The sequence below is a fragment of the Stenotrophomonas sp. 24(2023) genome, assembly GCF_030913365.1.
In the GTDB taxonomy this organism is placed as follows: domain Bacteria; phylum Pseudomonadota; class Gammaproteobacteria; order Xanthomonadales; family Xanthomonadaceae; genus Stenotrophomonas.
The window spans coordinates 2663136-2887540 of record NZ_CP133160.1 but is presented as its reverse complement, the minus strand read 5'-3'; the positions used below and the strand labels follow the sequence as shown (position 1 = coordinate 2887540).

Genomic DNA, 224405 nt, shown 5'->3' with positions numbered 1-224405 from the left:
GGGTGACAGTTGCAGGTGAAATCGATTCAGCCCCGACGGCCCGGGCAACGGCGGGCCCCCTGCCCGGCCGTATCATCCCTGCATGCCGCGCGAAAACCTCAATGACCTGCTCGCCTTCGTTCATGTTGCCCGCGAAGGCAGTTTCACCCGCGCCGCCGCCCAGCTCGGCGTTTCCCAGTCCGCCCTGAGCCATGCGATGCGGGCGCTGGAGGAGCGGCTGGGCGTGCGCCTGCTGACCCGCACCACCCGCAGCGTGGCGACCACCGAAGCCGGGGCCCGGCTGCTGGACACCCTGGCCCCGCGCCTGGCCGAGATCGAGGACGGCCTGGCGGCGCTGGCCGAGTACCGCGAGCGCCCGGCCGGCACCATCCGCATCACCGCCGCCGGCCACGCCGCCGAGCGCCTGGTCTGGCCCCGGCTGGCGCCGGTGCTGCGCCAGTACCCGGACCTGAAAGTGGAACTGACGGTCGACTACGGGCTGGTCGACATCGTGGCCGCGCGCTACGACATCGGCGTGCGGCTGGGCGACCTGCTGGCCCGCGACATGGTGGCGGTGCCGATCAGCCCGCCCCTGCGCATGTGCGTGGTGGGTACGCCGGGGTACTTCGCCGACCACCCCCCACCGCAGCACCCGGACGATCTGGCCGCGCACAACTGCATCACCCTGCGCCTGCCCACCCACGGCGGGCTGATGCTGTGGGATTTCGGCCGCGATGGGCAGGAAACGAGCGTACGCGTGTCCGGGCAATGGACCTTCAACACGCACACGCTGATGCGCGAAGCCGCGCTGGCCGGCAGCGGCCTGGCCTGGCTGCCACATGGCCAGGTGCAGGCGGCGCTGGAGGCTGGCCACCTGCAGGCGGTGCTGGAGGACTGGTGCCCCGATTTCGAGGGCTACTACGCCTACTACCCGTCGCGCCGGCAGGTCACCGTGGCGATGCGCACCGTGCTCGACGCACTGCGCGCCCCCCTGGACTGAACCGCGTCAGCCCTTGGCCTGTGCGGCACGCTGCGCGTTGTAGCGCTCGCCGACAATGGCCACTTCATCCAGCGCCCGGCCGATCTGGGCCTGGTCGTCCTCGCTGAGCTGCACCTGCAGTGCCTCCAGGTTTTCCTGCAGGCGCGGCACCTTGGTGGTGCCGGGAATCGGCACGATCCACGGCGCCTGGGCCAGCAACCACGCCAGCGCGACCTGTGCCGGCGTCGCCCCCTTGCCGGCGGCAAGGGTGATGATGCGGTCCACCAGCGCCTGGTTGGCACGGCGGGCCTCGGCGGCAAACCGCGGCAGGGTGTTGCGGAAGTCGTTCTCGGCGAAGGTGCTGTCGGCACTGATCGCGCCGGTCAGGAAACCACGACCCAGCGGACTGAACGGTACGAAGCCGATGCCCAGTTCCTGCAGGGCCGGCAGCAGCTCGCGTTCCGGCTCGCGCCACCACAGCGAGTATTCGCTCTGCACCGCCGCCACCGGCTGCACCGCATGGGCGCGGCGCACGGTCGCCGCACTGGCTTCGGACAGGCCGAAATGGCGCACCTTGCCTTCGGCGATCAGGTCGCGCACGGTGCCGGCCACGTCCTCGATCGGCACATTGGGGTCCACGCGGTGCTGGTAGAACAGGTCGATGTGATCGGTGCGCAGGCGCTTGAGGCTGGCCTCGGCGACGGCGCGGATGTTTTCCGGGCGGCTGTCCAGGCCGGTATCGGCCTGCGCGTTCCTGAAGCCGAACTTGGTGGCGATCACCAGCTGGTCGCGGTACGGCGCCAGCGCGTGGCCGAGCAGTTCTTCGTTGGTGTACGGGCCGTAGACCTCGGCCGTGTCGAAGAAGGTGACGCCGCGCTCGACAGCCGCGTGCAGCAGCGCGGTAGCCGAGGCGCGATCGGTGGCCGGGCCATAGGCATGGCTCAGGCCCATGCAGCCCAGGCCCAGAGCCGAAACCTTCAGGCCGCTGCGGCCGAGTTCGCGAAACTGCATGGTGGTGCTCCTGCCGGTGACCCGGCCTGAAAGGGGGAGCGACCACCATACGCCCGATGCACGATGGGATTGAGCGGGCTGGCATGCAGTCGGTCATGACTGCTGTTCATCAATCCCGCAGCACGCCCATCACTGCCGTGCCCGTCCCGCCGAGGCGAGGCGTTGGCCTGCCTCACCGGATATCGGAAATCTCCACGCCATCCAGGCCCTGCGACAGGGTGCGGGCATCGCCGCCCTGGCTGAGCTTGATGCGCAGGCGCACTTCGTTCTGCGAATCGGCGTAGCGCAGCGCGTCCTCGTAGCTGATCTCGCCGGCCTGGTACAGCTCGAACAGGCTCTGGTCGAAGGTCTTCATGCCCAGCTGGACCGAATCCTTCATCACTTCCTTCAGCTTGTGGATCTCGCCTTCGCGGATGTAGTCCTGCACCAGCGGCGTACCCAGCATGATCTCCATCGCCACCTTGCGCGAACGCCCATCGGGCGAGGGCACCAGCTGCTGGGCGACCACGCCCTTGAGGTTCAGCGACAGGTCCATCAGCAGCTGGTTGCGGCGGTCTTCGGGGAAGAAGTTGATGATGCGGTCCATCGCCTGGTTGGCGTTGTTGGCGTGCAGCGTGCACAGCACCAGGTGGCCGGTCTCGGCAAAGGCGATGGCATGGTCCATGCCTTCGCGGGTACGCACCTCGCCGATCATGATCACGTCCGGTGCCTGGCGCAGGGTATTCTTCAGTGCTGCTTCCCAGCTGTCGGTATCGATGCCCACTTCGCGCTGGGTGATGATGCAGCCTTCGTGCTTGTGCACGAACTCGATCGGGTCTTCGATGGTGATGATGTGGCCGGTCGAGTTCTGGTTGCGGTAGCCGATCATCGCCGCCAACGAGGTGGACTTGCCGGTACCGGTCGCGCCCACGAACAGGATGATGCCGCGCTTGGTCATCGCCAGCGTCTTGATGATCGGCGGCAGGCTCAGTTCTTCCACGGTGGGAATGCGCGTCTCGATACGACGCAGCACCATGCCGACCTGGTTGCGCTGGTAGAAGCAGCTCACGCGGAAACGGCCGACACCGGACAGGCCGATGGCGAAGTTACACTCGTGGGTTTTTTCGAACTCCTCGCGCTGCGCCGGCGTCATCACGTTCAACACCAGATCGCGGCTCTGCTGCGGCGTGAGCGGCGTCTGCGTGATGGGCGAGATCTTGCCGTTGACCTTGATGGCCGGCGGCATGCCCGCGGTGATGAACAGGTCCGAGGCGCGCTGGTGCGCCATCAGCTTGAGGAACGAGGTGAAATCGATGGTGGTGGCGGTGGTGTTCACGGCAGGCTCCAGGAATCGGGTCGGAAACGAACGGGCTGACGGCAACCGGGGCAACACGCGATGCAGCGCGATGCCCGGCAGGGCCCCGCCTTACTCGAACAGACGCTTGTCCTTGGCGTACTCGCGGGCCTGGTTGCGGGTGATCAGGCTGCGCTTGACCAGGTCCTGCAGGTGCTGGTCCAGGGTCATCATGCCGTACTGCTGGCCGGTCTGGATGGCCGAATACATCTGCGCCACCTTGTCCTCGCGGATCAGGTTGCGGATGGCCGGGGTGCCGACCATGATTTCCCACGCGGCGGTACGGCCACCGCCGACCTTCTTCAGCAGCGCCTGCGAAATGACCGCGCGCAGCGATTCGGACAGCATCGAGCGCACCATCGGCTTTTCACCGGCCGGGAACACGTCGATGATGCGGTCGACGGTCTTGGCCGCCGAGCTGGTATGCAGGGTGCCGAATACCAGGTGGCCGGTTTCGGCCGCCGTCAGCGCCAGGCGGATGGTTTCCAGGTCGCGCAGTTCGCCGACCAGGATGATGTCCGGGTCTTCACGCAGCGCCGAGCGCAGCGCTTCGTTGAAGCCATGCGTGTCGCGGTGCACTTCGCGCTGGTTGATCAGGCACTTCTGCGAGGTGTGCACGAATTCGATCGGGTCCTCGACGGTGAGGATGTGGCCGTATTCGTTCTTGTTGATGTAGTCGATCATCGCCGCCAGCGTGGTCGACTTGCCCGAGCCGGTCGGCCCGGTCACCAGGATCAGGCCCTGCGGCTGCTGGATGACCTCGCGGAACAGCGGCGGGCAGGCCAGGTCCTCGAGGGTGAGCACCTCGGACGGAATGGTACGGAACACCGCACCGGCACCGCGGTTCTGGTTGAACGCGTTCACGCGGAAGCGCGCCAGCGACGGGATTTCAAAGGAGAAATCCACCTCGAGGAATTCCTCGTAATCGCGGCGCTGCTTGTCCGACATGATGTCGTACACCAGCGCGTGCACCTGCTTGTGGTCCAGTGCCGGGATGTTGATGCGGCGCACGTCGCCGTCCACGCGGATCATCGGCGGCAGGCCTGCGGACAGGTGCAGGTCCGAGGCTTTGTTCTTTACGGAAAACGCCAACAGTTCGGCGATATCCATGAGCGGCTACTCCCCAATAACGGCTTCGACTGGAAGGTTCTTTCCCCTGGCGGCAGTATAGCGTCCTGATCGAACGGAACGTGTCACGTGGCCAGCCCCCTGCCCCAGATCCTGAGCAATCTCACCACCGCGGCCCACACGGCCGGGCGCCCGGTCCCGGCCCTGCTGGCCGTGTCCAAGACCCAGCCCGCGCAGGCCGTGGCCGCCCTGGCAGCGCAGGGCCAGCGCGCGTTCGGCGAAAACTACGTGCAGGAAGCGCTGGCGAAGATGCAGGCGCTGCAGGCACTGGATCTGGAATGGCACCTGATCGGCCACCTGCAATCGAACAAGGCCGAATCCGTCGCCACGCACTTCGACTGGGTGCAGAGCGTGGACCGCCCCAAGCTGGTGGCCGCCCTGGCCCGCCATCGTCCCGCCACACGCGGCCCGCTGAACGTGCTGATCCAGGTCAACATCGATGATGAGGGCAGCAAGCATGGCTGCACGCCGGCACAGGTGCCCGCGCTGGCTGCGGCGGTCGTGGCCGAACCGTCCCTGCGCCTGCGCGGCCTGATGGCCATTCCCGCCCCGTGGCCCGAGGCCTCGCGCCGGCGCGAGGCCTTCGTGCGCATGCGCGGCCTGTTCGACGCGCTGGCCGCGCAGCACAGCGGCATCGATACGCTGTCGATGGGCATGAGCAGCGACTACGCCGAGGCGATTGCCGAGGGCGCCACCCTGGTCCGTATCGGTACTGCCCTGTTCGGCGCGCGCCCGCGCCCGGCCTGAACCTGCAAGGAGAGTGTCATGACAACGGGATCCATCACGTTCATCGGCGGCGGCAACATGGCCCGCAGCCTCATCGCCGGCCTGGTGCGCCAGGGCGTGCCGGCCACGCAGATCCATGTGGCCGAACCGGTGGCCGCTCTGCGTGAGGGGCTTGCCGCCGACTTCGGCGTGACCACCTACGCCGAGGCCACCGAGGCCGCTGCCCACGGCACGACCTGGCTGCTGGCGGTGAAGCCGCAGGTACTGCGCGAAGTCTGCCAGTCCTTGCAGGCATTGGCCCGGCAACAGCCTCCCCTGGTGGTATCCATCGCCGCCGGTATCACCAGTACGCAACTGCAGCGCTGGCTGGGCGGCGACCTGCCGGTGGTCCGGGCGATGCCCAATACGCCCGCGCTGCTGGGGGCCGGCGTGACCGGCCTGTATGCCACCGGGCGCGTGGACGAAGGCCAGCGTGCGCAGGCCGACCGCGTGCTGGCCAGCGCCGGACGCACCGTGTGGATCGAGGATGAAGCACAGATGGATTCGGTCACCGCTGTGTCCGGCAGCGGCCCGGCCTACGTGTTCCTGCTCGCCGAAGCGATGGAAGCGGCCGGCATCGCCCAGGGGCTGCCGGCCGATGCCGCGCGTACGCTGGTCGTGCAGACCCTGCTGGGCGCGTCGCGCATGCTCGATGAAGCCGGCGAAAGCCCGGCCGAACTGCGCCGGCGGGTCACCTCACCCAACGGCACCACCCAGGCTGCGATCGAACGCTTCCAGGCCGGTGGCTTCGAGGCGCTGGTCGAGGCCGCCCTACGCGCCGCGCAGGTGCGCGGGCAGGAATTGTCGGCAGCGAACGAGTAGATCCGCGCCATGCGTGGATGATGGCCCGCGTTCTCCACGCATGGCGTGGCGCTACAAGATGCCGCCCGCCCCCACGCGAAAAGCCGTCGTAGATCCACGCCATGCGTGGATGGGGGCCTACGTTCTCCACGCATGGCGTGGCGCTACAGGGTGCCGCCCCCTTGCGAAAAGCCGTTGTAGATCCACGCCATGCGTGGATGATGGCCCGCGTTCTCCACGCACGGCGTGGCGCTACAGGGTGCCGCCCCCTTGCGAAAAGCCGTTGTAGATCCACGCCATGCGTGGATGTTGGCCCGCGTTCTCCACGCATGGCGTGGCCCTACAGGGTGCGGCCCACGGCATCCATGACGAAATCCACGAAGCACTGCAGGCGCGGCCGTGGGCGGCGATCGGCCAGATAGATCAGGTGCATCGCTCGCGGGGCTGGCAGGTAGTCGCGCAGCAGCGGCTTGAGCCGCCCGGCGGCGATGTCCCCGGCCAGCAGTGCCGTGGGCTGCAGGATCAGCCCCGCACCGGCCAGCGCGGCCTGGCGCAGCGCGTAGCCATCATTGCTGGACAGGCGTGCTTCCCAGTCAACCTGCTCGCCATTGGCCAGCTGCCAGCCATGGCCACCGCGCCAGGCCAGATGGCTCAGGCAGTCATGCCCGGCCAGGTCCGCCGGCGTGCGTGGCGTCCCCCTGCGGCGCAGGTAGGCCGGTGCTGCGCACAGGCTCATTTCATACGGCGGCAGCGGCCGTGCCACGAGTTCCTGTGATGGCAACGGGCCGATACGGATCGCGGCATCGAAGCCATCCTCGATCAGGTCAACGCGGCGATTGCTCAGGTCCAGTTCGATGTTCAGCAGCGGCTGTGCACGCAGCAGCCCGGCCAGCAGCGGGGCCAGCACGCAGCTGCCCCAGGTGGTCGGCGCACTGACCCGCAGCAGGCCACGGGGTTGCCGCTGCAGGCCGGCCACGCTGTCTTCGGCATGCTGTACCTGCTCCAGTACCTGCCGGCAGCCGGCCAGGTAGGCCAGCCCCGCCTCGGTCAACCGTTGGCGGCGGGTGTTCCGCTGCAGCAGCGCCGTGCCCAGGTGCGCCTCGACCTGCTGGATGTACTTGCCCACCATCACCGCCGACACCTGCAGGTGCTCGGCAGCGGCGGCGAAGCTGCCCCGGTCGGCGACGGCGACGAATGCCTGCATGCACCGCAAGGTGTCCATTGCAAACCCATGGTTAGGAATCTGCGAATCATACGCCCATTAAAAACCACTTCGGTGAAGCGCAGACTGGCCATGTCCCCTACGGAGCATTGCCATGAAGATCCTTCTTGTCGGCGCCAGCGGCACGCTGGGCCAGGCCGTTTCGCGCCACCTCGGCCAGCAGCATGAGATCCTCGCCGCCGGTCGCCACAGTGGCGCCCTGCGCGTGGACCTTACCGATGATGCCAGCGTGCGTGCGCTGTTCGCACAGACCGGCCCGGTCGATGCGGTGATTTCCGCCACCGGCCAGCTGCACTTCGGGCCGCTGCAGGACATGACCGCCGCCCAGTTCAACATCGGCCTGCAGGACAAGCTGCTGGGCCAGGTGCGCCTGGCACTGGCGGCCCAGCACCACCTCAACGCCGGCGGTTCGATCACGCTGACCAGCGGCATCGTCAGTGCACAGCCCATCCGCGACGGTGCCAATGCCACCGCGGTCAACAATGCACTGGAAGGCTTCGTGCGCGCCGCCGCGCTGGAACTGCTGCCGCGCGGGCTGCGCATCAACGTGGTCAGCCCGAACGTGCTGGTCGAGTCGATGGCGGCCTACGGCCCGTACTTCCCCGGCTTCGAGGCCGTGAGCGCGCAGCGCGCGGCACTGGCCTACCAGCGTGCGGTGGAAGGCATCCAGAGTGGCGAAACGATCACGGTGTGGTGACCGGCAAACCGGTGCGCCATCGGCCTGACCACCGCTGGCGCGGGCGGTGGCCTACTCCCAGCGGATCGGCCCCTCGCCCCCGCGGTCACCCAGTACATCATCCGGATTGACCAGCTGGCAGCGCTTGAGCGACAGGCACCCGCAGCCGATGCAGCCGGTCAGCTGGTTGCGCAGCAGTTCCAGCATGTGGATGCGCTCATCCAGTTCCTGCCGCCAGCGTGCGGACAGCTTGGCCCAGTCAGCCTTGGTCGGGGTGCGCCCTTCCGGCAGCGTTGCCAGGGCGCGCGCCACCGCTTCCAGCGGCATGCCCACGCGCTGGGCCACCCGGATCACCGCCAACCGCCGCAGCACATCACGGTTGTAACGGCGCTGGTTGCCGGCCGTGCGCAGGCTGTGGATCAAGCCCTTGCGCTCGTAGAAATGAAGGGCCGACACCGCCACGCCGCTGCGCCGGGCCACCTCGCCCACGCTGAGTTCCTGCACCGTCATCGCTTGACCTGAACCATGGTTGAGGTGCCATGCTGCGATCTTCGCCGCCGGAAGACAAGCGCGGCCCTCCATTGCCCTCCCCCATGAACACCGATACCGCAGCCACCGCGGTGGCCACGCCACCGACCGATTCCATCCTGGCCCCGGCCTACCGCACCACCACCATCGGCATGGTGGTGCTGGTCGCCCTGCTCGCGTTCGAGGCCTTGGCCGTCGCCGCCGCGATGCCGACCGTGGCCACCGCGCTCGATGGCCTGCGCCTGTATGCCCTGGCCTTTGGCGGCACCCTGGCCACCAGCGTGGTGGGCATGACCGCTGCCGGCCGCTGGATCGACCGCAGCGGCCCGGCCCGGCCCATGTGGTGGGGCCTGGCGTGTTTCGTGCTGGGCCTGCTGCTGGCGGGCTTCGCCACGCGCATGGGCATGCTGGTGGCCGGGCGCCTGCTGCAGGGCCTGGGCAGCGGCGCGATCTCGGTAGCGTTGTATGTGATGGTGGGCCGCTACTACCCCGAAGCCCTGCGGCCGCGCGTCTTCGCCGCGTTTTCCGCTGGCTGGGTGGTGCCGTCGATGATCGGCCCGGCATTGAGCGGCCTGATCGTGCAGCACCTGGGCTGGCGCTGGGTGTTCCTGGCCGTCCCGCTGCTGGCCGTACCGGCGGCGCTGATGCTGCGCCCGGCCCTGGCCCACCGCGCCGTACCGGGTGCCACACCGCGCGAAGATGGACGCGGCAACGTGGTGGGCTGGGCCGTGGGTGCATCGCTGGCCACGCTGCTGCTGTATTTCGGTGGCCAGCAGCACGGTACCGTGGCGTTGGCCTGCATGGGCGTGGCCGTGGTCGCCCTGCTGGTCTGCGGCCGTCGGTTGCTGCCGGCCGGCACGCTGCAGCTGCGCCGTGGGCTGCCCAGCGTGATCGCGCTGCGCGGTGTGGCCGCATCGGCCTTCTTCGCCTGTGAGGCCTACCTGCCGCTGCTGCTGCAGCGCGAACGCGGGCTGTCGCCCAGCTGGGCCGGCGCGGTGCTCAGCCTGGGCGCGCTGGGCTGGTTCAGCGGCTCGTGGCTGCAGGGCCACCAGAACCGCGGCTGGTCGCGCCAGCAGCTGCTGCGCGTGGGTACGGTGCTGATGGTGGTCGGCATCGCGGCAACGCTGGCCGTGCTGTACGCCGTGGTGCCGCTGGCGCTGTCACTGGTCGGCTGGGCGCTGACCGGTTTCGGCATGGGCATGATCTACGCCAGCCTGTCGGTGCTGACCCTGGCGCTGTCGCCACCGCATGAGCAGGGTGCCAATGCCTCGGCCCTGCAACTGAGTGAAGCGCTGTGCGTGGCCACGTCGCTGGCGGTATCCGGGGCGCTGTTCGCGCTGTTCCTGGAACACGCGCCGCATACCGGCTATGTGCTGTGCCTGGCCATCACGCTGGGCCTGGCGGTGCTGGCCTCGGTGGTTGCACGCCGGGTCTGAGGGTGGGCCTGGGCCTGCCAGGGCATGGCAGGCCCCCATCCACGCATGGCGTGGATCTACAGCATCGCACCACGCATGGCGTGGTTCTACCGGGCGCCGGTTTCCTTGACGTCCTCGCGCAGGATACGCCGCACTTCCAGCACCGCCTGCGGGGTTTCCTGCACGCTGTGGCCGGAGGTGATCACCTTTTCCGAAACCGCGCCATCCAGGTGGGCACTCCAGTACGGCACCAGCCCATCATCGGACTGCTGTAGCGGCACCTCGGGTTTGCGCCGGGCGATGATCGAGTGGTACTTCAGGCCCGGCTGGATCGGTAGCTGCGCGGCCGCCTTCACGAACGGGTCGCTGGCCTTGAGGTTGTCGATGCTGTTGGGAATGCGCAGTTTCTCGCTGCCGCTGTTCTGTGGTTCGGCCTGCTGCAGGGTCAGGAAGACATCCTCGAACTTGCCCAGGATGGTCAGCGGCAGCCGCACCAGCTTGCCGATCAGCCGGCCCAGGCGGTTGCCGGCAATGTCGGTGCCCTTGTGCGGGGCGGCGATGAAGATCACCCGTTCCACGTTCGGCTGCGGCTGGAAGTGCAGCAGCGGCCCCAGCTTGGCCTGCACGCGCTGCAGGCGTTCGCCTTTCAGGTCGTAGTTGGCCAGCAGGTCGTTCCACAGCACCTCGCCTGAATCGCTGACCAGCAGCCGGGCCAGCACGCCGCCCATGCTGTGGCCGATGTACACCATGTCCCTGGAGGCACGGCTGTTGCCGCTCGGGTCGAAGTGCTTGAGCGTGGCGTTGAACGCCTGCGCGATCTCGTAGCGGTTCAGCGCGATCGGCGCATTGGTCGGGTAGTAGACCTGCCAGACCTGGAACTGCCGGCGCAGTTCGGGCTCACCCATGATCTCGTTGGCCACGTTCACCCATGCTTCCGGGCTGCTGGCCAGACCGTGCAGCATGAAGATGATGCGGCGGTTGGGGTCGTAGGGCTGCATCAGGTAGATATGCGGCTCGTTGATGCCCTCGCTCATGCCGAACAGCGTACGCAGCGACTGGGTGGCGAACCCGCTCTGTGCCAGCCACAGGCCGTAGGCGGCGGTGAAGTTGCCGGCCAGCGGGACTTCCTCGCCATGCAGTTCCACTTTCTCCGTCGCCTCGGGCGAATACACATCCAGCAGCACCTGGCTGGTCTGCAGCACCTCGTCCAGGTCATCGCCCTTGAAACGCAGCAAGGCGGTCGCGTTGATGGATGACATCTCGCTGTACTGCGGTACGTCCTCATGGCGATGGTGCGCATGCCCATCGGCCGGCGCATCGGCCTGTGGCAGCGGCGTGACCAGCTTCGGCGGGTCCATCACCACCACCAGTTCCGCCCCGAAACCATCACGGCGGTAGGTACTGCGCAGGCCGACGAAGCTGACCGAGCTGGCCGACACCAGCTGCTTGGGAATGGACGGCATCGACAGCCGCTCGAAATCGGAGGTGATGGTCCAGCGCTCGCCGGCCACCGGTGCGTTGTAGTCCTCTCCTTCCAGGGCCGAGGCCCGCGCGCGCTTGAACACCACCGAAGCCGTCTGCTCGGCGGCGTAGTTGTAGTAGTCGCGCACCTGCGTCTGCCGGTCCTCGAACGCGCGGTCCGACGGGGCCCGGCCACTGAAGAACAGGTACGCATAGGCGTAGCGCGCCGCCTCCAGCCACGCATCCACCGCCGCATCGCTCATCGGCTCCTTCTCGGCATGCTTGGGCTTGGGGCTGAGCGCCATCGCCGTCTTCACCCAGAGCTCCGACAGCGTGGACAGGCGCTGCTCGGCACTCACCCCTTCGGTATCAAGCAGGGTCGTGCGGCAGGCGGGCAGATCCTTCTCGCACAGCTTCTCATCCAGCCCGACCACGCTCAGCGTTTCCTGCGAGGCCGCGCTGAGCGTTTTGGTGGTCAGCACGTCGCCACGCTTGTTGGCCAGGTAATCGGTGGAAGCCACCTGCTTGACCGTGACCATCGCGCAGCCACTGCCCAGCAGCAGCATCGACACGGCCAGCAGCGCCGGCAGCCCGCGCTGCCAGAAAAGGGAAAGACGGTGATGCATCACTGCGGGTCCTGCTCGGTGCCAGGAATGCCCTGGCGGATGGCGGTGGAGAAGCCGGCGTCACCCGGCAGCGCGCGCGCGCGCGCGTTGATGTGGCCGGCCGCCTGCAGCTGCTGCAGGCTGTAGCCCGGCACCAGCACCCCCAGGTCGTGGGCATAGCCGGCCAGGTAGCCGGACAACAGCAGGCGGTAATCCAGCGGCAGGCCCGGCGCGATCTGCCGGGCCAGGTCGAAGATGATGGTGGTGCAGTTGCTGGTGAGCGTGTTGTAGAACGCCGGCTTCGCATCCAGCAGCCGGGCCTCCTGCAGATAGGAGGCAAACAGCGCCTTCAGCTGCGGCCGGGTCATGCCCTGCAGGCGGTACAGATAGACATCCTCACCGCGCGCGTTGGTCCGCGTGCGGATGATGTCGGTCTCCTCGGCAGCCACCAGGGTCATCTCGAACTGGCGGAAGAAGCCGCCCAGTGCCGAGAACGATTCACCGCGCTCCTTGCGGATCTCCACCGAGAACACCAGGTGGCGGCCATCGTCGAAACCGAAGGAGATGAGCGTGTGGGCGATGGCCGGGCCCATCCAGTACGACATCACCAGATCGGCCGAGCGCAGCTGGTCCAGGTCGTAGCTGCGGCGCACCCAGCGCACGTCGTAGTCCTGTTCGGTGCGCCAGTGGAAGTCGCGCACATTGTCCAGCACCACATGGCGCCCATCGAAGGCGGTCACGTGCAGGCGCTGGCCCACATCGTCGGCCCAGACGCGGTCCTGCCGCGGCTGCAGGCTGAACCAGCCCAGCGCCGCAGCGCCCAGTGCCAGCAGGTAGCCCACGCCCAGCCAGCGGCGCACCCGGCCACGGGCCACCTGCCAGGCCGCCGCCACGGCGGCCAGCAGCCAGGCAATGGCAACGGCCTTGCCCAGCCAACCCGGTCCGGGCAGCTGGTACACCAGCACGCCGGCCACCCACACGGCCAGCAACAGCATCACGCCTCCCGTCATCCAACGTCCTGCGGTCTTCACTGGGGTCCTTTCCGGCCATGGTCGAAGCCGCTAGTTAGCCACAACCCAGCTGACGGCGGCATGCACGCCGGGCACCGGCCATCACCGGGGCGCCTATGATGGTCGTCCCCCCACCGCAGGAAGCATCCATGGGCATCACCACCGTGGCCGGCGTACCGGTCCAGAGCTGGCACACCGCCTCCTGTCACTGCGGCAGCATCGAACTGCGCCTGCACCTGCCCGAGGGCATCGTCGACCCGCGCCGCTGCGACTGCTCGATGTGCCGCCGGCGCGGTGCCATTGCCGCCAGCGTCAGCCAGGACGGGCTGCAGATCGTGCGCGGGCATGCACACCTGCGCCGGTACCAGTTCAACACGCACGTGGCCGAGCACTACTTCTGCGGCCTGTGCGGCATCTACACCCACCACAGGCGGCGCTCCAACCCGCATCAGTACGGTTACAACGTGGCCTGCCTGGAGGGCATCAATCCGTTCGCACTGGGCGAGGTACCGGTCAACGACGGGGTGAACCACCCCGCCGACCGCACCGGCTAGTGCCCGCGGCGGCGCACCGGCGCCACCTGCTGCCACGGTGCCATGCCGGCCCGCCCGGCCCGTGCCGGGCGCTTCAGTGGCAGCCGGCGCGGAACGGGCGTCGGGGCGGGTGGCACCGGCACACGGGCCGGCCACAGGCGTTGCAGGTATGACATCGACATGGCCGGTCTCCGTTGGGGGCGGGGACGGTCTACGTTAGCGCCGGGATGGCGAGGGCCATGTGAGCTCATGGCGACAGACATATGACGGATCATCCCATCAGATGCTGGAATAGGCTGTAACGATAGTAGCCGGCGTCGGCCGGAAGCGAAGCCGTTGTCGAGACAAGCCAGACGTGGCTGTGGATGGCGCCGACGGTATTGCTGGCCGTCAGCTGCAGCCACACCGGTCCGATCCCCTCGAGCTCGATACGCAGCATCGCAGAAGGCGTGGCCAGGCCGAGCAACCGGCCAACCGCACCACGTCGCAGGCTGTCGGCCAAGCCCACGATCATGAAGAAGCACTGCGCACCGTAGGCCGCCCGGCAACGTGCCAGCTTGGCCAGGTCATGGCAGACATCCGCTTCACGCAGCCGTTCACCTGCAAACGCGGATTTGACTTCGATGAACATCGCCTGCGGTGTCTTCGCCGCCTTGCCCTGCCGGTGACATCCCGGCATGCGGACGGAGATATCCGTTCTCAGTGGCTGTGCCTCCGTGGAGATCAATGGCAGCGTGGCTTCGATATCGATGCTGATCGGTCCTGGCAACGCAGCCCGAAGCCGGTCCACGATGGGGCCATACAGTTCCCGCTCCCCCCGCATCAACGATGCCGCACCGCCATGCACTGATTCCGCCTTGCCCAACAGGTCCCAGGTCAAGCCGACCAGCAGTTGCCCCATGTGCACCCTGGCGCAGACGCCCTCCGCGTGCACCGCCTTGCGCCCCCGCAGGAAGGCATCCAGGCTCAGCGGGGAATATTCGACGCCCATGCCGCTACCTTCTCTGCCTCCAGCATCAGGAATGCCACGTCCCCGACCTCTTCCGCGGCGACGTCACGATCGACATAACGCCATGCCGGCGTGCCGTTGTCATTGAAGCTGACCAGCGCGTAGGTCTCGTCCCGGAGGCCGCCTTCAGTCGCGAAGTAGTGCTCCACCCACAGGCAATGGCGTTGCACCTGTGCCATTGCGGTACGCAGCACATGCGCCTGCCACTGCACCTTGGAGTACAGCAGACGCCGCAGCCATCCAAACCGCGACACCACGCGGAGCGCCGGGGGCTGCCCCTGCGGCCCTGGATGCATCAGATGCACAACCAGGCTCTCCAGGACGGCTTCGAGCGCATTGGTTACCGACGTCCCGTAGTACGCCGGCAACTGCGAGCAGAAAACGACAAATTTCCCCTGGCGCACCCGGACACGCAGCAGGCAATAGCCCTCGTTCCAGAATCCGCGGAAGGGCAGCGGCAGGTACTCGCGCGACTGGTCTTCGGCAAGAACGATATCGAGCATGGGCATCGCAGCAGAGGACGTCCCGACAGTATCGGCAGCAATGCGGGGAAGTGAAACGGGATTCATGGGTGGGCAATCTGACAGGCTGACGCCAGCATGGCCCTGCAGGACAACCTGCGCCATCAGTGAACACCGTATTTTCCTGCGGGAAGGACATCACCGCGCCAGTCTTCAGCGGCTGAACCGCTTCGCCCCCGCCACGCACAGCACCGCAGCCAGCGTCACCAGCAGCATGCTGGCATCCACCGCTTCGTGCAGCAGCAACGCAGCCAGTGCCAGCCCCATGAAGGGCTGCAGCAACTGCAACTGGCTGACCGCGGCGATGCCGCCCAGCGCCAGACCGCGGTACCAGAACACGAAGCCGACCATCATGCTGAACACACCGACATAACCCAGTGCCCACCAGGCCGGTGCGGTGATATGGGCCACCGAGGGCGGCCAGCTCACCAGCATCAGCGGCAGCATCACCGGCAGTGCGATCACCAGCGCCCAGCTGATGACCTGCCAGCCGCCGAGATGGCGCGACAGGCGTGCGCCTTCGGCGTAGCCCATGCCACACGCAGCGATCGCCGCCAGCATCAGCAGATCCGCACGCCATGACGCCTGGATGCCGTGCCGCGTGGCATACCCCACCACGCAGGCGCTGCCCAGCACCGAGCACACCCAGAACGCGGGCCGCGGCCGATCACCACCGCGCAGCACACCGAACACCGCGGTCAGCAACGGCAGCAGTCCGACAAAGACGATGGCGTGCGCAGAAGACGCATGGCGCAGGGCCAGCGCGGTCAACAACGGAAACCCGACCACCACGCCCAGGCTGACCGCCAGCAACGGCGGCAGGTCACGCCGGTGCGGCAGCGGCTGGCGCAGGGTCAGCAGCAGGGCAACCGCCAGCACCGCCGCGATGATCGCGCGTGCTGCCGTGACGAAGCCGGCATCCAGCTGCAGCACCGCCATGCGCGTGGCCGGCAACGTGCCGGCAAAGATCATCACACCGATGAACCCATTGATCCAACCACTTGCCGACCGTTCCACGCGGTGTCCTTGCTGTAGGGGGGCGGCGTTCCAGGGGGAGGGAGCACCGGCCGCGACGGGCCCGGCCCGTGCGACAGCTGCAGTGGACCACCGCGCCGGGGGCATCCCCAGCTACAATCCAGCACAGTTTGAAGAAACTGTACTGCCTACACTTCCACTACGGTTCCGCCCATGGCCCGCCAACCGACCCGCATCGACACCGTGATGAATGCCGTGCGTGCGCGCATCAGCGCGCGCGTGGATGCGCCCGGCAGTCGCCTGCCCTCGGTGCGTGCGCAGGCGGCTGCGATGGGCATGTCCGTGTCCACGGTGGTGGAAGCCTATGAACGCCTGACCGCCGAAGGTGTCATCCAGGCGCGTGCCGGCTCGGGCTTCTACGTGGCCGGCCCGGCCGCACCGCTGGCCCTGGCCGCCATGGAACCGCGCCTGGACCGTGCAGTGGACCCGTTGTGGGTGTCGCGGCAATCGCTGGAAATGCCGGCCGATGCGCTGCGCCCGGGCTGCGGCTGGCTGCCGCCGGAATGGCTGTACCAGGACGGTGTGCGCCGCGGCCTGCGCGTGGCCAGCCGTGCCGACCCCGCGCAGCTGGCCGACTATGGCAGTCCGCTGGGCCTGCCCGCCATGCGCCAGACCCTGCGCCGTCGCATCGCCGCGCTCGGCATCGATACCGACATGGACCAGCTGCTGCTGGCCGAATCGGGCACGCACGCGGTGGACCTGGTCTGCCGTTTCCTGCTCAAGCCCGGTGACATCGTGCTGGTGGACGACCCGAGCTACTTCAATTTCCACGCGCTGCTGAAGGCCCATCAGGTGCAGGTGGTGGGCGTGCCCTACACCCCCACCGGGCCGGATCTGGACGCCTTCGCCACTGCTCTGCAGGAGCACCGCCCGCGCCTGTACGTCACCAACGCCGGCCTGCACAACCCGACCAGTGCGGTGCTGTCGGCCACCACCGCCCATCGCCTGCTTGGCCTGGCCGAGCGCAGCGACCTGATCATCGTGGAAGATGACATCTTCACCGACTTCGAGTTGAGCCCGGCACCACGCCTGGCGGCCATGGACGGGCTGCAGCGGGTGATCCACGTGGGCAGTTTTTCCAAAACGGTATCGGCGGCGATGCGCTGCGGTTACATCGCCGCCCGCCACGACTGGATCGACGCACTGACCGATCTGAAGCTGGCGACCGCCTTCGGCGGGGGGCACCTGGCCGCGCACGTCACCCACATCGCGCTGACCGACAGCGGCTACCGCCGCCACATGCAGGGCGTACGCAGCCACCTGGCCGACGCGCGCCGGCACACGCTGCGCAGACTGCAGCCGCTGGGCATCCAGCCCTGGCTGCAGCCCGACGCCGGCCTGTTCCTGTGGTGCCGCCTGCCCGATGGCATGGATGCCGCCGAGCTGGCCCGCCACTGCCTGCGTGAAAATGTCGTACTCGCCCCGGGCAACGCCTTCAGCCAGTCCCAGGGAATGGCCGATTTCCTGCGCTTCAATGCCGCCCAGTGCCGCGACCCGCGCGTGTTCCAGACCATGGCCCGCGCGATGCAGGCCATGGCACGCGGGCGCTTCAGCGCCTGACCACCGCCACCGGAGCGTTCACAGCGCGCACCTGCCCGGGCAAGCGCAGGCTGTCGCGCAGACGGCGCGCCTGCTGTACTTCGGTCACCAGCCGTTGATGGTGCCGCCACACCCAGGCTTCGGCCCCGCAGCGCCCCTGCACGTGGCCCGTGCACGGACGCAGGCGTTCGGGCCCGCCGCCTGGGCGATGGCAGTCCAGCTGGGCCATCCAGCCGCCGGGGCCGGGGCGGTGCCACAGCCGCACCACGCAGATGCCCTCGAATGCGATGGCTTCGCCCCGCCCTGCAGCAGAAGGGCGCGGCTTGACCCAGTGAAAGCCGGCAGGAAGTGTCATGCCGATGAGGATAGCCAGGGCGGTCTCACCGGTTGCGATGGCACGTGCCCCGGCGCTACCCGGCCCATGAATCGCGTTATTGCACGTTTATGCACGATCATGCACACTCATTCTCCCGCTCCCCCGTCACCTTCCCCATGTCTGCCGACCCCACCGCGCTGCCCGCCGAGCGCAGCCAGCTGATCCTGGACGAACTGCGCCAGCAGGGCCGCGTCATTGCCGCCGATCTGGCCCGCCGCTACGCCGTTTCCGAAGATTCCATCCGCCGCGACCTGCGTGAACTGGCCGCGCAGGGCCTGTGCCAGCGGGTGTATGGCGGCGCGGTACTGCCTGCCCCCAAGGCGGCACCGCTGCGCGAGCGCGTCACCCAGGACCGCGGCGACAAGGCCGAACTGGCGGCCCGTGTCTGTGCCCTGCTGCAGCCCGGGCAGGTGGTGCTGATCGATGCCGGCTCCACCAACCTGGCCATCGCCCAGCACCTGCCGGGCGCGCTCGGCCTGACCGTCATCACCAACGCCCCGCAGATCGCCACGGCGGCCACCTGGCAGGCGGGCACTACGGTGCAGCTGATCGGTGGCCGGCTGGCGGCTGGCGGTGGCGCGGTGGGCGCCGAAGCCCTGGCGCAGGTGCAGCGGCTGCGTGCCGATGTCTACCTGCCCGGCGCCTGCGCGGTGGATACCGATACCGGCGTGTGGGCGATGGATGGCGAGGAAGCCACGCTCAAGCGTGCCATGGTGGCCTGCAGCAGCCGCATCATCGTTGCCGCCACCACCGACAAGCTTGGTGCACGCGGCACCTGGCAGGTGGCCAGCCTGGAGGAGATCGACGACCTGGTGCTGACCACCTCGGCACCGCCGGCACTGGCCGCGCATTTCATTGCCGCCGGCATCGCCGTGCACCCCACCCCGCCCTGATCCTCACTGCCACTTCCGCCATGACGACACCGCACCGACCGCGCGCGCAGCAGCACGCCACCCGCGCCGCCTTTTTCATTCCTGGATTCGCCACCGCGATGTGGGCCACGCTGGTGCCCTTTGCCAAGGACCGTACCGGGGCCAACGACGCCACACTCGGCCTGGTGCTGCTGTGCCTGGGTGCCGGTTCGCTGCTGGCGATGCCGCTGGCCGGCCTGCTGGCCGCGCGCGTGGGCTGCCGCGCGGTGATGATCGCCACCACCGCGCTGATCCTCGTGACCCTGCCCGGCCTGGTGCTGGCACCATCGGCCTGGACGTTGGGCCTGGTGCTGTTCGCATTCGGTGCGGGCGTGGGCGCGATGGATTGCACGATGAACGTGCAGGCCGTGGTGGTCGAGCGCGATTCCGGCCGCGCGATGATGTCCGGCTTCCACGCCTTCTACAGCATCGGCGGCTTCATCGGGGGGGCCGCGATGACCGTGCTGTATACCGTGCTGGCACCGCTGCCGTCGGTGCTGGCCGGCATGGCCGCGCTGGTGCTGCTGGCGATGGCATCGGTGCGCCACTGGCGCAGCGAACGGGCCGGCCACGAAGGACCGATGCTGGCCTGGCCGCGCGGCGTGGTGCTGTTCATCAGCCTGCTGGCGTTCGTCGCCTTCCTCGCCGAAGGCGCGATGATGGACTGGAGTGCGGTGTTCCTGGCCGACGTGCGCGGCGTGGCCACCGCCCATGCCGGCATCGGCTTTGCCACCTTCGCCCTGACGATGACCGTGGCCCGCCTGTTCGGTGATCCGGTGGTCGAACGCCTGGGCCATCGCCGCACCATCGTGCTGGGCAGCCTGCTGGGCGCCGCCGGCGTGCTGGTGCTGACCCTGGTCACGCCATGGCAGGCATCGCTGGCCGGCTACGTGATGCTGGGCCTGGGCTGCGCCAACGTGGTGCCGGCGCTGTTCTCGCTGGCCGGCAACCAGAAGCGCATGCCCGAATCGATCGCCATCACCGCCGTCACCACGCTGGGGTATGCCGGCGTGCTGGCCGGGCCGGCGCTGATCGGCTTCGGCGCGCACCACATCGGCCTGGTCGGCGCCTTCATCGGTGTGGCCGCCGCACTGCTGCTGGTCGCTGCATCCACGCGCTGGCTGAAAGCATGAGCTTCCGGTACGGGCGGGCCTAGGCCCGCTCGTACCAGCGGCGTGAGGCGTTGACGATGCGCACCACCGACAACATCACCGGTACCTCGATCAGCACGCCCACCACCGTGGCCAGTGCCGCCCCGGAGTGCACACCGAACAGGCCTACTGCCGTGGCCACCGCCAGCTCGAAGAAGTTGCTGGCACCAATCAATGCCGAAGGCCCCGCCACGCAGTGGGCCACGCCCAGCTGCCGGTTGAGCAGGTAGGACAGCCCCGAGGTGAAGTACACCTGCACCAGGATCGGTACGGCGATCAGTGCGATCACCAGCGGCTGGCGCACGATCTGCTCGCCCTGGAACCCGAACAGCACCAGCAGCATCAGCAGCAGTGCCGCCAGCGACAGCGGCCCCAGCCGGTGCAGTACCCGCTGCAGTCCCTGCGCGCCACGGCGTACCAGCAGCACCCGCCGCAACAGCGCGGCCAGCAGCACCGGCACCACGATGTACAGCCCCACCGACAGCACCAGCGTGCCCCACGGCACGGTGATGGCTGACAGGCCCAGCAGCAGCGCCACCACCGGCGCATAGGCGACCACCATGATGGCGTCGTTCAACGCGACCTGGCTCAGGGTGAACGCCGCATCGCCCCGGCACAGGTTGCTCCACACGAACACCATCGCCGTGCAGGGGGCTGCCGCCAGCAGGATCAGGCCGGCGATGTAGCTGTCCACCTGCCCGGGCGGCAGCAGGTCGGCGAACAGATGACGCAGGAACAGCCAGCCCAGCAGCGCCATCGAGAAGGGCTTCACGGCCCAGTTGATGAACAGGGTGACGCCGATTCCCTTCCAGTGCTGGCCCACCTGGCGCATCGCCGCGAAGTCCACCTTCAGCAGCATCGGAACGATCATCAACCAGATCAGCACCGCCACCGGCAGGTTGACCTTGGCTACCTCCAGCGCGGCCAGCGCGGCGAATGCACCGGGAAACAGATGCCCCAGTGCGGTGCCGACGACAATGCACAGGGCGACCCACAGGGTCAGGTAACGCTCGAACAGGCTCATGGCACGCGGTCTCGAACAGCAGTCTTCAGGCCCGGGGGTCGTCCGGCTGCACGAAGCCGATGCGGTCCAGCGCCCGCTTCAGGTGCGCCCGGTCGCCCCAGGTCGCCGCCGGCAAGGCCAGCAGCGCCAGCAGCCGTGCCTTGACGATGGCATGAGCCTGGGCGAACGCCTGCTGCTTGTCCGCATCACTGCCCTGCACCGCCGCCGGGTCCGGCAGGCCCCAGTGCGTACGCAGGAAATCACCGAACACCACCGGACAGGCCTCGGCCGCCGCCGCATCGCAGACGGTGATCACCAGGTCCATCGGCGTGCCATGGATGAATTCGTCCCACGATTTGCTGCGCAGCCCGGCCGTGGCGATGCCCTCGGCCTGCAGTTGGGCCAGGGCATGCGGGTTGACCACACCGGCAGGCTGGCTGCCGGCGCTGAATACTTCGAAGCGGTGTCCGGCCCACGCGCGCAGCGTGGCTTCGGCCAGGATACTGCGGGCGGAATTGCCCGTACACAGGAACAGGACGCGTTGCAGGGTCACGACAGCAGTCTCCAGGGTCAGCAGGCGCAGTCCGGCGCCGACGGGCTGCAGTCGGCACTGGGAGAGCCGGCGCAGCAGTTGTGGGTGAGGTAGGCGATCAGGCCGGTCATCGCATCGAAGTTGGCCCGGTAGCAGACATGGCGGCCCTGGCTCTGGCTGTGCACCAGCCCAGCCTGCAGCAGTTCCTTCAGGTGGAAGCTGAGCGTGGCCGGCGGCACCTGCAGGGCGGCGGCGATATCCCCGGCCATGCGCCCGGCCGGACCGGCTTCGACCAGCAGACGGAAGGCCGCCAGGCGGGTCACATGACCCAGGGCGGTCAGGGCGGCGATTGCATTATTCGTTTCCATATTTCTAGAATAGTCGAATGAATAAGCCGAACGCAACTCCCCTGCCCTCGCACCTGGACGCCTCCCTGCTGCCAGGCCCCGACCATGCCGCACTGGGCGCCACGCCCGCCCAGCCACCGCGCATCCTGCTGCTGTACGGGTCGCTGCGCCCGCAATCGTTCAGCCGCAAGCTGGCCCTGGAGGCTGAACGGGTGCTGCAGCACCTGGGCTGCCAGACCCGCGTGTTCGATCCGCACCACCTGCCCATGCTCGACAGCGTCGGCAAGGACCACCCCGAGGTGCAGCGCCTGCGCCAGTGGTCGCAGTGGGCCGATGGCCATGTCTGGGTCAGCCCGGAACGGCATGGCACGGTCACCGGTGTGTTCAAGAACCAGATCGACTGGCTGCCGCTGGAGGAAGGCAGCGTGCGCCCCACCCAGGGCAAGACACTGGCGGTGATGCAGGTCAGCGGCGGTTCGCAGTCGTTCAACACCGTCAACACGTTGCGCGTGCTGGGCCGCTGGATGCGCATGCTGACCCTCCCCAACCAGTCCTCGGTGGCCAAGGCCTGGCAGGAATTCGACGACGACGGCCGCATGAAGCCCTCGCCCTACTACGAACGCATGGTGGATGTGATGGAGGAACTGGTGAAGTTCACCGTACTCACCCGCGATCGCGCCGACTACCTGGTGGACCGCTACAGCGAGCGGCGCGGCAGCGCGCATGCCACCGCACTGGCGCGTGCCGCCGGTGTCACTCACCCGGCATGACGCCAACGCCATGAAACCGATGGCGGGCAGCCATGAAAAACGCGCGTGGCCGCCCGCTGTCCCCGGTGCGGGCCAGCGCCTACACTCGGGCAGACCGCCCTGTACGCCACCGGAAGGCCCCGATGTTTCGACTGCTGACCCTTGCCCTCGGCATGGCCGGTGCGCTGGCCACCGCCGCACACGCCGCCACGCCCATCAGCCACATCACCGATGTGGGTGCACTGGCACCGGATGCGATGGCCGCGGTGGACGAGACGGTGTTCGATGCGGCCCGCTTCACCGCCCGCGACGGCAGCAGCGTGCCCTATCGGGTGCTGCCACCGCAGCGGATCGAGCCCGGCAGGCGCTATCCGCTGGTGATCCAGCTGCACAGCTCCGGCGGCATCGGCACCGACAACCGCCTGCAGCTGGACCGCATGGCCAAAAGCTGGGCGCTGCCCGAAACGCGCGCACGTTACCCCGCATTCGTGCTGGTGCCACAGTTCGCCGAACGCAGCGCCCACTACGGGCCACCGGGCCCCGACCAGCATGCCACCGCAGCGCCGGTGCTGGCCCATGCGCTGGAACTGGCGCGCGATTTCGCCGCCCATCATCCGGTGGACACCGCGCGTATCTACGCAACCGGCTTCTCGATGGGCGGCTCGGCGGCATGGCTGGCGCCCACGCTGGATGACACGCTGCTGGCCGCGATCGTGCCGTTCTCGGGCATCGCGCCGGCCGATGACAGTGCACGCACGCTGCGCCAGTTGCCGGTGCTGATCGTGCATGGCGATGCCGATGACAACAATCCGATCACCGCCGACCACCGCTTCTTCCTGGCCCTGCAGCGCGCCGGCAATACGCGCGTGCAGTTCCGCCAGTACCAGGGGCTGGCGCACCAGCCACCTGCGGACATCCAGCCGGGCCGCTGGTGGCGTGACTGGCTGTTCGCGCAGCGGCGGAAATAGCCCTCAGCTGGCGTACTGGGCGACGCCGTTGCCGAAGGACCAGTTTTCCCGTTTCACTTCCACCAGGTTGATGAATACGTCTTCCCGGCGCACACCCACGGCGGCGTGCAGCCCGTCGGCCACGGCCAGGTAGAACGCCTTCTTCTGCTCCAGCGTGCGGCCTTCGTTCCAGGTGACCTGGATGCAGATGAAGTCATCGGTGCGGGCAATGCCCAGGTAGCCCGGGTCGTAGACCAGTCCATCGGCATCGTGCTCCTGGATGACCTGGAAGCGGTCATCCGGTGGCACGCCGATGGCCAGCATGGCCTGGTACACCACCTCGCCCACGCGCTGGCGGTACTCGGGGGTCTTTCCCTTGCGAAGGTCGATGCGGGCAAGCGGCATGGCGGGGCTCCCGTGGCGCGGCATGGTGTCCCTGCCGATGGGAGCATGCCCCGGCGCGCATGGCAAGGACGGCGCTGCGGCGCCAACGTGCCTAGCGCAGGTCCTCGGGATTCATCGAGGCGTCGAACACATACGGGTCATCCGGCTCGGGCCGTCTGGCCGCCTCGATCGCCGGCGGAAACACCGGCACCTTGCTGGTGCGCATCACCAGCCAACGCGCCAGCGCGTGCACGTAGTTGAAGGGAATCATCGTCAGGTACATGAAGGCCGGCGCATGCGCATCGTTGGCGAAGATGCGTTCCTTGCCGACCGCAAAGCTTTCCGGCCTGCGCTCCAGCGGCATGCAGTACAGCACGGCCTCACGCACCGCCGCGGGGCCTTCCTGCATGTAGCGCCGCAGGAATTCCCAGTGCGAATGCGCATGTTCGATTTCGCCGGTGGTGATGCAGAACGCGAAGGTCTCTTTCACCGTCACGCCGTCCTCGGCCAGGATCAGCCCGCGGATGTCCCAGTTGAACGCCCCCACCGGTCCGGTGCCCCGCCCCAGCGTGAAATAGATCGTATCCCACGGCGCGCTCAGTACCGTGCCATCCAGCCGGAACACATGCACCTGCCGGGTTTTACGGTCCAGCACGATAGGGTAATAGGTCCAGCGGAACAGTTCCTTGCGTGCCACCCAGGCGCCGGCCACCCCCAACCCCGCGAACATCACGATGCCGAAGAAAATGGCCTCCCAGATGCCGTTCTCATTCGGCGCTTTGTCGATCAGCAGAATCCAGGCCAGCATCGCGATGCCGCCGACCGCGAAGGCCACACCGATCAGCCCGAGCAGCGCGATATAACCACGGTAGGCGTACCAGCGATCGACCGATACCAGCGTGCGGGAATTCATCGTCACCACGCACAGCTGCGCCAGCAGCGGCACATCCAGCCGCTTCTTCTGCAGCAAGCGATGTTCACGCTCGAAGTCCGACAGCGGCCGGTTGTTGGGAAACTTCTTTGTCAGGCCGGTGAAGTCCATCAGCCAGCTCCCCGACGCGTCTGCCACTTGCCCGCCGCATGCTGCATTCCATGCACGCCCCGTTCGGAATTGCCTGCAGATTGCCATACCTGGCCAGCACGAACCATTCCACCGCATGAATGCATGACCGGCTGTAATGACAAGGAATACAGCCGTTTGCCACCGAATACCTGGCGCCATGCCAACAGGTGTCGCTGGAGTCTTCCGTATAGGCCATCTGCAGGGAACGAGGTATTCCTCAGCGTGAGAGAGGCCAGACGCAGGCTGGCAAATGTCGGTCAGGCGAAGGTGCAAGCCGCCTTCGCCGCACTGGAGGAGCGTGGGTGGATCGAGGAAGTCAAACCCAGCAACTTCGATCAGAAGACCGGCACCGGCCGCGCGCGCTCCTTCCTGCTGACGAACATTGGGCCGAATGGTGACTACGTCGGCGAATGCCAAAAAACGCGGCACTCAAGGTGAGTACGCCCCGCACTCAAGGCGAGTACGGTCATGTCTAAACGTAACGAGAATCTAACGAAAGCGTACTCGGGGCGAGTACGGTCAGGGTCAATTTCGGGACAAAGCCGTACTCAGGGTGAGTGCACAGATAACTACTACCAGGGGGTGTGTGGTTTTGCGCACACCCCGCCCCTGCTCTGCGCATCACAGCACCGCCAGAAGTGGCGAGACGGTTGCACCGCACTGCACCGATTGCCCCCTTCGCACATGTCGTGGATTGCACCCTTTGCGCGAGCACCTGCTTGGCATCCGCACCGAGCGCCACCGAGACCGTACGGGCGGCGCGCGCTGCAGACGGGTGAGACGGTGTCAAGGGTGACAACACTGGCGGAGGTGACAGGTCACGCATCTGGCGCAGGGCTGCACCGGGCGCAGTGGAAAGAAGCGCACCCCGTGCACCCAATTCACCCCCTGCGCCCGCTGCACGATGTGCACGGGCTTCGCTACCTGGTGAACCACCGTCACCACCACGGCTGCCAGCACCCGGCAAAGCCTGCATTCGGCGCGCGCTGTCGGCTGGCAGCCAAGGATGCGTCGGTCAGCAACAGCGGCCATAGGCACCCCGTGGAGACAGATCATCGGAGGAACATGTGAGGAGCGACGAACTGAGCACCTCCGACGCTACCAGCACCCCGGCTTCTATCGCCGAAGTCCGCCAGCGCCTAGAGGCAGCAGGCCACTACGTTACGATCGACGGGCGCGTTACAGAGGGGACGGCGGCGGTACTCATTTCATGCCCGGTCAGCCGCTTACGACGATGGCGAACGGAGGGCAAGGGGCCGCGCTTTTACCAACCCGCCAAAACGCCTTGGTACTACGTCGGCGATGTGCTGGGCTGGATACAGTCTGGCGAAGGCTTCCAATGAATATCCCTCTCAAATGCAAATTCGATAAAGTTCATCAATCAACCGCCGCACAAAAACTATAGCAACCCAATGACAACGACTCTTTCGCCGAATGATCTGAAGCCGCGCAATGCCATTGATTTGACGCTAGCCACTCCGACAGTGAAGTCTTTGTACATAGAGATCTGTTTCGGACAAACGGTCATCGGAACCGGGACAGGATTTTTGGTCGCAAACGACCATAAATCCCATTGTGCATTTATCACAAATCGGCACAACGTCACTGGAAGACATCAAGACACCGGGGAGTGTTTGAGCACCACAGCAGCAATCCCAGATAACATCGTTATCTACTTTCACAAGAACCCACTGGAGCTAGGGGAATGGCTCCCAATTCGTCTTCCACTCTTTCGAGAGAGTGGTGAGCCGTACTTCATTGAGCACCCGCGCTTAGGAGCATCAGCCGACCTAGTCGCATTGAACCTATCCTGGGCCGATGACGTAATCAGATTTCCATACTACTTAGAGCTTGACCTTGATAGGCCCGGACTTCTCGTGGGCCCTGCAGAGCCCGTTAGCGTCGTCGGATTTCCTTTTGGCCTTTCATCCTATGGCCGGTTTCCAATCTGGGCGACCGGCTTCATCGCACAAGAACTGTCGATAATCACAGCTGATAACCCGGTGTTCTTGATTGACTGCAGGGCGAGACGGGGCCAATCGGGCTCTGCGGTTATCGCCTATCGAGTCGGTGACCACCGAGTCGAAAAAGATGGCAGAGCAGCATCAGTGATTGATGCCGGCGCCAAGTGGGAGTTTCTCGGCATCTACTCTGGAAGAATCAACCCAGAGTCAGACCTTGGGAGGGTCTGGCATGTCAGTGCTATCAAGGAAGTTCTGGCATGCGCGGAGGCCGATCGGCTTCGACGTGAAATGCAGCAATCGGGAGCAAGCCTGTAGTGTGATAGTCAAGACATTGGCTGGGCCCAATAGTGTCGGAAGCCTCCTTACGCTGCTTAATCGGGCTCCAGGCTGACAGGGCAAGGGGTTTCCCCCAGCAAGCTGGACGACTGGGGCCCCTGTGGGATAGCGCCTCCACCGGGGGAATTCGGACCCCAGTTTTCGACAGTTTTCCGGCCCTTACGGGGAGGGTGAGGCGCAACTGGCCGCAGCACGCACCAAGGCGCTCGATGACCTTCGCGCCCTGCGAGTCGCCTCAGTTGAATCTATGGCCGGGCTGAAGCAGGGATCACCTGAGCAGCAGGCCGCCCTGGCCGGCCTGCAGGACATCGACCTGCAGATCGCCCAGATGGTACAGTCCCGGCGGGTGTAGGCTCAGAAAACCCAAGACCTTGCAGCATCGTCGTTTGGAGACTTTTGGGCGGATCTGACCACCGGTGCCAAGAGCTTCAAGGATGCGTTCAGCGACATGGTAAAGAGCTTCGTCGCGGGTGTGGCCCGAATGATCGCCCAAGAAGCTGCGCTACGAACGGTGCAGAGCCTGTTCAACCAAAGCGGAAGCTCGTCTGGCGGGACGGTTAGCAAGATTATCGGTGCCATTGTCGGCAAGCATCACCAAGGTGGTGTGGTCGGCTCCGGAGGCTCGCGTATGCGACTGGCGGTTACGCAAGAGATGATCGGGAAAGCCCCTCGCTTCCATGGCGGTGGTGGATATAGCCTCAAGTCCGATGAACGTTTTGCTGTTCTGCAAACGGGTGAGCGCGTACTCAGCCGGCGACAGACTGCCGCTTACGATGCCGCGGCTGGTGGTGGTCGAATGAACATCCAGATCCACAACAACGGAGCACCTGCCCGGGTGGAAAGCGCACAGATGGACCGTGACGCAAACGGCGAGAAACTCTTGAAGGTTTTCTTGGCTGCGGCTGCGGATGATGTAGCTTCTGGTGGGCAAATTGCGCGTGCAGGTGTTGCTCGCTATGGATGGAGTGACCGCGTATGACCCAGCGCCCCACCACGTCGAAGGAGCCGTAAATGACCACTGCCTCGCAGCTCATCCACACCCACCCAGGGGCCGACGGCAACGAGCGAACTTACCTGGAGCTATCCGACGGGAGGAAGCTGCCATTGCCGTTTCACTGGAGAAACGAGGAGTTGCTCCTTCCCGGAAACTTTGCAGAAGTAGGCGCCGGGCCCTGCTTCGCGTTGTTCGATGACTCCACTCGCTCAGGCCTCATCTACTGTGGCGCGGCAACGACGCCCTACTGGAATGTCTTTCAGCCATGCACGCGGGAGGTGTTCTTTGATGAACTCGTCCCGCAAGCCATGGCCAATATTGAGGCCATCAATGAGCGCTTCGGGAAGGCCTATTGAGCGACCAAGGGATGTAGACTGCCTGAGCCCCTAGAGACCTCAGAATGAGCGCGATCATTCTTGATCATGACAACGGTGTTGTGCACCCCGTGAGGGATGGGTTCACGATGGGCTTGATTGCTCGCCAGGACGCCATAATCGAATTGGCCAAGCAAGTCAGGCAGCGGGAACTGGATTTGCTAACGGCTCAAGATCGATGGACGGGAATGCCATGCCCATACCCCTTTGTCTATGGGGCATTCGGATGGTTTGCTACAAGCCTAACTTCTTATCTCCAACTCGTGCCCGTCGCAGACAAGCTCCGGGCCGAGCCGGCTTTGCTTCATGCGCTTACCCGAGATAGGGGGGCGGTTAAGGCGCTGGGGCAAAGTCTGGTGAAGAGCGTCTGCCCTGAGATTCAGCAGTGGAGAAATCAGGTTGGTGCACACGCGGCTCTTTCTGATCCGAGGCCCGACGACAACCTGGCACTACTGCTAGCTTCGGTTAGCTATAGCGTGTCGGCTAGCAATCGTCGCTTCTTCGTAGGCATGACCGGGCATGCCATTATCTCGGCAAGCAGCCGGACGCCCTTAGCGAGCCATGAATGGAAGCCCTGGTCTATCACCGAGACGTTTGACCGGCTAGCCCCTCGATTCTGGCCTGAGTACCGGCTGGACGACCTGGTTTCGCCAAGCACTAGCGCCGACTAGAGAGTTCCTAGTCTTGAGCGATTAGGGCCAGTGCCGGCACCGTGCATTTCGCGGCGCCTGCATGCTCACCGCACGAACTGCTGATCTACCTCAAGTGAAACCCTATCGCGAACCGATAGGTTGCGCGAGTGCCCTTACCGCCAGACCTACCACAAAGCGGACGACTCTCGCCTATGTAAGAAATGCCGCACTCGGCCATACCAAGCGCGGCACTCCACTTGCATCCCCGCTTACAACGAGAAATCCGACAGGTCCGGGGGCGTGTAAAGTGTCAGAACTATTGGCAGGAAGCCCCTCGACTGGTGCTCACCTTTCGCATCAAACCACTCACACCACAACTGTTCGCCGCGGAAACCACTGACCGTCATTACTGGCCCGCCACTCTTCAGCTGCACCTGATCACCAGCTTTCAAATCCATGTGCACTCCCTGTTCTGGTTGTTGCCCTAGTGGGCATGCACATTGATGGAGGCAATGGAACGCGAACTCAAGCGAGGCTGCGACACGAGGCCCAACGCAGTTACCCTGCTGTTACGAAAAAACCGGCTTTCGCCGGCTTTCGTCTAACACACTGATTTTATTGGTGGGCGGTACAGGGATCGAACCTGTGACCCTTGCCGTGTGAAGGCAATGCTCTACCGCTGAGCTAACCGCCCGGTGTGTTGCTGAGCCGCTCATTATAGGGGCTTTTTCAGGACCGTCAACACTTTTTCACATGGGTACTGTGGGCCTGTCGGGAGGGGCTGCCAGGCATGGCCTGGCACTACCGAGTGCATGCGCTGCGCTTCGTTCCGGGCAGCGCTGCCACGCATGGCCTGGCACCACAGAGGGGCGGAAGCCCCCTGCCCTCACATCGTGTGGGTGGGCTTGTCCGAACTGGTCAGGCCGGCCAGCTGGGTCTCGATCTTGTTGCGCACGTTCTCGCCCTCGGCACCGTCAGGCAGCTGTACGCCGATGCCGGCGGTACGGTTGCCCTGCGCGCCGGCCGGGGTCACCCAGATCACCTTGCCCGCCACCGGCAGGCGCTCGCTGGAATCGGGCAGGGTCAGCAGCAGGAACACCTCATCGCCCAGGAAATAGCGCTTGGGCGTGGGCACGAAGATGCCGCCATTCTTCACGAACGGCATGTACGCGCTGTACAGCGCGGCCTTGTCCTTTACAGCCAGGGACAGGATGCCCTGGCGGGCGTTACTGGCACTCATGTTCATCCCCTTGCTTGCCGCTCGTTGACCTTGTTCCAGGCCAGCAGCAACTCGACCACCGCAAGGTCTGCACGCACGGTGGTGCGCAGCAGGTCGCGGGTCCGGTTGGCGGCATCGAACCAGGCCGCCAGCTTGTGCAATCGTTCCGGCGCGGTCAAGGCATCACTGGCCTGGGCCAGTGCCAGGTCGGCGGCAAAGCGCAGGCGCAGGGCGGCGTTGTCATCGCCGCACCACTTCTGCGCCAGTTCCACCGCACCGGTGCGCCCGGCGGCCAGCTGTTCCAGTTCCTTGCCCACTTCACGCCGCAGCACCAGGCCATCCTCGCGCAGCCAGTTGTCGGCCAGGCCGGGATGGCCGCGTGCGGCATCCAGCGCATCGCCGGCATCGGCCGGGCTGTGGCCCTGCTGCTGCAGCCAGGCCAGGGCTTCCTCGCGCGGCGGCAGCTTGAATTCCAGGCGCTGGCAGCGGCTGCGGATGGTCTGCGGCAGGCGCGCCGGCTCGGCGCTGACCAGCCACAGGTAGCGGCCGGGCTGAGGTTCTTCCAGGGTCTTGAGCAGCGCGTTGGCGGCGGAACGGTTGATGGCATCGGCCGGGTCGACGATCACCACCTGCGCTACCCCGTACTGCGGGGTCAGCGCCAGCTTGTTGGTGATGTCGCGCACCTGCTCGATCACGATCTCGGTACGCAGCTTGTCGCCGGTCTTGTTCGGAATGAAGCTGACCCGCTGCAGGTCCGGATGGGTGCCGGCGGCGATCAGCTGACGGGTACGCGTCGCGTGGGCCGCATCGCCGCGCGACAGCACGTGCTCGGCCAATGCCTGCGCCACCGCATGCTTGCCCAGCCCGGCCGGGCCGCAGATCAGCAGGCCATGGCCCAGACGGCCGGCATCCAGCGCGGCCAGGGTCTGGTCGAATGCACGCTGCTGCCAGGGTGAAAACGTACTCATGCCAGGCCTCCCTGCTGCAGGCGCTGCGCCACGGCGGCGGCCACGGCAGCGGCCACCGCCGGCTGCGCCTGGCTGGCGTCGATCACGGCGAACCGTTGCGGGTCCTGCGTGGCACGCTCGCGGAACACGGCGCGCACGCGCTGGAAGAAATCGTCCTGTTCGCTTTCGATGCGATCCGGCCACAGATCGCGGCCATTGGCGCGCGCGCGGCCGATGGCCACGTCCACATCCAGCAGCAGGGTCAACCCCGGCAGCAGGCCCACGGCACGGCGCTCCAGGTCGGCAATCCAGTGTGCATCCAGGCCGCGGCCACCGCCCTGGTAGGCATAGCTGGAATCGGTGAAGCGGTCGCTCAGCACGAAGGCACCACGCTGCAGCGCCGGCTGGATCACCCGGCGCACGTGCTGGGCGCGCGCAGCGAATACCAGCAGCAGTTCGGCCTCGGCGCTGAGCGGCTCGGCGGCGATCTCTTCGTCGGGCTTCAGCACCAGCCCACGGATGCGTTCGGCCAGCGGCGTGCCGCCCGGCTCACGGGTCAGCACCACTTCGTGGCCCAGCCCGCGCAGGTAATCGCGCGCGGCATTGATGGCCGTGGTCTTGCCGGCACCTTCGCCGCCTTCCAGGGTGATCAAGCGCGGGTGTCGCAGCAGCGCGGAACTCATTGCGCCGGGGTCTCCTTGGTACGTTGCTGGCGCAGCTGCTGCAGGTAGCGCGCTACGGCGGCGTTGTGCTGGTCCAGGCTGGGCGAAAACACGTGCGCGCCGCTGCCATCGCCCACGGCGACGAAATAGAGCGCATCGCCCGGTGCCGGTTGCGCGGCCGCCATCAGTGCATCACGGCTGGGCATGGCGATCGGCGTCGGCGTCAGGCCGGCACGGGTGTAGGTGTTGTAGGGCGTGTCGGTGGTCAGGTCGCGGCGGCGGATGTTGCCGTCATACGCGGCACCAATGCCATAGATCACGGTCGGGTCGGTCTGCAGGCGCATGCCGATCTTCAGGCGGCGCATGAACACCCCGGCAATCTGCGGGCGTTCGCTGGCCAGCGCGGTTTCCTTTTCGATGATCGAAGCCAGCGTGAGCAGTTCGTACGGCGTGTTGATCGGCAGGTCCGCCGCGCGCGCATCCCAGGCTTCGGCCAATGCCTTCTCCATCGCCGCATGGGCGCGCTTGAGCACGTCCAGGTCGGTATCGCCGCGCTGGTAGATGTAGGTTTCCGGCAGGAAGCGGCCTTCGGGGTGTTCGCCGCCGAAGCCCAGGCGCTGCATCAGCGCGGTATCATCCAGGGTATCGGTGGTGTGCACCAGTGGCTCGGCACGCTTGAGCGCGGCACGCAGCTGGCGGATGTTCCAGCCTTCGATGATCGTCACGCGGTGCTGCAGCACCTTGCCCTGGCGCATGCGCAGCAGCAGCTCGCGCGGGGTCAGCGAGGCATCCAGGGCGTACTCGCCCACCTTCAGCTTGCCGGCCGCGTCGATCTGGCGCGCCAGCAGCTGCCATTGCGCATCCTGGCCCTCATCCACGCCGGCCTCGCGCAGCTTGCGCAGCACGGTGTTCAGGCCATCGCCCTTGTCGATGACCAGGCTGTCCGCGCTGGGCGTGATGGGGCTGTCGGCGAACTGCACCTGCTTGTAGTAGAACCAGGCGCCCGCACCGGCCACCACCGCAGCCAGCACCGCGACCAGCGTTACCACGAACAGACACCCGCGCTTGGCTCCCGCCATGGAACGACCCTTGCTCACCATTCAGTGGTGCAGGATACCGTGCCGGGTGGCGCGGGGTCATGGGCGGGGGCCGGGCAGTACCGCGGGCGTCATCCACGCATGGCGTGGATCCATGGCCGGGGGGCGGCGTTGGCCGTGGTAGATCCACGCCATGCGTGGATGGCCTTGACCGGTGGGGACGATCCCTCAGCCCAGCTGGCCCAGCGCCCGCATCAGCCCGCGTGCCTTGGCACGGGTCTCATCCAGCTCCTTGTCCGGGTCCGAATCAACCACGATCCCGGCACCGGTACGGAAGCTGACCGTGCTGCCATCCACCTCGGCGGTGCGGATCAGGATGTTCAGGTCCAGGTCGCCATCGCGGTTCAGCCAGCCGAAGGCCCCGGTGTAGGCTCCGCGGGCAACCTGTTCCAGTTCGCTGATGATCTGCATGCAGCGCACCTTGGGGCAGCCGGTGATGGTGCCGCCGGGGAAGGTGGCGGCGATCACTTCGCCCGGGGTGACGCCTTCGCGCAGCTGGCCACTGACGTTGCTGACGATGTGGTGCACGTGGGCATAGCTTTCCACGGTCATCAGTTCATCGACCACCACGCTGCCGGGCGTGCAGATGCGGCCCAGGTCGTTGCGTTCCAGGTCGATCAGCATCACGTGCTCGGCCCGTTCCTTGGGGTGGCCGACCAGTTCCTGGATGCGCGCGGCATCATCATCGCCCTCGAAGCGCGGGCGGGTGCCGGCGATCGGCCGCGTCTGCGCGTGCCCGGCGTGCACGGACACCAGGCGCTCGGGCGAGGAGCTGACCACGTGGCGCCCGTGCGCGCTGAACAGGCCGGCAAACGGCGCGGGATTGGCACGGCGCAGCTGCGCGTACAGGGCCTGCGGGCTGACCGGCGCATCGAAGCCGGCGCGCCAGCGGCGCGACAGGTTCACCTGGAACACGTCGCCGGCACGCAGGTAGTCGATCACCCGGCGTACGCCATCCGTAAAGCGCTGCGGCGCGTCCTCGTCGATGCTCACCGGCGGCTGCCAGCCCTGCCCGGCGTCGGGCAGCTGCGCGCCCAGAAGGGCCTGCAGCTCGGCCACCAGTGCCTGCTGCCCGGCCTCGGCCACCAGGAAGCTGCGCTGGGCCTGGTGGTCATGCAGCACTGCCGCCGGGCAGCGCAGCGCCAGTGCGGCGGGCTGGCCGTCAGCGCGGGGCACGTGCGGCAGCACCGGCTCGATCTGGCTGGCCAGTTCGTAATCCAGCAGCAGCGCCCAGCCGCCACGGAACGGCACTTCCGCCGTGCCCGCATGCGGCAGCCGCTGCGCCTGCCAGGCGCGGTCCAGCGCCTGCAGGAAGCTGCCCGGCTGCACCGCCCCGTGCTCGTCGCGCACCACGCCATCGGCATCCAGCCGCAGCACGCCCGGCCCGGCCGCCAGCAGCAGGCTCCAGCGGCCTTGCGCGGTACCCGAGGCGGTGGATTCCATCAACAGCGGGAAGCGGGCCCGGTCGTGTGCCTGCAGGGCCAGCAGGTCGATGGGGTGTGGCAGCGGGTGGATCAGCGGAGCCTGGGTCATGGGGGCCGTGTCTGTGGTTCAGATGCACGGAAGCCGCCTTGCGGCGGCCTCGGTGCGGGATCGGTGGGCCGGCGGTGCGCCGACAACGATCAGATGCGCTTGAAGATCAGCGTGCCGTTGGTACCGCCGAAGCCGAAACCGTTGGACATCACCACGTCCACCTTGGCCTGGCGGGCCTCGTTGGGCACGTAGTCCAGGTCGCAGCCTTCGCCGGGGGTGTGCAGGTTGATGGTCGGCGGAATGACGTTGTCACGCAGTGCCAGCACCGAGAAGATGGCTTCGATGCCGCCGGCAGCGCCCAGCAGGTGGCCGGTCATCGACTTGGTGGAGCTGACCATCATCTTGTAGGCGTGGTCGCCGAAGGCGGTCTTCATCGCCATGGTCTCGCCCAGGTCGCCCAGCGGCGTGGAGGTACCGTGCGCGTTGAGGTAGCCGACCTGTTCCGGGGTGACGCCGGCGTCCTTCATGGCCATGACCATGCAGCGCGCCGCGCCTTCGCCGTTTTCCGCCGGGGCGGTCATGTGGAAGGCATCGGAGCTGGCGCCGAAGCCGGCCAGTTCGCAGTAGATCTTCGCGCCACGGGCCTTGGCGTGCTCGTATTCCTCCAGCACCAGGATGCCGGCGCCATCGCCCAGCACGAAGCCGTCACGTTCGGCATCCCACGGACGCGAGGCTTCGCCCGGCGCGTCGTTGCGGGTGGACATGGCCTTCATCGCGCAGAAGCCACCCAGTGCTGTCGGCGAGGAGCCGCGTTCGGCGCCGCCGACCACCATCACGTCCGCATCGCCGTACTGGATCATGCGCATGGCGGTGCCGATGGAGTGGTTGGAGGTGGCGCAGGCCGACACCGCCGAGAACGACGGGCCCTTCAGCCCGGCGATGATGCTCAGCTGGCCCGGCAGCATGTTGATGATGGTCTTGGGCACGTAGAAGGGCGAGATCTTCCTGCCCTCGTGGAACTCGATGGTCTGCTCTTCGATGCCCAGCAGGCCGCCGATGCCCGAACCGACGATGGCGCCGATGCGGTCGGCGTTGGCATCGGTGATGTCCAGGCCCGAATCGTGCAGGGCCATGAACGAAGCGCCCAGGCCGTAATGGATGAACGGGTCCATCTTCTTGGCATCCTTGCCGCTGACCCGGTACTTGCCGAACAGTTCGTTGTCGGCGGTGATGTCAAATCCCTTGACCTCACCTGCGATCTTGGTGGTGAAGCGCTCCAGATAGGAGTCGGCAACGTTGGTCAGCGGGCCGATGCCCGAACGTCCATGGGTGATGCCTTCCCAGGTGGAGGACAGATCATTGCCCAGCGGCGAGACCATGCCCATGCCGGTTACGACGACGCGACGCTTCATTGCAGTTCTCCTGACCCGCGCATTTTTGCGGATGACTGGATGTTGTGTTCCCGAGGAGATTCCCCAACGGGTGACGCTAAAGGGTGACGCTCAAATACACGGGGCCGCGACTGCGGCCCCATGGGGGTGCGGTGCGTGGCCGCCGGAGCGCGCCACGCACTGCCACTGACATCAGGCCTTGACGTGGGCCTTGATGTAGTCGATGGCAGCCTGCACGGTGCTGATCTTCTCGGCTTCTTCGTCCGGGATTTCGCACTCGAACTCTTCTTCCAGCGCCATCACCAGTTCGACGGTGTCCAGCGAGTCAGCGCCCAGGTCATCGACGAACGATGCGCTGTTGGTGACTTCTTCTTCCTTGACGCCAAGCTGTTCGACGACGATTTTCTTGACGCGTTCTTCGATGGTGCTCATGTGATCTCGCTCCAGATGGAGTAGTGGTTCAAAAGTGGTCGCCATCAAAGGCGATGGCCGTGGGATAGTGTAGTGGAAACCGGCGGGGCCTTGCATCGCAGCAAATTTCCCAGCAGATCAATCACTTGCGGCGCAGTCCCTGCGCCCCTTGCTTACGGCATGTACATGCCGCCGTTCACATGGAGGGTTTCGCCGGTGATGTAGCCGGCCGCCGGACTGGCCAGGAAGGCCACCGCATGGGCGATGTCCTCCGGCGAACCCAGGCGCTCCAGGGCGATATCACCGATCAGCGCGGCACGCGCTTCTTCCGGCAGCGCCTTGGTCATGTCGGTGTCGATGAAGCCCGGGGCCACGACATTGACGGTGACGCCGCGCGAGCCGATTTCCTTGGCCAGCGACTTGCTGAAACCGATGATGCCGGCCTTGGCGGCCGCGTAGTTGGCCTGGCCGGCGTTGCCGGTCACGCCCACCACCGAGGCGATGTTGATGATGCGGCCCTTGCGCGCCTTCATCATGCCGCGCATGACGGCCTTGCTGGTGCGGTACACGCTGGTCAGGTTGGTGTCGATGATCGACGCCCAGTCGTCTTCCTTCATGCGCATCAGCAGGTTGTCGCGGGTGATGCCGGCATTGTTGACCAGGATCGAGATCGGACCGAATTCCTTGGCGATGGCATCGAGTACGGCGTCCAGCGCGGCGCTGTCGGTGACGTTCAGCGCACGGCCGTGGCCACCGTGGGCGGCCAGGCGTTCGCCGATGGCGGCGGCACCGGCGTCGGTGGTGGCCGTGCCGATGACGGTGGCGCCCTGGGCGGCCAGCAGGTCGGCGATGGCGGCACCGATGCCACGGCTGGCGCCGGTAACCAGTGCGATTTCACCCTGCAGGGGCTTGCTCATGATGTTTTCCTCAGGCTGGGGCGGCCGCCGCACCCGCGCCGCAGGATGCGGCCACCGGCACGGTCGGCAGGAACAGGGGGATCAGGCCGACCACGCCTCGCGGGCGGCGTCGAAGTCGCCCGGGGTGGCCAGCGAACGGCCATCCAGGCCCTTGTCGATGCGCTTGACCAGGCCGGTCAACACCTTGCCCGGGCCGCACTCGGCCACACGGGTGATGCCGCGGGCGGCCAGTGCCTGCACGCAACCGGTCCACTGCACCGGCTGGTACAGCTGCTGCACCAGCGCCCGGGCAATGGCTTCCACGCCGTCATGCACCTGGGCATCGACGTTCTGCACGACCGGCAGCTGCGGGGCCTGCCAGGACAGCCCGGCCATCACCTCGGCCAGGCGGTTGGCGGCTTCGCGCATCAGCGGGGTGTGCGAGGGCACGCTCACGGCCAGCTTGACCGCCTTGCGCACGCCCTTTTCGGCCAGCAGCGCCAGTGCGCGGTCCACCGCGGCGGCATCGCCACCAATGACGATCTGGCCCGGCGAATTGAAGTTGGCCGGCACCACCACCTGGCTGCCGGCGGCTTCGGCGCAGACCTCCTGCACCAGCGCGTCTTCAGCGCCCAGCACGGCCGCCATGGCCCCCACGCCCGCCGGTGCGGCGTCCTGCATCAACTGGCCGCGCAGGCGCACCAGGTGGGCACCGTCATGCAGGCTCAAGGCGCCGGACGCGACAAGCGCGGTGTACTCGCCCAGGCTGTGGCCCGCCAGGACGGCCGGGCGCGGACCGCCCGCGGCGTTCCAGGCGCGCCATACGCCGATGCTGGCGGCCAGCAGGGCCGGCTGGGTGTATTCGGTGCGGTTGAGCATTTCCTCCGGGCCACCCTGGGACAGCGCCCACAGGTCGACGCCGGCACCTTCGGATGCCTCGACGAAGGCCTCGCGCACCTGCGGGTGCAGTTCGGCCAGCTCGGCCACCATGCCCAGCGACTGCGAGCCCTGGCCGGGGAAGACAAAAGCGAGGGTGGAATCGGTCACGCGGTCATCCGCTGGTTGCAATCGAAGCGGGCCATGATAATGGCGAATACCCCGTGTCGTCTGTACGTGCGCGTATGCAGGGCGTATGGGAAGCGCGTGCAGCAGAGCTGCCCGTACAGCACGCCCGGAGGCTGAATGGCAAGGCGATGGGATGATCGGGCCGCGCAAGGCACCTTCCTGCCGACTGCACACGCCGGATGCGGGGGAACAGCGGAGACGGCCATCGCGCGCAGCGCGGGACTGTTTCCGTGTTCATGCGAAGCACAGTGGACCGCTGTCGCCATCCATCCCGGCATCACCGGATCGCAGCATCACCGCACAGCACGCCAGGCCGAGCCTGGCGTGCGCAATCAGGACAACAGTTCCAGGATGTCCAGCTGACCGTCGGCAAACCAGTCCAGGCAGACGATGGCCACCAGCAGCACGCCGGTGGTGGTGGCGCCGTGGGTGATGAAGATCGAATGGGCCAGCGCGCGCGCTGAACGGCCCAGCTTCATGCACACCCGGGCCAGGCGCTGCAGGCGGCCACTGACCGCGTGCACGTGCTCGCGCACCGGCGCCTGCACATCATCCATGGCCTCGGCCATCATCGCCTGCAGGTGCTCGGGGCGGTCCGCGTAATACTTGGCCACGCCGTAACCGAACATCAGCCAGTCGCGCGCCTGCGCTTCGGCCAGGTCCATCACTTCCAGCGGGTCCTCCTCGAAATCGATGAAGCCCACCTGTTCGCCATCCCAGGTCAGGTTGCGCGGCAACGGCTGGCCAAAATAGGCGCCACGGTTGTGCGCTTCGGCCAGCGCGCGCATGGCCGCCGCCACCAGGCGGTCGCGGCCAGCATCATCGGCCTGCCGCAGGCAGGTGTTGAACGAGCTGCCGTTGTCGCCGATCACCAGCGCGGCATGGCCGCTGCCGATCACTTCAGGCACGTTCACGCCCTGCGCGTGCAGTTCACGCAGGCGGCGTTCTTCGGTCTTGCAGGCCGCATCACCGCCACGGTGCGGGGGCGGACGCAGGGCGTCGAGATGGAAACGGCGTGCAACGAAATTGAGCAGGCCAAGGGCCAAGGCACGGCTTCCCTGGCCGTACTGCTTCAACCAGGCTCGCTGCCCTTCAATGACGATGGGCTCAACCATGGGGGTCCTCCATAACGCGTTACGGCCCCAGTGGGGCCGTAACGACAGATTCACGTTGTCGTAACTGCAGCTATCAATAGCGCAGCAGAGCAGAACCCCACGTGAAGCCACCACCGAACGCTTCCAGCAACAGCAGCTGGCCGCGTTCAACCTTGCCTGAACGCACAGCGGCGTCCAGCGCCAGCGGCACCGAACCGGACGAGGTATTGCCGTGCTTGTCCACGGTCACCACCACCTGTTCCATGGACATGTCCAGGCGCTTGGCCGTGGCTTCGATGATACGCAGGTTGGCCTGGTGCGGAATCAGCCAGTCCAGGTCGGACTTGTCCAGGCCGTTGGCCTGCAGGGTTTCGTCCACGACCGAGTCCAGCGCCTTGACGGCGTACTTGAACACGTCGTTGCCCTTCATCAGGATCGCGCCGCCTTCGCCGAAGCCGGCGGACACGCCGGTCGGGTTCCACAGCAGCTCCTTCTTGCTGCCATCGGCATGCAGGTGGGTGCTGAGGATGCCGGTGGTCTCGTCGGCCTTGAGCACGACAGCGCCGGCACCATCGCCGAACAGCACGCAGGTGGTGCGGTCGTTCCAGTCAACGATGCGGGTCAGGGTTTCCGCGCCGATCACCAGCACATGCTTGCAATCGCCGGAACGGATGAACTTGTCGGCCACGCTCAGCGCGTACACGAAGCCCGAACAGGCCGCGTTGACGTCGAAGGCGGGGCAACCGGTCGCACCGAGCTTGGCCTGGATCAGGCAGGCGGTGGACGGGAAGATGAGATCAGGAGTGGTCGTACCGACCACGATCATGTCGAGCTGGCTGGCGTCGATGCCGGCCGCTTCAAGCGCGCGCTGTGCGGCATGGAAGCCGAGGTCGCTGGTGGTTTCGCCTTCGACAGCGATGTGCCGTTCGCGGATACCCGTTCGCGTCTGGATCCACTCATCCGAGGTTTCGACCATTTTTTCCAGGTCGGCGTTGGTCAGGACTTTTTCCGGCAAATAGCTACCGGTGCCCGCGATCCTCGAGTAGATCCGCTTGCTCATCATGTTTCCTGTTGCGCGGGCCGCCGATCACCGGCACACCCGGGAAAGAAGGCAAGGCCGCTGCCCGGAGGCAGCGGCCTGTCGGCAATCAATCTTCTTCGACAGCCGAGGTCTTGGTCTGGATGACCTTCTTGCCACGGTAGAAACCGTCGGCAGTGATGTGGTGACGCAGGTGCACTTCGCCGGTGGTCGGGTCGGTGGACAGCTGCTTGGCGCTCAGGGCGTCATGCGAACGGCGCTGGCCGCGGCGGGACGGGGTGACACGGGATTTCTGCACAGCCATGGGATTGCTCCAAACTCGGTTCGATTTGCTTCGTCGTTTCGTCGCACAGGACGCCAGCGCCCAGCACACTTTTCGCTTTCGCCGCAGCCGCCGACGACAACCGGCTGCTATTGTTTCTTCTTCAACGCCGCCAACGCCGCGAACGGATTGGCCTTGTCAGATTCTTCCTGCGTCGGTGCCCAGTCGCGCTCGACCGGTTCACCGTCCGGCGACAGCGGCACCACGGGCACCGCCAGCACCAGCTCGTCCTCGACCAGATCCAACGGGACCAGCTGGCCGTCTTCCGGCACCAGCAGGGCCTCGTAGTCTTCCGGCAGGGACGATTCCTCGTCCTCGTCGCGGATCAGGCCAAGCCTCTGGACCATCTTCACCGGCAACAGGAAACGCTGCATGCTGCGCTGACAGGTCAGCGGCAACGCGGTATCGATGGTCAGTTCCACATAGGATACCTGCAAGATGTCGTCGCGGCCGAATTCGAGCGAAAAGACACACTCGCCTTCGGTATCGGCAATCAACCCCTGCAGTCGGGACATATCAGCCAGGGCTACCTGGCCGTCGAAGCGCCTTCGCGCTGCGACCATCCGCCAAGCATCCAGCGTTTCGGGCACGTTCGCGGACATAAGCCGCTGAATGCTAAGGATCGGCGGGCCGTCTGTCAAATCCCCACCCCCGGCGGGCTTGCCCGGGGGCCTACGGCGGGCCAGACTGCCCCGCCCTGTCCCGGTAGTGTCGCATGAATGCGCTGATCCTTGCCTCCACCTCACGCTACCGGCAGGCCCTGCTGCAGCGCCTGGGCCTGGACTTCCAGACCGCCCGCCCGGACGTGGACGAAACGCCGCAGCCCGGCGAGGCGCCGCAGGCCCTGGCCCAGCGCCTGGCGGCCGCCAAGGCCGCCGAGGTGGCCGCGCGCCATCCCGGCAGCTGGGTGATCGGCTCGGACCAGGTGGCCGATCTGGACGGCCAGCCCCTGGGCAAACCGGGCACCGTCGAAGCCGCCCACGCACAACTGGCGGCCATGTCCGGGCGCACCGTTCGCTTCCATACCGCCATCAGTCTCAGTCGTGACGGAGACACGCTGGCCGCCTGCGATCTCACACAGGTGCGCTTCCGTGTCCTGGCACCGGCCGAGATCGCCCGCTACGTGGCCGCCGAACAGCCGCTGGACTGCGCCGGCAGCTTCAAGTGCGAAGGGCTGGGCATCAGCCTGTTCGAAGCCATCGACAACCGCGACCCCACTGCCCTGGTCGGCCTGCCGCTGATCGCCCTGTGCGGACTGCTGCGCCAGGCCGGCGTGGCGGTGCCGTAACCGCCCGCGCCGCTAGCGGCGCACCTCGAACGGCTGCTCCTGCCAGTCCTCCACGCTGCCGTCATGGCCATGCAGGCGCAGGCCCAGCCAATGCCGGCCCGGCACCAGCGTGGTGGTATCGACCTGGCTGTCGAACCCCACATTGGGCAGCTGCGGATCGGTGGCGCCGGGCCACATCGAGCGCAGGTCCGATTCACGGCCATAGGCCGCATCCGCCACCACGCGCCCATCCACCAGCACCTCGACCCGGGCGATGCCCACCCCTTCCTTCATCGCCCAGCCCCGCACCGGCAGCATGCCGGACACGCGCTGCCCGTTGCCCGGTGAATCCAGGTAAGCCAGCACCGGGCTCACGCAGGGGCCTTCAGCCCGTTCGGCAGGCAGGCGGAACAGCAGGAAGCGCTGGAAGCCATGGTCGCTGCTGACCACGCGGGGCGGTGGCAGCGGCCCGACCTGTTCGCAGATGGCCTGGTAACGCGACAGCAGATCACGGAAGCGCTGGTCGCTGGGGGACAGCACCAGCAGCATCGGCGTGCGACGCGGCCCTTCATGCAACAGGTTCCACAGCGCCAGCTGGGCGGTGCGGCCGTGCTTGTCGTTGAGCGGGTGTGGCAACACGGCAATGTCGCCATCGCCCAGCTGGAAGCCCAGTTCCGCCCCCACCTTGAAGTTGCCGGCCAGCACGCGGGTGCCGGTGGGCATCTGCCGCAGTTCCTCGCGCACCGCCGTCGCCAGCGGCTGCCAGCCGGCGAAGTTGCGCGGGTAGTACTTGTTGCCGGCCAGCTGTTCGCGCAGCGCCGGCGTGGATGCCATCAGGTAATAGCCGAAGGCCAGCACCATGCCCGCGCCGGCCAGCCACCAGGCCATGCGGCGCAGCCAGCGCGGCCAGCCGTTGAGGATGACCGGCACGGCCACCAGCAGGGCGAGGTAACCGGGCAGCGGCCAATGGAAACTGATGCGCTCCACATCGGTGAAGAAGCCCAACAGGAAGATCGCCAGGGTGGACACGCCCCCGACCAGCCCGAAATAACGCCATTGCGCGCGCGCGCCGCCACCGCTGCGGGTACCTGCCAGCGCCACCTTCCACATGGCGATGCACAGCAGTGGCGTGACCAGCATCGGCTGGATCACCAGGAACCACAGCCCACGCCATTCAAAGGCCCAGGGATGGCGCTCGACCACCTGGAACTTCAGGCCGGCTTCGTGGTTGTCGGCATTCCAGGCCAGCAGCGGCAGCCACGCCAGCACGCCCACCGCCAGCGCCACCCAGACGCGCGGATCGGCCAGCATGCGCCGCCCCTGCGGCAGCGCCAGCAAGGCAATGAAGCCCACGCCGATCACGCCGATGAAGCGGTAGTGGCTGAGCGCACCGATCAACAGCCCCAGCGCCAGCTTCATCGCCGACGCGGCATCGACCGTGCGCATCAGGCGTGCACCGGCATCCAGGCACAGTACGGCCGCCAGCGCCATCGGCACGTCGGGAACGGCCAGCAGGCCGAGCGTGGCCGACAGCGGCATCAGCAACGTCAGGCTGCCGGCCTGCCAGCCGGCCACGTTGCCGAACCAGCGCGCGGCAATGCGCACCACCAGCATCGGCAGCAGCGCACCGATGGCCAGGAACGGCAGGCGCAGGGCCAGCACGTGGTGCCCGCCCATCTCCACGCCCCAGCGCGCAAGCCAGGCCGTCAGGCCGGGCAAGTCGGAATAGGCCGCTGCCAGGTGCTGGCCCTCCTGCCAGTAGAACGCCTCATCGACGAACAACGGCAGGCGTGCGGCCGCGATCAGCTTTACTGCTGTGACCGCCGTCCACAACCAGAGAAATATCATCCGTGCGCGTTGTTCGCCCTGCATCGCCTGTCTATAGAATCGAATGGATACCCGCCTTGAGACGATCATGACAGCCTCGTCCCCCATGCCCCGCATGCTAACCGATCACCTGCGGCAGTCCCTTCGCGCCGCCCAGGACCAGGTCAACGGCCTGATCCTGGGCAAGACGCACGAGGTGCGGCTGGCATTCGTCGCACTGCTGTCCGGTGGCCACCTGCTGATCGAAGACCTGCCGGGCCTGGGCAAGACCACCCTGGCCCATGCACTGGCCAGCAGCCTGGGGCTGGGCTTCCAGCGCGTGCAGTTCACCTCGGACCTGTTGCCGGCCGATGTGCTGGGCGTATCGGTGTACGAGGCCGGCAGCCGCCAGTTCCAGTTCCATCCCGGCCCGGTGTTCACCCATGTGCTGCTGGCCGATGAAATCAACCGTGCCCCGCCCCGCACGCAGAGCGCGCTGCTCGAAGCGATGGCCGAACAGCAGGTCACGCTGGACGGGCAGACCCACGCATTGCCGGACCCGTTCTTCGTGATCGCCACGCAGAACCCGGTGGACCTGTCCGGCACGTTCCCGCTGCCGGATTCACAGCTGGACCGGTTCCTGCTGCGCCTGGCGATGGGCTACCCGAGCGCGCAGGCCGAACGGGAGCTGCTGCGCGGCACTGACCGCCGCGACCTGATCGCACAGGCAGTACCGCAGCTGGACGACGCGCAGGTACGCGCCCTGCGCGCGGCGGTGCTGCAGGTCCATGCCAGCGATGCGCTTGTGGATTACGTGCAGGCCCTGCTGACCCGCAGCCGCCAGCATGCCGGTGTACGCGTGGGCCTGTCCCCGCGTGCCGGGCTGGCGCTGCTGCGTGCCGCGCGTGCGCATGCCCTGCTGCTGGGCCGCGACCATGTCGTCCCCGAGGATGTGCAGGCACTGTTCGTGCCGGTGGCCGGGCACCGCCTGGTGGCCGAAGCCGAAGCCTCTTCCGGGCCGGCCCTGGCACGGGCCATCCTGCAGACCGTCGCGGTCGATTGAACATGGCACCGCGCTGGCGACGCCTGCAGCTGCTTGCGCGCCCGCGCACGCCCGAAGCCCTGCCGGCACAGCTGGACCGGCGACGCATCTACGTGCTGCCCACGCGGTTTGGTGCCTTCATGGCCGTGCTGTTGTCGGCGATGCTGCTGGGCGCGCTGAACTACAACAACAACCCCGCCCTGCTGCTGGCGCTGCTGCTGGCCGCGGCGGCGGTAGCCAGCACCATCGCCGCGCACCTGCAGCTGTCCGGCGTGCAGGTGGACGCGGTCTCCGGCGAACCGGTCGCGGCCGGGCAACCGTTGCGCCTGCGCGTGAACCTGTCCGTGCGCGACCCACGGGTGCGCCACGGCCTGCAGCTGCTGCTGGGCGATGCACATGGCTGGCTCGACCTGCCGGCGCAGGGCTGCGGCGAAGTCGAGCTGGACATCCCCACACAGCAGCGCGGCTGGCTGGACCTGGACCGCATCCGCCTGTCCAGCACCCAGCCGCTGGGGCTGGTACGCGCGTGGTCATGGGTGTGGCCGGAGCAGCCGCTGCTGGTCTATCCGCAGGCCGAAGCGCAGGCCCCGCCCCTGCCCGAACAGGGCATCGACCCGTTGCATACGCGCGTCCACGCCAGCGGCGAGGAACTGCACCAGCTGCGCCCCTACCGCGCGGGCGACGCGCCGCGCAGCATTGCCTGGAAGCACTCCGCACGCCGCGATACGCTGCTGGTACGCGACTACGAAAAGCCGGTGGGCATCGATGTGCTGCTGGACTGGAGGGCCCTGGGCGCGCTTGGCCGCGAAGCACGCATTTCCCGCCTGGCGCGCTGGGTGGATGTCGCCGAACGCGAAGGCCGCCGCTACACCCTGCAGCTGCCCGGGCAACCGGCCATCGGCCCCGGCCAGGGCGCCGGCCACCATCACCTCTGCCTGCGCGCCCTGGCGCTGCTCCCGCATGACTGAGCCCGCCCCCCTGCACCGCCCCGCCCGCCACTGGACCCTTGCCAGTGCGGCCCTGGCGTTGCTGCCGCTGCTGCTGCAGCTGCCGACCACGCTGGCGGCGATCATCGCCGGCACGGCACTGTTGACGGCCCTGCTCTCGCGCCAGCGCGTGCTGCCCATGCCGCTCCGCGTACTGCTGGTGCTGGCGATGATGGGCGCCATCGTCTGGCAGATGGGCGCGGTCCGCCCCGGCCGTGATACCGGCTGCGCGCTGCTGGCGGCGATGCTGGCGATCAAGTCCAGCGAACTGCACACGCTGCGCGATGCGCGCAGCCTGCTGGGCTTTGCCCTGTTCGCACCGTTTGCCGCCTTCCTGCTCGATCAGGGGCCACTGACCACGGTGCTGGCCGCACTTGCCGGCATCACCGGGCTGCTGGCCCTGCAGCGGCTGGCCCAGGACGAAGGGCGCAGCCCACCGGCACCGCTGCGCCAGCAGCTGCACGGCATCGGTCGCCTGCTGGCCCTGGGCCTGCCACTGGCCCTGGCGGCCTTCTGGCTGTTCCCACGGCTGTCCACGCCACTGTGGGGGCTGCCCGAGCGCTCGGTCGGCAAGCCCGGCCTGAGCGACAGCATGGATCTGGGCCAGTGGCTGGACCTGATGGCCGACGACAGCCCGGCCCTGCGCGTGACCTTCTTCGGGGCGGTACCGCCGGCCGAACAGCGCTACTGGCGCGGCCCGGTGCTGACCCGTTTCGACGGCCAGCGCTGGCAACGCGACCCGGACAGCGACCGCCTGCCCGTGCCCGATGTGGCCCGCCGCCCCGGCGGCTGGGACTACCAGATCGACGCCGAGCCCACCGACCGCCGCCTGCTGGTCGCGCTGGACCTGCCAACCCGCGCGCCCGAAGGCAGCCGCCTTGATGCCGACTACAGCCTCAGTAGCGACCGCACGCTGGCCTCGCTCAGCCGCTGGCGCCTGCACTCCAGCCCCCCCACGCGCTTCGATGCCGGCCTGTCCCTGCTGCAGCGCCGGCAGGCCTTGCAGCTGCCGGCCGGCCTGAACCCGCGGACTGCGGCGCTGGCCCGGCAGTGGCGGCAGGAAGCCGGCAACGACGATGCCGCCATCATCAAGCGGGCCATGGACTGGATCCATGCCGACTTCGCCTACACGCTGGAAACCCCGGCCTACCAGCGCGATGGGGTGGACCAGTTCCTGTTCGAACAGAAGGCCGGCTTCTGCCAGCACTTCAGTTCGGCGTTCGTGGTGTTGATGCGCAATGCCGGCATTCCCGCCCGCGTGGTGACCGGTTTTGCCGGTGGCGTGCGCAACCCGTTCGGCAATTACTGGGTGGTGCGCCAGATGGATGCCCATGCCTGGGCTGAGGTCTGGCTGCCGCAGCGCGGCTGGGTACGCGTGGACCCGACGGCCGCCGTTGCCCCCGAGCGCATCTACGACACCCTGGAAGACCGCCTGGCGGGGAACGGTGGTGCGGTGGCCGAGGACGGCTGGCTGCAGTTCGGCCAGGCCGCCGATTGGCTGCGGCGGGGCTGGAACAACCTGGTGCTGTCCTTCGATGCCAACCGCCAGCGCCAGCTGCTCCGGCCGTTGGGCCTGGATGATCTGCAGCCTGGCCAGCTGGTGGCCGGCTTCGTCACCCTTACCGCCCTGGCCCTGCTGTGGATGGCCTGGCTGCTGGCCCGGGGCGAGCGCGAGCGTGACCCGCTGCTGCGCGCCTGGCATCGCCTCGGGCGCCGCTACGCCCGCCTCGGGCTGGCCCGGGAACCGGCGGAAACAGCGCTGGACTGGGCCCGCCGGGTGCACGCCCAACGGCCAGATCCGGTACTGGTGTCACTCAGCCAGCGTTTCGTCGATGCGCGCTACGCTGGCACTCGCACCGACCTCGCTTCATTATTGGCCGACCTGCACAGGCATCGCCCGTCCCCCGGAGCATCTTCATGAAGACCAAGTTCCTACTCACCGCCGCGGCCACGCTGGCCCTGGCAGCCTGTGCGACGGCCCCCAAGCCGCTGCAGGGGCAGTTCAGCATGGTATCGCCGCGTGACGCGGTGCCCACCCAGCAGGTGGGGACCCCGGTGCGTTGGGGTGGCCGCATCATCGAAACCAAGCCGGGCCAGGGCGAGACCTGCTTCCAGCTGATCTCGCGCCCGCTCAATGGCAGCGGCCGCCCGACCACCACCTCGACCGATGTCAGTGATGGCCGCTTCATCGCCTGCCGCGCCGGTTTCTATGACCCGGCCGTGTTCGAGGCAGGCCGTGATGTCACCTTCATCGGCAAGATCAGCGGGTACGAGAACACCCGCATCGGCGACTACGACTACCGCCTGCCGAAGCTGGCCGCTGACGTGATCTACCTGTGGCCGGAACAGCGCCAGGTCGATGTGGTGCCCTACCCGTACGGCCCGTGGGGCCCGGGTCCGTGGGGTCCAGGCCCGTGGGGCTACGGCTACCGTGGCTGGGGCTGGTGGTAACCGCACCGGTTCAAGCATGACGAAAAACGCCGCCCCGGGGCGGCGTTTTTTTTGGGGCACGCTTCGGCGTGCCGTCAACGGCCCGGTACGCCGAAGTGGCCCAGCGGCGCGCCGGCCAGCAGATGCAGGTGGATGTGGAACACCGTCTGCCCGGCATGTTCGCGGCAGTTCATGACGATGCGGTAGCCGTCCTCGGCCAGCCCTTCGCGGCGCGCGTAATCGGCCGCAGCCAACGCCAGCTTGCCGATCAGGTGTGCCTGCGCCGGCTGCAGGTCATCCAGGGTCGGGATGATCTCGTTCTTGGGAATGAACAGCACGTGCACCGGCGCCTGCGGCGCGATGTCCTTGAAACCCAGCACGTCCTCGTCCTCATAGACGATGGTGGCCGGAATCTCGCGGCGGATGATCTTGCTGAAAAGCGTTTCGTTGCTCATGGATGCACGGCCTTGGCGGGGATCGGCTGCATTGTAGGCATGGCCGGCACCGGCCGTGGCCAGCATGGCTTCAGTCGCGCACTTCGCTGCGTGAACCGAAGGCATGGGACAGCGTGCCGCGATCCACATACTCCAGTTCGCCCCCCAGCGGCAGGCCCTGCGCCAGCCGGCTGGGCCGCACCTGCCGTGCACGCGCCAGCTGCGCCAGGTAATGCGCGGTGGCCTCGCCCTCCACGGTGGCGCTGGTGGCGATGATCAGTTCCTGCACCTCGCCTTCGGCCAGGCGCTGCTCCAGCTGTTCCAGGCCCAGCTGGCGCGGGCCGATGCCATCCAGCGGCGACAGCCGGCCCTGCAGCACGAAGTAGACGCCGCGGAAGCCGGTAGCGTTCTCGATGGCCAAGCGATCGGCCGGCGATTCGACCACGCACAGCTGGCTGCGCTCGCGGCTGCCGTTGGCACAGGTCGGGCACAGCTCGGTTTCGCTGAAATCACGGCACTGCTGGCAATGGCCGATACGCTCCACCGCCAGCGCCAGCACCTCGGCCAGGCGCTGGCCACCCTCGCGCTCGCGCTCAAGCAGGTGGTAAGCCATGCGCTGGGCCGTCTTCTGGCCTACGCCGGGCAGCACCCGCAACGCATCGATCAGTTGTTCCAGCAGGGGTGCAGACACGGCATGTGCTTTGGTGGTGTCAGGCATGCCCGACAGAGCGCGGAGGGAAACCAGGGCACCGGCCATCGCCGGCGCCCCGCGGACATCAGAACGGCAGCTTCATGCCCGGCGGCAGCTGCATGCCGGCCGTAGCCGAACCCATCTTCGTCTTGGATTCGACATCGATCTTGTTGGACGCATCGTTGAACGCCGCCGCGATCAGGTCTTCCAGCATTTCCTGGTCGCTCAGCAGCGACGGGTCGATGCGCACCTTGCGGCATTCCTTGCCACCGGTCAGGGTCACGCTGACCATGCCGCCACCGGCGCTGCCGGTCACTTCCAGCCGGGCGATTTCTTCCTGGGCCTTCTGCAGGTTTTCCTGCATCTTCTGGGCCTGCTGCATCATCTGGGCGATATTGCCACGCATGTCGTCTTACTCATCAATGGGACGGATGGAATCGGAAACGACCCGGGCGCCGTGCTGCTGGATGAGCACCTGCACTTCCGGATCGTCCATGAAAACGGCCTCGGCGGCCTGCTGCCGCTCGCCACGCTGGCGATCGGCACGTTCGTGCAGCGTTTCCGCCGGCACGTGCGCGGCTTCAACGAAGTCGACCACGATCTTCAGCGGCTGCCCCAGGGATTTCTCGATCACCTCGGCCAGCGCCGCCAGCGCGCGCTCGGAACGCAGGTATTCAAATCCGGGCGACAGGCCCAGTTTCAAGACCCCCTGCTGGCAGCTGATGAACGCGGCGTTGGCCGCCAGCTGCCGGGAGGGGCCACTCAGGCCACTGCCGGCCACCAGCTCCAGCCAGTCCTCGGCACTGGCCAGTTCGCTGATGCTGGCCTGGAACGGGGCAACGGCAGCCGCCACCGGCGTGATGGCGATGCCTTCCGGGCGGAACGGGCGAGGCTCTGCCGGTGCCGGCGGCTCATGCCAGGGCGCGGCCATGGCCGCTTCAGGACCGGCCATTTCCGCGGCCAGTGCTTCGTCGCGGTCGTCGCTGCTGCTGGTCTTCCACGGCGGCAGGTCATCGGTGGCCGACGGCGCTGCAACCCCAGGCGCAACCGGCGCTTCCACCGGCGCCGGGGATTGAACCAGGTCCGGCACCACCGGGGCGGCGACCGGTTCCGGCGGTACAGGCGGCTGCGGCTCAGCGACCACCGCGGCAGGTACGGGCGCAGCGGCAGCCACCGGCGCCGCTTCATGGCCTGCAGCACCTGCATCACCGCCCTGCCCGCTCCCTGCCGATGGCGCCCCCCTTGGCGCGGCCTCCGGCGTACGCGGTACCGGCGGCACCGCCGCGGCCGGGCGGAATGCCAGCATGCGCAGCACGGCCATCTCAAAGCCTGCACGCGGGCTCGGGGCCAGCGGCAGATCGCGGCGGCCGTTCAGCGCCATCTGATACCACAGCTGCACGACCTCCGGACGCAGGCGCGCGGCAAACGCCGTCACGTCCAGACCTTCGGCAACGACCGCCCCCGGTACCAGCTGCTGCACCTGGATGCGATGCAGGCCCTCGGCCAGCGCTTCGAGCACACCGCTCCAATCCGGCGAGAACTCGGCCAGCGTCGCCACCACCTGCAGCAGGCGCGGGCCATCGCCCTCGGCCAGTGCATCGAGCATGGCCGCGACCTGCGTGCGGTCCACGGTGCCCAGCATGGTGCGCACCACGTCCTCGCGCAGCGCGCCGCCGGCATAGGCAATGGCCTGGTCCAGCAGCGACAGGCCATCACGCAGACTGCCGTCGGCGGCCTTGGCCAGCTGCACGATGGCGCTGGCGTCGGCCTCGATCGCTTCAGCCGCCAGGATGCGGGTCATCTGGCCCTGGATCTGGTCCTCGTCCAGGCGCTTGAGGTTGAACTGCAGGCAGCGGCTGAGCACGGTCACCGGCAGCTTCTGCGGGTCGGTGGTGGCCAGCAGGAACTTCACGTGCTCCGGCGGTTCTTCCAGCGTCTTCAGCAGCGCATTGAACGCCGCCTTGGAGAGCATGTGCACTTCGTCGATCAGGTAGACCTTGTACTTGCCACGCGAGGGCATGTACTGCGCGTTCTCGATCACCTCGCGCACGTCATCCACGCCGGTGTTGGAGGCGGCGTCGATTTCCAGCAGGTCGATGTAGCGGCCGGCATCGATGTCCAGGCAGGCGGCGCATTGGCCGCAGGGGTCGGCACTGGTGCCCTGCTCGCAGTTCAGCGATTTGGCGAAGATGCGCGCGATGGTGGTCTTGCCCACGCCGCGGGTGCCAGTGAACAGGAACGCGTGGTGCACGCGGCCACTGTCCAGCGCGTTGCTGAGGGCGCGGACCACGTGTTCCTGGCCCACCAGCTCGGCAAAACGCTTCGGACGCCACTTGCGGGCAAGCACGAGATAGGACATCAGGCCACCGTCTTCATCGGATGCTCCATTGTGCCATGCCTGTCCATCCCCACCGGCCTCCCACGGGAGGCTTGTGTCCCGGCCCGGCGCCCGCTAGAATCTGCGCCCCTGCTGAGGCGTTTGCCGATGACAGGGATCCGGAGAGGTGTCCGAGTGGTTGAAGGAGCACGCCTGGAAAGTGTGTAAGCGTCTAAACCGCGCTTCGGGGGTTCGAATCCCCCTCTCTCCGCCAAATGAATAAAGAAGCCGCCCATTGGGCGGCTTTTTTATTTGGCTGGTGGGAGGCATCAAGTGAGAGAGGCCCCGCAGGGGTTCGGCAGTTCTGCAGGAGCGGAACCGGACCGCCGAAGGCAGGCCCAGCAACCGTGCCTCATCAACCTCTACCCGCTCCTGCAGGGGAAGCCTTTCAGAAGCGCTGGCGTCTCCAGAAGAGCCGATGCTCATCCACGCATGGCGTGGATCTACCCGCCCCCCGTTGCTCATCCACGCATGGCGTGGATCTACCCGCCCCCCGTTGCTCATCCACGCATGGCGTGGATCTACCTGCCTTCGCGCTCCATCCACACGTGGCGCGCATTCCTGTAGATCCACGCCATGCGTGGATGCGGCTCGCCCCCAAAAGCTGAACGAATCCTGAAAAATCGCTATCGTAGGCGCTCTCCACCTGCCGCCCTGCCTAAGCCATGAGCTCCACCGACACCGTGCACGCTGCCGTGCCTGACGCCACTGCGCCCGCACACGGCGCCTGCGAGAACTGCCAGACCATGCTGCATGGCCACTACTGCCACAGCTGCGGACAGTCGGCCCACAACCCGCTCAAGCACGTCGGTCACGCCATCGAGGAAGTCTTCGAATCGTTCTGGCACCTGGACGGGCGTATCTTCCGCACCCTGCGCGATCTGCTGGTGCCCGGGCGCGTGGCCAGGAACTACCTCAACGGCAACCGCGTCGGCTATGTACAGCCACTGCGCCTGTTCGTGGTCCTCACGCTGTTCACGTTCTTCGTCGGCAAGCTGACCCTGCATGCCGACGATTTCAGCCTCAACGGCGGCGACAACAGCCTGTTCACCAAGGCGCAGACCGTCGAGGAAGTCGAGGCCATCCGCAGTGCGCAGGTAGCCGCCTTCGAACAGCAGCAGCGCACCTCACCCAGTGGCGCGGCCGCGTTCGCAATGGCCATGGCGGCGGTGAACACGGCGGCGGCCCAACGCAGCAAGGAACTGAGCGGCGGCGAACTGCCAGCGCAGGATGCCAGCCAGCACGGCACGTTCTTCGATTACTCCGTCAACGGTACCCCCTGGAATGCCGATTCCAACCCGGTGGTGGTGACCGGTGCGCCACAGTTCGTCAACAACTGGCTCAACCACCGCCTGCAGAACGGCAATGCCAACCTGGAGCGGATGGGCAACAAGACCGATCTGTACGTGCAGGCCATCCTCACCGCCCTGCCCGGCGCGCTGTTCTTCCTGATGCCGGTGTTCGCGCTGGTATTGCGCGTGGCCTATGTTTCGCGGTCAACAGGATATCTGGAACATCTGGTGGTCGCGCTGTACAGCCATGCCTGGCTGATGCTGGTACTGCTGCTCACCTTCCTGCTGGTAGGGCTGGATGCAGCGATGGCCTCGCCCGCGCTGCACGCGACCAGCCGCTGGCTGTATGCACTGCTGTGGCTGGCGGTACCGGCCTACCTGCTGTGGATGCAGCAGCGTGTCTATGCCGGCAACAAGCTGTTGACCCTGCTGCGCTACCTGCTCATCGGCAGCGTCTACACGCTGCTGGTGAGCCTGGCCGTGCTGTATGCGGTGCTGGCGGGGGTGTCGGCGTAGGGCAGGAGGAACCGGGGCGCCGTACAGCGCCCCGACCGGCCTCAGCTGCTGGACAGCTTCATCAGCACCAGCCCGCTGACGATCAGTACCGCTGCGCCGATGCGCATCGCACTGACCTGCTCGCCCAGGAACACGATGCCCACCACGAACGCGCCTACCGCACCGATGCCTGTCCAGATGGTGTAGGCCGTGCCCAGCGGCAACGTGCGCATCGCCACGGCCAGCAGCCAGAAACTGGCCACCATGCCGGCCAGCGTGATCAGGGTCGGCGTGAGGCGGCTGAACCCGTGGGATTGCTTCATCGCAACCGCCCAGACGATTTCCAGCAGGCCAGCAAACAAGAGATAGATCCAGGCCATGGCGGCCCTCCTTCTGGTAGGGCCAGGCCGTCCTGGTCATTGATGCCCGATACGGGGGAGGCCGTTCCTCCAGGGCCGCGATTCTAGCAACGCTGCGCGCGCCTGCCCGTCCTGCGCCGTCGCGGGTTACAACCGATTCAGTGCCCGCCGCTGGCGCGCGCGCCTGCCGGTGCGCTAGAATGCGCGCCTGCCACCGGCCAGCCGGTGTGCAGTCCGGCTGTGGTCTCCGGCGCGCAACGCGCTGCTTCCCCTGATCCGTGAACCGGCCGCCACCAGGTGGCCAACGTCTCTATGGTGGCCCCGTCGGCCCCTCGCGACGCTAGGTCGAAAACCCCGCCAGGGCCGGAAGGCAGCAACGGTATCGATCGACGCGGGCGCCGAGGTCAGCCGGCGGGGCCACCGCCTTTTGCGGCCAGCCCCCTGCCCTTCACCCGCTGCCACCGGGAGCGCACAGGGCGCGCCCCCGGTGTGCCGGTTGCCGTCAGAAACCGACGCGCAGGTTGATCTGCCCACCGATATCGCGGCGGCCATCGCCATGCTGGCCCTGCATGAACATCGACAGCTGGCTGTTGCGGCCGAGCCCGACCGCCACGCCCAGCTGGCTGACCACCGCATTGCGCGCGATCACCGCACCGTAGGCATCGAACGCTGCGCCGCCGACAGCGAAACGCTGCCGGCTGGCCACGTCGGTATCACCGGTGGCGTGCTGCCAGCCCACGCTGGCGGTCAGCTGCGCCGGGAAGCGCTCACCGTTGCCCACCTCCCAGCGGCCACGCAGGCCGGCCTGCGTGGTGTTGAGCGTGTCCTTGCCGCCATCCAGCACCAGGGCGGCGCTGCCCCCCTGCTCGGTGGCGCTGTCGCTGTCCAGCCAGTGGCGGGTGAACTGCACGAACGGCTGCAGCTGCGTGCGGCCATGGCTCCAGGTCCAGCCCAGTTCCGCCTGCGCGATGGTCACGTCCGCATCCTGGCGGCTGTACAGCGACTGCTGCAGCAGCGGCACCTGGCGCGTGGTGCGCGTGGTGTAGTCACCACGCGAGACACTGCCAGCCAGGGTGAACCCATTCCAGTCGCCCTGCGCGTACACACCGAAGGTGTTGCCGCGGGTACGTGCACGCGAATCACGCTCGTACAGGCGCTGGTCGATGCGCTGGTTGCCGGCGGCCACACCCAGCACCACGTGCTCACCCAGGTTCCAGTCCACGCCGGCCATCAGCGCACTGCGGTTGGCGCGGATGTCATCACCGTTGCCATCGCCATCCTGGCGGAACACCTTGCCGCTGCCGGCCAGCCAGGCCGAGGCACGCTCGCCACGCACCGTCGGCAGTTCACTGCCCAGGCGCTGGCGGATGCCTTCTTCCAGGTAGTTGTCACGCAGCAGCACCGAACGGGTGACCGCGTGGGTTTCGCCGGACAGCTGGTTGAAGGCGGTGCGCGCCGTGGCCGCGTCGTACATCAGCACGGTGTTGTACAGGCCCAGCGCAGGGCCGGACTGCGGCAGGCTGTCCAGCGCCGCTGCCGTGCCACGCTGGTTGCGGGTCTGGGCAACGGTGACGAAGGCCGCGGTCTGCTTCACGTCGATCTTCAACTGCGCGGTGTTGGGCGTGTAGCTCGGCGTCAGCGACAGGAAGGCCGAACTGGTGGTCGGCGGCACGAACTGGCCGGTCACGCCGCCGGTAGCGTTGACCACCGTATAGGTCTGGCCCTGCTGGTAGCTGGTGTTGGGATCGATCGCGTTGACCTGCAGGTTGGCACCGCCGACGTTGGCGCTGCCACCCACCTGCACCACATCGCTGTTGCTGGCGCCCAGATCGATCGCCAGCGTGCTGCCCGGGGCCAGGGTCAGGTTGCCGCCGATGGTGATGGTGCCGATGCCATTGCCGCCGTTGGCGCCATTGCCGGTGCCGTTGCCCGGCGACAGCACGCCGCCGGAATTGACGGTGGTGTTGCCGCCGACCGTGCCGGTACCGGACAAGGTGCCGCCGTTGTTGACCTGCCACTGGCCGCCGAGGGTGCCGGTGACATTCACGCCACCGGCGTTGATCTGGCCGCTGCCGGTGAAGCCGCCGCCGTTGCCGCCCACGTTCACCGTGCCCGGGCCGTTCTGCACGATGGTACCACCGCCACTGAGGATGCCGCCCAGCGTGGTGGTACCGCCGACGTTGAACACCAGGTTGCCGTTGTTGGTGATGTTGCCGGTGATGCCACCGCTGGCACCGCCGTTGCCGACCTGCAGCGTGCCACCGGCGTTGATGGTGGTGCCGCCGGTGTAGGTGTTGTTGCCGGTCAGCACCAGCGTGCCGCTGCCGGCCTGGGTCAGGCCACCGCTGCCGCTGATGGTGCCGCCCACGGTGGTGTTGCCACCGACGTTGAACACCAGGCTGCCGTTGTTGGCGACATTGCCGGTGATCGCCCCGGTCGCGCCACCGTTGCCGACCTGCAGCGTGCCGCCGCTGTTGATGGTGGTGCCACCGGTGTAGGTGTTGTTGCCGGTCAGCACCAGCGTGCCGCTGCCGGCCTGGGTCAGGCCGCCGCTGCCGCTGACCACGCCACCGACGGTGGTGGTGCCCCCCACGTTGTAGACCAGGCTGCCGTTGTTGGTGACGTTGCCGGCAATGGCCGCGCCGGCACCGCCATTGCCGACCTGCAGCGTGCTGCCGGCATTGATGGTGGTGCCCCCGGTGTAGGTATTGTTGCCGGTCAGGGTCAACGTGCCACTGCCGGCCTGGGTCAGGCTGCCGCTGCCGCTGACCACGCCACCGACGGTGGTGTTGCCGCCGATGTTGTAGACCAGGCTGCCGTTGTTGGTGATGTCGCCCAGCACCGACCCGGTGGTGCCACCGTTGCCCAGCTGCAGCGTGCTGCCACCGTTGATGGTGGTGCCGCCGGTGTAGGTGTTGTCACCGGTCAGGGTCAGCGTGCCGGTGCCTGTCTGCACCAGCCCGCCGGTGCCGCTGAGGGTGCCACCGAAGGTGGTGCTGGCGTTGTTGCCACCCGTGGTCAGCGTGGCACCGCCCAGCACCACGCTGCTGCCGGCGATGCCGGCCAGGCCACCGATGCTCTGGTTGCCGGCGGCGCTGATGTCCAGCGTGCCGCTGCCGGTGAAGTTCACCGTGCTGCCGGCGGACAGGCTGCCGCCGGCCGCGACCGCCAGCGTACCGCTGTTGATGGTGGTGGCACCGGTGTAGCTGTTGGTACCGCCCAGGGTCACCGTCGCTGCACCATTCTTGAGCAGGCCACCGGCACCACTGATGTCACCATCGAGCGTGAGCGCGTTGCTGCCCAGCAGGCTCAGCGTGCCGTTGGCCAGCTGCACGGTATTGGCCAGGGTCAGTGCTGCGTTGGTATCCAGTGTGCTGTCACCGCCGACGGTCAGCGTACCGGTGCCCAGCGCGGCGTTGTTGCCCAGCAGCAGGCCACCGGCGTTGAGGGCCACGCCACCGCTGAAGGTGTTGGCCCCGGTCAGGCCCTGCACGCCCGCGCCGTCCTTGACCAGGCCACCGGTGCCGCTGATGGTGCCGGCGAAGGTGGTGTTGCCTACGCCGTTGAGGGTCAGCGTCGAGCCGCCCAGGGTGACGGCGCTGCCGGCCACGCCGGCCAGGCTGCCGATGCTCTGCGCACCACCGGCAGTGATGTCGAAGGTCGTACCCGCGTTGGCGAGGTTGAGCGCACCGTTGGCCGCCAGGCTGCCACCGGCACCGATCGCCAGCGTGCCGGCGTTGATGGTGGTGCCACCGGTGAAGGTGTTGGTGCCGGTCAATGTCGAGGTACCGGTACCCTCCTTGATCAGGCCACCGGTACCGGCGATGGAACCGCTGAAGGTGCCATTGGTCGCATCACCGATCGTCAGCGTGTTCGCGCCCAGATTCACCGTGCCATCGCCCACCAGCGTGCCGAACACCTGCGTACCTGCGCCGGCAGACAGATCGAACACCGCGCCGGTGGCCAGGTTCACGATGCCACTGGCATTCAAGCTGGCGCCTGCGCCCAGTGCCAGCGTGCCGCTGTTGACCCAGGTACCACCGGTATAGGTGTTGGTACCGTTCAGGGTCAGGGTGGCGTTGCCGTTCTTGGTCAGGCTGCCGGTACCGGACAGGTCGCCGTTGAGCACCATGTTGTTGTTGCCCAGCACGGTCAGCCCGGCATTGAGCACGAAGTTGTTGGCCAGCGTCACCGCCGTGTTGGCATCCAGGGTGGAAGCACCACCGACCGTCACCGTGCCCGTACCCAGGGCGGTATTGTTGCCGACCACCAGGCCCCCGCTGTTGAGCGTGACGCCACCGCTGAAGGTGCTCGCACCGTTGAGGGTCTGCGTGCCGGTGCCATTCTTCACCAGGCCACCGGTGCCGGTGATGCTGCCGTTGAAGGTGGTATCGGTGTTGGCGCCCCCCAGCGTGAGGGTACCGCCACCCAGCGACACCGTGCTGCCGGCCACACCGGCCAGCGAGCCGATGCTCTGGTTGCCACCGGCGGAAATATCCAGCGTGCCGGTACCGGCCAGGTTCACCGCGCCGTTGCTGGCCAGGCTGCCACCGGCACCGATCGCCAGCGTGCCGTTGTTGATGGTGGTACCACCGGTATAGGTATTGGCGCCGGTCAAAGTCACCGTGGCCGCGCCGTTCTTGATCAACCCGCCGCCACCACTGATCGGCCCGCCCAGCGTCAGCGCGTTGCTGCCCAGCAGATCCAGGTTCACGCCCAGGCCGAGGCTGATGGCGTTGGCCAGGTTCAGCGCCGCGCTGGTATCAAGCGTGGCATTGCCACCCACCGTGAGCGCGCCGGTGCCCAGCGCACCGTTATTGCCCAGCACCAGGCCGCCGTTGTTCAGCGCCACGCCCCCACTGAAGGTGTTGGCGCCGCCCAGCGTCTGGATGCCGGTACCGTCCTTGATGAGCCCGCCGGTGCCGCTGATCACGCCGTCATACACGCCATTGGCCACGCCCCCCAGCGTGAGCGTGTTGCCGCCCAGCGCCACGGTGCTGCCCGCCACGCCATTGAGCAGGCCGATGGTCTGGTTGCCGCCAGCGGAAATGTCAAAGCCGGCGCCCGGCGCGGCCAGGGTCACCGCACCACCGGCGGCCAGGCTGCCGCCGGCACCGATGGCCAGCGTGCCGGCATTGATCAGCGTGCCGCCGGTATAGGTGTTGATGCCGGTCAGCGTCTCGGTGCCGGTGCCTTCCTTGATCAGGCCACCGGTACCGGCGATGGCGCCGGAGAACGTGCCATTGGTATTGCTGCCGATGGTGATCGAATTTGCCCCCAGGTTGACCGCACCGCTGCCGGTGAGCGTGCCGAACACCTGCGTGCCATTGCCGGCGGAAAGATCCAGCGTGGCGCCCGCGGCCAGATTGACCGTGCCGGTGGAAGCCAGGCTGGCGCCGGCGCCCAACGCCAGGGTGCCGGCATTGACGTTGGTACCGCCGGTGTAGGTGTTGGTGCCATTCAAGGTCAGCACGCTGGCACCGTTCTTCACCAGCCCACCCGTGCCGGAAATCACGCCATTGAGGGTGATGGCATTGCTGCCCAGCACGGTCAGCCCCGCGTTAAGCGCGATGTTGTTGGCCAGCGTGACCGCCGCGTTCGCGTCGAGCGTGGCGGCACCGCCAACCGTGAGCGCACCGGTACCCAGCGCGGCATTGCTGCCCACCACCAGGCCACCGGCATTGAGCTGCACGCCGCCGTTGAACAGGTTGTTGCCGGTCAGCGTCTGCACGCCGGCACCGACCTTCACCAGCCCACCGCCACCGCTGATGACACCGGCGAAGGTCTGGTCGGTGGCGTTGCCGAAGGTGAGCGTGTTGCCACCCAGCTGCACGGCGCTGCCCGCGACGCCGGACAGCGCGCCGATGGTCTGGTTGGTGCCTGCACCGGAGATATCGAAGGTGGCACCGACGCCACCGAGGTTGACGTTGCCGGCCGCCGCCAGGCTGCCACCCGCACCCACCGCCAGCGTACCGGCGTTGACCACGGTACCGCCGGTATAGGTGTTGGCCCCGCCCAGGGTGAGCGTCGCCGCGCCGTTCTTGAGCAAGCCGCCGGCGCCGGTCACCGGCGCGGTCAGGGTCAGGTTGTTGCTGCCCAGCAGGTTGAGGTTTGCCCCACTGGCCACCGCGACGCCATTGCCCAGCGTCAGTGCGCCGGTGGTGTCCAGCGACGCATTGCCCCCGACATTCAGCGTGCCCGTGCCCAGCGCACCGGCATTGCCCAGCTGCAGCGTACCGGCGTTGAGATTGAGCCCGCCGCTGAAGGTATTGGGACCATACAGCCCCAGCGTGGAGGCACCGTTCTTGACCAGCTGACCGGTACCGGCGATGACGCCATTCAAGGTCACGTCACTGCTGCCCAGCAGGTTCAGCGATGTTCCGCCGCCCAGGTTGACGGCGTTGGTCAGGTTCAGGGCAACGCCGCTGTCCAGGGTGACCGCACCGCCCACGTTCAGTGCACCGGTACCCAGCGCACCGGCATTGCCCAGCACCAGGCCACCACCGTTCAACCCCAGCCCACCACTGAAGGTGTTGGCGCCATTCAAGGTCAGCAGCGAAGTACCGTTCTTGGTCAATGCACCGTTGCCGGACAGCACGCCATTGAGGGTGAGGTTCTGGCCGCCGGTCAGGGTCAGCGTGTTGCCTGCGCCCAGCGCTACGTTGTTGACCAGCGCCAACGCCGTCGAGGTGTCCAGCGAGGCATTGCCACCTACGGTCAGCGTGCCGGTGCCCAGCGCGCCCGCATTGCCCAGCAGCAGGCCGCCGGCGTTGAGGGTCAGGCCACCCCCGAAGGTGTTGGCGCCGTTCAAGGTCAGCAGCGAGGCACCGTTCTTGATCAGGCCACCGGTGCCGGACACCACCCCGCCCAGGGTCAGGTTCTGCGCGCCTGGCAGGGTCAGCGACGCCGCCAGGTTCACGTTGTTGGTCAGGTTGAGCGGCGCAGTGCCATCCAGCGTGCCCCCCGCCCCGCTGACCGTCAACGCACCCGTGCCGATCGCACCGTTGTTGCCCAGCAGCAGCCCACCGGCCGTCAGGTTCACACCGCCGGAGAACGTGTTGGCGCCGGTCAGGGTCTGCACGCCCGCGCCCTGCTTGATCAGGCCACCGGTGCCGCCGATGACGCCGGCGAACGTCTGGTTGGTTGCATCGCCGAAGGTCAGCGTATTGGCCCCCAGGTTGACCGTGCTGCCCGCAATGCCGGACAGCGCGCCGATGGTCTGGTTGCCGCCCAGCGAGATGTCCAGGTCTGCCCCGGCACCGGCCAGGTTCACCGCACCGGTCGCGGCCAGGCTGCCGCCGGCCCCCAGCGCCACGCTGCCGGCATTGACGGTCAGGCCACCGGTGAAGGTATTGGCGCCGGTCAGCGTCAGCGTCGATGCGCCGTTCTTGACCAGCCCACCGGCACCGCTGATGACCCCGCCCAGGCCCAGGGCGTTGGCACCACTCAGGTTCAACGAGGCACCGCCGCCCAGCGCGATCGCATTGCCGATGTTGAGCGCGCTGCTGGTTCCCAGGCCGACGCTGCCGTTGACGGTCAACGTGCCGGTTCCCAGCGCCAGCGCATTGCCCAGCGTCAGGCTGCCCGCATTGGCGATCAGGCCTCCGCCGAAGGTGTTGGCGCCATTGAGCGTGAGTGCGGTGGCGCCGTTCTTGACCAGGCCGCCGGTACCGGCGATCACCCCGTTGAGGGTCAAGGCCTGTGCACCCGGCAGCGTCAACGCGGCGCCGGCCCCCAGGTTGATCGCATTGGTCAGGGCCAACGGTGCCGTGCCATCCAGGCTGGCCGCACCGCCCACGGTCAGCGCGCCGGTGCCGAGGCTGCCGGCATTGCCGAGCAGCAGCCCGCCGGCGTTGAGGGTGACACCGCCGCTGAACGTGTTGTTGCCGCTCAGGGTCTGGATGCCGGTGCCGTTCTTGACCAGCGCACCGCCGATGCCGGTGATCGTGCCGCCGAACACGGTGTTGGTGTTCAGCCCCCCCAGTGTCAGCGTGCGTGCGCCCAGATCCACCTGCCCCCCGGCACCGGCCAGCGAACCGATGGTCTGGTTGACAGCGGCTGCCAGATTCAAGGTGGTACCGGTGGTCAGCGAGATCGCACCGGTCGGCGACAGCGAGCCGCCTGCGCCGAGAGCGACCCCGCCCCCGGTAATGGCGAAGTTGCCCGTCAGCAGGTTCGCACCGCCGAGCGTGAGCAGGCCCGCGCCCTGCTTGGTCACGTTGCCGGCACCGGACAGCGAGCCATTGAGGCTCAGCGGCTGGTTGCCGAGCAGGTTGAGGGACGCACCCGCGTTGACCACCAGATTGTTGGCCAGCGAGAAGTTCGCGCTGGTATCCAGCGAAGCGGTGCCGCCCACCGTCAGCGTGCCCGAGCCCAGCGCACCGGCGTTGGTCAGCAGCAGCCCACCGGCATTGAGGTTCACGCCACCACTGAACAGGTTCGCCCCACCCAGCGTCATGACGCTGGTATTGGTCACCGTCAGCCCGCCGGCACCACTGAGCACGCCATTGAGGCCGAATCCATTCGTCCCGCCCAGCGTCAGCCGCCCGACATTGAGGCTGATGTTGTTGGCCAGCGTCAGCCCGGCCGTCGAGGCCGCAAGGGCACCGCCGTTGACGTTGAGCGTGCCGGTACCAAAGGCACCGACGTTGTTGAAATTGACCAGGCCGTCGTTGAGCGTGGTCGCGCCACCGAAGGCACCCAGCAGGTTCCAGGTGCCGCTGTTGACGGTGAGGTTCTCGAAGCCGGTATAGCGCGCCCAGTCGATCGAGGTCAGCGCCCCGCCGGTACCCGCGCCCGGGCCGGTGGACGAGTTCTGCAGGACCAGCCGATCGTTGGTGCCGGTGCCGGCATCCACCGCGCCGGCAGCAGCCAGGTTGACGTTGATGCTGCCAATCACACCGGCGCCGCTGATGCCGGCGTTGTTGACGCTGGAACCGGACACTGCGGTAAACACATTGCCGATGGTGGTGGAATTGCCGAGGTGGACGCTGCCGTTGATGGTGCCGGCATTGAGTACGGTATTGCCGGCCGCCGAGCCGGCAAGACCAATGCGGCCGGTGATGGTGCTGTTGTTGGTGAGGTTGGTCTGCGCACCGCCGTAACTGATGATCGCGGGAGCATCAGCCGTGGTGAACAGCCCTGCACCGAAGATGGTCATGCCAACGGTGCCATCGTTGACGATGTTGGTCGTGCCGCTGGTGGCATTCTGCGTGACCAGCGCCTGGCCACCGAACCCCAGCAGGGAACCGATGTTCACCAGACCATTGATCGCGCCGCCGGCCTGGTTGTGAACGTTGATGTTCGACGTGCCGGTGGTCCCCGCATTGCCCAGCACCATGCCCGATGCCGCCAGGCTGAGGCCACCGGTGATGGTCGGATCGACCGTGCCCTGGTTGTTGACCGTGATGCCGTTGCCGGTGAGCGTGACCGCGTTGCCGCCCAAGAGCAGGGGCACGCTCAGCACCGCGCCGGTGCCGATGTTCATCGTCACGCCGTTGGTGGCATTGGCATAGTTCAGCACCGTGCCGGCGTTGTCGCAGGTGATGATCGCCCCGGCCTGGTTGCAGGCCGCGAAGGCCGCACTGCTGGCCAGTGACAGGCCCAGCGCCACCGCCAGTTGCTTGGCCACCAGGTATCGATGCGGCGACGGCGCTGCGCCGCTGCCTCCCGCCGTCTGTGTGGTGAGTTCCGAAGCCACCTGCATCACGCCCAGGCGGTGATTGAAGACAAGACGGTAAATGCGGTTCATCGATACCTCTCCCTGAAATAACCGACGGCAAGTGCGATGGGTAGAAACCCTGGATTCCGGCCGAGAAAATCCATGCCCGCGCCATTGCGGCGCAGCAGAAAACCACCTATAGGGAATCGATCACATGCTCACGGCGGACCGGCACAACCCGCACCGGATTCCTTCCCGCCGTTTTCAATAACCGCTCATGAATTTCCTTGGCGAATGCGCGGACTCTGCATAATCCACCGCCATTGCCACGTGAACGACGTCGGGACAAAATGAGATGAAGTTCTCATTAGTATTGAAACGTCCCCCTCACACGCCGCGCGGCGGGCGAGGCCTTCACGGATACCTGGCCGTGCACGTCGAGCGGCCGGGCTTATTACGACACAAGCTGTTTTCAAGGCGATTATTGCGGCCCGCCCGACATATTCATTTCCATATTCATGATCGTGATTTTCATTGAATCGATCAAAACATGGGCCGCAGGAAACCATATGCATAATCGGCAAGCCTGCATGGCCTGCTCATGATTTGTGCGATGCGGGATATTCCCGCACGACGGTTCAGGCCGCGGGCGTGCCCTGATGGAATGCCATCCGCCAACCGGCCCCATGCCGGCGCCACAGCGAACTGCGCCACACCCAGCGCTGTGGTTGGCCATCGATGTGGTAGCGGCTGCGGTAACGCACCTGGGCCAGGCCCTCTGCCAGCACCCACACCGCGAAATCGTCCGCTTCCAGCACGACCGGTCCGCCTGCCTGCGCCAGCGCGTCCAGCACCGCCGCGCGGTCGACGCACCGCCCGGAACTGGCAATCTCGTGGAAATCCGCATCCAGAAGCGCGCCAAGCCGCACAGGGTCGGCCCGCACCTGCGGCGAATGCAGGGCCCGTTCCAGCCTTTCCAGTTCGGCGGCGAGCGCCGGCGCAGCGGCGTGGCCGCCCGGGCTCACGGCGGGTCCTGGGCCAGCACGTGCATCGCCGTGGGGGCGGCCAGGGGCACGCACTGCCCCGGCAGGGCCACGCGGTGCCCACGCGCCGCCAGTGCCTGGCCATCGGCCACGCTGGCGTAGTGGTACAGCATCATCCGCGCCTGCAGGTCCGGGCTGTACTCACGCTCCAGATCGTCCACCCCGGTATGCGAGGGATTGCCGTGCAGGCCGCAATCGTGGGCGATCAGTTCGCCGTCGTCGGCGTAACGCGCCAGCATTTCCGGAATCGGCCGGGTATCGCCGCTCCAGGTCACGGCGCCTTTCAGGCGCAGGCCATACGCCGTTTCCGGCCAATGGTGGCGCACCGGGAATACCTCCAGGCGCACCCCTTCATGCCAGAACGCATCGCCCACCACGACCAGCTGGAAGGCATCCCAGAAATTGGCGCCGCCTTCGGCCAGCACGTTCGGGTAGTCGCCGATACGCCGGTGCAGCAGCGGCACCACCGTGGCCGGTACGTACAGGCGCACCTTGCCGCGGCGCTGGGCGCTGAAGTAGGTATCCACGAACAGCCGCTCGAAGCCGGCCACATGGTCCAGGTGCACGTGGGTGACGAACAGCGCCTGCGGCAGGTGCCCGTACTGCGCCTTGAAGGCGGTCAGCCCCTCGCCACCGCAGTCGATGGTCAGCCACGGCCGCCCATCGCGCTCGATCACCGACATCGGCGAGCCCAGCTCGACCGCCGACGCATTGCCGACGCCCAGGAAACGCAACGCCCAGTCCATCAGGTCCCCCGGTTCCAGGCCAGGTCATAGGCGCGGCGCAACCGCGCATAGTCCTTCTGCACGTCTTCCACGCTGCGCTCGCCGCGCAGCTTCAGCAACGAGCGCAACAGGCGCCTGAGGTTGCGTTCGCGCCAGGCCGTGGCCGGAATGCGCTGCACGCCACGGTCGAAATCGATCAGCCAGCCATGCCCGCTGCCGTCGAACAGGATGTTGTGCGCGTTGAGGTCGGCATGGTCCAGGCCCACCCGGTGGAAGCGGGCGATCAAGCGCCCGGCCTCTTCCCACGGTGCGCCACGCCCGGCCACCTGGGCCCGGTCAGCCAGCGAGCGCACGCCCTCGATACGTTCCATCAGGATGGCCGCGCGATAGCGCAGGCCCTCCCGCATGTAGAAGGCGGCGATCGGCCGGGGCACCGGCAGCTTCTGCGCCCGCAGGGCGCGCATCAGGCGGAATTCGGCGAAACTGCGCGTGCGATCGGACCCGCGCCAGATATAGCGGTCACGGCTGAGCTTGGCCGCCAGCCCGCCCCGCAGGTAGTGGCGCAGGACGCTGGGGCCGAAGGGCGCATCGATGAACCAGGCACTGCCCCGGCCCCCGTCGCCCACCGGGCGTGCCCGCTCCCCCCACTGCTGGGGCGAAAACAGGCCGATATCGGCTTGCCGCAGCCGCTCGCGGTCGAACAGAATGGCCCCGATGCCGCGACCCTCGCGGCATGGCGTCAGCGCTTCATTGGCGTCGAATGCGACCATTACATTGAGTCTAACAACACCATGGCATCAACGTCCTCTTCCCTGTGCCTTCTGCGCTTGTCCGCACTCGGGGATGTTACCCACGTGGTGCCCCTGGTGCGCACCCTGCAGACGGCCCGCCCCGACACGCCGATCCACTGGGTGATCGACAAAGTCGGGCAGAAACTGCTCGATGGCCTGCCGGGCGTGGTGTTCCATGCCTACGACAAGAAAAGTGGGCTGGCCGGCATGCGTGCCCTGCGCGCCAGCCTGCCGGCCGGGCGTTTCGAGGCATTGCTGCAGATGCAGGTGGCGCTGCGCGCGAATGTGCTGTCGGCCTTCATTCCCGCCCAGCGACGCATTGGCTACGACCGCGCACGCTCGAAGGACCTGCATGGCCTGTTCATCAACGAGCGTATCGCCGACCGCCCCGGCATCCATGTCCTGGATGCCATCGGCAGCTTCTGCGAACCGCTGGGCCTGCGCCAGACCACCGTCAGCTGGGACATGGCCACGCCGGCCGAGGCCCACCACTGGGCCCGCGCCCAATGGGACGACGATGGCCGGCCGGTGCTGATGATTTCCCCCTGCTCCAGCCATGTCCGACGCAACTGGTACGCCGACCGCTACGCAGCCGTGGCCAACCATGCCGTTACCCGGGGGTGGCGCGTGGTGCTGTGCGGTGGACGCAGTTCACTGGAGCGCTGCATGGCCGATGCCATCCAGGCCCAGCTCGACACGCCCGCGCTGGACCTGGTGGGCAAGGACACGCTCAAGCAGCTGCCGGCGCTGCTGGCGCGCGCGGCGCTAGTGATGACCCCCGACTCGGGCCCCATGCATATCGCCAACGCAGTCGGCGCCAAGGTGCTCGGCCTGCATGCGGCCAGCAATCCTCACCGCAGCGGCCCCTATTCCGACCGCCGCTACTGCGTGGACCGCTACGATGATGCCGCACGGAAGTTCCTGGGCAAGCAGGCCGTGGACCTGAAGTGGGGTACGAAGATCGAATTCGACGACGTGATGGAACTGATCACCGTCGAAGACGGCATCGCCGCCTTTGAACGTTACGTCGCCGACCACCTGGGGTGAAAGACAGGTGCGGACCGCTCAGGGTCCGCCCCCTCCACGTGTGGCGTGGATTTACCGCGTGTAGTCCTGATACGACTTCTCTTCCACATAGGCCGAACCCAGCGCCAGGTTGATCGCCTTCTTGACGCGCGCGCGTTCGTCATTGCGCAGGTACACGCTGCGGGCCAGGTCGATGAACCCCTGATCGAAGGCCTGGGCCTTCTCCTTCAGCCGGATGTCATCCTCGATGTCCCACAGCTGCTCGTTGACCGCCTTCAGGTCCGCACGCAGCCGGGCGATGTCCTTCACCGCGGCCGGGTGCGCCATCCACGCCTGCTCCAGCGCCGACAGTTCCTTGCGCACGTTGGCCAGCTTGCCTTCGTCGCTGATGCGCTCGGCCTTGATCTGCAGGATCGAAATCTTGTCCAGCAGTTCGCCGAAGGATACGGGAACGAGGATTTCAGTGGTCATGGCGGCGCTCCAGCAAGTGATGCGCACATGGTAAACGGTAGATCCACGCCATGCGTGGAGACACGCCCCTTCCGCGCCATGCGCTCCAGGGCCAGCCTGCGGCTGTCCGGTTCTGCTCCTGCAGAACCGTCGAACCCCGTCGGGGGTTCTCATCCCCCCGCAGTCGAGATGCCGACCACGCCAACAACCGCCCATATCACCCAAACGCTGGCCAAGAAAAAAGCCGCCCGTTGGGCGGCTTTCTTCTTTATCTGGCGGAGAGGGGGGGATTGTCGGGTGCATCCATGCACCCGCCCCTTCCGCGCCATGCGCTCCAGGGCCAGCCTGCGGCTGTCCGGTTCTGCTCCTGCAGAACCGTCGAACCCCGTCGGGAGTTCTCTTCCCCCCCGCAGTCGAGATGCCGGCCACGCCAACAACCACCCGCATCACCCGAACGCTGGCCAAGAAAAAAGCCGCCCGTTGGGCGGCTTTCTTCTTTATCTGGCGGAGAGGGGGGGATTCGAACCCCCGAGGCGCTATAAACGCCTGCCTGATTTCGAGTCAGGTACATTCAACCGCTCTGCCACCTCTCCAGAAGTGCCCCGGCGAACCGGGGACGCGCATCATACGAGGATGCGCGGCTGGCGACAAGTCCATTGATGGCCTGGAACGTGAAATTTCCTGCGACGATGCCTTGCCGGATCCCCGCCCCGCCGCGATGATGGCTTTTTCCCGGCATCACCGCCCGCCCCATGATCGAATTCGGACACCTGACCCACCCCGGCCTGCGCCGCCCGCTCAACGAGGACACCTACCACGGTGACGGAGAGCTGGCCCTGTGGCTGGTGGCCGATGGCATGGGCGGGCCGGCCTGTGGCGAAGTGGCCAGTGCGCTGGCGCGCGAGACCATCGTGCGCGAAGTCCGCCGGGGGGCTCCGCTGGTCCAGGCCATCCGCACCGCCGACGAGGAAATCATCCGGGCATCGCGCCGCCGCAACGACAGCCTGCCGATGGGCACCACCGTGGTCGCCGCACGCGTGCAGGGCAACCGCTATGAGGTGGCCTGGGTGGGCGACAGCCGTGCCTACCTGTGGCGCGATGGCCAGCTGGCCCAGCTCAGCCAGGATCACAGCGTGGAGCAGGAAATGGTCGCCCAGGGCAACCTGACCGCCGAACAGGCACGCGCCCACCCGCATCGCAACGTGGTCACGCAGGCACTGGGCGTTACCGACCCGGCGCACCTGAACGTGGCCACCACCAGCGGCGAACTGCGCCCGGGCATGCAGCTGCTGTTGTGCAGCGACGGCCTGACAGAAGAAGTGGATGACCGCAGCATCGCCCGTACCCTGGCCTTCGACGACGCCAGTGCGCAGGAATGCGTGGACACGCTGGTCGCCGCCGCCCTCGACGGCGGCGGTACCGACAACATCACCGTGATCCTGGTGCGTTGCCATTGAGCCACCGCATCCACGCATGGCGTGGATCTACGGAACTCCACCGGTAGATCCACGCCATGCGTGGATCACACCCGGTCAGGCGCTGGCGGGTGTTTCGACCTTCGGACCATCCCACAAGGCATGCCCGGCTTTCTTGCGCAGGCGCTCCAGGCGCGCGGCGTGCGCCTCCTGTTCCGATGCCGTGGCCACCACCCGCGGGCGCGGCAACAGCGTGGCGGCATCGAAGGCCTGCAGTGCCGCCGCCCCCTGGCCACCCTCGTCGTCGGCCAGGCCGAAGCCGATTTCCTCCTGCCCCGAAGTCAGCGCGATGTAGACATCGCCCAGGATCTGCGCATCGAGCAGACCGCCGTGCAGCGCACGGTGCGAGTTGTCCACGCCCAGCCGCTTGCACAGCGCATCCAGCGAATTGCGCTGGCCCGGGAAGCGCTCGCGCGCCATCACCAGGGTATCGATCACCGTGCAGCGATCGGTGATCTTCCCGTACTGCGGCCCCAGCAGGGACAGCTCGTTGTCGAGGAAGCCCAGGTCGAACGCCGCGTTGTGGATGATCAGCTCGGCGCCATCGATGAACGCCAGGAACTCCTCGGCGATCTGCGCGAAGTCGGGCTTGTCGGCCAGGAACTCCAGCGTCAGGCCGGTCACTTCCTGCGCGCCCTGTTCGAACTCGCAGTCCGGCTTGATGTACTGGTGGTAGTTGTTGCCGGTCGGGCGGCGCTTGAACAGCTCCACACAGCCGATTTCGACGATGCGGTTGCCCTTCTTCCACTCCAGGCCGGTGGTTTCGGTATCGAGGATGATCTGACGCATGGGCTCAGTTTACCGGGCTGGCATCGCGGATCTGCATCGCCGCGTTGCGGGCCAGGGTATCCACACGTTCGTTGTCCGGATCACCGGAATGGCCCTTCACCCAGCGCCAGTCGATCTGGTGCCGCAGCGTGGCCGCCTGCAGGCGCTCCCACAGCTCGCGGTTCTTCACCGGGTCGCCGCCGGCGGTCTTCCAGTTCTTGCGGATCCAGCCCGGCAGCCACTGGGTCAGGCCCTGCCGCACGTACTGCGAGTCGGTGTAGAGCACGATCTGGCACGGCTCGGTCAGCGTCTCCAACCCGGAAATGGCCGCCATCAGCTCCATCCGGTTGTTGGTGGTGTGCGCTTCGCCACCGCTCAGTTCGCGCTCGTGGCCTTTGTAGCGCAGCAGCGCGGCCCAGCCACCGGGGCCGGGATTGCCGAGGCAGGAACCGTCGGTATGGATTTCAATGGTTTTCAATACAACTCCAGATCAGGTAGCAACGGTGCCGCGCCAGCGCACCGGCAACGGGGTTGGCCCGGGCAGGGCCAGCGTGCGCTTCTGGGCATGGAACAGGCAGGCCGCCCGCAGCGGTGCCCACCCCGTGCGGCGGCGGCTGCCACTGCCCTGCCAGAACGGCCCGAGATAGCGCACGTCATCGCAGTCCAGCCCGTGCCGGCCCAGCAGCTGGCGGATACGCTGCGGGGTGCGCACCACCAGCCCGTGTTGGCGCCAGCGGGTGCGGAAGGGGCTGAACGGGTTGAGGCTGGTCAGCCACAGGTGCCCCCCGGGCATCAGCACGCGCTCGCATTCATCCAGCAGCCGGTCCGCATCGGCCGCGGTGACATGCTGCAGCACGATGGCGTTGACGCTCTCGTTGGCCAGCGGCAGCGGCAGTGCGCAGCGGGCATCCCCCGCATAGCCCCGGCCCTGCCGGTACAGGCGCAGACCGCGTCCCCCCAGCTGTGCATCGGCCAGCCAGGCCGCAGTGGGCGCCATCCACAGCCAGGGCTGGGTCGGCAGCGCGGACAGCGGCGGCAGCAGCAGCTGGCGCTCGAGCACGCGCAGCGCCGCCGCCGGCTCGCTGTCGAACCACGGTGCCGGGCTCGCTTGACGGAGGCTCTGCAGGGCGGGCATGGTCCCAATTCTATGCGACTGACTGCCCTGCCCGCATTGGCGGACAACTACATCTGGATGCTGGTGGCCGACGATGGCGCGGCGGTGGTCGTCGACCCCGGCGATGCCGCGCCGGTGCTCGCGCAGGCCGATCAGGGCCTGCGCGTGGACACCATCCTGCTCACCCACCACCACGATGACCACATCGGCGGCGTGCCGGCGCTGCGGGAGCGGTTTCCGCAGGCCCGGGTGATCGCACCGGCCGACGAGCGCATTCCGACAGCCACCGCGCGGGTCGATGAAGGTGAACACGTTCAGGCATTGGGGCAGACGTTCCACGTACTATCCGTGCCCGGGCACACCCGCAGCCACATCGCGTTTCACACCGCTGAACAGCTTTTCAGCGGCGATGCGTTGTTCAGCCTGGGCTGTGGACGCCTGTTCGAAGGTACGCCGTCCCAGCTGCTGGCGTCGATGCGCAAGCTGGGTGCCCTGCCCGCGCAACTGCTGTTGTGTTGCGCCCATGAGTACACCGTGTCAAATGCCGTCTTCGCGCGGCATGTCGACCCCGCCAACGCTGCCCTGTGGCAGCGCCAAGAGGAGGCTTTGGCCATGCGCCGCGATGACCGTTCCACCCTGCCGGTAACCCTGGCCAACGAACTGGACTGCAATCCGTTCCTGCGTGTGCACACCGCGCCGATCCGCGCGGCGGTGTCGGCGCACCTGGGGCGCGGGGTCGCAGATGACCTCGACGTCATGGCCGGTCTCCGGCACTGGAAAGACGGCTTCCGCGCATGACGCGCCGAAGTCTGCCGCTGGCCCTGGGACTCGTCCTGGGGCTGGCCGGAACCGCCGGCGCACAGTCGCTGGGGGCCGGCATCAGCCAGAACCTTGCCGCCGCAGCCACCCTGCCGCTGGACGCCGGTTCACTGCCGCCGCCGATCGTGCGCAACGGCCAGGACATCTTCGCCAGCTTCCGCCAGGGCCTGGCCGAATCCACCTGCGACGCCGAGGCCACCAGCCCGCGCTGGCAGGAACAGTTCGCCCACGCCCCGGCCCGCCTGGCCAACCAGGATGACGACGCGCTGGTGCTGTTCGGCTATGTGGTCGAAGAACTGCGCAAGGCCAACCTGCCGACCGAATTCGCGCTGATCCCGTTCGTGGAAAGCGGCTACCGGCCCAACGCCCGCAACGGCGGCGGCCCCACCGGCCTGTGGCAGTTCATCGCCACCACTGCGCGCAATCACCGCGTGCCGATGGACAAGGGCTACGACGGCCGCCTGTCGGCGGTGGATTCCACCCAGGCCGCCGTGCGTTACCTGAAGACCCTGCACGGCATGTTCGGCGGCGACTGGCGCCTGGCGACCATGGCCTACAACGCCGGCGAGTACCGCGTACTGCAGGCGTTGCGCAAGGCCGGCATGAACGCGACCAACGCCCGCCCGGCCGCCCTGCCCGGCCTGTCGCCGATCACCTACGCCTATGTCGAGAAGCTGCATGCGCTGGCATGCGTGCTGGAAGACGCCGAGGAACAGCCGGCGGTAATGGCTTCGCTGGACCGCACCGTCCCGGTGCTCAAGGCCCACCCCCTGCCTGCCGGCACCAGCGTGCAGCAGTGGGCCGCACAACGCGCGCTGGACCCGGCCCGCATCGCGCGCCTGAACCCCGCGCTGAGTGGCACCGGCCGCGCCAGCGCCAGCACCCGCGTACTGGCCCCGGTGGCCGCCGCCAGCACCACGGTGACCGAGGCCCCGCCGGCCCTGGCCGCCACCGCTGGGACGAGCGCCCCTGCCAGCGCACAGCCGGCGCCCGCCGTGGCCCGCACCGTGGCCAGCGCGGCCGATCGCCCCCGGGCGCGCCGTCATACCGTCCGCGACGGAGAATCGGCCTGGACCATCGCCCGGCGCTATGGCATGCCGGTGAAGGCCCTGCTGTCGCTGAACGGCCTCAGTGGCAATGCCATCCTCAAGCCCGGCGCGGTCCTGCGCATCGAGGACTGAGCGGGACTACGGCATGCGGCAACGGCCCCGGTGAGGGGCCGCCTTTCCGGATCGATCGCCTTGGCTCCATCCACGCATGGCGTGGATCTACCAGAAGCCGCATTACGCGCCGAGCGTGGATTCGTCCCACCGCCGCATTGCGTGCGGGGCGTGGATTCATTCCACCGCCGCATTACGCGCAGAGCGTGGATTCGTCCCACCGCCGCATTACGCGTGGAGCGTGGATTCATCCCACCGCCGCATTACGCGCCGAGCGTGGATTCGTCCACCGCCGCATTGCGCGTGGGGCGTGGAATCATCTCCCGCCGCACTCCGCGCGAGCGCCCGCTGCGACACCCAGCGCGAAACGAAAAAGGCCCGGCAATGCCGGGCCTTTTCCTTGCCTGTGCGCCGGGAAGGCTTACAGGTTGTTCTCGGTGGTCTGCACCAGGTAACGCTTGCGCATCGCGTCGATGTAGGCCTTGGCAGCGGCCATGCCATCGATCTGGCTCAACTGCTGCTTGAGCTGGTTCTGCTGCTCGGCCGTGACTTCCTTGATGTTGCCCGGGGTGACCTTGGTCACCGCGTAGACCAGCACGTGGCCATTGGCATCCACCTTGCCATAGCTCGGCTTGCCTTCGGCCGGTACCGGGGCGCTGAACACGGCATGGTTGATTTCCGGGGTCGGCACCGGCTGGGTGCGCGGCAGGCCCGGCAGCGGGCTGACCTGCAGCTTTTCAGCGGCGGCCAGGCCCTGCAGGGTCTGGCCGGCCTTCAGCTTGGCCAGCAGCGCATCGGCGGCCTTTTCGGCGGCCTGGCGCTGGCGGTCAGCGTGGACAGCGGCGATGACCTTCTCGCGCGCCTTGTCCAGCGGCAACGCCTGCTCCTCGGTATGGCCGGCCACACGGATCACCACGCTGTGGTTGGTGGCACCGCCCAGGGCGATCGGATCACTGGCGGTACCGTCCTGCACCAACACGTCGGAGAAAGCCGCACGCAGCACGGCCGGGTCGGACAGCAGGCCGGCGGCGTCCGCACGGCTGACCGGGCCCACGGTGTTCAGCGGCAGGCCCACGTCCTTGGCCGCGGCAGCCAGGTCGCTGGGGCTGCGGTTGATGGCATCGACCAGGCGACCGGCCAGTTCGTTGTAGGCACGGTCGGCACCGGCCTTGGTTTCCTCGGCCAGCAGCTGGTCGCGCACCGCTTCGAACGGCTTGCCCTGGCCACCGCGGATCTCGCGGACCTGGATCAGGTGATAGCCGAAATCAGTCTTGACCGGACCCACGATGTCGCCGGCCTTGGCGGCAAACAGCGCATCTTCGAACGGCTTGACCATCGCGCCGTGCTCGACCCAGCCCAGATCACCGCCCTGGGCCTTGGAACCGGGGTCTTCCGAATTGGCCTTGGCCAGCGCAGCGAAGTCGGCACCCGGCGCCTTCGCCTCGGCCGCCAGCTTGGTGGCCTTGGCTTCGGCATCGGCACCGGTCAGCAGGATGTGCGAGGCCAGGCGCTGTTCCGGCGAAACGAACTTGGCCTTTTCCTCGTCATAGCGCTTGCGCAGCGCGGCGTCATCCGGTGCAGCCGGTGCCGGCAGCGCCGCACCGTTGATTTCCACGTATTCCAGGGTCACGGTTTCCGGCTGGCGGAAATCCTTGGCGTGCCCGTCATACCACTGCTTGATCTGTGCGTCGGTCACCGGCGTGGTGTCCTCCGGCACCGGCGGCAGTGCGGCGATTTCCACGTCACGGGTTTCGCCCAGCAGCTTGAGCAGGCGCTCGGTTTCAGCCTGGGTGATGAAGCCCGAGTTCTGCAGGCCCGAAGGAATGACCGACTGCTGCAGGCTCTGCCGCACCAGTTCCTGGAACTGGGTCGGGGTACGCGGCGGGTTGCCGCCAGCCAGCGCCATGCGGTACTGGGTATCGCTGAACTTGCCATCCTGGCCCAGGAAGGCCGGCATGCTGGCGATGTATTCGCGCACGGCGGCATCACCAATGACCACGCCCGCCTGCTCGCCGGCCAGGCGCACAACCTGCTCGTCGATCAGCTGGTCGAGCACGGCCAGCTTGTTTTCCACGCTCTCGAACTTGCGCGGGTCGAAATCCTCACCCTGGCGCTGGCGTTCGCCCTGGCGCACCTGCTCGAAACGCTCGCGGAACTCCTGCGCACTGATTTCGTGGTGCTTCCACAGCAGCCGTGCCGGCCACCACGACGGGGCCGAATGCCACCAGCTCGGGGGCGCGGACACCTTGGCCACGTTCTGCGAACCGACACCACCGAGGTAGCTGTTGTCGATCACGAACAGGAACGGAATCATCAGCAGCCCCAGGATCACGGTGACGATCCAGCCTGAGGTCTTGTCGCGGAGTTTCTGCAGCATGAGAGGAATCAAGGCCTGATTGGCGAGCCCGGCAGTGTAACCCGCTTCGCCGCAGGGACCAAAAGCCGCGCCGGCGCAGGCCTGGCGGGCACTTCCCCGCAGGAGTGCCACAGCGGCGACCACAAAGAAAAAGCCCCCGGCAGATGCCGAGGGCTTTTATAGATGGCGGAGCGGACGGGACTCGAACCCGCGACCTCCGGCGTGACAGGCCAGCATTCTAACCAGCTGAACTACCGCTCCGCGCTGAAACGTTGCAGGTGCCCAGTATAGCCGAAGCGATTCTGGAAACCCAGCTTTGTGAACACTTTTTTCAAAGTTTTTTCACAAGGCTTTAAGAAGTGCACTGGCGGAGCGGACGGGACTCGAACCCGCGACCTCCGGCGTGACAGGCCAGCATTCTAACCAGCTGAACTACCGCTCCGTTGTGCAAACCTCTTTGTCTTCCCCCCGCAACTGAAGGGGAGAAAACAAGGCCCCCGGCGCAAGGCCGGGGGCCTGGAAAAATGGCGGAGCGGACGGGACTCGAACCCGCGACCTCCGGCGTGACAGGCCAGCATTCTAACCAGCTGAACTACCGCTCCACGTTTGACGCTTTCTGTTTTCCACCGGTCAGGACCGGGAAGAAAACAAAGCCTCCAGCTTTGGGCCGGAGGCCTCGTTGAAGTGGCGGAGCGGACGGGACTCGAACCCGCGACCTCCGGCGTGACAGGCCAGCATTCTAACCAGCTGAACTACCGCTCCACACTCAAACTTTTACCGCGGTGCTGTGGTGGGTGCTGAGGGTTTCGAACCCCCGACCCTCTCCGTGTAAAGGAGACGCTCTACCGCTGAGCTAAGCACCCCAGCGAGCCGCTTAGTTTACAGCATCCTTCAGGGCCTTGCCAGCCTTGAACGACGGATTCTTCGAAGCAGCGATCTTGATGGTGTCGCCGGTCTTCGGGTTGCGGCCGGTGCGGGCAGCGCGGTCGCGGACCTGGAAGGTACCGAAGCCGACCAGGGTGACCGCATCGCCGTCCTTCAGCGCCTTGGTGACGGCAGCAACGACGGCATCGACAGCGCGGCTGGACTCGGCCTTGGTCAGGTCGGCGGCTTCAGCAACGGCGTCGATCAATTCGGTCTTGTTCATTCTTTACAGCTCCTTTAGCGGTGGGTTCCGCAGATTCGACAGGGGGGCAACCGCACGCACGCTTGCGTGCAGCCGCCATGTTGAAACGGTTCGCCGAATTCAGTCAGCACTGATTCGCGAGTGCTGCTTTTATACCAGCGGCCCTACCCCCACGCAAGCTGGAAAGCCAGCAACGGCGCGGGTTTGAAGGCATTTCGACAGCGCGCGTCAATGCTTGACGCGCGCGTTCGATGCAGGTTTGGCCTTGCCGCGGACAGCGACGCGCTGCGCACTCTTGCGGGCCTTCTTCGGTGCCAGTGGACGCTCCAGTGCCAGGTCCAGGACTTCCTCGATGTACTTCACCGGCACGATCTGCAGGTCGCGGGTGACGTTGGCCGGAATATCCGCCAGGTCCTTGCGGTTCTCCTCCGGGATGATCACCGTGCGGATGCCACCGCGCAGCGCGGCCAGCAGCTTTTCCTTCAGGCCACCGATGGCGGTGACACGGCCGCGCAGGGTGATTTCACCGGTCATCGCCACATCGGCGCGCACCGGCACCTTGCTCAGCATCGACACCAGCGAGGTCACCATCGCCGCGCCAGCGCTGGGGCCGTCCTTGGGCGTGGCGCCATCGGGCACGTGCACGTGCACGTCGTGCTTCTGCAGGAAGTCGCCATCGATGCCGAAACCAACGGCACGCGAACGCACCACCGACAACGCCGCCGACGCCGACTCCTTCATCACGTTGCCCAGCTGGCCGGTCAGGATCAGCTGGCCCTTGCCCGGTACCAGGGTCGATTCGATCTGCAGCAGGTCGCCGCCCACTTCGGTCCACGCCAGGCCGGTGACCAGACCGATCTCGTTCTCTTCCTCGGCGCGACCGAAGTCGAAGCGGCGCACGCCCAGGTACTTGTCCAGGTTCTTGCTGGTGACGCCGACCAGGGCCTTGGACTTCTTCGCGCCCTTCTTGGCCTTCACCGGCTGCGGGCCGGCCAGCGCGATCTCCTTGACCACCTTGCGGCAGATCTTGGCGATCTCGCGTTCCAGGTTGCGCACGCCCGATTCGCGCGTGTAGTAGCGCACCACGTCCTGGATCGCATCGGCCCCGATTTCCAGCTCCTCCGGCAGCAGGCCGTTGGCCTTGATCTGCTTGGGCACCAGGTAGCGGGTGGCGATGTTCAGCTTTTCATCCTCGGTGTAGCCGGGGATGCGGATCACTTCCATGCGGTCCAGCAGCGGGCCGGGGATGTTGAGCGAGTTCGAGGTGGCCACGAACATCACTTCGGACAGGTCCAGGTCCACTTCCAGGTAATGGTCGTTGAAGGCGTTGTTCTGCTCCGGATCGAGCACTTCCAGCAGCGCCGAGGACGGGTCGCCACGGAAATCCATCGACATCTTGTCGATTTCGTCGAGCACGAACAGCGGGTTCTTGCTGCCGACCTTGTTGAGGTTCTGCACGATGCGGCCGGGCATGGAACCGACATAGGTCCGGCGGTGGCCACGGATCTCGGCTTCATCACGCACGCCGCCCAGCGACATGCGCACGAATTTGCGGTTGGTGGCCTTGGCGATGGACTGGCCCAGCGAGGTCTTGCCCACGCCCGGCGGCCCGACCAGGCACAGGATCGGGCCCTTCATCTGCTTCACCCGCGACTGCACCGCCAGGTATTCCAGGATGCGTTCCTTGACCTTGTCCAGGCCGTAGTGGTCGGCATCGAGCGTGTCCTGGGCAACCTTCAGGTCCTTGCGTACCTTGGAGCGCTTCTTCCACGGCACGCCCAGCAGCCACTCCAGGTAGTTGCGCACGACCGCCGCTTCGGCCGACATCGGCGACATCTGCTTGAGCTTGTTCAGTTCATTGCGTGCCTTGGCTTCCACCGCCTTGGGCATGCCGGCCTCTGCGATCTTGCGCGCCAGTTCCTCCAGCTCGCCCGGCGCGTCGTCCAGGTCACCCAGTTCCTTCTGGATGGCCTTCATCTGTTCGTTGAGGTAGTACTCGCGCTGGCTCTTTTCCATCTGCGACTTCACGCGGCCGCGGATGCGCTTTTCCATCTGCTGCACGTCGATTTCGCCATCGACCAGGCCGACCAGCATTTCCAGGCGCTCGCCCACCGGCAGCGTCTCCAGCAGGCGCTGCTTGTCCGACAGGCGCACGCTGATGTGCGCGGCGATGGTATCGGCCAGGCGCGCCGGCTCGTCGATGCCGGCCAGGGTCTGCAGCAGTTCCGGCGGCAGCTTGCGGTTGGTCTTCACGTACTGCTCGAACAGCGACATCAGCGAGCGGGCGATCGCCTCGATCTCGCGCGGTTCGCGGTCGGCACCGGCCTCGATCTCCACGGCCTGGCCGTGCAGGGCGCCGTTGCGCTCGGTCACGGTGGTCACTTCCACGCGCGACAGGCCTTCCACCAGCACCTTGATGGTGCCATCGGGCAGCTTCAGCAGCTGCAGCACCTGGGCCAGGGTACCGACCTGGTACAGGTCGGCCGCGTGCGGGTCATCGGTTTCGGCCGACTTCTGCGCCAGCAGCAGGATGCGCTTGTCCGCTTCCATCGCCTGTTCCAGCGCGTGCATGGACTTGTCACGGCCGACGAACAGCGGAATGACCATGTGCGGGAACACCACTACGTCACGCAGCGGCAGCACCGGCAGGTCGAGGGTTTCACTTGGGGAACGGGCCATGGGGGCTCCAGGGAAGGGGAAAAACCGCCTCCGGGAGGGAATCTTCCGGAGACAAAAAAGCCGATGGCCCCGTTATGGGGCCATCGGCTGCTGGATGCAAGATCTCCGTTGAAAATCCTTTCAAATCAATCGATTGAAAGAATCACTCGGCCCCGGCGGCCTTCTGTTCAGGTGCCGGAGGCGTCTGGTAGATCAGGTACGGCTCGGACTTGTGCTCGATCACCGATTCATCCACGACCACCTTGCTCACGTTCTCCTGTGAAGGCAGGTCGTACATGGTGTCCAGCAGGACCGATTCGACGATGGTACGCAGGCCGCGGGCGCCGGTCTTGCGCTTGAGGGCCTTGCGCGCGATGGCCGACAGGGCATCCGGGCGGAATTCCAGCTCGACGTTCTCCATCTCGAACAGCTTCTTGAACTGCTTGGTGATGGCGTTCTTCGGCTCGGTCAGGATCTTCACCAGCGCCGGCTCGTCCAGCTCCTCCAGGGTCGCCACCACCGGCAGGCGGCCGACGAACTCGGGGATCAGGCCGAACTTGATCAGGTCTTCCGGTTCCACCTCGGCCAGCAGCTTGCCCACTTCCTGCTTGCGCTCGCTGCTCTTGACCTTGGCGCCGAAGCCGATGCCGCCGGCGTCGTTGGAACGCTGCTGGATCACCTTGTCCAGGCCGGCGAACGCGCCACCGCAGATGAACAGGATGTTCTTGGTGTCCACCTGCAGGAATTCCTGCTGCGGGTGCTTGCGGCCGCCCTGCGGCGGAACGCTGGCCACGGTGCCTTCGATCAGCTTCAGCAGGGCCTGCTGCACGCCTTCGCCGGACACGTCACGGGTGATCGACGGGTTCTCGCTCTTGCGCGAGATCTTGTCGATTTCATCGATGTAGACGATGCCCTGCTGTGCCTTCTCGACATCGTAGTCGCACTTCTGCAGCAGCTTCTGGATGATGTTCTCCACGTCCTCGCCCACGTAACCGGCTTCGGTCAGCGTGGTGGCGTCGGCCATGGTGAACGGCACGTTGAGCAGGCGGGCCAGGGTCTCGGCCAGCAGCGTCTTGCCCGAACCGGTCGGGCCGACCAGCAGGATGTTCGACTTGGCCAGTTCGACCTCGTCGTTCTTCTGCCGGCTCTCGATGCGCTTGTAGTGGTTGTACACGGCCACGGCCAGCGTGCGCTTGGCGCGGTTCTGGCCGATCACGTACTGATCGAGCACCTCGAGGATCTCGCGCGGCTTGGGCAGCGAACTGCGCGCCGACTGCGCCTTTTCCTCAAGTTCCTCGCGGATGATGTCGTTGCACAGCTCCACGCATTCATCGCAGATGAACACGCTCGGACCCGCAATCAGCTTGCGCACTTCATGCTGGCTCTTGCCGCAGAAAGAGCAGTAGAGGATCTTGCCGGTGTCCGTGGAACGACCTTGGCGGTCTTCGCTCATGCTTCGCTTACCCAGTTACCCCACCCGCTGAACGGGGGTTCGATTCGAGAATAGCACAGGGCCGGAGGGACACCAGTCCCACCCGACCCTGCAGGAACGGGGCCTCCCTGGCCCCGTGAAGGCCGGTCAGCCCGCCTGGATCGACTCTTCCGGACGACGCTCCAGCACCTGGTCGACCAGCCCGTAGGCCTGCGCTTCGACCGCGCTCTTGAAGTTGTCGCGCTCGGTATCGCGCGCGATCGTCTCCAGCGACTGGCCGGTGTGCTTGGCCAGCACCTCGTTCAGGCGCGAACGCAGGGTCAGGATTTCACGGGCGTGGATGTCGATGTCGGTGGCCTGGCCCTGGAAGCCGCCCAGCGGCTGGTGGATCATCACGCGCGAATTCGGCAGCGCATAGCGCTTGCCCGCCGCACCCGATGCCAGCAGCAGGGCGCCCATCGAGGCCGCCTGGCCGACGCAGATGGTGCTCACGTCCGGCTTGATGTACTGCATGGTGTCGTAGATCGCCATGCCGGCGGTGACCACGCCACCGGGCGAATTGATGTAGATGCTGATGTCCTTTTCCGGGTTGTCCGCTTCCAGGAACAGCAGCTGCGCCACCACCAAGTTCGCCATGTGGTCGTCGATCGGACCGACCAGGAAGATCAGGCGCTCCTTGAGCAGGCGCGAGTAGATGTCGTAGGCACGCTCGCCACGGCTGGTCTGCTCGACCACCATCGGAACCATGTTCAGGGCTTTGGCTCGGTTGTCCATTACGTGAGGTACCTGTATTGGGGGAAAACAACCCCGCGCCAGGGGCGCGGGGCGTGGATCGATCCGCCCGGGATTACTGGCGGATCGCGTCCTGGAAGCCGAGCTTTTCCTCGGTGTGCTGGGCACGCTCGGCGATCCAGTCGATCACCTGCTCTTCCATCACGCGGTTCTGCAGGCCAGACATCAACTGGGGGTCGTTGCGGTACATCTCAATGACCTGCTCCGGCTCCTCGTAGGTCGAGGCGATCAGGCGCATCGTTTCGTTCAGGCGCTTGGGTTCCAGGCGCAGGTCGTTGGCACGGGCCACTTCGCCCACCAGCAGGCCGACCAGCACGCGCTTGGCGGCGGCGTCCTTGAAGCCCTCGTGGGCATCGGCCGGGACTTCGCCCACGTTCTGGCCGTTGCGGCGGGCCTGTTCGACCTGCTGGCCGAGCATGGCACGCGCTTCGTTCTCGACCAGGCGCGGCGGCAGTTCGACCGAGGCATAGGCGGCGATCAGCTGCTCGCCCACTTCACGGCGCAGGCGGTTCATCAGGGCGCCCTTCAGCTCGCGCTCCAGGTTGGCGCGGATGTCCTTGCGGAACTGCTCCACGTCGCCGCCCTTCACGCCGAAGCTCTTGATGAAGGCATCGTCCACCGCCGGCAGCACCGGCTCGGACAGGTCGGTGACCTTGACGGTGACCTGCACGGTCTTGCCCGCCAGCACCGGCACGCGCCAGTCGGCCGGGAACTCGACGTCCAGGGTCTTTTCTTCACCCTTGGCCAGGCCGACCAGGCCCTTTTCGATGGTTTCGAACATCATGCCCTGGCCGAGGATGATGCTGCCCTTCTCGGTGCCTTCGGCCGGCAGGCGCTCGTCGCCGGCCTGGGAGAAGGTTTCCAGCGCGACCAGATCGCCGTCCTGCGCGCCACGGGTGACCGGGGCCCAGGTGCGACGCTGCTGCTGCAGGTTCTCGATCATCTGGTCGATGTCGGCATCGGTGACTTCGGCGGTGTGGCGCACGACGGTCAGCTTGCTCACATCAACGTCGCCGAAGTCCGGCACCAGCTCGACGGTGGCCACGAAGGAGAATTCGCCTTCGTCACCCTTGTCGATGCGCGGGCTGCCGACGATGCGCAGGTCGTGCTCGCGCACGGCGGCATCGAAGGTTTCGCGCAGCAGGCCGTCCAGCGCCTCGCTACGGACCTGCGCGCCGAAGCGCTGCTCGATCACCTTGGCCGGCACCTTGCCCGGACGGAAACCCTTGATGCGGGTGGTACGGGCGATTTCGCCCAGGCGGCCGCTGATGTGGTTCTGCAGACGGTCTTCCGGCAGCGAGAAGCTCAGGCGGCGTTCCAGGGTGCCGGTGGATTCGATCGAAGCTTGCATGTTGACTCCTGCCACCGGTGGCGCTCGCCCCCGGCTCGATGATGGATGTATCGGTTGTAAGGCCGCGGCGTCGTGGACGCGCCTGCTCGCCGCAGCCCTTTAGTTTCGCCCAATTCGGCCTGCACTGCCAGCGCGTCCCGGTCAAGGGGGCCAAGGGGTGCCCATCAAGGGCGGAGACAGGCCGGCACTGGTGCGAAAGGGGGGACTCGAACCCCCACGCCTTGCGGCACTGGAACCTAAATCCAGGGCGTCTACCAATTCCGCCACTTTCGCGTGGCCGGCTCAGGCGTTCATTGTTGCAGCCACGCGCCGAAATCGGAAGACGTAGACATTGCTGAATGTGCGGCGTCAGCCGTTTTCCCGCCCCGCCGGCCCGGCGGCGGGCATGGCCTGTACCAGGCGCCCGGCCAGCGCCCGGTAGATCGGCACGTGGCAGACCCAGGACGACGCCACCCGGGCCAGCAGCACGGCAGCCAGGATGGGCAGCAGCAGGTCCCCGGTGTCGGTCAGTTCCAGTGAAATGACCGCCGAGGTCAGCGGCGCCTGGGTGACGCCGGTCAGGTAGGCGCACATGCCCAGGACCACCACGGCGGCCGGGTCCACCCCCGGCAGCAGGGCCGCCAGGTTGTGGCCCAGCCCGGCCCCCACGGCCAGCGCGGGGGAGAACAGGCCGCCGGGAATGCCCGCCACGTATGACACCAGGTTCGCCGCGAACTTCATCAGGCCGAACCCATCGCCGACGCCCCCCTGCCCCTGCACCAGCAGGCGCGCCTGTTCGTACCCCGTACCGAAGGCCCCCAGGCCGAAAACCACGCCCAGCAGCGCCAGCACCAGCCCACAGCCGGCCGCGAACAGCACCGGGTGGCGCGCCCGGGCCTGCCCCAGCCAGCGCGGGCGGCCATCGGCAGCGGCCAGCACCAACCGGCTGAACAGCCCCCCGCCCAGCCCGCCGGCCACGCCGCACAGCAGCACCGCCAGCCAGCCCATGCCCAGCGGCAGGGAGGCCCCCACCCGGCCGAAATAGGTGTAATTGCCCAGCAAGCCCAGTGACACCACGCCCGCCACGATCACTGCGGTCAGCAAGGTGCCGGAAAAGCGATGCTCGAAACGGCCGGACAGTTCCTCGATGGCGAACACGACACCGGCCAGCGGCGTGTTGAATGCCGCCGCAATGCCGGCCGCACCGCCGGCCAGCAGGAAATGCGTGGCCTGGCGCGGATCGCGGAAGCCCAGCGCGCGGCCGATCACATACATCAGACTGGCACCGACGTGCACGGTGGGCCCTTCGCGCCCCACCGAGGCACCGCCCAGCAGGGCCAGCACGGTCAGGCCCAGCTTGCCTGCCGATACCGGCAGGGCGAGGTTCTGCGCACGGAACGCCCGGTCCGGCGTGTCCAGCGCAGCGATGACCTGCGGGATGCCGCTGCCGCGCGTCGGGCGCAGCAGCCCCTGGGTCAGCCAGGCCAGCAGCGCGAACACGGCCGGGGTCAGCAGTACCGGCCACCAGGATGACGCCTGGTGGATGCGCGTGAACACCGCGAATGCCGCATCGGCCGCCTTGGCGAACACGATGGCGGCCAGCGCCACGGCGATCGCACCGCCCCACAGGGCGATGCGTTCCAGCCATTGTTCACGTGAGCCCAACCAGCGCCGGGAAGAAGGGGAAGGCACATCCATGCCCGCCATTTTCCCCCTCCTGCCCTCCCGGCGCTGTGCACGGGCTGGCCGCAACCTGCGCTGCTTACTGCGGTTTTGCCGGCGCGGTCGGCTGCGCGCCGTCCGTCGCCGCGGCCGGGTCGGCCTTGCGGATCTGCAGCGTCGATCCGTCGGCCGAGCGGCGCAGCTCGACCGCCTCGGCCGTCGTTTCATCCTGGCCTTCCACTACCGGATAGGTTCTCTGCATCAGTTCACCGTCAGCCGGATAGGTCCGGGGCGTGAGCGTGCCTTCGGCCGGCGCTGTCTGCCCCGTTTGCCCCGTTTGCCCCGTTTGCCCCGCCTGCCCCGCCTGCGCCACGGGCTGCACAGGATCAGCCTTCGCGGCTGTGGACCCGGCTTCCGCACCGGGCGTCCTGCTGCACCCGGCCAAGGCAACCAGCAACACGCCGGATGCCAGCACACCACGCATCAACACCTGCACCATCGTTCCACTCCCTGCTGCATGCGCCACCGGCGCGGAACCCGCATTGGGAGCGATGATGCCAACGAACACAGGGGCGCAGTGCACAGTATTGAAGACAGCAATGACGCGTTTAGCGCGCGTTTCAGCCGGACTTCAGCCCGCACGCAGCGCAGGCAAGAAAAAAGCCACTTGGAGGACCAAGTGGCTTTCGTCTGGTGGGCTGTCAAGGATTCGAACCTTGGACCTATTGATTAAGAGTCAACTGCTCTACCAACTGAGCTAACAGCCCGAAATCGGGGCGCGAATTATGACCTGATACGCACGCGCCGTGCAAGCCTTTTTTGATCGAGGATGCGGATTGCCGCACGACTCGCGTTCTACGCACGCGTCATGGCCGCTGACGACATCAGCGATACGCTGTCTGCGAACACAACAAAGAAAAAAGCCACCTGGCGTACCAGGTGGCTTCTGTCTTGGTGGGCTGTCAAGGATTCGAACCTTGGACCTATTGATTAAGAGTCAACTGCTCTACCAACTGAGCTAACAGCCCGTGAAACTCAGACGCACATTATAGCGTGCTTTCTGTTTATTGCAATACCGTGTCGGCGATGCCGGCGCGGTTGAATCAGTGGGGTGGCTGAGGGGATTCGAACCCCCGACCACCGGAATCACAATCCGGTACTCTAACCAACTGAGCTACAGCCACCACTGAAACCGTGTTTCCCCGGCACTACCGCCACCGTTGAAACCTGAACTTTCCGCTTGTCCGGCGCCGTGTTTGAAGTGGCTGCCCGTTGAAGCGAGTCCGGCATTTTCCGGGAGTCGCGCGGGAATTGCAAGCACTTCTTCACATTGATGTGCAGGGCGTCCGTACGGCCTGCTCGCCGCCGCCTGCCCTATCGCAGCGAGGCGTCCAGGACATCCTTGAACAGATCGCTTCGCGGCATCTGCGACCGAGGTATCTCCGCCTCATCAAACCATTGCGGCGGTGCTTCCGGGTGCGGCCCGGTCAGCACCACCACGCCCTTGCCATGGGCATAACGCGCCGCCGCCAGATCACCGTTGGCATAGCGTGCGATCACCCTGAAACCGGGTGCTGCCCCTGCCGACGGCAGGTACGGCCCGTCCTGGAAGAACGCGCTTTCCTGGCGGCCATTCCACTGCACCGGCACGGCAGCATCATCGATGCCATGCACCGGAAATCCCGGGCGCCCCGCCTCGGCGTCCAGGTCCTGCGGCAACAGCCCCAGATAGGACGCGCCGGCCAGATACGCCCCCATGCACAGGCCGATGAAGCGGCCGCCGCCCTCGACAAAATCGCCGATGGCCGCCGCCTGCGCATCGCCCAGTGCAGCGAACGCGCCCTGGATATCCTGGCCGCCTCCCGGCTGCACATAAGCCACGTAACGCTCACGCGTCACCTCGGTGACATCGACGGCTTCATCCGGCCCGACGAAGTCCACCCGGTAACGCGGCCCCTGGCGTTCAATGGCCGCCTGCACGGCTTCGGAACAGCCCGGGCAACCCGCCTCACCCCGGTACACGGCAATGCGGGCAACGGTGGCATCGGCCGCTGCCTGCACGATGCCCACGGGCAACAGCAGCAGGGCTGCCAGCCACACGCCGGGCTGCCATCGGAAAGGACGTCGGGACATGCTCACCTGCAGCACCTGGCTGCCCGGATCGGGCGTGGCTACTATGCCGCGCGTGCCGGCCCGCTGCTTGAACCGCTGCCGACCCGTGCATGCCACGGTGCCCGCGCCGCAACGCGGATGCGGCAACCCGCAGGAAGGAAATGGCGTGGCGCGGCGGTGCGGCAGGACAGGAACGGCCAATGGCGCGCCCGACAGGAATCGAACCTGTAACCGCCGGCTTAGAAGGCCGGTGCTCTATCCAGTTGAGCTACGGGCGCCCTGACCGGATGCTGCATCCAATCCGACATGGACGGTGGATGGATTTGGTCGGGGTAGAGGGATTCGAACCCCCGACATCCTGCTCCCAAAGCAGGCGCGCTACCAGACTGCGCTATACCCCGGTGGTAATCCTGTCGGGGACCAAGGCCCCGGCAGAGTCGGGCATTGTGGCCAGCGGCCTCCCCCCTGTCAATCTGAACCGGCGATACCTGCCGACCCGGCCACGGTGCCCTGCCTGCCATTGCGATATGCTGCCGCTATCGGCCGGATGGCCGTGGCCCCTCATCTGATCGCACGGAGATTTCGCATGCGCAGCGGCAACCCGGCTCTTTCCGAGTCGACCTTCCTGGACCTGGCCAGCGGCTCGGTGGTGTCACGCCCCGGCCAGGCCATGACCCTCAATGGCACCGTCAACAAGACCGGCATCCTGCTGCTGTTGACCGTGCTCACCGCAGCCTTTGCCTGGAACCAGACGGTAGACGCCTCCGGCCAGATGCTGCCGGGCGCCGGCCTGTACGCCATGGGCGGTGCGATCGGCGGCCTGGTGCTGGCCCTGGTGACCGTGTTCAAGAAGGAATGGTCGCCGGTCACCGCACCGATGTACGCGCTGGTGGAAGGCCTGTTCCTGGGCGCGATCTCGGCACTGTTCAACGCCAAGTTCCCCGGCATCGTGTTCCAGGCCGTGCTGCTGACCTTCGGCACGCTGTTCGCCCTGCTGTTCGCCTACCGCAGCGGCATCATCAAGGCCACCGAGAACTTCAAGCTGGGCGTGGTGGCGGCTACCGGCGGCATCGCCCTGCTCTACCTGGCGTCGTTCGTGCTGGGCTTCTTCAACATCGACGTGCCGGTGATCCACGAAGCCAGCTGGCTGGGCATCGCCTTCAGCCTGTTCGTGGTGGTGGTGGCCGCACTGAACCTGGTGCTGGATTTCGACTTCATCGAAACCGGCGTGGAACAGGGCGCGCCGAAGTACATGGAGTGGTATGGCGCATTCGGCCTGATGGTGACGCTGGTCTGGCTGTACGTGGAGTTCCTGCGCCTGCTGTCGAAGATCCAGCAGCGCTGACTCCATCAATGCCGTAAACGACAAAGGGCGCTCATCGGGCGCCCTTTTTCATGCCCCGCTGCCCCGGGCCAGCAACGGCGGCACCGAGGCTGCCAGCATCGCCAGGCCCGAAGCGGTCAGCAGCCCCAGCACGATCTGCCGGAAGCGCGCCTCGCTGATGCCGATGTACACCCGCGCGCCCAGCAGGGTGGGGACCAGCATCGCCGGCGCGACAATGGCGAAATACGGGAGCATCGGCGCAGTAACCATGCCACGCCCGACATAGGTGGCCAGGGTCACGGCCAGCATCGCAAGGTTGAAGTTCTGGATGACCGCGCGCTGCTCGTCCTTGCCGAACCCACGCAGCGTGCTCCACAGCGTCGGCACCGGCCCGGCGAACCCGCCGATGCCGCTGAGCATGCCGCCCGCCAGACCGGCCAGAGCATCGCCGAAGCGTCCGCCTGTGGTGATGGGAGGCAGCGACCGCGCCATCAGCATCAACGGGCACCAGATCGCCAGGAAGCTCCCCAGCAGCGCCTTGAACCACACCATGTCCAGCTGCGGCAGCACGGCCACCCCCAACGGGATGCCGGCCAGCCCGCCCAGCACGAACGGCAGCAGCGTGCGGAACTGGAAGCCACGGCGCACGGTGAACACCGCCAGCACCTGCCCGACCAGCGCACCGAACACCGACAACGCGGCCGCCAGCCGCGGGTCCAGCGTCCATGCCCAGAACGACATGGCGACCATCCCGAAGGCAAAACCGGACAACCCCTGCACGAAACCCGCCACCATCGCGCCCAGGGCCACCACCAGGTACACCACCATGCCTGCGTCCATCCACCTGTCCTGTTGCTGCGGCCCGGCTACGCCACCGTGTCCGGTTGCCCAGCGTAGTGCGCGGCCAGGTGTTCGACCAGCGCGCGCACTTTCGGTGCCAGTGCGCGTGCATGCGGGTACAGCGCGAAGTAACGGCGCTCACCGGCATGCCAGGCCGGCAGCACGCGGATCAGGCGGCCTGCGCGCAGGTCTTCGCGCACGGTCAGCGCGGTGAACACCGCAATGCCAACCCCGGCCAGGGTGGCCGCATGCAGGGCGGGGGTGGCATCCAGGCGCAACCGCTGGCCCACATCGGCACGGGCCTGGGCACCGCGCGGGCCATGCAGCAGCCAGGACGCATCGCCGCCGCCCGTGCGGAAGGCCAGCAGCACATGCGTGGAAAGATCGGCCACCTGCCGCGGCAGGCCGTGCCGGGCGATGTAACCCGGTGCCGCCACCAGGATGCGTTCGCAGCAGGCCAGCTCGCGCGCGACCAGTTGGCTGTCCGGCAGCGAAGGCGCGATGCGCAGGGCCAGGTCGAAGCCTCCCCCCACCACATCGACCAGCTGGTCATCGGCCGACAGATCCAGGGCCACCTGCGGGTAGCGGGCCAGGAAGCCGGGCAGCCAATGCGGCAGCTCCTGGCTGGCCACCACCTGCGGCACGCTCAGCCGCACGCTGCCGGCCGGCACTGCCTGGCCGGCACGGGCACGCGCATCGGCCGCTTCCAGGCGTTCGAGCAGGACCACGGCGTCGCGGTAGTAGCCGCGCCCGGCTTCGGTCAGGGACAGGCGGCGGCTGTTGCGGTCCAGCAGGCGCACCTGCAGATGGTCTTCCAGCTGCCGCAGCTGCCGCGACATCGCCGAATGGGTGGTGCCCAGATGCTCGGCCGCCGCCGTGAAGCTGCCGGCATCGACAATGGTGCGCAGCGCACGCAGGGCGGCGAAGTGGTCCATGGTAGTAGCGGCCCATTGCGATGGAACCGGCAGCGTAACAGCCGTGCAGCGTCTACCGCCCACAAACGCAACGGGGCGCCCGAAGGCGCCCCGCTGTGGAACCGACAGGCATCGCGCGGCCGCTTACAGGCGGCTGGCGATGGCCTTGGCGAATTCCATGGTGGTGCCGGTGCCGCCCAGGTCGCCGGTCAGCGAATCCTTGGCTTCCATCGTGGCGACGATGGCCTTGCGCAGGCGCTCGGCGTTCTGCGGCTGGCCGACGTGGTCCAGCATCTGCGCCGCTGCCAGCAGCAGCGCGCACGGATTGGCCTTGCCCTGCCCGGCGATGTCCGGCGCGGTGCCGTGCACGGCTTCGAAGATCGCCGCGTCCTTGCCGATGTTGGCACCCGGGGCCAGGCCCAGGCCGCCGACCAGGCCGGCGCACAGGTCGGAGATGATGTCGCCGAACAGGTTGGTGGTGACGATCACGTCGAACTGTTCCGGACGCATCACCAGCTGCATGCAGCAGTTGTCGACGATCATTTCCTGGAACTCGATGTCCGGGTACTGCGCGGCCACTTCACGGGCGACGTTCAGGAACAGGCCCGAAGTCGACTTGATGATGTTGGCCTTGTGCACGGCGGTGACCTTCTTGCGGCCGACGCTGCGGGCCAGCTCGAAGGCGTAGCGCACGATGCGCTCGGAGCCCTTGCGGGTGATGCGGGTACCGGAGAAAGCGGTCTCGCCGTCAGCCGACACTTCCTGGCCTTCGGCCAGGTAGGCACCTTCGGTGTTCTCACGGACGGTGATCAGGTCGACGTTGTCAAAGCGCGACTTGGTGTTCGGGAAGGTGTGCGCCGGGCGGACGTTGGCGTACAGGTCGAAGTGGCGGCGCAGGCTGACGTTGATCGAGGTGAAGCCACCACCGACCGGGGTGGTCAGCGGGCTCTTCAGGGCAACCTTGTTGCGCGCGATCGATTCCAGGGTGACGGCCGGCATCAGGTCGCCGTGCTTTTCCAGAGCCACCAGGCCGGCGTCGGCGTCTTCGTACTCCAGGCCGGCGTTGAGCTGGTCGAGCACGAACAGGGTGGCGTCCATGATCTCCGGGCCGATGCCGTCGCCGCGGATGACCGTGATTTTCTGCGTCATTGATCCAATTCCGAACAGGGGGGAATACGCCGTCCGGAGATGCCCGGAAACGCCGGCGCTAGGGAAGTTTCACCCGCAATTATGCCTGAGCCGGGGCCGAGGTCCCAAATAGACCATGGTCCGAGTGCCCGGCCCAGGCAGAATTGCCCGCGCACTCCTCCTCTCCCCCCGCCTGTCGGCGCGCCCCTGCAAACCGCTAGGCGGTTTGCCCGCGCATTCCCCCTCTCCCCCCGCCTGTCGGCGCGCCCCTTCAACAGAAGGGGCTCTACTCCAGAGGGTCGGCTGGGGGCTGGGGGGCTCTGGTGGGTGCCGACCTTGGTCGACACCGGCCTGGGCGGCCGACCAGGGCCGCCCACTCCCGGCCGGTGCGCGGTGGCTCAGTGCTCGTGCGCTTCGGGGGCGGGGGCGCCGCCTTCGAGCTGGTCCAGGAAATCGACCGCGCGGCGCAGGTGCGGGATCACGATGGAGCCACCGACCACCAGGCCGACCGAGAAGGTCTCGAAGAACTCCTCGCGGGTCACGCCGGCGTCCTTGCACTGGGCCACGTGGTAGCTGATGCAGTCATCGCAGCGCAGCACCATCGAGGCCACCAGACCCAGCAGTTCCTTGGTCTTCACGTCCAGCGCGCCGGCCTGGTAGGTCTGCGTGTCCAGCGCGAAGAAGCGGCGCACCACCTGGTTCGGCTCGCCCAGGATGCGCTCGTTCATGCGCTTGCGGAACTCGGTGAACTCGGCGATGCGGTCCTTGCTGCCCTGGTCGTCGGCGCTCATGCCTGGCCCTGCCCGGCCAGCAGCGGCTCCAGCTTGCCTTCACGGTGCAGGGCCATCATGTCGTCATAGCCGCCGACATGGACCTCGCCCACGAAGATCTGCGGCACACTGGTACGGCGGGTCAGCGCCACCATCTTCTCGCGCTCGGCCGGGTCCAGGTCGATGCGGACCTCGGTCCACTGCTGGCCCTTGCTCTTGAGGAAGTTCTTGGCGGCCACGCAGTACGGGCAGACGGCGGTGGAATAGAGGGTGATGGCGGGTGCACCGCCGGCGGTCTGGGCTGTCACGGGAAACTCCACGGTGGATCGACGGTCTCTATATGGTACCGGTGCGCTGGAATTTCCACGCCACGCCCGCAACACTGTGGATTAACGATTGGTTGCCCCCTGCCCTGCCACGCTTGGCAGGCCCCGCCCGAGGACATCCTGCTTGCGAGCCCTGCTGCTGTCTACCGCCGTCACCCTGGCCCTGGCCGCGCCGCTGGCCATGGCACAGGAAAAACTGCCGGACATCGGTTCCTCGGCCGGCGAGCTGCTGACCCCGGCCCGCCAGGCCGAGTACGGGGCGATGATGCTGCGCGAACTGCGCAACTACGGCTACCTGCTGGACGACCCGCTGGTGAACGAGTGGCTGCAGACCATGGGCACCCGGCTGGGTGCCAACAGTGCCCAGCCCCGCCAGCCCTACACCTTCTTCATGATGCGCGACCGCCAGATCAACGCCTTCGCCACGCTGGGCGGCTACATCGGCGTCAACGCGGGCCTGGTGCTCACCGCCGAGCGCGAGGACGAAGTGGCCGCGGTGCTGTCCCATGAAATCGCCCACGTCACCCAGCAGCACGTGCTGCGCGGCGTCGAGCGGGCACAGCGCGACCAGATCCCGATCCTGCTGGGCATGCTGGCCGCCGTGGTGGCCGCACAGCAGTCCGGCGGCAATTCTTCCGGCAATGCCACCATGGCGGCGATCACCTCCGGCATGGGGCTGATGCAGCAGCGGCAGATCAACTACACCCGCTCCAATGAATCCGAAGCCGACCGGCTGGGCATCCGCACCCTGGCCCGCAGCGGCTACGACGTGGATGCGATGGCCGGCTTCTTCGAGCGCATGTCCAGTGCGATGCGGGGCAACGAGGGCGGCTACAGCGTGCCGGAGTTCCTGCGCACCCACCCGGTCAACACCACCCGCATCAGCGAGGCCAAGGCGCGTGCGGACCAGATGAAGAAGGACACGGTGCTGTTGACCACCGAAGTCCCCGGCGGCGTGCGCCAGGAACGGGTCAACCCCAGTGATCCATCACTGGCCGAACCGCTGCTGCGGGGCGGCAATCCGCTGCTGCCCAGCACGGTACTGAGCCTGCCGCTGGGCCAGCTCAGCCGCGGCAGCAGCGGGCAGTTCGAATGGGCGCGCGAACGCCTGCGCGTGCTCAGTGCCGGCACGCCGGCGGAACTGGACCGCGAGTACGCCGACCTGGGCCGCCGCCAGAAGGCCGGCCTGACCGCCCCGCAGCGCTACGGCCAGGCCCTGGCGAAGATGACCACCGGCACCGCCGGTGCCAACGAGGCCCTGCGGACACTGGCCACGTTGAACGATGCCGATCCGGACAACCTGTGGGTGGCGCTGGCGCTGGGCGAGGCCGAATCCCGGGCCGGCCACCCGGCCCAGGCCAACGCGCGCTTTGAACGCCTGCTGCGTGAGCATCCCGGCAGCCGGCCCGTGGCGCTGACCTATGCGGAAATGCTCAACGAACAGGGCGGACGTGACGCTGGGCAGCGCGCCCAGGCCATGCTGCGACCCCTGCTGTCGCAAAGCAGTAACGATCCGGTCTTCCAGCAGCGCTACGCCCGGGCCAGCGAACTGGCCGGCGATTCGGTGCGGGCCAGCGAGGCCTATGCCGAGGCCGCCTTCCTCACCGGCCGCCCGGAACAGGCCCTGCTGCAGCTGCAGGCGCTGAAGAACAACCCCGGGCTGGATTACGTGGGCCGGGCGCGCGTGGATGCGCGCATCGAGGCCATTACCCCCACCGTGCTGGAACTGCGCCGGCAAGGCGTGCAGGACCCGGAACTGGACCGACGCTGACCGGCAGATGACCGGCCGATGGCAGCCTCCATACGCTTCCGGCGCCCACGTCACAAACCTGTCATCAAACCGTAGTCTACTGGCACCACTCCAGTAACCGAGCCCTACGGTGTCCCTGTGCAGAAACGCATCCTGATCGTCGATGACGAGCCCGCGATCCGCGAAATGGTCGCCTTCGCGCTCCGCAAGGGCGACTATGAACCCGTTCATGCCGGCGACGCCCGCGAAGCGCAGACCGCGATCGCCGACCGTGTTCCGGACCTGATCCTGCTGGACTGGATGCTGCCCGGTACCAGCGGCCTGGACCTGGCGCGCCGCTGGCGCAAGGAAACCCTGACCCGCGAAGTGCCGATCATCATGCTGACCGCACGCGGCGAGGAAAACGACCGCGTCGGCGGCCTGGAAGCCGGCGTGGATGACTACGTGGTCAAGCCGTTCTCCGCACGCGAACTGCTGGCCCGCATCCGCGCGGTGATGCGCCGTGCCCGCGAAGACGATGAGGATGGCAGCGTGGCCGTCGGCCCGATCCGCATCGACGGTGCCGCCCACCGCGTGTTCGCCAGCGACCAGCCGGTGCCGATCGGCCCCACCGAATACCGCCTGCTGCACTTCTTCATGACCCACCCCGAGCGCGTGTACACCCGCGCCCAGCTGCTGGACCATGTGTGGGGCGGCAGCGTGTACGTGGAAGAACGCACCATCGACGTGCACATCCGCCGCCTGCGCAAGACGCTTGAACCGTTCGCCGCGGAGAACATGGTGCAGACCGTGCGTGGTGCCGGCTACCGCTTCTCCACTGCCACCTGAGCCTCGTCGTGCCGGTGCCGCGCCCTGGCGGGTGCCGGCGCCGGCAACTCTGCTATAACCCTTGGTTCCTGCCTGCGAACCACCGCTCCCCATCGACGAGACCGCAATGCCGCGCCACATCCGTTCCGCCTGGTTGAAGACCCTGGCCACTGTTGCCACGGTAGTGCTGTTGGCCGGCGTCATCGGAATGATCACCGGGCAGGTGTGGTTATGCGTGGCACTGGCGGCGGTGGGGGTACTGGCCTGGCATTACTGGCGCCTGCGCAGCGTGCTGCGCCGGCTGACCGCCCGCCAGCGCTGGGAGACCGCACGCGGTACCGGCGTGTGGAACGAGCTGGACCGCCTGCTGTACCGCAACCAGGTGGAAATGCGCGTGCGCAAGCGCCGCCTGCTGGACATGCTGCGCAGCTACCGCGCCGCCGCCGCGGCACTGCCCGATGCGATCGTGGTGCTGGACCGCAACAGCCAGCGCGTGCAGTGGTTCAATGAAGCGGCCACCGCGCTGCTCGGCCTGCACCATCCCGGCGATCTGGGCTCGGCGCTGGTCGAGCGCCTGCAGCCGATGCCGCTGGCGCACTGGCTGGCCGGCGGCCGCAACGCCGAACCGATCCTGGACGTGCCCTCCCCGGTCGATCCGGCGATCCGCCTGAACCTGCGCCTGATTCCCTACTCGTCCGACTACTGGCTGCTGATCGCCCGCGATGTCAGCAAGCTGCTGCGCCTGGAACAGGTGCGTCGTGACTTCGTCGCCAACGTATCGCACGAACTGCGCACACCGCTGACGGTGGTGCATGGCTACCTGGACATGATGGACCCGGAGGATTTTCCGGGTACCGGCCCGATGCTGGAGGAAATGCGCAAGCAGAGCCAGCGCATGGCCCAGCTGGTGGAAGACCTGCTGACGCTGTCGCGGCTGGAATCGCAGGAGCACAGCGAAGAGGAAACCGTGGCCATGCAGCCGATGCTGGCCACCCTGCGCCGCGAAGCCGAAGCGCACAGCCAGGGGCGCCACCAGATCAGCGTGGACGACCTGGCCGGGGTGGACCTGCAGGGCTCGACCAAGGAACTGCACAGCGCGTTTTCCAACCTGGTCACCAATGCCGTGCGCTATACGCCGGCCGGTGGCCGGATCACGGTGGAGTTCCGCTGCGAAGGCGACGGCGTGGTGCTTGCGGTGCGCGATACCGGCTACGGTATCCCCGCCAACCACCTGCCGCGCCTGACCGAACGTTTCTACCGCGTCTCCAGCAGCCGCTCGCGTGAAAGCGGCGGCACCGGCCTGGGCCTGTCCATCGTCAAGCACATCCTCAGCCTGCACCATGCGCGGCTGGAGATCGAAAGCGAGGTCGGCAAGGGTTCGGTGTTCGCCTGCCATTTCGATGGCGACCACGTGCGCGTGCGCGAGGCCGCCCCCCTGACTTCCGCCGAAGAATGACCCCATGAGCAGCCTTGGATCCGTCCCCGTCCCCGTGAGCCCGGAAACCGATCCACTGCGTGATCCGGCGCTGTACATCAACCGCGAACTGTCCCAGCTGGATTTCAACTTCCGCGTGCTGGCCCAGGCGATGGACCCGCAGGTACCGCTGCTGGAGCGCCTGCGCTTCATGTGCATTTCCTGCACCAACCTGGACGAGTTCTTCGAGATCCGCGCCGCTGCCGTGCGCCATGCGCAGGAGTTCGGGCTGCCACCGGCCCCGGACGGCATGGGGCCGCAGGCGATCCTCGCCGCCATCCACGAACGTGCTGCCGAACTGGTGGACCAGCAGTACCGCTGCTGGAACCAGACGCTGCGCCCGGCGCTGATGGACGCCGGCATCGGCGTGCTCGGCCGTGATTCGTGGAATGCCCGCCAGAAGCGCTGGCTGCGCGCCTATTTCCGCAACGAGATCATGCCGGTGCTGTCGCCGCTGGGCCTGGACCCGGCGCATCCGTTCCCGAAGATCCTCAACAAATCGCTGAACATCGTGGTGGTGCTCAAGGGCACCGATGCGTTCGGCCGTGCCGGCCACCTGGCCATCGTGCGCGCGCCGCGCTCGCTGCCCCGCATCATCCAGCTGCCCGAATCGCTGGGGGGCCCGCAGAACTTCGTGTTCCTGTCCTCGGTGCTGTCCACCTTCGTCGGCGAACTGTTCCCCGGCATGGAAGTCCAGGGGGCCTACCAGTTCCGCGTCACCCGCAATTCGGAACTGGTGGTGGACGAGGAGGAAGTGGAAAACCTGGCGCTGGCACTGCGTGATGAACTGGTGGACCGCGGCTACCGCCCCGCGGTCCGGCTGGAGATCGCCCATGACATGCCGCGCGAGATCCTGCGCACGCTGCTGCAGAACTTCGGCCTGACCGAAAACGCGGTGTACCGCATCGATGGCCCGGTCAACCTCAACCGCATCATCCAGCTGTACGACCTGATCGCGCAGCCGGACCTGAAGTACCCGCCGATGAACCCGCGCACCCTGCGCGACAGCGACGGCATCTTCGAGATCGCCGCCCGCCAGGACCTGCTGCTGCACCACCCCTTCGACGCCTTCACCGCCGTGCTGGACCTGATCAAGCAGGCCGCCGTGGACCCGCACGTGCTGGCGATCAAGCAGACCCTGTACCGCACGGGCAAGGATTCGCTGATCGTCGATGCGCTGATCCAGGCCGCGCGCAACGGCAAGGACGTGACGGTGGTGGTGGAGCTGCGCGCGCGCTTCGATGAGGAAGCCAACCTGGGCCTGGCCGACCGCCTGCAGGAAGCCGGCGTGCAGGTGGTGTATGGCGTGGTGGGCTACAAGACCCACGCCAAGATGCTGCTGATCGTGCGCCGCGAAGGCCGCAAGCTGCGCCGTTACGTGCACCTGGGCACCGGCAATTACCACAGCGGCACTGCCCGCGCGTACACCGACCTGAGCCTGATCACCGCCGATGCGGACATCGGCAACGATGTGCACCTGCTGTTCCAGCAGCTGTCGGGCCTGGCCTCGAAGATGAAGCTCAAGCGCCTGCTGCAGTCGCCCTTCACCCTGCACACCGGCATCCTGGCCCGCATCGAACGCGAGACGGCCATCGCCGCCGCCGGCCGGCCGGGCCGCATCATCGCCAAGATGAATGCCCTCAACGAGCCGCAGGTGGTGCGCGCGCTGTATGCCGCCTCGCAGGCCGGCGTGCAGATCGACCTGATCATCCGCGGCGCCTGCACGCTGCGCCCGGGCGTGCCCGGGGTGTCGGACACCATCCGCGTGCGCTCGATCGTCGGCCGCTTCCTGGAACACAGCCGCGTGTACTGGTTCGGCAACGACGGCGCGCCGGAACTGTACTGCGCCAGCGCCGACTGGCTGGAACGCAATCTGCTGCGCCGGGTGGAAACCTGCTTCCCGATCCTGGACCCGTCGCTGGCCAAGCGCGTGTACCGCGAGGTGCTGCAGAACTACCTGGACGACAACCTCAACGCCTGGGAGCTGGACGCCGAGGGCGTGTACCACAAGCGTGCCCCCGCCCGCGATGAAGCGCCGCATTCGGCACAGATGGCGTTGATGCAGGGGCTCTGACCCGGTAGGGGCCGATCTTGGTCGGCACGTTGGGATTCATCCACGCATGGCGTGGATCTACCGTGTCGACCAAGGCCGACACCTACCAGAACAGCCGCGTGAGCCTGTCGAAGGCGGGGTGGGTACGCCGGACCCACCCCGCCATCCCACGGGTAGCCCGCTTTTGCCGTTGCCGTTGCTTCGGCAGGTGCAGGGCGCAGCCCTGCCGCACTCCCCTCTTCCCTGATGTGAAGGCCGCGCGGTGACGCCGCGACCCGGCCTTCGGCTAACATTCGCCCATGCCGCACACCACCACACCGCCCGCATTGCAGGATGGCGACCTGCTGGCCGCCATCGATCTTGGCTCCAACAGCTTCCACATGGTCATCGCCCGCTACACCCTGGGCCAGTTGCGGGTGGTGGACCGCCTGCGGGAAACCGTGCGCATGGCCGATGGACTGGACGGCAAGGGTGGGCTGTCGGCTGCCGCACGGCAGCGCGCGCTGGAATGCCTGGCCCGCTTCGGCCAGCGCCTGCGCGGCATTCCCGGCTACCGGGTACGCGCCCTGGCCACCAACACCGTGCGCCAGCTGCGCTCGCCGCAGTCGTTCCTGGTGCCCGCGGAAACCGCGCTGGGCCATGCCATCGAAGTGGTCAGCGGCCGTGAAGAGGCGCGCCTGATCTACCTGGGCGTGGCCCATGCACAGCCCCCCAAGCCCGGGCAGCGGCGGCTGGTGATCGACATCGGCGGCGGCTCCACCGAATTCATCATCGGCATGGGCATGCAGACCCTGGAACGGGAAAGCCTGCAGGCCGGCTGCATCGCCAGCACGCGCCGCTTCTTCCCCGGCGGCAAGCTCAGCCGCAAGCGCTGGAAGGATGCGCTGGCCGAGATCGGCCGCGAGTTCCAGCCCTTCGCCAACAAGTACCGCGCCCTGGGCTGGCAGGAAGCGCTGGGATCGTCAGGCACGCACAAGGCCATCAGCGAAATCTGCGCGACCATGAAGCTGAGCAAGGGCGCGATCACCGCGCAGGCCCTGCCGGTCCTGCGCGATGAACTGCTCAAGGCCAAGAAGATCGACGATATCGTGCTGCCCGGCCTGTCCAGCGAACGGCGGCCGATCATCGCCGGCGGCATCCTGGTGCTGGAAGCCGCGTTCCAGGCCCTGGGCCTGGAAAAACTGCTGGTCAGCAAGGCCGCCATGCGCGAAGGCATCCTGTACGACATCCTCGGCCGCGCCGCCGAGAACGACCTGCGTGATGAATCGGTGGCGGCCCTGTGCCAGCGCTACGGTATCGACCTGGTGCAGTCCGCGCGGGTGCACGACACTGCGCTGCTGCTGCTGGAACAGGTCCAGGAGGCGTGGCAGCTGGATGCCGACGATACCCGCATGCTGGGCTGGGCCGCGCGCCTGCACGAACTGGGGCTGATGATCGCCCACAGCGGCTACCACGTGCACGGCAGCTATGTGCTGGAAAATTCGGACATCGCCGGTTTCTCGCGGCAGGAGCAGCAGATGCTGGCGGCGCTGGTGCGTACCCACCGCCGCAATGTGCCCAAGACGGCCTTCGACGCCCTTCCCGAACGCCTGCTGCTGCCGGCCCGGCGGCTGGCCACCCTGCTGCGCCTGGCGGTGCTGCTCAACCGCGCGCATGAAGATGCGCCGCTGCCGGCACTGGAACTGACCGCCGATGACACGCGCCTGTCATTGATCGTGCCGCAGGCCTTCATCGACGCACGGCCGCTGCTGCGTGCGGACCTGATCGGCGAGACCGAAGGCATGGCCGGGCTGGGCATCCAGTTCCGGCCCTTCGTGGCCTGACCCGGGCGTGCCCCGCGCAGGGGCCGCCGGCCGGCGCAGGCGGCGTCATCCCGCCGCCACAAACCGGTCATAACCACTACATCGCGGGGCCCGAGCATGCCGTAAAACCGGAGGCCCGCCATGCGCTACGCCATCGTCACCGAGACCTACCCGCCGGAAGTGAACGGCGTGGCCCTGACCGTGCAGGGCCTGGAACAGGGCCTGCGTGCGGCCGGCCATGACGTGGACCTGGTACGCCCACGCCAGGCCGGCGAAGCGCTGGAGGGCGTGCCCGGTACGCTGCTGGTGCCCGGTGCGGCCCTGCCCCGCTACCCCGGCCTGCGCTTCGGCCTGCCCGCACCGATCCGCCTGGGCCGGCACTGGCAGCAGCAGCGCCCGGATGCGCTGTACATCGCCACCGAAGGCCCGCTGGGCTGGTCGGCGCTGCGTACCGCGCGCCGGCTGGGCATCCCGGTGGCCACCGGCTTCCACACCCGCTTTGACGAGTACCTGCCCGACTACGGCGTGGCCTGGCTGCAGGCTGCGGCCATGCGCTGGATGCGCCGCTTCCACAACCAGGCCGATGCGACCCTGGTGCCCACCCGCGAACTGCAGCAGTTTTTGACCCAGCAGGGGTTCGAGCGCGTGCGCCTGCTGGCCCGCGCCGTGGACAGCCAGCAGTTCGAGCCCAGCCGTCGCGACCCCGTGCTGCGGGAAGAATGGGGTATCGACGGCAACGGTCTGGCAGCGATCTACGTCGGCCGGATCGCGGCCGAAAAGAACCTGGGTCTGGCCGTGAAGGCCTTCCGGCGGCTGCAGCAGCTGCGGCCGAAGGCGCGCTTCGTGTTCGTCGGCGATGGCCCGGCGCGCGAGAAGCTGGCCCACGACAATCCTGACTTCATTTTCTGTGGCATCCAGCGCGGCGATGCACTGGCCCGCCATTTCGCCAGCGGCGACCTGTTCCTGTTCTCCAGCCGCAGCGAAACCTTCGGCAACGTGACGCTGGAAAGCATGGCCAGCGGTGTGGCCACGATCGCCTTCGACTATGGTGCCGCCCGCGAATACCTGCGCAGCGGCGACAACGGCATGGCCGTGGAGACCGACGAACAGTTCGTCGAAGCGGCGGTGCAGCTGGCCACCGATGACGACCTGCGCCGCCGTCTGGCAGGCAGCGCGGCAACGGCGATGAAACGCCTGCACCCACAGCAGGTGGTGGCCGAATTCGATGCATTGCTGGCCGAACTGGCCCTGGCACGGAGGACCGGACATGCGCACCACGCCGCTTGAACTGCTGGCCGGGCGTGAAGCACGCCTGTGCCGCCGCGCCAACCACTACTGCCGGCGGCGTCCCATCCGACGCGGGTTTTCCATCATCAGCCGGCTGGGCGATGGCGTGTTCTGGTATGCCCTGATGGGCGCGCTGGTGCTGGCCGATGGCTTCGATGGCCTGCGGGCGTCGCTGCACATGGCCGCCACCGGGCTGGCCGCACTGCTGCTGTACAAGGGGCTCAAGCGCTGGACCCGGCGCCCCCGCCCCTACAAGGCCGACCTGCGCATCCGCGCCTGGGTGGCCCCGCTGGACGAGTTCAGCTTCCCCTCCGGGCACACCCTGCATGCGGTGTCCTTCACCATTGTCGCGCTGGCCTACTACCCGTTGCTGGCGCCGCTGCTGGTGCCCTTCACCCTGGGCGTGGCCGCCTCGCGCGTGGTACTGGGCCTGCACTACCCCAGCGACGTGCTGGCCGCTACCGGCATCGCCGTGCTGCTGGCATCGGCCAGCCTGGCCTGGCTGCCGCTGCCGGTCTGATGCGCCTGCGCCGCCGGGCATGACCTGGCGCTGCCGGACACCGGGCCCGACCGCCCCGTCACCCTCACCCGGTGGAGCGATGCCCTAGAATGCCAGCATGACCACGCTGTTCATTTCCGACCTGCACCTGGACCCCAGCCGTCCGGCCATCACAGACCTGTTCATCGACTTCCTGCGCCGCGAGGCGCCGTCGGCCGATGCGCTGTACATCCTGGGCGATCTGTTCGAAGCCTGGATCGGCGACGACACGCCGTCAGCCGCCGCCGATGCGGTGGCCGAGGCCCTCAAGGCCGTCAGCGATGGCGGTGTGCCCGTGTACTTCATCCGCGGCAACCGCGACTTCCTGCTGGGCGAGGACTATGCGCGCCGCGCCGGCATGCGCATCCTGCCCGACCCCAGCGTGATCGACCTGTATGGCACGCCGGTGCTGCTGCAGCACGGCGACCTGTTGTGCACCGATGACATCCCTTACCAGCAGTTCCGCGCCCAGACCCGCGATCCGGCGTTCCAGGCGCAGTTCCTGTCGCAGCCGCTGGCTGCACGCATCGCCTTCGCACAGAAGGCACGCGAAGCCAGCCAGTCGCGCCAGTCGGAAATGAAGCAGGGCGATCGCGCCCAGTTCGAAACCGTCACCGACGTGGCCCCGGCCGACGTCGAAGCGACCTTCGTGCGCCACGGCGTGGACACCATGATCCACGGCCACACCCACCGCCCGGCCATCCACAGCCTGCAGGCCGGTGGCCGCCCCTGTACCCGCATCGTGCTGGGCGACTGGTACGAGCAGGGCTCGGTACTGCGCGTCACCGCGCAGGGCTGGTCGCTGGACAGCCTGCCGCAGGGGTGAATTCTGCGTAACGCAACCTGCCCCATGGCCGCCTGGCGGCGGCCATGGAACAGTCCTGCGATCAACGGAACGCGGCGATCGTGTGCTTGGTGTTGACCAGCACGCGCTGGTTGTCGGCCGTGCTGGCGTTGCCCATCGGGATGCCGTTGTAGCTGATGTTGGGGTTGGACCAGTAGTTCAACCGCGGGCAGCTGCGGGTGCAGTTGTAGGCCATGATGGTGCGCCAGCCGGTACCGGTGGCTGGCTCGTAGCGGTAGCCATGGCCATAGGGATACGGCGAGGTGCTCGAGTCGGTGGCGATATCGTGCCGCGCGCTCTGCAGGTGGCCGATCTCATGGGCGAAGGAGTAGTAGCCGGTCGCGCAGTCCCAGTACACGGCCGCGAAGGCCGTCGCCGCGGTGGAACCGATGCCCGAGGCCAGGCCGCAGTAGCTGGAATTGTTGATCAGCAGCACGCCCACGTCGGCCGCCGTGGTGTTGCGGCTGGTGTGGATGCTGTCCATGAAGCCATCGCTGGTGTTGCGGAACCGGGTCAGGTCGGTGGTGAAATTGCCCGACTCGGTATAGCTGGTGGTTTCATAGCCGGCCAGTTGCAGGGTCAGGCCCACGTTGCTGTTGGTGTAGCCCTGGTTGGACTCAGCCACCGCCAGCTGCACCAGCGACTGCATGTTGCCGCCATAGGCGGCCACGGCGGCATTGGTGGCCACCACCAGCACGCGGATGGTCGCCGGGGTCCCCGACGATGCCTGCGCAATGCCGATGGCGTCGCTGGCCGGCATGTCGATGCGCGGCAGCTGGTTGTAGTCGGCCGGATGGTCGGCGGGCATGCGCGACTCGTCCACTTCCACCAGTACATGGCGGTCGCCCAGCGGGCGAAGCCGGTACAGCTTGCCGTCCTTGCGGATGGAACCGGTGAGGGTATCGCCGGCGCGGACCAGGATGACCGAATTGCCCGGATCATTGGCACCGGGCCGGTCCAGCCGCGCATCGGCCCCGCCACGCAGCTGGCCGTACCAGATGCTGCCACCGTCGGGCAGTGCTTCGCTGCGCGTGCGCAGCGCCTGTACCGGAGTGCCGAGCAGTTCGAACTCCAGGCGCGGCTGCGCCACTGCCGCCGCATCCACGCGCACCTCCTGCACGGTCGCACTGGAAGGCGTTGACAGCAGCCGCGTCAGCGCAGGCTCGCTGACCGCCGCCGCACGGCTGACCACGGTCACCGGTTCGAACAGCGGCGCGGCACCGGCCACGCTCGCCAGGGACATTCCCAACAGCACCCCACACACGCTGTAACCCGTAAATCTGGACATCGTTGATCGCTCCATGAAAGAGGGAACCGCGGTTGATGCACACTGCCCGCTGCCGGGCCCGGCCATATGGCCTGCACCCACGCTGTGAATTCAATAGAGGAAACGAATGAGAATCAGGAACTGTGATCGATCTCATTTACCTTCACGTGTACTACCGGTGTCGGCCTCACCTGGCATGCACACAGGCTCGACATCACGTCCACGCCGCGTTCCGCGCTAACGTAGGCGCGCGATGACCCGGGGGCACAGCATGGCGGCAGCGGACACAGGGAAGGCAGCAGGCGGGGAAAGGACGCCCGACGGTACGCTTTGCATCGGCCTGTTCTTCGACGGCACCCGCAACAATGCACACAACCTGGCATTGCCCGGCCCCGCCGATGCCCCCCGGCCACGGCCGCCGATGCTGCGCGCGGACGATGACTCCACCTACCAGAGCCGCCTGACCAGCAGCCGTGACAACGGCCTGACCAACCTGGCACGGCTGCAGTCGCTGTATCCGGACAGCCGGATCGGATGGAACGGTGCACCGTCCCTGTCGATCTATGTGGAAGGCGTCGGCACGCGCGATGGCGCCGATGACGACCTGATCGGACTGGCCTTCGGTGTAGGCAGCACCGGTGTGCGGGCCAAGGTCGAGCGCGGCCTGCACGCGCTGCTGCCTGCGGCCCTGCGCGCCCTGGCCGCACGCGGGCCGATGCCGCTGCAGGCGGTCCAGCTGGATGTGTTCGGCTATTCCCGCGGCGGTGCTGCCGCGCGTGATGCCGCCCACCAGCTGCAGGGCTGGACGGGCGCGCAGTGGAAGGCGCTGCTGGCCGGGGCCGGGCTGGCTCTGGATGCGGCCTTCGCACCGGCCACGCCGGTGGTGCGCTTCATCGGGCTGTTCGACACCGTGGTGGCGGTCAGCGGGGGGCGCGCGGACGAGCAGCCGCGCATCGCCCTGCCCAGCGGCGTGGCCGGCAAGGTGCTGCAGCTGGTCGCCCGCGATGAGCACCGCGAGCATTTCGCCCTGACCTCGGTTGCCCCCGAACACGAGCAGATCGCCCTGCCCGGCGTGCACGCCAACATCGGTGGCGGCTATGACCAGACCGTGGAAGGCCCGAAGCTGCTCACCCGACCCGTACGCGCCGCGCTGCGCTCGCCGGGCATCGCCGACTACAGCGTGCCCCCCTGGTCGCTGCTGCAGGCCAGTGCCCCCTATGCCAGCGCGCAGGCCGAAGCGCTGCGCTGGCGCGAACAGCTTGGATTGGGCGAGCAGGAAGTGTGGGTGGACGCCTGGCACCAGTGGCAGCAGCAGCGCAGGGCCGGCAGCCGCAGCGTGCAGATGGCACCGGTGCTGCATGTGTCAGCCGCCGTGGTGCTGAAGCGCCAGATCGACTGGCGCTACCAGTTCATCGCACTGCAGTTGATGCAGCAACGCGCGGCCGCCGCCGGCGTGCACTGGACCGGCGACGCGGCCGCGGTTCCGGAATGGGCCCTGCCCGCCGCACTGCAGCCGATCGCGCGCCGCCTGCTGGCCGGCCAGCCGCTCACCAGCCCCCAGGAGGCGCTGCTGCGGCGCCGTTACCTGATGCAGTCGGCACACTGGAACTTCGATGCGCTGGGTGACACGGCACTGGCCTATGCCGCCGATGCGGGTGTCCGCGAACTGCCCTACCGGCCGGGGCCGGGCCTGTTCTATGTCAATCGCCCCACCGTGGATGGCAGGCGGGTGGTGCTGCCGAACGGGTGATGTCCATCCACGCAGGACGTGGCGCTGCTGCCGCCACCGGTAGATCCACGCCATGCGTGGATGCGGACCTGCCGGCGCCGGTCAGCCGGCCTGCTCGACCAGGTTGGCCAGTTCGTCCATGTCGAAGCCTGCCAGCAGGCGTGCTTCCAGGTTGAACGGTCCATGCAGGTAGCCGCCGGCATATTCAGCCAGCAGTGCCTTGAAGCGCGCGCGGGGCTCGACCCCGGCACGTTCGCAGTACCAGCGGTACCAGCGCGAGCCGGCCGCCACGTGCGCCACTTCCTCGCGCAGGATGACCTCCAGCACGTCGGCGGTTTCGTCATCGCCGCAACCACGCAGCTTGTCGATCAGGCCCGGGGTCACGTCCAGGCCCCGCGCTTCCAGCACGCGCGGCACCAGCGCCATGCGCGCCAGGCCATCGTGCGCGGTCTTCTCGCACATTTCCCACAGGCCGTTGTGGGCGGGGAAATCCGCATAGTCATGGCCGTGCGCGAGCAGCCGCTGGCGCAGCATCAGGAAGTGCCGCGATTCGTCATCGGCACAGCTGACCCAGTCGGCCAGGAACGCCGCCGGCAGGCCGCGGAAACGGTAGACCGCATCCCAGGCCAGGTCGATGGCATTGAGTTCGATATGGGCGATGGCATGGATGAAACCCGCCCGCCCGGCCACACTGCCCAGCTTGCGCCGCGGCACCTCGCGCGGGTGTACCAGCTGCAGCTGCGGCGGCCGCCCCGGCATGCGGATCGGCTCAGCCGGCGGCGCATCGGCTGGCACCTTCAGGCGACCGGCGCGGAACGCCGCGGCGTAGGCCTGGGTCAGCGCGACCTTGCGCAGCGGATCGGCCTCGGCCAGGCACTGCTGCGCGGCGCGCAGCAGGTCCCCGCCGACATCCGGCACGGCTTCCACCACCGCCGTGCCCTCAGGCGCGGCGCTTGTGCTTGGCATCGTCCGAACGCAGCTGCTGGATGCGCTCGAAGTACCCCGGCTCGATGCCGGTCGGGTAATGGCCGTTGAAGCAGGACGAATCGAAGTGCTGCAGCGCCGGGTTGCCCTCGCGCACCGCCGCTTCCATGTCCTCGATGTCCTGGTAGATCAGCCAGTCGCAGCCCAGGTGGGCTTCGATCTCTTCGACGCTGCGGTTGTGCGCGACCAGTTCCTCGGCCGCCGGCATGTCGATGCCATAGATGTTCGGATAGCGCACCGGCGGCGCGGCGCTGGCCAGGTAGACCTTGCGCGCGCCCGCATCACGGGCCATCTGCACGATCTGCTGGCTGGTGGTGCCGCGCACGATCGAGTCGTCCACCAGCAGCACCACGCGGTTGCGGAACTCCAGGTGGATCGGGTTGAGCTTGCGGCGCACCGACTTCACCCGCTCCCCCTGCCCCGGCATGATGAAGGTACGGCCGATGTAGCGGTTCTTGATGAAGCCTTCGCGGTATTTCACGCCCAGCACGTTGGAGATTTCCAGCGCGGCATCGCGCGAGGTGTCCGGGATCGGAATGATGGTGTCGATGTCGTGGTCCGGGCGCAGGCGCAGGATCTTCTCGCCCAGCTTGATGCCCATGCGCATGCGCGCCTTGTGCACCGACACGTTGTCGATCATCGAATCCGGGCGCGCGAAGTACACGTACTCGAAGATGCACGGGGTGTGCTCGGCCGGCTCGGCACAGATTTCCGAGAACAGCTCGCCGCGCGCGGTGATGACCAGTGCCTCGCCCGGCTGCACGTCGCGCACGCGCTGGAAGCCCAGCACGTCCAGTGCGGACGATTCGGAGGCGACGATGTACTCATCGCCTTCGGCGTGGCTGCGCTTGCCCAGCACCAGCGGGCGGATGCCATGCGGATCGCGGAAGGCCACCAGGCCCAGGCCCAGCACCACGCTGACCACCGCGTAGCCGCCCTTGCAGCGGCGGTGCACGTGCGAGACCGCACGGATGGCCGCTTCCGGCGTCAGCTGGCGCTGCGCATCCAGTTCAAAGGCGAACACGTTCAGCAGCACTTCGCTGTCCGAATCGGTGTTGATGTTGCGCCGGTCCTGCTCGAACACCTGCTGGCGCAGGGTTTCGGTGTTGATCAGGTTGCCGTTGTGGGCCAGCGCGATGCCGTACGGCGAATTGACATAGAACGGCTGTGCCTCGTCCATGCCTTCCGAACCGGCGGTCGGGTAACGCACATGGGCGATGCCGACCCGGCCTTCCAGCGTGGACATGGTGCGCGCATCGAACACGTCGCGGACCAGGCCGGTGGCCTTCTGCACGCGCAACCGGGTGCCATCGGCGGTGGCGATGCCGGCCGCGTCCTGCCCACGATGCTGGAGGACGGTCAAACCGTCATAGAGCTGCCCGGCGACGTTCTGGTTGCCGACGATTCCGACGATGCCACACATGATGCGAGGTCTCCGCTGGGCGTGCGCCCATCTACAGGGAAGAGGGCCGTGCCTGGCCGGGGGTGCCACTCCGTTCCGGAGCCGGCTGCGCCGGACGCTCCGGCGCCGGCTCGATGTTGCTGGGCAGTGGGGACGCCGCACCGGGCTCCTGCGCCGCGGACCGCAGCCATCTGCCGCCCGCCACTACCGTACTGAGGACGCCATTATCGCCTGTCGCCGCCGGCTTGCCCAACTCCTGCATCGCAGATGGGGCATTTTCGTCCAAGGGCAAGGGCAACGCCTGCGGCAGCAGGCCATCCAGCGGCACCGCCTGCGGCAGCACGCCTTCCAGGTGCGGCAACTGGGCCTGCATCCAGCCCACGGCGGGCTGCAGCAGCGGCCGCAGCTGGGACTGCTGCCAGGCCGGCTCGCCCGGCAACGCGGTGTACCCGCCCAGCACCAGCAGCACGCAGGCGATGAACACCCCGCGCACCAGGCCCAGCGCCCCGCCCAGCAGGCGGTCCACGCCTCCCAGCAGGGCCAGCTTGGCCAGCGCCTTGAGCAGCAGGCCGAGCAGGCTGACCGCCACCAGCACCAGCACGAACACGCCCAGGTAACCGGCCAGGTAATGCCCGCTGCCGGGCAGCTCCGGTGCCGCCCAGGCCCGTGCGGCCGGTTCGCCGAAGGTGAGCGCCGCCCAGCCGGCCACCAGCCAGGCCAGCAGCCCGACAACGGTACCGATGAAGCCGCGGAAGAAGCCGAACAGCACGGACGTGCCGATCAGCACACCCAGCACGAGATCGATCACGCGCCCCGCTCCATCCTGCCGCAGCGGCGCGCGGGCGCCATCACGGGTGCGGGCGCACCATGCCGGCGACGCCGACCTTGCCCGCCACCTGTGCCTTCAGCTGCTCGGCCTCGGCACGGGTCGCCACCGGCCCGACACGGACGCGGTGCAGCGTGCCCTTTTCGGTGCGGACCTGTTCGACGAAGGCACTGAAACCGGCGCCACGAACCTTGTCGCGCAGGGCATCGGCGTCGCTGGCCTGGCCAAAGGCGCCCAGCTGCACGGCAAAGCCGGTGCCACTGGCGGCCGGGGCGGCCGGGGCGGTGGCCGGCTTGGCCTCCGGTTTCGTTTCCGGCTTGGCGGCCGGCTTGGGCGCTTCGGGCTTCGGGTCGGGCTTGGCCGCCGGCTTCGGCGCTTCGGGCTTGGGCTCCGGCTTGCTGGCCGGGGTCACGGTCGGCAGCGCTTCGCTGTGCACCGGGTTGGCGACGGCGGCCGCGGCGGTTGACGACGCGGCCGCCGCGGGGGCAGCCGGTGCCGCATCCAGGGTGATGACTTCGGCCTTCACGTCGGCGCGCACCTTCACCGCCTGCAGGCGCGCGGCCTCGGCCTGGGCGCGGTCGGCATAGGGGCCGACGCGCACGCGCCATGCCGGGCGGCCGTTGATGGTGGCCGTTTCGGTGAAGCCCGGCAGCTGCGAGCGCTTCAGGTAGGCGATGACCGCATCGGCGTCGGCCTGGCTGCCGTAGGCGCCAAAGGTGACCGCGTAGTTGCCGGCAGCCACCGCCGGCGAGGTATCCACGGTCGGCGGCGTGGCCGGCGCGGTTTCCTTGATCGGGGCGGCCTGCCCGCTCTGCAGGCCGGTGGCCCCACCCGCCGGAGCGAGCAGCGGCAGTTCACGGGTTTCGAAGTCGCCCTCGGACGGCGCCTGCGGGGCCTTGATCGGCACGCTGGCGACACCGCTGTCCGGGGCAGGCCCCTTGACCAGCATGGGCAGGAAGATCACGGCCAATGCCACCAGGACGATGGCACCAATCAGACGCTGTTTCAGAGGGGTATCCACGTGAGGCAGGCGGCAGGCTGGAGATGCGCCCGATTATACGGGCGCGGGACGGGACGGCGTCGGTACTGGCTGAACGCCGATCAGCCGGCAGACTGCAACCACTGCAATGCCGCGGCGGCGGTATGGAACGAACCGAACACCAGCACGCGGTCACCGGGGCGCGCCTGGGCCAGGGTGGCGGCCAGCGCCTGCTCGACATCGGGGTACTGCGTGCCGCTGGCGGCATCGGTGCCGGCCAGGCGCTGCGCCAGGTCGGCAGCGTTCTGCGCGCGCGGCCCTTCCAGGCCGGCCAGCGCCCAGTGCGCGACCACCTCCTGCAGGGCCTGCACCACGCCCACGGCGTCCTTGTCCTGCAACGCCGCGTAGACGGCCAGGGTGCGGCCGGGCACGGCTTCGGCGCGCAGCGAACGCGCCAGCTGGGTCGCGGCCTGCGGGTTGTGGCCCACGTCCACGCGCACCTGCACGCCCTCGCGCTCGAAGGCCTGCATGCGGCCGGCAATGCGGGCGCTGGCCACGCCGGCCGCCCAGGCCGCACGCGGCATCGGGCGATCCAGCGCGCGCAGCGCGGCGATGGCCGCACCGGCATTGGCCAGCTGGATCGGGCCGGCCAGCGCCGGCACCGGCAGTTCCATGCGCAGGCCGACATCGCGCCAGCGCCAGCGCTGGGCATCGATCGGCTCGTAGAAATAATCACTGCCGCCACGGATCGCGTTGGCGCCCAGCAGGTAGGCGCGGCGCAGCACGCTCGATGGCGGGTCGGTCTCGCCCAGGATCACCGGCTTCCAGCCACGGATGATGCCGGCCTTTTCCGCGCCGATCTCTTCGCGGTCGTTGCCCAGCCACTCGGCATGGTCGATATCCACGGTGGTGATGACCGCCACGTCCGGATCGACGATGTTCACCGCATCCAGGCGCCCGCCCAGGCCCACTTCCAGCACGGCCAGGTCCAGGCCGGCCCGGGCGAACAGGTACAGCGCGGCCAGGGTGCCGTATTCGAAGTACGTCAGGGTGGTTTCGCCACGGGCGGCATCGACCGCCTGGAACGCGGCCACCAGCGTGGCATCGTCGACCTCCTGCCCATCGATGCGCACGCGCTCGTTGTAGCGCAGCAGGTGCGGCGAGGTGTAGGCGCCGACCTTCCAGCCGGCAGCCCGGCCGATCGCCTCGATGAAGGCCACGGTGGAGCCCTTGCCGTTGGTGCCGCCGACGGTGATGGTGTGGCGCGCAGGCTGCCCCAGGCCCAGGGCGGTGGCCACCGCGTGTACGCGGTCCAGGCCCATGTCGATGGTCGCCGGGTGCTGGCGTTCGATGTAGGTCAGCCAGTCAGCCAGGGTGGTCGGGGTGTTCGTCACGGCAGCGGTGTCCAGCAGGGGGTTACGGCAGGTACGGGAAACGGGAAATCAGAGGGCGCGGTGCTTGGCTTCGCCGAAGAACGGCGTGTGGTGCGCGCAGTCGTTCAGGCGCACCACTTCCAGGTGGTCGATGTCCGGCCCTTCCAGCAGGTTCAGCGTGGTCGGCGCCTGGCGGAAGCTCCACAGGCGCGAAATCGGCAGGCCCAGCACCTTGCACAGGATCACCCGGTTCACCGCGTCATGGGCGACCACCAGCAGGGTGTCCTGCTCGCCCAGGCCTTCGGCCGCACGCGCCAGGCCACGCCAGCTGCGCTCGAGCACCAGCCGCAGCGACTCGCCGCCGGGCATCAGCACGGTGTCCGGTTCCTCGCGCCAGGCCTGCAGGCGCGAGGGATCCTTTTCATTGATTTCGCTGGCCAGCAGGCCTTCCCACTCACCGTGGGCGATTTCCTGCAGGTCCGGCTCGGTCAACAGGGTGTCGGCACGACCGGCGCCCAGTGCCAGCTGCGCGGTGCGCTGCGCGCGCGACAGCGGCGAGGCCACCGCGCGGGTGATGTCCACCGACGCCAGGCGTTCACCCAGAGCCTGGGCCTGGGCTTCACCGATCGGCGAGAGCGGGATGTCGATCTGGCCCTGGTAGCGGCCTTCGGCGTTCCACGGGGTTTCGCCGTGGCGGGCAAGCAGGATGCGCATGCGAACTGGGGTTCCTGGGGGAGAGGAATGCCGGCGCCGATGCATCGTCCTGATGAATGCGGGCCGAAAGCCCATGATACCCCGCGCCCTGCGGCTCGTGCCGGCCCATGCATGACTGGCGTGCCGGACGGCCGGTGCCGCCCATGAAAAAACCCCGCGACAGACGTCGCGGGGTTTCGGATTGCCTGGCGATTCCAGCCGGGCATGGCCCGAGGGAGCAGATCCACGCCCTGCGTGGATGTCCCCCCGGGGCCACCGGCCTTACTTGGCCAGGTTCAGTTCCTTCAGCAGCTGCGGCGCCGGCGCCACTTCCTGCATGATCCACTGCATGTAGCGGCTGTCCACCGCGATCATGCGGGTCATCACCGGGTCGAACACCCAGTTGGAGCTGACCGATTCCCAGTTGCCGTCGAACGCCAGGCCGACCAGCTTGCCGTGCGCGTCCAGCACCGGCGAGCCGGAGTTGCCACCGGTGATGTCCAGGTTGGACAGGAAGTTCACCGGCACCGAACCGATGCGCTTGTCTTCCAGGCCGCCGTAGCGCTTGGCCTTGACCGCATCGAGCAGCGCCTTCGGCGAATCGAACGGGTCTTCGCCGGTTTCCTTGGCCGCCACGCCTTCCAGGGTGGTGAACGGGGTGTACTTCACGCCGTCCTTGCCGTAGCCCATGACGTTGCCGAAGGTGATGCGCAGCGACAGGTTGGCATCGGGGTAGACGAACTCGCCCTTGCTCTTCTTGTAATCGGCCACGGCCTGCAGGTACACCGGGCGCGCGGTCAGCGATTCACCCTCGCGGATCTTGCGCTGTTCTTCCTGCTTCAGCAGCGCCGGCATGGCCGCCACGGCGTACTGGATCGCCGGGTCGGTGCTGGCCTCGAAGGCGGCGCGGTCGGCCTTGAACCACTTCAGGCGGGCGTCCAGGCTGCCCAGTTCGGTGCCCGACAGCTTGCCGACCAGCGACTTCACGGCAGCCGCATCGCTGCCACCCAGCCAGGTGTTGAGCACCGCGTTGTCACGCTGCGTTGCCGGCAGGGCCACGTACTGGTCCAGCCAGTAGGTCTGCAGCTGCTGGTCCATCTTCGCCACGTAGCGGCGATCCATCTGCCGCAGGCTGCCTTCGATGGTGGTCAGGTCGCGGTCCTGGTAACCCGCTTCGCGCTGCGCATCCGGCTTGGTGCGCTCGATCGACAGGCGGTACAGCGCGATGGCCGCACTCACCGCCGAGGTGTTGTTGAACTGGCTGACGAACAGGTCACGCTCACGGGTGGCCTTGCTGGTGTCCAGGTGCTTGAGCAGCTGCGCGTGCGCGGCCAGGGCCGGCTTGCCGGCGGCGCCCTGCTGCTTCAGCCAGGCCAGCACGGCGGCTTCCTCGGCCTGCTTCTGGCCGGCCGCATCGATGCGCTTGAAGCCTTCCAGCTGGCCCAGGTAGTTCTTGGCCACGTTGTTCATGCTGGCCGCGGTGGCGGCGTACTTCACCTTGACGTCGGCGTCGGCCTTGCCGGCATCGGCGATCAGCTTCAGCACCGCGTTGTAATGGGCGGCGATGGTCGGGTAGGTGAAGCTGGCGGTTTCGTTGAATTCACCGGCCAGTGCATAGCGGTTGGTGCGGCCCGGGTAGCCGGCCACCATCACGAAGTCGTCGGCACCCAGCGGCTGGTCGGCGAACTTCAGGAAGTGCTTGGGCTGGTAAGGCACGTTGTCCGGCGAGAACGCGGCCGGCTTGCCATCCTTGCCCACGTAAGCGCGGTAGAAGGAGAAGTCGCCGGTGTGGCGCGGCCACATCCAGTTGTCGATGTCGCCGCCGAACTTGCCGACGCTGCCCGGGGGCGCGTAGACCAGGCGCACGTCCTTGATTTCCAGATTGCGGAACAGGCGGTAGGTGTTGCCGCCGGAGAACGAGTACAGGCGGCAGCGGAAGCCGGCGTCGGCTTCACAGGCGGCCACCTGGGCCTTGTCGAAGGCATCCAGCGCGCGGCTGCGGGCCAGCGGATCCTTGCCGGCCGCGGCGATCGCGGCCTTGGCCTGGGCGGTGACGTCGGTGATCTGGTCGAGCACGAACACGCGGGCGTTCGGGCCGGCGCTCAGTTCGTCCTTCAGGGCCGGCGCGTTGAAGCCGTCCTTGATCAGGTTCTTCTCGGCGGTCGAATTCAGCTGGATGGCACCGTAGGCGCAGTGGTGGTTGGTCACCACCAGGCCCTGCGGGGACACGAAGCTGGCAGTGCAGCCGCCGAGTGCGACCACCGCGCCCATCGGGTCGCCGGTCAGGTCGGCCAGCTGCTGCGGGGACAGCTTCAGGCCAGCCTTCTGCAGCGGACCGGCGATTTCCGGCAGCTGCTGCGGCACCCACATGCCTTCAGCGGCATGGGCGACCTGGACCAGCCCCAGGCTGGCAACGACGGAGAAGGCAAGGAGGTTCGAGCGCATGGAGCTGCCCTGTGTGGATGGAACCGTCGATTGTAGTGTGCCCCCCTGCCCCGGCCGGAAACCCCGGAAGTCATGGGCGGGGCCTGCCCCCTCCCCGCGCCAACGGACGGTTGCCGCCCCGGCAGCGCCGGGCCATGCCCCGCGGACGCAGCGCCAAGCCCGGGTTTCAATCGTTCCAATCCACCCGCACCGCAACATGGAAAACGGTCGCGGCGCTCTATAATCCGCGCTTTCCCCCTGACGAGTTCCACCCCGATGGCGCAGCAAACGATGAAGGCCCTGGTCAAGCGTGAAGCGGCCAAGGGTATCTGGCTGGAAGAGGTCCCGGTGCCGACCCCGGGCCCGAACGACGTGCTGATCAAGCTCGAGAAGACCGCCATCTGCGGTACCGACCTGCACATCTACCTGTGGGATGAGTGGAGCCAGCGCACGATCAAGCCGGGCCTGACCATCGGCCACGAATTCGTCGGCCGCATCGCCGCCCTCGGCTCGGCCGTGACCGGCTACGAGATCGGCCAGCGCGTGTCGGCCGAAGGCCACATCGTCTGCGGCCACTGCCGCAACTGCCGTGGCGGCCGCCCGCACCTGTGCCCGAACACCGTCGGCATCGGCGTGAACGTCAACGGCGCCTTCGCCGAATACATGGTGATGCCGGCCAGCAACCTGTGGCCGATCCCGGACCAGATCCCGTCGGAGCTGGCCGCGTTCTTCGACCCGTACGGCAACGCCGCGCACTGCGCGCTGGAATTCAATGTCATCGGCGAGGACGTGCTGATCACCGGCGCAGGCCCGATCGGCATCATCGCCGCCGGCATCTGCAAGCACATCGGTGCGCGCAACGTGGTGGTGACCGACGTCAACGACTTCCGCCTGAAGCTGGCCGCCGACATGGGCGCCACCCGCGTGGTCAACGTCGCCAACCAGTCGCTGAAGGACGTGATGAAGGAACTGCACATGGAGGGCTTCGACGTGGGCCTGGAAATGAGCGGCAACCCGCGCGCCTTCAACGACATGCTCGACTGCATGTACCACGGCGGCAAGATCGCCATGCTGGGCATCATGCCCAAGGGCGCCGGCTGCGACTGGGACAAGATCATCTTCAAGGGCCTGACCGTGCAGGGCATCTACGGCCGCAAGATGTACGAGACCTGGTACAAGATGACCCAGCTGGTGCTGTCCGGTTTCCCGCTGGGCAAGGTGATGACCCATCAGCTGCCGATCGACGACTTCCAGAAGGGCTTCGACCTGATGGAAGAAGGCAAGGCCGGCAAGGTCGTGCTGAGCTGGAACTGATCCATCGTGGCGTTGCCACGTTGAATCAGTCCACGCAGGCGTCCTTGTCCCCGCGCCGTCGGAGCGCCCCCTTGAACAGCAAGGGGGCGCTCCCCCAGCCGGGATCATGGATACTGCGGAATTGAAAAAGGCGCCCATCGGGCGCCTTTCTCGTTCTGTGTGCCAGGCAGACCCGGCCCACGGTGCGGTGACTGTTACTTGCCGATGCCCACGCTCAGCATCACGCGGTTGTCGGCCAGCTTGCCGGAGTTGTAGCGGCCATTGCTGTCGGTGCCGTAGTAACCCAGGCCGACGTTGAACAGGCCGAACTGGCGGCTGACGCCGACGTTCCAGTCGGTGTAGTCCTTGGCGACGCCCTTCTCGAAGGTGCTGCGGCCGACGTTGGCGTTGAGGCTGAACTCATGCGGCAGCGGCCACTGGCCGCCCAGGGCGAAGTACCAGCCGTCGGTGCGGGTGTTCCACACATCGTTGCTGTAGGCCACGGTCAGCTTGTAGCGCTCGGCGAAGGTGGTGGTGGTGATCAGTTCGTTGTAGTTCTGGTGGCTGGCACCGAGGTAGGTGTAGCGGTTGAGCAGCACGTCGACGTTGACCTTGTCGGTCACGTCCACGCCGTAGCCGATCAGGTAGTCCAGCTCGGTGTTCGGGTCACCCGGGCCGAAGTCCACGCCCGAACCCCAGACACCGGCATACAGGCCGACCGGGGTGGTGTAGGTGAAGCCGGCCTGCAGGGTCGGGTCTTCATCGGTCTGCGACACACCGCGGAACAGGTAGTCGGACACAGCGGTGATGTTCCAGCTGTAGGGCGATTCATTGTCCTGGGCGCTGGCGGCCAGCGGGGCGAGGGAAAGGGCGGCAGCAAGGGCGAGGCAGCAACGGCGGGCGTGCGTCATGGTCGTCTCCGGGGTGGCGGTGGCGGCGGGGGCAAGGCGGACGAAACCGGTGCAGTCAGCATCGGTTCACGGTTTTTTAACCTGTTTGATATTGCAATGCAACACGCATGGTGTCCGGACAGGACCCGGACAGCACCATCACCGGGTCAGCGTAGCTGGGTAGAATCGCCGTTCCCGTGCCTAGCGTGTCTTTCCCATGTCCGAAGCTTCCACCGCCCTGACCCGCCACTACGCCGACGAACTGGACGCCATCCGCGCCCAGGGCCTGTTCAAGTCCGAGCGGATCATCACCAGCCCGCAGTCGGCCGAGATCACCCTGGACGATGGCCGCACGGTGCTCAATTTCTGCGCCAACAACTACCTGGGCCTGGCCGACCACCCCGATCTGATCCAGGCCGCCAAGGACGCACTGGACACCCATGGCTTCGGCATGGCCTCGGTGCGCTTCATCTGCGGCACCCAGGACCTGCACAAGCAGCTGGAAAAGCAGATCGCCGAGTTCTTCGGCAAGCAGGACACCATCCTGTATGCGGCCTGCTTCGATGCCAACGGCGGCCTGTTCGAGCCGCTGCTGGGCGAGAACGACGCGATCATTTCCGATGCGCTGAACCACGCCTCGATCATCGACGGCGTGCGCCTGTGCAAGGCCAAGCGCTTCCGCTACGCCAACTGCGACATGGCCGACCTGGAAGCCCAGCTGCAGGCCGCTGACGCCGCCGGCTGCAGGACCAAGCTGATCACCACCGACGGTGTGTTCTCGATGGACGGCTTCATCGCCCCGCTGGACGAAATCACCGCGCTGGCGAAGAAGTACAACGCCCTGGTGCACATCGACGAATGCCATGCCACCGGCTTCCTGGGCGCCACCGGCCGCGGCTCGGCCGAAGTGAAGGGCGTGCTGGAGAAGATCGACATCATCACCGGCACCCTGGGCAAGGCCATGGGCGGTGCGCTGGGGGGCTTCACCTGTGCCAGCGCCGAGGTGATCGAACTGCTGCGCCAGCGTTCGCGCCCCTACCTGTTCTCCAACTCGCTGCCGCCGCACGTGGTGGCTGCCGGCATCAAGGCCTTCGAGATGCTGGCCGCCGCCGATGACCTGCGCAGCACGCTGGTGGAAAACACCCGCTACTTCCGCGAAAAGATGGTCGCCGCGGGCTTCGACGTGAAGCCGGGCGTGCACCCGATCAGCCCGGTGATGCTGTACGACGCCCCGTTGGCGCAGAAGTTCGCCGAGCGCCTGCTGGAAGAAGGCATCTACGCGATCGGCTTCTTCTTCCCGGTGGTGCCCAAGGGCCAGGCACGCATCCGCACCCAGATCAGCGCCGCACACACCCGTGCACACCTGGACCGTGCCATCGATGCGTTCACCCGCATCGGCCTGGAACTGGGCGTGATCAAGGGCTGACCGCAGCCGGGAGCGGAACCGGCGTCAGAACCCTTTCCACAGGAAAGGGTTCTGACCCAGCACGGTGTGCCGGCCCGGGCCGGCACCTGCCACGCATCATTTCTTCTTTTTCTTCTTGTCCTTCGGCGCGTCCTTGCTGGCGACCACGACCGGCTTCACCGGGCCGTCGTTGCCCTTGGCCACGCGGATGCCGTTGGCCTTCATCCAGGCATCGAATTCATCGGCGGTCATCTTGCGGTCGCCGTCGCTCATCATGAAGCGGTAGCTGCCGCGGCCATCCAGTTCCGGGGTCTTCACTTCGACCACCGGCACGTCGGCCGGGGTTTCGGCCTTGGCCACCTTCTTGTGGCCGCCGCAGGCGGTGAGCAGGGCCAGCGGCAGCAGCAGGCCGGCGCAGCGCAGGGAGGTGTGCAGAACGGTGTGGGACATGGACAGGCTCCGTTGCAAAGGATCGACAACTCCAGGGCCCCCTCCCCGGAAACACGGACCGGTGGCACGCACCGGCCCCGGGCATCAGCCCGGTGCGGCGGCCCCCAGCCGCCCCTGGTCAGCGTCCTGCAGCAGCCGCCACTGCCCCTTGCCGAGATCGCCGAGCGACAGCCCGCCGATCGCGACCCGGACCAGGCGCAGCACCTGCAGGTCGAAGGCCGCCAGCAGGCGGCGGATATGGCGGTTGCGGCCCTCATCGAGCACCACTTCCAGCCACGCGGTCTTGTCGCCGCTGCGCAGCACGCGCACGGCCTGGGCGGCGAGGAACTCGCCTTCGTCCTCGACCCCGGCCTGCAGCGCGGCCAACGTGGCCTCATCCGGCAGGCGGTCGATCTGTACGTGGTAGGTCTTGTCCGGCCCGGTGGCCGGATCGGTCAGCCGCGCGGCCCACTGCGGGTCGTTGCTGAACAACAGCAGGCCTTCGCTGGCCTTGTCCAGGCGCCCGACCGGCGCCAGCCAGGGCAGCTGGGCCCCGTCGAAGCAGCGGTAGACGGTGTCGCGGCCACGCTCGTCCTGCACGGTGGTCACCACCCCGCGCGGCTTGTTGAGCATCAGGTAGATGCGCTGCGGCGGCGCCAGCGGCTGGCCATCGACCTCGATAACCGGTGCCGGGCTGGCGATCGGGAACTCGGGATCGAGGATGGTGCGGCCGGCCACGCGCACGCGGCCTTCGGCGATCCAGCGCGCGGCTTCACTGCGCGAGCACACGCCGGCCTTGGACAGCACCCGGGCCAGGCCATGGCGCACGGACGGACGCGCAGCGGGGGTCGCACGCCCACGCGCGGCGTGGGTGCGGGCAGCGGGGGCGGCAGGGGGACGGCGCGAACGCATCCTCTGCTCCCCGCGCGGGTTATTTCTTGTCGACCGGCTTGGTCGCAGCCGGTGCTTCAGGGGCCGGGGCGGCTTCGGCCGTCGGGGCCGGGCGCGCCTTGACCACGCGTACGCCACGGGCCTTCATCCAGGCATCGAATTCTTCGGCGGTCATGCGCTTGCCGCCCTGGCTCATGTCGAAGCGCCACGGCGTGTTGTCGAATTCGGTGGCCGGCTTGTAAGCGGCCGGATCGTTCGGCTTCACCGCCGGCGCGCTGGGAATGGCCTTGGCGATGTTCTGGCAGCCATCGATGCGCAGGCGCTGCAGCACCTGGTCCAGCGACTGCGACGGGTCGTAGCTGGTGCTCAGCACACCGGCCGGCATGCCCAGCTGCGAATTGCGGATGGAGAACTCGTCGGCGACCGGTGCGATCGCGGTGGCCGGCAGCGACAGCGGCGTGGCACCCGGGGTGGCCGAGCAATCAACGGCGGCGTGGGCGGCAGGAACCAGGGCCAGCGCCAGGAGGGCGGCCGATGCAGTGCGCAGCATGAGAGGCGTCCACGGAAGGAAGGTGACGCGGCGAGTTTAACAGCGCCGGAACGGCTTTCAAGCGCCACCTTCAATGAATACGCCAACTTGTTGGATTTTCAGATGAATTTCCGACCGGCGGTGCCCTGCAGGTGGTTTCCGGCGGCACAAACAACAAGACCCGGCCGAAGCCGGGTCCTGCTGTGTCTTACCGGTGAAGCGTCAGAACTCAGTTCTGGACGTTCAGCTCGGTACGACGGTTCTTGGCGCGACCTTCCGGATTATCCGAACCATCCGGGTTGGTGTTCGGCGCAATCGGACGGCTCTTGCCGTAGCCGATCGGGCCCACCAGACGCGAGGCGGCAACGCCCTGCTGGGTCAGGTAGTTGTACACCGCGGTGGCACGACGCTCGGACAGCTTCTGGTTGTACGCGTCGGTACCCTTCGAGTCGGTGTGGCCAGCCACTTCGACGCGCAGGTCCGGGTAACGCTTCAGGATTTCCGAGGCTTCGGACAGGATCGCCACGGCGTCCGGACGCAGGTTCGACTTGTCGAAGTCGAAGTTCACGCCCTTCAGGTCGATGGAGACCGGCACCGGGCAGCCGTCCGGACCGATGGTCTGGCCCGGCTGCGAGTTCGGGCACTTGTCGTCGCAGTTGTTGACGCCGTCACCGTCGTCATCCAGGTCGGCGCAGCTCGGCGCCACCGGGGCCGGAGCCGGAGCAACAGCCGCCACCGGAGCCGGGCCCAGCGGGATCACGACGCCGACCGAAGCCAGCACGTCGCCGAACCAGTCTTCGCGCGGAGCGGCAATGCTCTTGTCGTCGAAGTCAGCGCGGTAGGCCACTTCGGCGCGGACAGCAACGCGCTTCTCGAAGGTGGTCTGCAGGCCGACGCCGACCTTGGCGGCGAAGTTGCCGTCCTTGCGCTTGCCCGGGCCAGCAGCATTCAGCGGGTAGGTTTCTTCCGACTTCTGGTAGCCCAGGCCGGCCAGCAGGTACGGGTTCCAGCCGCGGCCTTCCTTGATGAAGTGGCGACGCAGGTCCAGCGAGGCGCCGTACTGCGACCAGTTCTGATCCTTGTTGGCGTCGAAGTTCGGGTTCTGATAGTTCAGCTCACCGTCCAGCGACCAGCTCGGGCTGATGAACTTACCCAGGCCCAGGGTGACGAACGGAGCGTCATTGGTCAGACGGTCGTTGTCCTGGAAATTGAAGCCGGCCGAACCGGTCAGGTACCAGCGGTCATCGAACTCCTGCGCCGATGCAGCCTGGGCGAAAGCCAGACCACCCAGCAGCGCGGCAGTGAGGATCTTCTTGTTCATTGAGTACAGCTCCTATTTCGGGGGTATGAAACCGGTAGAGGCATGGGCCAGCACTACTGCGTCGATGTTCGACAGCCGATTCAGCACGCCACCGCCGCGAACATTATGCTCAGGCGAGTGAAGGCGATGTTAACAGTCCCGTAACATGTGAAGAGAAGTGTCTGCCCCGGGAGGGACCGGACATTGAAACCCTATACAGGATGATAAAATACCGCAAGAACGTGGCGGCACAAGGCTTGGCGGGCGTTCACCCAGTATGTGCAAGCCCTTGCCCACGGCACCGGCAGGGGATATTCAGCGGGAAACCGGAGAGGTGAGGAACCTTATGATGGGGCCGAACCTGAGCCGGGAATCATTCATGAAAGCCGTCGCGCTGAGTCCGCAGAACCCTGCCGTGCTGACCGATCTGGAGCTGCCGGCGCCCTCCGCCCCGGGCGGCCGCGACCTGCTGGTACGGGTGCAGGCGGTATCGGTGAATCCGGTTGACGGCAAGCAGCGCGCTGCCGCTGCGGCAGGCGGATTGGCCGCGCCGAAGATACTGGGCTGGGATGCGGCCGGCGTGGTCGAAGCGATTGGCGACCAGGTAAGCCTGTTCGCGTCCGGCGATGCGGTCTATTACGCCGGCGACGTGACCCGGCCCGGCTGCAACGCGCAGTTCCAATGGGTGGACGAACGGCTGGTCGCGCACCGCCCGCGCACGCTCGATGCCGCCGAAGCGGCGGCCTTGCCGCTGACCACCCTCACCGCCTGGGAACTGCTGTTCCAGCGCATGCCACTGCACCTGGACGATCGCCGCCATGCCGGCCAGCACCTGCTGGTGATCGGCGGTGCCGGCGGCGTGGGCTCGATGGCCATCCAGCTGGCCCGGCATGCCGGCTTCACCGTCATCGCCACCGCCTCGCGCGAGGCGTCGGCCGCGTGGTGCCGGCAGATGGGCGCCGATCACGTCATCGACCACCGCCAGCCGCTGGCGCCACAGTTGCAGGCGCGGGGCATCGACCAGGTACAGGTTGCCCTGAACCTGGCCGACACCGACCACTACTGGGATCAGCTGGGCCACCTGGTAGCACCACAGGGCCATGTCGGCCTGATCGTCGAACCGCGTGGCGCGCTGCGCATCGGCGATCCCTACAAGGCCAAGTGCATCAGCATCCACTGGGAATTCATGTTCGCCCGCGCCCGGTTCCAGACCGAGGACCGCATCGAGCAGCACCGCATCCTCAGCCGCGCCGCCAGCCTGATCGATGCCGGCCTGCTGCGCGGCACCCTGGCAGCATCGCTGGGGACCATCAACGCCACCAACCTGGAAGCCGCGCACCAGCAGCTGGCCAGCGGGCGCAGTGTCGGCAAGCTGGTGCTGGCGGGCTGGGACGACGCCGCGCCGTAAGCCCCCGGCACAGGCGCGGGACGGCGGCGGGCACCGGCCTGTAGCGGCGTATTGCCCGCCATCTGTATCTATTGGCAATGGATTTTCGGAATTACGGTGGTGACAGATCCCACCTCCCCCGAGTCCCGCATGCCCACCGCCCTTCCCTTGCGCCTGCTGCAACTGGTCACCGGCCTGTTCCTGTACGGCTTCGGCGCCTCGCTGATGATCCGCGCCACCATCGGCGTGGCCCCCTGGGATGTGCTGTCACAGGGCATCGCGACGCAGACACCGCTGTCCTTCGGCCTGGCCACCAACACCATCGGTGCACTGGTGCTGTTGTTGTGGTGGCCGCTGCGGCAGAAGCCCGGCGTGGGCACGGTGCTGAACGTACTGCTGATCGGCCCCTCGGCACAGTTCGGCCTGTGGCTGCTGCCACCGGCCGCAGGCCTTGGCTGGCAGCTGGCGATGTTCTGCGCCGGCATGCTGCTGGTCGCGCTGGCCACCGGGCTGTACATCGGCGCCAAGCTGGGGCCCGGACCACGCGACGGCCTGATGACCGGCCTGCACGCCCGTACCGGCTGGCCGATCTGGAAGGTGCGCAGCCTGATCGAGGGCAGCGTGCTGCTGCTGGGCTGGTGGCTGGGCGGCAACGTGGGGGTCGGCACGCTGGCCTTCGCCCTGCTGATCGGCCCGCTGTGCGGGGTGACGCTGGGCTGGTTCGGCATCGGCCGGCCCGCTCGGGGCGCTGTCGCGCCACGCTCGGCGGGCACGCAGCACGGCCACGGGTAACCGCCACGCCTGGCCCGGCCCGGTGCTCCGGGCCAGGCGGCCCTTGCCCCGAACGCCGTTTCGCGGCACGCTTCGCGCTTCCGTACGCAAGCGTATCGATCATGTCGCCAGCCAACGAAACCGCCTATCCCCACCTGTTCGCCCCGCTGGACCTGGGCTTCACCCAGCTGCGCAACCGCGTCCTGATGGGGTCGATGCATACCGGGCTGGAAGATCGCGCGCGCGACTTCCCGCGCCTGGCCGCCTATTTCGCCGAACGTGCGCAGGGCGGTGTCGGCCTGATCGTCACCGGCGGCTTCGCGCCCAATGTCGTCGGCTGGCTCAAGCCCTTCGGCGGCAAGCTGTCCTGGCCGTGGGAAGTGCGCCCGCACCGCCAGCTCACCGCCGCAGCCCACCAGCACGGCGCGAAGATCTGCCTGCAGCTGCTGCATGCCGGCCGCTATGCCTACCACCCCTTGTCGGTGGCGCCGTCGAAGCTGAAGGCGCCGATCAATCCGTTCACCCCGCGTGCGCTGTCGGCCAGTGGCGTGGAACGGCACATCGCCGACTATGCACGCAGTGCGAAGCTGGCCCGCCAGGCCGGCTATGACGGCGTGGAAGTGATGGGCTCGGAGGGTTACCTCATCAATGAGTTCATCGCCCCGCGCACCAACAGGCGCAGCGACCGCTGGGGCGGTGACGCCTCCCAGCGCATGCGCTTCGCGGTGGAGATCGTGCGCCGCATCCGCGAGGCCTGCGGGCCGGATTTCATCATCATCTACCGCCTGTCGCTGGTGGACCTGGTCGAGGACGGCAGCAACTGGGACGAGATCGTGCAGCAGGCCCAGGCCATCGAAGCCGCCGGCGCCACGATCATCAACTCCGGCATCGGCTGGCATGAGGCGCGCATCCCGACCATCGCCACCTCGGTGCCGCGCGCGGCCTTCGCGGCAGTCACCGCCAAGCTGAAGCCGCACGTGAAGGTGCCGCTGGTGGCCACCAACCGCATCAACATGCCGGACGTGGCCGAGCGCATCCTGGCCGATGGCGGTGCCGACATGGTGTCGCTGGCGCGCCCGCTGCTGGCCGACCCGCAGTGGCCGAACAAGGCCCGGGCCGGCCGCGCCGATGCCATCAATACCTGCATCGCCTGCAACCAGGCCTGCCTGGACCACGTGTTCGAGAACAAGCTGGCCAGCTGCCTGGTCAACCCGCGTGCCGCGCATGAAACCGAGCTGGTCTACCGCCCGACCACCGCGCCGAAGAAGATCGCGGTGGTCGGCGCCGGCCCGGCCGGGCTGGCCTGCGCCACGGTGGCCGCCGAGCGCGGCCACCAGCTGACCCTGTTCGATGCCAACGAGGAGATCGGCGGCCAGTTCAACGTGGCCAAGCGCATTCCCGGCAAGGAAGAATTCCACGAGACCCTGCGCTACTTCCGCCACAAGCTGGCCGACACCGGCGTGCAGCTGCGCCTGGGCACCCGCGCCGATGCCGCGGCCCTGGCCGGCTTCGACGAGGTCGTGCTGGCCACCGGCATCGTGCCGCGCAAGGTCGATTTCCCCGGTGCCGACCACCCCAAGGTGGTCAGCTACCTGGACGTGCTGCTGGGCCGGGTCACGGTGGGCCGCAAGGCGGCCATCATCGGCGCGGGCGGTATCGGCTTCGATGTCGGCGAGTTCCTGGCCCACGAGGGCCCCTCGCCCTCGCTGGACCCGCAGCGCTGGATGGCCGAATGGGGCGTGGACAGCACCTTCCAGGCCCGCGGTTCGCTGTCGCGTCCGGCCGTGGAGCCCTCGCCGCGCCAGCTGTGGCTGCTGCAGCGCAGCCCGGGCAAGCCCGGCGCGCGCCTGGGCAAGACCACCGGCTGGATCCACCGCGCCACGCTCAAGGCCAAGGGCGTGCGCATGCTCGGTGGCGTGGAGTACCTGGGGGTGGATGACCAGGGCCTGCGCATCCGCGTGGACGGCAGCGAACAGCAGCTGGACGTGGACCACGTGGTGGTCTGCGCCGGCCAGGAACCGCAGCGCGCGCTGCTGGCCGACCTGCAGGCGGCCGGCATTGCCGCGCAGCTGATCGGCGGTGCCGATGTGGCTGCCGAACTGGACGCCAAGCGTGCCATCGACCAGGGAAGCCGGGTCGCCGCCGCCCTCTGAAGACGGCTGAACAGGGGGCATGTGGGGTCATCCGGCCCCACCCCCGAACCTGAATGTCAACCCTTGGCATTCAGGATGCGTTCGATGATCCCCCCCTACCTTGCGCCACTTTCCGCTCACCAGCCAGTTTCCGGTGAGCCGGCGCGGCCCTCCCCCGACTGTTGTTTTCGGGCCGCCCACGGGGCGGCCCCGATGGCCGCCTCCCCATGACGCCAAGTCGTATCCCCGCCTCTCCGCCGGCCTGTTGCCGGTGGACATGCCAGGTGCGGCCTACACGGAGCAAGGAGTTATATGAAACTGGCCTGGATTCTCTGGCTGTCGCAGTTGCTGCCCCAGCCGGCCGCCGATTCGCTGTGCCTGAGCACCACCGTTTACCTGGAAGCGCGCGACCAGACCGTGCGTGGCCAGCAGGCTGTCGCCGAGGTGGCCCTGCGCCGCCTGGACAGTGGCCTGTGGGGCGACTCGATGTGCCAGGTGGTGACGGCACGCAAGCAGTTCGCGCCGACCATCGTCTCCCCCGGCACCCAGCTGGGCAACGACGCCGCCTGGCGGGAGGCAATGAACGTGGCCTTCGATGCCGAGCGCAACTGGGCCCTGCCGGCCGGTGAACGGCGCGAGATCGTGCCCGGCGCCAGCCACTTCGCGGCCCTGTCCATCGCCAACCCGAGCTGGCGCAATGCCTACCAGGTGGCCACCATCGGCGATCACACCTTCTATAAGGTGCAGACGCTCAAGCCCCGCCAGTCGTAACGGTTCGTTGCCGCCGCGGCGTTGTCGCGGCCCGGGCGGCTCTGGGATAGTGGTGGTTTCCCGCCACCGACCCCGCACGGAGTCCCCATGAAGCTGTACAGCAAGCCCGGTGCCTGCTCCACCGCCGACCACATCGCCCTGCAATGGACCGGCCAGCCGTTCGAGGTCGAACTGCTGGACAAGGACACGATGAAGGCACCGGCATTCCTGAAGATCAATCCGGCCGGTGCCGTGCCGGCGCTGGTCGACGGCGATTTCGTGCTGACCCAGAACGCAGCCATCATGGGCTACATCGCCGACCGCTTCCCGCAGGCCGGCCTGGTGGGTGATGGCAGCCCGCGCCAGCGCGCCGAAGCTGCCCGTTGGCTGGCCTTCGTCAATTCCGACGTGCACCCGGCGTTCTCGCCGCTGTTCGGGCCCGGCAAGTTCATCGCCGACGAGGCGCAGTTCGACCAGATCCGCACGGCCGCGCGCAAGCGCCTGCGCGGCCTGTTCGAACGTGCCGATGCGCAGCTGGCCGACAAGCCGTGGCTGGCCGGCTTCCGCAGCGTGGCCGACCCGTACTTCTACATCACCCTGCGCTGGGCCGCAGGCGCGAAGCTGGACCTGTCCGGCCTGGACAACCTGGCCGCCTACAAGGCCCGCATGGACGCCGACGAGGGCGTGCAGGCGGCGCTGAAGGCCGAAGGCCTGGCCTGAGGCCAGTCGCGGGCCCGGGCCGTTCGCACCGCGAACGGTCCTGGCCCCGATCCTGCTTCACCCCACCTCGCGGATCACGTTGCCCTGCGCATCGCGCAGGAACGTCGGCACCACCGCGATATGCAACGCCGCCGACACCGGGTAGTCCCCGCGCACGGCACGCACGTTGTCCAACAGTGCCTGCAGGCCCGCCTCGGACAGCACGCAGCGCACGGTCTCCCCCTCCCCAGCCACCACCGCATCGGCAGGCCCGGCTTCGAAGCACCATGGCCGCTCGCCGCCGACCAGGGTCAATGACCGGCCATGCCGCAGGCGCAGCGGCAACAGCTCCAGCACGCTGGGCACCTGCCCGGCCCCCAGCCGCAGCGTGGCCGGCACCGGCTCCAGCGCCGCATCCAGCGTTTCCAGGAACAGCATGCCGGTGCTGGCCCCCTCACGCGCGCTGCCCGCCTGTACCTGTGCCGCCAGCGCCGGATCCTCCAGCAGCGATGCGCGCCCCAGATCGGTGATCCACAGCGGCATCGACGCCTCCAGTACCTCCAGTACGCCGCGCGTGGACCAGCGCCGCACCGCCGCCATTTCCGCATCGGCCAGGCCAATCACCTGCAGGAACTGCAGGTCGCCATTGGCGGTCTGCCGCGGCGGCAACTGCGGGTCGTGCAGGAAGGCCAGATGGCACAGCCGCGTGCCGGTCTCCAGCGCGATCGGCCCGTTGGCATTGAGATGGTGGCCGTCCTCGAACACGTTGCCGCTGCCGAACACGTAGCGCGCCAGGTTCTGCAGCAGGTTCAGCGGCCACACCGGCGGCGTGCTGCCGGCGTCCTCGCCGGCGCTGGCGGCCAGGCGGAAGGTCAGCTCGAAACCATAGCCACTGGTGGTGGCATCGCTGCTTTCCTTGCCATACAGCTCGGAAAAGCCGTAGGTCACGTAGTGCCAGTGCGGCACCGGGGTGTCGGCCCAGTACACACTGATGCCGTCCAGCGGGTCCTGCCCACCCAGCGTGTACGGCACCGCGGTGCCGTAATGCTGCGGCGCCTGGCCGGCATACAGCGGCGCCAGCGCGGCATTGATGGCATCCCAGCCGGGCGTGCCGGTGGTGTCGTGGTCGTGCTGCACGCAGGCATCCTCAAGCGCAGTGGAATCCATCCTCCACTTTACCCGCCACGCTAGGCCTGCACGACCTCGCTGCCATCCTCGGCCAGCAGCGCACGGGTTTCCTGCCACCAGCGCTGGGCCAGTGCCGGGCTGCGTGCCTTTCCCACGGCCTCAAGCAGTTCCGGGCACAACCGCTCCAGCGCAAGCGCATCCTTGCAGCGCTCGATCTTCAGCTGCATGAAATAGCCCTTCAGGCCGAGGTGCCGACGCACGGCCTCGCTCATGGCCTCATACAGGTGCTGGTAGAGCGCCGGGTCCTGTTCGCGCCCACTGCTCAGGCCCCGCGCGGCCAGCGGCTCGGCCGAACCCCCGATCACTTCGATCAGGCCCGCGGCCTCCAGTTGCTGCAGGGCATCGGCGGGTGCGCGCAGGCCTTCCAGCAGGCCACGCAGTTCGTTGTCATCACGCTGGCCATCGACCATCAACAGGATCGAGCGCAACCCCGCCGGCAGGCGGCGGGCCCGGTCATCGATTTCCTGGCGGCCGGCGGCCGTCTTGGCATGCAGCAAGGCCATCTGCTTTCCCCTTCGCATTCGTGCGATCGCCCATGCGCGCCCGGCTGGGCGCGCCTCCCCCGCCATCGGCCGCCGCCACGCGCACCATCCCCGGTGCGCGGGCCCCATTGCAGGCCGATGACAGGCCGAGCTTAACGCACCCGTGGCCGGCAGGAAGCTGCGCTGCAGCAGTCCGCACCGGGAATGCCGGCCGCTGGCCGGCAGCGGCCCGGTCAGCGCCCCAGCGCGCGGCGGATCTCCTCCAGCGCCGCCGGATCGTCCAGGGTGGACAGATCGCCGGGGTCGCGCTGCTCGGCCAGTGCCTGCAGCGAACGCCGCAGCAGCTTGCCCGAGCGCGTCTTGGGCAGCGCATTGACCACATGCACATGGGCCGGCCGTGCCACCGCACCGAGCGAGGCCGTCACCGCCGCCATCATCTCGGCCACCACCGGTGCCGGGTCGTCACCGTTCAGGCCCTGGCGCAGGGTCACGAACACCAGCGGCACCTGCCCCTTCAGTTCGTCCTTGACCCCGATCACCGCCGCTTCGGCCACGCGTGGATGGCTGGAGATGGCCTCCTCGATCTCGCGCGTGCCCAGCCGATGGCCGGCCACGTTGATCACATCGTCGGTACGGCCCAGGATGAAGGTGTAGCCCTCCTCATCGCGGATCGCCCAGTCCAGCGAGCTGTACAGCAGTTCCTTGAAGTGGCTGAAATAGCTCTGCAGGAAGCGTGCATCGTCGTTCCAGACCGTGCTCATGCAACCCGGTGGCAGCGGCGGGGTGACCACCAGCACGCCCTTCTGCCCGGGTGCGACTTCGGCGCCGGTGTTCTCGTCGATCACCTTCATGCGATAGCCGAGGTTGGGGAAGCCCGGCGAACCGAAGCGTACCGGCTTCATGTCCAGGCCCGGCAACAGGGTCAGCGCCGGCCAGCCGGTTTCGGTCTGCCAGTAGTTGTCGATGATCGGCTTGCCCAGCGCTTCGCTGATCCAGTGCGCGGTCGGCTCGTCCAACGGCTCGCCCGCCAGGAACAGGTACTTGAGCGCGTCCAGGTCGTGGCGATGGATGAAGTCGGCATCGTGTTTCTTCAGCACGCGGATGGCGGTGGGCGAGGAGAACATCGTGCGCACGTTGTACTGCTCGCACAGCGCCCACCAGATGCCCGGGTCCGGGTTGGTCGGCAGGCCTTCATAGAGCAGCGAGGTGCAACCACCGATCAGCGGCCCATACACGTTGTAGGAATGGCCGACGGCCCAGCCCACGTCCGAGGTGGAGAACATCACCTGGCCCGGCTGGCAGTCGAACACGGTCTGCATCGACTGCGCCATCGCCACCGCATAGCCACCGACATCGCGCTGCACGCCTTTGGGCTTGCCGGTGGTGCCGGAGGTGTAGAGCAGGTAGCTCGGCTCGCTCGATTCGAGCCACTGCACGGGCACATCGACCTGGCCGACCTGCGCATGCAGTTCGGCATAGTCGACATCGCGGCCGGGCACGCGCGGCTGCGCCGGGTCCAGGCCGCGCGAGACGATCAGCACGTGCGGCGGCGGGCTGGTCGCCTCGGCGCAGGCGGCGTCGACCATGGCCTTGTAGGGAATGACCTTGCCACCGCGCATACCGGCATCGGCGGCGATCAGCAGCTTCGGCCTGGCATCGTCGATGCGCAGCGCCAGGTTGTGCGCGGCAAAGCCACCGAACACCACCGAGTGCACCGCACCGATGCGCGCGCAGGCCAGCATCGCGAACACGGCCTCGGCCATGTTGGGCATGTAGATGACCACACGATCACCGTGGCCGACGCCCAGCCGCTGCAGGACCGCGGCGAAGTCGTTCACTTCGCGGTAGAGCTGGCGGTAGGTGATCTCGCGGGTGGTCCGGGTCTCGGTGGAGATAGCCACCAGCGCGAGCTGGTCGGGGCGGTTGGCCAGGTGGCGATCGACGGCGTTGTAGCAGAGGTTGGTTTCCCCCCCGACGAACCAGCGCCGGAACGGTGGATTGCTGTAGTCGAGCACCTGTTGGGGTGGCTTGTGCCAGTAGATGCGCTTGGCCTCCTCGCCCCAGAACGCCTCCGGCTCGTCGATCGAGCGACGGTAGGTTTCCTCGTAGTTCATGACGCAGCCCTCCCAGACAAAGTCATGGGTTCGAGCATAGTGCGCGGCTGGCGCACGGGCCGCCCTACCTTGGTAGGGGGTGGGGTTTTGTTCTGCAGGGCTGCCGCCCTGCACCTGCCGAAGCCTCAAGCAACATCAACGTCAACGTCAAAAGCTGGCTTCCTGTGTGTTGGCGAGGCGGATCCGGTTGAGGGGGACGCCGTAAACCCGTCCATGGGGGCTTGGTCGCGGCATCCATGCCGCTCACACCCCCTCAACCGGACCCACCCCGCCTTCGACAGTTGGTCGCAATCCGTTGGTAGATCCACGCCATGCGTGGATCAATGCCAATCGAAATCGAATATTTCGATGATTCACCGAAAAGCATCCACGCATGGCGTGGATCTACCAGACGCCGGAGATCTGTCAGAGGTGGGGCGCAGCCCTGCCGCCCCCTTAGAACGGCGCCGCGGACTCGAACGCCAGCGCGGCACCCGTCACCGGGTGGGTGAACGCCAGCGCGCACGCATGCAGGTGCACACGCGCCGCCGGCACGGCGCCATACAGCACGTCCCCCACAATCGGATGGCCAAGGCTGGCCATGTGCAGCCGCAGCTGATGGCTGCGGCCGGTCACCGGCTCCAGCGCCACCCGCGTGCGCTGCGCCTGGACATCGCGGCCCAGCACGCGCCAGCGCGTCAACGCCGGCTTGCCGCGTTCGTGGTCGATCATCTGCTTCGGCCGGTTCGGCCAGTCCACGATCAACGGCAGGTCCACCTCGCCGGCCTCGGCATCCAGCAGCCCCTCCACGATCGCCTCATAGCGCTTGCCCACCGTGCGCTGTGCGAACTGCGCCGACAGCGCCGCCTGCATGGCCTTGCCGCGCGCATGCAGCAGCAGGCCGGAGGTCACCTGGTCCAGCCGGTGCACGGTCAGCGCATCGGGGTACAGCGCCTGCAGGCGCGCCACCACGCAGTCCTGGTTCTCCGGCGAACGCCCGGGCACGGACAGCAGACCGGCCGGCTTTTCCGCCACCAGCAGCGCGTCATCGATGTAGTGCAGGTGGATCATCAGCGTGCGTATCCCTCAAACAGAAACGGGGAAGCCGAAGCTTCCCCGTTCCAGTGCAGCCTGTGCCGACCTGGGCCGGCACCGCCTGCATCAGCCCAGCAGGTGGGCGACGCCGGCGCGCTCTTCTTCCAGCTCGGCCAGGGTCTTGTCGATGTACTTCTGGCTGAAGTCGTCGATCGGCAGATCCTTGACCAGGGTGTACTTGCCGTTTTCGGTGGTCACCGCGAAGCCGAAGATCACGCCTTCCGGAATGCCGTAGGAACCGTCGGACGGCACGCCCATGGTGACCCACTTGCCGTTGCTGCCCAGCACCCAGTCACGCACGTGGTCGATGGCGGCGTTGGCGGCCGAGGCAGCCGAGGACGAACCACGGGCTTCGATGATCGCCGCACCGCGCTTGCCCACGGTCGGGATGAAGGTGTTGGCGTTCCACTCCTGGTCGTTGATCGCATCGGCGATCGACGCACCATCGGCGGTGGCGAAACGGTAGTCCGGGTACATGGTCGGGCTGTGGTTGCCCCACACGACCAGCTTCTCCATGCCACCGACCGGCTTGCCGAGCTTGGTCGACAGCTGGCTCAGGGCGCGGTTGTGGTCCAGGCGCAGCATGGCGGTGAAGTTCTCCGGCTTCAGGTCCGGGGCCGACTTCATGGCGATGTAGGCATTGGTGTTGGCCGGGTTGCCGACCACCAGCACCTTCACGTCACGGCTGGCGACCTTGTTCAGCGCCGCGCCCTGGGCGGTGAAGATCTTGGCGTTTTCCAGCAGCAGGTCCTTGCGCTCCATGCCCGGGCCGCGCGGACGCGCGCCGACCAGCAGGGCGATGTCGGCATCCTTGAAGGCGACTTCGGCGTCGTCGGTGCCGACCATGCCGGCCAGCAGCGGGAAGGCGCAGTCTTCCAGTTCCATCATCACGCCCTTCAGGGCGGCCTGGGCCTTGTCCACCGGCAGCTCCAGCAGCTGCAGGATGACCGGCTGGTCCTTGCCCAGCATTTCGCCGGAGGCGATGCGGAACAGCAGGGCATAGCCGATCTGGCCGGCGGCGCCGGTCACGGCAACACGAACAGGTGCTTTCATGGGGGTTTCCTCTTGCTTGCGAGCGTTGGGGTCGATGCCGCGGGCGTGGCACGCAGGCCTGGCAGGCGGCGGGGATCATGCAAACGGCCACCCGAAGGTGGCCGTTTCAATGGGGATCAGGCGGCGAGGGTCTTGTTCCACTCGGCCACGCGGTCGGCCTTGGCGGCCAGCACGGCGTCGGTGTCGCCTTCCAGGGTGATCGAATGGATCACGTCGCCCTGCTTCACCGAATCCACGATGGCCTGGCCTTCCAGCACCTTGCCGAACACGGTGTGGCGGCCGTCCAGCCAATCGGTCTTGATGTGGGTGATGAAGAACTGGCTGCCGTTGGTGTTCGGGCCGGCGTTGGCCATCGACAGCGAACCCACCTCGTGCTTGACGCCGTTGTTGGTCTCGTCTTCGAAACGGTAGCCCGGGCCGCCGCGGCCGGAGCCTTCCGGGCAGCCGCCCTGGATCATGAAGTCGGCGATGACGCGGTGGAAGATCAGGCCGTCATAGAAGCCGTGCTTGACCAGGTTCACGAAGTTGGCAACCGTCAGCGGGGCCTTGTCGGCGAACAGCTCGACCTTGATCGGGCCCTGGGTGGTGTCGAAAGTGGCGATGAGGGACATGAATATCCTTGGTGCAGATGGGGATGCGTCTAGCCACCTAGTTTACACCCGGCTCGCGGCGGCGGCGGCTTCGACCATGGCCGCACAGGCACGCTTCAGGCGCCGGCCGGGCACCGCCGCCCCACCGCCCCGCCCCCCGTCCCGGGAGGACCGCCGGGCGGCCCCCGGCGGCAGCTGAACAGGCCTTTTCGCGAATCGTCATCGAACGGGTATAATGTTGGACTTCTTTTTCCAAATCCGGCGCCGACTGGCCCCCTTTCGTATGTCCATCGAAAATCTTCGCAACATCGCCATCGTCGCCCACGTCGACCATGGCAAGACCACCCTGGTCGACCAGCTGCTGAAGCAGTCCGGCACCCTGTCCGAACGCACCGTGCTGGCCGAACGCGTGATGGACAGCAACGACCAGGAAAAGGAACGCGGCATCACCATCCTGGCCAAGAACACGGCCATCACCTGGGAAGACAAGCGCACCGGCGTCAAGAACCGCATCAACATCGTCGACACCCCCGGGCACGCCGACTTCGGCGGTGAGGTCGAGCGCGTGCTGTCGATGGTCGACACCGTGCTGATCCTGGTCGATGCGATGGACGGCCCGATGCCGCAGACCCGCTTCGTCACCCAGAAGGCCTTCGCGATGGGCTTCAAGCCGATCGTCGTGGTCAACAAGGTCGACCGCCCGGGCTCGCGTCCGGAGTGGGTGATCGACCAGGTGTTCGACCTGTTCGACAAGCTCGGCGCCACCAACGAACAGCTGGACTTCCCGATCGTCTACGCCTCGGCCCTGAACGGCTACGCCGGCCTGGAAGACACCGTGCGCGACGGCGACATGACCCCGCTGTACGAAGCGATCATGCAGCACGCCCCGCGTCCGGAAGTGGACCCGGAAGGCCCGTTCCAGATGCGCATCAGCCAGCTGGACTACAACAACTTCGTGGGCGTGATCGGCATCGGCCGCATCCAGCGCGGCACCCTGAAGAAGAACATGCAGGTCGCGGTGATCGACCGTGAAGGCAAGAAGCGCAACGGCAAGGTGCTGCAGGTGCTGGGCTTCCTGGGCCTGGAGCGCATCGAGCAGGATTCGGCCGAAGCCGGTGACATCGTGGCCATCTCCGGCATCCAGGAGCTGACCATCTCCGACACCATCTGCGCCCCGGACACCCCGGAAGCCCTGCCGGCGCTGACCGTGGACGAGCCGACCATCTCGATGACCTTCCAGGTCAACAACTCGCCGTTCGCCGGCAACAAGGACCTGTCCGGTGGCAAGTTCCTGACCAGCCGCCAGATCAAGGACCGCCTGGACCGTGAAAAGGTCCACAACGTGGCCCTGAAGGTCGAACAGCTGGAAGACGCCGACAAGTTCCTGGTTTCCGGCCGTGGCGAACTGCACCTGTCGGTGCTGATCGAGAACATGCGCCGCGAAGGCTACGAGCTGGCCGTGTCGCGCCCGGAAGTCATCATCAAGGAAATCGACGGCCAGATGATGGAGCCGATCGAGCAGCTGGTGGTGGACATCGAAGAAGTGCACCAGGGCGGCGTGATGGAAAAGCTGGGCACCCGCAAGGGCCAGCTGAAGAACATGGAGCCGGACGGCAAGGGCCGCGTGCGCCTGGAATACTCGATCCCGGCCCGTGGCCTGATCGGTTTCCAGAACGAATTCAAGACCCTGACCCAGGGTTCGGGCCTGCTGTTCCACGTGTTCGACCACTACGGCCCGAAGGAACAGGGCGCGATTGCCAAGCGCATCAACGGCGTGATGATCGCCAATGCGCCGGGCACCACGCCGGCCTACTCGCTGGGCCCGCTGCAGGAGCGCGGCAAGCTGTTCGCCGCTGAAGGCGACAACGTGTACGAAGGCCAGCTGGTCGGCATCCACTCCAAGGACAACGACCTGACCGTCAACGCGATCAAGACCAAGCCGCTGACCAACATGCGCGCTTCGGGCAAGGACGATGCGATCCAGCTGACCCCGGCGATCAAGTACTCGCTGGAACAGGCCCTGGACTTCATCGAGGACGACGAACTGGTCGAGATCACCCCGAAGGAGATCCGCCTGCGCAAGAAGTTCCTGACCGAAAGCGACCGCAAGAAGGCCTCGCGCGCAGGCTGACCGGTCGTCATCGTGAGCCAGCCCGGCTACAACCCGGATCCGCACAAGCATCCGGGTCTCCACGCCATCGCCCTGCTCGAAGCGAGCAAGGCGCTGCTGGCGCTGTTGGCTGCGACCGGGCTGGAAGTGCTCGGCCCGCAGCCGCTGCGGCACGGCATCATGGTCCTGATCCGGCGTTTCAGCCTGGATCCGGACCATGGCACCCTGCCCTCCCTGCTGCAGGCGATCAGCCCCGACGCGGTGCATCTGGCCGCTGCCGCAATGGTCGGCTACGGCCTGCTGCACCTGGTGGAAGCCTGGGGCCTCTGGCGCGCCAAGGCCTGGGCCTCCTGGCTGGGCTGCGTCTCGGCCGGCATCTACCTGCCATTCGACATCTACGCCATCGTCCGCCACCCCGGCTGGCCCTCCTGGACGGTGCTGGTGATCAACCTGCTGGTGGTCTACGTGCTGGCGCGCGACATCCGCAAGCGCCATCGCTGAGCGCTACACTGCGGGGCTGGAGCCGCCGATGCCCCCCGCCATGCGCCCATCCCTGCCCCTCCTGCTGACCGCTGCCGCGTGCGCGGCCCTGTCCGCGGCCCTCGGTGGCTGCGTTCCGGCCACGCCACCGGCGCATGCTGCGGCCGCCGCCCCCGCCAACGTGCCCTTCCCGTACGCAGAAGCCGACATCACCAGCCTGCAGGCACGCATGACGGCCGGCGAGCTGGACAGCAGCACCCTGACCCGCGCCTACCTGGAACGCATTGCCAGCCTGGACCATACCGGCCCCCGGCTGCGCGCCGTGATCGAGCTCAACCCCGATGCCCTGAAGGACGCCGCGGCCCTGGACCGCGAGCGCCGCAGCGGCCACCTGCGCGGCCCGCTGCACGGCATCCCGGTGCTGCTCAAGGACAACATCAATGCCGCCCCCATGGCCACCAGTGCCGGTTCGCTGGCATTGCAGGGGTTCCGCCCGGGTGATGCCTTCCTGGTCCGCCGCCTGCGCCAGGCCGGTGCCGTCATCCTGGGCAAGACCAACCTCAGCGAATGGGCCAATTTCCGTGGCGAGGCGTCGCTGTCCGGCTGGAGCGCGCGCGGCGGGCAGACCCGCAACCCTTACCGGCTCAGTCATTCGCCGTGCGGGTCCAGCAGCGGCAGCGCCGTGGCGGTGGCGGCCAACCTGGCCAGCGTGGCCATCGGTACCGAAACCGATGGCAGCATCGTCTGTCCGGCCGCCGTCAACGGCGTGGTCGGGCTCAAGCCGACCGTCGGCCTGGTCAGCCGCGAAGGCATCATCCCGATTTCCTTCAGCCAGGACACCGCCGGGCCGCTGGCCCGCAGCGTGGCTGATGCCGCCGCGGTGCTGACCGCCATCGCCGGGCGTGATGACGCCGACCCGGCAACGGCGACCATGCCCGGCCGGGCCGTCTATGACTACACCGCGCGCCTGAATGCCGATGGCCTGCGCGGCGCACGCATCGGCGTGCTGCAGACCCCCCTGCGCGGGCAACCCGGCATGGCACCGCTGATGCGCCAGGCCGAGGCCGTCATGCGCCAGGCCGGCGCCACGCTGGTGCCGGTGGAACTGCCCACCCAGGGCGCCTGGGCCGAGGCCGAACAGACCCTGCTGCTGTACGAGTTCAAGGCCGGGCTGGAGCGCTACTTCGCCACCTACCAGGCGCCGGTGCGCACCCTGGACCAGGTGATTGCCTTCAACCGCCAGCATGCCGCGCAGGAACTGGGCCTGTTCGGGCAGGAACTGATGGAAAAAGCCGCCGCCACCGGCACGCTGGGGGACCCGGCCTACATCCGCGCCCGCAGCGATGCCCGCCGCCTGGCCGGGCCGGAGGGCATCGATGCGGTGCTGCAGTCCCAGCGCCTGGACGCTCTGGTGTCCCCCACCACCGGCGTGGCCTGGCCGATCCGCAGCAACGGCAATGATTTCCCCGGCGAAAGCTACAGTGCCGCCGCCGTGGCCGGCTACCCGAGCCTGAGCGTGCCGATGGGCCAGATCAACGGCCTGCCGGCAGGCCTGCTGTTCATGGGCACCGCCTGGAGCGAGCCGAAGCTGATCGAACTCGGCCATGCCTATGAACAACGCACCCGCGCACGGCAGCCCCCTCACTTCGCCACCGACACGCTGATCGACGACAGCGACCCCTGATCCCAGGCGCTACCGTTCGGGTGCAGGCGCCCCCGGCTGGATCGCGGCCTCGCCATCCTCGGCGCCAGGCGAACGCACCTCGGCCGGGGCCGGATGCCGCACCGCCACCGCATCCACCGCGCGCTCCAGGCGGGTGCGCAGCCGGGGCAGTGCCTGCGGATGTTCGCGCGCCAGGAAATCCAGCATCCGCTCACGCACCAGACAGCGCAGGTCGAAGGCATCACCGGAATTGCGTGCACTGACCAACAGGCGTACCTGGATCGTGCGCTCACTGGTCTCGGTCACCTGGGTCACGCAGACGCGCCCATCCCACAGCGACTGGCCCTGGCAGATGCGCTCCAGCTCAGCGCGGATCGCGGCGATCGGTGCCCGGTAATCCAGCCACAGGAACGCAGCGCCCAGCAGGTCGGCGCTGCGGCGCGTCCAGTTCTGGAACGGGTTCTCGATGAACCAGGTCAGCGGCACCACCATCCGCCGCTCGTCCCAGATACGCACCACCACATAGCTGCTGGTGATCTCTTCGATCCGTCCCCACTCGCCTTCCACGATCACGACATCATCGAGCCGGATCGGCTGGGTCAGTGCGATCTGCAGCCCGGCGATCAGGTTGCCGAACACCGGCTTGGCCGCGATGCCGGCCACCAGGCCGATCAGGCCGGCCGAGGCCAGCAGCGCCGAACCGATCTTCGCCACCATGTCGAACTGCAGCAGCACCAGCGAGGCGCCGAGGACGATGATGCCGCCCATGATCACCCGACTGAGCACACGGGTCTGGGTCTGGATGCGGCGCGCTTCCAGGTTGTCGGCCACGTCGATCGGGTTGCTGCGCAGGATGGCGCGCTCGATGGCGCTGACACCGCGTACCAGCAGCCAGATGAAACACGCGACCAGGCTGATATGCAGAATGCGCTGCAGATTGCCCAGCAACGGATCCTGCAACGGCGTCGCCTCCAGTGCGGGAATCAGCAGCAGCAGCGGCAATGCCGTGGCCAGTGGCAGGCCGAGCACACGGCCGATGCGCGCACGGCGCCGATCGCGCCCTTTCAGCCGGTGATAGATCCACAGGATCACCCAGGCACCGATGCCACCGATCACCAGCGCCAGTCCCAACGGCCACGCATAGGCCTGCATGTGCTGCCAATGCACGCTTGCCACCTCCACTCGAACACGCGAATGGACAGGGTCGCGCATGGCGCATGAGCGTGTTGTATGCAGGGTTGGTGCCCTGCACCCGCAAACGTCAACGTCAACGTCAAAGGCGGGTTTACTGAAGGATGGCGGGGTGAGTCCGGTTGAGGGGGACGCCGTAAACCCATCCATGGGGGCTTGGTCGCGGCATCCATGCCGCTCACACCCCCTCAACCGGACCCACCCCGCCTTCGACAGTTCTCCGCGATCTGTCGGAATCTGCTGCTGATGGTGGGTGCCGACCGTTGGTCGGCACGGGGTCGGATCCAATGGGGTCGGATCCAATTTTGAATATCGATATCTGACAGAAAAATCGTGTCGACCAAGGTCGACACCTACCAACAGCCGGCGTTGCCAGTAGATCCACGCCATGCGTGGATGAATTCATTCGATATCTGACAGATGTGCCGACCAACGGTCGGCACCCACCAACAACCACCGGCCAACTGTCAGAGGCGGGGCGGTGTGGGGGAGCAGGACCGTTGGCGCCATGGATGGCGCCATCGAGCCCCCATGGGTGAGGGCGCTTTGCTTGCGAAGCACTGCTTCGCAAGCGCCCGAACGCACAGCCGCCAGCGGCTGGGCCGGACCCCGGAGGGGGGTTTACGGCGTGTCCTGCCCACCCACACCGCCCCGCCATCCCACGGAATGCCGCTTCGGCTTTTGCCGTTGCCGTTGCCGTTGACTGCCGCAGGTGCAGGGCTGCAAGCCCTGCAAAAAACCTACCGCGCCTGTTCCTGCTTGCGCACGATCGCCATCGCAATCTCCAGCGACTGCTCGTAGTTCAACCGCGGGTCCACCGTGGAACGGTACGCCCGCTCCAGGTCACGCTCGGTCAACTCACGCGCACCACCGGTGCATTCGGTCACGTCCTCGCCGGTCAGCTCCAGATGCACGCCGCCCAGCCGTGTACCGGCCGCCGCGTGCAGGTCGAAGGACAGCTCCACTTCGCTGCGCACGTTGTCGAAGCGGCGCGTCTTGAAGCCATTGGCGGTGCTTTCGGTATTGCCATGCATCGCATCGCAGACCCACAGCACGCGGCGACCATCGCGCTTGACCGCATCCAGCAGCGGCGGCAGCTTGTCGGCGATCTGTGCCGCGCCCATGCGGTGAATGAAACTCAGCCGGCCCGGCTCGTCGTCCGGGTTCAGCACATCGATCAGCCGCAGCAGCTGGTCCGGCGTCACCGACGGCCCCACCTTGATCGCGATCGGGTTGCGCACGCCGCGCAGGTATTCCACATGCGCGCCGTCCAGGGCGGCCGTGCGCATGCCGATCCACGGGTAATGCGTGCTCAGGTTCAACCAGCCATGCTGGCGCGGCACCTGCCGGGTCAACGCCTGCTCGTAGGGCAGCAGCAGCGCTTCATGCGAGGTGTAGAAATCGATGCGGTTGAGGTTGTGCACGCGCACCCCGGCCAGGGTTTCCATGAAGTGCACGGCATCGCCGATCGACGCCACCATCTTCTGGTACTCGGCCGCCAGCGGCGAATGCCGCACCCAGTCCAGGTTCCAGTACTCGGGATGGTGCAGGTCGGCGAAGCCGCCATCGATCAGCGCCCGCACGAAGTTCATCGTCATCGCCGAATGGGCGTGGGCCTGCAGCATCCGCCGCGGGTCGGGCTGGCGTGCCGCTTCGGTGAACGCCGGCGCGTTGATCACGTCTCCGCGATAGCTGGGCAGCGTCACCCCGTCGCGGGTCTCGGTATCGGCCGAACGCGGCTTGGCGTACTGGCCGGCAAAGCGGCCAACGCGGATGACCGGCTTGCGCAGGCCGTGCACCAGCACCAGGCTCATCTGCAGCAGCACCTTGAGCCGGTTGGAAATGGTGCCCGATTCGCAGTCGGCGAAGTTTTCCGCGCAGTCACCGCCCTGCAGCAGGAAACGCTTGCCCTCCTGCGCATCGGCCAGCTGCTGCTTCAGCGCCAGGATCTCCCAGGAAGTCACCAGCGGCGGCAGCCGCTTGAGCTCATGCAGGGCCGCATCCAGCGCCAGCGGATCGGGATAGGTCGGCATCTGCAGGGCCGTCCTGCCACGCCAGCTTTCCGGCGACCAGGTGGCATCGACGGCGGTCGTGGCGGTTGGGGGCGTGGGCGCAGCGGACAGGCTCATTGCAGGCTTCCGGGGGTGGGGAGGCTCATGGTCGCAGAGCGGGCCCGTGGCGCAAAGGCCCGCCCGTCATCTCCACTTGCCTGAACGGCCCGGAAAGATCCGTGCAATCGGCCAGAAACCGCATGGTCACAGTGACCGGGACAGGCGCATGATTTGTTACGTAATAACCTAACCAAACCACTCACCCGACCCTCCCCCTTCCCTTGCCAGGCATTCCGCCCCCGCCCCCATGAAGCCCACCCTGCTCGCTTCCGGCATCACCTTCGCCCTGGCCCTGGCCAGCCTGCCGTCGCTGGCCCTGGCCGCCGACGCCTCAACGAGCGCCGTCAAGGACCTCGACGCAGTCACGGTCACCGCCCAGCTCGACCAGGCCCGCAATGCACTGTCGCCGGATATCGGCAGCAGCCAGTACGAGATCACCGCCGAGGACATCAAGAACCAGCCGCTGGGCGCCTCCACGCCCCTCAGCCAGGTGCTGCTGCAGGCCCCGGGCGTCGTCCAGGATTCCTACGGCGGCGTGCATGTGCGTGGCGACCACGCCAACCTGCAGTACCGCATCAATGGCGTGCTGCTGCCCGAATCGATCTCCGGCTTCGGCCAGACCCTGGACGCGCGCACCATCAAGAGCATCCGCCTGATGGACGGCGCCCTGCCGGCACAGTTCGGCGAGCGCACCGCCGCCGTGGTGGACATCACCACCCGCAGCGGCAGCGAACTGGGCAACGGTGGCAGCGCCGGCATCACCGCCGGCTCGTTCGGCAAGGTCAATCCGAATGCCTCCTGGTGGGGCAGCCAGGGGCGCTGGAGCTGGTTCATGACCGGCAACTACGACCAGAACGACGTCGGCCTGGAAAACCCGACCAACACCCGCAAGCCGCTGCATGACGACACCCACCAGGGCAAGGCGTTCGCCGACCTGACCTACCTGGTCAACGAGAACACCCGCCTGAGCGTGTTCGCCGGCTTTGCCAACAACCGCTTCCAGATTCCGGTCAACCCGGGGCAGACCCCGCAGTTCGGCTACCTGGACACGACCACGTTCGATTCCAGCCAGCTGGATGAAACCCAGCGCGAAACCACCCGCTTCGGCATGCTGGTCCTGCAGGGCACGCTGGGCGATACCGCCTACCAGGTCTCGGCCGGCCAGCGTTACAGCGACGTGGCGTTCAACCCGGACATCGCCGGCGACCTGGTGTTCAGTGGCGTGGCCTCGCAGGTCCGCCGCAGCAACCGCGCCAACACCCTGCAGGCCGACTTCTCCACCCCGCTGGGGCAGAACCACACGTTGCGCTATGGCGTCTACGGCAACTACGAGAACGCCACCGCCAGCAACAACAGCTGGGTGTTCCCGGTCGATGGCGATGGCAACCAGGCCAGCACCACGCCGCTGCTGATTCCCGACCGCAACGCCTTCCACGCCAGCACCGCAGCGGTGTACGTGCAGGACGAGTGGCGCATCGGCGATGACTGGACCGTCAACTACGGCCTGCGTGGTGACCGTTTCAAGGCCTTCGGCCGTACCGAAGGCCAGCTCAGCCCGCGCCTGGGCGTGGTCTGGAACGCCACCGACAGCACCACCGTGCATGCCGGCTACTCGCGCTACTTCACCCCGCCGGCCAGCGAGCTGATCGCCAGCAGCGACATCGCCCTGTACGACGGCACCACCAACCAGCAGCCGGCCATCGGCAACAACACGCCGCTGTCCGAGCGCAGTGACTATTACGATCTGGGCGTGTCACAGCGCATCGGCGAGCACCTGACCCTGGGCCTGGATGCGTACGACCGCCGCGTCGACCGCCTGCAGGATGAAGGCCAGTTCGGCGCGGCCTACATCTACTCCACGTTCAACTACCGCTACGGCCACATCCACGGCGTGGAGTTCAGTGCCGACTACAACAATGGCCCGTTCAGTGCCTACTTCAATGCTGCCTACAACAAGGCGATGGGCAAGCAGGTCATCACCAGCCAGTACAACCTCGACCCGGATGCCCTGGTGTACGTGCAGGACAACTGGATCCACCTGGACCACGACCAGAAGCTGACCTCGTCCGGTGGCATCAGCTATGCCTTCGCCGGCCACAACCGCATCGGCGCCAACTACGTGTACGGCAGCGGCCTGCGGTCGGACATCGAGGGCGTGCCCAACGGCGGTGAACTGCCATCCTACCTGCAGGTGAACCTCAGTGCCGGCCACGACTTCAACGCCGACAGCGGCCACCCGCTGCACGTGCAGCTGGCGGTGATCAATGCACTGGACCGCAGCTACCAGCTGCGTGACGGCGGCGGCATCGGCGTGTTCGCCCCGCAGTGGGGCCCGCGCCGTGGCGCCTACCTGAGCCTGCAGCAGGACTTCTAAGCAGCGCCCCACACTGGCGACGCCCACCGTAGAGCCACACCATGCGTGGCTGCGAACGGAAAGGAATCCTCCCCCAGGTAGAGCCACGCCATGCGTGGCTGTAAACGGGGCCGGACACCTCTGCACTGCAGAGGCCGCCGGCCCCGTTCCATTCTCAGCGCCCGACCTTGCGCAGCGACACCACCAGCGCCCACAGCGCCAGCACCGAGAACCACACCAGGCTCCACATCGGCATGGTCAGGCCCAGGAAGGTCCAGTCGATGTTGCCGCAGTTGCCGGTACCGGTCAGCACCGTGCGGAACACCTCGAACGGCCCCATCGTCTCGCTCAGGAAGCTCAGCGGCGGGCCGCAGGTGGAGCCCATTTCCGGCGGCAGCAGCTGCACATAGACATGGCGCGCGGCGATGCCGATGCCCACGCCGGCCGCGATGAAGGCCAGGATGCCGTAGGTCGCACGCCCCGGGCGGTTGGACGGCCCGTGCAGTGCACCGATCAGGAACAGCAGCCCCAGCGCAGCGAACGCCAGCCGCTGGAAGATGCACAGCGGGCACGGCTCCAGGCCCATTTTCAACTGCAGGAAGATCGCGTAGCCGAGCAGGCCCGCGCAGATCAGGAAGCCCAGCAGGAACTGGGCGCGGAAGGGCCAGCGCAGAGGATTCATCGGCAACGCTCGAAGGGTTCGGATGGCAAGCGTAACCGAGACACTGCCCCGTTCGAACCGCCACACGGCACGCCTGTCGGAACGATGTGGCTCATGGACAGCGCCGGAGCACGCCCGGCGAGCATGGCGGAAAAGGAAACGCCGGGCATGGCCCGGCGCTGCCAGAACGCAAAAGCCCGGCAGAGGCCGGGCTTTCGCTGTGTCGCGTTGGAACGGTCCGATTACTCGGCCACTTCCTCGGCCACGGCCGGACGGTCGACCAGCTCGACGTAGGCCATCGGCGCGTTGTCGCCGGCGCGGAAGCCGCACTTCAGCAGGCGCAGGTAGCCGCCCGGACGGGTCGCGTAGCGCGGGCCCAGGGTGGTGAACAGGTGGCCCACGGCCTCCTTGTCACGCAGGCGGGCGAAGGCCAGGCGGCGGTTGGCGACGGAGTCGACCTTGGCCAGGGTGATCAGCGGCTCGGCAACGCGGCGCAGTTCCTTGGCCTTCGGCAGGGTGGTCTTGATCAGCTCGTGCTTGAACAGCGAGGCGGCCATGTTCTTGAACATCGCTTCGCGGTGGGCGCTGGTACGGCTGAACTTACGGCCAGACTTCTGGTGACGCATGGTGATATTCCTTGGTTAAGGGTGAGGCTGTGTGGATCGTTGTCGCCTTCCTGGCGTTGCTGCACGGACTGCGGTTGGTCCTGGCCATCCCTCCTGGACGACCGGCCCGCGAACCTGGGGTTCGTCGTGGCGTGTTTGGTGAATCAACAGCAGGCCCCACCGCGGGCGGTGGAGCCTGCCGGTACAGCAGGGGGCTTATCAGCCCAGCATGCCGTGGCTGGCGATACCGGCCGGCGGCCAGTTCTCCAGCTTCATGCCAAGCGACAGGCCACGCTGGGCCAGCACTTCCTTGATTTCGGTGAGCGACTTCTTGCCCAGGTTCGGGGTCTTCAGCAGCTCCACTTCGGTCTTCTGGATCAGATCGCCGATGTAGTAGATGCTTTCCGCCTTCAGGCAGTTGGCCGAACGCACGGTCAGTTCCAAGTCGTCGATCGGGCGCAGCAGCACCGGATCCACGCCGTTGTTGGCCGGCTTGGCCGCACCGCGGTCGCGGTGGGTGAAGTCACCGAACACCGACAGCTGGTCGCTGAGGATGTCGGCGGCGGTGCGCACGGCTTCCTCGGCATCGATGGTGCCGTTGGTCTCGATATCGATGACCAGCTTGTCCAGGTCGGTACGCTGTTCGACGCGGGCCGCTTCCACGGCATAGGCGACGCGGCGGACCGGCGAGAACGAGGCATCCAGGACCAGACGGCCGATGGCGCGGGTTTCTTCGTCCGGACGACGACGGGCAGCGGCCGGCTGGTAGCCGAAACCACGCTCGATCTTCAGACGCATGTTGACTGCCGTGTCCTTGGTCAGGTGGCAGATGACATGCTCGCCGTTCAGGATCTCCACATTGTGGTCGACCTTGATGTCGGCAGCGGTGACAACGCCCGGGCCCTGCTTGGACAGGGACAGGGTGGCGCTGTCGCCGGAGTGCATACGGATGGCCACGTCCTTCAGGTTCAGCAGGACTTCCAGCACGTCCTCCTGCAGACCTTCGACCGTGGTGTACTCATGCAACACGCCGTCGATTTCGACTTCCGTGATGGCGAAGCCCGGGATGGACGACAGCAGCACGCGACGCAGGGCGTTGCCCAGCGTATGCCCGTAACCCCGCTCCAAAGGTTCGATCACGACCTTTGCACGGGTGTCGGTAAGGCGTTCGATCTGCGGACCGCGAGGACGCAGAACCTGGTTGGCGGTAACCGTCATGTTGCGGGTTCTCCTAGTGAACCCCCGGCCGTCGCCGGGGGCTCTCCAATGTGAATTACTTCGAATACAGCTCGACGATCAGCGCTTCGTTGATGTCCGCAGGCAGGTCCGAACGATCCGGAACAGCCTTGAAGATGCCGGTGAACTTGCCGGAATCCACTTCGACCCACGACGGGCTCAGGTCATGCTGGGCGGCGACGGTCAGGGCTTCCTGGACGCGCAGCTGCTTGGCAGCCTTTTCGGACAGAGCGATGGCGTCGCCAGCCTTGACCTGGTACGAAGCCAGGTTGACCGACTTGCCATTCACGGTGACGCCGCGGTGCGACACCAGCTGACGGGCAGCCGGACGGGTCACGGCGAAGCCCATGCGGTAGACAACGTTGTCCAGGCGGGTTTCCAGCAGCTGCAGCAGGTTCTCGCCGGTGTTGCCCTTCTTGGTCGAGGCCTTCTTGTAGTAGTTGCGGAACTGACGCTCCAGCAGACCGTAGATACGCTTGACCTTCTGCTTTTCGCGCAGCTGGGTGGCGTAGTCGGACAGCTTGCCCTTGCGGGCGGTCGCGCCGTGCTGGCCGGGCTTCTGCTCCAGCTTGCACTTGGAGTCCAGCGCACGGGCCGGGCTCTTCAGGGACAGGTCGGCGCCTTCGCGGCGGGCGAGCTTACAGGTAGGACCGATATAACGAGCCATTTCTTATCGCTCCCTTTAGACGCGACGCTTCTTCGGCGGACGGCACCCGTTGTGCGGGATGGGCGTCACGTCGATGATGTTGGTGATCTTGTAGCCGACGTTGTTCAGCGAACGCACGGCCGACTCACGGCCCGGACCCGGGCCCTTGATGCGGACTTCCAGCGACTTCACGCCGTAGTCCAGCGCAGCACGACCGGCCTTTTCAGCAGCCACCTGGGCAGCGAACGGGGTCGACTTGCGCGAACCGCGGAAGCCAGCGCCACCGGAGGTCGCCCACGACAGAGCGTTGCCCTGACGGTCGGTGATGGTCACGATGGTGTTGTTGAACGAAGCGTGGACGTGGGCAACGCCGTCGGTGACGACGCGCTTGATCTTCTTCTTGGTCTTAGCAGCGGGCTTAGCCATTTCTCAGTCCCTTACTTCTTGATCGCCTTGCGCGGACCCTTGCGGGTGCGGGCGTTGGTACGGGTGCGCTGGCCACGCAGCGGGAGGCCACGACGGTGACGCAGGCCGCGGTAGCAGCCCAGGTCCATCAGGCGCTTGATCGCGATGCCGATTTCACGGCGCAGATCGCCTTCCACGATGTACTTGCCGACTTCAGCGCGCAGGCGCTCGATTTCCGGCTCCGACAGATCGCGGATCTTGGTGGTCGAAGTGACGCCTGCGGCTTCGCAGACCTTCTTCGAACGGGTACGGCCGATGCCGTAAATGCTTTGCAACCCGACCCAGACATGCTTCTGGGCTGGCAGGTTGACGCCTGCAATACGCGCCATGACGCGGTTCTCCAGCTGAGTGATGGCCGGCAGCGCACCGCGGGCGCGCCAATCCGGCAGGATGGATCAAAAAAGTGAACTAGCGATACTAACAAGGTTCCGGTTTACATGGAAGCCCGTGAAACCAGAGGTTTCATGAACCCGGCCTGGGGAGTGTGCCCAGGCTCCGGCGCCGGATCAGGTTGACCCCGGAAAGAACACCCTTTCGGGCCCTCTTCCGGTGCCGCCCGCGCTACTCCCGCGCGGGACGACCCGATCTCACCCCCACCCGGAACCGCTGCGGGGGCCGCCCTTCGTTTGTGTGGCCGGGGTCCGCGAAGCGGAGGACCATCACGTCAGGAAGACGAAAGTATAACAGGCCAATCAGCCGCGGGCAAAACCGCCGCGGTTGCCACCCTTCAGGTTGGCCTTCTTCAGCAGGCTTTCGTACTGATGGGACATCAGGTGCGCCTGCACCTGGGCGATGAAGTCCATCACCACCACCACCACGATCAGCAGCGAGGTGCCGCCGAAGTAGAACGAGGCGTTCAGCTGCGTGCGCATCAGTTCCGGCAACAGGCAGACGATCACCAGGTAAGCCGAACCTGCAGCGGTCAGGCGGGTCAGCACGCCGTCGATGTAATCGGCGGTGGCCTTGCCCGGACGGATGCCCGGAATCAGCGCACCGGACTTCTTCAGGTTGTCGGCGGTTTCCTGCGAGTTGAACACCAGCGCGGTATAGAAGAACGCGAAACCGGTGATCAGCGCGGCGAACACGATCATGTGCAGCGGCTCGCCCGGACCCAGGGCGTTGGCGACCTTCTGCAGGGTCTGGCCGAACGTGCTCTGGTTGGCCGCCTGGCCGGACCACATGGCCAGGGTGGCCGGGAAGGCCAGCAGGCTGGAGGCGAAGATGGCCGGGATCACGCCCGCCATGTTCAGCTTCAGCGGCAGGAACGAGGTCTGGTTCATGTACGCGTTGCGGCCGCCCTGGCGACGTGCGTAGTTCACCGTAATGCGGCGCTGGCCGCGTTCGACGAACACCACGAAGAAGGTGAAGGCCAGCACCACGATCGCGATGACCAGCAGCTGGATGAACTGGATGTTGCCGTCACGGTAGGCGTCGAAGGTGTGGATGACCGCACCCGGCAGGCCCGCCACGATACCGGCGAAGATGATCAGCGAGACGCCATTGCCGATGCCGCGCTCGGTGACCTGCTCACCGACCCACATCAGGAACATGGTGCCGGCGGTCAGTGCGACCACGGCGGTGAGCACGAAGCCCATGCCCGGCGCGTAAACGACCGGCGCGCCGGTCGGCGACACCTGGCCCTGCAGGGCCAGGGCGATCGAACCGCCCTGCACCACCGCCAGCAGCACGGCGCCGATGCGCGAATACTGGGTGATCTTGCGGCGGCCGGACTCACCTTCCTTCTGCATCGCCTTCAGGGCGGGGAAGATGTGCACGGCCAGCTGCATCACGATCGATGCCGAGATGTACGGCATCACGTTCAGCGCGAAGATGCTGAAACGGTGCAGGGCGCCGCCCGAGAACATGTTGAACATGTCCACGATGCCGCCGCCCTGCTGTTGCATCATGGCAAGCATGGCATCGGGGTTGACGCCCGGCACCGGCACGTAGCAGCCGATGCGATAGACGATCAAAGCCCCGACGACGAACAGCAAACGTTGGCGAAGTTCGGTGAACTTGCCCATTCCGCCCGCGAGGTTACCGATGCCAGCTTGCGCCATGATTTTCTTACTCCGTTACGCTGCCGCCGGCAGCTTCGATCGCGGCCTTGGCACCGGCCGTGGCAGCAATACCCTTCAGGGTGAACGCCTTGGTCAGTTCGCCCTTGACGACGACCTTGGCCTTCTTGGCGGTGCTCGGAACCAGCTTGGCCGCACGCAGGGCAGCGAAGTCGATCTCGCCGGCCGGCAGCTTGTCCAGCTGGTACAGCAGCACTTCAGCGGTGTCCTTGGCGATCGGCGAACGGAAGCCGATCTTCGGCAGACGACGCTGCATGGGGGTCTGGCCGCCTTCGAAGCCAGCCTTGATCTTGCCGCCACCCTTACGGGCGAACGAACCCTTGTGGCCGCGGCCGGCAGTCTTGCCCAGGCCCGAGCCGATACCGCGACCGACGCGGGTGCGCTCGGTGCGGGCGCCCGGTGCCGGGCTCAGTTCATTGAGACGCAGAGTCATGATCGATTACTCCTCAACCTTGACGAGGTAGTGAACGGTGTTGATCAGACCGCGAACCTGCGGGCTGTCCTTCAGTTCACGCACATCGTTGAGCTTGTTCAGACCCAGGGCACGCACCGACAGGCGGTGACGCGACTGGGCACCACGCAGGCCACGCACCAGGCGGACCTTCACAGTCTTGTTGGACTCATTAGCCATGGTTGAGTTCCTCCACCTTCTTGCCGCGCTTGGCCGCGATGCGGGCCGGCGACTGTGCCGCGGTCAGGCCCTTCACGGTGGCACGCACCAGGTTGATCGGGTTGCGCGAACCGGTGGCCTTGGCCAGCACGTTCTTCACGCCCACCGCTTCCAGCACAGCGCGCATGGCGCCGCCGGCGATGACGCCGGTACCTTCGGACGCCGGCTGCATGAACACGCGTGCAGCGCCGTGGCCATCCTTGATGGTGTGCCACAGGGTGCCGTTGTTCAGGTCGACGCTGACCAGGTTCTTGCGAGCCTGCTCCATCGACTTCTGGATGGCGACCGGGACTTCACGGGCCTTGCCGTAGCCGAAACCGACCTTGCCTTCGCCGTCGCCGACCACGGTCAGGGCGGTGAAGGTGAACTGGCGGCCACCCTTGACGGTCTTGCTGACGCGGTTGACCGCGACCAGCTTTTCGATCATGCCGTCGTCGATCTTTTCTTCGCGGTTACGGTCGCGATCGCGACCCCGCTGCTGACGCTCTTCTGCCATGTTGATTCCTTGGTTGTTTGGGTATGTACGGCTCGGGGCCGCTTATGGTTGTGGCGTGTTGCGCTGTTCCGGACAGCCGCTGCAGAAGAGCGGCGCCGTCCGGCCATCCCCTGGCCGGCGGGCAGGCGGGAAGAGGCCATCAAGGCCCCTTCCCTTATCCCTTAGAACTGCAGGCCGGCTTCGCGGGCAGCGTCAGCCAGGGCCTTGATGCGGCCGTGGTAACGGTAACCCGAACGATCGAAGGCAACCTTCTCGATGCCGGCGGCCTTGGCGCGCTCGGCAACGATGCGGCCGACCTTGGCGGCAGCTTCAGCGTTCTTGCCGCTGGCCAGACCTTCCTTGACGTCGGCCTGGGTGGTGTTGGCGGCAGCCAGCACCTTCGAGCCGTCGGCGGTGAAGACCTGCGCGTACAGGTGCTGGCCGGTGCGCAGCACCGACAGGCGGGCGACGCCGAGCTCACGGATGTGGGCGCGGGTCGACTTGGCGCGACGCAGGCGGGCGATGTTCTTGTTCATGATCTTTTTCCCTGGAAAGCGGAAGGTCCTAATTAGGCCTTCTTGGCTTCCTTGCGAATGATGACTTCGTCGGAGTACTTCACGCCCTTGCCCTTGTACGGTTCCGGCTTGCGGAACGCACGGATCTTGGCAGCGACTTCACCAACGACCTGCTTGTCGGCGCCCTGGACCAGGATCTCGGTCTGGGTCGGGGTGGACAGGGTGATGCCTTCCGGCGCCACGAACACCACCGGGTGCGAGAAACCGAGCGACAGGCTCAGGTCCTTGCCCTGCATGGCGGCACGGTAACCGACGCCCACCAGCTCCAGCTTGCGCTCGAAGCCTTCGGACACGCCCTTGACCATGTTGGCCAGGATCGCGCGGACGGTACCGGTCAGCGCGACCAGGTCGGCGTTTTCGGTGCTCAGGGTGGCAACGCCGTTGTCGACGTTGATGGCAATGCCGGCCGGCTTCGGCAGCGACAGGGTGCCCTTCGGGCCCTTGACGGTGACGGATTCGGACTGGACGTTCAGTTCAACCTTGCCCAGGTCGACGGGCTTCTTGGCTACGCGGGACATAGTTCTACTCCTCTCGCCTTAGGCCACGAAGCACAGGACTTCGCCGCCGACGCCCAGCTGGCGCGCCTGCGCATCAGTCATGATGCCCTTGGAGGTGGAAATGATGGAGATGCCCAGGCCGTTCATGACCTTCGGCAGCTCGCTCTTGCCGCGGTACTGGCGCAGGCCCGAACGCGAGAAGCGCTTCAGGGTTGCGATGACCGGCTTGCCTTCGAAATACTTCAGCACGATTTCCAGCTCGGCCTTGTTGTTTTCCAGCTGGGTAACGCGCAGGTCGGTGATGTAACCCTCGTCCTTCAGGACCTGGGCAATCGCCACCTTGATCTTGGACGACGGTGCCTTCACCGTCTGCTTGCCCACCGCGGCCGCATTCTTGATGCGGACCAGCAGGTCGGCGATGGGATCAGTCATGCTCATATGAGTACCTTTGAGTGCACCGATATCCGCTTTCGCGAAAATCTGTTGTCTCCTGGAAACGGGCCAGGCCCCCTACTCCCCGCCAAAAACGCAGGGCAAGACGCGGGAGTATACGCCAAAAGAGCCCGACTTGCGTCGGGCTCTTCGGGTTTTTTCTGCAGGAGGGCTGAATGCCCTCCCCTGGGACGCCCCGCCCTGTTCAGGCGGGGGTCGCAGGACCGACTGGGATTACCAGCTGGCCTTGCGCAGGCCCGGCACGTCGCCACGCATGGTGGCTTCGCGGAGCTTGTTGCGGCCCAGGCCGAACTTGCGGTACACGCCACGCGGACGGCCCGACAGTTCGCAACGGTTGCGCTGGCGGCTCGGCGAGGAGTCGCGCGGCAGCTTGGACAGCTTGGTCGCGGCCTCGATCTTCTCTTCGTAGCTCGCGTCCACCGAGGACACGATCTTCTTCAGAGCAGCGCGCTTGTCAGCGAACTTCTTGGCCAGCTTTTCCCGCTTGATGTCGCGGTTGACCATGGAGGTCTTTGCCATTTCGGTTTCCTCGACGGATCAGTTACGGAACGGGAACTTGAACGCTGCCAGCAGCGCCTTCGCTTCCGCGTCGGTCTTCGCAGTGGTGGTGATGGCGATATCCATGCCGCGGATCGCGTCGACAGCGTCGAAGTCGATTTCCGGGAAGATGATCTGTTCCTTCACACCCATGTTGAAGTTGCCGCGACCGTCGAAGGAACGACCGGAAACACCACGGAAGTCGCGCACGCGCGGCAGCGAGATGTTGATCAGGCGGTCCAGGAACTCGTACATCTTGTGGCGACGCAGCGTGGTCTTGCAGCCGATCGGCCAACCATCACGGATCTTGAACGACGCCACCGAGATGCGCGACTTGGTGACCACCGGCTTCTGGCCGGAGATCTTTGCCATGTCAGCGACGGCGTTTTCCAGGATCTTCTTGTTGGTCGCAGCTTCGCCGACACCCATGTTCAGGGTGACCTTGACCAGCTTCGGCACTTCCATCGGATTGGTGTAGCCGAACTGCTTCATCAGCGCCGGCACCACTTCTTCCTTGTAGATCTTTTCGAGACGGGAAGTCATCTTCACATTCCTCAGGCGTCGAGCGCCTCACCGCTGGAGCGGAACACACGCAGTTTGCGTCCATCCTCCAGCACCTTGAAGCCAACGCGTTCGCCCTTGCCCGAAGCCGGGTTCAGCACATTCACGTTGGAGATATGGATCGAAGCTTCACGCTCGACCACGCCGCCGGCAACACCTGCCTGCGGGTTCGGCTTGGTGTGGCGCTTGACGATGTTCACGTTGGCGACGACCACGCGGTCGCCGTCGACGCGGACGACTTCGCCCTGCTTGCCCTTGTCCTTGCCGGCGTTGACGACAACCTGGTCGCCCTTCTTGATACGGTTAGCCATGATTATCTCCTGTCGCTCACAGCACTTCGGGAGCGAGCGAGACGATCTTCATGAACTTCTCCGAACGAAGTTCACGGGTCACCGGCCCGAAGATACGGGTACCGATCGGCTCCTGCTTGTTGTTCAGCAGGACGGCCGCGTTGCCGTCGAAGCGGATCAGCGAGCCATCGGCGCGACGCACACCCTTGCGGGTACGCACCACGACGGCGTCATACACTTCACCCTTCTTGACCTTGCCGCGCGGAATCGCATCCTTCACGGTGACCTTGATGATGTCGCCGATACCGGCGTAACGGCGCTTGGAACCACCCAGCACCTTGAAGCACATCACCTGCTTGGCACCCGAATTGTCCGCGACGTCAAGGTAGCTCTGCATCTGGATCATGATTCAGACTCCTTATTCAGCCGCACGCGTGATGACTTCCACCACGCGCCAGTTCTTGGTCTTGGACATCGGAGCAATCTCGGTCACGCGGACGACATCGCCTTCCTTGCAGGCGTTGTCGGCATCGTGGGCGTGCAGCTTGGTCGAGCGCTTGATGTACTTGCCGTACAGCGCGTGCTTGACCTGACGCTCAACCAGGACGGTAACCGTCTTGTCCATCTTGTTGCTGACGACACGGCCTTCGACCGTGCGCAGCGTCTTCTTTTCGGTATTGTCGCTCATAGCGGCCGTCCTTACTTCGTGCTGCCGAGCAGGGTCTTGACGCGAGCAATCTCGCGACGGACCCGGCGGATATCGTGAGTCTTCGGCAGCTGGCCGGTGACCTGCTGCATACGGACAGAGAACTGTTCCTTACGCAGGTCGATCAGGTGGGCCTTCAGTTCGTCAGCCGACTTTTCACGGAGAGTTTTGATGTCCATCAGCGCACCGTCCGGGTCACGAAAGTGGTGGTGACCGAGAGCTTGGCAGCGGCCAGGCGGAACGCCTCGCGTGCCACTTCTTCCGTCACACCCTCGATTTCATAGATCATGCGGCCGGGCTGGATCTGGGCCACCCAGTATTCCACGTTGCCCTTACCCGAACCCATTCGGACTTCGATGGGCTTCTTGGTGATGGGCTTGTCGGGGAACACGCGGATCCACATCTTGCCACCGCGCTTGACGTAGCGGCTGATCGAGCGGCGGGCCGCTTCGATCTGACGCGCGGTCAGCTGACCGTGGGCGGTTGCCTTCAGGCCGTATTCGCCGAAGCTGACAGCGTTGGCGCTCCAGCTCAGGCCTTCGTTACGGCCCTTGTGTACCTTGCGGTACTTGGTTCGCTTGGGTTGCAACATTGTCGTTACCTCGCTTCACGAGCCGGGCGCTGACGGTCACCACGGTCGCCGCGATCATTACGATCATTGCGCGGGGTGTCGTCCTGCTTTTCCTGGCCAACCTGGGAGAAATCGAACACTTCGCCCTTGTAGATCCAGACCTTGATGCCGATGATGCCGTAGGTCGTCTTGGCTTCAGCGAAGCCGTAGTCGATGTCGGCACGCAGCGTGTGCAGCGGCACGCGGCCTTCGCGGTACCACTCCGAACGGGCGATTTCCGCACCGTTGAGGCGGCCACCAACGTTGACCTTGATGCCCAGGGCACCCAGGCGCATCGCGTTGCCGACCGAGCGCTTCATCGCGCGGCGGAACATGATGCGACGCTCCAGCTGCTGCGCGATCGATTCGGCAACCAGCTGTGCGTCCAGCTCGGGCTTGCGCACTTCGGTGACGTTGATGTGCGCCGGGACGCCCATCAGCTCGCTCACTTCCTTGCGCAGCTTTTCGATGTCCTCACCACGCTTGCCGATCACCACGCCCGGGCGGGCGGTGTGGATCGTCACGCGCGCGGTCTTGGCCGGACGCTCGATCAGGATCTTGCTGATACCGGCCTGCGCAAGCTTCTTGCGCAGCATTTCACGCACCTTCAGGTCGGCTGCCAGGTAACCGGCGAACTCGGCCTTGTTTGCGTACCACTTGGAGTTCCAGTCCTTGGCAATACCCAGGCGGATACCAATCGGATGAACTTTATGACCCATGGTCTTTTCCTTATCCGCTTACTTGGCGGCGCCCACAACCACAGTGATGTGGCTGGTGCGCTTGAGGATGCGGGTACCGCGGCCTTTCGCCCGCGCCATGAAACGCTTCAGGGTCGGACCTTCATCAACCATGATGGTCTGAACCTTCAGCTCGTCGACGTCGGCGCCCTGGTTGTTCTCGGCGTTTGCAATAGCCGACTCCACCACCTTCTTGATCAGGTGGGCAGCCTTCTTGTCCGAGAACTTCAGCAGGTTGACCGCACGTTCGGCCGGCAGACCGCGCACCTGGTCAGCGACCAGGCGAGCCTTCTGCGGGGAGATGCGCGCAGTGCGCAGGATGGCTTTCGCTTCCATTGTCATCTCTCCTTACTTGCCCGACTTCTTGTCACCACCGTGACCCTTGAAGGTCCGGGTGATGGCAAATTCGCCGAGCTTGTGGCCGACCATGTTCTCGTTGACGAGAACCGGAACGTGGTTCTTGCCGTTATGCACGGCGATGGTGATGCCTACCATTTCCGGCAGGATCATCGAACGGCGCGACCAGGTCTTGATCGGCTTCTTGCTACCCGCAGCGGCCTCCACCTTCTTGACGAGGTGGTGATCGACGAACGGGCCCTTCTTGAGTGAACGTGCCATGGTCGATTAGCCCCTACGATCGCGGACGATGAACTGCTGAGTGCGCTTGTTCTTGCGCGTCTTGTAGCCCTTGGTCGGGACACCCCACGGGGTGACCGGATGCGGGTTACCCTGGCCGGCCTTGGCCTCACCACCACCGTGCGGGTGGTCAACCGGGTTCATGGCAGCACCACGAACGGTCGGGCGGACGCCGCGCCAACGCTTGGCACCGGCCTTGCCCAGCTTTTCCAGGTTGTGCTCGTCGTTGCCGACTTCGCCGATGGTGGCGCAGCACTCGACCGGCACCTTGCGCATTTCACCCGAGCGCAGGCGCAGGGTGGCGTAGATGCCTTCACGGGCGACCAGCTGGACAGCAGCGCCAGCGGCGCGAGCCAGCTGTGCACCCTTGCCCGGCTTCAGTTCGATGCCGTGGATGGTGGTACCGACCGGGATGTTGCGCAGCGGCAGGGTGTTGCCCGCCTTGATCGGGGCGTCCGAACCAGCGATCACCTGATCACCAGCCTTCAGACCCTTCGGGGCGATGATGTAGCGGCGCTCACCGTCGACGTAGCACAGCAGGGCGATGTGGGCGGTGCGGTTCGGATCGTATTCGATGCGTTCCACGCGCGCCGGGATGCCCAGCTTGTTGCGCTTGAAGTCGATGATGCGGTAGTGCTGCTTGTGGCCACCACCGACGTGACGGGTGGTGATGCGGCCGTGGTGGTTACGACCACCGGACTTGCTCTGCGACTCGACCAGCGCGGCGTGCGGAGCACCCTTGTGCAGGTCGGGCGTGACCACGCGCACGGCCGAACGGCGGCCTGCGGAGGTGGGCTTGAATTTCATCAATGGCATGGGATGTACCTCAGGCCTTGGCCGTTACATCGATCGACTGGCCGTCGGCCAGGCGAACGTACGCCTTGCGCCAATCGCCGCGGCGGCCAGCACGGTTACGGAAGGACTTGTTCTTGCCCTTGACGTTGACCACGTTGACGGCCTCGACCTTGACGTCGAACAGCTGCTCTACCGCGGCCTTCACGTCGGCCTTGGTTGCTTCGTTCGAGATTTCGAAGACATACTGATTGGAGAGTTCCTGCAGGCGCGCGGTCTTTTCGGAGACACGCGGGGCACGCAGCACGCTGAAGATTTTTTCGTTGCTGTTCATGCCAGCCACTCCTCGACCTTCTTGACCGCGTCAGCGGTGATGACGACCGTGTCGGCACCAACCAGGGACACCGGATCCAGGCCCTGGACGTCACGCACCTGCACGTACGGCAGATTGCGGGCGGACAGGTACAGGTGCTCGGAGGCTTCCTCGGTGACGATCAGCGGGCGCTTGCCCACTTCCAGGCCGGCCAGCTTGGCGATCAGACCCTTCGTGTTGGTCACTTCGACATCGAAGGACTCCACGATGGTCAGACGGCCCTGACGGTTCAGCTCGGACAGGATCGCGCACATGGCGGCACGGTACTGCTTGCGATTGACCTTCTGCTCGAAGCTGCGCGGCTTGGCCGCGAAGGTGACACCGCCGCCGACGAAGATCGGAGCCGTCAGTGCGCCATGACGCGCGCCGCCGCCCTTCTGCTTCTTCGACTTCTTGGTGGTACCAGCCACTTCGGAGCGAGTCTTCTGCGCCTTGGTGCCGGCGCGACCGGCGTTGCGGTAAGCAACGACGACCTGGTGGACCAGATCTTCGCTGAAATCGCGACCGAACACGGCGTCGGAGACCGAGACCTTGTTGTTGCTACCCGTGATAACGAGTTCCATCGTCATCTCTCCTTATGCCTTGCTCGCCGGACGGACGATCACGTCGCCACCCGCCGCGCCCGGAACGGCGCCGCGAACCGCGATCAGACCGCGCTCGACGTCGACCTTGACCACTTCCAGGTTCTGGGTGCTCTGCTGCACCGCGCCCATGTGGCCCGACATCTTCTTGCCCGGGAAAACGCGACCCGGGGTCTGGCGCTGGCCCAGCGAACCCGGCGCGCGATGCGACAGCGAGTTACCGTGGGTTGCATCGCCCATACGGAAGTTGTGGCGCTTGATGGTGCCCTGGAAGCCCTTACCCTTGGTGACACCCTGGACGTCGACGATCTGGCCGACTTCAAAGATGTCCGCCTTGACTTCGCCACCGACGGCGAAATCGCCGAGCTGGGCGTCTTCAACGCGGAACTCCCACAGGCCACGGCCCGCTTCCACCTTCGCCTTGGCGAAGTGGCCGGCTTCCGGCTTGTTGACCAGGGCAGCGCGACGCGCGCCGACGGTCACCTGCACGGCGCTGTAGCCGTCGGTTTCGACGGTCTTGATCTGCGCGATGCGGTTCGGGGTAGCTTCGATCAGGGTCACCGGGATGGAACGGCCATCTTCGGTGAAAACACGGCTCATGCCGGCCTTGCGGCCCACGAAGCCCAACGAATACTTCTTCGTCATGGTCGTAGTCCTCAGGTCAGCTTGATCTGAACGTCGACGCCTGCAGCCAGTTCGAGCTTCATCAGCGCGTCCACGGTCTTGTCATTCGGGTCAACGATGTCGAGCACGCGCTTGTGCGTGCGGGTCTCGTACTGGTCACGCGCGTCCTTGTCGACGTGCGGGGAAACGAGAACGGTGTAGCGCTCGATCTTGGTCGGCAGCGGAATCGGGCCACGCACTTGCGCGCCGGTTCGCTTTGCCGTTTCAACGATCTCGCTGGCCGAACGGTCGATCAAGCGATGATCGAACGCCTTCAGCCGGATACGGATCTTCTGGTCCGCCATGACGGTGGTTCCTTCGTTAAAAGAGCGACGGACAAAGCCTCTGGGTTGCTTTGTCCCATGAAAGTCCTGAATACGGACGGCCCGCACTCCTGCAGGCCGACAAGGTCAGTCCATGGACCTCAAAAACTGAGGCAGACCAGTCACCCGGTCTGCCCAGACTTGAAAGCATAATGGCACACAAGGCAGCTGTCAACAGTCGCCTGTTGACGCCGCCTGAATGGCATTGACCCTTCCTGGTCCGGGGAACACAAGGCACATCCTGTGCCTGCTTTCCCATTTTTGAACGCCCCGATGCCCTACCCAGGCAACATCGGGGCGCTGATACTACCAGATTACTTGATGATCTTCGAGACCACGCCGGCGCCGACGGTGCGGCCGCCTTCGCGGATGGCGAAACGCAGACCTTCGTCCATCGCGACCGGGTTGATCAGGGTGACAACCATCTTCACGTTGTCGCCCGGCATCACCATCTCGACGCCTTCCGGCAGCTGCACCGCACCGGTGATGTCGGTGGTACGGAAGTAGAACTGCGGACGGTAGCCCTTGAAGAACGGGGTGTGGCGGCCGCCTTCGTCCTTCGACAGCACGTACACTTCGCCTTCGAACTCGGTGTGCGGCTTGATCGAACCCGGCTTGGCCAGCACCTGGCCACGCTCGACGTCGTCACGCTTGGTGCCGCGCAGCAGCAGGCCAGCGTTGTCGCCTGCCTGACCCTGGTCCAGCAGCTTGCGGAACATTTCAACGCCGGTCACGGTGGTCTTCTGCACCGGACGGATGCCGACGATTTCGATTTCTTCGCCGACCTTGATCACGCCGCGCTCGATACGACCGGTCACCACGGTGCCGCGGCCCGAGATCGAGAACACGTCTTCCACCGGCATCAGGAACGCCTTGTCGACGTCACGTTCCGGGGTCGGGATCCAGGTGTCCAGGGCGTCGACCAGCTTGATGACGGCCGGCACGCCGATGTCGCTCTGGTCGCCTTCCAGCGCCAGACGGGCCGAACCGGCGATGATCGGGGTGTCGTCGCCCGGGAACTCGTACTTGCTCAGCAGTTCGCGGACTTCCATTTCGACCAGCTCGAGCAGCTCGGCGTCGTCGACCATGTCGGCCTTGTTCAGGAACACCACGATGTACGGCACGCCGACCTGACGCGACAGCAGGATGTGCTCGCGGGTCTGCGGCATCGGGCCGTCAGCGGCCGAGCACACCAGGATCGCGCCGTCCATCTGGGCGGCACCGGTGATCATGTTCTTGACGTAGTCAGCGTGGCCCGGGCAGTCAACGTGGGCGTAGTGACGGGTCGGGGATTCGTATTCGACGTGCGCGGTCGAGATCGTGATGCCGCGGGCCTTTTCTTCCGGCGCGGCGTCGATCGCGGAGTAGTCCTTGAACTCGCCGCCGAAACGCTCGGCGCCGATCTTGGTCAGTGCAGCGGTCAGCGTGGTCTTGCCGTGGTCGACGTGACCGATGGTGCCGACGTTGACGTGCGGCTTGGTGCGCTCGAACTTACCCTTTGCCATTGTTCTTTACCTTGAAGTTTGTACGTAAGTGGTTTCAGGAGAGGCTGAGCGAGGCTCAGCCCTTCTTCATGACGGCTTCGGCGATGTTGGTCGGCGCCGGCTCGTAGTGGTCGAATTCCATGGTGAAGGTGGCGCGGCCCTGGGTCTGCGAACGCAGCGCCGTGGCGTAGCCGAACATTTCACCCAGCGGGATCATCGCGTTGATGATCGAAGCGGAGCCGTCACCGGTGGTGTCGGAACCCTGCAGCACGCCGCGACGACGGCTGACGTCGCCCATCACGTCACCCTGGTAGTCTTCCGGGGTCACGATCTCGACCTTCATGATCGGCTCCAGCAGCACCGGCTTGGCCTTGGAGAAGCCCTGCTTGAAGGCCATCGACGAAGCCAGCTTGAACGCCATTTCCGACGAGTCGACGTCGTGGTACGAACCGAAGACCAGCTTGACCTTCACGTCCACGACCGGGAAGCCGGCCAGCGGGCCGCTGGTGATGGTTTCGCGCAGACCCTTTTCGACCGACGGGATGAATTCCTTCGGAATGACACCACCGGTGATGTCATTGATGAACAGGAAGTCGTCCTTGATCGCGGCCGACAGCTTGGCATCAGCGCGGTCTTCAGCGGTGATCGGCGACAGCTCGATCACGACGTGACCGTACTGGCCCTTACCACCGGACTGCTTGGCGTGCTTGTAGTCCGACTTGACGTCGGCCAGGGTGATGGTTTCGCGGTAGGCCACCTGCGGTGCGCCGACGTTGGCTTCAACGTTGAACTCGCGCTTCAGGCGGTCGACGATGATGTCCAGGTGCAGCTCGCCCATGCCCGAGATGATGGTCTGGCCGGATTCTTCGTCGGTCTTGACGCGGAACGACGGATCTTCCTGTGCCAGACGGCCCAGGGCCAGACCCATCTTTTCCTGGTCCGACTTGGTCTTCGGCTCGACGGCCATCGAGATCACCGGCTCCGGGAACGCCATGCGCTCCAGGATGATCGGCGCATCGACCGAGCACAGGGTGTCACCGGTGGTGGTGTCCTTCAGGCCCACGGCCGCGGCGATGTCACCGGCCAGAACTTCCTTGATTTCCTCGCGGTTGTTCGAGTGCATCTGCAGGATGCGGCCGATGCGCTCCTTCTTGCCCTTCACCGAGTTCAGCACGGTGTCACCACCGTTCAGGGTGCCCGAGTAGACGCGGAAGAAGGTCAGCGCGCCGACGAACGGGTCGGTGATGATCTTGAAGGCCAGCGACGAGAACGGAGCCTTGTCGTCGGACTTGCGGCTCAGTTCCTTGGTTTCGTCGTCGACGTCCACGCCCTTCACGTCCGGCACGTCCACCGGCGACGGCAGCAGCTGGATCACGCCGTCGAGCATGGCCTGCACGCCCTTGTTCTTGAACGCCGAGCCGCAGTACATCGGCACGATCTCGGTGGCCAGGGTGCGGGTACGCAGCGCGTTGATGATTTCAGCCTCGGCCAGCTCTTCGCCGCCCAGGTACTTTTCCATCAGCTCTTCGCTGGCTTCAGCGGCGGTTTCGATCATGAAGGTGCGCGCTTCTTCAGCGGCTTCCTGCAGATCGGCCGGCACATCGCTGTATTCGAACTTCATGCCCTGCGAGGCTTCATCCCAGTGGATGGCCTTCATCTTCAGCAGGTCGACGACGCCCTTGAAGTTGTCTTCAGCGCCGATCGGCAGCTGCATCGGCACGGCAACGGCGCCCAGCTTGGCCTTCAGCTGGCCGACGACCTTCTGGAAGTTGGCACCGGTACGGTCCATCTTGTTGACGAACGCGATGCGCGGCACGTGGTACTTGTTGGCCTGGCGCCACACGGTTTCCGACTGCGGCTGCACGCCACCGACGGCACACAGCACGAACACCGCACCGTCGAGCACGCGCAGCGAGCGCTCCACTTCGATGGTGAAGTCGACGTGCCCGGGGGTGTCGATGATGTTGAAGCGGTGTTCCGGCAGGGACTTGTCCATGCCCTTCCAGAACGCGGTGGTCGCAGCGGACTGGATCGTGATGCCACGTTCCTGTTCCTGCTCCATCCAGTCCATGGTGGCAGCGCCGTCGTGCACTTCACCGATCTTGTGGCTCTTGCCGGTGTAGAACAGGATGCGCTCGGACGTGGTGGTCTTGCCGGCATCGATGTGGGCCATGATGCCGAAGTTACGGTAACGCTCGATGGGAGTGGAACGGGCCACGGGAGCCTCTCAGATTTCTTGGAATTCGGATGGCCGAACGCCGCCTTTCGGCGGCCTTCGGATTGGCGCAGCCCTTCTGGGGCCGCGAGGCAGCACCGAGGTGGTGCTGCCCTGCCTGTTTTACAAGGCCGTCAAACTCACCAGCGGTAGTGGGCGAACGCCTTGTTCGCTTCCGCCATACGGTGGGTTTCTTCGCGCTTCTTGATGGCGCCACCACGGTTTTCCGAGGCGTCGATCAGTTCAGCAGCCAGCTTCTTCGGCATGGTGTTCTCGCCACGCTTGCGCGCGGAGTCGATCAGCCAACGCATGGCCAGGGCCATCTTGCGCGAAGCGCGCACTTCGACCGGCACCTGGTAGGTGGCACCGCCGACGCGGCGCGACTTCACTTCGACGGCCGGCGACACGTTGTCGAGCGCCTTCTGCACCAGCTCGATGGCATTGGCGTTGGCGTTCTTCTCGGTGATCACGTCCATGGCGCCGTACACGATCTTTTCAGCGACGGACTTCTTGCCGCTCTGCATGACCATGTTGATGAAACGGGCGATGGTTTCGCTTCCGTGCTTCGGATCGGGCAGGACGGAACGCTGCGGAGTATTACCCTTACGCGACATGATGCTCTCTCCTTATGCCTTCGGACGCTTGGCGCCGTACTTGGAACGGGCCTGGCGACGCTTGGCAACGCCGGCGGCGTCGAGCGAGCCACGAACGGTGTGGTAACGCACACCCGGCAGGTCCTTGACGCGACCGCCGCGGATCAGGACCACGGAGTGCTCCTGCAGGTTGTGGCCTTCACCACCGATGTAGGAAATCACTTCTTCCTGGTTGGTCAGGCGGACCTTGGCAACCTTGCGAAGCGCCGAGTTCGGCTTCTTCGGCGTGGTGGTGTAGACACGGGTGCAGACGCCACGGCGCTGCGGGCACTTGTCGAGCGCCGGCGAGGCACTCTTGTAGGTGGTCGCTTGCCGCGGCTTGCGGACCAGCTGGTTGATCGTCGCCATCAGTAGGTTCTTCTGATTGGTGGCCGGAAAATCTGGCCAGAGATGCGGAAATGTTAAAGCAGGCCGAAATTTTGGCCTGCTGAGACAGACGATTGTAGCAACCTGCCAAGAACGCAGTCAAACGCGCCTTGTCAAGCCCGTCCCTGATCCCGGGACGTTACAGGGGTGTCTCCATATACCCCGTTCAGGTTCGACAGGTGCCCGCGGACGGAACAGTCTGCCGTTACAACCAGACCGGACGGCCTGCGCCGCCCTGCCCTTCACACCTCACCCGGGCCAGGCCCGGGTGTTACCGCAGAGGTCGGTCCGGCCTGGCGGCCGGACCGGTTGCCTCATTCTTCGCCCGAGGCCTGTTCAGCATCGGCCACGTCGGCAACGGCTTCCACCGCGGCCGGGGTGCCGGCCAGGGTCTGCAGTTCCGAGTCGGTCAGGCCGGTGGCACCGCGGCGGCGCTGGCTGTGGTACGCCAGGCCGGTACCGGCCGGAATCAGGCGGCCGACGATGACGTTTTCCTTCAGGCCACGCAGGTTGTCCGAGGTGCCGCGAACGGCCGCTTCGGTCAGCACGCGGGTGGTTTCCTGGAACGACGCCGCCGAGATGAACGATTCGGTGGCCAGCGAGGCCTTGGTGATGCCCAGCAGGACCGGATCGAAACGGGCGATCAGCTCGTTGCGGGTGGTCAGGCGGGCATTCTCCTCGATGACGCGCTGGCGTTCGACCTGTTCACCGTTCAGGAACTTGCTGCTGCCCTGATCGGTGATCTCGACCTTGCGCAGCATCTGGCGGGTGATCACCTCAATGTGCTTGTCGTTGATCTTCACGCCCTGCAGGCGGTACACGTCCTGGATTTCCTTGACCAGGTAGGCGGCCAGCGGTTCGACACCCAGCAGGCGCAGGATGTCCTGCGGGCTCGGCTCGCCGTCCACGATGGTTTCACCCTTGGTGACATGCTCGCCTTCGAACACGATGACCTGGCGGTACTTCGGGATCAGCTCTTCGTGCTCCGAACCATCGGTGTCCTTGATGATCAGGCGCTGCTTGCCCTTGGTGTCCTTGCCGAAGCTGATGATGCCCGAACGCTCGGCCAGCACGGCCGGATCCTTCGGCTTGCGCGCTTCGAACAGGTCGGCCACGCGCGGCAGACCACCGGTGATGTCGCGGGTCTTGGACGCTTCCTGCGGGATCTTGGCGACCACGTCGCCCACGCCCACCGGGGCGCCGTCCTGCAGGTTGACGATCGAACGCGGCGGCAGCAGGTACTGCGCCGGCAGATCGGTGCCCGGGATCGACAGGTCGTTGCCCTTGCCGTCGACGATGCGCACGATCGGGCGCAGGTCCTTGGCCTGGGTACCACGACGCTTCGGATCGGTGATTTCACGCGAGGCCAGACCGGTCAGCTCGTCGGTCTTCTCGATGACGGTGACGCCGTCGACGAAGTCGATGAAGCGGATGAAACCGGCCACTTCCGACACGATCGGGTGGTTATGCGGATCCCAGTTGGCCACGGTCTGGCCGGCCTTGACCGCATCACCGTCCTTGGAGGTGATGGTCGCACCGTACGGCAGCTTGTAGCGCTCGCGCTCACGGCCGTGCGCGTCGAGCACCGAGATTTCGCCCGAGCGCGACACCGCCACCAGCGAGCCGTTGGCGTGCTCGACCGACTTGAGGTTGCTGAACTTGACCGAGCCGGTGGTCTTGACGGTGATGTTGTCCACTGCCGCCGCACGCGATGCCGCACCACCGATGTGGAACGTACGCATGGTCAGCTGGGTACCCGGTTCACCGATCGACTGGGCGGCGATGACGCCGACCGCTTCACCGATGTTGACCAGGTGGCCACGGGCCAGGTCGCGGCCGTAGCAGCGTGCGCAGACGCCGAAGGCCGATTCGCAGGAGATCGTCGAGCGGACCTTGATGGTCTGCACGCCGGCGTCTTCCAGCTTGGCGACCCACTGTTCGTCCAGCAGGGTGTTGCGGGTGACGATCGGATCTTCGTCGTTGCCCGGCAGGAACACGTCCTCGGCCACGACGCGACCCAGCACGCGGTCCTTCAGCGGCTCGACCACGTCGCCGCCTTCCACGATCGGGGTCATGATCAGGCCTTCGGTGGTACCGCAATCCACCTCGGTGATCACCACGTCCTGCGCCACGTCGACCAGACGACGGGTCAGGTAACCCGAGTTCGCGGTCTTCAGCGCGGTATCGGCCAGACCCTTACGGGCACCGTGCGTGGAGTTGAAGTACTCCTGCACGTTCAGGCCTTCACGGAAGTTCGCCTTGATGGGCGTTTCGATGATCGAGCCGTCCGGACGGGCCATCAGGCCGCGCATGCCGGCCAGCTGGCGGATCTGTGCCTGCGAACCACGCGCACCGGAGTCGGCCATGATGTACAGCGAGTTCATCGACTTCTGGTCGATGGTCTCACCCTTGGCATTGACGACCTTCTCGGTACCGATGGTGTCCATCATCGCCTTGGCGATGCGCTCGTTGGTGCGCGACCAGATGTCGACCACCTTGTTGTAGCGCTCGCCGGCGGTGACCAGACCCGACTGGTACTGCTCCTGGATTTCCAGCACTTCGGCTTCGGCCTCGGTGAGGATGCCCTTCTTCTCGTCCGGGATCAGCATGTCGTCGATGCCGATGGAGACGCCGGCGCGGGTCGCGTAGGCGAAGCCGGTGTACATCAGCTTGTCGGCGAACACGACCGTGTCCTTCAGACCCAGCTGGCGGTAGCTGGAGTTGATCAGGCGGCTGATGTTCTTCTTGGTCAGCTCGGTGTTGGCCAGCGCGAACGGCAGGCCTTCCGGCAGGATTTCAGCCAGCAGGGCGCGACCGATCGTGGTGTCCACGATCGAGGTCTTGTTCTGCTTGTTGCCTTCCTCGTCGATCACCACTTCGGTGATGCGGACCTTGACGCGGGCGTGCAGTTCGACCACGCGGTTGTCATAGGCGCGCTTGACTTCGGCGATGTTGGCGAAGGCCATGCCCTCGCCCTTCTTGTTTTCCAGCGAGCGGGTCATGTAGTACAGACCCAGCACGACGTCCTGCGACGGCACGATGATCGGCTCGCCGTTGGCCGGCGACAGGATGTTGTTGGTGGACATCATCAGCGCACGTGCTTCCAGCTGGGCTTCCAGCGAGAGCGGCACGTGGACGGCCATCTGGTCACCGTCGAAGTCGGCGTTGAACGCGGTGCAGACCAGCGGGTGCAGCTGGATGGCCTTGCCTTCGATCAGCACCGGCTCGAACGCCTGGATGCCCAGACGGTGCAGGGTCGGCGCACGGTTCAGCATCACCGGGTGTTCGCGGATGACTTCTTCCAGGATGTCCCAGACTTCCGCCTCTTCGCGCTCGACCAGCTTCTTGGCGGCCTTGATGGTGGTGGCCAGGCCACGACGCTGCAGCTTGGCGAACACGAACGGCTTGAACAGCTCCAGCGCCATCTTCTTCGGCAGGCCGCACTGGTGCAGGCGCAGGTACGGACCGACCACGATGACCGAACGGCCCGAGTAGTCCACGCGCTTGCCCAGCAGGTTCTGGCGGAAGCGGCCCTGCTTGCCCTTGATCATGTCGGCCAGCGACTTCAGCGGGCGCTTGTTGGTGCCGGTGATGGCACGGCCGCGACGGCCGTTGTCCAGCAGCGCATCGACCGATTCCTGCAGCATGCGCTTTTCATTGCGCACGATGATGTCCGGCGCGTTCAGCTCGAGCAGGCGGCGCAGGCGGTTGTTGCGGTTGATGACGCGGCGGTACAGGTCGTTCAGGTCGGAGGTCGCGAAGCGGCCGCCGTCCAGCGGCACCAGCGGGCGCAGGTCCGGCGGCAGCACCGGCAGCACGGTCATGACCATCCATTCCGGACGGTTGCCCGATTCCAGGAAGGCTTCGATCAGCTTGATGCGCTTGGTGAGGCGCTTGAGCTTGGTTTCCGAACCGGTGGCGGCGATTTCCTCACGCAGGCGGGTCATTTCCGACTGCAGGTCGATCGTGCGCAGCAGTTCGTAGACGGCCTCGGCGCCCATGGCGGCGTCGAAGTCATCGCCGTGTTCCTGGCGGGCCTGCAGGTACTGTTCTTCGGTCAGCAGCTGGCGGCGCTCCAGGGCGGTCAGGCCCGGCTCGGTCACCACGTAGGCTTCGAAGTACAGCACGCGCTCGATGTCGCGCAGGGTCATGTCCAGCATCAGGCCGATGCGCGACGGCAGCGACTTGAGGAACCAGATGTGCGCGACCGGCGAGGCCAGGTCGATGTGGCCCATGCGCTCACGGCGCACCTTGGCCAGGGTCACTTCGGTGCCGCACTTCTCGCAGACCACGCCGCGGTGCTTCATGCGCTTGTACTTGCCGCACAGGCACTCGTAGTCCTTGGTCGGGCCGAAGATGGCGGCGCAGAACAGGCCGTCGCGTTCCGGCTTGAAGGTACGGTAGTTGATGGTTTCCGGCTTCTTCACTTCGCCGAAGGACCACGAGCGGATCAGGTCCGGCGAGGCCAGCGCGATCTTGATCGCGTCGAAGTCCAGCGTCTGGCGCTGCTGGTTGAAGAGGTTGAGCAGGTCTTTCATGGTGTTCTCCAGAAGGAGGAATGCTGTGTCGATGGGCTGTCGGGTCACTGCCGGTGGCGCGGCGGCGGGGCCGCCGCGCCTGCACGGATCAGTTGTCTTCCAGTTCCATGTTGATGGCCAGCGAGCGGATTTCCTTCACGAGCACGTTGAAGGATTCCGGCATGCCCGCGACCATCTCGTGCTCACCGTCGACGATGTTCTTGTACATCTGGTTGCGGCCCTGCACGTCATCGGACTTCACCGTCAGCATTTCCTGCAGGGTGTAGGCCGCGCCGTAGGCTTCCAGCGCCCAGACTTCCATTTCACCGAAGCGCTGGCCGCCGAACTGCGCCTTGCCGCCCAGCGGCTGCTGGGTGACGAGCGAGTACGGACCGGTCGAACGGGCGTGCATCTTGTCGTCGACCAGGTGGTTCAGCTTCAGGTAGTGCATGTAGCCCACGGTGGTGTGGCGATCGAAGGCTTCACCGGTGCGGCCGTCGTACAGCTGGGTCTGGCCACTGCTCGGCAGGTCGGCCAGTTCCAGCATGCGCTTGATTTCCGCTTCGGTGGCACCGTCGAACACCGGGGTGGCCATCGGCACGCCGTCGGTCAGGTTGCGGGCCAGGCGCAGCAGTTCCTCGTCGCTGAACTGCGACAGGTCGACACGGTTGGCCACGTTGGTGTCATCGTGGTTGTAGATGTCGTCCAGGAACTTGCGCAGCTCCATCACGGCCGCCTGCGCTTCCAGCATGCCCTGGATCTTGCGGCCCAGGCCCTTGGCGGCCCAGCCCAGATGCACTTCCAGGATCTGGCCGATGTTCATGCGCGACGGCACGCCCAGCGGGTTCAGCACGATGTCCACGGTTTCGCCCGAGGCCATGTACGGCATGTCCTCGACCGGCACCACGTTGGAGACCACACCCTTGTTGCCGTGGCGGCCTGCCATCTTGTCGCCCGGCTGGATGCGGCGCTTCACGGCCAGGAACACCTTGACCATCTTCAGCACGCCCGGAGCGAGGTCGTCACCGGCGGTGATCTTGCCGCGCTTGTCGGCGAAGCGACGCTCGAATTCCTTCTCGTGCGCCTGGATCTGCTTCTGCGCGCGCTCGATGGCTTCCGAAGCGTCCTCGTCCTTCATGCGCAGCACGAACCAGTCAGCCTTCTTCAGGCCGTCCAGGTAGGCGTCGGTGATGGTGTCGCCCTTCTTCAGGCCGGCACCGCCGTTGACCACCTTGCCGACGATCTGCGAACGCAGGCGCATGTAGATCGCCGCTTCCAGGATGCGGAACTGGTCGTCGAAGTCCTTCTTGACGCGCTTGATTTCAGATTCTTCGATCTGGCGGGCGCGCTTGTCCTTCTCGATGCCGTCGCGGGTGAAGACCTGCACGTCGATGACGGTGCCGTCCATGCCCGGCGGCACGCGCAGCGAGCTGTCCTTAACGTCCGAGGCCTTCTCGCCGAAGATGGCGCGCAGCAGCTTCTCTTCCGGGGTCAGCTGGCTTTCGCCCTTCGGCGTGACCTTGCCGACCATGATGTCGCCGGCGCGCACTTCGGCGCCGATGTACACCACACCGCTCTCGTCCAGGCGGTTCAGTGCCTGCTCGGAGACGTTCGGGATGTCGGCCGAGATTTCCTCCGGCCCCAGCTTGGTGTCACGCGCGACGCAGGTCAGTTCTTCGATGTGGATCGTGGTGTAGCGATCCTCTTCCACCACGCGCTCGGAGAGCAGGATGGAGTCTTCGAAGTTGTAGCCGTTCCACGGCATGAACGCGATCAGCATGTTCTGGCCCAGGGCCAGTTCGCCGATGTCGGTGGACGGGCCGTCAGCCAGCACGTCGCCGCGGGCGATGACATCGCCCACCTGGACCAGCGGACGCTGGTTGATGCAGGTGTTCTGGTTGGAACGGGTGTACTTGACCAGGTTGTAGATGTCCACGCCGGCGTCGGTGGCACCGATGATCTCTTCTTCGACCACCTTGACCACGATGCGCGCGGCATCGACCTGCACCACTTCACCGCCACGACGCGCGTTCACGGTCACACCGGAGTCGCGGGCCACGGCGCGTTCGATGCCGGTACCCACCAGCGGCTTCTGCGAACGCAGGGTCGGCACGGCCTGGCGCTGCATGTTGGCGCCCATCAGTGCACGGTTGGCGTCATCGTGCTCCAGGAACGGCACCAGCGCGGCAGCGACCGACACGGTCTGCATCGGCGAAACGTCCATGAAGTGGACTTCCGCCGGCGGCTTCAGCAGCGATTCGCCCTGGAAGCGGCACGGCACGAACTGTTCGGTCAGGATGCTGTCGGCATTGGTCAGGGCGTTGGCCTGTGCAATGACGTACTCGTTTTCCTCGATGGCCGACAGGAACTCGACCTCGTCGTACACCTTGCCGTCCACGACCTTGCGGTACGGGGTCTCGAGGAAACCGTACTGGTTGGTGCGGGCATACACGGCCAGCGAGTTGATCAGGCCGATGTTCGGGCCTTCCGGGGTTTCGATGGTGCAGACGCGGCCGTAATGGGTCGGGTGCACGTCGCGCACTTCGAAGCCGGCGCGCTCACGGGTCAGGCCGCCCGGGCCCAGGGCCGAGACGCGACGCTTGTGCGTGACTTCCGACAGCGGGTTGTTCTGGTCCATGAACTGCGACAGCTGCGAGGAGCCGAAGAACTCCTTGATGGCAGCGGCGACCGGCTTGGCGTTGATCAGCTCCTGCGGGGTCAGGCCTTCGGATTCGGCCATCGACAGGCGTTCCTTGACCGCGCGCTCGACGCGGACCAGGCCCACGCGGAACACGTTCTCGGCCATTTCACCGACCGAACGCACGCGGCGGTTGCCCAGGTGGTCGATGTCGTCGACGACGCCACGGCCGTTGCGGATCTCGGTCAGGACCTTGATCACGTCCAGGATGTCCGAGCTCTGGCCGTGTGCGGCCACCAGGCGCTTGGATTCCTCGTCGTTGCGCTCGCCGAAGTACTTGCTGTCATACAGCACGGCTTCGCCGGTGGTTTCCTTGCGGCCCACGCGACGGTTGAACTTCATGCGGCCGACCGTGGACAGGTCGTAGCGCTCGAAGGTGAAGAACAGGTTGTGGAACAGGTTCTGCGCGGCTTCCTTGGTCGGCGGCTCGCCCGGACGCATCATGCGGTAGATTTCGACCAGGGCTTCGAGCTGGGTCTTGCTCGGGTCGATGCGCAGGGTGTTGGACAGGTACGGGCCACGATCCAGGTCGTTCACCCACAGGGTGCCGACCGCGTCGACGCCGGCCTTGCGGAAGTTCTGCAGCTGTTCGTCGGAGATTTCGTCGTTGGCCTGGGCCAGCAGTTCGCCGGTGGAGGCATCGACGACGTCGTGCGACAGGATGCGGCCGACCAGGTAGTCGTCCGGCACGGCCAGGGCAGCGATGCCCGAGGCTTCCAGCTGCTTGACGTGGCGCGCGGTGATGCGCTTGCCGGCTTCCACGATGACCTTGTCACCGTCAGCCAGGTCGAAGCCCAGGGTTTCACCACGCAGGCGCTCGGGCACCAGCTCCAGCTGGACGCCTTCATCCGGGTTGATGTGGAAGGTGTTGATCTCGAAGAACTCGGCCAGCATCTCTTCGTTGCTGTAGCCAAGCGCGCGCAGCAGGATCGACACCGGCAGCTTGCGGCGGCGGTCGATACGGGTGTACAGCGCGTCCTTCGGGTCGAACTCGAAGTCCAGCCAGGAACCGCGGTAAGGAATGATGCGGGCGCTGTACAGCAGCTTGCCCGAGCTGTGGGTCTTGCCGCGGTCGTGATCGAAGAACACGCCCGGCGAGCGGTGCAGCTGGGAAACGATGACGCGCTCGGTGCCGTTGACGATGAAGGTGCCGTTCTCGGTCATCAGCGGGATTTCGCCCAGATAGACCTCCTGCTCCTTCACGTACTTGATGGCCTTGGTCGACGACTCGCGGTCGTAGATGACCAGGCGCACGGTCACGCGCAGCGGGGCGCCGTAGCTCATGCCACGCTGGCGGCACTCACGTTCGTCGAAGACCGGCTCGCCCAGCTTGTAGCCGACGTATTCCAGGGCGGCGTTGCCGCTGTAGCTGGCGATCGGGAAGACCGACTTCAGCGCGGCGTGCAGGCCGTGGTCCGAGCGCTTGGCCGGATCGACGTTTTCCTGCAGGAATTCACGGTAGGAATCCACCTGGATGGCCAGCAGGAACGGCACTTCGAGAATCGAGCGCTGCTTGCCGAAGTCCTTGCGGATACGCTTCTTTTCGGTGAACGAATAAGTCGTCATGAGGCTTCCACCTTGTTGTGCGGGCCGTGCGTCCACGACCCGAAGGGAACTTGAAATTGTCAGTTGGAAGTCGCTGGTATTGCCGGCACCAGCACGCCTTCTCCCGCTACTTCCAACTGCCAACTCGTCTGCATCCACTCCCCTGCCGCCGCGCGGTGCGCTGGCCGGCCGGGGTCTGACCGCAGCCCGTGTTGGGCTTTTTGCTGCCGTTTTTCACATCCACGCAGGGCGTGGATCTACCACACCGCAACAACGACCAAAGGCCGGGGGCTTACGCCCCCAGCCTTGGCTGCATCGCCGTGAATCGATGACGATGCAAGGGAAGTGCTTACTTGACTTCGACAGTCGCGCCAGCAGCTTCCAGGTCCTTCTTCATCTTTTCGGCTTCGTCCTTCGAAGCGGCTTCCTTCAGGACGCCACCGGCTTCGGCCAGGTCCTTCGCTTCCTTCAGGCCCAGGCCGGTGATGGCGCGGACGGCCTTGATGACTTCGACCTTCTTGTCGCCGGCGGTCTTCAGGGTGACGGTGAATTCGGTCTGCTCTTCAACAGCAGCGGCCGGGCCAGCGGCAGCAGCCACGGCAACCGGAGCAGCGGCGGAGACGCCGAACTTCTCTTCGATGGCCTTGACCAGCTCCATCACTTCCATCAGGGACTTTTCGGCGATGGCGTCGACGATCTGTTCGTTGGTAAGGGACATGATAATTACCTTTGGATGATTTTCTGGATTGAGGTTCCGTCAGGAACCACGATTAGTCGAAACTCAGGCGGTCTCGGCGGCCGGTTCGGCAGCAGCGTCGGCGGCGACGTCGCCACCCCCCTGCTTCTCGCCGATGGCCTTGACGGCGCGGGCGAACATCGTGACCGGCTCGGTCAGGACGCGGGCCAGCATGGCCAGGGCCTGGTCGCGGGTCGGCAGCGAGGCCAGCACGTCGACGTGGCTTGCCGGGAACACTTCACCACCGATGGCGACGACCTTAGCCTTCAGCTTGTCGTTGCCCTTGGCGGCTTCCTTGATCAGGCGACCGGCAGCGCCGGGCTCCTCGAGCGAGAACGCGTACAGCAGCGGACCAACCATCTGGTCCTGGGCCACGGCGAACTCGGTGCCTTCAACGGCGCGCGAAGCCAGGGTGTTCTTGACAACCTTCAAGAAAACACCGGTTTCACGAGCCTGCTTGCGCATCGCGGTCATCTGGGCGACCGTGGTGCCAGCGTATTCGGCTGCGATCAAGGAGTGGGCCTTGGCGGCGACGTCTGCCAGCTCGGCGACTACTTCTTGCTTCTGGGACAGATTGAGAGCCATTGCACTCCTCCAATTGAACTCCGCTTCCGGCTCCTGCCGTGTGCGGTCCTGTGCGGCATCCGTCCTGGACGCCGGGAACATCGGAATGATGTTCCGGGGGGTGGGCCGTTCTAGACCTGGAGTGGGCCAACCTGGGAAACCCAGACGTGCGTGAACCAGAAAAACTCCAGAAGGGCACCATCTACGCAGGGTGATTCCGAAGAATCGATTAAGCGTTCATGGCTGCTCCGGCGGCGACTCCCTGCCAAATCGAGCTTCCGTGCCCGTCGCCGGCATGCCACGACCGCGCCTGCGGTCTTTGACGGCTGACGCCAGCGGTGGACTGCCGGCGACGCCTTCAAATGTGACGGTCACGGGACCCGAAGGTACCGTGACCGCTTGAAACAATTACTTCAGGGTCAGCGACGACTGGTCGACGGTGACGCCCGGGCCCATCGTCGAGCTGACCGAAACCTTCTGCAGGTAGGTGCCCTTCGAGGTGGCCGGCTTGGCCTTGATCAGGTCAAGCAGCAGCGCCTGCAGGTTCGACTGCAGCGCTTCGTTGTCGAAGCTGGCCTTGCCGATGGTGCAGTGGATGATGCCGGCCTTGTCGGTGCGGTAACGGACCTGGCCCGACTTGGCGTTCTTCACGGCTTCGCCCGGGTTGGCCGACACGGTGCCGACCTTCGGGTTCGGCATCAGGCCGCGCGGGCCCAGCACGGTGCCCAGCTTGCCGACGACGCGCATGGCGTCCGGGGTCGCGATGACGACGTCGTAGTTCAGGTCGCCGGCCTGCATCTTCTCGGCCAGGTCATCCATGCCGACGGCTTCGGCGCCAGCGGCCAGGGCTTCGTCAGCCTTGGCACCGGCCGGAGCGAACACGGCAACGCGGACCGACTTGCCGGTACCGGCCGGCAGCACGGTGGAGCCACGGACCTGCTGGTCGGACTTCTTCGCGTCCACGCCCAGGCGCACGGCAACGTCGATCGACTCGACGAACTTGGCCTTGGTGGCGGTCTTCAGGATGTTGATCGCGTCCTCGAAGGCGTACGCCTTGCCCGGAACGACGGCGGCCTTGATGGCCTTCTCACGCTTGGTCTGTGCCATCTTATTAACCCTCCACCACGAGGCCCATGGAACGGGCAGAGCCAGCGATGGTACGCACGGCGGCGTCCAGGTCGGCGGCAGTCAGATCCGGTTCCTTCGCCTTGGCGATCTCTTCCAGCTGCTTACGGGTGACCTTGCCGACCTTCTCGGTGTTCGGGCGCTTGGAGCCCGACGAGATGCCAGCGGCCTTCTTCAGCAGGGTGGTGGCCGGGGTGCTCTTGGTGATGAAGGTGAACGTACGGTCCGAGTAGGCCGTGATGATCACCGGAACCGGCAGACCCGGCTCGAGCTTCTGCGTGGCGGCATTGAAGGCCTTGCAGAATTCCATGATGTTCAGACCGCGCTGACCCAGCGCAGGACCGACCGGCGGCGAGGGGTTGGCCTGACCGGCCTTCACCTGCAGCTTGATGTAACCGACAACTTTCTTTGCCATTTGAGTGCTCTCCGGGTGCTAGCGCCTTTCGACAACAGGCTCCCCATCGGACCGGGAATCACGCGTCCCGGCATCGCGTTTTGAAATCATGCCGAAGGCCACCTTCCGGCGGCCTGGCTCCGCTGACTTCCCAGCGGGGAGCCGCGCACTATATCAGCTTTTTTCTTCACATGCCTGAAGTGGCGCGTGAACGGAAGAAGCCGGGCATTGCCCGGCTTCCTGCCTGACACCGGGCGGACCCGGCGCCTGGATGTACTCAGACCTGCTTTTCGACCTGGCCGAATTCCAGCTCGACCGGGGTGGCGCGACCGAAGATCAGCACCGAGACGCGCAGGCGGCTCTTTTCGTAATTGACTTCTTCGACCACGCCGTTGAAATCGTTGAACGGGCCATCGGTGACACGGACCATCTGGCCCGGCTCGAACAGCACCTTCGGACGCGGCTTCTCGACACCTTCCTGAACACGATTCAGGATGGCCTCAGCCTCGGAATCGGCGATCGGCAGCGGACGATCGGCGGTGCCGCCGATGAAGCCCATCACGCGCGGGGTTTCCTTGACCAGGTGCCAGCTTTCGTTGTCGATGCGCGGAATACCGGCTTCTTCGTGGGTCTCGATCTGGACCAGCACGTACCCCGGGAAGAACTTGCGCTCGGAACGGCGCTTCTGGCCGGCGCGCATTTCGATCACTTCTTCAGTCGGGACCAGCACGTCGCCGAAGCGCTCTTCCATGCCGTCACGCACGATGCGGTCGCGCAGGGCCTGGGCCACCGACTTCTCGAAGCCCGAATAGGCGTGAACTACATACCAACGCTTCATGGGAGTCTCCTTAGCGGCTCAGGAACCACTGGGTCAGCTTCTGGATGACGAAGTCGAAACCACCCAGCAGCAGGCTGAGGATGGTGACCACGACGATCACGACCCAGGTCATGCGGGTAGCTTCCTGGCGCGTCGGCCAGACCACCTTGCGCAGTTCGAAACGCGATTCGGAGAGGAATTCGCGGGTGTCATGCCCCTTGCCGGTCAGCATGAACACGCCGATACCGCCCGCCAGGCCGGCAATCACGGCCAGGGCGCGGATCTGCCCGGACCAGCTGCCCAGGGCATTGGCGCGTGCGCCATCACCGAACCAGAACCAGACGAACAGACCCGCCAGCACCAGCAGCGATGCCACGACGTACTTGACGATGTCCCCGCCGCTGGCGGAGGTGTCCTTGGAATGTTCGATCTTGCTGTTCATCCGGCTCGGTCTGCTTCAGCGGCGCGGGGCCACTTGGAAAAAGGTGGGCAGGTGGCACGCCAGGAGGGACTCGAACCCCCAACCTGCGGTTTTGGAGACCGCTGCTCTGCCAATTGAGCTACTGGCGTACATCAGAAACGTTGCCTTCCCTTAGACGGCGAAGGCGGACCGAGGTTCCCGGCCCGCCAATCGCGTGACCGGCAGCGTTATGCCACCGCCGGCCCTGCAGGCTTACTTGATGATCTTCGAGACCACGCCGGCGCCGACGGTGCGGCCGCCTTCGCGGATGGCGAAGCGCAGGCCTTCGTCCATCGCGACCGGGTTGATCAGGGTGACAACCATCTTCACGTTGTCGCCCGGCATCACCATCTCGACGCCTTCCGGCAGCTGCACCGCACCGGTGATGTCGGTGGTACGGAAGTAGAACTGCGGACGGTAGCCCTTGAAGAACGGGGTGTGGCGGCCGCCTTCGTCCTTCGACAGCACGTACACTTCGCCTTCGAACTCGGTGTGCGGCTTGATCGAACCCGGCTTGGCCAGCACCTGGCCACGCTCGACGTCGTCACGCTTGGTGCCGCGCAGCAGCAGGCCAGCGTTGTCGCCTGCCTGACCCTGGTCCAGCAGCTTGCGGAACATTTCAACGCCGGTCACGGTGGTCTTCTGCACCGGACGGATGCCGACGATTTCGATTTCTTCGCCGACCTTGATCACGCCGCGCTCGATACGACCGGTCACCACGGTGCCGCGGCCCGAGATCGAGAACACGTCTTCCACCGGCATCAGGAACGCCTTGTCGACGTCACGTTCCGGGGTCGGGATCCAGGTGTCCAGGGCGTCGACCAGCTTGATGACGGCCGGCACGCCGATGTCGCTCTGGTCGCCTTCCAGCGCCAGACGGGCCGAACCGGCGATGATCGGGGTGTCGTCGCCCGGGAACTCGTACTTGCTCAGCAGTTCGCGGACTTCCATTTCGACCAGCTCGAGCAGCTCGGCGTCGTCGACCATGTCGGCCTTGTTCAGGAACACCACGATGTACGGCACGCCGACCTGACGCGACAGCAGGATGTGCTCGCGGGTCTGCGGCATCGGGCCGTCAGCGGCCGAGCACACCAGGATCGCGCCGTCCATCTGGGCGGCACCGGTGATCATGTTCTTGACGTAGTCAGCGTGGCCCGGGCAGTCAACGTGGGCGTAGTGACGGGTCGGGGATTCGTATTCGACGTGCGCGGTCGAGATCGTGATGCCGCGGGCCTTTTCTTCCGGCGCGGCGTCGATCGCGGAGTAGTCCTTGAACTCACCACCGAAGCGCTCGGCGCCGATCTTGGTCAGTGCAGCGGTCAGCGTGGTCTTGCCGTGGTCGACGTGACCGATGGTGCCGACGTTGACGTGCGGCTTGGTGCGCTCGAACTTACCCTTGGCCATGGCTGCTTATCTCGAATTCGTCTGGTGTGGTGCTGAAGATGGTGCTCACGAAAGGAATCGAACCTTCGACCTCTTCCTTACCAAGGAAGTGCTCTACCGACTGAGCTACGTGAGCGAGTTGTGCATTATGACATGAACTCGATAATATTCAAAGTTCATTCAATGGAGCGGGAGACGGGAATCGAACCCGCACCATCAGCTTGGAAGGCTGAGGTTCTACCATTGAACTACTCCCGCACCGGGAATGTGCCACAACGTGAAACTGGTGGAGGGAGGTGGATTCGAACCACCGAAGGCGTAAGCCAGCAGATTTACAGTCTGCCCCCGTTGGCCGCTTGGGTATCCCTCCTTACCACCCCATCCCGTTGCCGCCGAAGCGTTGCGGTGTGTGGTGGTGAGCCCGCAATTCTGCTGATGGGCGGGGGGTCTGTCAACGCTTTTTTTCACTTTTTTCACGCGTTTTCGCAAACCCCTTGATACGCAAGGTTATTGCCCTGGCACCGCCAAGGTCTCGCTGGCGAAAATTGCGACATGGGGGATGCCGTCGGCGCCGATCCAGCCCCGATACATGCCCTGCGTGTTGAACGGCGCGGCCATTTTCCCGTCCGCCGACAGCACGATCGCTCCGCCATCGCCGCCCATGCGCGGGATGTCCTCGTTGATGACGCCACGCCCGGCCTGTTCCGGTGTCTGCCCGGCATAGCGCATGCGCGCGCAGATCTCGTGCGCGGCCGCGCTGCGGATGTAGTACTCGCCCCACCCCGTACCGGAGACCGCGCAGCGCGCATCGGCCCAGGTACCGGCGCCGATGATCGGCGAGTCCCCCACGCGGCCATAGCGCTTGTTGGTCATGCCGCCGGTGGAGGTACCCGCTGCCAGGTGCCCCTGCGCGTCCAGCGCCACCGCGCCGACGGTACCGAAATGCCGGGCGGTTTCCAGATCGGCATGTGCCTGGCCGGCGGCCTCCTCCTTCAATGCGCGCTGCAGCTGCTGCCAGCGCTTGTCGGTGCGGAAGTACGAGGGATCGACCAGCGCGATACCCTGCTCCACCGCGAAGGCTTCAGCGCCCTGCCCGACCATCATCACGTGCCTGGATTTCTGCATCACCGCCTGCGCCAGCTGGATCGGGTTGCGCACGCGCTGCACGCCCGCCACTGCACCGGCCGCCTGGGTCGCCCCGTCCATCAGCGCGGCGTCCAGTTCATTGCGGCCCTCGTGAGTGAACACCGCACCCCGGCCCGCGTTGAAGGTCGGATCGTCCTCCAGCACGGTGATCGCTGCGGTGACCGCGGCCAACGCCGGGCGCCCGGCCGCCAGTTCCGCATGCCCCTTCAGCAGCGCCGTACGCAGCGCCTGGCGTGCCGCCTGCTCCTCGGCCGGCGACAGGTCCGGACGCTCCACCCCCGCACCCCCATGAATGACCAGCAACGGCGTGGCCGGCGCGGCCTGGGCGAGCAGCGGCAGGGACAACAGCGCAGCGAGCGCCAAAGGCAGGTTCATCGGGTTCTCCAGCGGAAGTCAGCAGGGAAAGGCCAGGCCCTCCCAGGGAAAGGCGCGGCAGGGCGAGTCAAGCCGGTCCGGGCACGGCGCGCTACAGGCGGGTGACCTCGATGTCACCGTCGACCACGTTCGCGGTGGCCTCGTAATCCGTGTCGGCGTGGAAATCCTGCAGGTTCAGGTGGCCGCCACTGGCTACCACGGTCACCGGTACGGCGTCGAAACGCAGCGGCTCGCCCGCTACCAGCTGGTCGGCATCGCGGCCCGGGCGCACCACCCAGACCTTGCCCTCGCCGTCCAGGCTGCGCACCCGCGCCTGGCCGTCGGGCTCCACGCACAGCGCCGTATCCTCATCGACCCCGATGCCGACCATCTCCGGGTCGCCACTGTCCTGGGCGGCCCGCGCCACGAACACGATCAATCGCCCCAGGCGATCGCGCCGGTCGAAATGGGTGTCGGTCACCACCCGCTGCAGGTACGGCATCTGCAGGAACCCGCTGTCCATGGTCACCGCACTGCCCATCGGATCGGCCATGGCGCCGGCGGACGTGACGCTGCCACCGTCGAGCGCACCATAGGCATAGCCCCCCAGGATGGCCAGGCCGGCGCTGGTGCCCGCGATAGGCTTGCCGGCGCCGACATGGGCATTGAGCGCCCGGTTGAGCGCGGTGCCCTTCCAGAAGCGGATGTAGCGCGACTGGTCGCCACCGGCGATGAAAATGGCATCGGCGGCGGCCACCACGCGCAGGACCGCCGGGTCATTGGCCGCGCGGCGGCTGTCGAAGACCAGGGTCTGCACGGCCGTGGTGCCGCCGATGTCCTCGTAGAGCCGCTCCTGCAGATCATCGCCCCCGGAGGCGCGCAGGATGACCACCCGGCCATTGCCGGCCTGGCGCAGCCACCACTGGAACGCCTCGGGCACCCACTCCCCCCCGCCCATCAGCATCATCGCCGGCGCCCGCGGCCCCGGCCGGGGTGCATCGAGGTCACCGATCTCGTAATAATCGAAGCCGGGCGACTGCAGGTCGCGCGGTTCCTGGGCATGGGCCAGAGGCGCCAGCAGGGCCACCAGCGCCGCCAGTACCAGGCGCTGCCGGAGTCGGCTGATGAAGGGGGTCATCTTGATCTCCCTGAACAAAATCGACTTGCAATCGTTTTCACTCTTTGCCAGATGACGCACCTGTAGTCAAGAGCATAAAAAAGGCGTTAAATGCGCGCGCCCATTCCGGAAATGTGAATGGGGGACAGGGCCCCTCCTCTGCGGGCCGGCTTCATTCCCGAGAATTCCTCATGCGTAGACAGGCGATGGCGTGGTCGATCCAGCTGGCGTTGATGGGCATTGCTGCTTCGGCGGCGGCCCAGGCCCCCGGCTCCTCTTCGGTGCAACAGCTGGACGCGGTCCAGGTGACCGGTTCGCGCATTCCGCGCGCCCAGGTGGAAGGCCCGGCGCCGATCACGGTGATCAACGCCGAGCAGATCCGGGCCAACGGCTTCACCACCGTCCCTGACGTGCTGCGCGCGATGACCCAGAACGGTGGCGAAACGCAGAGCCAGCAGTCCGCCAGCGGGGCGGACTTCTCGCCCGGCGCCCAGCAGGTGGACCTGCGCGGCCTGGGCCCGAACCACACGCTGGTGCTGGTCAATGGCCGCCGCATCGCCGATTTCCCGATGCCCTTCAAGGGCCGCAGCAACTTCACCGATGTCTCCAACATCCCGCTGGCCCTGATCGAGCGCATTGAAGTGCTGACCGGCAGCGCCTCGGCGATCTACGGCTCGGACGCAATCGCCGGCGTGGTCAACTTCATCCTGAAGAAGCAGGTCGATGGCACCACCGTCGACGTGCGCATGGGCACCACCACCGAAGGCGGTGGCGAGTCGTTCAACATGAGCATCGCCAGCGGCTTCAGCCAGGGCCGCTTCAATGCGGTCTACAGCCTGGAGCTGCAGTCGCAGACGCCGTTGTGGGCCTACGAGCGCGACATCCAGGATTCGGCCCAGGACGCGCCGACCGCCAACTCGCGCATCGCGCGCCGGGCCTACCTGCGCACCGACTACAACGACGACTACCTGGACCCGGGCGCGGACACCTGCGCCGCCCTGGCCGGGCAGAACAACGGCAGCACCTACCACGCCTTCCGCCCGCGGTACGGCTGGTACTGCGGCAGCGATGCGTCGATCGGCTACGGCACGATCCTGAACAAGCGCCGCGGCGCCAACGGCTATGCCTCGCTGAGCTATGACTTCGACAACGGCAGCCAGTGGTTCGCCGACGTGCAGCTGGGCTACCACACGCTGTCGCAGTTCCGCGACGTGACCTCCTGGGGCCGCATGGCCGCCGACGGCAATGAGGAAGGCTACTTCCACAACCAGGCCACCGGTGACATCGAATTCTGGCAGCGCCAGTTCTCGCCCGAGGAAATGGGCGGACTGAACAACGGCATGATCCGCAGCACGCAGAAGACCTTCAGCGTGACCACCGGCTTCAAGGGCAAGCTGGGCGAGAACTGGGATTACGAGGCCTCGCTGAGCCATTCGCAGTACCAGTCGCGCATCAGCTGGCCGCAGATCATCGCCGCCAAGGCCAACGACCTGTTCCTGGGCCCGCAGCTGGGCGTGGACGAGGATGATGGCTTCCCGATCTACAACGCCGACCCGGCCCGCCTGTACCGGCCGCTGACCCGTGCCGAGTACGATTCGATCGCCGCGCGCACGGTCTACACGCCCAAGTCGCGCACCGAGACGGCCGCGCTGACGCTGACCAACAGCAGCCTGTTCGCGCTGCCGGGCGGCGATGCCGGCCTGGCCGCCACCGTGGAAGTCGGCCAGCAGGCCTACGCGCTGCATCCCGATCCGCTGGCCACCCAGTACTACTACTACAGCTGGAAGGATTCGGACGGCCAGGGCTCGCGCAACCGCTGGGCAACCGCGGCCGAGCTGCGCCTGCCGGTGGTGGACACGGTCAACGTCAGCCTGGCCGGCCGCTATGACCAGTACCGCTACTCCGGCCACCGCGTCGGCAAGTCCACCTGGAGCGGCGGCCTGGAATGGCGCCCGATCGACAGCCTGCTGGTACGCGGCTCGTACGGCACCGCCTTCCGCGCGCCGGACCTGCACTATGTCTACGCCGGCCCCGGCAACGACGAGACCAGCGCGCAGGATCTGTACACCTGCCGCCTGGAAGAAGCCAGCGACTGCTCCGACTACGACCGCAACCTGATCCGCAGCCGCAACGGCAACCGCGAACTGGGCCCGGAAACCAGCACGTCCTGGAGCGCCGGCTTCGTCTGGTCGCCCGGTTTCGGCCTGGACCTGAGTGCCGACTGGTTCAACATCGACATGCGCAACCAGGTGCAGGACATGGATGTGCGCACGATCCTGGCCAGCGAAGCCGACTGCCGCCTGGGCCAGGCCAGCATCACCTCGCCCACCTGCGTGGATGCGCTGGCACGGGTGACCCGCACCAGCGATGGGCGCCTGTACGGCGTGCACGTGAACCCGGTGAACATCGCCCGCGAAACCACCGCCGGCGTCGACGTGGGCCTGCGCTACCGCCTGCAGACCGGCATCGGCGAGTTCACCCTGAGCGGCAACCACACCTGGGTGAAGAAGCACGATTTCCAGCGCTTCGCCGGTGATGTGACCGAGGACGAGTTCGCGATCAACAGCGGCTTCGACATCCCGCGCACCAAGTCCAGCCTGAGCGTGACCTGGGAGCGCCAGGCCTGGTCGGCCACGGTGTTCGCCTCGCGCCTGGGCAAGCTGCCGACCTCGGACAGCTACGACAAGGTGTTCGACCCGGAGAGCGGCGACAGCCCGTGGATCGGTGCGACCTGGCGCTACAACGCCTCGCTGCAGTACCGCTTCGACGACCACTCGCGGATCAGCCTGTCGGTGGTCAACGTGTTCAACAAGATGCCGCCGAAGGATGCCACGTACACGGCTTACCCGTACTACGACGTGTCCTGGTTCGACAGCGTCGGCCGCCAGATCAACCTGCAGTACACCCACAAGTTCGGCGGCAGTGCACTGTAAGGCGCGCAGCATCGCAGGACGTGGACGACAAGGCCCGCCATTGGCGGGCCTTGTTCGTTCTGGCGGTCATGTGCGCCAACCGAGGTTGGCGACTCCCCCGGGGCGCGCTCTGGCCTGCCGAGGGCGCCTGCGGTTTTCCACACGGCACGTGGAAAGCGATGGGAACTTGGTGTGGACAAGTGGGGATGAGGCTTGTGCCACGGGCATTTCCAGACGCGGTGAATTTTTGTCCAGGCCCGAACGCGGCCCGCCGGACGATGTTCCTGCCGGCCGCAGCAGAACCGCCTCGGCGGTTTTCCACATGCCGCGTGGAAAGTCATGCGGACTTGATGTGGACAAGTGGGTGAAAGCAATGCGCCACAAGCATTTCAGAACGTGGTGATTTTTTGTCCAGGCTGCTGCTCGGATGACAGCCGGGCATCCACAAGGCACTCTGGCCGTCTCTCATGCGTACGTGCACCATGCTCCGCCACCCTCCCCACCTGATCGTTGTCGGCGCCGGCATGCTCGGTGCGTCGATCGCCTGGCATCTGGCGCGGGCCGGCGCCCGCGTGACGGTGCTGGAGCGCGGTGCGGAAGTCGCCGGCGGCATCACCGCGGGCTCCTATGGCTGGGTCGGCAGCAGCAGCATGCTGCCATCCGGAGATCCCAGGCGTTTCCAGCAGGTGGTGGAAGCCCTGCCTGCATTCGATCAGCTGCAGGCCCGGCTGGGCGCGCTGCCGGTCGCTGCCCGCGGTGCCCTGCTGTGGGCCGCCGAGGAGCACGACACGCTGCGCTGGCATGAAGAACTGCATGCGGCAGGACAGGCGGTGAAACTTCTGCACCGGGCGGCGGTGGAGACGGTGCAACCCGGCCTGCATGCCCCGTCTACCGCCATCTGGGCCCCGCGTGATTTCGCGGTGGAACCTGTTCTGCTGGTCCAGCAGCTGCTGAAGGATGCGATGCAGCACGGCGCGCAGGTGCACTGCCAGCGGCAGGTCCTGTCCCTGGTGACGCACGATGCCCGGATCACCGGCGTGCGCACCGCCTGCGGGGTCATCGCTGCCGACGGTGTGGTGCTGGCCTCGGCAATGCAGGCCGGTACGCTGTGCACGCCGCTGGGCATCGCCCTGCCACTGCGGCAGGCACCGGCCGTGCTGATGGACGTTGATGCTCCCGGGGCCGTGTTGCGGCATCTGCTGTGCGCGGCGGACCTGGAAGTGCGACCCGCACTGCAGGGGGGACTGCGGGTTGCCGCCGATGCGCCTGACAACCGCGAGGCGGGCCTGGCGGCCCTCACCCGCTCGACCCGTGACGCCCTCCAGGCCCTGTTTACGGATGACATCCAGGTGCGGCCGCGCTCGGCCGGCCTCTTCGATCGCCCGATGACAATGGACGGCGAACCTGCCTGCGGCTTCGTGCCAGGTTGGGAGGGGCTGTACGTGGCGGTGGCCCATCCCGGCATCATCCTCGCCCCGCAGTTGGGCCAGAAGACCGCGGACGCGCTTCTGCGCCGCTGAGGCCACGCACGGCGCCCTGTGGTTTTCCACACCGCGCGTGGAAAGCGATGGGGGTTTGGTGTGGATAAGCGACCACGAGCCATACGCGGCAATCGTTTCAGGGCATGGCCATTTTTTGTCCAGCCGCATCGGGCGACGCCACACACGCGAACGCCCCGCACAGGGCGGGGCGTCCGGGGTTGATCCGACGGTGGCAGGATCAGACGTTGAAGCGGAAGTGCAGCACGTCGCCTTCCTGCACGCGGTATTCCTTGCCTTCCAGGCGCAGGCGGCCGGCTTCCTTCGCGCCCGCTTCGCCCTTGTACTTGATGAAGTCGTCATACGCGATGGTTTCAGCGCGGATGAAGCCCTTCTCGAAGTCGGTGTGGATGACCGCGGCGGCCTGCGGGGCGGTGGCGCCCTTGCGCACGGTCCAGGCACGGACTTCCTTCACGCCGGCGGTGAAGTAGGTCTGCAGCCCCAGCAGGTTGTAGGCCGCGTTGATGACGCGGTTCAGGCCCGGCTCGGTCAGGCCCAGGTCGGCCAGGAAGGTGTCGCGGTCCGCGTCGTCGAGCTGGGACAGCTCTTCCTCGATCGCGGCCGACACCGGCACCACCTGCGCGCCTTCGGCGGCTGCACGGGCACGCACGGCGTCCAGGTGCGGGTTGTTCTCGAAGCCGTCTTCCAGCACGTTGGCGATGTACATCACCGGCTTGAGGGTGAGCAGGAACAGGTCGCGGACCAGTGCCTTCTCTTCCTCGTCCAGGCCCGCGGCGCGGCCCGGCTTGCCGTCGGACAGCGCCGCCTGCAGCTTGGCCAGCACCGGCTTGCGGGCTGCCGCGTCCTTGTCACCGCCCTTGGCGGCGCGCTCGGCACGGTTGAGGGCCTTCTCGACGCTGTCCAGGTCGGCCAGGGCCAGTTCGGTGTCGATGGTCTCGATGTCCGAGATCGGGTCGACCTTGTTGTTGACGTGGATGACGTCGGCGTTTTCGAAGCAGCGCACCACGTGGGTGATCGCATCGACTTCGCGGATGTGGGCCAGGAACTTGTTGCCCAGGCCTTCACCGCTGGCCGCACCGGCCACCAGGCCGGCGATGTCGACGAATTCCACGGCGGTCGGAATGACCTTCTGCGGATTGATGATGCCGGCCAGTTCGCCCAGGCGCGGGTCCGGCACCGGCACGATGCCGACGTTCGGCTCGATGGTGCAGAACGGGAAGTTCGCCGCGGCGATACCCGCCTTGGTCAGCGCGTTGAACAGGGTCGACTTGCCGACGTTGGGCAGGCCGACGATGCCGCATTTGATACCCATGGGTGACAGCTCTCTGGGGTGAAAGTGATTGGCAAAGCAGCGCGCGCGGTGCTTGGCCAATCCGTCTCGGGGTGGTCGATCAACAGCTGTGCCAACCAAGGTTGGCACCCACCGGAATCGGGAAGGTTGGCACCTGCCCAAGGCGGGTTATTTCGGGGTATGCAGCCGCTTCATCGCTTCGTTGTAGTCGCCCTGCACCGCCAGCGGCAGCACGTCGATCGCATCGTCGATGGCGCGGGCGATCAGCAGGTCGTCATCCTTGGACGGGCGCCCGAGCACCCAGCCCACCACGCGGTCCTTGTGGCCGGGGTGGCCGATGCCCACGCGCAGGCGGTGGAACTTGCCGTGGCCGAGCAGGCGGATGGTATCGCGCAGGCCGTTCTGGCCACCGTGGCCGCCATCGAACTTCAACCGCGCCACGCCGGGCGCCAGGTCCAGTTCGTCATGCGCCAGCAGGGTTTCTTCCGGCTCGATCTTCCAGAACCGCTGGGCGGCGGTGACCGACTTGCCGCTGAGGTTCATGAACGTGGCGGGCTTGAGCAGCCACACCGGCTGGCCTGCGATGTCGACCTTGGCGGTCTCGCCGAACAGCTTGCTGTCCACGCTCCAGCGCGCGCCGGCTTTTTCAGCCAGGGCCTCAACGAAATGAAACCCGGCATTGTGCCGGGTCCGGGCGTGCTCCGATCCGGGGTTGCCCAGACCGACGATCAGTCGCAATCCTGCCATCGCTTCATCCAGGTACGGCGCCTGCCCCGAGGGACAGGCGCCGTGGGGTATTACTCGGCAGCCGCGGCGTCTTCCGCGTCGGCCTTGCCGGCCTTGGCGGTGACGATGGCGTCGTCGTGGTCCTTGCCCAGTGCCAGGGCCGGGATTTCCACGCCCTTCGGCAGCTTGATGTTGGACAGGTACACCACGTCACCGGCCTTCAGCGCGCCCAGGTCGACTTCGATCGACTCCGGCAGGTCCTTCGGCAGGCAGGTGATGGTCACTTCCTTCAGTTCGTGGGTGACCACGACGTCGGCAGCCTTGCCGGCCGGCGAGGTGTCTTCGTTGATGAAGTGCAGCGGGACCGAAGCGGTCAGTGCTTCGTTCTCGTTCACGCGCTGGAAGTCCAGGTGCATGATCAGCTGCTTGTACGGGTGGCGCTGCATGTCACGCAGCAGCACCTTCTGCACCTGGCCGTCCAGGTTCAGGTCCAGGATCGAGGCGTAGAACCACTCGTTCTGCTGTGCCAGCCAGATTTCGTTGTGGTCCAGGCTGATGGCGACCGGCTCGGCGTTGCCGCCGTACACGATGGCCGGGATCACACCAGCGTGACGCAGGCGGCGGCTCGCACCCTTACGCTGCAGTTCACGCTTGGTGACCTTGATTTCATGGGTCTTCGACATTGTCTACTACTCAGGTTGTTGCCTTGCCTTGCGGCTCGGCGGTTGAAGGGCACTTCCGCGACCAGAAGCACCCCGGGCATGTCCCCTCCGTTGCCGGCGGGGACGAAAAATCAATCCACGTACAGCGAGCTGACCGACTCGCCGAAGGCGATGCGGCGCATCGTCTCGGCCAGCATCTCGGCCACGCTGAGCTGGCGGATCTTGCTGCACACCCGTGCCGCATCGTTCAGCGGGATGGTGTCGGTGACCACCAGCTCATCCAGCTGCGAGTTGGTGATGTTGTCCACCGCCGGGCCCGACAGCACCGCATGGGTGCAGTAGGCGGCGACCTTGAGCGCACCGCGCGCCTTCAGGGCAGCGGCAGCGGCGCACAGGGTGCCGGCGGTATCGACGATGTCATCGACCATCACGCAGGTCTTGCCTTCGACGTCACCGATGATGTTCATCACCGTGGACACGTTGGCGCGCGGGCGGCGCTTGTCGATGATCGCCAGGTCGGCGTCATCCAGGCGCTTGGCCACCGCACGGGCGCGGACCACGCCGCCCACGTCCGGGGACACCACGATCAGGTTCTCGGTGCCGTAGGCGCGCCAGATGTCGGCCAGCAGCAGCGGCGAGGCATACACGTTGTCGACCGGAATATCGAAGAAGCCCTGGATCTGGTCGGCGTGCAGGTCGACGGTCAGCACGCGATCAGCGCCAGCGGTGCTGAACATCTTCGCCGCCAGCTTGGCGGTGATCGGCACGCGCGAGGAACGCATGCGGCGGTCCTGGCGCGAGTAGCCGAAGTACGGCACCACGGCGGTCACGCTGGCCACCGATGCGCGCTTGAGCGCGTCGATCAGCACCAGCAGTTCCATCAGGTTTTCCGCGCTCGGCGCACAGGTCGGCTGGATCACGAACACGTCCTGCTTGCGGACGTTCTCTTCGATTTCCACCTGCACTTCACCATCGGAGAAGTGCGAGACCAGTGCCTTGCCCGGGCGGACCCCCAGTTCCTTGCAGATGTTCTGCGCCAGACGTTTGTTGGCGTTGCCGGAAAAGACCAGCAGGTTGGGGGACTCTTGCATCATGATTGTCTCGGGCGGGGACGAGTGGCGGGGATCCGGTAGCGCCAGGGACCATCAGGCCCCTGCTGCTGACAACACCGCAGCGATGTCCACGTCCCGCGCAGGCATGCGCTGGAGGGCGCGGACACAGCCGCATTGGCAGGGGCGGTAGGATTCGAACCTACGAATGCCAGGATCAAAACCTGGTGCCTTGGGCCTCTTGGCGACGCCCCTGCATCGGTAAATCAGTGTCGCTCGAGTGCATCCAGCAACGGCGAACGCGATGCGCCCGCTGCCACCCATGCCCGCAGCTCCTTCGGCAACTTCGCTCGTCCCTGCTCGGCGGCAGCCTGCGAAGCGAACTCGACGAAACAACCGCCACCCGACCCGGTCAGCCGCGCCGTTCCGATCCCGCTCAACGCAGCAAGCACGGCCTGGACGGCTGGCTCACGGCGGCGCAACACCGGTTCGAACGCATTGCCGGACACAGACCCGGAAGCGAAGTCCTCTATTTTCGCTGGCGGGGTGTCGCGCGTCAAATCCGGATCTGCAAACAGGGCCGGCGTGGGGACATGAACGCCCGGATCGGCGATGACATACCAGGCCGGCGGCAGGGCGACCGGGGTCAGGCGCTCCCCCACCCCTTCGGCCCAGGCGTTGCGGCCGCGCACGAACACCGGCACGTCGGCGCCCAGGCGCAGGCCCAGCGCGGCCAGCGCCTCCTCGTCCAGGCCGGCGTTCCAGAGCCGGTTCAGCACCACCAGTACGGTGGCCGCGTCCGAGGACCCACCGCCGAACCCGCCACCGGCCGGAACCTTCTTTTCAACGATGATGTCGACACCAAGTGCGACATTCGCTGCACTTTTAAGCAGAAGCGCGGCCCGCACCGCCAGATCGTCGGCTGCCGCCACCCCGGCCAGGCCTTCGCCCTGCCGGTGTACCTGGCCGTCGTCACGCAGGCGCAGGCCGATGCGGTCGCCCCAGTCCAGCAGCCGGAACACGCTCTGCAGCTCGTGGTAGCCATCGGCGCGGCGGCCGGTGATGTGCAGGAACAGGTTCAGCTTGGCCGGGGCCGGCCACCAGGACCAGCCCGGGCCGGCATCACGCACGTTCATGGCGTGTCCTGCCCCCACTGGTCCACCAGCAGACGGACCTTGGCGTCATCGCGGCTGGCCTCGATGCGGCGTGGCAGGGCCGGCGTACCGTCCGCGGCCGGGTACCACTCCAGGTACTGCACGACCCAGCCCGCCTGCCGCATGCGCCGCGGGCGCCCTTCGGCATCACGTTCCACGCCGCTGTCACCACTGCCACGCAGCACCAGGCCACGGGTCCAGTCCGGCAGTTCGTTGACCGGGATGTCCCAACCGGTGGCCTCCAGCAGCAGCTGGCGGGCATCGCTGCCTTCGCGCGGGCCATTGCCCAGGCCATCCAGGCGCCCGCCGCCCTGCGCGGCATCGCCCTGCAGGGTCCAGCTCTGCCGGGTGACCGGTGCGCTGAGCTGGATACGGTACCCGCTGCCCTGCTGGGCCCAATCAATGCGGCCGCTGCCGCCATTGCTGCCCTTGCTGACCGCGACCCGGCCCTGGAAACTCCAGTCCGGCTGCGCGCGCAGGGCCTGAACACGTGCCTCTTCGGCGCGCTCGGCGGCTGGGGACACCGTGTAGACGACCTCCGGAGCGGGGGTCTTCTGGGTGCCCACCGACGTACAGGCAGCGACCAGCACAGTCACCGCCGCCAGCAGCAGCGGCCGGATCAGGGAAAACGTCATGGATTGAACTTCTCGCGGGCGCGCTGCAGCGCGCGGTTGTCAGGTTCCAGCCTGGCCGCTTCACCGAAGAAGTGGCGTGCTTCGTCATGCTTGCCCAGCACCCACAGCACTTCGCCGACATGGGCGGCGATCTCGGCATCCTTGGCCAGGGTCCAGGCCCGCCGCAGCTGCACGAGGGCTTCCTCGTTGCGGCCCAGGCGGTAGAGCACCCAGCCGTAACTGTCGACGATGGCCGCGTTGTCCGGTTCGGCCACACGGGCACGGTCGATCAGTTCCAGGGCTTCCTGGTAGCGCGTGGTGCGGTCGGCCAGGGTGTAGCCCAGCGCATTGAGCGCGGCCACGTTTTCCGGTTCGGTGACCAGGATCTTGCGCAGGTCGGCTTCCGCACGCGGAATGTCATCGCGGCGTTCCCAGGCCAGGCCGCGGGCATACAGCAACGCGTTCTCGTCCGGGTAGGCCGCCAGGCCACGCGCCAGGGCATCCAGTTCGCCGCCGTCATCGCCGGCACGCTGGCGCAGTTCGGCCTCCAGCAGGTAGGCATCGCGGCGTGCGTCCTCGTCGATGCCGGCATCGGACTGGATGGCATGCACTTCGGCCAGCGCCTTGTCCTGGCGGCCGAGCAGGCCCAGCGCACTGGCCGCGCGCAGGCGCGCCTCGCTGCGCTCATCACCGCCGGGCACGCTGTGGTACCAGTTGACCGCTTCGCTGTAGCGCTTGAGGTATTCGGCGATCTTGCCCAGCAGCAGGCGCTGCGCCGGGTCCGGCTTGGCCGCCTGGCGCGACAGTTCACCGTACAGCCCGGACAGGGCAGCGGTGTCGCCCTGCTTGGCCAGCAGCGAAGCGCGCATGCCCCAGGTCTGCACGTCCTGCGGCCCCTGCGCCAGCACCCGCTCGGCCGCGGCCGGCTGGTCCAGGGCGTCATAGGCGATGGCCACCGCGTTGCGCAGCTCCGGATCCTGCCGGGTCCTGGGCTCGACGCCCCGCAGCAGCGCCAGCGCCTCATCGCTGCGGCCGGCCTGCTGCAGCTGGCTGGCGTGCAGCAGGGCCACGCGCGGTTCCTCGGGGAAGCGCCTGACCACCTCGTCGATCATCCGCTTGGCCAGTTCAGGCCGGTCCATGCGCAGGGCCAGGCGGCCGAATTCCTGCCAGACCTCGATGCGATCGGGCAAGGCATCGGCATCGACCAGATCGCCCAGCACCTGCGCCGGCAGGGCCGGGTCACGGCCACCACCGATCAGGGCCCCCAGGGCGAACTTCCAGCCTTCATCGCCGGGCTCCTTCAGCAGGGCCTGCAGCTCGCCCTCGGCCGCCTTCACGTTGCCCTGGCGCAGGGCCAGGGCGGCAGCGGCGCTGCGCATGGCCAGCGAGCGGGGGGCACGCTGTTCCCACAGGACCAGACCCTGCGCGGCACGGGCGTCATCGTTGGCCAGCATCGAGATGCGGGTCGCCCGCTCGGCCAGGCCGGCGTCGTCCCGGCTCTGCTGGGCCGCCTGCAGGTACCAGCGCGCGGCGTCGGCCAGCTTGCCCGCCTGCAGGGCGAATTCGCCGGCCATCACCGGCTCCAGCGCCAGTTCCTGGGTGCTGGGCGCGGCCACGGGGGCCTTGGCCGGTGCGGCCGCCAGGCCCTGGCTGAGGGCCAGGGACAGCAGCAGAACACTGGGGATGCGAATCAATGCGGGCATCGGCGGCATCGGGGCCTTAAAATGTGTGCCAATGGCCAGCAGCTTATCGCAAGCAACTGAACAATGACCCTGTGGGTGCTCGGACTGAATCACCAGACCGCACCGGTGGAGCTGCGCGAACGCGCCGCCTTCGCCGGTGACGCCCTGCCGCGCGCGCTGGGTTCGCTGCGCGACACCCCGCAGATTGCCGAGGCGGTGCTGCTGTCCACCTGCAACCGCACCGAACTGTATGCCGTGGCCGAGGACGCGCAGGCGCTGGACGCCTGGCTGCGCACCCAGGCCGGCGACCTGCAGGGCTACCTGTACCAGCACGCCGACGCCGAGGCGGTACGCCACCTGTTCCGGGTGGCGACCGGGCTGGACTCGATGGTGCTGGGCGAGCCGCAGATCCTGGGCCAGGTGAAGGATGCCTGGTCGACCGCGCGCGAGCACGGCCTGCTGGGCCAGCGCCTGGACCGGCTGTTCCAGCAGACCTTCTCGGTGGCCAAGCGCGCCCGCACGGACACCCAGGTCGGGGCCAACCCGGTCTCGGTGGCCTCGGCAGCCGTGCGTCTGGCGCAGAACGCCTTCGCCCGCCTGGATGATTCGACGGTGCTGCTGGTCGGTGCCGGCGAGACCATCGAGCTGGCCGCGCGCCACCTGAGCGAAGGCAAGGTGCGCCGGCTGCTGATCGCCAACCGCACGCTGGCCCACGCCCAGGACCTGGCCAGCCGCCACGGCGGCGTGGCCCTGCCGCTGGCCGAACTGGAGCGCCACCTGTCCGAAGCCGACGTGGTGTTCTCGGCCACCGCCGCGCGCGAACCGGTGATCCACCGTGCCGCCGTGGCCGCGGCCCTGCGCGCACGCCGGCACAAGCCGATGCTGCTGTTCGACCTGGCGGTGCCGCGCGACATCGAAGCCGACGTCGCCCGCCTGGACGATGCCTTCCTGTATACCGTGGACGACCTGGAACGGGCGGTGGAAGACAACCGCCGTGGCCGCCGTGAAGCCGCTGCCGAAGCCGAGGCCATCATCGACCTGCAGGTGGCCCGCTACGTGGAAATCCAGCAGGCCACCTCGCACCAGGCCCCGCTGAAGCAGCTGCGCGCGTTCGGCGAAGCCACCCGCGTGGAACTGCTGGAACGTGCACGCCAGCAGCTGGCCAACGGCAAACCGGCCGAGGAAGTGCTGGAACTGCTGGCCCACGGCCTGACCAACCGCCTGCTGCACCCGCCGACCGCTGCGCTGCGCGCGGCGGCGCTGACCGGCGATGCCGACCTGACCCGCGCTGCCGAGCGCCTGTTCCCGGCCAAGCCGGGCTATGCCCACCCACCCGTGAGACACGATGACGCCGACCCTGCGCCGTAAGCTCGAAGCGCTGGCCGAGCGCCGCGAAGAACTGGAACGCCTGCTCGCCGAACCCGATGTGGTCGCCGACAACACCCGTTTCCGCGACCTTTCGCGCGAATTCGCCCAACTGGAACCGGTCGCGACCGCGCTGGCCGCCGAAGCCCGTGCCAAGGCCGACCTGGCCGCCGCCGAAAGCCTGCGCGGCGACCCGGACCTGCGCGAGATGGCCGAAGAGGAGATCGGCACCGCACAGGCGCGCCTGCGCGAACTGGAAGACGAACTGGCCCTGCTGCTGGTACCGCGCGACCCGCGCGACGACGGCAACCTGTTCCTGGAAGTGCGCGCCGGCACCGGCGGCGACGAGGCGGCGATCTTCGCCGGCGACCTGTTCCGCATGTATGCCCGCTATGCCGAACGGCAGGGCTGGAAGGTGGAGATCGAATCGGACAACCCCGGCGAACACGGCGGCTACAAGGAAGTGGTGGCACGGGTGGTCGGCCGTGGCGCGTTCTCGCGGCTGAAGTTCGAATCGGGTACGCACCGCGTGCAGCGCGTGCCGGCCACTGAATCGCAGGGGCGCATCCACACCTCGGCGGCCACGGTGGCGATCATTCCCGAAACCGAGGAAGTCGATGAGGTGGTCATCAACCCGGCCGACCTGAAGGTGGATACGTTCCGCTCCTCCGGTGCCGGTGGCCAGCACGTGAACAAGACCGAATCGGCGATCCGCATCACCCACGTACCGACCGGCGTGGTGGTGGAGTGCCAGACCGAACGCAGCCAGCACGCCAACCGCGACAAGGCGATGAAGCGCCTGAAGGCACAGCTGCTCGACGCCGAACGCCAGCGCCAGGACGCGGCGCAGGCCGAATCGCGGCGCCTGCAGGTGGGCAGCGGCGACCGCAGCCAGCGCATCCGCACCTACAACTTCCCGCAGGGGCGCATCACCGACCACCGCGTGGAGGGGCTGACCCTGTACGACCTGCCCAACGTGCTGGACGGCGATCTGGACAGCCTGGTGCAGCGGCTGGTGCACGAACACCAGGCCGATGCACTGGCCCAGCTGTCGGCATCGGCCTGAACATGTCGGCCTGGCAGCAGCGCCGGCAGTTGCAGCAGGCCGTGCGCCAGCACCCTGGTGATTTCATTGCCTGGGTGATGCTGGCCGATGCCGAGCTGGAAGCGGGCGACCTGCGTGCCGGCGAACAGGCCGCACGACAGGCGCTGCAGTTGCGCCCCGGCCACCCGGAGGCGCTGGCCCGGCTGGGCCGCGTGGCCTGGATGGCCGGCGCGCATGCCGATGCCGCGCAGCTGCTGCGCCAGGCCGCCGCCGGTGCCCCCGCGCACCCCGGCATCGCCCTGTGGCTGGGCCACGTGCTGGAAGATGCCGGCGATGCCGAAGGTGCCGCCGAGGCCTACCGGCGCGCGCATGCCCTGCTGCCCGATGAACCCTACATCGCCGCGCAGCGGCTGGCCTGGCAGCGCCGCCTGTGCGACTGGCGTGACCTGGACGCGCTGGCAGCCCAGGTACGCCTTGCCGTGGCACAGGGCCAGGGCGCGGTCGAACCGTTCGCCTTCCTCAGCGAAGACGCTGCTGCCGCCGAACAGCTGGCCTGTGCCCGGCTGCGCGCACAGCAGGTGGCGGCCAGCGTGCGCCCCCTGCCGCCGGCACACGTGCGTGCACACGGCCCCCTGCGCATCGGCCTGCTGTCCAACGGCTTCGGCGCACACCCCACCGGGCTGCTGACCGTCGCCCTGATCGAGCAGCTGCAGCCGCTGCCGGCCCTGCAGCTGCACCTGTTCGCACTCAACGCCGACGACGGCAGTACGATCCGCCAGCGGTTGGCCGCCGCCACCACCGTGCACGCGCTGGAGGGCCTGCACCATGACGCCATCGCCGCCCGCATCCGCGCGGCCGGCATCGATGTGCTGCTGGACCTGCGTGGCTGGGGCGGCGGCGGCACGCCGGAAGTGCTGGCGATGCGCCCTGCCCCGCTGCAGGTGAACTGGCTGGCCTACCCGGGCACGTCCGGTGCGCCATGGATGGATGCGGTGATCGGTGATGCCTTCGCCCTGCCACCGGCGCTGGAAGCCCACTACAGCGAGCGCGTGCTGCGCCTGCCGCGCGCCTTCCAACCCTCCGACACCACCCGCAGGCTGCAGGCCCCGCCGACCCGTGCCGCCTGCGGCCTGCCCGAGGACGGCGTGGTGTTCTGCTGCTTCAACAACAGCTACAAGCTCAACCCACGCAGCATGGCGCGTGCCTTTGCCGTACTGCAGGGCGTGCCGGGCAGCGTGCTGTGGCTGCTGTCCGGGCCCGGCCAGGCCGATGCCCGGCTGCGCGATGCCGCCAGCCAGACCGGCGTGGACCCGGCACGGCTGGTGTTCATGCCCAAGCTGCCGCACCCGCAGTACCTGGCACGCTATGCGCTGGCCGACCTGTTCCTGGACACGCACCCGTACAACGCGCACACCACCGCATCCGACGCCCTGTGGGCCGGTTGCCCGGTGCTGACCTGCCCGGGCGATACCTTCGCCGCGCGCGTGGCCGGCAGCCTCAACCACCACCTGGGCCTGTCGCGGATGAATGTCATCGATGACGCTGCGTTCATCGCCCTGGCCGTCGCGCTGGGCAACGATCCGGCCGCGCGTGCGGCGCTGCGTGCCGAACTGGCGCAGGCCAGCCGGCACAGCGGCGTGTTCGACATGACCGGCTTCGCCAGCGACCTGTCGATGCTGCTGCAGGGCCTGGCCAGCGGGCACGGCTGGCAGGGCCTGCACGCCCCCTGACCACAGGCTGCGCTACGCTCGGGCTTCCTTCCCGCGTGGTGTGACGATGGGCAAGCTCAAGCGCAAGGACTACGACGACCTGCTGCAGCCGATGCAGCTGGAACTGAGCGCGATGGCCCGCTGGGTACAGCACAGCGGCCAACGCCTGCTGGTGCTGTTCGAGGGGCGCGATACCGCCGGCAAGGGCGGCGTCATCCAGGCCATCAGCGAACACCTCAACCCACGCCAGTGCAGGGTGGTGGCGCTGCCCAAGCCGACCGACCGTGAAAGCACGCAGTGGTATTTCCAGCGCTATGCCGCGCACCTGCCGGCCGCCGGTGAAATCGTGCTGATGGACCGCAGCTGGTACAACCGCGCGGGTGTGGAGCGGGTGATGGGCTACTGCAGCGAGAACGAGTACCAGCGCTTCCTGCACCAGGCGCCGGTGTTCGAGCAGCTGCTGGTGGACGATGGCATCCTGCTGTTCAAGTACTGGCTGGCGGTGGACCAGGTGCAGCAGGAAAAGCGTTTTGCCGAACGCCATGAGAACCCGCTCAAGGGCTGGAAGCTGTCACCGGTGGACCTGAAATCGCGTAGCAAGTACAGCGCCTACACCGAGGCGCGCGAGGCGATGCTGCGGGCGACCCATCGCGAACAGGCGCCGTGGACGCTGGTGGACTTCAACGACCAGCGACGTGGCCGGCTGACGCTGCTGCGCAACCTGCTGGACCGCCTGCCCGATACCCGCGTGGACGAACCGGTGCTGGCGCTGCCGAAGCTGAAGGGTGAACTGCACCATGAGCGCTACGACGTGCTCAAGCCGATCGAGGCGTTTCCGCTCGAGGATTGAGGGGGAGGGTCGGCAGGGCGGCTGCCCTGCACCTGCTGCGGGCCAGATCAAGCGCAACGGCAGAAGCCAAGGCGGCTCTGGGTTTTCTGTGGCCTGGCGGGGCGGTGCGGGCAGGCAGGACACGCCGTAAACCCGTCCCTGGGGGCTCGTAGGCGCCATCCATGGCGCCTGCGGTCCTGCCTGCCCGCACCACCCCACCTTCGACAGGTTCCTGGTGACGGCAGGTAGATCCACGCCATGCGTGGATGTTTTCAATCACACATCGAAACAATCGATTTCGATTGGCATTGATCCACGCATGGCGTGGATCTACCAACAGATCGTGGACAACTGTCGGAGGCGGGGCACTGTGGGTCTACGGCGTCCCCGCACCCCCACAGTGCCCCGCCATCCCACGGAATGCCGGCTGTTGCGGTTGCGGTTGCTCTGGCTTCGGCGGGTGCAGGGCGCAGCCCTGCCACCTCCCCTCCTTCTTACTTCGCGGCGGCGATCTGCTTTTCGATGTCCGCGGCGGTGATCGGCCCCAGGAAGGTGTGCGCGACCTTGCCGGCCGGGTCGATCAGGTAGGTCAGCGGCAGGCCGCGCGGGGTGGCGAAATCAGCCGGCGGATCGTACGGGTCGGCGATGACGATCGGGTAGGTCACCGGGTGCTTGGCCAGGAACGCCTGCATCTCCGGCACCTCGATCTCCTCATAGGCCAGACCCACCACCTCGATGTTGCTGCGCAGGGCATGCAGCGCCGACAGCTCCGGCATTTCCTTGCGGCACGGCGCGCACCAGGTCGCCCAGAAATTCACCACCACCCACTTGCCACGGTGGGCGGCCAGGTCGTACTCGCTGCCATCGACCGCTTTCATGCGCAGCGTCGGCATCTCCGCCGTGGTGCGCTCGGCGGGGCTGTCCGGTGTGGCGGTCTGGGCCGTGGCGGGAGCGGGAGCCGGGGCCTGTGCCGGCGGCGTGCTGCTGGCCGGGGCGGGAGCATCGGCCGGCTTGCAGGCGGCCAGCAGCAGGGCGGCCACGGCCGGCAGCAGGAGGGTGCGTTTCATCGGGTGTCTCCGGAATCGGTATAGATGTCACTGACGCGGCGCTTGAGTTTCTCGCGCAGCGGCAGGCGAAGTTCATCCAGGGCGGCCAACGCCGCCCGGCCCAGGCTGTCATCACGGTACGGCAGGTGCTGTTCGGCGACCGGGATGCGCAGCTGGGTGCATTCGTACAGATCGGCCAGGCTGACCTGGTCCAGGTCACGGGCCAGCAGCCATTCGCCGTTCTCGTCACGGCGCAGCAGGCCGACCGCCTGCAGGTCGCAGGCCAGGTCCTGCAGCAGCGAATCGGTCAGCAGCGGCTCCAGGCGCAGGATCTCATCGTCGGCCAGGCCCTTGCCCAGCGCGCGCGCCTGCTGGAAACGGCCAAGCAGGCGCAGCAGGCCGTAGAACTCGTAGCCCTGTGGCAGGCGCAGGTCCACCGGCTGGTAGCGGAAGGCGGCGATGGAAGAGGACAGCGATGCGCCCAGCAGCACCGACACCCAGCACAGGTAGATCCACAGCAGCAGGATCGGCACGAACGCCACCGTGCCGTAGAGCTTCTGGTAGGACTGGAAGCTGCCCAGGTAGGCACCGATGCCCCACTTCACCAGTTCCAGCATGATCGCCGCCAGCACGGCGCCGGGAACGGCATGGCGCCATTTCACCGTGTGGTGCGGCACCACCCGGTAGACCAGCATGATGCAGACGAACTCGATCAGCACCGGTGCCAGGTGCAGCGACAGGTCCGCCAGCCAGCGGCCTTCCTGGGTACCGAACAGCGGCATGGCGAACACCCGCGCCGAGACCGCCAGTGATGCCGCCGCCAGCATCGCGCCCAGGGTCAGCACCGTCCAGTAGACCAGGAAGCGGGTCAGCTTGGGCCGGGTGGAACCGACCCGCCAGATCTGGTTGAAGGTCTCCTCCACGCTGTTGAGGGTGATCAGCAGCGAGATGACCAGGGCGATGAAGCCGGCGGCGGTCAGCTGCCCGGCGCTGGCCGAGAACTGGCGCAGGTAGCCTTCGGCCGCACGTGCGGCGTTGGGCACGAAGTTGGAGAACACGTAATCGCTGAGCTGGTCGCTCCAGCGGTCGAACACCGGGAAGGCCGACAGCACCCCGAACACCACGATGGCCAGCGGCACCAGCGCGAACACGGTGGTGTAGGCCAGCGCGGCGGCGGCCTGGAACAGGCGGTCATCGAGGAAGCGGCGCCACAGGAAGCGGCCGAAGCTGGCGGCCCGTGCGCGGTCGCGCGCGCGCTCCATCCACAGGTTGAGCGTATCCAGAGGTTCCATCGGCGCAAGGGTACCCGATGCGGAATGAGCGCAGGATAGCCATACTGGGGGCATCACGACGAGGAGATGCGGGCGACGATGGGCGAGATCCTGGTGCTGTACTACAGCCGCGGGGGGTCGGTGGCACGGCTGGCACGCCAGATTGCGCGTGGCATCGGCGAGGTGCCGGGCATGGGGGCGCGCCTGCGCACGGTGCCACCGGTGGCTGCCGTGACCCAGGCCGCGCAGCCGCCCGTACCCGACGAGGGGGCTCCCTATGTGAGCGTGCAGGACCTGGTGGACTGTGATGGCCTGCTGCTGGGCAGCCCGACCCGTTTCGGCAACATGGCCGCACCGGTGAAGCACTTCCTGGATGGGCTGGGCGCCGAATGGGTGAACGGCACGCTGGCCGGCAAGCCCGCCGGGGTCTTCACCTCCACCGCCTCGATGCACGGCGGCCAGGAATCCACGCTGCTGTCGATGCAGGTGCCGCTGCTGCACCACGGCTGCCTGATCGTGGGCATTCCCTTCACCGAGCCGGCGCTGAGCCACACCACCACCGGCGGTACGCCCTACGGCGCCAGCCACGTGGCCGGGGCCGCCGACGACCCGCAGCCCAGCGATGACGAGGCCGTGCTGGCCCGGGCGCTGGGACGGCGGGTGGCCGACATCGCCCAGCGGTTGGCCCGATGAGCGAGCGCCGGCTGCGCACCACGCTGCTGCTGGCGCTGATGGCGCTGGCCGCGCTGTACGTGGGCTGGTTCATCAACGACAAGCACTGGCTGGCGACCCAGCTGGTGTTCACCGCGCCGCCGCTGGTGCTGGGCTTTGCGGTGATGCTGGGCTGGCACAAGGCCGGCTTCTGGGCCTCGGTGCTGGCCCTGGGCTGGTTCAGCCATGGGGTGATGAGCGCGTGGAGCCACCCCGAAACCCGCACGCTGGCACTGATCGAGATCGCCCTGGCCCTGCTGGTGATCTTCGCCGCCTGCCTGCCCGGCCTGCGGGCACGCTTCGGCAAACGGCGCTGACGCTGCGGGCGCGGGGCCGTATCATCTGCACTCCCGGCCCTGGTGCCGACGTTCCTGCCTGGTTTCGCGCATGCACATGATGGAAGAGCTCCTGATCGTCACCACCGGTGGCACGATCGACAAGATCTACTTCGACGACAAGTCGGACTACCAGATCGGCGACCCGCAGATCGGCATGATCCTGCGCGAACTGGGCGTGACGTTCCGCTTCAACGTGATTCCGATCCTGCGCAAGGATTCGCTGCACATCACCGACGAGGACCGCGAGCTGATCCGGGCGACCATTGCCGCCCAGCCCACGCGCCATGTGCTGGTGACCCACGGTACCGATTCGATGGTGCAGACGGGCAAGGTGCTGGCGACGATTCCGGGCAAGACCATCGTGATGACCGGCGCGCTGAGCCCGGCACGCTTCCGCGGTTCGGATGCCGAGTTCAACATCGGCTGCGCGATCGGTGCGGTGCAGTCGCTGCCCGAAGGCGTGTACATCGCCATGAACGGGCGGATCTTCAATCCCGAGCACGTGCGCAAGAACGTGGCCGCCAACCGCTTCGAGTCGGTCTGACCGGCGGGTGCAGGGCCGGTAACCACCTGCGCCGCGATGCCAGGCAGAAACGCCCCGGCCGAAGCCGGGGCGCACCCAGTGGGAAGGGGACCTGGGCTCAGTACTGGGCGTTGAGGGTCAGACCGGAGAAGGTGCTGTAGGCCTTCACCCGCACATGCCACACGCCCGCAGCAGGATTGCTGATGGTGCAGGTCTCGTTGTTGCCGTTCAGGTACGGACGGCAGGTGTAGGTGGTATCGGTCGGGGCGCTGCCCTGGCGCAGGTACAGGTCGGCATCACCGCTGCCGCCGCTGATGGCCACGCGCAACTGGCTGCGGCCGGCCGGGACGGTGACCGTGTAGGCCAGCGATGCACCGCTGGCCGCCGACAGGCCACTGACCGGCACATTGTTCTGCAGTTCGTTGCCACCCGGGTTCGGGGTGCCTCCCCCGCCGTTGAGCACGGCGCTGACCGCCGCATCGGCGTCGATGATGCCCGCGCCGCAACCACCGGAGCACGCGCCCGGCAACGGCCGCGCGGTGTTCTTGATGATGGTTTCCACCTGCGCCGGGCTCAGCGGGCTGGTCGCCACCGACTGCATCAGCGCCACCACGCCGGCCACGTGCGGGGCCGCCATCGAGGTGCCGTTGTACGAGGCGTAGGTCGCGCTGCCCGGGGTGGTGGTACCGGTGTTGAGGGTGGACAGGATGCCCTGGCCCGGCGCGGAGATGTCGATGCCGGCACCGTAGTTGGAGAAGCTGGCGCGCGCACCGGCCGAGGTGGTCGCGGCCACGGCGATCACGTTGGCGCAGTTGGCCGGCACCGACGAGGACACATTGGTGTTGCTGTTGCCGGCAGCCACCACCACCGTGGTGCCACGGCCGACCGCACCGTTGATCGCGTTCTGGTAGGTGGCCGAGCAGCTGCCGCCGCCACCGAGCGAGAGGTTGATGACTTCGGCCGGGTTGGCATTGGCCGGCACGCCGCTGACGGTACCCCCGGAGGCCCAGACGATGGCATCGGCGATGTCGGAGGTGTAGCCACCGCACTTGCCGAGCACGCGCACCGGCACGACCTTGGCATTGAAGGCGGTACCGGCCACGCCGGTGCTGTTGTTGGTCACTGCGGCCACGGTGCCGGCCACGTGGGTGCCGTGCCAGCTGGAGTTCGATGCCGGGATGCCCGCGCCGCACTCGTTGGCGCCGTACCAGTCGCCTTCATCGTTGGGATTGCTGTCGCGGCCGTTGCCATCACGCGCCATGGCGGCATCGCTGATGAAATCGTAGCCGGGCAGGATGTTGGCATTGAGGTCGGGATGGTTGGTGATGCCGGTATCGATCACCGCCACCACCACGCCGGTGCCGGTGGCCTTGTCCCAGGCCGGGCGCACGTTGATGGAGGCGTTGGAAGTACCGAAGCCCCACTGTTCGTTGAAGCGGGTGTCATTGGGGACCAGCGTCGGCCGCATGATCTGGTCCACTTCCACGTATTCCACGTTCGGATCGGCGGCCAGCTTGCGCATCAGCAGCTCGGCTTCGGCCTGGTCCAGCGCGCGGTCGGCCTTGACCACGCTGGGACCGATCGCCAGCCGGCGCAGCTGCTGCAGGCCCAGCGCACGGCCCTGCGCCGCCGGCAGGCCGGTGGCGGCGGTCTTCAGCGAACTGGCCAGCGCCGTGGTGCTGGCCAGCGGCGCGCTGTTGTCGCGGTATTTCACGATGAAGCGCTGGTGCGTCGGCGCGGACTGCAGCCCGCTGAGCTGGACATCACCGGCGAACGCCGGCGCAGCCAGCAGCAGCGAGGTGACGACGGTGGCACCGAGAACTACCCATGCTTGACGCACACGCGGTTGCGAAACCTGGGACATCGGACTGTACCTTCTAGTGGTGTGAATGCCGGAATCGGCAGATGACCGGCCCGTTTCCTGGGTCGTGCTGTGGATGGCGGATGGGCGGACCGGAGAACGGCGGATCACCCCTGTCGATCCGCCTGTTGCCGACGCTAGGGCTTTGAGCCGGATGCGACAAGATTTCAGCGTCCTTTCAGGGACATGAAATGTCGGATCTGAGACTTTGCGGGTCTAGGGTTTGTGAAGATGAAGGAACGCCGGGGCGCAGGGATGCCCCGGAATGGCCGGTTGTCTGTCCACGGATGACATTGCCGACATCGGCACGCCCGCGTCGCGTGCCCTGGGGCCTTCGATCGCCACTGCCGTGCCCCGCCCGCAGCGCGAGCGGGGCGGCTGTGGGCCGCGATCAGCGCTGCAGCGGCGACCCTGCCGGGCGGACGTGCTGGCCGCGGGTCGGTTCGCCGCGGGCGACCGGCTGGTCATCGGCGATGTAGTCGGTGAACTGGGCCGGCAGGCCGGCACTGGTGCCGAAGGCCGGCCCCGCCTGCAGCTGGTAGTGCAGGTGCGGTTCGGAGGAATTGCCGCTGTTGCCGCACTCACCCAGGCGCGCGCCGGCACGCACCACGTCGCCCCTGGCAACCTGCACGCTGCCGTTGCGCAGATGGGCCAGCAGCGAATACTCGTTGTTGCCGTGATCGATGATGACGCGGTTGCCGGTCGCTTGGCGGGCGTTCATCTGGCCCGGGACGTTGTCGGCGATGCCTTCCACCACTTCCACCACGGTACCGTCGGCCGGGGCCAGCAGCGGCGTGCCGAAGCAGAAATAGTCTTCGTTGCGCTTGCCATCGCCGCTGTGCGAGCGGTCCTCGCGCACGATCACCATGTCCAGCGCGAACCGCTGGTTCGCGTCCACCGCGTGGTAGTTCTGCTCGACACTGCGGCCGCCCCAGAACACGTAGAACGTTTCAGCGAACGGCAGCTGCAGGCGCGTGCGGGTCTGGTACTCCAGGTGCGGGCTGGCGGCCGCGGTGGGCTCGGCCTGCTCGGGCCGGATGTAGAAGCCACCGACCCTGCCCTCGCTGTCCAGTGCCCACTGCACCTGGATGACCTGCGGCACCTTCTCCAGGCGCACCCGGCGCAGGTAGACGCCATAGCCGTTCACGGTGTCGGTCTTTTCCTCGACCACGGCGGTTTCCGCGCCCCAGTCCGTCAGGACCTTCCCGCGCAGCGCGGCCAGGTTTTCCTTTGACTGCAGGGCCTGCTGCATCTGCGGCGTCATGCGCTTCCAGATCATGTCGGTCTGGCCCTGGTAGAACGCCGTCGTCAGCACCTGGCCCTGCTGGCGCAGGTCGGCCGCCCGGGCGGCGCCCGTCGATACCACCAGCAGCAAGGCAAGAAACGGGATCACGCGGTAAAGCAGGTTCATGTCATTCGTCCTTGTAGTCCATGGTGGGGAGCTGGGCCACGATCGCGGCCCGCTGTTTCCGATACGCGCCCGTGGCATGGTGGCCCGGGCGTCGATCGCAACCGCGCCCATGGCCCCGTGTCCTGGTCCCCCGGGCGACCCACAGCGTACCTGCCCCATGGCCGGCAAGGCACCCATGAACAGAAAAGCCCGTCACGGGGACGGGCTTTGCGGGTCGAACCTGGCGCTGGCGATCAGCCCAGCTTGACCAGCCAGCCGTGGCGGTCCGGCAGGCGGCCGTACTGGATGTCGGTCAGCTCCTTGCGCAGGGACATGGTGACTTCACCGGCCGGGGCATTGATGTCACCCACCGAGAAGCCTTCGCCCTTGAGCTGGCCGATCGGGGTGACCACCGCGGCGGTGCCGCAGGCGAACACTTCGCTGATCGCACCGGAGGCCACGCCGTCCTTCCACTCGTCGATGCTGACCTTGCGCTCTTCGACCTTCATGCCGCGGTCGCGGGCCAGCTGCAGGATGCTCTCGCGGGTGATGCCTTCCAGGATGCTGCCCGACAGCGCCGGGGTGACCAGCGTGCCGTCCTTGTAGACCAGGAACACATTCATCCCACCCAGCTCTTCCAGGTACTTGCCCTCGACCGGGTCCAGGAACAGCACCTGCGAGCAGCCCTGGGCCTGGGCCTTCTGCTGCGGCAGCAGCGAGGCCGCATAGTTGCCGCCGCACTTGGCCGCGCCGGTGCCGCCCTTGGCCGCACGCGCGTACTCGGTGGACAGCCAGATCGACACCGGCGCAACGCCCTTGGCGAAGTACGGGCCGGCCGGGCTGGCGATGACGTAGTAGCCGGCCTTGTGCGCGCCGCGCACGCCGAGGAAGGCTTCATCGCCGATCATGAACGGGCGGAAGTACAGGCTCGATTCGTCGGCCGACGGCACCCACTCATGGTCCACGGCGATCAGCTGCTTGAGCGATTCGACGAAGATCTCCACCGGCAGTTCCGGCAGCGCCAGGCGCTGGGCCGAACGCTGCAGGCGGCGGCCGTTGGCATCCGGGCGGAAGGTCCAGATCGAGCCATCGGCGTGGCGGTAGGCCTTGATGCCTTCGAAGATTTCCTGGCCGTAGTGCAGCACGGCGGCGGCCGGATCCAGCTGCAGCGGGCCGTAGGCGCGCACGCTGGCGTTGTGCCAGCCGGCATCCTTGTCCCAGCGCACTTCCACCATGTGGTCGGTGAAGTGCAGGCCGAACCCCGGCTTCTCCAGGATCTGGGCGCGCTGCTCGGCGCTGCGCGGGTGGTCCGAACGGGTGACGGCGAAGCTGGGGATGGACTGGGACACCGGATAATTCCTGTTCTGGTTGCGGGAAACGCCGAGGGCCGCGTTGCCGCGGTCCCCGGTCAAAGCATGCCGGTTTCGAGCCTGGCGGCCTCGGACATCATGTGCCGGCCCCATGGCGGGTCGAACACCAGCTCGACGTCGGCCTCGGCCACCGTCGGGATCATTTCAAGCTTGCTGCGCACATCGTCGACCAGGATCTCGCCCATGCCGCAGCCCGGTGCGGTCAGGGTCATCTTGACGTCCACCTCGCGCTGCCCGTTGTCCAGGTGCTTGAGGTCGACCTCGTAGACCAGGCCCAGGTCGACGATGTTGAAGGGGATTTCGGGATCGAAGCAGGTGCGCAGCTGCTGCCACACCAGTTGCTCGACCTGTTCGTCGCTGGCATCGGCCGGCAGCTCCAGCGGTGCCGGTGCCTCCTTGCCGATGGCGTCGCCGTCCTTGCCGGCGATGCGGAACAGGTTGCCTTCGACGAACACGGTATAGCTGCCGCCCAGGGCCTGGGTGATGTAGCCGTAGCTGCCGGCGGGCAGGGTCACGGTATCGCCCTGCGGGACCATCACGGCCTCGCAATCGCGTTCGAAATGGACGGGTTCACTGCTGCGGGAGTACATGGGGCTCGATATGGGGCCGCGGGTGGGGCCGCGCAAGCGGGCATTTTAGCCCACCCCGCCCGCCGCCGCCGGTGCACTGCGGCAAACCACAGTATCCTGTGGACGATCTCCAGGATGCCTCGATGCCTTCCAATGCCGTGCGTGCCAGGACCGTGACCTGGCTTTGGCCCATCATGCTGATGCTGGCCCTGTTCATCGCCCCCCTGGCCTGGATGCTGCTGGCCCTGATGAGTGGCCGCCCACTGGGCTGGATGGCCGTGGTGGCCGCCCTGGAACTGGTGTTCATGCTCAAGCTGGGCACGCTGGGTCCGGGCCGGCTGCGCATTGCCCTGGTGGTGGGCGGCACCGTGCTGGTGGCTGCCATCGCCAACTGGGCCATCGCCAGCGCCTGGATGGGCGGCCCGATGGGCCTGACCCCATGGGAATCGGCACTGCGCATGGGGCCGCACCTGGCCTGGACCCTGATCAACCTGGCCAACGGTGCCGCCGAATGGCTGTGGCTGGCGGTGGCCGTGGTGGTCGGCGCCTGGCTGGCACGCTGACCCGGTAGATCCACGCCATGCGTGGATGGGGGCCAGCCCCCTTTCCCCTGGAAAGAGGGCCGCCCCGGTCCCGGCCGTCCTCAATGCCCGCCGTCGAGCGCCTTCAGTTCACTGACCAGCGCGCCGGCCGCCTCGGCCCCGTCGCCGTACAGCATGCGTGCGTTGTCCGCGTAGAACAGCGCATTCTCGATGCCGGCAAAGCCGGTACCACGGCCCCGCTTGATCACCACCACGTTGCGCGCGTTGACCACGTCCAGCACCGGCATGCCATAGATCGGGCTGGCCGGGTCGGTACGCGCGACCGGGTTGACCACATCGTTGGCGCCGATCACCAAGGCCACGTCGGTGGTGGCGAATTCGGGGTTGATGTCATCCATGTCGGCGATCAGGTCGTAGGGCACGCCCGCCTCGGCCAGCAGCACGTTCATGTGCCCGGGCATGCGCCCGGCCACCGGGTGGATGGCGAACTTCACCTTCACCCCGCGCGCGATCAGCCGCTGCGCGAGTTCCCAGATCTTGTGCTGGGCCTGGGCGACGGCCATGCCGTAGCCGGGCACGATGACCACGCGCTCGGCGAAGGCCATCATCGCGGCCACGTCGGCGGCCTCGATCGGCTTCTGCGCCCCGCTGATGGCCTGGGCTTCGCCGCCGGCGGCGGCACCGAAGTTGGAGAACAGCACGTTGCGGATCGGCCGGTTCATCGCCTTGGCCATCAGGCGGGTCAGCAGGATGCCGGCTGCGCCGACCATCATGCCGGCGATGATCAGCGCTTCATTGCCCAGCACGTAGCCCTCGAAGGACACCGCCAGGCCGGTGAAGGCGTTGTACAGCGAAATGACCACCGGCATGTCCGCCCCGCCGATGGGCAGGGTCATCAGCACGCCCAGTGCCAGCGCCAGCACGAAGAAGGCCACGATGGCCCAGGTGCTCAGGGTGCTGGCCGCGACGATGCCCAGCACCACCACGGCCAGCGCGACCAGCAGGTTCAACGCCTGCTGGCCCGGCCAGGTGACGCGCTTGTCCAGCCGCCCGTCGAGCTTGGCCCAGGCGATGATCGAGCCGGACAGCGACACCGCGCCGATCGCCGCGCCCACCACCGCCAGCACCAGCACCATGGCCGAAGGCTGGCGGGCGGCCAGGTCGGCCAGGGCCTGTTCGCTCCAGTGCGAGGTGTCGCGATGGGCCAGGAAGGCGTAGCGCAGCAGTTCGACCGCGCCGATGGCTGCGGCCGAGCCGCCGCCCATGCCGTTGTACAGGGCCACCATCTGCGGCATGTCGGTCACGGCGACCTTGCCGGCCGACCACCAGGCCAGCCCGGCGCCGAGCACCAGCGCCACCAGGATCAAGGGCACGTTGTGCAGTTCGGGCAGGAAGAACGTGGCCACCGTGGCCAGCAGCATGCCCAGCCCGGCCCAGCGGATGCCGCTGCGCGCGGTCAGCGGCGAGGCCATGCGCTGCAGGCCCAGCAGGAACAGGGTGGCGGCGACGAGGTAGCTGGCCTTGACCAGCCAGTCGAGCAGTTCGACGGTGCTGATGTTCAAGCGCGCGGCTCCTTCGGTTCATCCTTGGCCTTGCTGCGGTCACTGGGCTTGAACATTTCCAGCATGCGCGCGGTGACCACGTAGCCGCCGGCGGCATTGCCCGCACCCAGCACCACGGCCACGAACCCCAGCACCTTCTCCAGCGGTGTCTGCGCGTGGCCCAGCACCACCATCGCCCCGATCAGCACGATGCCATGGATGAAGTTGGACCCCGACATCAGCGGGGTGTGCAGGATCACCGGCACCCGCGCGATGATCACATGGCCGGCGATGGCCGCCAGCATGAAGATGTACAGCGCCACGAACCCGTCACTCACTGGCAACGCTCCCGCTCTGTCTTCGTCGCGCCATCATAACCATGGGCTGAACCCGCTGCATGGCCCGGTCAACCGGTGCCCCCCTCACGCGTTGTCGATGGTGACCCCGAGCGAGGAACCGTACCCTGTGCTGGTGAGCAGCCCCGTCCCCCCGACCGCCGACGCCGATGCCCTGCCGGCCTCGCTGGAGGCGTTCCTGGCCAGCGTCGGCCCACGCGCGTTCCGTTTCGCCGAGGCCGGCCTGCGCCAGCGCGAGGACGCCCTGGATGCCGTGCAGGATGCCCTGCTGCGCATGCTGGACTATGCCGACAAGCCGGCCGCCGAATGGGCGCCGCTGTTCTGGAGCATCCTGCGCCGGCGGGTCATCGACCTGCAGCGCCGACGCCGCTTCCGCCTGCCGTTCTGGCGCGACAACCAGGATGCCGAAGGGGCCCCGATCGACTGGGCCGACCCCGGCCCGGACCCGGCGCAGGCCCACGAACAACGCCAGCAGTACCAGCAGCTGGTGCAGGCCCTGCGCACGCTGCCGGCACGCCAGCGCGAAGCCTTCACCCTGCGCGTGCTGCAGGACCTGGACGGCGCCACCACGGCGCGGGCCATGGGCTGCAGCGAAGGCGCGGTAAAGACCCATCTGGCACGCGCCCGGCAGGCGCTGCAGGACTCCCTGGAGACTCCCCCGTGAACCGTCCCTTGCCTTCCGACGACGCGCTGCGCGCCCTGCATGCCCGGGCCGTGCAGTCGTTGCCCCCGGCCACGCTGGCGCAGCTGCGCCAGGCCCGCCATGCGGCGCCTCGCCGGCGTGCCGCACGTGGCCGCTGGTGGCTGGCCACGGCCTGCTCGCTGCTGGTGGCCACGGGCATCGGCGTGCGCCTGCTGGGAGACCACGCCGCCCTGCCCGGGTCCGGTGGCATGCCGCCGCCAGTGGCGAGGGAGGGCAGCGCGCAGGAAGACAACGGCGCGCTGTACGACGAAAATCCCGACCTGTACCTGTGGCTGGGCGATACCGACCTGGCAATGGAGTAACCCATGCACCCGATCCGTTTCCTGCCCCTGCTGCTGGCCCTGCTGGCCCCGGCCCTGCCTGCACTGGCACAGCCGGCGGCCCCGCCGGCCCCGGCCCCGGCTGCCGCCCCGCCACCGGACCTGCCGGCCTGGGACAGGTTGACCCCGGCCCAGCGCGAATCGCTGATCGCGCCGATGCGCGACCGCTGGAACAACGCGCCGCCGCTCCAGCGCCAGCGCATGCTGCAGCATGGCCAACGCTGGCAGGCCATGAGCCCGGAGGAACGCGAGAAGGCGCGCCGTGGCCTGCGCCGCTTCGAACACATGACCCCCGAACAGCGCGAGCAGGCGCGCGCCCTGTTCGGGCAGATGCGCGGCATGTCCCCGCCGCAGCGCGACGAGCTGCGCGAGCGCTGGGAACGGATGACGCCCGATGAACGCCGGGACTGGGTGCGCGACAACCCGCCGCCGGCCAAGCCACGATAGGGCTGGCGGCGGCGCCGGCCGGTCAGGCCTGCCAGCGCGTTTTCGCCAGCAGTTCGTCTTCCCAATCGAAGCCGAGCTGCCCCTCGCGCACGAACAGGCCGACGAAGTTCAGCAGATTGCGGGCATACATCTCGCTGGCATGGGTCGCCCCGCGGCTGGCCAGGTCCAGGGGCCCATCGATGATGACGCCCTGGTGCTCGATGCACTCGCCCGGGCGGGTCAATGCGCAGTTGCCGCCGCTTTCCGCCGCCAGGTCGACGATCACGCTGCCCGGCGCCATGCCTTCCACCATGTCGGCGGCGAGGATGGTGGGCGCCTTGCGGCCCGGCACGGCGGCGGTGCAGATCACCACGTCCACGCCGCGCAGGTGGCTGGCCAGGCGGCGCTGCTGCTCGGCACGTTCGTCATCGGTCAGCGCGCGGGCATAGCCGCCCTCGCCGGCGGCACTCACGCCCAGATCGAGGAAACGTGCGCCCAGCGATTCGATCTGCTCGCGCGTCTCCGGGCGCACGTCGAACCCTTCCACCTGCGCACCGAGCCGGCGCGCGGTGGCGATGGCCTGCAATCCCGCCACACCCGCGCCCACCACCAGCACTTTGGCCGGACGTACCGTGCCAGCGGCCGTGGTCAGCATCGGGAAGAAGCGTGGCGCGCGCTCGGCGGCAATCAGGGTGGCCTTGTAGCCGGCCATGCCGGCCTGCGAACTGAGCACGTCCATCGACTGCGCACGCGTGGTGCGCGGCAGCTGCTGCAGCGGGAACAGGTGCAGGCGATCCCCCTCGGCAAGGGCCGCCAGGGCCGGATCGCTGGCAGGCGTGAGCAGGCCGATGACGGTCGCGCCGGGTTTGAGCCGGGCCAGCACCTCCGCCGGCGGCGCCTGTACGCACAGCACGATGTCCAGTTCGCTCCAGCGGCCCGGGTCCAGCGCATGCGCGCCGGCCTGTTCGTAGGCGGCATCGGTGAAACCCGCCGCCAGGCCGGCACCGGCCTCGTACCAGACGGTAATGCCCAGCGCCGCGAGCTTGCGCGCCGTTTCCGGCGTCAGCGCCACGCGCCGTTCACCCGACGCGGTCTCCTTGATCCCCAGCAACGCCACGGCCATGCAGGTCCCCGCTGATCGATGAGTTCGGCCCGATCCTAGCAGGCACGCCGCCGCCGCGTACGGTTCAATGCACGGTGCTGCTGGCCGGGTCCAGCCGATCGATCACACCCTGCATGGCGCTGTCGAAAGCGCCATCGTCCCGGTGCGCGCGCAGCCGGTCCAGCCGCACCATCACCGCCAGTTCTTCCGGCGAGGCGACGCAGAAGCGCACACCGCGCCGGTTGACGAACAGCAGGCGCGAGGAAATCGGGCTGACCCAGGACAGCTTGCCGGCCTGCACCTTGCCGTCCTTGTCGACGAAATCCAGCCAGGTACCGATCTCCATCCGGCGGAAGCGGTCGGCATCGGCATTGTCGAAATCGGTATCGTCCAGGCGCTGGCCCAGTTCGACCCCCGGCGGCTCCGGTGCCGGCGCGCTGGGCAGCACGACCTGTGGCAGCTCCGGCAGCGCGCGCTGCAGTTCCGGCCGCGATTCGGCGATGCCCTGCAACGTGTCATGCAGGGCGCCGATGGCCGCCGTGGTGGCGTCGCCATGCATGCCGACGCTGGCAAAGACCCGGGACAGAGCCGGCTGCCAGGCCTGCAGCCACGGCTTGCCGACGATCTGCCGGCGGGCTTCGGCCACTTCCTCCAGCAACCCGTCGCCCAGGGCCAGCGCCTCGGTCACCGAGCCGCCGTCCTCGCCCTCGCGCAGCAGGGCCAGGGTCAGATGGTGCTGCCAGGGCTGGCGCAGGAACCCGGCAATGGCCGGCGGCAGGGTGGCATCGGCAATGCGCCGGTCCAGTTCCGCCGTGGCGCGCAGGCGTGCCATTTCCAGTTTTTCCTGCCCGCGCTGGGTTTCGGCGGCACGCCGCTCGGCGATCTCCACGCGGCGACGGTGCTGGACCAGGAACTCGCGGAATTCTTCTTCCAGGGTCAGGAAGATGGCCAGGTTCTCGTTGAACTCGGCCACCAGCCTGTCCACGATTTCCTCGACCTTGCCCATCAGCACGCGCTCGGCCTGGCTTTCGCCGGCATTGCCTTCGCAGGCCTCGGCCAGCGAATTGAGCAGGCGGCGGGCGGGATGGGTCTTCTGCACGAACATGCGGCGGTCGAGCATGGCCACCTTCACGAAGGGCACCACCAGCCGGCCGATCAGCTCGCGCGAACGGCCTTCCAGGTCGCGCTCGTCGAGCATGACATCAAACAGCATGCCCACCAGGTCGATGGCGTCCTCGTCCTGCGGGTCCAGCCGGGCCTGGCTGGGGTCCACACCCAGCCGGGTCGCCCCGGACAGCACTTCGCTCTTGAGCCGCTGCGCCAGCGACTCGCCATCCTCGCCGATGGCGGCGCGCAGGGTCGCGCTGGGGGTGGCCTGCAGCAGCGACAGCACCGACATCATCTCGCGCTGGCTGAGCGGGCGTTGCTGGCCCACCGCTACCTGCGCGGCGGAAGTGGCATCCTCGCGGGCATGGCGGGTCTGCTGCAGCAGCTCATGCAGGGCTTCCAGCAGCATGCCCTGCTGGCCGCCATAGGCCTCGGCCACGGCCTCGCCCGTGCCGGCGCCCAGCGCCTGCTGCAGATGGCCACGGCGTTCGGACCAGCGTTCGGCAAAGCGCTGCGCCCACGCCGGCGCGCCCGCCTCGCCGTCGGCATCGATGCCCTCGCCGTCCTGGCCCGCCGCGTGGCGGGGCTCCACCAGGTCGTCCAGCGCATGGCTGGCCGACGGCGGCGGCGGCGGGCGTGGCGCGGTGGGGCCGGGCCGGCGCGCAGCGCCCATCTGCGGCATGACCCCGGCAGCAACCAGGTGTTCATCCAGCTTTTCATAGATCTTGCCGATGACCGCATGCAGGTCGCGCTCGCACAGCTTGATCAGCACCAGGCGCACTTCCGGCGCCAGTTCGCAGTCGGCGAACCCTTCGTGGATGGCCACGCCCAGGTGTTCGGGGCTGACCGGGTCCAGGTCGGCATCCAGCTCCAGCCCCCCGGCGATCCAGCCCAGCCGGCGGTCCAGGCGGCCAAGCACCGGCTTGAAGTCGCGCAGCATCACCGAAGCGAAGTTGCGCACGGCCAGCCGCGATTCCAGCACCTGCTCGGGCACCAGGCTCAACCCATCCTCGGCCTGGCCGGACAGGGTGGCCTCGGCCGACAGCGGCGTGCCCAGGGCCAGCCCTGCCCAGGCCCGTTCCAGGTGCGCGGTGAAGGCCGCGGCGATGTCGCTGCGCCGGCGGCGCAGTTCACGCATGCCATCCAGGAACAGCAGCTGGGAAGCCCCGGCACTGCCGGCCCGGTCGAACAGCACGTCGTCAAAGCGCGCCAGCACGGCGGCGAACGCCTGCGCGAACGCCGGCAGCGCCACATCGTGGGCACGCTGCAGTTGGGCCGGGTCACGCCCCGGCGACCCCATCGAAGTGGGCGCGGTCATCATGCGGGAAGGCTCCCCACCTTCACTGGTACGGCAAACAACACGGATACCGCGACAGCCGGCGCACCCCTTGCACCCGACAGTCGATCGTAGGCCGGCCAGCCCGTCACGGACAGTGAAACAGTCCTCACTTCAATCCTCATGACCGGCGGCCCGGCAGCCTACGTATCGTAAGCCGGGGCGGGCCTGCGAGGCGAGGGGAAGGGGCCGGTCCTTGCCCGTCAGTGGCTTGATGTTCATCACAGTTTGTCGCAGAAGGAACAGAAACGCGTCCGGCCGTGTCATCGATGGCCCCGACTATAATCAAGACCCTGTGATGACCGGTTAATCCCCATGTCCGACCCTGCTGCCCTGCTTGCCCTGGATGCCCGCCGCTCGGTGCCGTCGCGCCAGCTGGGCGAACCCGGCCCCGACCCGCAGGCGCTGCAGCGCATGCTGGCCTCGGCGGTGCGCGTGCCCGACCACGGCAAGCGGGTGCCCTTCCGTTTCCTGCGCATCGCCGGCGACGCGCGTCACAGTCTGGGTGACTTCCTGGCCGAGCAGACCCGCCTGCGCGACCCGAACGCCGGCCAGGCCCAGATCGACAAGGACCGGCAGCGTTTCAGCCACGCCCCGCTGGTCATTGCCGTCGTTACCCGCATCAACGCCGACGACACGATTCCGGTGCAGGAACAGCTGATGACCGCCGGCTGCGCCTGCTTCGCCCTGCTGCAGGCTGCGCAGGCACTGGGCTTCGGCGCACAGTGGCTGACCGGCTGGATGGCCTTCGACCCGGCGGTGCACGGCCACCTGGGCCTGGCCGCCAACGAGGGCATTGCCGGGTTCATCCATATCGGCACGCCCAAGGCCGGGATTCCCGAGCGCGAGCGGCCCGACCCGGTCGCCCTGCTGCAGGACTGGACCCCACCGGCATGAGCACGGTGGTGCCCATCGCCGCCCCCGCGCTGCGCGCGCCGCTCTACCTGGTCGATGCCAGCATCTACGTGTTCCGCGCCTGGCATTCGCTGCCGGACGAGTTCCAGGATGCGCAGGGCTGGCCCACCAACGCGGTACACGGCTTCGCCCGCTTCCTGCTGGACCTGCTGGAGCGCGAACGGCCCCGGCACATCGCCATCGCCTTCGACGAAGCGCTGGACAGCGGCTTCCGCCACCGCCTGTACCCGGCCTACAAGGCCAACCGCGATCCTGCACCGGAAGCACTCAAGCGCCAGTTCGTGCATTGCAAGGCGCTGTGCGCGGCACTGGGGCTGGGGGTGCTGGCCCACCACGAGTACGAGGCCGACGACCTGATCGGCAGCGCACTGCACAGGCACCGCGCAGGCCACCGTGGCATCATCATTTCCGCCGACAAGGACCTGTCCCAGCTGCTGCTCGAACATGACGAGCAGTGGGACTACGCGCGCAACCAGCGCTGGGGCATGGCCGGGGTGAAGGCCCGGCACGGCGTGCACGCGCACCAGATCGCCGACTACCTGGCCCTGTGCGGCGACGCGGTGGACAACATCCCCGGCGTGAGCGGCGTGGGCAGCAAGTCCGCCGCCGTGCTGCTGGCCCATTTCGGCAGCCTGGACACGCTGTACGAACGCCTGGATGAAGTGCCGTTCCTGCGCCTGCGCGGCGCGGCGCAGATGGCCGTGCGCCTGCGCGAGCAGCGCGAGCACGCCCTGCTGTGGCGGCAGCTGACCACCATCGCGCTGGATGCACCGCTGGAAGGCTGCCCCCCCGGCCTGCACCGCCAGCCGGCCGACCCGGAACTGCTCGACGGCCTGTGCGCGACCCTGCGCTTCGGCCCCCTGACCCGGCGCCGGTTGTTCCAGGCCGCCGGCGTCGCCGACCCTCTTCCCACTGCATAGCGAGCCCGCATGAGCCAGCGCAACACCGAAGCCCCGCGCGTCGTCTACGAAGGCAAGTACCAGCGCATGGTCGTGCGCGGCACCTGGGAGTACAGCGAACGCGTCCATGCCGGCGGCCTGGCGGCGATCATCATCGCCGTCACCCCGGAAGACAACGTGCTGTTCGTCGAACAGTTCCGGGTACCGCTGCAGGCCCCGACCATCGAGATGCCGGCCGGGCTGGTCGGCGACATCGACGCCGGCGAATCCATCGAAGCCTCGGCCGTGCGCGAGCTGGAAGAAGAAACCGGCTGGACCGCCGCCCACGCCGAGGTGCTGATGATCGGCCCCACCTCCTCCGGCGCCAGCAACGAGAAGATCGCCTTCGTGCGTGCCACCGGCCTGACCCGCATCGGTGACGGCGGCGGCGATGACAGCGAGGACATCACCGTGCATGAAGTGCCGCGCACGCAGGCTGCGGCCTGGCTGGTGCAGAAGATGGGCGAAGGCTATGCGCTCGATGCCAAGCTCTGGGCCGGGCTGTGGATGATCGAACACCACCTGGATGGCACGCCCCGTGGCTGACACCGGCCTGCCCGATCCGCCGCCCCTGCTGGGCCACGACGACCCGGCGGTGTACGCGATCCACCGGCCGCAGGGCCGCTCGCCCTTCCTGCTGCTGGCCGACCATGCCGGTCAGCAGATCCCGCACGCGCTGGCCGGGCTGGGCCTGCCGCAGGCCGAACGGGACCGGCATATCGGCTGGGACATCGGCATTGCCGGCACCACCCGTGCACTGGCCGAGCGGCTGGACGCGTGGGCGATCGAACAGACCTACTCGCGGCTGCTGATCGACTGCAACCGCCCGCTGGCCTCCCCGACGCTGATTCCCGAGGTGAGCGACCACACCGTGGTGCCCGGCAACGCCGGGCTGACAACCGCCCAGCGCCTGCAGCGCATCGCCACGGTGCATGCGCCCTACCACGCGCGCATCGACGCCGAGCTGGAGGCACGGAAGGCCAACGGCCGCCCCACCCTGCTGGTGATGATGCACAGCTTCACCCCGGTGATGAACGGCGCGCAGCGCCCCTGGCATGCCGGCGTGCTGTACCACCAGGACACGCGTTTTGCCCATGCGCTGCTGCAGGCGCTGCGCGATGAAGGCGACCTGGTGGTGGGTGACAACGAGCCCTATTCGGTCAGCAGCACCAGCGACTACGCCGTGCCGGTACATGGCGAGGGACGTGGCCTGGTGCATGTGGAACTGGAGATCCGCCAGGACCTGATTGCCGATGCGGCCGGGCAGCAGGCCTGGGCGGAGCGGCTGGCGCGGGTGTTCACCGCGCTGCAGCCGGAATTGCTGGCGTTTGGATGATCCCATCCACGCATGGCGTGGATCTACGGGGACATCGCGAGTAGATCCACGCCATGCGTGGGGGGTGTTGTTCAACGCAACGCGGGCGCATCCATCCACGGGAACGGCTTGAATCCCTGCACCTGCACGGTCGCGCCGATCGCATCGAAGGTGTCCTTGATCGCCTGCGCGCGGGTCCGGTCCAACGCCTGCCCGAGCGTGAGGGGCAGCGCGCGGCAGCGGGCCAGCGCCGCACCCACCGGCACCTCGTGCAGGCGCGCCAAGCACTGCGCTGCGGCCTTCAGCTGATCCTCCGCGCAGCCCAGCAGCTGCAGATCGAACGAGGCGAAAATGCCCGCGCCCACGCCGGCCTCGCGCGCCACCGCCCGGTCCTCGGCCGTGGCCTCACCCAGCGCCGCGTCGATGCCGTCGACTTCCAGGAAGGCATCGTACGCGTGGTAGTACGTCAGCGCCTGCGCGTAGTCGGCCAGCGTGGACAACGGCCGCTGCCGCTTCTGCACGTCGAGCACATCGGCGAAGGTGGCCGGTTCCAGGTACTCGCTCAGGCCCAGTGCCTGCGCCTCGGCCGGCACCTCGCCGTCATCGTCGAAGGCGGTGTCTTCGTCCGGCGGCAGCCAGAAGCGGGCCTGCAGCGGCGCCCCCCCGGTGGCATGCACCCAGCCGAAGGACGCGTGCACCGCATGGTCGTCGTTGCAGGCGGCAAAGGCGTGCAGGGTCTGCCGCAGGTCCAGCAGTTCGATCATGCGTCGTTGGCCAGGCAATCGGTGGAGGGGCAGTCTATCAATGCCGCTCACGCGCCATGCGCGATCACCACGCCACACCCGGGCAGCGCGGTGTGTAGATCCACGCCATGCGTGGATGCGCCCATCACCGCACAGGCGGGCCGGACAGCAGCCAGGCATGGCCTGGCGCTACCCCCACGTCATGCAGCTCCAGGCCTTACGCGAAGCTGTCCGTCGCGCGCACCAGCGCGTCGATGTTCTCCGCTTCGAACGCCGAATGACCCGAGGCCGGGCTGATTTCCAGCTTCGCCTTCGGCCAGGCCTTGGCCAGATCCCACGCATTGGCCAGCGGGCAGACCACGTCGTAGCGGCCGTGCACGATCACGCCCGGGATGTCGGCGATGCGGTGCGCGTCGCGCAGCAGCTGGTCTTCCACCTCGAAGAAGCCGCCATTGACGAAGTAGTGGTTCTCGATGCGGGCGAACGCCAGCGCGAAATGCGGGTCTTCGTGGCTGTTGATGAAATCATCATCGACGTGCAGGAAGCTGGTCGCGCCTTCCCATACCGCCCACGCCTTGGCCGCTTCCAGGCGGGTGGTTTCGTCGTTGCTGGTCAGGCGGCGATGGAAAGCCGAGATCAGGTCATGGCGCTCCACCGCCGGAATCGGCTTGAGGTAGTGCTCCCATGCATCGGGGAACAGGCGATTGGCGCCTTCCTGGTAGAACCATTCCAGTTCCCAGCGACGCAGCATGAAGATGCCGCGCAGGACCAGCTCGGTCACCCGCTGCGGGTGCGTTTCTGCGTAGGCCAGCGCCAGCGTCGACCCCCAGCTGCCGCCGAACACCTGCCAGCGATCGACCTTCAGGTGCTCGCGCAGTTTCTCGATATCGGCAACGAGATCCCAGGTGGTGTTGTCCACCAGGTCGGCGTGCGGGGTGGAACGGCCGGCACCGCGCTGGTCGAACAGGATGATGCGGTACTTGGACGGGTCGTGGAACTGGCGCATCTTGTCGCTGCAGCCGCCGCCCGGGCCACCGTGCAGCATCACCACCGGCTTGCCGTCCGGGTTGCCGCACTGTTCGAAGTACAGCGTGTGGCGGTCGTCGACCTTCAGGGTGCCGACGTCATAGGGCGAGATTTCGGGGTACAGCGTGCGCATGCTTGCAACTCCAGGGTGGTGCCCTGCCGGGGCAGGAGAACCTCCATTCTAGGCGCGCTGCCGGCCAAGCGTGACCCGGTCGCGCTGTTCCAGGTCCTGCACGGTCTCCACCTGTTCCAGTCCGGCGGCCTGCAGCAGCGTGCGGATGGGTGCGCCCTGGTCCCAGCCGTGCTCGATCAGCAGCCAGCCGCCCGGCACCAGATGCGCGGGCGCACCGGCGGCGATACGGCGGATGTCATCCAGGCCATCGGCACCGGACGCCAGTGCCGTCGCCGGCTCGAAGCGCAGATCCCCCTGCGACAGGTGCGGATCGCCGCTGGCGATGTAGGGCGGGTTGGTCGCAATCAGGTCCAGGTGCCGGCCCTGCAGCGGCGCGTACCAGTCGTGGCGGCCCTGGGCGAAATGAACGTTGCCCAGTTCATGGCGGGCCGCGTTGCGCGTGGCGACCGCCAGCGCGTCGGCACTGGCATCGGTGGCCAGCACCTGCGCACGCGGCCGCTCGCTGGCCAGGGCCAGGGCGATCGCACCGCTGCCGGTGCCCAGGTCGGCCAGCTGCAGGTCGCGGTCCAGCGGCAGGCGGGCCAGCGCCAGTTCCACCAGCAGTTCGGTTTCCGGGCGCGGGATCAGCGTGGACGCATCCACGTCCAGGTCCAGCGTCCAGAACCCGCGGCGGCCGGTCAGGTAGGCCACCGGCTCGCCGGCGGCACGCCGCGCCAGCAGGGCCTGGAACGGCGCGACCACCTCGGCCGGCAGTGGGTCGGTGGCATGCGCGAACAGCCAGCTGCGCGGGCGCTGCAGCACATGCAGCAGCAGCCACTCCGCCTCGAAGCGGGCCTCCCCGCCGGGCAGGGCGGCCGCAGCGGCGGCCACGGCGTCGCGCAGGGTCATCGGGGCGGTGTCAGGCATGGCGGCAGGGGCTCGGCGGGGGGCGCAGCTTATCCCATCACGGCCCGCCGGGCCGCCGCCCGGGGCGGTCGCGCCGCGGGGTGCGACCCAACGTCGCGGCGTTCAGCTACGGGCACCGCTGGATAAAGGCAGGCTATACGCGTGAAATCACCACCAAACCAACAATCCCTTGTTTTTCATGATGTTGTCCCTATCTCATGAGGGCCTGCCGGGACGCTTGGCACCATTTCGATAGATGAAATCTATTAAATAGATGAAATCTATGGATTGTTCTTATCGAAAGCGAGCCGGTAACCTAGCTCCTGTCGATTCCCCCCGCCCCCTTCATCCAGAGGAAACACGATGTCCCTGATCAACACCCCGATCCAGTCGTTCGAAGCCAACGCCTACCACAATGGCGAGTTCATCAAGGTTTCCGACAACAGCCTGAAGGGCCAGTGGTCCGTCCTGATCTTCATGCCGGCCGCCTTCACCTTCAACTGCCCGACCGAGATCGAAGACGCCGCCGAGCACTACGCCGAATTCCAGAAGGCGGGCGCCGAGGTCTACATCGTCACCACCGACACCCACTTCTCGCACAAGGTGTGGCACGAAACCTCGCCGGCTGTCGGCAAGGCCCAGTTCCCGCTGGTCGGCGACCCGACCCACAAGCTGACCCGCGCCTTCGGCGTGCACATCGAAGAAGAAGGCCTGGCCCTGCGCGGCACCTTCATCATCAACCCGGAAGGCGTGATCAAGACCCAGGAGATCCACTCCAACGAGATCGCCCGTGACGTCTCCGAAACCCTGCGCAAGCTGAAGGCTGCCCAGTTCACCGCCGCCAACCCGAACCAGGTCTGCCCGGCCAAGTGGAAGGAAGGCGAGAAGACCCTGACCCCGTCGCTGGACCTGGTCGGCAAGATCTAAGGGATCCGTTTCCCTCCCCCCTCGCTCCCATGCCCGCCCCGGCGGGCGTGGGGGTGAACCCAAGGCCGCCCGGCCCGCCCGCTTCCGCCAGCCCGCCGTGCCCACGGCCCTGCCCGCAGCGGCCTTCGGTTCACCCCTACCCCACGTTGGTCCGCTACCTTCTACAGCGGTGCCATGCCCCCGTTTTGCCTGAAGCCAGGAGAAAACCATGTTGGACGCCAACCTGCAGTCACAGCTGAAGACCTACCTGGAGCGCGTGACCCGCCCGATCCAGATCACCGCGCACGCCGATGACGGTGCCAAGTCGCAGGAAATGCTGGAACTGCTGCAGACCCTGGACAGCCTCTCGCCGCAGATCACGCTGGACGTGCGCCGCGATGGCCAGGGCCGGGTGCCGTCCTTCGACCTGGGCACCCCGGGCCAGGACATCCACCTGACCTTCGCCGGCCTGCCGATGGGGCACGAGTTCACCTCGCTGGTGCTGGCCCTGCTGCAGGTCGGCGGCCACCCGTCCAAGGCCACCGCCGAGCTGATCGAGCAGGTGCGCAACCTGGACGGCGAGTTCAGCTTTGAAACCTATTTCTCGCTGTCCTGCCAGAACTGCCCGGACGTGGTGCAGGCGCTGAACCTGGCCGCCGTGCTCAACCCGCGCATCAAGCATGTGGCCATCGACGGCGCGCTGTTCCAGGACGAAGTGGAAAAGCGCGAGATCATGTCGGTGCCGACCGTGTACCTCAACGGCGAGCTGTTCGACCAGGGCCGCATGACCCTGGAACAGATCGTGGCCAAGCTGGACACCAATGCCGGCAAGCGCGAAGCCGAGAAGATCGCCGCCAAGGACGCCTTCGACGTGCTGGTGGTCGGCGGTGGCCCGGCCGGCGCGGCAGCGGCGATCTACGCCGCGCGCAAGGGCATCCGCACCGGCATCGCGGCCGAGCGTTTCGGCGGCCAGGTGCTGGACACGATGGCCATCGAGAACTTCATCTCGGTGAAGGAAACCGAAGGCCCGAAGCTGGCCACCGCGCTGGAACAGCACGTGCGCGAGTACGAGGTGGACATCATGAACCTGCAGCGCGCCACCGCGCTGGCCCCGGCCGGCGATGACGGCCTGGTGCAGGTGACGCTGGAGAACGGCGCGGTGCTCAAGTCGCGCTCGGTGATCCTGTCCACCGGCGCGCGCTGGCGCCAGATGAACGTGCCGGGCGAGGACCAGTACCGCAACAAGGGTGTCGCATACTGCCCGCACTGTGATGGTCCGCTGTTCAAGGGCAAGCGCGTGGCGGTGATCGGCGGTGGCAACTCCGGCGTGGAAGCGGCCATCGACCTGGCCGGCATCGTGTCGCATGTAACCCTGCTGGAATTCGACAGCGCCCTGCGTGCCGACGACGTCCTGCAGAAGAAGCTGCGCAGCCTGAACAACGTCACCGTGCTGACCAGCGCGCAGACCACCGAAGTGCTGGGCGATGGCAGCAAGGTCACCGGCCTGGTCTACAAGGACCGCATCGGCGGCGATGCCCACCGCGTCGAGCTGGAAGGCATCTTCGTGCAGATCGGCCTGCTGCCGAACACCGAGTGGCTGAAGGACACCGTGTCGCTTTCGCCCCGCGGCGAGATCATCATCGATGACCGCGGGCAGACCAGCGTGCCAGGCGTGTTCGCCGCCGGTGATTGCACGACGGTGCCCTACAAGCAGATCATCATTGCCATGGGCGCCGGTTCGACCGCCGCACTGAGCGCGTTCGACCACCTGATCCGCTCGTCCGTCACCCCCAAGAGCAGCGGCGCTGTCGCCGAAGCTGCCTGATCCGCCGTTCCCGGGTCATCGGGAACACCATTAGTCCGCTGGGTAAGCCACGCCGTCCCGGTCCATTACCCCAAGAGGTCTAAGGATGAACCTACGTGATCTGAAATACCTGGTGGCCCTGGCCGAGCACAAGCATTTCGGCCGGGCCGCCGCATCCTGTTTCGTCAGCCAGCCCACACTGTCCACCCAGATCCGCAAGCTGGAAGAAGAGCTGGGCGTGCCGCTGGTGGAGCGGGCCCCGCGCAAGGTGATGCTCACCCCGGCCGGCCAGGACGCCGCCGCGCGTGCCCGGGTGATCGTGGCCGAAGTGGAGCAGATGAAGGAAGCCGCCCGCCGCAGCCGCGACCCGGAGGCGGGCACGGTGCGCCTGGGCATCTTCCCCACGCTCGGGCCGTACCTGCTGCCGCATGTGATTCCGCGCATCCGCGACCGCTTCCCGGAACTGGAGCTGCTGCTGGTGGAGGAAAAGAGCGACGTGCTGCTGGACCGCCTGCGCGAAGGCAAGCTGGATGCCGCGTTGCTGGCCCTGCCGGTGGTCGATGACCAGCTGCACGCCGAGTTCCTGTTCGAGGAACCGTTCCTGCTGGCGGTGTCCGGCCAGCACCCGCTGGCCACCCGCGAACACCTGGACGTGCAGGAACTGGCCACGCAGAAGCTGCTGCTGCTCGAGGACGGGCACTGCCTGCGCGACCAGGCGCTGGAGGTCTGCCGCCTGTTCGGCGCCAACGAGAAATCCGAATTCCGTGCCACCAGCCTGGAAACGCTGCGGCAGATGGTGGCCGCCGACGTGGGGATCACCCTGCTGCCCAGCCTGTCGGTGCAGCCACCGGTGCCGCGCTCGACCAACATCCGCCTGATCGATTTCGTCGGCGAAGGCCGCCCCAGCCGGCGCATCGCCATGATCTGGCGCCGCAGCTCGGCCATGCACGGGTTCCTGGCCGAACTCGCCGAGCAGTTCAAGCGCCTGCCGCAGAAGCTGTTCACCCTGGACGAACAGGCCCGGCTGGCATCGCTCACCTCGGCCGCCACACCCGGCCCCGTGCTGAACGGCTGATCCGCAGCGCGGCAGCGCCGGTACGGCAGGCAGTCGATTCCGGGCGCGAATGTCCCCACAATACAGACAGGCGGTGCCAGAAGGCGCCGCCTTTTGCATGGTCCATCACCAAGGAGTTTTCCCATGACCACCGCCAGCGGCCTGCCGCCGTCAATCACCGTTTCAAGCCACGACATGGACCGCCTGGACGCCATGCTCGATTCTCCCGCGCTGAGCCAGACGCCTGCCGCGCTCGCGCTTGCCCAGGAACTCAACCGTGCCACCGTGGTGGCCCCGGACCAGATTCCCGCTGGCACCGTCATGATGCATTCGCGCGTGGAATGCCAGGATGAGGTGTCCGGCGAAACCCATGTGCTGACCCTCGTCTTCCCCCGCGAAGCCAATGTCGATGAAGGCAAGGTATCTGTGCTGGCGCCGGTCGGCAGTGCCCTGCTTGGCCTGTCGGTGGGCCAGAGCATCGACTGGGCCGCACCGGGTGGCCGCAAGCTGCGCCTGCGCGTCATCGCCGTCCACAACGATCGTCCCTGAACCCGCTGCGCACCGCGCGCGATCCGTTTTCCTGCCAGGAGTTGTCCATGAGTACCCCGTCCAAACTGTCCCAGCTGCGCGAACTGTCCGTGGTCGTTGCCGACACCGGTGACTACGACGCCATCAAGCGCCTGAAGCCGGTGGACTGCACCACCAACCCCACCCTGGTGAAGAAGGCGCTGGACCTGCCGGTCTACGCCGAACTGATCGCACGCGAGCTGGCCTGGGGCCGGCAGCAGGACGGCGACCGCGATGCGGTCGTCAACGCCATCGCCGACCGCCTGACGATCGGCGTGGGCACGCTGCTGAGCACGCTGGTCCCGGGCCGCGTGTCCACCGAGGTCGATGCCGACCTGGCCCACGACACCGCCGCCACCGTGGCCAAGGCCCGCCAGTTCGTCCAGATGTATGCCGATGCCGGCGTGCCGCGCGAGAAGATCCTGATCAAGATCGCCGCGACCTGGGAAGGCGTGGAAGCCGCGCGCATCCTGCAGGCCGAGGGCATCGACTGCAACCTGACGCTGATCTTCAACCCGACCCAGGCCCTGGCCTGCAGCGAAGCCGGCGCCTACCTGATTTCCCCGTTCGTCGGCCGCATCCTGGACTGGTACGTGGCCCACGGCCAGGCCCCGGCCAGCATCGACGAGGACCCGGGCGTGGTGTTCGTGCGTGGCGTGTACGCCGAGTTCAAGCGCCGTGGTTCGTCGACGGTGGTGATGGGCGCCTCGTTCCGCTCGACCGCGCAGATCGAAGCGCTGGCCGGTTGCGACCGCCTGACCATTTCACCGGACCTGCTGGAAAAGCTGGATGCCGACCATGGCGAGCTGCCGCGCACGCTGGTGGCTGGTGCGGCTGACGGCGCAGCGGTGACCCCGATCGATGCGGCCACGTTCGCCGCGGACCTGGCGGCTGACCCGATGGCGACCGAGAAGCTGGCGACGGGTATCGATGCGTTTGCCAAGGATCTGGACGCCCTGCGCCAGCGGATCCGTTCGGAGCTGTGAGTGCAGCCAACGGCTGAGCCCCTCGTGGCGGGGGGCTGGGTCGCGAGAGGCATGAAGCAACAGCCGCGCTGGGCCGGGCGGGTTGGGTTCGCGGGACACGCCGCAAGTACGTCCATGTAGGCTCGTAGGCGCCATCCATGGCGCCTGCGGTCCCGCGAACCCAACCCGCCCGTCCTCTGACAGTTTCCGGTGGCCGCCCGCCACGGAAAAAAGAAAAAAGAGCAACAGCGGGTCGCGCGCTTCGCTTGCTCGCAGCCGAGCATGGCTCGGCTCTACAGGAAGCAGAAGAAAAAAGAAAAAGGACGCGGCAAAA

209 protein-coding genes, 19 tRNA genes and 1 other RNA gene are annotated in these 224405 nt (G+C 67.1%); 68 read left to right on the top strand and 161 right to left on the bottom strand.

The features are described from left to right. The first annotated feature begins 82 nt into the window (after window positions 1-82). Window positions 83-979, top strand: a complete 897-nt coding sequence (locus tag Q9R17_RS12935; protein ID WP_308155011.1) for a LysR family transcriptional regulator — start codon at window positions 83-85, stop codon at window positions 977-979. 6 nt (window positions 980-985) lie between these two features. On the opposite strand, the gene Q9R17_RS12930 is transcribed toward Q9R17_RS12935, so the two are convergent. From Q9R17_RS12930 to Q9R17_RS12920, 3 genes are all read right to left on the bottom strand, one after another. Then, window positions 986-1969, bottom strand: coding sequence for an aldo/keto reductase (locus tag Q9R17_RS12930; RefSeq protein ID WP_308155010.1), 984 nt, complete (start codon window positions 1967-1969; stop codon window positions 986-988). A gap of 172 nt (window positions 1970-2141) precedes the next feature. Further along, the gene (locus Q9R17_RS12925) at window positions 2142-3284 is read right to left on the bottom strand and encodes a PilT/PilU family type 4a pilus ATPase (RefSeq protein WP_308155009.1); all 1143 of its coding nucleotides are present in this window, start codon (window positions 3282-3284) and stop codon (window positions 2142-2144) included. A 90-nt stretch (window positions 3285-3374) separates the two neighbouring features. Next, complete coding sequence (locus tag Q9R17_RS12920) at window positions 3375-4412, bottom strand: type IV pilus twitching motility protein PilT (protein WP_308155008.1); 1038 nt, start codon at window positions 4410-4412, stop codon at window positions 3375-3377. A gap of 87 nt (window positions 4413-4499) precedes the next feature. Between Q9R17_RS12920 and Q9R17_RS12915 the strand changes: the two genes are divergently transcribed. Beyond that, window positions 4500-5177, top strand: a complete 678-nt coding sequence (locus tag Q9R17_RS12915) for a YggS family pyridoxal phosphate-dependent enzyme (RefSeq protein ID WP_308155007.1) — start codon at window positions 4500-4502, stop codon at window positions 5175-5177. An 18-nt stretch (window positions 5178-5195) separates the two neighbouring features. After that, a complete protein-coding gene (proC, locus tag Q9R17_RS12910) occupies window positions 5196-6017 on the top strand; it encodes a pyrroline-5-carboxylate reductase (protein WP_308155006.1) in 822 nt (273 codons plus the stop codon). A gap of 319 nt (window positions 6018-6336) precedes the next feature. On the opposite strand, the gene Q9R17_RS12905 is transcribed toward proC, so the two are convergent. After that, window positions 6337-7218, bottom strand: coding sequence for a LysR family transcriptional regulator (locus Q9R17_RS12905; protein WP_308155005.1), 882 nt, complete (start codon window positions 7216-7218; stop codon window positions 6337-6339). Between the two features lie 94 nt (window positions 7219-7312). Between Q9R17_RS12905 and Q9R17_RS12900 the strand changes: the two genes are divergently transcribed. Next, complete coding sequence (locus tag Q9R17_RS12900) at window positions 7313-7915, top strand: short chain dehydrogenase (RefSeq protein WP_308155004.1); 603 nt, start codon at window positions 7313-7315, stop codon at window positions 7913-7915. Between the two features lie 51 nt (window positions 7916-7966). Here Q9R17_RS12900 and soxR read toward each other — a convergent pair whose 3' ends face one another. Next, complete coding sequence (soxR, locus tag Q9R17_RS12895; RefSeq protein WP_308155003.1) at window positions 7967-8404, bottom strand: redox-sensitive transcriptional activator SoxR; 438 nt, start codon at window positions 8402-8404, stop codon at window positions 7967-7969. Window positions 8405-8433: 29 nt separating this feature from the next. Here soxR and Q9R17_RS12890 point away from each other — a divergent pair, with 29 nt between their 5' ends. Then, on the top strand, window positions 8434-9858 hold the full coding sequence (locus tag Q9R17_RS12890) for an MFS transporter (RefSeq protein ID WP_308155002.1): 1425 nt from the start codon (window positions 8434-8436) through the stop codon (window positions 9856-9858). 86 nt (window positions 9859-9944) lie between these two features. Here Q9R17_RS12890 and Q9R17_RS12885 read toward each other — a convergent pair whose 3' ends face one another. Next, window positions 9945-11924, bottom strand: a complete 1980-nt coding sequence (locus tag Q9R17_RS12885) for an alpha/beta hydrolase (protein ID WP_308155001.1) — start codon at window positions 11922-11924, stop codon at window positions 9945-9947. After that, a complete protein-coding gene (locus Q9R17_RS12880) occupies window positions 11924-12898 on the bottom strand; it encodes a DUF4105 domain-containing protein (RefSeq protein ID WP_308155000.1) in 975 nt (324 codons plus the stop codon). Before Q9R17_RS12880 ends, Q9R17_RS12885 begins: the two co-directional genes overlap by 1 nt. Before the next feature lie 164 nt (window positions 12899-13062). Between Q9R17_RS12880 and Q9R17_RS12875 the strand changes: the two genes are divergently transcribed. Beyond that, the gene (locus tag Q9R17_RS12875) at window positions 13063-13467 is read left to right on the top strand and encodes a GFA family protein (protein ID WP_308154999.1); all 405 of its coding nucleotides are present in this window, start codon (window positions 13063-13065) and stop codon (window positions 13465-13467) included. On the opposite strand, the gene Q9R17_RS12870 is transcribed toward Q9R17_RS12875, so the two are convergent. From Q9R17_RS12870 to Q9R17_RS12855, 4 genes are all read right to left on the bottom strand, one after another. Then, entirely contained in the window at window positions 13464-13628 is a 165-nt protein-coding gene (locus Q9R17_RS12870) for a hypothetical protein (protein WP_308154998.1), read from the bottom strand. The genes Q9R17_RS12875 and Q9R17_RS12870 overlap by 4 nt on opposite strands. Window positions 13629-13717: 89 nt before the next feature. Continuing rightward, window positions 13718-14437, bottom strand: a complete 720-nt coding sequence (locus tag Q9R17_RS12865) for a hypothetical protein (RefSeq protein ID WP_308154997.1) — start codon at window positions 14435-14437, stop codon at window positions 13718-13720. Beyond that, window positions 14413-15081 carry a hypothetical protein gene (locus Q9R17_RS12860; RefSeq protein WP_308154996.1) on the bottom strand — a complete coding sequence of 223 codons (669 nt, stop codon included), beginning with the start codon at window positions 15079-15081 and terminating at the stop codon, window positions 14413-14415. The genes Q9R17_RS12865 and Q9R17_RS12860 overlap by 25 nt, the downstream gene beginning before the upstream one ends. A 48-nt stretch (window positions 15082-15129) precedes the next feature. Next, window positions 15130-15993 carry a DMT family transporter gene (locus Q9R17_RS12855; protein ID WP_308154995.1) on the bottom strand — a complete coding sequence of 288 codons (864 nt, stop codon included), beginning with the start codon at window positions 15991-15993 and terminating at the stop codon, window positions 15130-15132. A gap of 171 nt (window positions 15994-16164) precedes the next feature. Here Q9R17_RS12855 and Q9R17_RS12850 point away from each other — a divergent pair, with 171 nt between their 5' ends. After that, window positions 16165-17571, top strand: coding sequence for a PLP-dependent aminotransferase family protein (locus tag Q9R17_RS12850; RefSeq protein WP_308154994.1), 1407 nt, complete (start codon window positions 16165-16167; stop codon window positions 17569-17571). Here the strand turns inward: Q9R17_RS12850 and Q9R17_RS12845 are convergent. Beyond that, a complete protein-coding gene (locus tag Q9R17_RS12845) occupies window positions 17561-17905 on the bottom strand; it encodes a hypothetical protein (RefSeq protein ID WP_308154993.1) in 345 nt (114 codons plus the stop codon). The two genes, Q9R17_RS12850 and Q9R17_RS12845, sit on opposite strands and share 11 nt — an antisense overlap. A 137-nt stretch (window positions 17906-18042) precedes the next feature. On the opposite strand from Q9R17_RS12845, the gene Q9R17_RS12840 reads away from it, so the two are divergent. Next, on the top strand, window positions 18043-18819 hold the full coding sequence (locus tag Q9R17_RS12840) for a DeoR/GlpR family DNA-binding transcription regulator (RefSeq protein ID WP_308154992.1): 777 nt from the start codon (window positions 18043-18045) through the stop codon (window positions 18817-18819). Window positions 18820-18839: 20 nt separating this feature from the next. After that, entirely contained in the window at window positions 18840-19970 is a 1131-nt protein-coding gene (locus Q9R17_RS12835; protein ID WP_308154991.1) for an MFS transporter, read from the top strand. Between the two features lie 19 nt (window positions 19971-19989). Here the strand turns inward: Q9R17_RS12835 and arsB are convergent, their stop codons facing one another. Genes arsB through Q9R17_RS12820 form a run of 3 tightly spaced genes read right to left on the bottom strand, consistent with a single transcriptional unit; the run spans window position 19990 to window position 21891 of the window. Then, window positions 19990-21012 carry an ACR3 family arsenite efflux transporter gene (gene arsB, locus Q9R17_RS12830; protein WP_308154990.1) on the bottom strand — a complete coding sequence of 341 codons (1023 nt, stop codon included), beginning with the start codon at window positions 21010-21012 and terminating at the stop codon, window positions 19990-19992. A 25-nt stretch (window positions 21013-21037) separates the two neighbouring features. Further along, a complete protein-coding gene (locus Q9R17_RS12825; protein ID WP_308154989.1) occupies window positions 21038-21544 on the bottom strand; it encodes an arsenate reductase ArsC in 507 nt (168 codons plus the stop codon). A 17-nt stretch (window positions 21545-21561) separates the two neighbouring features. Further along, a complete protein-coding gene (locus tag Q9R17_RS12820) occupies window positions 21562-21891 on the bottom strand; it encodes a helix-turn-helix transcriptional regulator (RefSeq protein WP_308154988.1) in 330 nt (109 codons plus the stop codon). A 17-nt stretch (window positions 21892-21908) separates the two neighbouring features. Here Q9R17_RS12820 and arsH point away from each other — a divergent pair, with 17 nt between their 5' ends. Both arsH and Q9R17_RS12810 read left to right on the top strand, forming a co-directional pair. Next, window positions 21909-22640: an arsenical resistance protein ArsH gene (arsH, locus tag Q9R17_RS12815; RefSeq protein WP_308154987.1), complete on the top strand. Its 732-nt coding sequence runs from the start codon at window positions 21909-21911 to the stop codon at window positions 22638-22640. Window positions 22641-22762: 122 nt separating this feature from the next. After that, window positions 22763-23587, top strand: coding sequence for a prolyl oligopeptidase family serine peptidase (locus Q9R17_RS12810; protein WP_308154986.1), 825 nt, complete (start codon window positions 22763-22765; stop codon window positions 23585-23587). Between the two features lie 3 nt (window positions 23588-23590). Here Q9R17_RS12810 and Q9R17_RS12805 read toward each other — a convergent pair whose 3' ends face one another. Beyond that, the gene (locus Q9R17_RS12805; protein WP_308154985.1) at window positions 23591-23971 is read right to left on the bottom strand and encodes a tautomerase family protein; all 381 of its coding nucleotides are present in this window, start codon (window positions 23969-23971) and stop codon (window positions 23591-23593) included. A gap of 91 nt (window positions 23972-24062) precedes the next feature. Beyond that, window positions 24063-25079, bottom strand: a complete 1017-nt coding sequence (locus Q9R17_RS12800) for a DUF6708 domain-containing protein (RefSeq protein ID WP_308154984.1) — start codon at window positions 25077-25079, stop codon at window positions 24063-24065. A 2682-nt stretch (window positions 25080-27761) separates the two neighbouring features. On the opposite strand from Q9R17_RS12800, the gene Q9R17_RS12795 reads away from it, so the two are divergent. Both Q9R17_RS12795 and Q9R17_RS12790 read left to right on the top strand, forming a co-directional pair. Then, entirely contained in the window at window positions 27762-28292 is a 531-nt protein-coding gene (locus Q9R17_RS12795) for a hypothetical protein (protein ID WP_308154983.1), read from the top strand. Between the two features lie 32 nt (window positions 28293-28324). Next, the gene (locus Q9R17_RS12790; protein ID WP_308154982.1) at window positions 28325-28663 is read left to right on the top strand and encodes a hypothetical protein; all 339 of its coding nucleotides are present in this window, start codon (window positions 28325-28327) and stop codon (window positions 28661-28663) included. A 919-nt stretch (window positions 28664-29582) separates the two neighbouring features. On the opposite strand, the gene Q9R17_RS12785 is transcribed toward Q9R17_RS12790, so the two are convergent. The 15 genes from Q9R17_RS12785 to Q9R17_RS12715 all read right to left on the bottom strand — a co-directional run bounded on the left by Q9R17_RS12785 (window position 29583) and on the right by Q9R17_RS12715 (window position 41531). Next, window positions 29583-29771 carry a DUF2158 domain-containing protein gene (locus Q9R17_RS12785; protein ID WP_308154981.1) on the bottom strand — a complete coding sequence of 63 codons (189 nt, stop codon included), beginning with the start codon at window positions 29769-29771 and terminating at the stop codon, window positions 29583-29585. Window positions 29772-29932: 161 nt separating this feature from the next. Next, window positions 29933-30007 (bottom strand) — tRNA-Val (locus Q9R17_RS12780). Between the two features lie 192 nt (window positions 30008-30199). Further along, entirely contained in the window at window positions 30200-30553 is a 354-nt protein-coding gene (locus Q9R17_RS12775) for a PilZ domain-containing protein (protein ID WP_308154980.1), read from the bottom strand. Between the two features lie 2 nt (window positions 30554-30555). Continuing rightward, the gene (locus Q9R17_RS12770; protein ID WP_308154979.1) at window positions 30556-31500 is read right to left on the bottom strand and encodes a DNA polymerase III subunit delta'; all 945 of its coding nucleotides are present in this window, start codon (window positions 31498-31500) and stop codon (window positions 30556-30558) included. Next, a complete protein-coding gene (gene tmk / locus Q9R17_RS12765; RefSeq protein WP_308154978.1) occupies window positions 31497-32162 on the bottom strand; it encodes a dTMP kinase in 666 nt (221 codons plus the stop codon). Before tmk ends, Q9R17_RS12770 begins: the two co-directional genes overlap by 4 nt. After that, complete coding sequence (gene mltG / locus Q9R17_RS12760) at window positions 32159-33220, bottom strand: endolytic transglycosylase MltG (protein WP_308154977.1); 1062 nt, start codon at window positions 33218-33220, stop codon at window positions 32159-32161. The genes tmk and mltG overlap by 4 nt, the downstream gene beginning before the upstream one ends. A gap of 186 nt (window positions 33221-33406) precedes the next feature. Continuing rightward, complete coding sequence (locus tag Q9R17_RS12755) at window positions 33407-34771, bottom strand: aminodeoxychorismate synthase component I (protein WP_308154976.1); 1365 nt, start codon at window positions 34769-34771, stop codon at window positions 33407-33409. Window positions 34772-34860: 89 nt separating this feature from the next. Continuing rightward, on the bottom strand, window positions 34861-36123 hold the full coding sequence (gene fabF / locus Q9R17_RS12750) for a beta-ketoacyl-ACP synthase II (RefSeq protein ID WP_308154975.1): 1263 nt from the start codon (window positions 36121-36123) through the stop codon (window positions 34861-34863). Between the two features lie 171 nt (window positions 36124-36294). Next, on the bottom strand, window positions 36295-36534 hold the full coding sequence (gene acpP / locus Q9R17_RS12745) for an acyl carrier protein (protein ID WP_005415509.1): 240 nt from the start codon (window positions 36532-36534) through the stop codon (window positions 36295-36297). 152 nt (window positions 36535-36686) lie between these two features. Then, the gene (fabG, locus tag Q9R17_RS12740; protein WP_308154974.1) at window positions 36687-37430 is read right to left on the bottom strand and encodes a 3-oxoacyl-ACP reductase FabG; all 744 of its coding nucleotides are present in this window, start codon (window positions 37428-37430) and stop codon (window positions 36687-36689) included. Between the two features lie 81 nt (window positions 37431-37511). Beyond that, complete coding sequence (gene fabD / locus Q9R17_RS12735; protein ID WP_308154973.1) at window positions 37512-38456, bottom strand: ACP S-malonyltransferase; 945 nt, start codon at window positions 38454-38456, stop codon at window positions 37512-37514. A gap of 350 nt (window positions 38457-38806) precedes the next feature. After that, window positions 38807-39589 carry a serine/threonine protein phosphatase gene (locus Q9R17_RS12730; RefSeq protein ID WP_308154972.1) on the bottom strand — a complete coding sequence of 261 codons (783 nt, stop codon included), beginning with the start codon at window positions 39587-39589 and terminating at the stop codon, window positions 38807-38809. 73 nt (window positions 39590-39662) lie between these two features. Continuing rightward, complete coding sequence (locus Q9R17_RS12725) at window positions 39663-40628, bottom strand: beta-ketoacyl-ACP synthase III (protein WP_308154971.1); 966 nt, start codon at window positions 40626-40628, stop codon at window positions 39663-39665. Between the two features lie 88 nt (window positions 40629-40716). Then, window positions 40717-40911 carry a 50S ribosomal protein L32 gene (gene rpmF, locus Q9R17_RS12720; protein WP_005408308.1) on the bottom strand — a complete coding sequence of 65 codons (195 nt, stop codon included), beginning with the start codon at window positions 40909-40911 and terminating at the stop codon, window positions 40717-40719. Between the two features lie 107 nt (window positions 40912-41018). After that, window positions 41019-41531, bottom strand: a complete 513-nt coding sequence (locus Q9R17_RS12715) for a YceD family protein (RefSeq protein ID WP_308154970.1) — start codon at window positions 41529-41531, stop codon at window positions 41019-41021. Window positions 41532-41644: 113 nt separating this feature from the next. Between Q9R17_RS12715 and Q9R17_RS12710 the strand changes: the two genes are divergently transcribed. Next, window positions 41645-42217 (top strand): Maf family nucleotide pyrophosphatase, encoded by a 573-nt coding sequence (locus Q9R17_RS12710; protein ID WP_308154969.1) that lies wholly within the window; start codon window positions 41645-41647, stop codon window positions 42215-42217. Window positions 42218-42229: 12 nt separating this feature from the next. Here the strand turns inward: Q9R17_RS12710 and Q9R17_RS12705 are convergent, their stop codons facing one another. Next, a complete protein-coding gene (locus Q9R17_RS12705; protein WP_308158340.1) occupies window positions 42230-44068 on the bottom strand; it encodes a glycosyltransferase family 39 protein in 1839 nt (612 codons plus the stop codon). A gap of 43 nt (window positions 44069-44111) precedes the next feature. Between Q9R17_RS12705 and Q9R17_RS12700 the strand changes: the two genes are divergently transcribed. The 4 genes from Q9R17_RS12700 to Q9R17_RS12685 are packed head-to-tail and all read left to right on the top strand — an operon-like array spanning window position 44112 to window position 48481. Beyond that, window positions 44112-45065: an AAA family ATPase gene (locus Q9R17_RS12700; protein WP_308154968.1), complete on the top strand. Its 954-nt coding sequence runs from the start codon at window positions 44112-44114 to the stop codon at window positions 45063-45065. Window positions 45066-45067: 2 nt separating this feature from the next. Continuing rightward, window positions 45068-46012 (top strand): DUF58 domain-containing protein, encoded by a 945-nt coding sequence (locus Q9R17_RS12695; RefSeq protein WP_308154967.1) that lies wholly within the window; start codon window positions 45068-45070, stop codon window positions 46010-46012. Further along, complete coding sequence (locus Q9R17_RS12690; RefSeq protein WP_308154966.1) at window positions 46005-47951, top strand: DUF3488 and transglutaminase-like domain-containing protein; 1947 nt, start codon at window positions 46005-46007, stop codon at window positions 47949-47951. The genes Q9R17_RS12695 and Q9R17_RS12690 overlap by 8 nt, the downstream gene beginning before the upstream one ends. After that, window positions 47948-48481: a Slp family lipoprotein gene (locus tag Q9R17_RS12685; protein WP_308154965.1), complete on the top strand. Its 534-nt coding sequence runs from the start codon at window positions 47948-47950 to the stop codon at window positions 48479-48481. Before Q9R17_RS12690 ends, Q9R17_RS12685 begins: the two co-directional genes overlap by 4 nt. A gap of 74 nt (window positions 48482-48555) precedes the next feature. Here the strand turns inward: Q9R17_RS12685 and Q9R17_RS12680 are convergent, their stop codons facing one another. The 4 genes from Q9R17_RS12680 to dnaX form a co-directional block, all read right to left on the bottom strand. Next, on the bottom strand, window positions 48556-48915 hold the full coding sequence (locus Q9R17_RS12680; protein WP_308154964.1) for a histidine triad nucleotide-binding protein: 360 nt from the start codon (window positions 48913-48915) through the stop codon (window positions 48556-48558). A gap of 70 nt (window positions 48916-48985) precedes the next feature. Beyond that, a complete protein-coding gene (gene recR, locus Q9R17_RS12675; protein WP_308154963.1) occupies window positions 48986-49585 on the bottom strand; it encodes a recombination mediator RecR in 600 nt (199 codons plus the stop codon). 85 nt (window positions 49586-49670) lie between these two features. After that, the gene (locus Q9R17_RS12670; RefSeq protein WP_308154962.1) at window positions 49671-49991 is read right to left on the bottom strand and encodes a YbaB/EbfC family nucleoid-associated protein; all 321 of its coding nucleotides are present in this window, start codon (window positions 49989-49991) and stop codon (window positions 49671-49673) included. Window positions 49992-49997: 6 nt separating this feature from the next. Further along, window positions 49998-51944, bottom strand: coding sequence for a DNA polymerase III subunit gamma/tau (gene dnaX / locus Q9R17_RS12665; RefSeq protein ID WP_308154961.1), 1947 nt, complete (start codon window positions 51942-51944; stop codon window positions 49998-50000). Between the two features lie 139 nt (window positions 51945-52083). On the opposite strand from dnaX, the gene Q9R17_RS12660 reads away from it, so the two are divergent. Both Q9R17_RS12660 and Q9R17_RS12655 read left to right on the top strand, forming a co-directional pair. Then, window positions 52084-52176: transfer RNA gene (locus Q9R17_RS12660), tRNA-Ser, on the top strand. 451 nt (window positions 52177-52627) lie between these two features. Then, the gene (locus Q9R17_RS12655; protein ID WP_308154960.1) at window positions 52628-53770 is read left to right on the top strand and encodes a DUF3667 domain-containing protein; all 1143 of its coding nucleotides are present in this window, start codon (window positions 52628-52630) and stop codon (window positions 53768-53770) included. 41 nt (window positions 53771-53811) lie between these two features. Here the strand turns inward: Q9R17_RS12655 and sugE are convergent, their stop codons facing one another. Then, on the bottom strand, window positions 53812-54129 hold the full coding sequence (gene sugE / locus Q9R17_RS12650) for a quaternary ammonium compound efflux SMR transporter SugE (RefSeq protein ID WP_308154959.1): 318 nt from the start codon (window positions 54127-54129) through the stop codon (window positions 53812-53814). A 300-nt stretch (window positions 54130-54429) separates the two neighbouring features. Here sugE and ffs point away from each other — a divergent pair. Continuing rightward, window positions 54430-54526: signal recognition particle sRNA small type (ffs, locus tag Q9R17_RS12645), an RNA gene on the top strand. Window positions 54527-54610: 84 nt separating this feature from the next. Here the strand turns inward: ffs and Q9R17_RS12640 are convergent. From Q9R17_RS12640 to Q9R17_RS12625, 4 genes are all read right to left on the bottom strand, one after another. After that, window positions 54611-63859: an autotransporter-associated beta strand repeat-containing protein gene (locus Q9R17_RS12640; RefSeq protein WP_308154958.1), complete on the bottom strand. Its 9249-nt coding sequence runs from the start codon at window positions 63857-63859 to the stop codon at window positions 54611-54613. Between the two features lie 548 nt (window positions 63860-64407). After that, entirely contained in the window at window positions 64408-64794 is a 387-nt protein-coding gene (locus Q9R17_RS12635) for a nuclear transport factor 2 family protein (protein ID WP_308154957.1), read from the bottom strand. Further along, the gene (locus Q9R17_RS12630; protein ID WP_308154956.1) at window positions 64791-65558 is read right to left on the bottom strand and encodes an MBL fold metallo-hydrolase; all 768 of its coding nucleotides are present in this window, start codon (window positions 65556-65558) and stop codon (window positions 64791-64793) included. Before Q9R17_RS12630 ends, Q9R17_RS12635 begins: the two co-directional genes overlap by 4 nt. Further along, a complete protein-coding gene (locus Q9R17_RS12625) occupies window positions 65558-66307 on the bottom strand; it encodes a 3-deoxy-D-manno-octulosonic acid kinase (protein WP_308154955.1) in 750 nt (249 codons plus the stop codon). Before Q9R17_RS12625 ends, Q9R17_RS12630 begins: the two co-directional genes overlap by 1 nt. A gap of 21 nt (window positions 66308-66328) precedes the next feature. Here Q9R17_RS12625 and Q9R17_RS12620 point away from each other — a divergent pair, with 21 nt between their 5' ends. Beyond that, window positions 66329-67375, top strand: coding sequence for a glycosyltransferase family 9 protein (locus tag Q9R17_RS12620; RefSeq protein ID WP_308154954.1), 1047 nt, complete (start codon window positions 66329-66331; stop codon window positions 67373-67375). 51 nt (window positions 67376-67426) lie between these two features. Here the strand turns inward: Q9R17_RS12620 and Q9R17_RS12615 are convergent, their stop codons facing one another. Continuing rightward, window positions 67427-67825, bottom strand: coding sequence for a DUF6165 family protein (locus Q9R17_RS12615; protein WP_308154953.1), 399 nt, complete (start codon window positions 67823-67825; stop codon window positions 67427-67429). A gap of 481 nt (window positions 67826-68306) precedes the next feature. Then, window positions 68307-68397: transfer RNA gene (locus Q9R17_RS12610), tRNA-Ser, on the bottom strand. 159 nt (window positions 68398-68556) lie between these two features. Here Q9R17_RS12610 and Q9R17_RS12605 point away from each other — a divergent pair. Further along, window positions 68557-69261 carry a protein phosphatase 2C domain-containing protein gene (locus tag Q9R17_RS12605; protein WP_308154952.1) on the top strand — a complete coding sequence of 235 codons (705 nt, stop codon included), beginning with the start codon at window positions 68557-68559 and terminating at the stop codon, window positions 69259-69261. Between the two features lie 75 nt (window positions 69262-69336). Here Q9R17_RS12605 and dnaQ read toward each other — a convergent pair whose 3' ends face one another. Genes dnaQ through Q9R17_RS12590 form a run of 3 tightly spaced genes read right to left on the bottom strand, consistent with a single transcriptional unit; the run spans window position 69337 to window position 71182 of the window. Next, window positions 69337-70068, bottom strand: coding sequence for a DNA polymerase III subunit epsilon (gene dnaQ, locus Q9R17_RS12600; protein ID WP_308154951.1), 732 nt, complete (start codon window positions 70066-70068; stop codon window positions 69337-69339). 4 nt (window positions 70069-70072) lie between these two features. After that, entirely contained in the window at window positions 70073-70525 is a 453-nt protein-coding gene (rnhA, locus tag Q9R17_RS12595; RefSeq protein ID WP_308154950.1) for a ribonuclease HI, read from the bottom strand. A 12-nt stretch (window positions 70526-70537) separates the two neighbouring features. Beyond that, on the bottom strand, window positions 70538-71182 hold the full coding sequence (locus tag Q9R17_RS12590; protein ID WP_308154949.1) for a methyltransferase domain-containing protein: 645 nt from the start codon (window positions 71180-71182) through the stop codon (window positions 70538-70540). A gap of 12 nt (window positions 71183-71194) precedes the next feature. Between Q9R17_RS12590 and gloB the strand changes: the two genes are divergently transcribed. Next, window positions 71195-71959 (top strand): hydroxyacylglutathione hydrolase, encoded by a 765-nt coding sequence (gloB, locus tag Q9R17_RS12585; RefSeq protein WP_308154948.1) that lies wholly within the window; start codon window positions 71195-71197, stop codon window positions 71957-71959. After that, window positions 71956-73161 carry a lytic transglycosylase domain-containing protein gene (locus Q9R17_RS12580; protein WP_308154947.1) on the top strand — a complete coding sequence of 402 codons (1206 nt, stop codon included), beginning with the start codon at window positions 71956-71958 and terminating at the stop codon, window positions 73159-73161. Before gloB ends, Q9R17_RS12580 begins: the two co-directional genes overlap by 4 nt. Before the next feature lie 400 nt (window positions 73162-73561). Here the strand turns inward: Q9R17_RS12580 and Q9R17_RS12575 are convergent, their stop codons facing one another. The 20 genes from Q9R17_RS12575 to Q9R17_RS12480 all read right to left on the bottom strand — a co-directional run bounded on the left by Q9R17_RS12575 (window position 73562) and on the right by Q9R17_RS12480 (window position 87009). Beyond that, window positions 73562-75517, bottom strand: coding sequence for a peptidyl-prolyl cis-trans isomerase (locus Q9R17_RS12575; RefSeq protein WP_308154946.1), 1956 nt, complete (start codon window positions 75515-75517; stop codon window positions 73562-73564). Between the two features lie 163 nt (window positions 75518-75680). Further along, a tRNA-Asp gene (locus tag Q9R17_RS12570) sits at window positions 75681-75757 on the bottom strand. A 104-nt stretch (window positions 75758-75861) separates the two neighbouring features. Further along, window positions 75862-75938: transfer RNA gene (locus Q9R17_RS12565), tRNA-Asp, on the bottom strand. An 83-nt stretch (window positions 75939-76021) separates the two neighbouring features. After that, a tRNA-Asp gene (locus Q9R17_RS12560) sits at window positions 76022-76098 on the bottom strand. 83 nt (window positions 76099-76181) lie between these two features. After that, window positions 76182-76258 (bottom strand) — tRNA-Asp (locus tag Q9R17_RS12555). A 26-nt stretch (window positions 76259-76284) separates the two neighbouring features. Next, window positions 76285-76359, bottom strand: a tRNA-Val gene (locus tag Q9R17_RS12550). Window positions 76360-76370: 11 nt separating this feature from the next. Further along, on the bottom strand, window positions 76371-76643 hold the full coding sequence (locus tag Q9R17_RS12545; RefSeq protein WP_004146343.1) for an HU family DNA-binding protein: 273 nt from the start codon (window positions 76641-76643) through the stop codon (window positions 76371-76373). 207 nt (window positions 76644-76850) lie between these two features. Continuing rightward, the gene (gene lon, locus Q9R17_RS12540; RefSeq protein ID WP_308154945.1) at window positions 76851-79301 is read right to left on the bottom strand and encodes an endopeptidase La; all 2451 of its coding nucleotides are present in this window, start codon (window positions 79299-79301) and stop codon (window positions 76851-76853) included. A 142-nt stretch (window positions 79302-79443) separates the two neighbouring features. Next, window positions 79444-80733 carry an ATP-dependent Clp protease ATP-binding subunit ClpX gene (gene clpX, locus Q9R17_RS12535; RefSeq protein ID WP_308154944.1) on the bottom strand — a complete coding sequence of 430 codons (1290 nt, stop codon included), beginning with the start codon at window positions 80731-80733 and terminating at the stop codon, window positions 79444-79446. A gap of 126 nt (window positions 80734-80859) precedes the next feature. Continuing rightward, on the bottom strand, window positions 80860-81486 hold the full coding sequence (gene clpP / locus Q9R17_RS12530; RefSeq protein WP_308154943.1) for an ATP-dependent Clp endopeptidase proteolytic subunit ClpP: 627 nt from the start codon (window positions 81484-81486) through the stop codon (window positions 80860-80862). A 73-nt stretch (window positions 81487-81559) separates the two neighbouring features. Continuing rightward, window positions 81560-82855, bottom strand: a complete 1296-nt coding sequence (tig, locus tag Q9R17_RS12525) for a trigger factor (RefSeq protein WP_308154942.1) — start codon at window positions 82853-82855, stop codon at window positions 81560-81562. Window positions 82856-83043: 188 nt separating this feature from the next. Then, window positions 83044-83128 (bottom strand) — tRNA-Leu (locus Q9R17_RS12520). A gap of 75 nt (window positions 83129-83203) precedes the next feature. Beyond that, the gene (locus Q9R17_RS12515) at window positions 83204-84532 is read right to left on the bottom strand and encodes a chloride channel protein (protein WP_308158339.1); all 1329 of its coding nucleotides are present in this window, start codon (window positions 84530-84532) and stop codon (window positions 83204-83206) included. Between the two features lie 64 nt (window positions 84533-84596). Next, window positions 84597-84995 carry a hypothetical protein gene (locus tag Q9R17_RS12510; protein ID WP_308154941.1) on the bottom strand — a complete coding sequence of 133 codons (399 nt, stop codon included), beginning with the start codon at window positions 84993-84995 and terminating at the stop codon, window positions 84597-84599. A 192-nt stretch (window positions 84996-85187) separates the two neighbouring features. Beyond that, window positions 85188-85263, bottom strand: a tRNA-Lys gene (locus tag Q9R17_RS12505). Between the two features lie 185 nt (window positions 85264-85448). Further along, window positions 85449-85524 (bottom strand) — tRNA-Lys (locus Q9R17_RS12500). Window positions 85525-85603: 79 nt separating this feature from the next. Further along, window positions 85604-85680, bottom strand: a tRNA-His gene (locus Q9R17_RS12495). A 190-nt stretch (window positions 85681-85870) separates the two neighbouring features. After that, complete coding sequence (locus tag Q9R17_RS12490; RefSeq protein WP_308154940.1) at window positions 85871-86629, bottom strand: BPL-N domain-containing protein; 759 nt, start codon at window positions 86627-86629, stop codon at window positions 85871-85873. Between the two features lie 180 nt (window positions 86630-86809). Then, window positions 86810-86886, bottom strand: a tRNA-Arg gene (locus Q9R17_RS12485). A gap of 46 nt (window positions 86887-86932) precedes the next feature. Then, window positions 86933-87009, bottom strand: a tRNA-Pro gene (locus Q9R17_RS12480). A gap of 185 nt (window positions 87010-87194) precedes the next feature. Here Q9R17_RS12480 and Q9R17_RS12475 point away from each other — a divergent pair. After that, window positions 87195-87953: a Bax inhibitor-1/YccA family protein gene (locus Q9R17_RS12475; RefSeq protein WP_308154939.1), complete on the top strand. Its 759-nt coding sequence runs from the start codon at window positions 87195-87197 to the stop codon at window positions 87951-87953. A gap of 48 nt (window positions 87954-88001) precedes the next feature. On the opposite strand, the gene Q9R17_RS12470 is transcribed toward Q9R17_RS12475, so the two are convergent. The 5 genes from Q9R17_RS12470 to grxC form a co-directional block, all read right to left on the bottom strand. After that, window positions 88002-88772: a sulfite exporter TauE/SafE family protein gene (locus tag Q9R17_RS12470; protein WP_308154938.1), complete on the bottom strand. Its 771-nt coding sequence runs from the start codon at window positions 88770-88772 to the stop codon at window positions 88002-88004. Between the two features lie 26 nt (window positions 88773-88798). Further along, window positions 88799-89707 carry a LysR family transcriptional regulator gene (locus tag Q9R17_RS12465; protein WP_308154937.1) on the bottom strand — a complete coding sequence of 303 codons (909 nt, stop codon included), beginning with the start codon at window positions 89705-89707 and terminating at the stop codon, window positions 88799-88801. 123 nt (window positions 89708-89830) lie between these two features. Next, window positions 89831-90835 carry an isocitrate dehydrogenase gene (locus tag Q9R17_RS12460; RefSeq protein ID WP_308154936.1) on the bottom strand — a complete coding sequence of 335 codons (1005 nt, stop codon included), beginning with the start codon at window positions 90833-90835 and terminating at the stop codon, window positions 89831-89833. Window positions 90836-91212: 377 nt separating this feature from the next. Further along, window positions 91213-91605, bottom strand: coding sequence for a carboxymuconolactone decarboxylase family protein (locus Q9R17_RS12455; RefSeq protein WP_308154935.1), 393 nt, complete (start codon window positions 91603-91605; stop codon window positions 91213-91215). After that, window positions 91602-91892: a glutaredoxin 3 gene (gene grxC / locus Q9R17_RS12450; protein ID WP_308154934.1), complete on the bottom strand. Its 291-nt coding sequence runs from the start codon at window positions 91890-91892 to the stop codon at window positions 91602-91604. Before grxC ends, Q9R17_RS12455 begins: the two co-directional genes overlap by 4 nt. Before the next feature lie 142 nt (window positions 91893-92034). On the opposite strand from grxC, the gene Q9R17_RS12445 reads away from it, so the two are divergent. The 8 genes from Q9R17_RS12445 (at window position 92035) to lpxH (ending at window position 102447) form a co-directional block, all read left to right on the top strand. Continuing rightward, window positions 92035-93681, top strand: a complete 1647-nt coding sequence (locus tag Q9R17_RS12445; protein WP_308154933.1) for a M48 family metalloprotease — start codon at window positions 92035-92037, stop codon at window positions 93679-93681. 117 nt (window positions 93682-93798) lie between these two features. Further along, window positions 93799-94488, top strand: a complete 690-nt coding sequence (phoB, locus tag Q9R17_RS12440; RefSeq protein WP_308154932.1) for a phosphate regulon transcriptional regulator PhoB — start codon at window positions 93799-93801, stop codon at window positions 94486-94488. A gap of 106 nt (window positions 94489-94594) precedes the next feature. Beyond that, window positions 94595-95923: a phosphate regulon sensor histidine kinase PhoR gene (gene phoR / locus Q9R17_RS12435; RefSeq protein WP_308154931.1), complete on the top strand. Its 1329-nt coding sequence runs from the start codon at window positions 94595-94597 to the stop codon at window positions 95921-95923. 4 nt (window positions 95924-95927) lie between these two features. Then, window positions 95928-98015, top strand: coding sequence for a polyphosphate kinase 1 (gene ppk1 / locus Q9R17_RS12430; protein WP_308154930.1), 2088 nt, complete (start codon window positions 95928-95930; stop codon window positions 98013-98015). Window positions 98016-98293: 278 nt separating this feature from the next. Continuing rightward, complete coding sequence (ppx, locus tag Q9R17_RS12425) at window positions 98294-99817, top strand: exopolyphosphatase (protein WP_308154929.1); 1524 nt, start codon at window positions 98294-98296, stop codon at window positions 99815-99817. Window positions 99818-99937: 120 nt separating this feature from the next. After that, window positions 99938-101083, top strand: a complete 1146-nt coding sequence (locus tag Q9R17_RS12420; RefSeq protein ID WP_308154928.1) for a glycosyltransferase family 1 protein — start codon at window positions 99938-99940, stop codon at window positions 101081-101083. Further along, the gene (locus Q9R17_RS12415) at window positions 101064-101603 is read left to right on the top strand and encodes a phosphatase PAP2 family protein (RefSeq protein WP_308154927.1); all 540 of its coding nucleotides are present in this window, start codon (window positions 101064-101066) and stop codon (window positions 101601-101603) included. The genes Q9R17_RS12420 and Q9R17_RS12415 overlap by 20 nt, the downstream gene beginning before the upstream one ends. Before the next feature lie 97 nt (window positions 101604-101700). Next, window positions 101701-102447, top strand: coding sequence for a UDP-2,3-diacylglucosamine diphosphatase (gene lpxH / locus Q9R17_RS12410; RefSeq protein ID WP_308154926.1), 747 nt, complete (start codon window positions 101701-101703; stop codon window positions 102445-102447). Between the two features lie 61 nt (window positions 102448-102508). Here lpxH and Q9R17_RS12405 read toward each other — a convergent pair whose 3' ends face one another. After that, window positions 102509-103753, bottom strand: a complete 1245-nt coding sequence (locus tag Q9R17_RS12405; protein ID WP_308154925.1) for a M12 family metallo-peptidase — start codon at window positions 103751-103753, stop codon at window positions 102509-102511. A gap of 250 nt (window positions 103754-104003) precedes the next feature. Here Q9R17_RS12405 and Q9R17_RS12400 point away from each other — a divergent pair, with 250 nt between their 5' ends. Beyond that, window positions 104004-105482 (top strand): DUF2235 domain-containing protein, encoded by a 1479-nt coding sequence (locus Q9R17_RS12400; protein WP_308154924.1) that lies wholly within the window; start codon window positions 104004-104006, stop codon window positions 105480-105482. Window positions 105483-105563: 81 nt separating this feature from the next. On the opposite strand, the gene Q9R17_RS12395 is transcribed toward Q9R17_RS12400, so the two are convergent. From Q9R17_RS12395 to Q9R17_RS12365, 7 genes are all read right to left on the bottom strand, one after another. Then, the gene (locus Q9R17_RS12395; protein WP_308158338.1) at window positions 105564-106388 is read right to left on the bottom strand and encodes a ferritin-like domain-containing protein; all 825 of its coding nucleotides are present in this window, start codon (window positions 106386-106388) and stop codon (window positions 105564-105566) included. 13 nt (window positions 106389-106401) lie between these two features. Beyond that, entirely contained in the window at window positions 106402-107868 is a 1467-nt protein-coding gene (gene purF / locus Q9R17_RS12390) for an amidophosphoribosyltransferase (RefSeq protein WP_308154923.1), read from the bottom strand. A 31-nt stretch (window positions 107869-107899) separates the two neighbouring features. Beyond that, window positions 107900-108655 carry a CvpA family protein gene (locus tag Q9R17_RS12385; RefSeq protein ID WP_308154922.1) on the bottom strand — a complete coding sequence of 252 codons (756 nt, stop codon included), beginning with the start codon at window positions 108653-108655 and terminating at the stop codon, window positions 107900-107902. A gap of 40 nt (window positions 108656-108695) precedes the next feature. Further along, window positions 108696-109694, bottom strand: a complete 999-nt coding sequence (locus Q9R17_RS12380; RefSeq protein ID WP_308154921.1) for an SPOR domain-containing protein — start codon at window positions 109692-109694, stop codon at window positions 108696-108698. A gap of 80 nt (window positions 109695-109774) precedes the next feature. Further along, window positions 109775-111046: a bifunctional tetrahydrofolate synthase/dihydrofolate synthase gene (gene folC, locus Q9R17_RS12375; RefSeq protein WP_308154920.1), complete on the bottom strand. Its 1272-nt coding sequence runs from the start codon at window positions 111044-111046 to the stop codon at window positions 109775-109777. Between the two features lie 48 nt (window positions 111047-111094). Next, window positions 111095-111739 (bottom strand): histidine phosphatase family protein, encoded by a 645-nt coding sequence (locus tag Q9R17_RS12370; protein ID WP_308154919.1) that lies wholly within the window; start codon window positions 111737-111739, stop codon window positions 111095-111097. A 261-nt stretch (window positions 111740-112000) separates the two neighbouring features. After that, window positions 112001-114163 carry a S46 family peptidase gene (locus Q9R17_RS12365; protein WP_308154918.1) on the bottom strand — a complete coding sequence of 721 codons (2163 nt, stop codon included), beginning with the start codon at window positions 114161-114163 and terminating at the stop codon, window positions 112001-112003. Between the two features lie 270 nt (window positions 114164-114433). On the opposite strand from Q9R17_RS12365, the gene tdh reads away from it, so the two are divergent. After that, the gene (gene tdh, locus Q9R17_RS12360; RefSeq protein WP_308154917.1) at window positions 114434-115456 is read left to right on the top strand and encodes an L-threonine 3-dehydrogenase; all 1023 of its coding nucleotides are present in this window, start codon (window positions 114434-114436) and stop codon (window positions 115454-115456) included. Window positions 115457-115650: 194 nt separating this feature from the next. On the opposite strand, the gene Q9R17_RS12355 is transcribed toward tdh, so the two are convergent. Next, the gene (locus Q9R17_RS12355) at window positions 115651-116346 is read right to left on the bottom strand and encodes a TorF family putative porin (protein ID WP_308154916.1); all 696 of its coding nucleotides are present in this window, start codon (window positions 116344-116346) and stop codon (window positions 115651-115653) included. Window positions 116347-116542: 196 nt separating this feature from the next. Here Q9R17_RS12355 and kbl point away from each other — a divergent pair, with 196 nt between their 5' ends. Continuing rightward, a complete protein-coding gene (gene kbl, locus Q9R17_RS12350; protein WP_308154915.1) occupies window positions 116543-117751 on the top strand; it encodes a glycine C-acetyltransferase in 1209 nt (402 codons plus the stop codon). Between the two features lie 96 nt (window positions 117752-117847). Here kbl and Q9R17_RS12345 read toward each other — a convergent pair whose 3' ends face one another. From Q9R17_RS12345 to Q9R17_RS12330, 4 genes are all read right to left on the bottom strand, one after another. Further along, complete coding sequence (locus tag Q9R17_RS12345; RefSeq protein ID WP_308154914.1) at window positions 117848-118180, bottom strand: hypothetical protein; 333 nt, start codon at window positions 118178-118180, stop codon at window positions 117848-117850. A gap of 84 nt (window positions 118181-118264) precedes the next feature. Further along, window positions 118265-119071: a pseudouridine synthase gene (locus tag Q9R17_RS12340; RefSeq protein WP_308154913.1), complete on the bottom strand. Its 807-nt coding sequence runs from the start codon at window positions 119069-119071 to the stop codon at window positions 118265-118267. A 19-nt stretch (window positions 119072-119090) separates the two neighbouring features. After that, complete coding sequence (locus Q9R17_RS12335) at window positions 119091-119600, bottom strand: hypothetical protein (protein WP_308154912.1); 510 nt, start codon at window positions 119598-119600, stop codon at window positions 119091-119093. A gap of 208 nt (window positions 119601-119808) precedes the next feature. Then, entirely contained in the window at window positions 119809-120900 is a 1092-nt protein-coding gene (locus Q9R17_RS12330; RefSeq protein ID WP_308154911.1) for an OmpA family protein, read from the bottom strand. Window positions 120901-121258: 358 nt separating this feature from the next. Between Q9R17_RS12330 and Q9R17_RS12325 the strand changes: the two genes are divergently transcribed. From Q9R17_RS12325 to Q9R17_RS12305, 5 genes are all read left to right on the top strand, one after another. Next, entirely contained in the window at window positions 121259-122287 is a 1029-nt protein-coding gene (locus tag Q9R17_RS12325; protein WP_308154910.1) for a zinc-binding alcohol dehydrogenase family protein, read from the top strand. Window positions 122288-122416: 129 nt separating this feature from the next. Next, window positions 122417-123058, top strand: coding sequence for a hypothetical protein (locus tag Q9R17_RS12320; RefSeq protein ID WP_308154909.1), 642 nt, complete (start codon window positions 122417-122419; stop codon window positions 123056-123058). Between the two features lie 101 nt (window positions 123059-123159). Further along, a complete protein-coding gene (locus Q9R17_RS12315; protein ID WP_308154908.1) occupies window positions 123160-125190 on the top strand; it encodes an NADPH-dependent 2,4-dienoyl-CoA reductase in 2031 nt (676 codons plus the stop codon). Window positions 125191-125481: 291 nt separating this feature from the next. Further along, on the top strand, window positions 125482-125940 hold the full coding sequence (locus Q9R17_RS12310; RefSeq protein ID WP_308154907.1) for a cell wall hydrolase: 459 nt from the start codon (window positions 125482-125484) through the stop codon (window positions 125938-125940). 87 nt (window positions 125941-126027) lie between these two features. Further along, window positions 126028-126639: a glutathione S-transferase N-terminal domain-containing protein gene (locus Q9R17_RS12305; RefSeq protein ID WP_308154906.1), complete on the top strand. Its 612-nt coding sequence runs from the start codon at window positions 126028-126030 to the stop codon at window positions 126637-126639. Between the two features lie 57 nt (window positions 126640-126696). Here the strand turns inward: Q9R17_RS12305 and Q9R17_RS12300 are convergent, their stop codons facing one another. From Q9R17_RS12300 to Q9R17_RS12275, 6 genes are all read right to left on the bottom strand, one after another. Then, on the bottom strand, window positions 126697-127755 hold the full coding sequence (locus tag Q9R17_RS12300) for a suppressor of fused domain protein (RefSeq protein WP_308158337.1): 1059 nt from the start codon (window positions 127753-127755) through the stop codon (window positions 126697-126699). Between the two features lie 50 nt (window positions 127756-127805). Beyond that, complete coding sequence (locus Q9R17_RS12295; protein ID WP_308154905.1) at window positions 127806-128309, bottom strand: hypothetical protein; 504 nt, start codon at window positions 128307-128309, stop codon at window positions 127806-127808. A 212-nt stretch (window positions 128310-128521) separates the two neighbouring features. Next, window positions 128522-130402 (bottom strand): propionate--CoA ligase, encoded by a 1881-nt coding sequence (gene prpE, locus Q9R17_RS12290; protein ID WP_308154904.1) that lies wholly within the window; start codon window positions 130400-130402, stop codon window positions 128522-128524. 435 nt (window positions 130403-130837) lie between these two features. Continuing rightward, a complete protein-coding gene (locus Q9R17_RS12285; RefSeq protein ID WP_308154903.1) occupies window positions 130838-131452 on the bottom strand; it encodes an RluA family pseudouridine synthase in 615 nt (204 codons plus the stop codon). A gap of 90 nt (window positions 131453-131542) precedes the next feature. Further along, window positions 131543-132529, bottom strand: a complete 987-nt coding sequence (locus tag Q9R17_RS12280; RefSeq protein WP_004153634.1) for a malate dehydrogenase — start codon at window positions 132527-132529, stop codon at window positions 131543-131545. 116 nt (window positions 132530-132645) lie between these two features. After that, a complete protein-coding gene (locus tag Q9R17_RS12275) occupies window positions 132646-133140 on the bottom strand; it encodes a peptidylprolyl isomerase (RefSeq protein ID WP_308154902.1) in 495 nt (164 codons plus the stop codon). Between the two features lie 262 nt (window positions 133141-133402). Here Q9R17_RS12275 and typA point away from each other — a divergent pair, with 262 nt between their 5' ends. The 3 genes from typA to Q9R17_RS12260 are packed head-to-tail and all read left to right on the top strand — an operon-like array spanning window position 133403 to window position 137393. Beyond that, on the top strand, window positions 133403-135250 hold the full coding sequence (typA, locus tag Q9R17_RS12270) for a translational GTPase TypA (RefSeq protein WP_308154901.1): 1848 nt from the start codon (window positions 133403-133405) through the stop codon (window positions 135248-135250). 12 nt (window positions 135251-135262) lie between these two features. Further along, window positions 135263-135730, top strand: coding sequence for a DUF2127 domain-containing protein (locus tag Q9R17_RS12265; protein ID WP_308154900.1), 468 nt, complete (start codon window positions 135263-135265; stop codon window positions 135728-135730). 40 nt (window positions 135731-135770) lie between these two features. Beyond that, the gene (locus tag Q9R17_RS12260; RefSeq protein ID WP_308154899.1) at window positions 135771-137393 is read left to right on the top strand and encodes an amidase; all 1623 of its coding nucleotides are present in this window, start codon (window positions 135771-135773) and stop codon (window positions 137391-137393) included. A 9-nt stretch (window positions 137394-137402) separates the two neighbouring features. On the opposite strand, the gene Q9R17_RS12255 is transcribed toward Q9R17_RS12260, so the two are convergent. After that, a complete protein-coding gene (locus tag Q9R17_RS12255) occupies window positions 137403-138584 on the bottom strand; it encodes a mechanosensitive ion channel family protein (RefSeq protein ID WP_308154898.1) in 1182 nt (393 codons plus the stop codon). Between the two features lie 719 nt (window positions 138585-139303). Further along, a complete protein-coding gene (locus Q9R17_RS12250; RefSeq protein WP_308154897.1) occupies window positions 139304-140692 on the bottom strand; it encodes a 3-deoxy-7-phosphoheptulonate synthase class II in 1389 nt (462 codons plus the stop codon). A gap of 229 nt (window positions 140693-140921) precedes the next feature. Between Q9R17_RS12250 and Q9R17_RS12245 the strand changes: the two genes are divergently transcribed. Further along, a complete protein-coding gene (locus tag Q9R17_RS12245) occupies window positions 140922-143048 on the top strand; it encodes a TonB-dependent receptor (protein WP_308154896.1) in 2127 nt (708 codons plus the stop codon). A 154-nt stretch (window positions 143049-143202) separates the two neighbouring features. Here Q9R17_RS12245 and Q9R17_RS12240 read toward each other — a convergent pair whose 3' ends face one another. The 47 genes from Q9R17_RS12240 to Q9R17_RS12010 form a co-directional block, all read right to left on the bottom strand. After that, window positions 143203-143709, bottom strand: a complete 507-nt coding sequence (locus Q9R17_RS12240) for a disulfide bond formation protein B (RefSeq protein WP_308154895.1) — start codon at window positions 143707-143709, stop codon at window positions 143203-143205. A gap of 221 nt (window positions 143710-143930) precedes the next feature. Continuing rightward, on the bottom strand, window positions 143931-144314 hold the full coding sequence (gene rplQ / locus Q9R17_RS12235; protein WP_308154894.1) for a 50S ribosomal protein L17: 384 nt from the start codon (window positions 144312-144314) through the stop codon (window positions 143931-143933). A 198-nt stretch (window positions 144315-144512) separates the two neighbouring features. Next, window positions 144513-145511 (bottom strand): DNA-directed RNA polymerase subunit alpha, encoded by a 999-nt coding sequence (gene rpoA, locus Q9R17_RS12230; protein ID WP_308154893.1) that lies wholly within the window; start codon window positions 145509-145511, stop codon window positions 144513-144515. Between the two features lie 55 nt (window positions 145512-145566). Then, entirely contained in the window at window positions 145567-146196 is a 630-nt protein-coding gene (gene rpsD, locus Q9R17_RS12225) for a 30S ribosomal protein S4 (RefSeq protein ID WP_004145446.1), read from the bottom strand. Between the two features lie 15 nt (window positions 146197-146211). Then, window positions 146212-146601, bottom strand: a complete 390-nt coding sequence (gene rpsK, locus Q9R17_RS12220; RefSeq protein WP_004145443.1) for a 30S ribosomal protein S11 — start codon at window positions 146599-146601, stop codon at window positions 146212-146214. Between the two features lie 11 nt (window positions 146602-146612). Continuing rightward, complete coding sequence (gene rpsM / locus Q9R17_RS12215; protein ID WP_308154892.1) at window positions 146613-146969, bottom strand: 30S ribosomal protein S13; 357 nt, start codon at window positions 146967-146969, stop codon at window positions 146613-146615. Between the two features lie 363 nt (window positions 146970-147332). Continuing rightward, a complete protein-coding gene (secY, locus tag Q9R17_RS12210; RefSeq protein ID WP_308154891.1) occupies window positions 147333-148700 on the bottom strand; it encodes a preprotein translocase subunit SecY in 1368 nt (455 codons plus the stop codon). A gap of 7 nt (window positions 148701-148707) precedes the next feature. Further along, a complete protein-coding gene (gene rplO / locus Q9R17_RS12205) occupies window positions 148708-149151 on the bottom strand; it encodes a 50S ribosomal protein L15 (protein WP_308154890.1) in 444 nt (147 codons plus the stop codon). A 6-nt stretch (window positions 149152-149157) separates the two neighbouring features. Further along, window positions 149158-149349 carry a 50S ribosomal protein L30 gene (gene rpmD / locus Q9R17_RS12200; protein WP_004145412.1) on the bottom strand — a complete coding sequence of 64 codons (192 nt, stop codon included), beginning with the start codon at window positions 149347-149349 and terminating at the stop codon, window positions 149158-149160. Continuing rightward, on the bottom strand, window positions 149342-149884 hold the full coding sequence (gene rpsE, locus Q9R17_RS12195; RefSeq protein ID WP_005415419.1) for a 30S ribosomal protein S5: 543 nt from the start codon (window positions 149882-149884) through the stop codon (window positions 149342-149344). The genes rpmD and rpsE overlap by 8 nt, the downstream gene beginning before the upstream one ends. A gap of 161 nt (window positions 149885-150045) precedes the next feature. After that, the gene (rplR, locus tag Q9R17_RS12190; RefSeq protein WP_308154889.1) at window positions 150046-150399 is read right to left on the bottom strand and encodes a 50S ribosomal protein L18; all 354 of its coding nucleotides are present in this window, start codon (window positions 150397-150399) and stop codon (window positions 150046-150048) included. A 32-nt stretch (window positions 150400-150431) separates the two neighbouring features. Further along, window positions 150432-150956: a 50S ribosomal protein L6 gene (rplF, locus tag Q9R17_RS12185; protein WP_308154888.1), complete on the bottom strand. Its 525-nt coding sequence runs from the start codon at window positions 150954-150956 to the stop codon at window positions 150432-150434. Window positions 150957-150974: 18 nt separating this feature from the next. Next, window positions 150975-151373: a 30S ribosomal protein S8 gene (gene rpsH, locus Q9R17_RS12180; RefSeq protein WP_005415417.1), complete on the bottom strand. Its 399-nt coding sequence runs from the start codon at window positions 151371-151373 to the stop codon at window positions 150975-150977. A 228-nt stretch (window positions 151374-151601) separates the two neighbouring features. Beyond that, window positions 151602-151907, bottom strand: a complete 306-nt coding sequence (gene rpsN, locus Q9R17_RS12175) for a 30S ribosomal protein S14 (protein WP_308154887.1) — start codon at window positions 151905-151907, stop codon at window positions 151602-151604. Between the two features lie 18 nt (window positions 151908-151925). Next, window positions 151926-152468: a 50S ribosomal protein L5 gene (gene rplE, locus Q9R17_RS12170; protein WP_308154886.1), complete on the bottom strand. Its 543-nt coding sequence runs from the start codon at window positions 152466-152468 to the stop codon at window positions 151926-151928. A gap of 11 nt (window positions 152469-152479) precedes the next feature. After that, entirely contained in the window at window positions 152480-152797 is a 318-nt protein-coding gene (gene rplX / locus Q9R17_RS12165) for a 50S ribosomal protein L24 (protein WP_004154490.1), read from the bottom strand. Window positions 152798-152813: 16 nt separating this feature from the next. Further along, window positions 152814-153182: a 50S ribosomal protein L14 gene (rplN, locus tag Q9R17_RS12160; protein WP_010483978.1), complete on the bottom strand. Its 369-nt coding sequence runs from the start codon at window positions 153180-153182 to the stop codon at window positions 152814-152816. 12 nt (window positions 153183-153194) lie between these two features. Further along, complete coding sequence (gene rpsQ, locus Q9R17_RS12155) at window positions 153195-153464, bottom strand: 30S ribosomal protein S17 (RefSeq protein ID WP_004154489.1); 270 nt, start codon at window positions 153462-153464, stop codon at window positions 153195-153197. An 11-nt stretch (window positions 153465-153475) separates the two neighbouring features. Next, window positions 153476-153661, bottom strand: a complete 186-nt coding sequence (rpmC, locus tag Q9R17_RS12150) for a 50S ribosomal protein L29 (protein WP_004154487.1) — start codon at window positions 153659-153661, stop codon at window positions 153476-153478. Beyond that, complete coding sequence (gene rplP / locus Q9R17_RS12145) at window positions 153661-154074, bottom strand: 50S ribosomal protein L16 (protein ID WP_025879305.1); 414 nt, start codon at window positions 154072-154074, stop codon at window positions 153661-153663. The genes rpmC and rplP overlap by 1 nt, the downstream gene beginning before the upstream one ends. 5 nt (window positions 154075-154079) lie before the next feature. Further along, window positions 154080-154811 (bottom strand): 30S ribosomal protein S3, encoded by a 732-nt coding sequence (gene rpsC / locus Q9R17_RS12140; RefSeq protein ID WP_308154885.1) that lies wholly within the window; start codon window positions 154809-154811, stop codon window positions 154080-154082. Between the two features lie 18 nt (window positions 154812-154829). Next, window positions 154830-155165, bottom strand: coding sequence for a 50S ribosomal protein L22 (gene rplV / locus Q9R17_RS12135; RefSeq protein ID WP_004145348.1), 336 nt, complete (start codon window positions 155163-155165; stop codon window positions 154830-154832). Window positions 155166-155177: 12 nt separating this feature from the next. Continuing rightward, window positions 155178-155447 (bottom strand): 30S ribosomal protein S19, encoded by a 270-nt coding sequence (gene rpsS / locus Q9R17_RS12130; RefSeq protein ID WP_017355409.1) that lies wholly within the window; start codon window positions 155445-155447, stop codon window positions 155178-155180. A gap of 6 nt (window positions 155448-155453) precedes the next feature. After that, entirely contained in the window at window positions 155454-156281 is an 828-nt protein-coding gene (gene rplB / locus Q9R17_RS12125) for a 50S ribosomal protein L2 (RefSeq protein ID WP_308154884.1), read from the bottom strand. 10 nt (window positions 156282-156291) lie between these two features. Further along, complete coding sequence (gene rplW / locus Q9R17_RS12120; protein ID WP_049470489.1) at window positions 156292-156591, bottom strand: 50S ribosomal protein L23; 300 nt, start codon at window positions 156589-156591, stop codon at window positions 156292-156294. Next, window positions 156588-157193 carry a 50S ribosomal protein L4 gene (rplD, locus tag Q9R17_RS12115; RefSeq protein WP_004145337.1) on the bottom strand — a complete coding sequence of 202 codons (606 nt, stop codon included), beginning with the start codon at window positions 157191-157193 and terminating at the stop codon, window positions 156588-156590. Before rplD ends, rplW begins: the two co-directional genes overlap by 4 nt. 12 nt (window positions 157194-157205) lie before the next feature. Continuing rightward, the gene (rplC, locus tag Q9R17_RS12110) at window positions 157206-157856 is read right to left on the bottom strand and encodes a 50S ribosomal protein L3 (protein ID WP_004145336.1); all 651 of its coding nucleotides are present in this window, start codon (window positions 157854-157856) and stop codon (window positions 157206-157208) included. Between the two features lie 11 nt (window positions 157857-157867). Next, window positions 157868-158179, bottom strand: coding sequence for a 30S ribosomal protein S10 (gene rpsJ / locus Q9R17_RS12105; protein WP_005408208.1), 312 nt, complete (start codon window positions 158177-158179; stop codon window positions 157868-157870). A 332-nt stretch (window positions 158180-158511) separates the two neighbouring features. Then, window positions 158512-159702, bottom strand: coding sequence for an elongation factor Tu (tuf, locus tag Q9R17_RS12100; RefSeq protein WP_308154874.1), 1191 nt, complete (start codon window positions 159700-159702; stop codon window positions 158512-158514). Window positions 159703-159757: 55 nt separating this feature from the next. Beyond that, window positions 159758-161899, bottom strand: coding sequence for an elongation factor G (gene fusA / locus Q9R17_RS12095; RefSeq protein ID WP_308154883.1), 2142 nt, complete (start codon window positions 161897-161899; stop codon window positions 159758-159760). A gap of 137 nt (window positions 161900-162036) precedes the next feature. Further along, entirely contained in the window at window positions 162037-162510 is a 474-nt protein-coding gene (rpsG, locus tag Q9R17_RS12090) for a 30S ribosomal protein S7 (RefSeq protein WP_308154882.1), read from the bottom strand. A gap of 12 nt (window positions 162511-162522) precedes the next feature. After that, window positions 162523-162897, bottom strand: coding sequence for a 30S ribosomal protein S12 (rpsL, locus tag Q9R17_RS12085; RefSeq protein ID WP_004145320.1), 375 nt, complete (start codon window positions 162895-162897; stop codon window positions 162523-162525). 332 nt (window positions 162898-163229) lie between these two features. Next, a complete protein-coding gene (gene rpoC, locus Q9R17_RS12080; protein WP_308154881.1) occupies window positions 163230-167453 on the bottom strand; it encodes a DNA-directed RNA polymerase subunit beta' in 4224 nt (1407 codons plus the stop codon). Between the two features lie 88 nt (window positions 167454-167541). Further along, entirely contained in the window at window positions 167542-171696 is a 4155-nt protein-coding gene (gene rpoB, locus Q9R17_RS12075) for a DNA-directed RNA polymerase subunit beta (protein WP_308154880.1), read from the bottom strand. 328 nt (window positions 171697-172024) lie between these two features. Continuing rightward, the gene (rplL, locus tag Q9R17_RS12070) at window positions 172025-172393 is read right to left on the bottom strand and encodes a 50S ribosomal protein L7/L12 (protein ID WP_308154879.1); all 369 of its coding nucleotides are present in this window, start codon (window positions 172391-172393) and stop codon (window positions 172025-172027) included. A 63-nt stretch (window positions 172394-172456) separates the two neighbouring features. Continuing rightward, the gene (gene rplJ, locus Q9R17_RS12065; RefSeq protein ID WP_308154878.1) at window positions 172457-172996 is read right to left on the bottom strand and encodes a 50S ribosomal protein L10; all 540 of its coding nucleotides are present in this window, start codon (window positions 172994-172996) and stop codon (window positions 172457-172459) included. 387 nt (window positions 172997-173383) lie between these two features. Continuing rightward, window positions 173384-174082 (bottom strand): 50S ribosomal protein L1, encoded by a 699-nt coding sequence (rplA, locus tag Q9R17_RS12060; protein ID WP_308154877.1) that lies wholly within the window; start codon window positions 174080-174082, stop codon window positions 173384-173386. 4 nt (window positions 174083-174086) lie between these two features. Next, window positions 174087-174515 (bottom strand): 50S ribosomal protein L11, encoded by a 429-nt coding sequence (gene rplK / locus Q9R17_RS12055; RefSeq protein WP_004145248.1) that lies wholly within the window; start codon window positions 174513-174515, stop codon window positions 174087-174089. 256 nt (window positions 174516-174771) lie between these two features. Further along, window positions 174772-175332 carry a transcription termination/antitermination protein NusG gene (nusG, locus tag Q9R17_RS12050; protein ID WP_308154876.1) on the bottom strand — a complete coding sequence of 187 codons (561 nt, stop codon included), beginning with the start codon at window positions 175330-175332 and terminating at the stop codon, window positions 174772-174774. A gap of 10 nt (window positions 175333-175342) precedes the next feature. Next, the gene (gene secE / locus Q9R17_RS12045; protein ID WP_308154875.1) at window positions 175343-175753 is read right to left on the bottom strand and encodes a preprotein translocase subunit SecE; all 411 of its coding nucleotides are present in this window, start codon (window positions 175751-175753) and stop codon (window positions 175343-175345) included. 52 nt (window positions 175754-175805) lie between these two features. Beyond that, window positions 175806-175881: transfer RNA gene (locus tag Q9R17_RS12040), tRNA-Trp, on the bottom strand. Window positions 175882-175984: 103 nt separating this feature from the next. Beyond that, window positions 175985-177175, bottom strand: coding sequence for an elongation factor Tu (tuf, locus tag Q9R17_RS12035; RefSeq protein ID WP_308154874.1), 1191 nt, complete (start codon window positions 177173-177175; stop codon window positions 175985-175987). A 39-nt stretch (window positions 177176-177214) separates the two neighbouring features. Then, window positions 177215-177290, bottom strand: a tRNA-Thr gene (locus Q9R17_RS12030). A gap of 48 nt (window positions 177291-177338) precedes the next feature. Next, window positions 177339-177412: transfer RNA gene (locus Q9R17_RS12025), tRNA-Gly, on the bottom strand. A gap of 26 nt (window positions 177413-177438) precedes the next feature. After that, window positions 177439-177524: transfer RNA gene (locus tag Q9R17_RS12020), tRNA-Tyr, on the bottom strand. A gap of 137 nt (window positions 177525-177661) precedes the next feature. Further along, entirely contained in the window at window positions 177662-178675 is a 1014-nt protein-coding gene (locus tag Q9R17_RS12015; protein WP_308154873.1) for an isoaspartyl peptidase/L-asparaginase, read from the bottom strand. A 91-nt stretch (window positions 178676-178766) separates the two neighbouring features. Next, complete coding sequence (locus Q9R17_RS12010) at window positions 178767-179792, bottom strand: cyanophycinase (protein WP_308154872.1); 1026 nt, start codon at window positions 179790-179792, stop codon at window positions 178767-178769. A 170-nt stretch (window positions 179793-179962) separates the two neighbouring features. Here Q9R17_RS12010 and Q9R17_RS12005 point away from each other — a divergent pair, with 170 nt between their 5' ends. After that, the gene (locus Q9R17_RS12005) at window positions 179963-182704 is read left to right on the top strand and encodes a TonB-dependent receptor (protein ID WP_308154871.1); all 2742 of its coding nucleotides are present in this window, start codon (window positions 179963-179965) and stop codon (window positions 182702-182704) included. Window positions 182705-183165: 461 nt separating this feature from the next. Next, window positions 183166-184203 carry an FAD-dependent oxidoreductase gene (locus tag Q9R17_RS12000; RefSeq protein ID WP_308154870.1) on the top strand — a complete coding sequence of 346 codons (1038 nt, stop codon included), beginning with the start codon at window positions 183166-183168 and terminating at the stop codon, window positions 184201-184203. Between the two features lie 199 nt (window positions 184204-184402). On the opposite strand, the gene ychF is transcribed toward Q9R17_RS12000, so the two are convergent. The 8 genes from ychF to Q9R17_RS11960 form a co-directional block, all read right to left on the bottom strand. Further along, on the bottom strand, window positions 184403-185494 hold the full coding sequence (ychF, locus tag Q9R17_RS11995) for a redox-regulated ATPase YchF (protein WP_308154869.1): 1092 nt from the start codon (window positions 185492-185494) through the stop codon (window positions 184403-184405). A 147-nt stretch (window positions 185495-185641) separates the two neighbouring features. Beyond that, complete coding sequence (pth, locus tag Q9R17_RS11990) at window positions 185642-186220, bottom strand: aminoacyl-tRNA hydrolase (protein WP_308154868.1); 579 nt, start codon at window positions 186218-186220, stop codon at window positions 185642-185644. A gap of 50 nt (window positions 186221-186270) precedes the next feature. Beyond that, window positions 186271-186882: a 50S ribosomal protein L25/general stress protein Ctc gene (locus Q9R17_RS11985; protein ID WP_308154867.1), complete on the bottom strand. Its 612-nt coding sequence runs from the start codon at window positions 186880-186882 to the stop codon at window positions 186271-186273. A gap of 110 nt (window positions 186883-186992) precedes the next feature. Then, window positions 186993-187952 carry a ribose-phosphate diphosphokinase gene (locus tag Q9R17_RS11980; RefSeq protein WP_308158336.1) on the bottom strand — a complete coding sequence of 320 codons (960 nt, stop codon included), beginning with the start codon at window positions 187950-187952 and terminating at the stop codon, window positions 186993-186995. A 136-nt stretch (window positions 187953-188088) separates the two neighbouring features. Continuing rightward, window positions 188089-188165: transfer RNA gene (locus Q9R17_RS11975), tRNA-Gln, on the bottom strand. Between the two features lie 11 nt (window positions 188166-188176). Further along, window positions 188177-189046, bottom strand: a complete 870-nt coding sequence (ispE, locus tag Q9R17_RS11970; protein ID WP_308154866.1) for a 4-(cytidine 5'-diphospho)-2-C-methyl-D-erythritol kinase — start codon at window positions 189044-189046, stop codon at window positions 188177-188179. After that, a complete protein-coding gene (gene lolB, locus Q9R17_RS11965; RefSeq protein ID WP_308154865.1) occupies window positions 189043-189699 on the bottom strand; it encodes a lipoprotein insertase outer membrane protein LolB in 657 nt (218 codons plus the stop codon). Before lolB ends, ispE begins: the two co-directional genes overlap by 4 nt. Continuing rightward, a complete protein-coding gene (locus tag Q9R17_RS11960; protein WP_308154864.1) occupies window positions 189696-191381 on the bottom strand; it encodes a tetratricopeptide repeat protein in 1686 nt (561 codons plus the stop codon). The genes lolB and Q9R17_RS11960 overlap by 4 nt, the downstream gene beginning before the upstream one ends. Before the next feature lie 63 nt (window positions 191382-191444). On the opposite strand from Q9R17_RS11960, the gene hemA reads away from it, so the two are divergent. From hemA to ppk2, 4 genes are read left to right on the top strand one after another with little or no spacing between them, the layout of a single operon-like run. Then, the gene (gene hemA, locus Q9R17_RS11955; RefSeq protein ID WP_308154863.1) at window positions 191445-192728 is read left to right on the top strand and encodes a glutamyl-tRNA reductase; all 1284 of its coding nucleotides are present in this window, start codon (window positions 191445-191447) and stop codon (window positions 192726-192728) included. Then, window positions 192706-193791, top strand: coding sequence for a peptide chain release factor 1 (gene prfA / locus Q9R17_RS11950; protein WP_308154862.1), 1086 nt, complete (start codon window positions 192706-192708; stop codon window positions 193789-193791). The genes hemA and prfA overlap by 23 nt, the downstream gene beginning before the upstream one ends. Before the next feature lie 2 nt (window positions 193792-193793). Continuing rightward, on the top strand, window positions 193794-195500 hold the full coding sequence (locus Q9R17_RS11945) for a tetratricopeptide repeat protein (protein WP_308154861.1): 1707 nt from the start codon (window positions 193794-193796) through the stop codon (window positions 195498-195500). A gap of 46 nt (window positions 195501-195546) precedes the next feature. Further along, window positions 195547-196329, top strand: a complete 783-nt coding sequence (ppk2, locus tag Q9R17_RS11940) for a polyphosphate kinase 2 (protein WP_308154860.1) — start codon at window positions 195547-195549, stop codon at window positions 196327-196329. Between the two features lie 473 nt (window positions 196330-196802). Here the strand turns inward: ppk2 and Q9R17_RS11935 are convergent, their stop codons facing one another. Then, window positions 196803-197375 (bottom strand): TlpA disulfide reductase family protein, encoded by a 573-nt coding sequence (locus Q9R17_RS11935; RefSeq protein ID WP_308154859.1) that lies wholly within the window; start codon window positions 197373-197375, stop codon window positions 196803-196805. Beyond that, window positions 197372-198646, bottom strand: a complete 1275-nt coding sequence (locus Q9R17_RS11930; protein ID WP_308154858.1) for a YihY family inner membrane protein — start codon at window positions 198644-198646, stop codon at window positions 197372-197374. Before Q9R17_RS11930 ends, Q9R17_RS11935 begins: the two co-directional genes overlap by 4 nt. 78 nt (window positions 198647-198724) lie before the next feature. Between Q9R17_RS11930 and wrbA the strand changes: the two genes are divergently transcribed. From wrbA to Q9R17_RS11915, 3 genes are all read left to right on the top strand, one after another. Continuing rightward, entirely contained in the window at window positions 198725-199318 is a 594-nt protein-coding gene (gene wrbA, locus Q9R17_RS11925; RefSeq protein ID WP_308154857.1) for an NAD(P)H:quinone oxidoreductase, read from the top strand. Next, entirely contained in the window at window positions 199315-199653 is a 339-nt protein-coding gene (locus tag Q9R17_RS11920; RefSeq protein WP_308154856.1) for a DUF2069 domain-containing protein, read from the top strand. Before wrbA ends, Q9R17_RS11920 begins: the two co-directional genes overlap by 4 nt. 79 nt (window positions 199654-199732) lie before the next feature. Continuing rightward, a complete protein-coding gene (locus Q9R17_RS11915) occupies window positions 199733-200218 on the top strand; it encodes an asparaginase domain-containing protein (RefSeq protein WP_308158335.1) in 486 nt (161 codons plus the stop codon). Between the two features lie 97 nt (window positions 200219-200315). On the opposite strand, the gene Q9R17_RS11910 is transcribed toward Q9R17_RS11915, so the two are convergent. The 4 genes from Q9R17_RS11910 to sufT all read right to left on the bottom strand — a co-directional run bounded on the left by Q9R17_RS11910 (window position 200316) and on the right by sufT (window position 205408). Beyond that, window positions 200316-202061 (bottom strand): S8 family peptidase, encoded by a 1746-nt coding sequence (locus Q9R17_RS11910; RefSeq protein ID WP_308154855.1) that lies wholly within the window; start codon window positions 202059-202061, stop codon window positions 200316-200318. 388 nt (window positions 202062-202449) lie between these two features. Beyond that, window positions 202450-203469, bottom strand: a complete 1020-nt coding sequence (locus tag Q9R17_RS11905) for a M23 family metallopeptidase (RefSeq protein WP_308154854.1) — start codon at window positions 203467-203469, stop codon at window positions 202450-202452. A 233-nt stretch (window positions 203470-203702) separates the two neighbouring features. Then, window positions 203703-204797 (bottom strand): branched-chain amino acid aminotransferase, encoded by a 1095-nt coding sequence (locus Q9R17_RS11900; RefSeq protein WP_308154853.1) that lies wholly within the window; start codon window positions 204795-204797, stop codon window positions 203703-203705. Window positions 204798-204856: 59 nt separating this feature from the next. Further along, window positions 204857-205408 carry a putative Fe-S cluster assembly protein SufT gene (sufT, locus tag Q9R17_RS11895; protein WP_308154852.1) on the bottom strand — a complete coding sequence of 184 codons (552 nt, stop codon included), beginning with the start codon at window positions 205406-205408 and terminating at the stop codon, window positions 204857-204859. A gap of 122 nt (window positions 205409-205530) precedes the next feature. On the opposite strand from sufT, the gene Q9R17_RS11890 reads away from it, so the two are divergent. Further along, window positions 205531-205950: a hypothetical protein gene (locus Q9R17_RS11890; protein ID WP_308154851.1), complete on the top strand. Its 420-nt coding sequence runs from the start codon at window positions 205531-205533 to the stop codon at window positions 205948-205950. Window positions 205951-206030: 80 nt separating this feature from the next. Here the strand turns inward: Q9R17_RS11890 and Q9R17_RS11885 are convergent, their stop codons facing one another. Further along, window positions 206031-207491 (bottom strand): NAD(P)(+) transhydrogenase (Re/Si-specific) subunit beta, encoded by a 1461-nt coding sequence (locus Q9R17_RS11885; RefSeq protein WP_308154850.1) that lies wholly within the window; start codon window positions 207489-207491, stop codon window positions 206031-206033. Further along, window positions 207488-207808, bottom strand: a complete 321-nt coding sequence (locus Q9R17_RS11880; RefSeq protein ID WP_308154849.1) for an NAD(P) transhydrogenase subunit alpha — start codon at window positions 207806-207808, stop codon at window positions 207488-207490. Before Q9R17_RS11880 ends, Q9R17_RS11885 begins: the two co-directional genes overlap by 4 nt. A 97-nt stretch (window positions 207809-207905) precedes the next feature. Here Q9R17_RS11880 and Q9R17_RS11875 point away from each other — a divergent pair, with 97 nt between their 5' ends. From Q9R17_RS11875 to Q9R17_RS11865, 3 genes are read left to right on the top strand one after another with little or no spacing between them, the layout of a single operon-like run. Then, window positions 207906-208490: an RNA polymerase sigma factor gene (locus Q9R17_RS11875; protein ID WP_308154848.1), complete on the top strand. Its 585-nt coding sequence runs from the start codon at window positions 207906-207908 to the stop codon at window positions 208488-208490. Next, window positions 208487-208831 carry a hypothetical protein gene (locus Q9R17_RS11870; RefSeq protein ID WP_308154847.1) on the top strand — a complete coding sequence of 115 codons (345 nt, stop codon included), beginning with the start codon at window positions 208487-208489 and terminating at the stop codon, window positions 208829-208831. The genes Q9R17_RS11875 and Q9R17_RS11870 overlap by 4 nt, the downstream gene beginning before the upstream one ends. Window positions 208832-208834: 3 nt before the next feature. Next, window positions 208835-209296, top strand: coding sequence for a DUF3106 domain-containing protein (locus Q9R17_RS11865; RefSeq protein ID WP_308154846.1), 462 nt, complete (start codon window positions 208835-208837; stop codon window positions 209294-209296). Between the two features lie 22 nt (window positions 209297-209318). Here Q9R17_RS11865 and Q9R17_RS11860 read toward each other — a convergent pair whose 3' ends face one another. Together Q9R17_RS11860 and Q9R17_RS11855 are read right to left on the bottom strand one after the other, a co-directional pair. Next, a complete protein-coding gene (locus tag Q9R17_RS11860) occupies window positions 209319-210398 on the bottom strand; it encodes an NAD(P) transhydrogenase subunit alpha (protein ID WP_308154845.1) in 1080 nt (359 codons plus the stop codon). 64 nt (window positions 210399-210462) lie between these two features. After that, window positions 210463-212805, bottom strand: a complete 2343-nt coding sequence (locus Q9R17_RS11855) for a DUF1631 domain-containing protein (protein WP_308154844.1) — start codon at window positions 212803-212805, stop codon at window positions 210463-210465. Window positions 212806-213135: 330 nt separating this feature from the next. Here Q9R17_RS11855 and Q9R17_RS11850 point away from each other — a divergent pair, with 330 nt between their 5' ends. Genes Q9R17_RS11850 through Q9R17_RS11835 form a run of 4 tightly spaced genes read left to right on the top strand, consistent with a single transcriptional unit; the run spans window position 213136 to window position 216009 of the window. Beyond that, on the top strand, window positions 213136-213717 hold the full coding sequence (locus Q9R17_RS11850; RefSeq protein WP_308154843.1) for a nitroreductase: 582 nt from the start codon (window positions 213136-213138) through the stop codon (window positions 213715-213717). Further along, window positions 213714-214655 carry a 5'-3' exonuclease H3TH domain-containing protein gene (locus Q9R17_RS11845; RefSeq protein WP_308154842.1) on the top strand — a complete coding sequence of 314 codons (942 nt, stop codon included), beginning with the start codon at window positions 213714-213716 and terminating at the stop codon, window positions 214653-214655. Before Q9R17_RS11850 ends, Q9R17_RS11845 begins: the two co-directional genes overlap by 4 nt. Before the next feature lie 9 nt (window positions 214656-214664). After that, window positions 214665-215219 (top strand): NUDIX hydrolase, encoded by a 555-nt coding sequence (locus tag Q9R17_RS11840; RefSeq protein WP_308154841.1) that lies wholly within the window; start codon window positions 214665-214667, stop codon window positions 215217-215219. Beyond that, window positions 215212-216009, top strand: a complete 798-nt coding sequence (locus Q9R17_RS11835; protein ID WP_308154840.1) for an N-formylglutamate amidohydrolase — start codon at window positions 215212-215214, stop codon at window positions 216007-216009. The genes Q9R17_RS11840 and Q9R17_RS11835 overlap by 8 nt, the downstream gene beginning before the upstream one ends. A 71-nt stretch (window positions 216010-216080) precedes the next feature. Here the strand turns inward: Q9R17_RS11835 and Q9R17_RS11830 are convergent, their stop codons facing one another. From Q9R17_RS11830 to prmC, 3 genes are all read right to left on the bottom strand, one after another. Further along, window positions 216081-216752 carry a hypothetical protein gene (locus Q9R17_RS11830; RefSeq protein ID WP_308154839.1) on the bottom strand — a complete coding sequence of 224 codons (672 nt, stop codon included), beginning with the start codon at window positions 216750-216752 and terminating at the stop codon, window positions 216081-216083. Window positions 216753-216948: 196 nt separating this feature from the next. Then, window positions 216949-217890: a prolyl aminopeptidase gene (gene pip, locus Q9R17_RS11825; RefSeq protein WP_308154838.1), complete on the bottom strand. Its 942-nt coding sequence runs from the start codon at window positions 217888-217890 to the stop codon at window positions 216949-216951. 48 nt (window positions 217891-217938) lie between these two features. Further along, on the bottom strand, window positions 217939-218796 hold the full coding sequence (gene prmC, locus Q9R17_RS11820; RefSeq protein WP_308154837.1) for a peptide chain release factor N(5)-glutamine methyltransferase: 858 nt from the start codon (window positions 218794-218796) through the stop codon (window positions 217939-217941). A gap of 342 nt (window positions 218797-219138) precedes the next feature. Here prmC and ahpC point away from each other — a divergent pair, with 342 nt between their 5' ends. From ahpC to Q9R17_RS11795, 5 genes are all read left to right on the top strand, one after another. Continuing rightward, entirely contained in the window at window positions 219139-219702 is a 564-nt protein-coding gene (gene ahpC, locus Q9R17_RS11815) for an alkyl hydroperoxide reductase subunit C (RefSeq protein ID WP_308154836.1), read from the top strand. Window positions 219703-219910: 208 nt separating this feature from the next. Further along, window positions 219911-221506: an alkyl hydroperoxide reductase subunit F gene (gene ahpF, locus Q9R17_RS11810; protein ID WP_308154835.1), complete on the top strand. Its 1596-nt coding sequence runs from the start codon at window positions 219911-219913 to the stop codon at window positions 221504-221506. Between the two features lie 85 nt (window positions 221507-221591). Then, complete coding sequence (locus tag Q9R17_RS11805) at window positions 221592-222560, top strand: LysR substrate-binding domain-containing protein (RefSeq protein ID WP_308154834.1); 969 nt, start codon at window positions 221592-221594, stop codon at window positions 222558-222560. A 123-nt stretch (window positions 222561-222683) separates the two neighbouring features. Continuing rightward, window positions 222684-223088 (top strand): nucleoside diphosphate kinase regulator, encoded by a 405-nt coding sequence (rnk, locus tag Q9R17_RS11800; protein ID WP_308154833.1) that lies wholly within the window; start codon window positions 222684-222686, stop codon window positions 223086-223088. A gap of 47 nt (window positions 223089-223135) precedes the next feature. Beyond that, complete coding sequence (locus Q9R17_RS11795) at window positions 223136-224092, top strand: transaldolase (protein ID WP_308154832.1); 957 nt, start codon at window positions 223136-223138, stop codon at window positions 224090-224092. The last annotated feature ends 313 nt before the right edge of the window (window positions 224093-224405 follow it).

What these genes read in the sequence shown, in the direction of transcription:
- Q9R17_RS12935 (WP_308155011.1), top strand. Translation starts at nt 83, where the DNA reads ATGCCGCGCGAAAACCTCAATGACCTGCTCGCCTTCGTTCATGTTGCC.
- Q9R17_RS12930 (WP_308155010.1), bottom strand. Translation starts at nt 1,969, where the DNA reads ATGCAGTTTCGCGAACTCGGCCGCAGCGGCCTGAAGGTTTCGGCTCTG.
- Q9R17_RS12920 (WP_308155008.1), bottom strand. Translation starts at nt 4,412, where the DNA reads ATGGATATCGCCGAACTGTTGGCGTTTTCCGTAAAGAACAAAGCCTCG.
- proC (WP_308155006.1), top strand. Translation starts at nt 5,196, where the DNA reads ATGACAACGGGATCCATCACGTTCATCGGCGGCGGCAACATGGCCCGC.
- Q9R17_RS12905 (WP_308155005.1), bottom strand. Translation starts at nt 7,218, where the DNA reads ATGGACACCTTGCGGTGCATGCAGGCATTCGTCGCCGTCGCCGACCGG.
- Q9R17_RS12900 (WP_308155004.1), top strand. Translation starts at nt 7,313, where the DNA reads ATGAAGATCCTTCTTGTCGGCGCCAGCGGCACGCTGGGCCAGGCCGTT.
- soxR (WP_308155003.1), bottom strand. Translation starts at nt 8,404, where the DNA reads ATGACGGTGCAGGAACTCAGCGTGGGCGAGGTGGCCCGGCGCAGCGGC.
- Q9R17_RS12890 (WP_308155002.1), top strand. Translation starts at nt 8,434, where the DNA reads ATGCTGCGATCTTCGCCGCCGGAAGACAAGCGCGGCCCTCCATTGCCC.
- Q9R17_RS12885 (WP_308155001.1), bottom strand. Translation starts at nt 11,924, where the DNA reads ATGCATCACCGTCTTTCCCTTTTCTGGCAGCGCGGGCTGCCGGCGCTG.
- Q9R17_RS12880 (WP_308155000.1), bottom strand. Translation starts at nt 12,898, where the DNA reads ATGCTGTTGCTGGCCGTGTGGGTGGCCGGCGTGCTGGTGTACCAGCTG.
- Q9R17_RS12875 (WP_308154999.1), top strand. Translation starts at nt 13,063, where the DNA reads ATGGGCATCACCACCGTGGCCGGCGTACCGGTCCAGAGCTGGCACACC.
- Q9R17_RS12870 (WP_308154998.1), bottom strand. Translation starts at nt 13,628, where the DNA reads ATGTCGATGTCATACCTGCAACGCCTGTGGCCGGCCCGTGTGCCGGTG.
- Q9R17_RS12865 (WP_308154997.1), bottom strand. Translation starts at nt 14,437, where the DNA reads ATGGGCGTCGAATATTCCCCGCTGAGCCTGGATGCCTTCCTGCGGGGG.
- Q9R17_RS12860 (WP_308154996.1), bottom strand. Translation starts at nt 15,081, where the DNA reads ATGGCGCAGGTTGTCCTGCAGGGCCATGCTGGCGTCAGCCTGTCAGAT.
- Q9R17_RS12850 (WP_308154994.1), top strand. Translation starts at nt 16,165, where the DNA reads ATGGCCCGCCAACCGACCCGCATCGACACCGTGATGAATGCCGTGCGT.
- Q9R17_RS12845 (WP_308154993.1), bottom strand. Translation starts at nt 17,905, where the DNA reads ATGACACTTCCTGCCGGCTTTCACTGGGTCAAGCCGCGCCCTTCTGCT.
- Q9R17_RS12840 (WP_308154992.1), top strand. Translation starts at nt 18,043, where the DNA reads ATGTCTGCCGACCCCACCGCGCTGCCCGCCGAGCGCAGCCAGCTGATC.
- Q9R17_RS12835 (WP_308154991.1), top strand. Translation starts at nt 18,840, where the DNA reads ATGACGACACCGCACCGACCGCGCGCGCAGCAGCACGCCACCCGCGCC.
- arsB (WP_308154990.1), bottom strand. Translation starts at nt 21,012, where the DNA reads ATGAGCCTGTTCGAGCGTTACCTGACCCTGTGGGTCGCCCTGTGCATT.
- Q9R17_RS12820 (WP_308154988.1), bottom strand. Translation starts at nt 21,891, where the DNA reads ATGGAAACGAATAATGCAATCGCCGCCCTGACCGCCCTGGGTCATGTG.
- arsH (WP_308154987.1), top strand. Translation starts at nt 21,909, where the DNA reads ATGAATAAGCCGAACGCAACTCCCCTGCCCTCGCACCTGGACGCCTCC.
- Q9R17_RS12810 (WP_308154986.1), top strand. Translation starts at nt 22,763, where the DNA reads ATGTTTCGACTGCTGACCCTTGCCCTCGGCATGGCCGGTGCGCTGGCC.
- Q9R17_RS12805 (WP_308154985.1), bottom strand. Translation starts at nt 23,971, where the DNA reads ATGCCGCTTGCCCGCATCGACCTTCGCAAGGGAAAGACCCCCGAGTAC.
- Q9R17_RS12800 (WP_308154984.1), bottom strand. Translation starts at nt 25,079, where the DNA reads ATGGCAATCTGCAGGCAATTCCGAACGGGGCGTGCATGGAATGCAGCA.
- Q9R17_RS12795 (WP_308154983.1), top strand. Translation starts at nt 27,762, where the DNA reads ATGGTAAAGAGCTTCGTCGCGGGTGTGGCCCGAATGATCGCCCAAGAA.
- Q9R17_RS12790 (WP_308154982.1), top strand. Translation starts at nt 28,325, where the DNA reads ATGACCACTGCCTCGCAGCTCATCCACACCCACCCAGGGGCCGACGGC.
- Q9R17_RS12785 (WP_308154981.1), bottom strand. Translation starts at nt 29,771, where the DNA reads ATGGATTTGAAAGCTGGTGATCAGGTGCAGCTGAAGAGTGGCGGGCCA.
- Q9R17_RS12775 (WP_308154980.1), bottom strand. Translation starts at nt 30,553, where the DNA reads ATGAGTGCCAGTAACGCCCGCCAGGGCATCCTGTCCCTGGCTGTAAAG.
- Q9R17_RS12770 (WP_308154979.1), bottom strand. Translation starts at nt 31,500, where the DNA reads ATGAGTACGTTTTCACCCTGGCAGCAGCGTGCATTCGACCAGACCCTG.
- tmk (WP_308154978.1), bottom strand. Translation starts at nt 32,162, where the DNA reads ATGAGTTCCGCGCTGCTGCGACACCCGCGCTTGATCACCCTGGAAGGC.
- mltG (WP_308154977.1), bottom strand. Translation starts at nt 33,220, where the DNA reads ATGGCGGGAGCCAAGCGCGGGTGTCTGTTCGTGGTAACGCTGGTCGCG.
- Q9R17_RS12755 (WP_308154976.1), bottom strand. Translation starts at nt 34,771, where the DNA reads ATGACCCAGGCTCCGCTGATCCACCCGCTGCCACACCCCATCGACCTG.
- fabF (WP_308154975.1), bottom strand. Translation starts at nt 36,123, where the DNA reads ATGAAGCGTCGCGTCGTCGTAACCGGCATGGGCATGGTCTCGCCGCTG.
- acpP (WP_005415509.1), bottom strand. Translation starts at nt 36,534, where the DNA reads ATGAGCACCATCGAAGAACGCGTCAAGAAAATCGTCGTCGAACAGCTT.
- fabG (WP_308154974.1), bottom strand. Translation starts at nt 37,430, where the DNA reads ATGAGCAAGCCCCTGCAGGGTGAAATCGCACTGGTTACCGGCGCCAGC.
- Q9R17_RS12730 (WP_308154972.1), bottom strand. Translation starts at nt 39,589, where the DNA reads ATGGTTGAGCCCATCGTCATTGAAGGGCAGCGAGCCTGGTTGAAGCAG.
- Q9R17_RS12725 (WP_308154971.1), bottom strand. Translation starts at nt 40,628, where the DNA reads ATGAGCAAGCGGATCTACTCGAGGATCGCGGGCACCGGTAGCTATTTG.
- rpmF (WP_005408308.1), bottom strand. Translation starts at nt 40,911, where the DNA reads ATGGCTGTGCAGAAATCCCGTGTCACCCCGTCCCGCCGCGGCCAGCGC.
- Q9R17_RS12715 (WP_308154970.1), bottom strand. Translation starts at nt 41,531, where the DNA reads ATGTCCGCGAACGTGCCCGAAACGCTGGATGCTTGGCGGATGGTCGCA.
- Q9R17_RS12710 (WP_308154969.1), top strand. Translation starts at nt 41,645, where the DNA reads ATGAATGCGCTGATCCTTGCCTCCACCTCACGCTACCGGCAGGCCCTG.
- Q9R17_RS12705 (WP_308158340.1), bottom strand. Translation starts at nt 44,068, where the DNA reads ATGCAGGGCGAACAACGCGCACGGATGATATTTCTCTGGTTGTGGACG.
- Q9R17_RS12700 (WP_308154968.1), top strand. Translation starts at nt 44,112, where the DNA reads ATGACAGCCTCGTCCCCCATGCCCCGCATGCTAACCGATCACCTGCGG.
- Q9R17_RS12695 (WP_308154967.1), top strand. Translation starts at nt 45,068, where the DNA reads ATGGCACCGCGCTGGCGACGCCTGCAGCTGCTTGCGCGCCCGCGCACG.
- Q9R17_RS12690 (WP_308154966.1), top strand. Translation starts at nt 46,005, where the DNA reads ATGACTGAGCCCGCCCCCCTGCACCGCCCCGCCCGCCACTGGACCCTT.
- Q9R17_RS12685 (WP_308154965.1), top strand. Translation starts at nt 47,948, where the DNA reads ATGAAGACCAAGTTCCTACTCACCGCCGCGGCCACGCTGGCCCTGGCA.
- Q9R17_RS12680 (WP_308154964.1), bottom strand. Translation starts at nt 48,915, where the DNA reads ATGAGCAACGAAACGCTTTTCAGCAAGATCATCCGCCGCGAGATTCCG.
- Q9R17_RS12670 (WP_308154962.1), bottom strand. Translation starts at nt 49,991, where the DNA reads ATGCGTGGCAATATCGCCCAGATGATGCAGCAGGCCCAGAAGATGCAG.
- dnaX (WP_308154961.1), bottom strand. Translation starts at nt 51,944, where the DNA reads ATGTCCTATCTCGTGCTTGCCCGCAAGTGGCGTCCGAAGCGTTTTGCC.
- Q9R17_RS12655 (WP_308154960.1), top strand. Translation starts at nt 52,628, where the DNA reads ATGAGCTCCACCGACACCGTGCACGCTGCCGTGCCTGACGCCACTGCG.
- sugE (WP_308154959.1), bottom strand. Translation starts at nt 54,129, where the DNA reads ATGGCCTGGATCTATCTCTTGTTTGCTGGCCTGCTGGAAATCGTCTGG.
- Q9R17_RS12640 (WP_308154958.1), bottom strand. Translation starts at nt 63,859, where the DNA reads ATGAACCGCATTTACCGTCTTGTCTTCAATCACCGCCTGGGCGTGATG.
- Q9R17_RS12630 (WP_308154956.1), bottom strand. Translation starts at nt 65,558, where the DNA reads ATGGACTGGGCGTTGCGTTTCCTGGGCGTCGGCAATGCGTCGGCGGTC.
- Q9R17_RS12625 (WP_308154955.1), bottom strand. Translation starts at nt 66,307, where the DNA reads ATGGTCGCATTCGACGCCAATGAAGCGCTGACGCCATGCCGCGAGGGT.
- Q9R17_RS12620 (WP_308154954.1), top strand. Translation starts at nt 66,329, where the DNA reads ATGGCATCAACGTCCTCTTCCCTGTGCCTTCTGCGCTTGTCCGCACTC.
- Q9R17_RS12615 (WP_308154953.1), bottom strand. Translation starts at nt 67,825, where the DNA reads ATGACCACTGAAATCCTCGTTCCCGTATCCTTCGGCGAACTGCTGGAC.
- Q9R17_RS12605 (WP_308154952.1), top strand. Translation starts at nt 68,557, where the DNA reads ATGATCGAATTCGGACACCTGACCCACCCCGGCCTGCGCCGCCCGCTC.
- dnaQ (WP_308154951.1), bottom strand. Translation starts at nt 70,068, where the DNA reads ATGCGTCAGATCATCCTCGATACCGAAACCACCGGCCTGGAGTGGAAG.
- Q9R17_RS12590 (WP_308154949.1), bottom strand. Translation starts at nt 71,182, where the DNA reads ATGCCCGCCCTGCAGAGCCTCCGTCAAGCGAGCCCGGCACCGTGGTTC.
- gloB (WP_308154948.1), top strand. Translation starts at nt 71,195, where the DNA reads ATGCGACTGACTGCCCTGCCCGCATTGGCGGACAACTACATCTGGATG.
- Q9R17_RS12580 (WP_308154947.1), top strand. Translation starts at nt 71,956, where the DNA reads ATGACGCGCCGAAGTCTGCCGCTGGCCCTGGGACTCGTCCTGGGGCTG.
- Q9R17_RS12575 (WP_308154946.1), bottom strand. Translation starts at nt 75,517, where the DNA reads ATGCTGCAGAAACTCCGCGACAAGACCTCAGGCTGGATCGTCACCGTG.
- Q9R17_RS12545 (WP_004146343.1), bottom strand. Translation starts at nt 76,643, where the DNA reads ATGAACAAGACCGAATTGATCGACGCCGTTGCTGAAGCCGCCGACCTG.
- lon (WP_308154945.1), bottom strand. Translation starts at nt 79,301, where the DNA reads ATGGCCCGTTCCCCAAGTGAAACCCTCGACCTGCCGGTGCTGCCGCTG.
- clpX (WP_308154944.1), bottom strand. Translation starts at nt 80,733, where the DNA reads ATGAGCGAAGACCGCCAAGGTCGTTCCACGGACACCGGCAAGATCCTC.
- clpP (WP_308154943.1), bottom strand. Translation starts at nt 81,486, where the DNA reads ATGGACAACCGAGCCAAAGCCCTGAACATGGTTCCGATGGTGGTCGAG.
- tig (WP_308154942.1), bottom strand. Translation starts at nt 82,855, where the DNA reads ATGCAAGCTTCGATCGAATCCACCGGCACCCTGGAACGCCGCCTGAGC.
- Q9R17_RS12515 (WP_308158339.1), bottom strand. Translation starts at nt 84,532, where the DNA reads ATGGATGTGCCTTCCCCTTCTTCCCGGCGCTGGTTGGGCTCACGTGAA.
- Q9R17_RS12510 (WP_308154941.1), bottom strand. Translation starts at nt 84,995, where the DNA reads ATGGTGCAGGTGTTGATGCGTGGTGTGCTGGCATCCGGCGTGTTGCTG.
- Q9R17_RS12490 (WP_308154940.1), bottom strand. Translation starts at nt 86,629, where the DNA reads ATGTCCCGACGTCCTTTCCGATGGCAGCCCGGCGTGTGGCTGGCAGCC.
- Q9R17_RS12475 (WP_308154939.1), top strand. Translation starts at nt 87,195, where the DNA reads ATGCGCAGCGGCAACCCGGCTCTTTCCGAGTCGACCTTCCTGGACCTG.
- Q9R17_RS12470 (WP_308154938.1), bottom strand. Translation starts at nt 88,772, where the DNA reads ATGGACGCAGGCATGGTGGTGTACCTGGTGGTGGCCCTGGGCGCGATG.
- Q9R17_RS12465 (WP_308154937.1), bottom strand. Translation starts at nt 89,707, where the DNA reads ATGGACCACTTCGCCGCCCTGCGTGCGCTGCGCACCATTGTCGATGCC.
- Q9R17_RS12460 (WP_308154936.1), bottom strand. Translation starts at nt 90,835, where the DNA reads ATGACGCAGAAAATCACGGTCATCCGCGGCGACGGCATCGGCCCGGAG.
- Q9R17_RS12455 (WP_308154935.1), bottom strand. Translation starts at nt 91,605, where the DNA reads ATGAGCGCCGACGACCAGGGCAGCAAGGACCGCATCGCCGAGTTCACC.
- phoR (WP_308154931.1), top strand. Translation starts at nt 94,595, where the DNA reads ATGCCGCGCCACATCCGTTCCGCCTGGTTGAAGACCCTGGCCACTGTT.
- ppk1 (WP_308154930.1), top strand. Translation starts at nt 95,928, where the DNA reads ATGAGCAGCCTTGGATCCGTCCCCGTCCCCGTGAGCCCGGAAACCGAT.
- ppx (WP_308154929.1), top strand. Translation starts at nt 98,294, where the DNA reads ATGCCGCACACCACCACACCGCCCGCATTGCAGGATGGCGACCTGCTG.
- Q9R17_RS12420 (WP_308154928.1), top strand. Translation starts at nt 99,938, where the DNA reads ATGCGCTACGCCATCGTCACCGAGACCTACCCGCCGGAAGTGAACGGC.
- Q9R17_RS12415 (WP_308154927.1), top strand. Translation starts at nt 101,064, where the DNA reads ATGCGCACCACGCCGCTTGAACTGCTGGCCGGGCGTGAAGCACGCCTG.
- lpxH (WP_308154926.1), top strand. Translation starts at nt 101,701, where the DNA reads ATGACCACGCTGTTCATTTCCGACCTGCACCTGGACCCCAGCCGTCCG.
- Q9R17_RS12405 (WP_308154925.1), bottom strand. Translation starts at nt 103,753, where the DNA reads ATGTCCAGATTTACGGGTTACAGCGTGTGTGGGGTGCTGTTGGGAATG.
- Q9R17_RS12400 (WP_308154924.1), top strand. Translation starts at nt 104,004, where the DNA reads ATGGCGGCAGCGGACACAGGGAAGGCAGCAGGCGGGGAAAGGACGCCC.
- purF (WP_308154923.1), bottom strand. Translation starts at nt 107,868, where the DNA reads ATGTGTGGCATCGTCGGAATCGTCGGCAACCAGAACGTCGCCGGGCAG.
- Q9R17_RS12370 (WP_308154919.1), bottom strand. Translation starts at nt 111,739, where the DNA reads ATGCGCATCCTGCTTGCCCGCCACGGCGAAACCCCGTGGAACGCCGAA.
- Q9R17_RS12365 (WP_308154918.1), bottom strand. Translation starts at nt 114,163, where the DNA reads ATGCGCTCGAACCTCCTTGCCTTCTCCGTCGTTGCCAGCCTGGGGCTG.
- tdh (WP_308154917.1), top strand. Translation starts at nt 114,434, where the DNA reads ATGAAGGCCCTGGTCAAGCGTGAAGCGGCCAAGGGTATCTGGCTGGAA.
- Q9R17_RS12355 (WP_308154916.1), bottom strand. Translation starts at nt 116,346, where the DNA reads ATGACGCACGCCCGCCGTTGCTGCCTCGCCCTTGCTGCCGCCCTTTCC.
- kbl (WP_308154915.1), top strand. Translation starts at nt 116,543, where the DNA reads ATGTCCGAAGCTTCCACCGCCCTGACCCGCCACTACGCCGACGAACTG.
- Q9R17_RS12345 (WP_308154914.1), bottom strand. Translation starts at nt 118,180, where the DNA reads ATGTCCCACACCGTTCTGCACACCTCCCTGCGCTGCGCCGGCCTGCTG.
- Q9R17_RS12340 (WP_308154913.1), bottom strand. Translation starts at nt 119,071, where the DNA reads ATGCGTTCGCGCCGTCCCCCTGCCGCCCCCGCTGCCCGCACCCACGCC.
- Q9R17_RS12335 (WP_308154912.1), bottom strand. Translation starts at nt 119,600, where the DNA reads ATGCTGCGCACTGCATCGGCCGCCCTCCTGGCGCTGGCCCTGGTTCCT.
- Q9R17_RS12330 (WP_308154911.1), bottom strand. Translation starts at nt 120,900, where the DNA reads ATGAACAAGAAGATCCTCACTGCCGCGCTGCTGGGTGGTCTGGCTTTC.
- Q9R17_RS12325 (WP_308154910.1), top strand. Translation starts at nt 121,259, where the DNA reads ATGAAAGCCGTCGCGCTGAGTCCGCAGAACCCTGCCGTGCTGACCGAT.
- Q9R17_RS12320 (WP_308154909.1), top strand. Translation starts at nt 122,417, where the DNA reads ATGCCCACCGCCCTTCCCTTGCGCCTGCTGCAACTGGTCACCGGCCTG.
- Q9R17_RS12315 (WP_308154908.1), top strand. Translation starts at nt 123,160, where the DNA reads ATGTCGCCAGCCAACGAAACCGCCTATCCCCACCTGTTCGCCCCGCTG.
- Q9R17_RS12310 (WP_308154907.1), top strand. Translation starts at nt 125,482, where the DNA reads ATGAAACTGGCCTGGATTCTCTGGCTGTCGCAGTTGCTGCCCCAGCCG.
- Q9R17_RS12305 (WP_308154906.1), top strand. Translation starts at nt 126,028, where the DNA reads ATGAAGCTGTACAGCAAGCCCGGTGCCTGCTCCACCGCCGACCACATC.
- Q9R17_RS12295 (WP_308154905.1), bottom strand. Translation starts at nt 128,309, where the DNA reads ATGGCCTTGCTGCATGCCAAGACGGCCGCCGGCCGCCAGGAAATCGAT.
- prpE (WP_308154904.1), bottom strand. Translation starts at nt 130,402, where the DNA reads ATGAACTACGAGGAAACCTACCGTCGCTCGATCGACGAGCCGGAGGCG.
- Q9R17_RS12285 (WP_308154903.1), bottom strand. Translation starts at nt 131,452, where the DNA reads ATGATCCACCTGCACTACATCGATGACGCGCTGCTGGTGGCGGAAAAG.
- Q9R17_RS12280 (WP_004153634.1), bottom strand. Translation starts at nt 132,529, where the DNA reads ATGAAAGCACCTGTTCGTGTTGCCGTGACCGGCGCCGCCGGCCAGATC.
- Q9R17_RS12275 (WP_308154902.1), bottom strand. Translation starts at nt 133,140, where the DNA reads ATGTCCCTCATCGCCACTTTCGACACCACCCAGGGCCCGATCAAGGTC.
- typA (WP_308154901.1), top strand. Translation starts at nt 133,403, where the DNA reads ATGTCCATCGAAAATCTTCGCAACATCGCCATCGTCGCCCACGTCGAC.
- Q9R17_RS12260 (WP_308154899.1), top strand. Translation starts at nt 135,771, where the DNA reads ATGCGCCCATCCCTGCCCCTCCTGCTGACCGCTGCCGCGTGCGCGGCC.
- Q9R17_RS12255 (WP_308154898.1), bottom strand. Translation starts at nt 138,584, where the DNA reads ATGCGCGACCCTGTCCATTCGCGTGTTCGAGTGGAGGTGGCAAGCGTG.
- Q9R17_RS12250 (WP_308154897.1), bottom strand. Translation starts at nt 140,692, where the DNA reads ATGAGCCTGTCCGCTGCGCCCACGCCCCCAACCGCCACGACCGCCGTC.
- Q9R17_RS12245 (WP_308154896.1), top strand. Translation starts at nt 140,922, where the DNA reads ATGAAGCCCACCCTGCTCGCTTCCGGCATCACCTTCGCCCTGGCCCTG.
- Q9R17_RS12240 (WP_308154895.1), bottom strand. Translation starts at nt 143,709, where the DNA reads ATGAATCCTCTGCGCTGGCCCTTCCGCGCCCAGTTCCTGCTGGGCTTC.
- rplQ (WP_308154894.1), bottom strand. Translation starts at nt 144,314, where the DNA reads ATGCGTCACCAGAAGTCTGGCCGTAAGTTCAGCCGTACCAGCGCCCAC.
- rpoA (WP_308154893.1), bottom strand. Translation starts at nt 145,511, where the DNA reads ATGACGGTTACCGCCAACCAGGTTCTGCGTCCTCGCGGTCCGCAGATC.
- rpsD (WP_004145446.1), bottom strand. Translation starts at nt 146,196, where the DNA reads ATGGCTCGTTATATCGGTCCTACCTGTAAGCTCGCCCGCCGCGAAGGC.
- rpsK (WP_004145443.1), bottom strand. Translation starts at nt 146,601, where the DNA reads ATGGCTAAGCCCGCTGCTAAGACCAAGAAGAAGATCAAGCGCGTCGTC.
- rpsM (WP_308154892.1), bottom strand. Translation starts at nt 146,969, where the DNA reads ATGGCGCGTATTGCAGGCGTCAACCTGCCAGCCCAGAAGCATGTCTGG.
- secY (WP_308154891.1), bottom strand. Translation starts at nt 148,700, where the DNA reads ATGGCGCAAGCTGGCATCGGTAACCTCGCGGGCGGAATGGGCAAGTTC.
- rplO (WP_308154890.1), bottom strand. Translation starts at nt 149,151, where the DNA reads ATGACTCTGCGTCTCAATGAACTGAGCCCGGCACCGGGCGCCCGCACC.
- rpmD (WP_004145412.1), bottom strand. Translation starts at nt 149,349, where the DNA reads ATGGCTAATGAGTCCAACAAGACTGTGAAGGTCCGCCTGGTGCGTGGC.
- rpsE (WP_005415419.1), bottom strand. Translation starts at nt 149,884, where the DNA reads ATGGCAGAAGAGCGTCAGCAGCGGGGTCGCGATCGCGACCGTAACCGC.
- rplR (WP_308154889.1), bottom strand. Translation starts at nt 150,399, where the DNA reads ATGAACAAGAACATCGCCCGCCTGCGTCGCGCCAAGTCGACCCGCGCC.
- rplF (WP_308154888.1), bottom strand. Translation starts at nt 150,956, where the DNA reads ATGTCCCGCGTAGCCAAGAAGCCCGTCGACCTGGGCAAGGTTGAACTG.
- rpsH (WP_005415417.1), bottom strand. Translation starts at nt 151,373, where the DNA reads ATGAGCATGACTGATCCCATCGCCGACCTGCTGGTCCGCATCAAGAAT.
- rpsN (WP_308154887.1), bottom strand. Translation starts at nt 151,907, where the DNA reads ATGGCAAAGACCTCCATGGTCAACCGCGACATCAAGCGGGAAAAGCTG.
- rplE (WP_308154886.1), bottom strand. Translation starts at nt 152,468, where the DNA reads ATGACTTCCCGTCTCGAAAAGATCTACAAGGAAGAAGTGGTGCCGGCG.
- rplX (WP_004154490.1), bottom strand. Translation starts at nt 152,797, where the DNA reads ATGGCTAACCGTATCAAGAAGGGCGACCAGGTTGTCGTCAACGCCGGC.
- rplN (WP_010483978.1), bottom strand. Translation starts at nt 153,182, where the DNA reads ATGATCCAGATGCAGAGCTACCTTGACGTCGCGGACAATTCGGGTGCC.
- rpsQ (WP_004154489.1), bottom strand. Translation starts at nt 153,464, where the DNA reads ATGAGCGACAATACCGAAAAGAAGACGCTGCGCACGGTCGAAGGCCGT.
- rpmC (WP_004154487.1), bottom strand. Translation starts at nt 153,661, where the DNA reads ATGGACATCAAAACTCTCCGTGAAAAGTCGGCTGACGAACTGAAGGCC.
- rplP (WP_025879305.1), bottom strand. Translation starts at nt 154,074, where the DNA reads ATGTTGCAACCCAAGCGAACCAAGTACCGCAAGGTACACAAGGGCCGT.
- rpsC (WP_308154885.1), bottom strand. Translation starts at nt 154,811, where the DNA reads ATGGGTCATAAAGTTCATCCGATTGGTATCCGCCTGGGTATTGCCAAG.
- rplV (WP_004145348.1), bottom strand. Translation starts at nt 155,165, where the DNA reads ATGGAAGCGAAAGCCATCCTGCGCACTGCGCGCATCTCCCCGCAGAAG.
- rpsS (WP_017355409.1), bottom strand. Translation starts at nt 155,447, where the DNA reads ATGGCACGTTCACTCAAGAAGGGCCCGTTCGTCGATCACCACCTCGTC.
- rplB (WP_308154884.1), bottom strand. Translation starts at nt 156,281, where the DNA reads ATGCCATTGATGAAATTCAAGCCCACCTCCGCAGGCCGCCGTTCGGCC.
- rplW (WP_049470489.1), bottom strand. Translation starts at nt 156,591, where the DNA reads ATGAACAGCAACGAAAAAATCTTCAGCGTGCTGCGTGCCCCGCGTGTC.
- rplD (WP_004145337.1), bottom strand. Translation starts at nt 157,193, where the DNA reads ATGGAACTCGTTATCACGGGTAGCAACAACAAGGTCTCGGTCTCCGAC.
- rplC (WP_004145336.1), bottom strand. Translation starts at nt 157,856, where the DNA reads ATGACGAAGAAGTATTCGTTGGGCTTCGTGGGCCGCAAGGCCGGCATG.
- rpsJ (WP_005408208.1), bottom strand. Translation starts at nt 158,179, where the DNA reads ATGGCGGACCAGAAGATCCGTATCCGGCTGAAGGCGTTCGATCATCGC.
- tuf (WP_308154874.1), bottom strand. Translation starts at nt 159,702, where the DNA reads ATGGCAAAGGGTAAGTTCGAGCGCACCAAGCCGCACGTCAACGTCGGC.
- rpsG (WP_308154882.1), bottom strand. Translation starts at nt 162,510, where the DNA reads ATGTCGCGTAAGGGTAATACTCCGCAGCGTTCCGTCCTGCCCGATCCG.
- rpsL (WP_004145320.1), bottom strand. Translation starts at nt 162,897, where the DNA reads ATGGCGACGATCAACCAGCTGGTCCGCAAGCCGCGGCAAGCGACCACC.
- rpoC (WP_308154881.1), bottom strand. Translation starts at nt 167,453, where the DNA reads ATGAAAGACCTGCTCAACCTCTTCAACCAGCAGCGCCAGACGCTGGAC.
- rpoB (WP_308154880.1), bottom strand. Translation starts at nt 171,696, where the DNA reads ATGACGACTTATTCGTTCACCGAAAAGAAGCGTATCCGCAAGGACTTC.
- rplL (WP_308154879.1), bottom strand. Translation starts at nt 172,393, where the DNA reads ATGTCCCTTACCAACGAACAGATCGTCGACGCCATCGCCGAAAAGTCC.
- rplJ (WP_308154878.1), bottom strand. Translation starts at nt 172,996, where the DNA reads ATGGCTCTCAATCTGTCCCAGAAGCAAGAAGTAGTCGCCGAGCTGGCA.
- rplA (WP_308154877.1), bottom strand. Translation starts at nt 174,082, where the DNA reads ATGGCACAGACCAAGCGTGAGAAGGCCATCAAGGCCGCCGTCGTTCCG.
- rplK (WP_004145248.1), bottom strand. Translation starts at nt 174,515, where the DNA reads ATGGCAAAGAAAGTTGTCGGTTACATCAAGCTGCAGGTGAAGGCCGGT.
- nusG (WP_308154876.1), bottom strand. Translation starts at nt 175,332, where the DNA reads ATGAAGCGTTGGTATGTAGTTCACGCCTATTCGGGCTTCGAGAAGTCG.
- secE (WP_308154875.1), bottom strand. Translation starts at nt 175,753, where the DNA reads ATGAACAGCAAGATCGAACATTCCAAGGACACCTCCGCCAGCGGCGGG.
- tuf (WP_308154874.1), bottom strand. Translation starts at nt 177,175, where the DNA reads ATGGCCAAGGGTAAGTTCGAGCGCACCAAGCCGCACGTCAACGTCGGC.
- Q9R17_RS12015 (WP_308154873.1), bottom strand. Translation starts at nt 178,675, where the DNA reads ATGAACCTGCCTTTGGCGCTCGCTGCGCTGTTGTCCCTGCCGCTGCTC.
- Q9R17_RS12010 (WP_308154872.1), bottom strand. Translation starts at nt 179,792, where the DNA reads ATGACCCCCTTCATCAGCCGACTCCGGCAGCGCCTGGTACTGGCGGCG.
- Q9R17_RS12005 (WP_308154871.1), top strand. Translation starts at nt 179,963, where the DNA reads ATGCGTAGACAGGCGATGGCGTGGTCGATCCAGCTGGCGTTGATGGGC.
- Q9R17_RS12000 (WP_308154870.1), top strand. Translation starts at nt 183,166, where the DNA reads ATGCTCCGCCACCCTCCCCACCTGATCGTTGTCGGCGCCGGCATGCTC.
- ychF (WP_308154869.1), bottom strand. Translation starts at nt 185,494, where the DNA reads ATGGGTATCAAATGCGGCATCGTCGGCCTGCCCAACGTCGGCAAGTCG.
- pth (WP_308154868.1), bottom strand. Translation starts at nt 186,220, where the DNA reads ATGGCAGGATTGCGACTGATCGTCGGTCTGGGCAACCCCGGATCGGAG.
- Q9R17_RS11985 (WP_308154867.1), bottom strand. Translation starts at nt 186,882, where the DNA reads ATGTCGAAGACCCATGAAATCAAGGTCACCAAGCGTGAACTGCAGCGT.
- Q9R17_RS11980 (WP_308158336.1), bottom strand. Translation starts at nt 187,952, where the DNA reads ATGCAAGAGTCCCCCAACCTGCTGGTCTTTTCCGGCAACGCCAACAAA.
- ispE (WP_308154866.1), bottom strand. Translation starts at nt 189,046, where the DNA reads ATGAACGTGCGTGATGCCGGCCCGGGCTGGTCCTGGTGGCCGGCCCCG.
- lolB (WP_308154865.1), bottom strand. Translation starts at nt 189,699, where the DNA reads ATGACGTTTTCCCTGATCCGGCCGCTGCTGCTGGCGGCGGTGACTGTG.
- Q9R17_RS11960 (WP_308154864.1), bottom strand. Translation starts at nt 191,381, where the DNA reads ATGCCCGCATTGATTCGCATCCCCAGTGTTCTGCTGCTGTCCCTGGCC.
- hemA (WP_308154863.1), top strand. Translation starts at nt 191,445, where the DNA reads ATGACCCTGTGGGTGCTCGGACTGAATCACCAGACCGCACCGGTGGAG.
- prfA (WP_308154862.1), top strand. Translation starts at nt 192,706, where the DNA reads ATGACGCCGACCCTGCGCCGTAAGCTCGAAGCGCTGGCCGAGCGCCGC.
- Q9R17_RS11945 (WP_308154861.1), top strand. Translation starts at nt 193,794, where the DNA reads ATGTCGGCCTGGCAGCAGCGCCGGCAGTTGCAGCAGGCCGTGCGCCAG.
- ppk2 (WP_308154860.1), top strand. Translation starts at nt 195,547, where the DNA reads ATGGGCAAGCTCAAGCGCAAGGACTACGACGACCTGCTGCAGCCGATG.
- Q9R17_RS11935 (WP_308154859.1), bottom strand. Translation starts at nt 197,375, where the DNA reads ATGAAACGCACCCTCCTGCTGCCGGCCGTGGCCGCCCTGCTGCTGGCC.
- Q9R17_RS11930 (WP_308154858.1), bottom strand. Translation starts at nt 198,646, where the DNA reads ATGGAACCTCTGGATACGCTCAACCTGTGGATGGAGCGCGCGCGCGAC.
- wrbA (WP_308154857.1), top strand. Translation starts at nt 198,725, where the DNA reads ATGGGCGAGATCCTGGTGCTGTACTACAGCCGCGGGGGGTCGGTGGCA.
- Q9R17_RS11920 (WP_308154856.1), top strand. Translation starts at nt 199,315, where the DNA reads ATGAGCGAGCGCCGGCTGCGCACCACGCTGCTGCTGGCGCTGATGGCG.
- Q9R17_RS11915 (WP_308158335.1), top strand. Translation starts at nt 199,733, where the DNA reads ATGGAAGAGCTCCTGATCGTCACCACCGGTGGCACGATCGACAAGATC.
- Q9R17_RS11910 (WP_308154855.1), bottom strand. Translation starts at nt 202,061, where the DNA reads ATGTCCCAGGTTTCGCAACCGCGTGTGCGTCAAGCATGGGTAGTTCTC.
- Q9R17_RS11905 (WP_308154854.1), bottom strand. Translation starts at nt 203,469, where the DNA reads ATGAACCTGCTTTACCGCGTGATCCCGTTTCTTGCCTTGCTGCTGGTG.
- sufT (WP_308154852.1), bottom strand. Translation starts at nt 205,408, where the DNA reads ATGTACTCCCGCAGCAGTGAACCCGTCCATTTCGAACGCGATTGCGAG.
- Q9R17_RS11890 (WP_308154851.1), top strand. Translation starts at nt 205,531, where the DNA reads ATGCCTTCCAATGCCGTGCGTGCCAGGACCGTGACCTGGCTTTGGCCC.
- Q9R17_RS11875 (WP_308154848.1), top strand. Translation starts at nt 207,906, where the DNA reads ATGGTGACCCCGAGCGAGGAACCGTACCCTGTGCTGGTGAGCAGCCCC.
- Q9R17_RS11865 (WP_308154846.1), top strand. Translation starts at nt 208,835, where the DNA reads ATGCACCCGATCCGTTTCCTGCCCCTGCTGCTGGCCCTGCTGGCCCCG.
- Q9R17_RS11860 (WP_308154845.1), bottom strand. Translation starts at nt 210,398, where the DNA reads ATGGCCGTGGCGTTGCTGGGGATCAAGGAGACCGCGTCGGGTGAACGG.
- Q9R17_RS11855 (WP_308154844.1), bottom strand. Translation starts at nt 212,805, where the DNA reads ATGATGACCGCGCCCACTTCGATGGGGTCGCCGGGGCGTGACCCGGCC.
- Q9R17_RS11850 (WP_308154843.1), top strand. Translation starts at nt 213,136, where the DNA reads ATGTCCGACCCTGCTGCCCTGCTTGCCCTGGATGCCCGCCGCTCGGTG.
- Q9R17_RS11845 (WP_308154842.1), top strand. Translation starts at nt 213,714, where the DNA reads ATGAGCACGGTGGTGCCCATCGCCGCCCCCGCGCTGCGCGCGCCGCTC.
- Q9R17_RS11840 (WP_308154841.1), top strand. Translation starts at nt 214,665, where the DNA reads ATGAGCCAGCGCAACACCGAAGCCCCGCGCGTCGTCTACGAAGGCAAG.
- Q9R17_RS11830 (WP_308154839.1), bottom strand. Translation starts at nt 216,752, where the DNA reads ATGATCGAACTGCTGGACCTGCGGCAGACCCTGCACGCCTTTGCCGCC.
- pip (WP_308154838.1), bottom strand. Translation starts at nt 217,890, where the DNA reads ATGCGCACGCTGTACCCCGAAATCTCGCCCTATGACGTCGGCACCCTG.
- prmC (WP_308154837.1), bottom strand. Translation starts at nt 218,796, where the DNA reads ATGCCTGACACCGCCCCGATGACCCTGCGCGACGCCGTGGCCGCCGCT.
- ahpC (WP_308154836.1), top strand. Translation starts at nt 219,139, where the DNA reads ATGTCCCTGATCAACACCCCGATCCAGTCGTTCGAAGCCAACGCCTAC.
- ahpF (WP_308154835.1), top strand. Translation starts at nt 219,911, where the DNA reads ATGTTGGACGCCAACCTGCAGTCACAGCTGAAGACCTACCTGGAGCGC.
- Q9R17_RS11805 (WP_308154834.1), top strand. Translation starts at nt 221,592, where the DNA reads ATGAACCTACGTGATCTGAAATACCTGGTGGCCCTGGCCGAGCACAAG.
- rnk (WP_308154833.1), top strand. Translation starts at nt 222,684, where the DNA reads ATGACCACCGCCAGCGGCCTGCCGCCGTCAATCACCGTTTCAAGCCAC.
- Q9R17_RS11795 (WP_308154832.1), top strand. Translation starts at nt 223,136, where the DNA reads ATGAGTACCCCGTCCAAACTGTCCCAGCTGCGCGAACTGTCCGTGGTC.